This window comes from Streptomyces sp. NBC_01334, from assembly GCF_035983595.1.
Taxonomy (GTDB): Bacteria; Actinomycetota; Actinomycetes; order Streptomycetales; family Streptomycetaceae; genus Streptomyces; species Streptomyces coriariae.
Window position 1 is genome coordinate 5,543,525 of sequence record NZ_CP130718.1, and the last position, 229,358, is coordinate 5,772,882.

The 229,358-nt window shown below is 70.8% G+C and carries 202 protein-coding genes, 3 rRNA genes, 3 pseudogenes and 1 riboswitch (2 of these 209 running past the window's edge); of the genes and pseudogenes, 119 read left to right on the forward strand and 89 right to left on the reverse strand.

All coding sequences use genetic code 11. From position 1 onward, the window contains the following. Positions 1 to 423 carry the 5' portion of an HhH-GPD family protein gene (locus OG736_RS24900; protein ID WP_327184405.1) on the reverse strand. Its footprint begins 510 nt before the window's first position, so the window shows 423 of its 933 coding nt (coding positions 1–423); its start codon is at positions 421 to 423; the stop codon falls past the left edge of the window. Positions 424 to 683: 260 nt separating this feature from the next. On the opposite strand from OG736_RS24900, the gene OG736_RS24905 reads away from it, so the two are divergent. Further along, entirely contained in the window at positions 684 to 1,526 is an 843-nt protein-coding gene (locus tag OG736_RS24905; protein ID WP_327184406.1) for a hypothetical protein, read from the forward strand. Positions 1,527 to 1,549: 23 nt separating this feature from the next. On the opposite strand, the gene disA is transcribed toward OG736_RS24905, so the two are convergent. Next, the gene (gene disA, locus OG736_RS24910) at positions 1,550 to 2,674 is read right to left on the reverse strand and encodes a DNA integrity scanning diadenylate cyclase DisA (protein ID WP_054241725.1); all 1,125 of its coding nucleotides are present in this window, start codon (positions 2,672 to 2,674) and stop codon (positions 1,550 to 1,552) included. Positions 2,675 to 2,754: 80 nt separating this feature from the next. Further along, complete coding sequence (gene radA, locus OG736_RS24915; protein ID WP_020132462.1) at positions 2,755 to 4,164, reverse strand: DNA repair protein RadA; 1,410 nt, start codon at positions 4,162 to 4,164, stop codon at positions 2,755 to 2,757. Positions 4,165 to 4,440: 276 nt separating this feature from the next. On the opposite strand from radA, the gene OG736_RS24920 reads away from it, so the two are divergent. Continuing rightward, positions 4,441 to 6,225, forward strand: a complete 1,785-nt coding sequence (locus OG736_RS24920) for a BACON domain-containing protein (protein ID WP_327184407.1) — start codon at positions 4,441 to 4,443, stop codon at positions 6,223 to 6,225. A 90-nt stretch (positions 6,226 to 6,315) separates the two neighbouring features. Here the strand turns inward: OG736_RS24920 and OG736_RS24925 are convergent, their stop codons facing one another. Next, positions 6,316 to 7,194, reverse strand: coding sequence for a DUF3109 family protein (locus OG736_RS24925; RefSeq protein WP_442817071.1), 879 nt, complete (start codon positions 7,192 to 7,194; stop codon positions 6,316 to 6,318). A 71-nt stretch (positions 7,195 to 7,265) separates the two neighbouring features. Between OG736_RS24925 and OG736_RS24930 the strand changes: the two genes are divergently transcribed. The 4 genes from OG736_RS24930 to ilvD all read left to right on the forward strand — a co-directional run bounded on the left by OG736_RS24930 (position 7,266) and on the right by ilvD (position 11,809). After that, positions 7,266 to 8,198, forward strand: a complete 933-nt coding sequence (locus OG736_RS24930) for a Ppx/GppA family phosphatase (protein ID WP_327184408.1) — start codon at positions 7,266 to 7,268, stop codon at positions 8,196 to 8,198. A 149-nt stretch (positions 8,199 to 8,347) separates the two neighbouring features. Further along, positions 8,348 to 9,205 carry a sugar phosphate isomerase/epimerase family protein gene (locus tag OG736_RS24935; protein ID WP_327184409.1) on the forward strand — a complete coding sequence of 286 codons (858 nt, stop codon included), beginning with the start codon at positions 8,348 to 8,350 and terminating at the stop codon, positions 9,203 to 9,205. After that, positions 9,202 to 9,807 (forward strand): TetR/AcrR family transcriptional regulator, encoded by a 606-nt coding sequence (locus OG736_RS24940; RefSeq protein ID WP_327184410.1) that lies wholly within the window; start codon positions 9,202 to 9,204, stop codon positions 9,805 to 9,807. The genes OG736_RS24935 and OG736_RS24940 overlap by 4 nt, the downstream gene beginning before the upstream one ends. Positions 9,808 to 9,955: 148 nt before the next feature. Continuing rightward, the gene (gene ilvD, locus OG736_RS24945) at positions 9,956 to 11,809 is read left to right on the forward strand and encodes a dihydroxy-acid dehydratase (RefSeq protein WP_171398731.1); all 1,854 of its coding nucleotides are present in this window, start codon (positions 9,956 to 9,958) and stop codon (positions 11,807 to 11,809) included. Positions 11,810 to 12,080: 271 nt separating this feature from the next. Here the strand turns inward: ilvD and OG736_RS24950 are convergent, their stop codons facing one another. Then, entirely contained in the window at positions 12,081 to 14,255 is a 2,175-nt protein-coding gene (locus tag OG736_RS24950; RefSeq protein ID WP_327184411.1) for a serine/threonine-protein kinase, read from the reverse strand. Positions 14,256 to 14,441: 186 nt separating this feature from the next. Here OG736_RS24950 and OG736_RS24955 point away from each other — a divergent pair, with 186 nt between their 5' ends. The 3 genes from OG736_RS24955 (at position 14,442) to OG736_RS24965 (ending at position 16,602) form a co-directional block, all read left to right on the forward strand. Further along, positions 14,442 to 14,768: an SH3 domain-containing protein gene (locus OG736_RS24955; protein ID WP_327184412.1), complete on the forward strand. Its 327-nt coding sequence runs from the start codon at positions 14,442 to 14,444 to the stop codon at positions 14,766 to 14,768. A gap of 293 nt (positions 14,769 to 15,061) precedes the next feature. Next, entirely contained in the window at positions 15,062 to 15,646 is a 585-nt protein-coding gene (locus OG736_RS24960) for an EamA/RhaT family transporter (protein WP_327184413.1), read from the forward strand. Positions 15,647 to 15,825: 179 nt separating this feature from the next. Next, entirely contained in the window at positions 15,826 to 16,602 is a 777-nt protein-coding gene (locus tag OG736_RS24965) for a class I SAM-dependent methyltransferase (protein ID WP_327184414.1), read from the forward strand. Here the strand turns inward: OG736_RS24965 and OG736_RS24970 are convergent. Beyond that, positions 16,566 to 18,029, reverse strand: a complete 1,464-nt coding sequence (locus OG736_RS24970; RefSeq protein ID WP_327184415.1) for a SulP family inorganic anion transporter — start codon at positions 18,027 to 18,029, stop codon at positions 16,566 to 16,568. The genes OG736_RS24965 and OG736_RS24970 overlap by 37 nt on opposite strands. 572 nt (positions 18,030 to 18,601) lie before the next feature. On the opposite strand from OG736_RS24970, the gene OG736_RS24975 reads away from it, so the two are divergent. The 3 genes from OG736_RS24975 (at position 18,602) to proC (ending at position 21,293) form a co-directional block, all read left to right on the forward strand. Beyond that, entirely contained in the window at positions 18,602 to 19,468 is an 867-nt protein-coding gene (locus OG736_RS24975; RefSeq protein ID WP_327184416.1) for an ABC transporter ATP-binding protein, read from the forward strand. Beyond that, entirely contained in the window at positions 19,465 to 20,271 is an 807-nt protein-coding gene (locus tag OG736_RS24980; RefSeq protein WP_327184417.1) for an ABC transporter permease, read from the forward strand. The genes OG736_RS24975 and OG736_RS24980 overlap by 4 nt, the downstream gene beginning before the upstream one ends. A gap of 209 nt (positions 20,272 to 20,480) precedes the next feature. Then, the gene (gene proC / locus OG736_RS24985) at positions 20,481 to 21,293 is read left to right on the forward strand and encodes a pyrroline-5-carboxylate reductase (RefSeq protein WP_020132448.1); all 813 of its coding nucleotides are present in this window, start codon (positions 20,481 to 20,483) and stop codon (positions 21,291 to 21,293) included. Positions 21,294 to 21,308: 15 nt separating this feature from the next. On the opposite strand, the gene OG736_RS24990 is transcribed toward proC, so the two are convergent. After that, the gene (locus tag OG736_RS24990) at positions 21,309 to 21,896 is read right to left on the reverse strand and encodes a cysteine hydrolase family protein (RefSeq protein WP_327184418.1); all 588 of its coding nucleotides are present in this window, start codon (positions 21,894 to 21,896) and stop codon (positions 21,309 to 21,311) included. Between the two features lie 75 nt (positions 21,897 to 21,971). Here OG736_RS24990 and OG736_RS24995 point away from each other — a divergent pair, with 75 nt between their 5' ends. Further along, positions 21,972 to 22,979, forward strand: a complete 1,008-nt coding sequence (locus OG736_RS24995) for a GlxA family transcriptional regulator (RefSeq protein WP_327184419.1) — start codon at positions 21,972 to 21,974, stop codon at positions 22,977 to 22,979. On the opposite strand, the gene trpS is transcribed toward OG736_RS24995, so the two are convergent. Continuing rightward, positions 22,907 to 23,944 (reverse strand): tryptophan--tRNA ligase, encoded by a 1,038-nt coding sequence (trpS, locus tag OG736_RS25000; protein ID WP_327184420.1) that lies wholly within the window; start codon positions 23,942 to 23,944, stop codon positions 22,907 to 22,909. The two genes, OG736_RS24995 and trpS, sit on opposite strands and share 73 nt — an antisense overlap. Before the next feature lie 853 nt (positions 23,945 to 24,797). Here trpS and OG736_RS25005 point away from each other — a divergent pair. From OG736_RS25005 to OG736_RS25060, 12 genes are all read left to right on the forward strand, one after another. Continuing rightward, a 16S ribosomal RNA gene (locus tag OG736_RS25005) occupies positions 24,798 to 26,323 on the forward strand. Positions 26,324 to 26,646: 323 nt separating this feature from the next. Further along, positions 26,647 to 29,769, forward strand: a 23S ribosomal RNA gene (locus OG736_RS25010). 91 nt (positions 29,770 to 29,860) lie between these two features. Next, positions 29,861 to 29,977 (forward strand): 5S ribosomal RNA (rrf, locus tag OG736_RS25015). The 16S, 23S and 5S rRNA genes sit together here, the layout of an rRNA operon. Before the next feature lie 72 nt (positions 29,978 to 30,049). After that, entirely contained in the window at positions 30,050 to 30,694 is a 645-nt protein-coding gene (locus tag OG736_RS25020) for an HAD family hydrolase (protein ID WP_327184421.1), read from the forward strand. A 92-nt stretch (positions 30,695 to 30,786) separates the two neighbouring features. After that, positions 30,787 to 31,497: a VC0807 family protein gene (locus tag OG736_RS25025; protein ID WP_442817072.1), complete on the forward strand. Its 711-nt coding sequence runs from the start codon at positions 30,787 to 30,789 to the stop codon at positions 31,495 to 31,497. Positions 31,498 to 31,573: 76 nt separating this feature from the next. Then, entirely contained in the window at positions 31,574 to 32,812 is a 1,239-nt protein-coding gene (locus tag OG736_RS25030) for an MFS transporter (RefSeq protein WP_327184423.1), read from the forward strand. Beyond that, positions 32,763 to 33,935: an acetoin utilization protein AcuC gene (locus OG736_RS25035; protein WP_327184424.1), complete on the forward strand. Its 1,173-nt coding sequence runs from the start codon at positions 32,763 to 32,765 to the stop codon at positions 33,933 to 33,935. Before OG736_RS25030 ends, OG736_RS25035 begins: the two co-directional genes overlap by 50 nt. A 249-nt stretch (positions 33,936 to 34,184) precedes the next feature. After that, a complete protein-coding gene (locus OG736_RS25040; RefSeq protein ID WP_327187705.1) occupies positions 34,185 to 35,000 on the forward strand; it encodes a phosphatase in 816 nt (271 codons plus the stop codon). A 134-nt stretch (positions 35,001 to 35,134) separates the two neighbouring features. Further along, entirely contained in the window at positions 35,135 to 35,347 is a 213-nt protein-coding gene (locus tag OG736_RS25045) for a helix-turn-helix domain-containing protein (protein WP_015658719.1), read from the forward strand. A gap of 178 nt (positions 35,348 to 35,525) precedes the next feature. Beyond that, positions 35,526 to 35,624, forward strand: coding sequence for a 30S ribosomal protein bS22 (locus tag OG736_RS25050; protein ID WP_003948845.1), 99 nt, complete (start codon positions 35,526 to 35,528; stop codon positions 35,622 to 35,624). A gap of 302 nt (positions 35,625 to 35,926) precedes the next feature. After that, the gene (locus OG736_RS25055; RefSeq protein ID WP_327184425.1) at positions 35,927 to 36,997 is read left to right on the forward strand and encodes an NAD-dependent epimerase/dehydratase family protein; all 1,071 of its coding nucleotides are present in this window, start codon (positions 35,927 to 35,929) and stop codon (positions 36,995 to 36,997) included. 14 nt (positions 36,998 to 37,011) lie between these two features. Beyond that, positions 37,012 to 38,073: a lysophospholipid acyltransferase family protein gene (locus OG736_RS25060; RefSeq protein WP_327184426.1), complete on the forward strand. Its 1,062-nt coding sequence runs from the start codon at positions 37,012 to 37,014 to the stop codon at positions 38,071 to 38,073. A 142-nt stretch (positions 38,074 to 38,215) separates the two neighbouring features. Here OG736_RS25060 and OG736_RS25065 read toward each other — a convergent pair whose 3' ends face one another. The 3 genes from OG736_RS25065 to OG736_RS25075 form a co-directional block, all read right to left on the reverse strand. Further along, positions 38,216 to 39,460 carry a DUF5667 domain-containing protein gene (locus OG736_RS25065; RefSeq protein WP_327184427.1) on the reverse strand — a complete coding sequence of 415 codons (1,245 nt, stop codon included), beginning with the start codon at positions 39,458 to 39,460 and terminating at the stop codon, positions 38,216 to 38,218. Positions 39,461 to 39,715: 255 nt separating this feature from the next. Beyond that, on the reverse strand, positions 39,716 to 40,495 hold the full coding sequence (locus OG736_RS25070) for an ECF subfamily RNA polymerase sigma factor, BldN family (RefSeq protein WP_054238616.1): 780 nt from the start codon (positions 40,493 to 40,495) through the stop codon (positions 39,716 to 39,718). Positions 40,496 to 40,930: 435 nt separating this feature from the next. Then, positions 40,931 to 41,878: an HAD family hydrolase gene (locus OG736_RS25075; RefSeq protein ID WP_327184428.1), complete on the reverse strand. Its 948-nt coding sequence runs from the start codon at positions 41,876 to 41,878 to the stop codon at positions 40,931 to 40,933. Positions 41,879 to 41,980: 102 nt separating this feature from the next. Between OG736_RS25075 and OG736_RS25080 the strand changes: the two genes are divergently transcribed. The 5 genes from OG736_RS25080 (at position 41,981) to OG736_RS25100 (ending at position 47,649) form a co-directional block, all read left to right on the forward strand. Then, positions 41,981 to 42,253 (forward strand): glutaredoxin family protein, encoded by a 273-nt coding sequence (locus OG736_RS25080; RefSeq protein WP_327184429.1) that lies wholly within the window; start codon positions 41,981 to 41,983, stop codon positions 42,251 to 42,253. Positions 42,254 to 42,504: 251 nt separating this feature from the next. Continuing rightward, positions 42,505 to 43,269 carry a redox-sensing transcriptional repressor Rex gene (locus OG736_RS25085; RefSeq protein ID WP_020130037.1) on the forward strand — a complete coding sequence of 255 codons (765 nt, stop codon included), beginning with the start codon at positions 42,505 to 42,507 and terminating at the stop codon, positions 43,267 to 43,269. Next, positions 43,266 to 44,984 (forward strand): glutamyl-tRNA reductase, encoded by a 1,719-nt coding sequence (locus tag OG736_RS25090; RefSeq protein ID WP_327184430.1) that lies wholly within the window; start codon positions 43,266 to 43,268, stop codon positions 44,982 to 44,984. The genes OG736_RS25085 and OG736_RS25090 overlap by 4 nt, the downstream gene beginning before the upstream one ends. Positions 44,985 to 44,989: 5 nt before the next feature. Further along, the gene (gene hemC / locus OG736_RS25095) at positions 44,990 to 45,949 is read left to right on the forward strand and encodes a hydroxymethylbilane synthase (protein WP_327184431.1); all 960 of its coding nucleotides are present in this window, start codon (positions 44,990 to 44,992) and stop codon (positions 45,947 to 45,949) included. Next, a complete protein-coding gene (locus tag OG736_RS25100) occupies positions 45,946 to 47,649 on the forward strand; it encodes a bifunctional uroporphyrinogen-III C-methyltransferase/uroporphyrinogen-III synthase (RefSeq protein ID WP_327184432.1) in 1,704 nt (567 codons plus the stop codon). The genes hemC and OG736_RS25100 overlap by 4 nt, the downstream gene beginning before the upstream one ends. 12 nt (positions 47,650 to 47,661) lie before the next feature. On the opposite strand, the gene OG736_RS25105 is transcribed toward OG736_RS25100, so the two are convergent. Further along, complete coding sequence (locus OG736_RS25105) at positions 47,662 to 49,056, reverse strand: FAD-binding oxidoreductase (protein ID WP_327184433.1); 1,395 nt, start codon at positions 49,054 to 49,056, stop codon at positions 47,662 to 47,664. Positions 49,057 to 49,210: 154 nt separating this feature from the next. Here OG736_RS25105 and hemB point away from each other — a divergent pair, with 154 nt between their 5' ends. After that, positions 49,211 to 50,203, forward strand: a complete 993-nt coding sequence (gene hemB / locus OG736_RS25110) for a porphobilinogen synthase (protein WP_327184434.1) — start codon at positions 49,211 to 49,213, stop codon at positions 50,201 to 50,203. Positions 50,204 to 50,214: 11 nt separating this feature from the next. Here the strand turns inward: hemB and OG736_RS25115 are convergent, their stop codons facing one another. After that, positions 50,215 to 50,961: a DUF4232 domain-containing protein gene (locus tag OG736_RS25115; RefSeq protein WP_327184435.1), complete on the reverse strand. Its 747-nt coding sequence runs from the start codon at positions 50,959 to 50,961 to the stop codon at positions 50,215 to 50,217. Between the two features lie 188 nt (positions 50,962 to 51,149). On the opposite strand from OG736_RS25115, the gene OG736_RS25120 reads away from it, so the two are divergent. Next, positions 51,150 to 52,442, forward strand: coding sequence for a helix-turn-helix domain-containing protein (locus OG736_RS25120; protein ID WP_327184436.1), 1,293 nt, complete (start codon positions 51,150 to 51,152; stop codon positions 52,440 to 52,442). On the opposite strand, the gene OG736_RS25125 is transcribed toward OG736_RS25120, so the two are convergent. Further along, a complete protein-coding gene (locus OG736_RS25125; RefSeq protein WP_327184437.1) occupies positions 52,382 to 52,636 on the reverse strand; it encodes a hypothetical protein in 255 nt (84 codons plus the stop codon). The two genes, OG736_RS25120 and OG736_RS25125, sit on opposite strands and share 61 nt — an antisense overlap. Positions 52,637 to 52,783: 147 nt before the next feature. Here OG736_RS25125 and OG736_RS25130 point away from each other — a divergent pair, with 147 nt between their 5' ends. Both OG736_RS25130 and OG736_RS25135 read left to right on the forward strand, forming a co-directional pair. Next, on the forward strand, positions 52,784 to 53,659 hold the full coding sequence (locus OG736_RS25130) for an SAM-dependent methyltransferase (protein WP_327184438.1): 876 nt from the start codon (positions 52,784 to 52,786) through the stop codon (positions 53,657 to 53,659). Positions 53,660 to 53,726: 67 nt separating this feature from the next. Then, positions 53,727 to 54,970 (forward strand): annotated as a pseudogene (locus tag OG736_RS25135) (aminotransferase-like domain-containing protein). A 6-nt stretch (positions 54,971 to 54,976) separates the two neighbouring features. Here the strand turns inward: OG736_RS25135 and OG736_RS25140 are convergent. The 3 genes from OG736_RS25140 to argS all read right to left on the reverse strand — a co-directional run bounded on the left by OG736_RS25140 (position 54,977) and on the right by argS (position 58,021). After that, positions 54,977 to 55,762 (reverse strand): DUF4253 domain-containing protein, encoded by a 786-nt coding sequence (locus OG736_RS25140; RefSeq protein ID WP_327184439.1) that lies wholly within the window; start codon positions 55,760 to 55,762, stop codon positions 54,977 to 54,979. Positions 55,763 to 55,832: 70 nt separating this feature from the next. Further along, a complete protein-coding gene (locus OG736_RS25145) occupies positions 55,833 to 55,997 on the reverse strand; it encodes a hypothetical protein (protein ID WP_327184440.1) in 165 nt (54 codons plus the stop codon). A gap of 254 nt (positions 55,998 to 56,251) precedes the next feature. Continuing rightward, positions 56,252 to 58,021 carry an arginine--tRNA ligase gene (gene argS, locus OG736_RS25150; RefSeq protein WP_327184441.1) on the reverse strand — a complete coding sequence of 590 codons (1,770 nt, stop codon included), beginning with the start codon at positions 58,019 to 58,021 and terminating at the stop codon, positions 56,252 to 56,254. A 140-nt stretch (positions 58,022 to 58,161) separates the two neighbouring features. On the opposite strand from argS, the gene lysS reads away from it, so the two are divergent. Then, positions 58,162 to 59,904 carry a lysine--tRNA ligase gene (lysS, locus tag OG736_RS25155; RefSeq protein ID WP_327184442.1) on the forward strand — a complete coding sequence of 581 codons (1,743 nt, stop codon included), beginning with the start codon at positions 58,162 to 58,164 and terminating at the stop codon, positions 59,902 to 59,904. Positions 59,905 to 59,968: 64 nt separating this feature from the next. Here lysS and OG736_RS25160 read toward each other — a convergent pair whose 3' ends face one another. The 3 genes from OG736_RS25160 to OG736_RS25170 all read right to left on the reverse strand — a co-directional run bounded on the left by OG736_RS25160 (position 59,969) and on the right by OG736_RS25170 (position 63,267). Continuing rightward, the gene (locus OG736_RS25160; protein WP_327184443.1) at positions 59,969 to 61,270 is read right to left on the reverse strand and encodes a DUF2637 domain-containing protein; all 1,302 of its coding nucleotides are present in this window, start codon (positions 61,268 to 61,270) and stop codon (positions 59,969 to 59,971) included. A gap of 76 nt (positions 61,271 to 61,346) precedes the next feature. After that, on the reverse strand, positions 61,347 to 62,318 hold the full coding sequence (locus OG736_RS25165) for a DUF3558 domain-containing protein (protein WP_327184444.1): 972 nt from the start codon (positions 62,316 to 62,318) through the stop codon (positions 61,347 to 61,349). Positions 62,319 to 62,436: 118 nt separating this feature from the next. Beyond that, entirely contained in the window at positions 62,437 to 63,267 is an 831-nt protein-coding gene (locus OG736_RS25170) for a DUF3558 domain-containing protein (protein ID WP_327184445.1), read from the reverse strand. A gap of 203 nt (positions 63,268 to 63,470) precedes the next feature. On the opposite strand from OG736_RS25170, the gene OG736_RS25175 reads away from it, so the two are divergent. Then, positions 63,471 to 64,667: an RtcB family protein gene (locus OG736_RS25175; RefSeq protein WP_327184446.1), complete on the forward strand. Its 1,197-nt coding sequence runs from the start codon at positions 63,471 to 63,473 to the stop codon at positions 64,665 to 64,667. An 802-nt stretch (positions 64,668 to 65,469) separates the two neighbouring features. On the opposite strand, the gene OG736_RS25180 is transcribed toward OG736_RS25175, so the two are convergent. The 4 genes from OG736_RS25180 to OG736_RS25195 form a co-directional block, all read right to left on the reverse strand. After that, a complete protein-coding gene (locus OG736_RS25180) occupies positions 65,470 to 66,726 on the reverse strand; it encodes a GNAT family N-acetyltransferase (protein WP_327184447.1) in 1,257 nt (418 codons plus the stop codon). 26 nt (positions 66,727 to 66,752) lie between these two features. Further along, positions 66,753 to 66,938 carry a hypothetical protein gene (locus tag OG736_RS25185; RefSeq protein WP_327184448.1) on the reverse strand — a complete coding sequence of 62 codons (186 nt, stop codon included), beginning with the start codon at positions 66,936 to 66,938 and terminating at the stop codon, positions 66,753 to 66,755. Continuing rightward, entirely contained in the window at positions 66,935 to 67,711 is a 777-nt protein-coding gene (locus OG736_RS25190) for an SDR family NAD(P)-dependent oxidoreductase (RefSeq protein WP_327184449.1), read from the reverse strand. Before OG736_RS25190 ends, OG736_RS25185 begins: the two co-directional genes overlap by 4 nt. Positions 67,712 to 67,774: 63 nt before the next feature. Continuing rightward, on the reverse strand, positions 67,775 to 68,113 hold the full coding sequence (locus OG736_RS25195) for a YnfA family protein (RefSeq protein ID WP_054238640.1): 339 nt from the start codon (positions 68,111 to 68,113) through the stop codon (positions 67,775 to 67,777). 136 nt (positions 68,114 to 68,249) lie between these two features. On the opposite strand from OG736_RS25195, the gene OG736_RS25200 reads away from it, so the two are divergent. The 4 genes from OG736_RS25200 to OG736_RS25215 all read left to right on the forward strand — a co-directional run bounded on the left by OG736_RS25200 (position 68,250) and on the right by OG736_RS25215 (position 71,058). Next, positions 68,250 to 68,732, forward strand: coding sequence for a hypothetical protein (locus tag OG736_RS25200; RefSeq protein WP_327184450.1), 483 nt, complete (start codon positions 68,250 to 68,252; stop codon positions 68,730 to 68,732). 68 nt (positions 68,733 to 68,800) lie between these two features. Further along, a complete protein-coding gene (locus tag OG736_RS25205; protein WP_327184451.1) occupies positions 68,801 to 69,274 on the forward strand; it encodes a MarR family winged helix-turn-helix transcriptional regulator in 474 nt (157 codons plus the stop codon). A gap of 6 nt (positions 69,275 to 69,280) precedes the next feature. Beyond that, entirely contained in the window at positions 69,281 to 70,315 is a 1,035-nt protein-coding gene (locus OG736_RS25210; RefSeq protein WP_327184452.1) for a permease, read from the forward strand. After that, positions 70,312 to 71,058, forward strand: a complete 747-nt coding sequence (locus OG736_RS25215; protein WP_327184453.1) for a TIGR03943 family putative permease subunit — start codon at positions 70,312 to 70,314, stop codon at positions 71,056 to 71,058. Before OG736_RS25210 ends, OG736_RS25215 begins: the two co-directional genes overlap by 4 nt. Before the next feature lie 47 nt (positions 71,059 to 71,105). Here OG736_RS25215 and OG736_RS25220 read toward each other — a convergent pair whose 3' ends face one another. Continuing rightward, the gene (locus tag OG736_RS25220; protein ID WP_020130063.1) at positions 71,106 to 71,513 is read right to left on the reverse strand and encodes a winged helix-turn-helix transcriptional regulator; all 408 of its coding nucleotides are present in this window, start codon (positions 71,511 to 71,513) and stop codon (positions 71,106 to 71,108) included. 134 nt (positions 71,514 to 71,647) lie between these two features. Between OG736_RS25220 and OG736_RS25225 the strand changes: the two genes are divergently transcribed. After that, on the forward strand, positions 71,648 to 72,529 hold the full coding sequence (locus tag OG736_RS25225; protein WP_327184454.1) for an NADP-dependent oxidoreductase: 882 nt from the start codon (positions 71,648 to 71,650) through the stop codon (positions 72,527 to 72,529). Between the two features lie 263 nt (positions 72,530 to 72,792). Here OG736_RS25225 and OG736_RS25230 read toward each other — a convergent pair whose 3' ends face one another. Continuing rightward, positions 72,793 to 73,590 carry a DUF6597 domain-containing transcriptional factor gene (locus OG736_RS25230; RefSeq protein ID WP_327184455.1) on the reverse strand — a complete coding sequence of 266 codons (798 nt, stop codon included), beginning with the start codon at positions 73,588 to 73,590 and terminating at the stop codon, positions 72,793 to 72,795. A gap of 139 nt (positions 73,591 to 73,729) precedes the next feature. Here OG736_RS25230 and OG736_RS25235 point away from each other — a divergent pair, with 139 nt between their 5' ends. The 4 genes from OG736_RS25235 to OG736_RS25250 all read left to right on the forward strand — a co-directional run bounded on the left by OG736_RS25235 (position 73,730) and on the right by OG736_RS25250 (position 77,928). Further along, a complete protein-coding gene (locus OG736_RS25235; RefSeq protein ID WP_327184456.1) occupies positions 73,730 to 74,848 on the forward strand; it encodes an LLM class flavin-dependent oxidoreductase in 1,119 nt (372 codons plus the stop codon). Continuing rightward, a complete protein-coding gene (locus OG736_RS25240; RefSeq protein WP_327184457.1) occupies positions 74,845 to 75,501 on the forward strand; it encodes a CE1759 family FMN reductase in 657 nt (218 codons plus the stop codon). Before OG736_RS25235 ends, OG736_RS25240 begins: the two co-directional genes overlap by 4 nt. A 220-nt stretch (positions 75,502 to 75,721) precedes the next feature. Further along, positions 75,722 to 76,435, forward strand: coding sequence for a response regulator transcription factor (locus OG736_RS25245; protein ID WP_327187706.1), 714 nt, complete (start codon positions 75,722 to 75,724; stop codon positions 76,433 to 76,435). A gap of 50 nt (positions 76,436 to 76,485) precedes the next feature. After that, positions 76,486 to 77,928, forward strand: coding sequence for a sensor histidine kinase (locus tag OG736_RS25250; protein ID WP_327184458.1), 1,443 nt, complete (start codon positions 76,486 to 76,488; stop codon positions 77,926 to 77,928). A gap of 83 nt (positions 77,929 to 78,011) precedes the next feature. Here OG736_RS25250 and OG736_RS25255 read toward each other — a convergent pair whose 3' ends face one another. Next, the gene (locus OG736_RS25255; protein WP_327184459.1) at positions 78,012 to 78,395 is read right to left on the reverse strand and encodes a hypothetical protein; all 384 of its coding nucleotides are present in this window, start codon (positions 78,393 to 78,395) and stop codon (positions 78,012 to 78,014) included. A 195-nt stretch (positions 78,396 to 78,590) separates the two neighbouring features. Then, a complete protein-coding gene (locus OG736_RS25260) occupies positions 78,591 to 79,202 on the reverse strand; it encodes a response regulator transcription factor (protein ID WP_327184460.1) in 612 nt (203 codons plus the stop codon). A 250-nt stretch (positions 79,203 to 79,452) separates the two neighbouring features. Here OG736_RS25260 and OG736_RS25265 point away from each other — a divergent pair, with 250 nt between their 5' ends. The 5 genes from OG736_RS25265 to OG736_RS25285 all read left to right on the forward strand — a co-directional run bounded on the left by OG736_RS25265 (position 79,453) and on the right by OG736_RS25285 (position 84,996). After that, on the forward strand, positions 79,453 to 80,181 hold the full coding sequence (locus OG736_RS25265; RefSeq protein ID WP_327184461.1) for a hypothetical protein: 729 nt from the start codon (positions 79,453 to 79,455) through the stop codon (positions 80,179 to 80,181). A gap of 163 nt (positions 80,182 to 80,344) precedes the next feature. Then, entirely contained in the window at positions 80,345 to 81,040 is a 696-nt protein-coding gene (locus OG736_RS25270; protein ID WP_442817073.1) for a sigma-70 family RNA polymerase sigma factor, read from the forward strand. 197 nt (positions 81,041 to 81,237) lie between these two features. After that, a complete protein-coding gene (locus OG736_RS25275; RefSeq protein ID WP_327184463.1) occupies positions 81,238 to 82,629 on the forward strand; it encodes an MFS transporter in 1,392 nt (463 codons plus the stop codon). Beyond that, complete coding sequence (locus OG736_RS25280; RefSeq protein WP_327184464.1) at positions 82,626 to 84,047, forward strand: alpha/beta hydrolase family protein; 1,422 nt, start codon at positions 82,626 to 82,628, stop codon at positions 84,045 to 84,047. The genes OG736_RS25275 and OG736_RS25280 overlap by 4 nt, the downstream gene beginning before the upstream one ends. Positions 84,048 to 84,150: 103 nt before the next feature. Further along, the gene (locus tag OG736_RS25285; RefSeq protein WP_327187707.1) at positions 84,151 to 84,996 is read left to right on the forward strand and encodes a PaaX family transcriptional regulator; all 846 of its coding nucleotides are present in this window, start codon (positions 84,151 to 84,153) and stop codon (positions 84,994 to 84,996) included. A gap of 36 nt (positions 84,997 to 85,032) precedes the next feature. On the opposite strand, the gene OG736_RS25290 is transcribed toward OG736_RS25285, so the two are convergent. Next, entirely contained in the window at positions 85,033 to 85,890 is an 858-nt protein-coding gene (locus tag OG736_RS25290; RefSeq protein ID WP_327184465.1) for an SAM-dependent methyltransferase, read from the reverse strand. Positions 85,891 to 86,278: 388 nt separating this feature from the next. On the opposite strand from OG736_RS25290, the pseudogene OG736_RS25295 reads away from it, so the two are divergent. Beyond that, a pseudogene (locus tag OG736_RS25295) lies at positions 86,279 to 86,683 on the forward strand (aldo/keto reductase); the annotation flags it as partial. Between the two features lie 181 nt (positions 86,684 to 86,864). Here OG736_RS25295 and OG736_RS25300 read toward each other — a convergent pair. The 4 genes from OG736_RS25300 to OG736_RS25315 all read right to left on the reverse strand — a co-directional run bounded on the left by OG736_RS25300 (position 86,865) and on the right by OG736_RS25315 (position 91,729). After that, entirely contained in the window at positions 86,865 to 88,301 is a 1,437-nt protein-coding gene (locus tag OG736_RS25300; protein WP_327184466.1) for a DUF2252 domain-containing protein, read from the reverse strand. Between the two features lie 137 nt (positions 88,302 to 88,438). Next, positions 88,439 to 88,765, reverse strand: coding sequence for a carboxymuconolactone decarboxylase family protein (locus OG736_RS25305; protein ID WP_327184467.1), 327 nt, complete (start codon positions 88,763 to 88,765; stop codon positions 88,439 to 88,441). Positions 88,766 to 88,991: 226 nt separating this feature from the next. Continuing rightward, the gene (locus OG736_RS25310; RefSeq protein WP_327184468.1) at positions 88,992 to 90,332 is read right to left on the reverse strand and encodes a cation:proton antiporter; all 1,341 of its coding nucleotides are present in this window, start codon (positions 90,330 to 90,332) and stop codon (positions 88,992 to 88,994) included. Positions 90,333 to 90,514: 182 nt separating this feature from the next. Next, the gene (locus OG736_RS25315; RefSeq protein WP_327184469.1) at positions 90,515 to 91,729 is read right to left on the reverse strand and encodes a hypothetical protein; all 1,215 of its coding nucleotides are present in this window, start codon (positions 91,727 to 91,729) and stop codon (positions 90,515 to 90,517) included. 536 nt (positions 91,730 to 92,265) lie between these two features. On the opposite strand from OG736_RS25315, the gene OG736_RS25320 reads away from it, so the two are divergent. From OG736_RS25320 to OG736_RS25330, 3 genes are all read left to right on the forward strand, one after another. Next, on the forward strand, positions 92,266 to 92,448 hold the full coding sequence (locus tag OG736_RS25320; RefSeq protein WP_327184470.1) for a DUF1214 domain-containing protein: 183 nt from the start codon (positions 92,266 to 92,268) through the stop codon (positions 92,446 to 92,448). A 74-nt stretch (positions 92,449 to 92,522) separates the two neighbouring features. After that, positions 92,523 to 92,915, forward strand: coding sequence for an SHOCT domain-containing protein (locus OG736_RS25325; protein ID WP_327184471.1), 393 nt, complete (start codon positions 92,523 to 92,525; stop codon positions 92,913 to 92,915). A 47-nt stretch (positions 92,916 to 92,962) separates the two neighbouring features. Continuing rightward, positions 92,963 to 93,592, forward strand: coding sequence for a DUF1269 domain-containing protein (locus tag OG736_RS25330; protein ID WP_327184472.1), 630 nt, complete (start codon positions 92,963 to 92,965; stop codon positions 93,590 to 93,592). A gap of 23 nt (positions 93,593 to 93,615) precedes the next feature. Here OG736_RS25330 and OG736_RS25335 read toward each other — a convergent pair whose 3' ends face one another. After that, positions 93,616 to 94,095: a hypothetical protein gene (locus tag OG736_RS25335; protein ID WP_327184473.1), complete on the reverse strand. Its 480-nt coding sequence runs from the start codon at positions 94,093 to 94,095 to the stop codon at positions 93,616 to 93,618. A gap of 222 nt (positions 94,096 to 94,317) precedes the next feature. On the opposite strand from OG736_RS25335, the gene OG736_RS25340 reads away from it, so the two are divergent. After that, positions 94,318 to 94,896, forward strand: a complete 579-nt coding sequence (locus OG736_RS25340) for a hypothetical protein (protein ID WP_327184474.1) — start codon at positions 94,318 to 94,320, stop codon at positions 94,894 to 94,896. 56 nt (positions 94,897 to 94,952) lie between these two features. Next, on the forward strand, positions 94,953 to 95,462 hold the full coding sequence (locus OG736_RS25345; RefSeq protein ID WP_327184475.1) for an ion channel: 510 nt from the start codon (positions 94,953 to 94,955) through the stop codon (positions 95,460 to 95,462). Positions 95,463 to 95,591: 129 nt separating this feature from the next. Here OG736_RS25345 and OG736_RS25350 read toward each other — a convergent pair whose 3' ends face one another. Next, positions 95,592 to 96,899, reverse strand: a complete 1,308-nt coding sequence (locus OG736_RS25350) for a diacylglycerol/lipid kinase family protein (protein ID WP_327184476.1) — start codon at positions 96,897 to 96,899, stop codon at positions 95,592 to 95,594. Positions 96,900 to 97,439: 540 nt separating this feature from the next. Here OG736_RS25350 and asnB point away from each other — a divergent pair. Both asnB and OG736_RS25360 read left to right on the forward strand, forming a co-directional pair. Continuing rightward, complete coding sequence (gene asnB / locus OG736_RS25355; protein WP_327184477.1) at positions 97,440 to 99,263, forward strand: asparagine synthase (glutamine-hydrolyzing); 1,824 nt, start codon at positions 97,440 to 97,442, stop codon at positions 99,261 to 99,263. A 39-nt stretch (positions 99,264 to 99,302) separates the two neighbouring features. Next, positions 99,303 to 100,523 (forward strand): acetyl-CoA C-acyltransferase, encoded by a 1,221-nt coding sequence (locus OG736_RS25360; RefSeq protein ID WP_327184478.1) that lies wholly within the window; start codon positions 99,303 to 99,305, stop codon positions 100,521 to 100,523. A 310-nt stretch (positions 100,524 to 100,833) separates the two neighbouring features. Here OG736_RS25360 and OG736_RS25365 read toward each other — a convergent pair whose 3' ends face one another. After that, a complete protein-coding gene (locus OG736_RS25365; RefSeq protein WP_020130078.1) occupies positions 100,834 to 101,271 on the reverse strand; it encodes a hypothetical protein in 438 nt (145 codons plus the stop codon). 589 nt (positions 101,272 to 101,860) lie between these two features. On the opposite strand from OG736_RS25365, the gene hemL reads away from it, so the two are divergent. The 9 genes from hemL (at position 101,861) to OG736_RS25410 (ending at position 111,356) form a co-directional block, all read left to right on the forward strand. Further along, on the forward strand, positions 101,861 to 103,180 hold the full coding sequence (gene hemL, locus OG736_RS25370; protein WP_327184479.1) for a glutamate-1-semialdehyde 2,1-aminomutase: 1,320 nt from the start codon (positions 101,861 to 101,863) through the stop codon (positions 103,178 to 103,180). Then, positions 103,177 to 103,890, forward strand: a complete 714-nt coding sequence (locus OG736_RS25375) for a histidine phosphatase family protein (protein WP_327184480.1) — start codon at positions 103,177 to 103,179, stop codon at positions 103,888 to 103,890. The genes hemL and OG736_RS25375 overlap by 4 nt, the downstream gene beginning before the upstream one ends. Before the next feature lie 199 nt (positions 103,891 to 104,089). Next, positions 104,090 to 105,403, forward strand: coding sequence for a polysaccharide deacetylase family protein (locus OG736_RS25380; RefSeq protein ID WP_327187708.1), 1,314 nt, complete (start codon positions 104,090 to 104,092; stop codon positions 105,401 to 105,403). 66 nt (positions 105,404 to 105,469) lie between these two features. Then, positions 105,470 to 106,102, forward strand: a complete 633-nt coding sequence (locus tag OG736_RS25385) for a TlpA family protein disulfide reductase (RefSeq protein WP_327184481.1) — start codon at positions 105,470 to 105,472, stop codon at positions 106,100 to 106,102. 1 nt (position 106,103) lies between these two features. After that, positions 106,104 to 106,874 (forward strand): cytochrome c biogenesis CcdA family protein, encoded by a 771-nt coding sequence (locus OG736_RS25390; RefSeq protein WP_020130083.1) that lies wholly within the window; start codon positions 106,104 to 106,106, stop codon positions 106,872 to 106,874. A 3-nt stretch (positions 106,875 to 106,877) separates the two neighbouring features. Then, positions 106,878 to 108,614, forward strand: coding sequence for a cytochrome c biogenesis protein ResB (gene resB / locus OG736_RS25395; RefSeq protein ID WP_327184482.1), 1,737 nt, complete (start codon positions 106,878 to 106,880; stop codon positions 108,612 to 108,614). Further along, positions 108,611 to 109,705 (forward strand): c-type cytochrome biogenesis protein CcsB, encoded by a 1,095-nt coding sequence (ccsB, locus tag OG736_RS25400; RefSeq protein WP_327184483.1) that lies wholly within the window; start codon positions 108,611 to 108,613, stop codon positions 109,703 to 109,705. The genes resB and ccsB overlap by 4 nt, the downstream gene beginning before the upstream one ends. A 77-nt stretch (positions 109,706 to 109,782) precedes the next feature. After that, positions 109,783 to 110,400, forward strand: coding sequence for an RNA polymerase sigma factor (locus tag OG736_RS25405; RefSeq protein ID WP_327184484.1), 618 nt, complete (start codon positions 109,783 to 109,785; stop codon positions 110,398 to 110,400). Beyond that, positions 110,397 to 111,356, forward strand: coding sequence for a CU044_5270 family protein (locus tag OG736_RS25410; RefSeq protein WP_327184485.1), 960 nt, complete (start codon positions 110,397 to 110,399; stop codon positions 111,354 to 111,356). The genes OG736_RS25405 and OG736_RS25410 overlap by 4 nt, the downstream gene beginning before the upstream one ends. Positions 111,357 to 111,441: 85 nt before the next feature. Here the strand turns inward: OG736_RS25410 and OG736_RS25415 are convergent, their stop codons facing one another. The 4 genes from OG736_RS25415 to OG736_RS25430 form a co-directional block, all read right to left on the reverse strand. Continuing rightward, on the reverse strand, positions 111,442 to 112,998 hold the full coding sequence (locus OG736_RS25415) for a type 1 periplasmic-binding domain-containing protein (protein ID WP_327184486.1): 1,557 nt from the start codon (positions 112,996 to 112,998) through the stop codon (positions 111,442 to 111,444). 25 nt (positions 112,999 to 113,023) lie between these two features. Beyond that, positions 113,024 to 115,204: a hypothetical protein gene (locus OG736_RS25420; protein WP_327184487.1), complete on the reverse strand. Its 2,181-nt coding sequence runs from the start codon at positions 115,202 to 115,204 to the stop codon at positions 113,024 to 113,026. Positions 115,205 to 115,324: 120 nt separating this feature from the next. After that, complete coding sequence (locus tag OG736_RS25425; protein WP_327184488.1) at positions 115,325 to 116,308, reverse strand: isopenicillin N synthase family dioxygenase; 984 nt, start codon at positions 116,306 to 116,308, stop codon at positions 115,325 to 115,327. Then, positions 116,301 to 116,786, reverse strand: coding sequence for a nucleoside deaminase (locus OG736_RS25430; protein ID WP_327184489.1), 486 nt, complete (start codon positions 116,784 to 116,786; stop codon positions 116,301 to 116,303). Before OG736_RS25430 ends, OG736_RS25425 begins: the two co-directional genes overlap by 8 nt. A 216-nt stretch (positions 116,787 to 117,002) precedes the next feature. On the opposite strand from OG736_RS25430, the gene OG736_RS25435 reads away from it, so the two are divergent. After that, positions 117,003 to 117,788, forward strand: a complete 786-nt coding sequence (locus OG736_RS25435; RefSeq protein WP_327184490.1) for a CDP-alcohol phosphatidyltransferase family protein — start codon at positions 117,003 to 117,005, stop codon at positions 117,786 to 117,788. On the opposite strand, the gene OG736_RS25440 is transcribed toward OG736_RS25435, so the two are convergent. After that, entirely contained in the window at positions 117,727 to 118,536 is an 810-nt protein-coding gene (locus tag OG736_RS25440; protein WP_327184491.1) for a MerR family transcriptional regulator, read from the reverse strand. The two genes, OG736_RS25435 and OG736_RS25440, sit on opposite strands and share 62 nt — an antisense overlap. A gap of 339 nt (positions 118,537 to 118,875) precedes the next feature. On the opposite strand from OG736_RS25440, the gene OG736_RS25445 reads away from it, so the two are divergent. After that, a complete protein-coding gene (locus OG736_RS25445; protein ID WP_327184492.1) occupies positions 118,876 to 120,222 on the forward strand; it encodes a S8 family peptidase in 1,347 nt (448 codons plus the stop codon). Between the two features lie 99 nt (positions 120,223 to 120,321). Here OG736_RS25445 and OG736_RS25450 read toward each other — a convergent pair whose 3' ends face one another. Continuing rightward, the gene (locus OG736_RS25450) at positions 120,322 to 120,735 is read right to left on the reverse strand and encodes a PLD nuclease N-terminal domain-containing protein (RefSeq protein ID WP_327184493.1); all 414 of its coding nucleotides are present in this window, start codon (positions 120,733 to 120,735) and stop codon (positions 120,322 to 120,324) included. 256 nt (positions 120,736 to 120,991) lie between these two features. Between OG736_RS25450 and OG736_RS25455 the strand changes: the two genes are divergently transcribed. The 8 genes from OG736_RS25455 (at position 120,992) to OG736_RS25490 (ending at position 127,686) form a co-directional block, all read left to right on the forward strand. Further along, positions 120,992 to 122,449, forward strand: coding sequence for a menaquinone biosynthesis decarboxylase (locus tag OG736_RS25455; RefSeq protein ID WP_054238666.1), 1,458 nt, complete (start codon positions 120,992 to 120,994; stop codon positions 122,447 to 122,449). After that, complete coding sequence (gene mqnP, locus OG736_RS25460; RefSeq protein WP_327184494.1) at positions 122,446 to 123,348, forward strand: menaquinone biosynthesis prenyltransferase MqnP; 903 nt, start codon at positions 122,446 to 122,448, stop codon at positions 123,346 to 123,348. The genes OG736_RS25455 and mqnP overlap by 4 nt, the downstream gene beginning before the upstream one ends. Positions 123,349 to 123,505: 157 nt before the next feature. Then, complete coding sequence (locus OG736_RS25465; protein ID WP_327184495.1) at positions 123,506 to 124,177, forward strand: UbiX family flavin prenyltransferase; 672 nt, start codon at positions 123,506 to 123,508, stop codon at positions 124,175 to 124,177. Positions 124,178 to 124,317: 140 nt separating this feature from the next. After that, a complete protein-coding gene (locus tag OG736_RS25470; RefSeq protein ID WP_054238669.1) occupies positions 124,318 to 124,773 on the forward strand; it encodes an Lrp/AsnC family transcriptional regulator in 456 nt (151 codons plus the stop codon). A gap of 63 nt (positions 124,774 to 124,836) precedes the next feature. Then, entirely contained in the window at positions 124,837 to 126,000 is a 1,164-nt protein-coding gene (gene mqnE / locus OG736_RS25475; RefSeq protein WP_020130098.1) for an aminofutalosine synthase MqnE, read from the forward strand. A 55-nt stretch (positions 126,001 to 126,055) separates the two neighbouring features. Next, positions 126,056 to 126,580, forward strand: coding sequence for a GNAT family N-acetyltransferase (locus tag OG736_RS25480; protein ID WP_314223471.1), 525 nt, complete (start codon positions 126,056 to 126,058; stop codon positions 126,578 to 126,580). A gap of 93 nt (positions 126,581 to 126,673) precedes the next feature. Continuing rightward, on the forward strand, positions 126,674 to 126,982 hold the full coding sequence (locus tag OG736_RS25485; RefSeq protein ID WP_327184496.1) for a DUF4229 domain-containing protein: 309 nt from the start codon (positions 126,674 to 126,676) through the stop codon (positions 126,980 to 126,982). Between the two features lie 59 nt (positions 126,983 to 127,041). Beyond that, positions 127,042 to 127,686: a TetR/AcrR family transcriptional regulator gene (locus tag OG736_RS25490; protein WP_327184497.1), complete on the forward strand. Its 645-nt coding sequence runs from the start codon at positions 127,042 to 127,044 to the stop codon at positions 127,684 to 127,686. 28 nt (positions 127,687 to 127,714) lie between these two features. Here OG736_RS25490 and OG736_RS25495 read toward each other — a convergent pair whose 3' ends face one another. The 3 genes from OG736_RS25495 to OG736_RS25505 all read right to left on the reverse strand — a co-directional run bounded on the left by OG736_RS25495 (position 127,715) and on the right by OG736_RS25505 (position 131,922). Continuing rightward, positions 127,715 to 129,466 carry an eCIS core domain-containing protein gene (locus OG736_RS25495; RefSeq protein WP_327184498.1) on the reverse strand — a complete coding sequence of 584 codons (1,752 nt, stop codon included), beginning with the start codon at positions 129,464 to 129,466 and terminating at the stop codon, positions 127,715 to 127,717. Between the two features lie 237 nt (positions 129,467 to 129,703). Then, complete coding sequence (locus tag OG736_RS25500) at positions 129,704 to 130,564, reverse strand: MaoC/PaaZ C-terminal domain-containing protein (RefSeq protein ID WP_327184499.1); 861 nt, start codon at positions 130,562 to 130,564, stop codon at positions 129,704 to 129,706. After that, positions 130,564 to 131,922: a 3-oxoacyl-ACP reductase gene (locus OG736_RS25505; RefSeq protein WP_327184500.1), complete on the reverse strand. Its 1,359-nt coding sequence runs from the start codon at positions 131,920 to 131,922 to the stop codon at positions 130,564 to 130,566. The genes OG736_RS25500 and OG736_RS25505 overlap by 1 nt, the downstream gene beginning before the upstream one ends. Before the next feature lie 101 nt (positions 131,923 to 132,023). Here OG736_RS25505 and OG736_RS25510 point away from each other — a divergent pair, with 101 nt between their 5' ends. Together OG736_RS25510 and OG736_RS25515 are read left to right on the forward strand one after the other, a co-directional pair. Further along, the gene (locus OG736_RS25510; protein WP_327184501.1) at positions 132,024 to 133,382 is read left to right on the forward strand and encodes an acetyl-CoA C-acetyltransferase; all 1,359 of its coding nucleotides are present in this window, start codon (positions 132,024 to 132,026) and stop codon (positions 133,380 to 133,382) included. A gap of 210 nt (positions 133,383 to 133,592) precedes the next feature. Next, positions 133,593 to 135,515, forward strand: coding sequence for an AMP-dependent synthetase/ligase (locus OG736_RS25515; RefSeq protein WP_327184502.1), 1,923 nt, complete (start codon positions 133,593 to 133,595; stop codon positions 135,513 to 135,515). A gap of 17 nt (positions 135,516 to 135,532) precedes the next feature. On the opposite strand, the gene OG736_RS25520 is transcribed toward OG736_RS25515, so the two are convergent. After that, a complete protein-coding gene (locus OG736_RS25520) occupies positions 135,533 to 136,015 on the reverse strand; it encodes a hypothetical protein (protein ID WP_327184503.1) in 483 nt (160 codons plus the stop codon). A gap of 168 nt (positions 136,016 to 136,183) precedes the next feature. Between OG736_RS25520 and OG736_RS25525 the strand changes: the two genes are divergently transcribed. Next, entirely contained in the window at positions 136,184 to 136,681 is a 498-nt protein-coding gene (locus OG736_RS25525) for a hypothetical protein (protein ID WP_327184504.1), read from the forward strand. On the opposite strand, the gene OG736_RS25530 is transcribed toward OG736_RS25525, so the two are convergent. Then, positions 136,597 to 137,901: an MFS transporter gene (locus tag OG736_RS25530; RefSeq protein WP_327184505.1), complete on the reverse strand. Its 1,305-nt coding sequence runs from the start codon at positions 137,899 to 137,901 to the stop codon at positions 136,597 to 136,599. The two genes, OG736_RS25525 and OG736_RS25530, sit on opposite strands and share 85 nt — an antisense overlap. A 98-nt stretch (positions 137,902 to 137,999) precedes the next feature. On the opposite strand from OG736_RS25530, the gene OG736_RS25535 reads away from it, so the two are divergent. Beyond that, on the forward strand, positions 138,000 to 139,097 hold the full coding sequence (locus OG736_RS25535) for a DUF5937 family protein (protein WP_327184506.1): 1,098 nt from the start codon (positions 138,000 to 138,002) through the stop codon (positions 139,095 to 139,097). A 5-nt stretch (positions 139,098 to 139,102) separates the two neighbouring features. On the opposite strand, the gene OG736_RS25540 is transcribed toward OG736_RS25535, so the two are convergent. Together OG736_RS25540 and OG736_RS25545 are read right to left on the reverse strand one after the other, a co-directional pair. Then, the gene (locus OG736_RS25540; RefSeq protein WP_327184507.1) at positions 139,103 to 139,345 is read right to left on the reverse strand and encodes a DUF397 domain-containing protein; all 243 of its coding nucleotides are present in this window, start codon (positions 139,343 to 139,345) and stop codon (positions 139,103 to 139,105) included. Then, positions 139,342 to 140,208 carry a helix-turn-helix domain-containing protein gene (locus OG736_RS25545; RefSeq protein WP_442817190.1) on the reverse strand — a complete coding sequence of 289 codons (867 nt, stop codon included), beginning with the start codon at positions 140,206 to 140,208 and terminating at the stop codon, positions 139,342 to 139,344. The genes OG736_RS25540 and OG736_RS25545 overlap by 4 nt, the downstream gene beginning before the upstream one ends. 124 nt (positions 140,209 to 140,332) lie before the next feature. Here OG736_RS25545 and OG736_RS25550 point away from each other — a divergent pair, with 124 nt between their 5' ends. Both OG736_RS25550 and kstD read left to right on the forward strand, forming a co-directional pair. Then, positions 140,333 to 140,797, forward strand: a complete 465-nt coding sequence (locus OG736_RS25550) for an ATP-binding protein (RefSeq protein WP_442817074.1) — start codon at positions 140,333 to 140,335, stop codon at positions 140,795 to 140,797. Positions 140,798 to 140,874: 77 nt separating this feature from the next. Next, entirely contained in the window at positions 140,875 to 142,653 is a 1,779-nt protein-coding gene (kstD, locus tag OG736_RS25555; protein ID WP_327184509.1) for a 3-oxosteroid 1-dehydrogenase, read from the forward strand. Here kstD and OG736_RS25560 read toward each other — a convergent pair. The 7 genes from OG736_RS25560 to OG736_RS25590 all read right to left on the reverse strand — a co-directional run bounded on the left by OG736_RS25560 (position 142,650) and on the right by OG736_RS25590 (position 148,070). Further along, on the reverse strand, positions 142,650 to 143,618 hold the full coding sequence (locus OG736_RS25560; RefSeq protein WP_327184510.1) for an aminoglycoside phosphotransferase family protein: 969 nt from the start codon (positions 143,616 to 143,618) through the stop codon (positions 142,650 to 142,652). The genes kstD and OG736_RS25560 overlap by 4 nt on opposite strands. A 32-nt stretch (positions 143,619 to 143,650) precedes the next feature. Next, positions 143,651 to 144,004 carry an STAS domain-containing protein gene (locus tag OG736_RS25565; RefSeq protein WP_327184511.1) on the reverse strand — a complete coding sequence of 118 codons (354 nt, stop codon included), beginning with the start codon at positions 144,002 to 144,004 and terminating at the stop codon, positions 143,651 to 143,653. Beyond that, on the reverse strand, positions 144,001 to 145,356 hold the full coding sequence (locus tag OG736_RS25570) for a PP2C family protein-serine/threonine phosphatase (protein WP_327184512.1): 1,356 nt from the start codon (positions 145,354 to 145,356) through the stop codon (positions 144,001 to 144,003). Before OG736_RS25570 ends, OG736_RS25565 begins: the two co-directional genes overlap by 4 nt. Then, positions 145,356 to 146,159, reverse strand: a complete 804-nt coding sequence (locus OG736_RS25575; protein ID WP_327184513.1) for an alpha/beta fold hydrolase — start codon at positions 146,157 to 146,159, stop codon at positions 145,356 to 145,358. Before OG736_RS25575 ends, OG736_RS25570 begins: the two co-directional genes overlap by 1 nt. Positions 146,160 to 146,226: 67 nt before the next feature. Continuing rightward, positions 146,227 to 146,934, reverse strand: coding sequence for a class I SAM-dependent DNA methyltransferase (locus tag OG736_RS25580; protein WP_327184514.1), 708 nt, complete (start codon positions 146,932 to 146,934; stop codon positions 146,227 to 146,229). A 42-nt stretch (positions 146,935 to 146,976) separates the two neighbouring features. Further along, positions 146,977 to 147,327, reverse strand: coding sequence for an AzlD domain-containing protein (locus OG736_RS25585; protein ID WP_327184515.1), 351 nt, complete (start codon positions 147,325 to 147,327; stop codon positions 146,977 to 146,979). Beyond that, the gene (locus OG736_RS25590) at positions 147,324 to 148,070 is read right to left on the reverse strand and encodes an AzlC family ABC transporter permease (RefSeq protein WP_327184516.1); all 747 of its coding nucleotides are present in this window, start codon (positions 148,068 to 148,070) and stop codon (positions 147,324 to 147,326) included. The genes OG736_RS25585 and OG736_RS25590 overlap by 4 nt, the downstream gene beginning before the upstream one ends. Positions 148,071 to 148,138: 68 nt before the next feature. Here OG736_RS25590 and OG736_RS25595 point away from each other — a divergent pair, with 68 nt between their 5' ends. Continuing rightward, positions 148,139 to 148,726, forward strand: a complete 588-nt coding sequence (locus OG736_RS25595) for a helix-turn-helix domain-containing protein (protein ID WP_327184517.1) — start codon at positions 148,139 to 148,141, stop codon at positions 148,724 to 148,726. Positions 148,727 to 148,861: 135 nt separating this feature from the next. Here OG736_RS25595 and OG736_RS25600 read toward each other — a convergent pair whose 3' ends face one another. Continuing rightward, positions 148,862 to 149,065 (reverse strand): cold-shock protein, encoded by a 204-nt coding sequence (locus tag OG736_RS25600; RefSeq protein ID WP_003974443.1) that lies wholly within the window; start codon positions 149,063 to 149,065, stop codon positions 148,862 to 148,864. Between the two features lie 288 nt (positions 149,066 to 149,353). Here OG736_RS25600 and OG736_RS25605 point away from each other — a divergent pair, with 288 nt between their 5' ends. The 3 genes from OG736_RS25605 (at position 149,354) to OG736_RS25615 (ending at position 152,575) form a co-directional block, all read left to right on the forward strand. Beyond that, positions 149,354 to 150,202, forward strand: coding sequence for a menaquinone biosynthetic enzyme MqnA/MqnD family protein (locus tag OG736_RS25605; protein ID WP_327184518.1), 849 nt, complete (start codon positions 149,354 to 149,356; stop codon positions 150,200 to 150,202). Between the two features lie 73 nt (positions 150,203 to 150,275). After that, a complete protein-coding gene (locus tag OG736_RS25610; protein WP_327184519.1) occupies positions 150,276 to 151,988 on the forward strand; it encodes a serine/threonine-protein kinase in 1,713 nt (570 codons plus the stop codon). 17 nt (positions 151,989 to 152,005) lie between these two features. After that, on the forward strand, positions 152,006 to 152,575 hold the full coding sequence (locus OG736_RS25615) for a hypothetical protein (RefSeq protein WP_327184520.1): 570 nt from the start codon (positions 152,006 to 152,008) through the stop codon (positions 152,573 to 152,575). Positions 152,576 to 152,586: 11 nt separating this feature from the next. Here the strand turns inward: OG736_RS25615 and OG736_RS25620 are convergent, their stop codons facing one another. Beyond that, positions 152,587 to 153,609 (reverse strand): hypothetical protein, encoded by a 1,023-nt coding sequence (locus tag OG736_RS25620; RefSeq protein WP_327184521.1) that lies wholly within the window; start codon positions 153,607 to 153,609, stop codon positions 152,587 to 152,589. A gap of 144 nt (positions 153,610 to 153,753) precedes the next feature. On the opposite strand from OG736_RS25620, the gene OG736_RS25625 reads away from it, so the two are divergent. The 3 genes from OG736_RS25625 to OG736_RS25635 all read left to right on the forward strand — a co-directional run bounded on the left by OG736_RS25625 (position 153,754) and on the right by OG736_RS25635 (position 156,568). Beyond that, entirely contained in the window at positions 153,754 to 154,680 is a 927-nt protein-coding gene (locus OG736_RS25625; protein ID WP_327184522.1) for a prepilin peptidase, read from the forward strand. 72 nt (positions 154,681 to 154,752) lie between these two features. Next, positions 154,753 to 155,952, forward strand: coding sequence for a cyclic dehypoxanthinyl futalosine synthase (gene mqnC / locus OG736_RS25630; protein ID WP_142265656.1), 1,200 nt, complete (start codon positions 154,753 to 154,755; stop codon positions 155,950 to 155,952). Between the two features lie 7 nt (positions 155,953 to 155,959). Beyond that, the gene (locus tag OG736_RS25635) at positions 155,960 to 156,568 is read left to right on the forward strand and encodes a hypothetical protein (RefSeq protein ID WP_327184523.1); all 609 of its coding nucleotides are present in this window, start codon (positions 155,960 to 155,962) and stop codon (positions 156,566 to 156,568) included. Between the two features lie 21 nt (positions 156,569 to 156,589). On the opposite strand, the gene OG736_RS25640 is transcribed toward OG736_RS25635, so the two are convergent. Then, positions 156,590 to 157,630 carry a chitinase gene (locus OG736_RS25640; protein WP_327184524.1) on the reverse strand — a complete coding sequence of 347 codons (1,041 nt, stop codon included), beginning with the start codon at positions 157,628 to 157,630 and terminating at the stop codon, positions 156,590 to 156,592. 307 nt (positions 157,631 to 157,937) lie between these two features. Between OG736_RS25640 and OG736_RS25645 the strand changes: the two genes are divergently transcribed. From OG736_RS25645 to OG736_RS25660, 4 genes are read left to right on the forward strand one after another with little or no spacing between them, the layout of a single operon-like run. Then, on the forward strand, positions 157,938 to 158,348 hold the full coding sequence (locus tag OG736_RS25645) for a hypothetical protein (RefSeq protein ID WP_171398829.1): 411 nt from the start codon (positions 157,938 to 157,940) through the stop codon (positions 158,346 to 158,348). Between the two features lie 19 nt (positions 158,349 to 158,367). Continuing rightward, on the forward strand, positions 158,368 to 160,758 hold the full coding sequence (locus tag OG736_RS25650) for a bifunctional polysaccharide deacetylase/glycosyltransferase family 2 protein (protein ID WP_327184525.1): 2,391 nt from the start codon (positions 158,368 to 158,370) through the stop codon (positions 160,756 to 160,758). Further along, on the forward strand, positions 160,758 to 162,218 hold the full coding sequence (locus OG736_RS25655; RefSeq protein WP_327184526.1) for an acyltransferase family protein: 1,461 nt from the start codon (positions 160,758 to 160,760) through the stop codon (positions 162,216 to 162,218). Before OG736_RS25650 ends, OG736_RS25655 begins: the two co-directional genes overlap by 1 nt. Positions 162,219 to 162,250: 32 nt before the next feature. Next, on the forward strand, positions 162,251 to 162,946 hold the full coding sequence (locus OG736_RS25660) for a demethylmenaquinone methyltransferase (protein ID WP_327184527.1): 696 nt from the start codon (positions 162,251 to 162,253) through the stop codon (positions 162,944 to 162,946). A gap of 129 nt (positions 162,947 to 163,075) precedes the next feature. Here OG736_RS25660 and OG736_RS25665 read toward each other — a convergent pair whose 3' ends face one another. Both OG736_RS25665 and OG736_RS25670 read right to left on the reverse strand, forming a co-directional pair. Next, positions 163,076 to 163,417, reverse strand: a complete 342-nt coding sequence (locus OG736_RS25665; protein WP_327184528.1) for a PASTA domain-containing protein — start codon at positions 163,415 to 163,417, stop codon at positions 163,076 to 163,078. A gap of 118 nt (positions 163,418 to 163,535) precedes the next feature. Next, entirely contained in the window at positions 163,536 to 164,042 is a 507-nt protein-coding gene (locus tag OG736_RS25670) for a GNAT family N-acetyltransferase (RefSeq protein ID WP_327184529.1), read from the reverse strand. Between the two features lie 106 nt (positions 164,043 to 164,148). Here OG736_RS25670 and OG736_RS25675 point away from each other — a divergent pair, with 106 nt between their 5' ends. Next, positions 164,149 to 165,435 (forward strand): geranylgeranyl reductase family protein, encoded by a 1,287-nt coding sequence (locus OG736_RS25675; protein ID WP_327187710.1) that lies wholly within the window; start codon positions 164,149 to 164,151, stop codon positions 165,433 to 165,435. Positions 165,436 to 166,085: 650 nt separating this feature from the next. Here the strand turns inward: OG736_RS25675 and OG736_RS25680 are convergent. Beyond that, positions 166,086 to 166,889 carry a C40 family peptidase gene (locus OG736_RS25680; protein ID WP_327184530.1) on the reverse strand — a complete coding sequence of 268 codons (804 nt, stop codon included), beginning with the start codon at positions 166,887 to 166,889 and terminating at the stop codon, positions 166,086 to 166,088. Between the two features lie 738 nt (positions 166,890 to 167,627). Here OG736_RS25680 and OG736_RS25685 point away from each other — a divergent pair. From OG736_RS25685 to recQ, 15 genes are all read left to right on the forward strand, one after another. Beyond that, a complete protein-coding gene (locus OG736_RS25685; RefSeq protein ID WP_007383963.1) occupies positions 167,628 to 167,987 on the forward strand; it encodes an NADH-quinone oxidoreductase subunit A in 360 nt (119 codons plus the stop codon). Between the two features lie 13 nt (positions 167,988 to 168,000). After that, positions 168,001 to 168,555, forward strand: a complete 555-nt coding sequence (locus OG736_RS25690) for a NuoB/complex I 20 kDa subunit family protein (RefSeq protein WP_057602796.1) — start codon at positions 168,001 to 168,003, stop codon at positions 168,553 to 168,555. Next, complete coding sequence (locus OG736_RS25695) at positions 168,552 to 169,325, forward strand: NADH-quinone oxidoreductase subunit C (RefSeq protein ID WP_327184531.1); 774 nt, start codon at positions 168,552 to 168,554, stop codon at positions 169,323 to 169,325. Before OG736_RS25690 ends, OG736_RS25695 begins: the two co-directional genes overlap by 4 nt. Beyond that, the gene (locus OG736_RS25700; protein ID WP_267018935.1) at positions 169,322 to 170,644 is read left to right on the forward strand and encodes an NADH-quinone oxidoreductase subunit D; all 1,323 of its coding nucleotides are present in this window, start codon (positions 169,322 to 169,324) and stop codon (positions 170,642 to 170,644) included. The genes OG736_RS25695 and OG736_RS25700 overlap by 4 nt, the downstream gene beginning before the upstream one ends. Continuing rightward, complete coding sequence (gene nuoE, locus OG736_RS25705) at positions 170,641 to 171,513, forward strand: NADH-quinone oxidoreductase subunit NuoE (RefSeq protein WP_327184532.1); 873 nt, start codon at positions 170,641 to 170,643, stop codon at positions 171,511 to 171,513. The genes OG736_RS25700 and nuoE overlap by 4 nt, the downstream gene beginning before the upstream one ends. Continuing rightward, a complete protein-coding gene (gene nuoF / locus OG736_RS25710) occupies positions 171,510 to 172,862 on the forward strand; it encodes an NADH-quinone oxidoreductase subunit NuoF (RefSeq protein WP_171398839.1) in 1,353 nt (450 codons plus the stop codon). The genes nuoE and nuoF overlap by 4 nt, the downstream gene beginning before the upstream one ends. Beyond that, a complete protein-coding gene (locus OG736_RS25715; protein WP_327184533.1) occupies positions 172,859 to 175,363 on the forward strand; it encodes an NADH-quinone oxidoreductase subunit G in 2,505 nt (834 codons plus the stop codon). Before nuoF ends, OG736_RS25715 begins: the two co-directional genes overlap by 4 nt. Continuing rightward, a complete protein-coding gene (nuoH, locus tag OG736_RS25720; RefSeq protein ID WP_327184534.1) occupies positions 175,360 to 176,721 on the forward strand; it encodes an NADH-quinone oxidoreductase subunit NuoH in 1,362 nt (453 codons plus the stop codon). The genes OG736_RS25715 and nuoH overlap by 4 nt, the downstream gene beginning before the upstream one ends. Then, positions 176,714 to 177,364 (forward strand): NADH-quinone oxidoreductase subunit NuoI, encoded by a 651-nt coding sequence (gene nuoI / locus OG736_RS25725; RefSeq protein ID WP_327184535.1) that lies wholly within the window; start codon positions 176,714 to 176,716, stop codon positions 177,362 to 177,364. Before nuoH ends, nuoI begins: the two co-directional genes overlap by 8 nt. Then, positions 177,361 to 178,203, forward strand: coding sequence for an NADH-quinone oxidoreductase subunit J (locus OG736_RS25730; RefSeq protein WP_327184536.1), 843 nt, complete (start codon positions 177,361 to 177,363; stop codon positions 178,201 to 178,203). The genes nuoI and OG736_RS25730 overlap by 4 nt, the downstream gene beginning before the upstream one ends. After that, a complete protein-coding gene (gene nuoK, locus OG736_RS25735) occupies positions 178,200 to 178,499 on the forward strand; it encodes an NADH-quinone oxidoreductase subunit NuoK (RefSeq protein WP_020130147.1) in 300 nt (99 codons plus the stop codon). Before OG736_RS25730 ends, nuoK begins: the two co-directional genes overlap by 4 nt. A 15-nt stretch (positions 178,500 to 178,514) precedes the next feature. Beyond that, positions 178,515 to 180,428, forward strand: coding sequence for an NADH-quinone oxidoreductase subunit L (gene nuoL, locus OG736_RS25740; RefSeq protein WP_327184537.1), 1,914 nt, complete (start codon positions 178,515 to 178,517; stop codon positions 180,426 to 180,428). Between the two features lie 5 nt (positions 180,429 to 180,433). After that, complete coding sequence (locus OG736_RS25745; protein ID WP_327184538.1) at positions 180,434 to 182,005, forward strand: NADH-quinone oxidoreductase subunit M; 1,572 nt, start codon at positions 180,434 to 180,436, stop codon at positions 182,003 to 182,005. Next, positions 182,002 to 183,660, forward strand: coding sequence for an NADH-quinone oxidoreductase subunit NuoN (gene nuoN, locus OG736_RS25750; protein ID WP_327184539.1), 1,659 nt, complete (start codon positions 182,002 to 182,004; stop codon positions 183,658 to 183,660). The genes OG736_RS25745 and nuoN overlap by 4 nt, the downstream gene beginning before the upstream one ends. A gap of 226 nt (positions 183,661 to 183,886) precedes the next feature. Next, on the forward strand, positions 183,887 to 185,920 hold the full coding sequence (gene recQ, locus OG736_RS25755) for a DNA helicase RecQ (RefSeq protein WP_442817191.1): 2,034 nt from the start codon (positions 183,887 to 183,889) through the stop codon (positions 185,918 to 185,920). Between the two features lie 133 nt (positions 185,921 to 186,053). On the opposite strand, the gene OG736_RS25760 is transcribed toward recQ, so the two are convergent. The 8 genes from OG736_RS25760 to fahA all read right to left on the reverse strand — a co-directional run bounded on the left by OG736_RS25760 (position 186,054) and on the right by fahA (position 195,890). Then, positions 186,054 to 188,924, reverse strand: a complete 2,871-nt coding sequence (locus tag OG736_RS25760; protein ID WP_442817075.1) for a fumarate reductase/succinate dehydrogenase flavoprotein subunit — start codon at positions 188,922 to 188,924, stop codon at positions 186,054 to 186,056. An 11-nt stretch (positions 188,925 to 188,935) separates the two neighbouring features. Further along, complete coding sequence (locus tag OG736_RS25765; RefSeq protein ID WP_327184541.1) at positions 188,936 to 189,763, reverse strand: ABC transporter ATP-binding protein; 828 nt, start codon at positions 189,761 to 189,763, stop codon at positions 188,936 to 188,938. Then, complete coding sequence (locus tag OG736_RS25770) at positions 189,747 to 190,628, reverse strand: ABC transporter permease (protein ID WP_327184542.1); 882 nt, start codon at positions 190,626 to 190,628, stop codon at positions 189,747 to 189,749. Before OG736_RS25770 ends, OG736_RS25765 begins: the two co-directional genes overlap by 17 nt. Beyond that, entirely contained in the window at positions 190,625 to 191,980 is a 1,356-nt protein-coding gene (locus tag OG736_RS25775; RefSeq protein WP_327184543.1) for an ABC transporter substrate-binding protein, read from the reverse strand. The genes OG736_RS25770 and OG736_RS25775 overlap by 4 nt, the downstream gene beginning before the upstream one ends. A 15-nt stretch (positions 191,981 to 191,995) precedes the next feature. After that, entirely contained in the window at positions 191,996 to 192,223 is a 228-nt protein-coding gene (locus OG736_RS25780; protein ID WP_020130156.1) for a 4Fe-4S dicluster domain-containing protein, read from the reverse strand. Between the two features lie 177 nt (positions 192,224 to 192,400). Beyond that, positions 192,401 to 193,189 carry a GntR family transcriptional regulator gene (locus OG736_RS25785; RefSeq protein ID WP_327184544.1) on the reverse strand — a complete coding sequence of 263 codons (789 nt, stop codon included), beginning with the start codon at positions 193,187 to 193,189 and terminating at the stop codon, positions 192,401 to 192,403. A gap of 192 nt (positions 193,190 to 193,381) precedes the next feature. Then, entirely contained in the window at positions 193,382 to 194,320 is a 939-nt protein-coding gene (locus OG736_RS25790) for a M56 family metallopeptidase (protein ID WP_327184545.1), read from the reverse strand. Between the two features lie 358 nt (positions 194,321 to 194,678). After that, complete coding sequence (gene fahA, locus OG736_RS25795; protein WP_327187712.1) at positions 194,679 to 195,890, reverse strand: fumarylacetoacetase; 1,212 nt, start codon at positions 195,888 to 195,890, stop codon at positions 194,679 to 194,681. A 301-nt stretch (positions 195,891 to 196,191) separates the two neighbouring features. Here fahA and OG736_RS25800 point away from each other — a divergent pair, with 301 nt between their 5' ends. Together OG736_RS25800 and OG736_RS25805 are read left to right on the forward strand one after the other, a co-directional pair. Further along, positions 196,192 to 197,427 carry a DegT/DnrJ/EryC1/StrS family aminotransferase gene (locus tag OG736_RS25800; RefSeq protein WP_327184546.1) on the forward strand — a complete coding sequence of 412 codons (1,236 nt, stop codon included), beginning with the start codon at positions 196,192 to 196,194 and terminating at the stop codon, positions 197,425 to 197,427. Next, a complete protein-coding gene (locus OG736_RS25805) occupies positions 197,420 to 199,789 on the forward strand; it encodes a lipopolysaccharide biosynthesis protein (protein ID WP_327184547.1) in 2,370 nt (789 codons plus the stop codon). The genes OG736_RS25800 and OG736_RS25805 overlap by 8 nt, the downstream gene beginning before the upstream one ends. Here OG736_RS25805 and OG736_RS25810 read toward each other — a convergent pair. The 6 genes from OG736_RS25810 to OG736_RS25835 all read right to left on the reverse strand — a co-directional run bounded on the left by OG736_RS25810 (position 199,710) and on the right by OG736_RS25835 (position 207,312). Next, positions 199,710 to 200,777 (reverse strand): glycoside hydrolase family 26 protein, encoded by a 1,068-nt coding sequence (locus OG736_RS25810; protein WP_327187713.1) that lies wholly within the window; start codon positions 200,775 to 200,777, stop codon positions 199,710 to 199,712. The genes OG736_RS25805 and OG736_RS25810 overlap by 80 nt on opposite strands. Positions 200,778 to 201,094: 317 nt before the next feature. Beyond that, entirely contained in the window at positions 201,095 to 201,784 is a 690-nt protein-coding gene (locus OG736_RS25815; RefSeq protein WP_327184548.1) for a hypothetical protein, read from the reverse strand. 20 nt (positions 201,785 to 201,804) lie between these two features. After that, positions 201,805 to 203,754, reverse strand: a complete 1,950-nt coding sequence (locus tag OG736_RS25820; protein ID WP_327184549.1) for a hypothetical protein — start codon at positions 203,752 to 203,754, stop codon at positions 201,805 to 201,807. 72 nt (positions 203,755 to 203,826) lie between these two features. Next, positions 203,827 to 204,582, reverse strand: a complete 756-nt coding sequence (locus tag OG736_RS25825; protein WP_327187714.1) for a polysaccharide deacetylase family protein — start codon at positions 204,580 to 204,582, stop codon at positions 203,827 to 203,829. A gap of 113 nt (positions 204,583 to 204,695) precedes the next feature. After that, a complete protein-coding gene (locus OG736_RS25830; RefSeq protein ID WP_327184550.1) occupies positions 204,696 to 206,189 on the reverse strand; it encodes a glycosyltransferase family 2 protein in 1,494 nt (497 codons plus the stop codon). A gap of 58 nt (positions 206,190 to 206,247) precedes the next feature. Beyond that, on the reverse strand, positions 206,248 to 207,312 hold the full coding sequence (locus OG736_RS25835) for a GNAT family N-acetyltransferase (protein ID WP_327184551.1): 1,065 nt from the start codon (positions 207,310 to 207,312) through the stop codon (positions 206,248 to 206,250). 291 nt (positions 207,313 to 207,603) lie between these two features. Between OG736_RS25835 and OG736_RS25840 the strand changes: the two genes are divergently transcribed. Then, on the forward strand, positions 207,604 to 208,428 hold the full coding sequence (locus tag OG736_RS25840; RefSeq protein ID WP_327184552.1) for an HAD family hydrolase: 825 nt from the start codon (positions 207,604 to 207,606) through the stop codon (positions 208,426 to 208,428). Between the two features lie 84 nt (positions 208,429 to 208,512). On the opposite strand, the gene OG736_RS25845 is transcribed toward OG736_RS25840, so the two are convergent. Further along, positions 208,513 to 208,986 carry a transglycosylase SLT domain-containing protein gene (locus OG736_RS25845; protein ID WP_020130168.1) on the reverse strand — a complete coding sequence of 158 codons (474 nt, stop codon included), beginning with the start codon at positions 208,984 to 208,986 and terminating at the stop codon, positions 208,513 to 208,515. A gap of 3 nt (positions 208,987 to 208,989) precedes the next feature. Beyond that, positions 208,990 to 209,212, reverse strand: a riboswitch (cyclic di-AMP (ydaO/yuaA leader). 647 nt (positions 209,213 to 209,859) lie between these two features. Between OG736_RS25845 and OG736_RS25850 the strand changes: the two genes are divergently transcribed. The 4 genes from OG736_RS25850 (at position 209,860) to OG736_RS25865 (ending at position 214,458) form a co-directional block, all read left to right on the forward strand. Further along, positions 209,860 to 210,870, forward strand: coding sequence for a polyprenyl synthetase family protein (locus OG736_RS25850; RefSeq protein ID WP_020130169.1), 1,011 nt, complete (start codon positions 209,860 to 209,862; stop codon positions 210,868 to 210,870). Between the two features lie 227 nt (positions 210,871 to 211,097). Continuing rightward, on the forward strand, positions 211,098 to 212,369 hold the full coding sequence (locus tag OG736_RS25855; protein ID WP_327184554.1) for a LolA family protein: 1,272 nt from the start codon (positions 211,098 to 211,100) through the stop codon (positions 212,367 to 212,369). 123 nt (positions 212,370 to 212,492) lie between these two features. Further along, complete coding sequence (locus OG736_RS25860) at positions 212,493 to 213,521, forward strand: ABC transporter ATP-binding protein (protein ID WP_327184555.1); 1,029 nt, start codon at positions 212,493 to 212,495, stop codon at positions 213,519 to 213,521. Further along, positions 213,508 to 214,458 carry an ABC transporter permease gene (locus OG736_RS25865; protein WP_327184556.1) on the forward strand — a complete coding sequence of 317 codons (951 nt, stop codon included), beginning with the start codon at positions 213,508 to 213,510 and terminating at the stop codon, positions 214,456 to 214,458. The genes OG736_RS25860 and OG736_RS25865 overlap by 14 nt, the downstream gene beginning before the upstream one ends. Before the next feature lie 58 nt (positions 214,459 to 214,516). Here OG736_RS25865 and OG736_RS25870 read toward each other — a convergent pair whose 3' ends face one another. From OG736_RS25870 to OG736_RS25880, 3 genes and pseudogenes are all read right to left on the reverse strand, one after another. Then, positions 214,517 to 215,104: a flavodoxin family protein gene (locus OG736_RS25870; protein WP_327184557.1), complete on the reverse strand. Its 588-nt coding sequence runs from the start codon at positions 215,102 to 215,104 to the stop codon at positions 214,517 to 214,519. A 155-nt stretch (positions 215,105 to 215,259) separates the two neighbouring features. Next, positions 215,260 to 216,443 (reverse strand): annotated as a pseudogene (locus tag OG736_RS25875) (amidase family protein). A gap of 18 nt (positions 216,444 to 216,461) precedes the next feature. Beyond that, on the reverse strand, positions 216,462 to 216,965 hold the full coding sequence (locus OG736_RS25880; RefSeq protein WP_327184558.1) for a hypothetical protein: 504 nt from the start codon (positions 216,963 to 216,965) through the stop codon (positions 216,462 to 216,464). A gap of 215 nt (positions 216,966 to 217,180) precedes the next feature. Between OG736_RS25880 and OG736_RS25885 the strand changes: the two genes are divergently transcribed. After that, positions 217,181 to 218,728: a tetratricopeptide repeat protein gene (locus tag OG736_RS25885; protein WP_327184559.1), complete on the forward strand. Its 1,548-nt coding sequence runs from the start codon at positions 217,181 to 217,183 to the stop codon at positions 218,726 to 218,728. A gap of 15 nt (positions 218,729 to 218,743) precedes the next feature. On the opposite strand, the gene OG736_RS25890 is transcribed toward OG736_RS25885, so the two are convergent. The 4 genes from OG736_RS25890 to OG736_RS25905 all read right to left on the reverse strand — a co-directional run bounded on the left by OG736_RS25890 (position 218,744) and on the right by OG736_RS25905 (position 222,665). Further along, positions 218,744 to 219,697: a M28 family metallopeptidase gene (locus tag OG736_RS25890; protein WP_327184560.1), complete on the reverse strand. Its 954-nt coding sequence runs from the start codon at positions 219,695 to 219,697 to the stop codon at positions 218,744 to 218,746. A 170-nt stretch (positions 219,698 to 219,867) separates the two neighbouring features. Beyond that, positions 219,868 to 220,353, reverse strand: a complete 486-nt coding sequence (locus OG736_RS25895; RefSeq protein ID WP_327184561.1) for a VOC family protein — start codon at positions 220,351 to 220,353, stop codon at positions 219,868 to 219,870. Positions 220,354 to 220,531: 178 nt separating this feature from the next. Then, positions 220,532 to 221,668, reverse strand: a complete 1,137-nt coding sequence (rarD, locus tag OG736_RS25900) for an EamA family transporter RarD (RefSeq protein ID WP_327184562.1) — start codon at positions 221,666 to 221,668, stop codon at positions 220,532 to 220,534. Between the two features lie 142 nt (positions 221,669 to 221,810). Next, positions 221,811 to 222,665: an SDR family oxidoreductase gene (locus tag OG736_RS25905; RefSeq protein ID WP_327184563.1), complete on the reverse strand. Its 855-nt coding sequence runs from the start codon at positions 222,663 to 222,665 to the stop codon at positions 221,811 to 221,813. 95 nt (positions 222,666 to 222,760) lie between these two features. Here OG736_RS25905 and OG736_RS25910 point away from each other — a divergent pair, with 95 nt between their 5' ends. After that, positions 222,761 to 223,168 carry a winged helix-turn-helix transcriptional regulator gene (locus OG736_RS25910; RefSeq protein WP_442817076.1) on the forward strand — a complete coding sequence of 136 codons (408 nt, stop codon included), beginning with the start codon at positions 222,761 to 222,763 and terminating at the stop codon, positions 223,166 to 223,168. Between the two features lie 13 nt (positions 223,169 to 223,181). Here the strand turns inward: OG736_RS25910 and OG736_RS25915 are convergent, their stop codons facing one another. The 5 genes from OG736_RS25915 to OG736_RS25935 all read right to left on the reverse strand — a co-directional run. Beyond that, the gene (locus OG736_RS25915) at positions 223,182 to 224,261 is read right to left on the reverse strand and encodes a 2-oxoacid:ferredoxin oxidoreductase subunit beta (RefSeq protein WP_327184564.1); all 1,080 of its coding nucleotides are present in this window, start codon (positions 224,259 to 224,261) and stop codon (positions 223,182 to 223,184) included. Then, the gene (locus OG736_RS25920; RefSeq protein ID WP_327184565.1) at positions 224,254 to 226,200 is read right to left on the reverse strand and encodes a 2-oxoacid:acceptor oxidoreductase subunit alpha; all 1,947 of its coding nucleotides are present in this window, start codon (positions 226,198 to 226,200) and stop codon (positions 224,254 to 224,256) included. The genes OG736_RS25915 and OG736_RS25920 overlap by 8 nt, the downstream gene beginning before the upstream one ends. A gap of 267 nt (positions 226,201 to 226,467) precedes the next feature. After that, positions 226,468 to 227,139: a response regulator transcription factor gene (locus OG736_RS25925; protein ID WP_028806907.1), complete on the reverse strand. Its 672-nt coding sequence runs from the start codon at positions 227,137 to 227,139 to the stop codon at positions 226,468 to 226,470. 387 nt (positions 227,140 to 227,526) lie between these two features. Further along, on the reverse strand, positions 227,527 to 228,921 hold the full coding sequence (locus OG736_RS25930; RefSeq protein ID WP_327184566.1) for a sensor histidine kinase: 1,395 nt from the start codon (positions 228,919 to 228,921) through the stop codon (positions 227,527 to 227,529). 177 nt (positions 228,922 to 229,098) lie between these two features. Next, on the reverse strand, positions 229,099 to 229,358 hold the final stretch of the coding sequence (locus tag OG736_RS25935) for a sensor histidine kinase (protein WP_327184567.1). The gene runs 1,039 nt beyond the window's last position; only the last 260 of its 1,299 coding nucleotides appear in the window; its start codon lies off the right edge, out of view; the stop codon is at positions 229,099 to 229,101.

Genomic DNA, 229,358 nt, shown 5'->3' on the forward strand with positions numbered 1-229,358 from the left:
CGCGGCCGTGTACTCGCCGATGCCGGGCAGCGCCAGGAGCTGCGCGTGGCCCGACGGTACGTCGCCGCCGTGCCGTTCCGTTATCGCCACCGCCGCGCCGTGCAGCCGCAGGGCGCGGCGCGGGTAGCCGAGCCGCCCCCACGCGCGAACGGCCTCGCCCGGGGACTCCGCGGCCAGGTCGGCGGGGCGCGGCCAGCGGGCGATCCACTGCTCGTAGACCGGCAGCACGCGGCTGACCGGTGTCTGCTGGAGCATGAACTCGCTGACCATCACGCCCCACGCGCCGGCCTCTGGGCGCCGCCAGGGCAGGTCACGGGCGTTCTCGTCGAACCAGTCGATCACCGGGGCGTGCAGATCCGCCGCGGTGGCGTCGGCGTCGGAGCGGGCGGGGGAGCGGTGCGGGGGCTTCGTGGGCGCAGTCATGGCCCTTCCGATCCTGCCATGCGGACCGGGGCACGCGCGCGTACCGCCACTCGGCCGGGCGAGGTCCCGCGGGCGCGTCACGCGCGTGTTCCCGGGGCCGTGGCCAGAGGTGCAACGGGTGCGATCGGCAAGGCGGGGCGGCCGCGCGGACCGGAGTCAGGTACGGGGGAAACGGTTTCCGGGATGATGATCCGGAAAAGTTGCGATCCTGGCGGCGGGTGGGGCCAGCGAAGCCGTCGATCTCTCGTACAGTTTGCGCCGTGGGATCTCTGCGCAATCCGGTCGGGCCGCTTCCCTCCTCCATCTACTGGCGTCGGAGGGTCGTACTGCTGTCCGTGTTCGCCTTGTTGGCGCTGCTGACTCTGTGGGTGGTGACCTCGGGCGGGGGCGGCAAGAAGAACGGCGCCGACGGCGGCGGGGGCAAGAATCCCGCCTCCTCCATCACGCCGGGACCGTCCGGATCAGGGCCGGCGATCAGCCAGAACCCGGGTGGCCGCGACGAGTCGAGCGACGGCACCTCCAGCGGGTCCGGCTCGGGATCGGGTGCGGACGGCGGCGCCGGGTCGGGCGGCTCGGCCGGTGACTCGGCGGGAGCCGGGAGCACCGACGACGGCGCCAACGGAAGTGGAAGCGGCAGCGGAAGCGGTGGCAGTGACGGCGGCAGCGGTACGGGGACGACGCTGCCGGCCGGGACGACCCTGCCCGACTGCACCGCCGGGGTGGTCACGTTGACCCTGCGCAGTGTCCAGAACTCCTACTCGCCCGACCGGACGCCCACGTTCCAACTCATCGCGAAGAACGCCTCGGGGAGCGACTGCAAGGTCGATCTCGGGCCGAGGACCGCGGTGTTGACGATCACTCAGACGGGCGGCGACGACGCGTACTGGTCGTCCGCCGACTGCCCCAGGACCGCCGGGAGCCTGCTGTACCGGGTGCCGGCCGGGAACAGCTTCACGTACACCGTGAAGTGGGACCGCAAGCCGAGCGCCCCCGAGTGCGCGACGCCTCCGGCGGGAGTGGCCGGGGCGGGTACGTACCTGGTGGAGGCGAAGGCGCCCGGGTTTGCCAAGGCACAGACGTCGTTCGTGCTGAAGGACGACTAGACCGACCCGGACATGCCGACCGGCTAGACGTAACGCTCCAGGATCGACGACTCCGCCAGCCGTGACAGGCCCTCGCGGACGCTCCGGGCCCGTGCCTCGCCCACGCCGTCCACCGTCTGAAGGTCGTCGACGCTCGCGGCGAGGAGCTTCTGGAGGCCGCCGAAGTGCTCGACGAGACGGTCGATGATCGCGCCGGGCAGCCGCGGCACCTTCGCCAGCAGGCGGAAGCCGCGGGGCGAGACCGCCGAGTCGAGGGCCTCGGGAGAGCCGGTGTAGCCCAACGCGCGGGCCACCGTGGACAGTTCGAGGAGTTCGGCGTGGCTGAGCGCGTTCAGCTCGTACAGCGCCTCGTCGACCGTGCGGGATCGCTTGGCCGTGGGCTCGGGCACGTAGTCCCGGACCACCAGCTCGCGCTCCGGCTCCACGCCCGCGATCAGCTCGTCGAGCTGGAGGGCGAGCAGTCGCCCGTCCGTGCCCAGTTCGACCACGTATTCGGCGATTTCGGTGGCGATGCGGCGCACCATCTCCAGACGCTGGGCCACCGCGGAGACGTCCCGGACCGTCACCAGGTCCTCGATCTCCAGCGCTGACAACGTTCCCGCGACCTCGTCCAGGCGGAGCTTGTAGCGCTCCAGGGTCGCGAGCGCCTGGTTCGCGCGGGACAGGATCGCGGCGGAGTCCTCCAGGACGCGGCGCTGTCCGTCGACGTACAGGGCGATCAGACGCATGGACTGGGAGACGGAGACGATCGGGAAGCCGACCTGCTTGCTGACCCGGTCCGCCGTGCGGTGCCGGGTGCCCGTCTCCTCCGTGGGGATCGTGGGGTCCGGCACCAGCTGGACGCCGGCCCGCAGGATCTTCGACAGGTCGGAGGAGACCACGATGCCGCCGTCGAGCTTGCACAGCTCGCGCAGGCGCGTGGCCGCGAACTCCACGTCCAGGACGAACCCGCCCGTGCACATCGACTCGACCGTCTTGTCGGAGCCCAGCACGATGAGTCCGCCGGTGTTGCCGCGAAGAATCCGCTCCAGGCCGTCACGCAGGGCCGTGCCGGGAGCCACCGCGCTCAGCGCGGCGCGCATCAGGCCGTCGGCACCGGAACTCCCACCGGACTTTCCGGGAGCTGCCGCCCGGTCGTTGGCTGCCACTGCACTCCTCCGGTCACAGGTCTGGGATGCTCCCGTTTCGCGCACTCGTTTCGTACGGACGGGCGAGACCAGGGCAAAGTCTACCGGCGCTCCTCCGCATCCCGTGGGGCGTCTCGTCGACGGGAGCGCGGCAGGACCCGCAGGGCGTCCCCTATGTCCGCGACTTCCAGGACCTTCATGCCCGCGGGGATCTTGCCGGGATCGCTCGGCACGAGCGCGTGGGTGAAGCCCAGGCGGTGTGCCTCCGAGAGCCTGCGCTGGACGCCCGTGACCCGTCTGACCTCGCCCGCGAGGCCGACCTCGCCGATCGCGACCAGGTTCTTGGGCAGCGGGGTGTCGCTCGCGGCGGAGGCCAGGGCGAGGGCGATCGCCAGGTCCGCGGCGGGTTCGGAGAGCTTCACGCCGCCGACCGTCGCTGAGTAGATGTCCCGCTTGCCCAGCGCGCTGATCTTGCCGCGCTGCTCCAGGACGGCCAGCATCATCGAGACCCGGGACGTCTCCAGGCCGGACGTCGTGCGGCGGGGCGAGGGGATCTGCGAGTCGACGGTGAGGGCCTGTACTTCGGCGACCAGGGGGCGGCGGCCCTCCAGGGTGACCGTCAGACAGGTACCCGGGACCGGTTCGTCACGCCTGGTCAGGAAAAGTCCGCTCGGGTCGGCAAGGCCCGTAATGCCCTCGTCGTGCAGTTCGAAGCAGCCCACCTCGTCGGTGGCGCCGTAGCGGTTCTTGACGCCCCGCACCAGGCGCAGGCGCGCGTGGCGGTCTCCCTCGAAGCTCAGCACCACGTCCACGAGGTGTTCGAGGAGGCGGGGGCCGGCGATCGCGCCGTCCTTCGTGACATGGCCCACCAGAAGCGTGGACATGCCGCGTTCCTTGGAGGCGCGGATCAGGGCGCCGGCGACCTCGCGGACCTGGGCCATGCCGCCGGGCGCTCCGTCGATCTCCGGCGAGGCCACGGTCTGCACCGAGTCCATGATCAGCAGTGACGGCTTCACCGCGTCCAAGTGACCCAGGACGGCCGCCAGATCGGTCTCGGCGGCCAGATACAGGTGGTCGTCGATGGCGCCGATGCGGTCGGCGCGCATGCGGACCTGGGAGGCCGACTCCTCACCGGTCACATACAGCGTGCGGTGTTCGTCGCTCGCCGACTTGGCCGCCACGTCCAGCAGGAGGGTCGACTTGCCGACGCCCGGCTCGCCGGCCAGCAGGACGACCGCGCCCGGTACGAGACCGCCGCCGAGGACACGGTCCAGCTCGGGCACGCCGGTGGGGCGGGCGGTGGCCGTCCGTCCGTCGACCTGGCCGATGGGCAGGGCGGACGTCGTGACGCGCCCCGGCGTCGTCGTACGGACCGCGGGCGTGCCGTACTCCTCGACCGTCCCCCAGGCCTGACACTCGGGGCAGCGGCCGAGCCACTTGGCCGTCTGCCAGCCGCACTCCGTGCAGCGGTAGGACGGACGGTCCTTGGTGGTCTTCGTGCGGGCAGCCATGGGGAAACCGTAACCGCCGCCACCGACAGCCGGACGCGCCTGTGGACAACCGGCCTCGCAGGGTGCCCGTCCTGACCGCCTCTTCCTCGCCCCGCGCGGGCCCGAGCCCTCCGGGAGGGGACGGGCACCCCTTGTGATTTGGCCACGCCCCGTCACGAACGAGCCATGGGACCCCCCTTCCCGGTCCCCTTATGAGGGATCGTTTCACCCGTACGGATTAAAAGGACTCAAGGGACAAGAAGACCTGGTTCCGCGCCGCCTACGGTCGCACGGGTGATGAGCAGCAGCCCGGAAATCTCGACCCGCACGACCGGCGCGCACCGGGCGCACCGGGAGGCGCGCGACGGCGCTGCGGCGCGCACGCTCGCGCAGCGACCCCCCGCGCGCTACGAGCCCTACCTCGACGGCCTGTTCACCTACTGCCTGTCCGTCCTGTGCGACCACGAAGCGGCCACCGCCGCCCTCGGGGACGTCCTCGCGTTCGCCGAACGGCGTGGCCAGCGTGGCCCCGAAGCGGCGGGCGACCGCCGGGCCTGGCTCTACGCGCTGGCCCGCTGGGCGTGCCTGCGCAAACTCACCGAGGCCAAGCAGAAACGTCAGGGCGCGCAGAAACGTCAGGCCACGCACGCGGCGGCCCGCAACGGCGCCCGCCGGCATCCGGGTGCGAAGCCCGCGACGGCCACGAGCGCCCCGACCGCCCCGACCTCGGCGGGCCCGCCCGCCTCCGACGAGGCCAGGGAACAGCGGCGGCGTGAGCTGACCCAGCTCGCCTGGCCGGAGGCCGCAGGCACCACCCCCGAACAGCGCGAGGCGCTCGAACTCGCCGTACGCCACCACCTCGCCCCCCACGAGGTCGCCGCCGTCCTCGGCAAGGACCTGGCCGCCGCCCGCGAACTGCTCGCCTCCGCCGCCTGCGAGGTCGAGCGCACGCGCGCGGCGCTCGCCGTCGTCGAGACCGGCGGCTGTCCCGGTGTGGCCCGTCTCACCGGCGAGAACCAGCTCGTGCTCAGCGCCGCCCTGCGCCGCGAGCTCGTGCGGCACGTCGACGACTGCCCGCGCTGCCGCCGGGCCGCCGAACGCGCCGTCCCCGGCCGCTGGCCCGGAGCCGGTGTCACCCCCGCCGAGCTGCCCGTCCTGTCGGCGCCCCGCGCGGAACTGCACGTGGCCATGGGTCACCACCCACGCGCGCGGGGAGCCGCCGCACCGCGCTACGACCGGCGGGGCTTCCCGATGGACCCCAAGGACCGGGCCGCCCGCCGGGAGCGACTCCGCGCGCGTGCCGTCACCACGACCGTGGTCGCCACCGTCGTCGCCGCTCCCGTGCTCGCCCTGTGGGCTGCCTACCGGGGCACACCGACGGGGGAGGGGGTCGAGGGTCGCTCGGCCAGCGCCAGCGAGGCGCACGACCCCGACAGCCTCGACGGCGAGACGGTCGGCGGCTACGAGAACGCGGGGAACGCCAGCACCCGCCCGGGGGCCGGCCTCCCCAAGGGCGATGGACCGGATGTCTCAGTGGAGGTCGTCAGCGTCACGGGACTCGGCAGGAGCGCGGCCGGCAAGCTCTCCGTGACGGCCTCCAACAGCGGCGACACCACCTTCATCACCCTCACCGCGGCCGCCGACGCCGACGGGCCGGTCCGCTGGTCGGCCACCACGGCGGCCTCCTGGCTCTATCTGAGCCGCTCCACGGGCACGCTGGAGCCCGGGGAGTCGGTGACGATCAAGGTGTACGTCGATCATCTGCGCGAGCCGTCCGGACACTGGCACGCGCGCGTGGCCGTGGCTCCGGCGGGCGCCGTCGTCTCCATCGAGGGCTACGGCACCGCGCCCGGCCCCTCGGACCCGGGCAACGGCCCAGGACCGGGCGGCCCCGGCGGCCCGCCTTCGTCGTCCGACCCGGAACCGACGCCCACGGCGCCGTCCTCCCCGGATCCCACGCCGACCGATCCGCCGTCCTCCTCCGACCCGGAGCCCACTCCGGGCGACCCGTCCCCGACCGCCTCGGATGATCCGACCCCGCCGTCCGACGACAGCGACCCGCCGAGCCCGGCGACGGCGTAGGGGTCGGCCGCAGGCGGCGCGGGCCGGGATCCCGGCCGTCCCGCAGGGGCCGAGTGGCCCGGCGCGCCAGCCCCTCGGCCCGTCAGCTCCTCAGCCCGGCGCGTTCGCCGGGTCCGCCGGATGCGGTGCCAGCAGCGGGAGCTGCGAGGCGAGGCGCTGTTCGCACAGCTCGACCAGGCGGTCGTAGCCGGCCTTGCCCATCAGCTCGGTCAGCTCCGGTCGGTAGGAGACGTACACCGGGTCGCCCGCGCCGTGTGCCGAGGTCGCGGACGTGCACCACCAGTGCAGGTCATGACCGCCCGGCCCCCAGCCGCGGCGGTCGTACTCACCGATCGAGACCTGGAGCACGCGCGTGTCGTCGGGCCGGTCGATCCAGTCGTACGTCCTGCGCACCGGCAGCTGCCAGCAGACGTCCGGCTTGGTCTCCAGCGGCTCACGGCCCTCCTTGAGAGCCAGGATGTGCAGCGAGCAGCCCGCGCCGCCCGCGAAACCGGGGCGGTTCTGGAAGATGCACGAGCCGTTGAACGGGCGGGTCTGGCGGGAGCCCTCGTCGTCCTCCGAGACCCAGCCGTCCCGGACGCCCTCGTCGTGGTGCTGCCAGATGTCCGGCGTGAGCCGCGCCACATGCCCGGCGACGCGCTTCTCGTCGTCCTCGTCGGAGAAGTGGGCGCCCAGGGTGCAGCAGCCGTCTGCCGCGCGGCCCGGCTGGATGCCCTGGCAGCCGCTGCCGAAGATGCAGTTCCAGCGAGAGGTCAGCCAGGTCAGATCACACCGGAAGACCTGTTCGTCGTCCGCGGGGTCGGGGAACTCCACCCACGCGCGCGCGAAATCGAGACCCTTCTCGTCCGCGGCCGACGCCTTCGCTGCCGCTGCCTGGGCCTTGTTCGACTTCTTCGGTGGCTTCACCGGCTTCGCCCGCGAAGAACCGCCGGTCGATTTGTCGGTCTTTGCCTTGTTCGTCTTTGGCACTCGTCCAGGGTAAGTCGCCAGGGGCCGCTTCGGGGACGGCCGAGGTCCCTGTGGGCAGTAGCGTTCCCTACATGAGACTCGGTGTCCTCGACGTGGGATCGAACACGGTGCATCTGCTGGTGGTGGACGCACACCCGGGCGCGTGCCCCCTGCCGGCGCACTCGCACAAGGTGGAACTGCGCCTTGCCCAACTCCTCGACGAGGACGGCGCGATCGGTCCGGAGGGCGTCGACAAACTGATCGCCGTGATCCAGGAGGCGCTCCAGGCCGCCGAGGACAAGGGAGTGGAGGACCTGCTGCCGTTCGCGACCTCCGCCGTGCGCGAGGCCAGCAACGCCGACGACGTCCTCGCGCGCGTGCAGGCCGAGACCGGCGTCGAGCTCCAGGTCCTCACCGGCGCCGAGGAGGCCCGGCTCACCTTCCTCGCCGCCCGCCGCTGGTTCGGCTGGTCCGCCGGGAAGCTGCTGGTCCTGGACATCGGCGGCGGCTCCCTGGAGATCGCCTACGGCATCGACGAGGAGCCCGACGCGGCCGTCTCGCTGCCGCTCGGGGCCGGCCGGCTCACCGCAGGCTGGCTGCCCGGCGACCCGCCCGACCCCGAGGACATACGGGCGCTGCGCCGCCACGCCCGCGCGCAGATCGCCCGCACGGTGGGGGAGTTCAAGCGCTTCGGCACCCCCGACCACGTCGTCGCCACCTCGAAGACGTTCAAGCAGCTCGCCCGCATCGCCGGCGCCGCCCGCTCCACCGACGGCCCGTACGCCCAGCGGCAGCTCAAGCGCGAGTCGCTCGAGGCCTGGGTGCCCCGCCTGGCGGGCATGACGACCGCCCAGCGAGCGGAGCTCCCGGGCGTCTCCGAGGGCCGTGCCAACCAGCTCCTGGCGGGCGCGCTGGTCGCGGAGGGGGCGATGGACCTCTTCGGCGTGGAGAACCTGGAGATCTGCCCCTGGGCGCTCAGGGAGGGCGTCATCCTGCGCAAACTCGATCACATGCGGTCGGAATGACGGACCCGCGGGGCGGGCGGCCGTGATCCGGCCGGCTCCGCCGCGCGGGCACGGGCCACCAGACCGTGCCCGCACCCTTGCGTGGCGAACACCACAACGGCGGCCGGGGGCCCGGCACCCGGGTGACCGCACCCCGTAACCTGTCCCCCATGGCAGAGCCAGTCGTGCGGATCCCGGATGCGAAGGTCGCCCTGTCGACGGCCTCGGTCTACCCGGAGTCGACGGCGACGGCGTTCGAGATCGCCGCGCGCCTCGGATACGACGGCGTCGAGGTCATGGTCTGGAACGACCCCGTCAGCCAGGACATCGACGCGCTGCGCAGACTCAGCGACTACCACCGGATCCCGATCCTCGCCGTCCATGCTCCCTGCCTGCTCATCACCCAGCGGGTGTGGTCGACCGACCCGTGGACCAAGCTCCAGCGGGCCCGCGCGGCGGCGGAGAAGCTCGGCGCGAGCACGGTCGTCGTCCACCCGCCGTTCCGCTGGCAGCGCCAGTACGCGCGGGACTTCGTCACGGGCATCTGGCGGATGGCGGACGAGACGGACGTACGGTTCGCCGTCGAGAACATGTACCCCTGGCGCTACCGCGACCGCGAGATGCTCGCGTACGCGCCCGACTGGGACGTCACGAAGGACGACTACCGGCACTTCACGATCGATCTCAGCCATGCCTCCACGGCCCGCGCCGACGCGATGCAGATGATCGACCGCATGGGCGACCGCCTGGGCCACGTCCACCTCGCCGACGGAAACGGTTCGGCCAAGGACGAGCACCTGGTCCCCGGCCGCGGCGCCCAGCCCTGCGCCGAGCTGCTGGAACGGCTCGCGCTGACCGGCTTCGACGGGCACGTCGTCATCGAGGTCAACACACGGCGCGCGATGTCGAGCGCCGAACGTGAGGCCGACCTGGCGGAAGCCCTGGCCTTCACGCGCCTGCACCTGGCCTCCGCCTCGTCGACGGCCTCGTCGACCGCGTCCCCCACGGCGAAGGTGCCCCGCCGATGACCGGCGTCACCGCCCGCAAGCGCGGCCGCCCCCCTCGTTCGGAGTCGGCGGACACCAGGGACCTGATCCTGACGGCGGCCCGCGAGGAGTTCTCCGAGCGGGGCTACGACAAGACGTCCGTACGCGGTATCGCGAAGGCCGCCGGCGTGGACCCGGCCCTGGTGCACCACTACTTCGGCACCAAGGAGCAGATCTTCGAGGCGGCTATCGAGGTCGCCTTCGCACCGGCGCTGGGCGCCCCGGAAGCGGTCGCCGACGGCCCGCTGGACCAGGTCGGCGAGCGGCTGGCCCGCTTCGTCTTCGGCGTCTGGGAGAACCCCACGACCCGAAAGCCCCTGCTGGCGATCGTGCGCTCGGCCGTGAACAACGACACCGCGGCCGCCGTCTTCCGCCGCCTGGTCGCCTCCCAGGTGCTGCGTCGGATCGCCGGCCGGCTCGATCTGCCGGACGCCGAGCTGCGCGCCGAACTGGCGGCGGCGCAGCTGGTGGGCTGCGCGATGCTGCGGTACGTGATCAAGGTGGAGCCGCTGGCCTCGGCGGACCTGGAGCTGATCATCGCGCGCGTGGCACCGGTCGTACAGGGGCACCTGACCGGGCCGTGAGACGCGGCCCGAACGCGGCTCGGACGCGGGCTCGGAGGTGAGACATACGTCCCGGTATACGGACGCCGTGTCCGCCCCCTGGATGACCGGCGTACGCTCGTTAGCAGTCAGAAGTCTCTGATCGCAGTCTCTGAAGGAGCGAGCGACGATGCCCGAGCTGAGGTCCCGCACAGTCACCCACGGCCGCAACATGGCGGGCGCCCGCGCCCTTATGCGCGCCTCCGGTGTACCCGGTGCGGACATCGGCCGGAAGCCGATCATCGCGGTGGCGAACAGCTTCACCGAGTTCGTGCCCGGCCACACGCACCTCCAGCCGGTCGGCCGGATCGTCAGCGAGGCGATCACCGCGGCCGGCGGCATCCCGCGCGAGTTCAACACGATCGCCGTCGACGACGGCATCGCGATGGGCCACGGCGGCATGCTCTACAGCCTGCCCTCCCGCGACCTGATCGCGGACAGCGTGGAGTACATGGTCGAGGCGCACTGCGCCGATGCCCTGATCTGCATCTCCAACTGCGACAAGATCACCCCGGGCATGCTGAACGCGGCCCTGCGCCTGAACATCCCCACGGTCTTCGTCTCCGGCGGTCCGATGGAGTCCGGCCGCGCCACGCTCGTCGACGGCACCGTCCGCACGCTCGACCTGGTCGACGCGATCTCCGACGCCGTGAACGACAAGATCTCGGACGAGGACATCCTCCGTATCGAGGAGAACGCCTGTCCGACCTGCGGCAGCTGTTCCGGCATGTTCACCGCCAACTCGATGAACTGCCTGACCGAGGCCATCGGCCTCTCCCTCCCCGGCAACGGCTCGGTGCTGGCCACCCACACGGCCCGCAGGGCGCTGTACGAGGACGCGGGGCGCACGGTGATGGACATCACCCGCCGCTACTACGAGCAGGACGACGAGACGGTCCTGCCCCGCAACATCGCCACCATCGCGGCCTTCGAGAATGCGATGGCGCTCGACATCGCGATGGGCGGCTCGACCAACACGATCCTGCACCTCCTCGCCGCCGCCCAGGAAGCGGGCGTCCCGTTCGGCCTGGAGGAGATCAACGAGGTCTCGCGCCGCGTGCCCTGCCTGGCCAAGGTCGCGCCGAACGTGGCGAAGGACCGCACGTACTACATGGAGGACGTGCACCGCGCCGGCGGCATCCCCGCCCTGCTCGGCGAACTGCACCGCGCGGGCCTGCTCAACGAGGACGTGTTCTCGGTCCACAGCCCGTCCCTGGCGGACTGGCTGAAGACGTGGGACGTCCGTGGCGGCTCTCCCTCGCCCGAGGCGCTCGAACTGTGGCACGCGGCCCCCGGCTGCGTCCGCTCCGCCGAGGCCTTCTCCCAGTCCGAGCGCTGGGAGGCCCTGGACGTGGACGCCGAGGGCGGCTGCATCCGCTCCGCCGAGCACGCCTACAGCAAGGACGGCGGTCTCGCGGTCCTGCGCGGCAACATCGCCGTCGACGGCTGCGTGGTCAAGACGGCCGGCGTCGACGAGTCGATCTGGACCTTCGAGGGTCCGGCCGTCGTCTGCGAGTCGCAGGAGGAGGCCGTCGAGAAGATCCTCAACAAGCAGGTGACGCACGGCGACGTCGTCGTCATCCGCTACGAGGGTCCCAAGGGCGGCCCGGGCATGCAGGAGATGCTCTACCCGACGTCCTTCCTCAAGGGCCGTGGCCTCGGCAAGACCTGTGCCCTGATCACCGACGGCCGCTTCTCCGGCGGCACCTCGGGCCTGTCGATCGGCCACGCCTCGCCCGAGGCGGCCTCCGGCGGCACCATCGCCCTCGTCGAGGACGGCGACCGCATCCGCATCGACATCCCGAACCGCACGATCGAACTCCTCGTCGACGACGCCGAGCTGGCGCGGCGCGAGGCGGCCCTCGGCGGCGTCTACGCCCCGAAGAACCGCGAGCGCAAGGTGTCCGCCGCCCTGCGGGCCTACGCCGCGATGGCGACGAGCGCCGACAAGGGCGCGGTGCGGGACGTGTCGAAGCTGGGCTGACGCCCGCCACCTGGCGGTCACCCGCCGGGCAGTCACCACCCGGAGTCACCACCGGGCAGTCGGGCAAGCGTTGCTGTGAGGGCCGTCTCCGCCGTACGGGGGCGGCCCTCGGCGCGTCTCACCGGTCTGCTGTCACCGGCTTGCCGTCACCTGTCCGCTGTCACCGGCCTGCTGTCGCCGGCTTGCCGTCACCTGTCCGCTGCCACCGGCCTGCTGTCACCGGCCTGCCGTCAGCCATCCGCTGCCACCGGCCCGTCGCCCCCGTCCGCTCTCACCAGTCGGCCGGGTCCCGTCCGTCCACCGCGAAGACGGTTCCGTCCGGCGCGCCGGCGTAGACGTGTCCGTCGACCGCCTCGGGCGCGGGCAGCGTGGCCACCACCTCGTCCGAGTTGGCGCCGAGCCGCAGCGTCGTCTGCCCGACGAGCTTGCCCTTCTCGGCGTCCACGGCGAGGAGCCGTCCGTCGGCGGCGCTGAAGTAGACGTGCTCGCCGTCGGCGGCCGGTACCGAACCCCGGCTCACCGACGTCTGCAGGGACCACACCTGCTTGTCCAGGACCGTGTCGACGGCGACGAGCGATCCGTCGAAGGCCAGGAGGTAGACCCGGTCGCCCTGCACGGTCGCCTGCGCCTCCTGGAGCGCGACGCGCAGCTTCACCCGCAGCGACCCCTTGTCCCGCGGGGAGTAGCGCACCACGGCGTCGACCGTGCCGTAGTCGTTGCCCTGGGACAGCAGGACGAGGTTGCCGTCCACGGTGCCCACCAGACGCAGTGTGCCGCTGAGCCGCTCGTCCCAGCGCACCTTCCCGGTCGCGGGATCCACGGCCGTGATCCGGGTGCGCCCGTCGTCCGACGTGGTCGACGCATACGCCAGCGGATCCTTCGGGAACGCCGTGAAGTACGGCTCGCTCAGCCCCGGAATGCGCCGGCTCCACACCGACTTCCCCGTCGCGGCGTCCACCCCGGTCACCGTGTTGTCGGCCGCGGTCAGCAACAGGGTGCCGCCGACGCTCCGGACACCCGGGTAGTCCGACAGGTCGCGCTGCCAGCGGGTGGCGCCCGACGCCGGGTCGAGCGCCTCGATCCGCTTGCCCGAATGCGTGATCACCTGAGCCAGTCCGCCCGAGAGCACCGGGGCCTGGCTCGGCCCGTCGTCGTCGGTGAGGACATGCCGCCACAGCACCCGCCCGTCGGACGCGTCCAGTGCCGACACCAGCCCCTTCTGGACACAGAGCAGCCGCCGCGCGTCGTAGGCGCACTGGGGCATGCCGCCCGTGCCCGCACCGGTACCCGCGCCGGTACTGCTCTTCGCCGGTCGCGTGCTCCAGGGGGTGAAGGCCGGCGACGCGGACTGCGAGCCGCCCGCCTTGCCCCGCGCGTCCCGGCCCGGGTCGTCCTCGCCGGGCAGCTGCGTCGCGAGGACCGAGCCGCCCGAGAGGACGACGGCCAGCGCGCCGACCGCGAGGGCCACCCGCCGGCGCCGGCCGCGTGACCGCGCTCTTGCCCGGTCCGGTGCCCCCGCGGGCTCCTCCGCACCCTCCGGCCCGGCCGCGCCCGCCGACTCGGCGTCGGACTCCTCCAGCGCCCGCTGCGACGGTATGAACGCCTGCGTGTCGTACGAGGCCGCCACCGACCGCAGTTCCCGCATCAGCTCGTCCGGCGTGGGCCGGTCCTCGGGCTCCTTGGCCAGACAACGCACCACCAGCGGCGCGAGGTTCCCCGGCACGCCGGTCAGATCCGGCTCGTCGTGCACGACCTGGTAGGCGACGACGTACGGGCTGTCGGAGTCGAACGGCCCGCGTCCCGTCGCCGCGTGCACCATCACCGACCCGAGCGCGAAGATGTCGGCGGCCGGCCCCACCTCCCGCGGCCGCCGGAACTGCTCCGGCGCCATGAACGGCGGCGTACCGATCAACTTGCCGGTCTCGGTGCGCAGTTCGCTGTCCTTCGGCCGGGAGATGCCGAAGTCGATGACCTTCGGCCCGTCCTCGGCCAGCAGGACGTTGCTCGGCTTCAGATCCCGGTGCACGACCCCGACCCGGTGGATGTCCCGCAGCGCCTCCGCGAGCCCGGCCATCAGCCGCCGCAACTCGCCGGAGCGCATGGGGCCGTTCTGCTTGACCTGCTCGGCGAGCGTCGAACCGGGAATGAACAGGGTGGCCATCCAAGGCCGTTCGGCCTCCGGATCGGCGTCGACGACGGGCGCGGTGAACGCCCCGCTCACCCGCCGAGCGGCGGCCACCTCCTGCCGGAAGCGGCCCCTGAACTCGGGATCCCGGGCGAACTGGGCATGGACGACCTTCACCGCGACCTTCATCCCGGAGGTGCTCCGGGCCAGGTGCACCACGCCCATGCCACCGGAGCCCAGACGCTCGTCCAGGCGGTAGTGGCCGGCGTACTCCGGAAGTTCCGCTTCCGCGCCCGCCCCGGTGTTGCGCTGTGGCGTCATGGACCAACCACCCCCGTGCTGTTCAACCGCGCGCGCGACGCACGGAGCCTAGTCGATGACTCGTACGGGACAGAGGCGGCTTGCTAGCCTCCGTGTGCGAATCCTGCACATGTGTTTCATTGCGTGTTTTAGGGGAATCAACGTGGCCCCATGGCAGTCATGGGGTTCGACGGGGGAGGTTTTCTCATGTCTGTTGACCGTGTGGAAGTGGAAGAGGCCGCGAGCGGCGGGACGGCGGAGGCCGTCGCGACGGCTGCGGCGGCCCTCACGTACTACCCGATCGCCCCGGGCGTCCGGCTGAACGTCCGCAGCGGCCCCGGTACGAGCTACCCGGTCGTCAAGGTCCTGGCCGAGGGCACCAAGGTCCCGATCTTCTGCCAGACACCGGGCACCTCGGTGTCCGGTCCGTACGGCACGACGAACATCTGGGACAACATCGGCGACAGCCAGTTCGTCTCGGACGCGTACGTGCGGACGGGCAGCGACGGCTACGTCGCCGCCCACTGCGCCTGACGCGAACCGGCCCCGCATCCGGCCCCGCATCCGAGCACGGCCCCGGAACGGGACCCGGATAAGGACCCGGACCCTGACCAGGACCCGGACCCGGACGCGGACCCCTGATCGTGCCAGGATCAGGATCAGGCCCCGGACTCGAGCCCTGGTCCGATCCTTGGTCCGAGGCGCAACCTCGGACCAGGGTTCGGACTGGCTTTCGACTGGCTTTCGCCGGGCCTCGGACCGGCCATCGACCGGTCCACGAGCAACCCACCCGGGAGCCCGCCCCCGCCCGGAGCCATAATCGTCCCGTGAGCGACGAAAACGGCACCCCGGACACTTCGGCCGGCTCCCGGGACACCTCGACCGGCGCGGCGGGCGCCCCCACCGGCACCCCCGTCGGCCGGCCGGGAGGCCCCGCCGGCTCCGGGCCCCGCCCGGAGCCCCTCCGCTTCTTCGGCACCACCTGGGTGGACCACGACCCCGGCCACCGGGGCTACGCGGCCCGCCGCATCGCCGCGGCCGTCGGCTCCCTCGCCGCCGTCACCGTCTCCTGCCTCGTCCTCCGCTTCGCATACGAGGGCATCGCGATCGCCGACCTGGGCAGCTTCGTGACGGTCCTGGTCGTGGTGATGTTCGCGATCTGCTCCGCACTCGCCTTCCGCCACACCTGGGACGGCTTCGCCAAGCGCCCCGACCCCGACCGCCAGGCCTCCCTGCGCGGTCTGCTCGCCGTCGGCTTCGTCGGCGCGCTGCTCGCGTACTTCTTCCGCACCCTCACCGAGGCACCCGGCGAGAGGCTCCACCGCGAGGAGTACGACACGGCTCGCGAACAGTACGAACGCCGCTCCACCCGCCGCACGGGCAACCCGTCTAAGAAGCGCCGCCGCGGCTGACCCCCCTCCCCGTGCTGGTGCCGCCGGGGAGCAGCAGGACGTGGAGGGGGACCGTGTCGCCGCAGCCGACCCGGCCCACAGATCCGACCCACGGGCCTGTCCCACGGGCCTGCCCCACAGGCCTGTGGGACAGACCCGGACTGTTCCCCTTCCCGCCCGCCTCCGGCCACCATGGCCCCATGACGTCCTCCCCCGACACTCCCGGGCACACCACCCGAGCCCATTCCTTCAACTCCGCCGCGGCCCAGTACGCCGCCAACCGCCCCTCCTACCCGGCCGCCCTCCTCGACACGATCGAGGAGTTCGCCGGCCGCCCCCTCGCCGGGGCACGGGTCGCGGACGTCGGGGCCGGCACCGGCATAGCGACCGCACTCCTGCACGCTCGTGGCGCCGACGTCATCGCCGTCGAGCCCGGGGACGGCATGGCCGCGCAGTTCCGCCGCACCCTCCCCGACGTGCCGATCGTCCGAGGTGACGGCAACCACCTCCCCCTGGCCACCGCCTCCCTCGACTTCCTCACCTACGCCCAGTCCTGGCACTGGACCGACCCGGCCCACTCGGTCCCGGAGGCCCTGCGCGTCCTGCGTCCGGGCGGCGCGCTGGCGTTGTGGTGGAACACCGGCGCCCTCGACGTGCCCTGGCTCGCGGAGGCGGCCCAGCGCATCGACCGGTACTTCGGGGAGAGCATCCCCGCGAACACCAAGAACGTGAACGCCCGCGTCGTCGACCCCACCGGCCGTCTCGGACTGACCCGCCGTGAGGTCCGCTGGAGCCGCCGCGTCCCCGTCGACACGCACCTGGCCAACATCGGCAGCCACTCGCTGTTCCTGGTCCACGGCGAGGAGGCGAGCACCGCCTTCCTCGCCGAGGAGCGCGACCACCTGATGCGGGCCTTCCCCGACGGACTCGTCGAAGAGGTCTACGACGTCGTCCTGCTGCTCGCGACCAGAGCCTGACCGTGTGCGGCGGCCCACCCCGCCAGGGCCGCCGCACACGCGTGATCCACATGCCGCAGCCCGCCCAGCTCCAGCCGCACCGCGCGGTCGGGCGGCAGCGCGTCCAACGCGTCCAGCAACTTCGGCAGCCGCAGGAACGTCGCATGCCCCCGCACCCGTACGACGAGTCCGGCGTCTCCCCGGTCCTCCGTCTCGACGTGCACATGGCTGATCTCCCACGCCGTCTTCGCCACGGCCAGCGCCAGCCCGACCAACACCCCCTCGAACAGGTTCCCCGCCACGATCGCCACCGCCGTGACCCCGAGCACGACGGCCTCCGCCCGCTGCCCGCGCCACAGCTTCCAGGCCTCCCGCCAGGGCACCAGCTTGCAGCCGACGTACACCAGCAGCCCGGCCGGCGCCGCGACCGGAACGGCCCCCAGCACCGCGGGCAGCGCTGCCGCGAACAGCAGCAGCCACACCCCGTGCAGCACCCGCGACGCCTTGGTCCGCGCGCCAGCCCGCGCCCCCTCGGAGACGGCACCCCCGGCTCCCGCGACCGCGCTCCGCACGATGAAGGTCGTCATCGGCAGCGCGCCCAGCACCCCGCACACGGCGTTGCCCGCGCCCTGTGTCATCAACTCCCGGTCGTAGTCCGTCCCCCGTCCGTCAGGCAGCCGGTCCACCGCCGCCGCGCCGAACAGCGACTCCGCCGACGCGATCAGCGCGAACGCCACTACGGTCCCGATCACCCCCACTTCCGTCAGCCGTCCGAGATCCGCCGCGCCCGGCACGCGTACGGCATTCCACAGCCCCTGCACCTGGACCCGCCGCACCTCCAGGTCGAACACCCACGTCACGCCCGCCGCCGACGCCACCGCGACCAACGGCGCCGGAACCAGCCGCGCACCACGCCGCCAGCGCCCCCACAGCAGCAACACGACCATCGTGGCACCCCCCACTGACAACGCCACGGGATCCACCCGCCCGGGCAGCGACACCAACCCGGTGAGCCGGTCGAGCCCGCCGCCCGGCGCGGCCGCGTCCCCGAGGGCGTACACCTGCCCGGCGACCAGCACCAGTCCGGTCCCGGCGAGCATCCCGTGCACGACGGCCACCGACACGGCCCGGAACCACCGCCCCAGACGCAGCGCGCCGAGCCCCAGCTGCACCAGCCCGGCGGCGAGGACGAGCACGCCGAGCGCCGCCACGCCGTAGCGCTGTACGGCCTCGTGGACGAGCACGGCCAGCCCCGCCGCAGGCCCGCTCACCTGGAGGCTGCCGCCGGGCAGTGCCCCGACCACCAGCCCGCCGACGATGCCGGTGATCAGCCCCAGCTCGGCGGGCACACCGGAGGCCACGGCGATGCCCACACAGAGGGGGAGCGCGACGAGAAACACGACGAAGGAAGCGAACAGATCGGCCTTACGGACACCACGGAGCGACACGACGGCACCTCCAGGAGGAAACGGGAGATGCGTGGGCGCGCCGCACCGGGGGAGGGCACGGCGACGAAGCCGCGCGGACCGGAGCGAGGGCGAGCCCGCCGCTCCGGAAGCGCATGAATTCCATTGTCAGTTGAAACGCCCGGCCGCACGGGAGGTTCCTGTGGTGACCCGGTGAACACGGAAGCGAAGGAACCGGAACATCCGCTTCCAACACCACCCCACACGCCTGCGCCACCCCCCACGCGCCTGCGCCGCCCCCGCACGCCTGCGCCGCCCCCGCACGCCTTCGCCGCGCCCGTGGACCTGCGCCGCCCCCACGCGCCTCCGCCATCTCGGCATGCCTCCACTCCGGCGTGCCTCGCCACCGGGCGCGCCTCCGCCGCCCCCGTACGCCCGCACCATCTCGGCGCGCCTCGCCACTCCGGCACGCTTGCGCCCCCCATGGATCTGCGCTAACCCGGCACGCCTTCACCGCCCCCCGTGCGCGTCCGCACCACCTCCACGGATCCGCACCACCCCCACGAGCCCGCGCCACTTGACGCCCCAGCGCACCCCGGAGCATTATTCATCGCATGATGAATTTTAAGCCGGAGTCCCGCCCACCCGGCGAGGGCACGACCCAGGCCCCACCTCCCGCGCCGGCCGTACGAGCCGAGAACCTGTCCGTCGTCCGAGGCCCCCGCACGGTCCTGCGCACCCTCGACTTCACCGTCCCCCGCGGCCAGATCACCGGCCTGCTGGGCCCCTCCGGCTGCGGCAAGTCGACCCTCATGCGCTCGATCGTCGGCACCCAGGACAAGATCACCGGCACCCTCGACGTCCTCGGCCGGCCCGCGGGCCACCCCACCCTCCGCACCCGCATCGGCTACGTCACCCAGGCGCCCTCCGTCTACGACGACCTGACGATCCGCCAGAACCTCGACTACTTCGCCGCGATCCTCGACCCGGGCCGAGCGGCAGCGGACCGCCGTCACGACAACGTCACCCGGGCCATCGCCGACGTCGACCTCACCACCCACGCCGACGCCCTCGCCGGCAACCTCTCCGGCGGTCAACGCAACCGCGTCTCACTGGCCGTGGCACTCCTGGGCACCCCGGAACTCCTGGTCCTCGACGAACCGACCGTCGGCCTGGACCCGGTCCTGCGCCGCGACCTGTGGAACCTCTTCCACGACATCGCCGCCACCCGGGGCGCGACCCTGCTGATCTCCTCCCACGTGATGGACGAGGCCGAGCGCTGCCACCGCCTGCTCCTCATGCGCGAGGGCGAGATCCTCGCCGACGCCACCCCCGAGGACCTGCGCACCCGCACCGGCGCCGACACGGTCGAGTCGGCCTTCCTGCACCTGGTGGACGCGGCGACAGAGGCAGCCCGCACGAAGGAGACCCCCACGAAGGAGACCAGCACGAAGTCCCGCACGAAGGAGACGACCCGATGACCACGACCACAACCACGACCACGCCCACCGCCCCGGCTCCGGCCCCCGTACCCACCACCAGCGCCCTGAGCCTCTCCCGCACCACCGCCACCGCGGCCAGGGTCCTGCGCCAACTGCGCCACGATCCCCGCACCATCGCGCTGCTGGTCCTCATCCCCTGCGTGATGCTGTTCCTGCTCCGCTACGTCTTCGACGGCGGCCCGCGCACCTTCGACAACATCGGCGCGTCCCTCCTGGGCATCTTCCCGCTGATCACCATGTTCCTGGTCACCTCCATCGCCACCCTGCGCGAACGCACCTCGGGCACCCTCGAACGCCTCCTCGCCATGCCCCTCGGCAAAGGCGACCTGATCGCCGGTTACGCCCTCGCCTTCGGCACCCTGGCGATCATCCAGTCGGCCCTGGCCACCGGCCTGGCGGTCTGGTTCCTCGACCTGGACGTCACGGGCAGCCCCTGGCTCCTCCTCCTGGTCGCCCTCCTCGACGCCCTCCTCGGCACCGCCCTCGGCCTCTTCGTCTCCGCCTTCGCGGCCTCGGAGTTCCAGGCGGTCCAGTTCATGCCGGCGGTGATCTTCCCCCAGCTCCTCCTCTGCGGCCTCTTCGCCCCCCGCGACACCATGCACCCCGCCCTGGAAGCCGTCTCCGACGTCCTCCCCATGTCCTACGCGGTCGACGGCATGAACGAGGTCCTCACCCACACCGACATGACGGCCACCTTCGTACGAGACGTCCTCATCGTCGGCGGCTGCGCTTTCCTGGTCCTGTGCCTGGGAGCCGCCACCCTCCGACGCCGCACGGCGTGACCTTCCGGCCCGCCCGGTGCTCGAGGACGAGGCCGTCCAGCCGAAGGGGGCTGGGGGTACAGCCCCCAGGGCCGGGCAGGGCAGGGCAGGGGCGGCGGGGGCGAGAAAACCGCAGTCCGCCCACCGGACACCCGGACCGACCCCCCGCCCCCGGTGCGAGGATGACCCCGGACGACGGACGACGCACACCTCCGGAGGACCCCCCAGCCATGACCCAGAAAGTCGCAGTCCTCGGCACCGGCAAGATCGGCGAAGCCCTCCTCAGCGGCATGATCCGAGGCGGCTGGCCCCCCGCGGACCTCCTCGTCACCGCCCGCCGCCCGGAGCGGGCCGAAGAACTCCGCACCCGCTACGGAGTCACCCCGGTCACCAACGCCGAGGCCGCCAAGACCGCGGACACCCTGATCCTCACGGTCAAACCGCAGGACATGGGCACCCTCCTCGACGAGCTCGCCCCGCACGTCCCCGCCGACCGCCTGATCATCAGCGGAGCCGCCGGCATCACCACCGCCTCCATCGAGGAGCGCCTCGCCGCCGGCACCCCGGTCGTCCGCGTCATGACGAACACCCCCGCCCTCGTCGACGAGGCGATGTCCGTCATCTCCGCCGGCACCCACGCCACCGCCGCCCACCTCGCCCACACCGAGGAGATCTTCGGCGCCGTCGGCAAGACCCTCCGCGTCCCCGAGTCCCAGCAGGACGCCTGCACCGCCCTCTCCGGCTCCGGCCCGGCGTACTTCTTCTACCTGGTCGAAGCCATGACGGACGCGGGCATCCTGCTCGGCCTGCCCCGCGACAAGGCCCACGACCTCATCGTCCAGTCCGCGATCGGCGCCGCGACGATGCTCCGCGACAGCGGCGAACACCCGGTCAAGCTCCGCGAGAACGTCACCTCCCCCGCCGGCACCACCATCAACGCCATCCGCGAACTCGAGAACCACGGCGTACGGGCCGCCCTGATCGCCGCCCTCGAGGCCGCCCGCGACCGCAGCCGCGAACTGGCCTCCGGCAAGAAGGACTGACGCCGCCCGGGGCGGTCAGAGACCGGCCGCCCCCACGAGCTCCTCGGTCGTCACCACCCGCGCGAACCCACCCCCGTGCAGGGACACCGCAGACGCCTGCGCGATCTCCTCCGCACTCCGTCGCCAGCCGAACGGACCCTCCAGGTCGAACGTGTACGTCGCGTCGTACGCGAACAGCACGTCGTACCCGAGGTTTCCGCCCATCCGCGCCGTCGTCTCCGCGCACATGTTCGTCTGGATCCCGGCCACCACGATCTGCGAGATCCCCTCCGCGGTCAGCCAGGCGCCCAGATCCGGCGTCCCGAGAAACGCCGAGTTCACCGTCTTGGTCAGGAACAGCTCGCCCCCGGAGCCCTTCCCGCGCCGCTCCTCCACGTACTCCTTGAAGTCGTTCCCCTCATACCCCAGCCGCAACGGCGACCCCGGTTTCACCGAGTCGTGCCGCACGAACACGACCGGCCGTCCCGTCCCCTGCCATACGTCGATGAGCGCGGCGATGTTGTCATCGGCCCCGGGATTGTTCCGCGCCCCCCAGAAGTCCGGCTCCTCGAAGCCCTTCTGCACATCGACGACCACCAGCGCTGCGTTCTCCGCGATATCCATGCCTTCGATCCTGCCGCCGGGACCGCCCCCACCCCAGCAGGTCGGAAGACAGCGATCGATGGTTTACTGCCAGGCGTGGACCCTGCGTACCGCGTCGCCCTCGTCGCCTTCCCCGGCATCCGCGCCTTCGACGTGTCCGTCATCACCGAGGTCTGGGGCACCGACCGCACCGACCGCGGCGCCCCCGCCTTCGACCTGCGCCGAGTCGCCACCGACAGCGCTTCCGTCCCGATGCGCGGCGGCCTGGCCCTCGCCCCCGACCGCACCCTCACCTGGCTCTCCCGAGCCGACCTGATCCTGGTCCCCGGCCTGGACGACCACGTCACCCCCGCACCCGCCCCCGTCCTGGACGCCCTCCGCCGCGCCCACGCCCGCGGCACCACCCTCGCGGCCCTGTGCGGCGGCGCCTTCACCCTCGCCCAGGCCGGCCTGCTCGACGGCCGCCGAGCGATCACCCACTGGGGCCTGATCGACCTCCTCCGCACACACCACCCCCGAGTGAACGTCGTCCCCGACGCCCTCTTCATCGAGGACGACAACATCTGGACCGCCGCCGGCACGGCAGCCGGCATCGACCTCTGCCTCCACCTGGTCCGCCGCTCCCACGGCGCCGAGGCGGCCGCCACCATCGCCCGCTCGATGGTCACCGCCCCCTTCCGCACCGGCACCCAGGCCCAGTTCATCGAACACCCCACCCCCCGCGCCGACCGGGACGCCGACACCCTCGCCGCCGTACGCGACCACGCCCTGCGCCACCTGCACGAACCACTCACCGTCGCCGCACTGGCGGCGCGAGCCGGCATGTCCCCCCGCAGCTTCGCCCGCCACTTCACGGCCGAGACCGGCGCCACCCCCCTGCGCTGGCTCCTCGACCAGCGCATCGCCGCCGCCCAGAAGCTCCTCGAACGCACCGACCTCCCCATGCCCGAGGTGGCCCGACGGGCCGGCTTCGGCAGCGAGGTCACGATGCGCCAGCACTTCGCATCGCGCCTCGCCACCAGCCCACGCGCCTACCGGACCGCGTTCAGCACCCGATCGGCGACCGGCTCCGGCGCGGGCGGAAGCAACCCGATCGCGCGATAGGCGCTGTCCACGACCGGCCGCGCCATCGCCCGGGCCTTCGCCGCCCCGTCCCGCAGCACCCCCTCCACATGGACGGGATCCGCGCACAACTCCCTGTGTCTGGCCTGCACCGGCCGCAGGACCTCGACCACCGCGTCGGCCGTGTCCTTCTTCAATGCGCCGTACGACCTGTAACCACCGGCCAGGGCCTCCGGCTCCCCGCCCGTACACGCGGCGAGGATCTCCAGCAGATTGGCGAGCCCCGGCCGCTCCTCCCGGTCGTACACGACCTCCCGCCCGCTGTCGGTGACGGCCCGCATGACCTTCTTGCGCACCACATCGGGCTCGTCCAGCAGATAGACGATCCCCGGCCCGAAGTCATCGCTCTTGCCCATCTTCGACGTGGGTTCCTGGAGGTTCATCACCCGCGCCGCCACCGCCGGATGCGTGGCCTTCGGTACGACGAACGTGTGCCCGTACCGCTGGTTGAACCGCACCGCCAGATCGCGCGTCAGCTCGACATGCTGGGCCTGGTCGTCGCCGACCGGCACCTCGTCGGCCCCGTAGGCGAGGATGTCCGCCGCCATCAGTACGGGATAGGTCAGCAACGACAGCCGCACACTGCCCCCGCGCTCCCGCTCCCGCCCGGACTTCTCCTTGTACTGGATCATCCGCCGCATCTCGCCGTCCGTGGCCACGCACTCGAGCAGATACGACAGCCGCGCGTGTTCGTCCACATGACTCTGTACGAACACGGTGCACAACTGTGGATCCAGCCCCACCGCCAGCAACAGCGTCGCCGCCTGCCTACTGAGTCGACGCACCCGCGCCGGATCGTGCTCCACGGTCAGCGCGTGCAGATCGACGACGCAGAACAGCGAGTCCGCCCGGTGCTGGTCGACCTCGGCCCACTGCCGCAGAGCGCCCAGGTAGTTCCCCAGCGTCAGATGCCCGGTCGGCTTGACCCCGCTGAAGACCCGCTTCATCTCTCCACCTCCTGGTCGAGACCGCCACTCCGGCCGGCCGACCCTCTGGAACCCTGGAGGGAGAAACGAGAACGGCCGCCGAAGCGGCGGCCGTTGAGTGCATACGTGAGCACGGCCGCCGTCAGGCGGCCCACCACAGCTGGGTGCACGTACGCGTAGTCATGTCCGTCAGAGTACGCCTCAGGGGTGCCCGAGGGACATGAGTTGACACACCCCGACCCGATACGTAGTGTTCTCCGAGTTGTTCGACGTGAGCGCCGACCCCGGTCGGTCCCCGGACAGCCATTCCGCAGGTACCAACCACTTCTCGACGCGCAGTCGATTCGTCTGCCGTCGTGTCGTTGTCATGTGTATTAGCGAAATGAGGAATCCGCGTTCGAAAGGACGCAGGGCCCCGATTGGCTTCGGGGGCCGGGAATCCGCTAAAGTCTCACTCGTCGGAACGGCCCAACAGCCGGGAAGACAAGCCCCCTCTGACTGGGAATCAGGCCCGAAAGGATCTGATAGAGTCGGAACCGCCGGAAAGGGAAACGCGAAAGCGGGAACCTGGAAAGCACCGAGGAAATCGGGTCGAGAAAAGATCTGATAGAGTCGGAAACGCAAGACCGAAGGGAAGCGCCCGGAGGAAAGCCTGAGAGAGTCTCTCGGGTGAGTACAAAGGAAGCGTCCGTTCCTTGAGAACTCAACAGCGTGCCAAAAATCAACGCCAGATATGTTGATACCCCGTCCCCGGCAGTGATAGCCGAGGATGAGGTTCCTTTGAAACAAAACACAGCGAGGACGCTGTGAACGGCCGGGCTTATTCCGCCTGGCTGTTCCGCTCTCGTGGTGTCGACCGGATTACCGGTAAACATTCACGGAGAGTTTGATCCTGGCTCAGGACGAACGCTGGCGGCGTGCTTAACACATGCAAGTCGAACGATGAACCACTTCGGTGGGGATTAGTGGCGAACGGGTGAGTAACACGTGGGCAATCTGCCCTTCACTCTGGGACAAGCCCTGGAAACGGGGTCTAATACCGGATAATACTTCCACTCGCATGGGTGGGGGTTAAAAGCTCCGGCGGTGAAGGATGAGCCCGCGGCCTATCAGCTTGTTGGTGAGGTAATGGCTCACCAAGGCGACGACGGGTAGCCGGCCTGAGAGGGCGACCGGCCACACTGGGACTGAGACACGGCCCAGACTCCTACGGGAGGCAGCAGTGGGGAATATTGCACAATGGGCGAAAGCCTGATGCAGCGACGCCGCGTGAGGGATGACGGCCTTCGGGTTGTAAACCTCTTTCAGCAGGGAAGAAGCGAAAGTGACGGTACCTGCAGAAGAAGCGCCGGCTAACTACGTGCCAGCAGCCGCGGTAATACGTAGGGCGCAAGCGTTGTCCGGAATTATTGGGCGTAAAGAGCTCGTAGGCGGTCTGTCGCGTCGGATGTGAAAGCCCGGGGCTTAACCCCGGGTCTGCATTCGATACGGGCAGACTAGAGTGTGGTAGGGGAGATCGGAATTCCTGGTGTAGCGGTGAAATGCGCAGATATCAGGAGGAACACCGGTGGCGAAGGCGGATCTCTGGGCCATTACTGACGCTGAGGAGCGAAAGCGTGGGGAGCGAACAGGATTAGATACCCTGGTAGTCCACGCCGTAAACGGTGGGAACTAGGTGTTGGCGACATTCCACGTCGTCGGTGCCGCAGCTAACGCATTAAGTTCCCCGCCTGGGGAGTACGGCCGCAAGGCTAAAACTCAAAGGAATTGACGGGGGCCCGCACAAGCAGCGGAGCATGTGGCTTAATTCGACGCAACGCGAAGAACCTTACCAAGGCTTGACATACACCGGAAACGTCTGGAGACAGGCGCCCCCTTGTGGTCGGTGTACAGGTGGTGCATGGCTGTCGTCAGCTCGTGTCGTGAGATGTTGGGTTAAGTCCCGCAACGAGCGCAACCCTTGTTCTGTGTTGCCAGCATGCCCTTCGGGGTGATGGGGACTCACAGGAGACTGCCGGGGTCAACTCGGAGGAAGGTGGGGACGACGTCAAGTCATCATGCCCCTTATGTCTTGGGCTGCACACGTGCTACAATGGCCGGTACAAAGAGCTGCGAAACCGTGAGGTGGAGCGAATCTCAAAAAGCCGGTCTCAGTTCGGATTGGGGTCTGCAACTCGACCCCATGAAGTCGGAGTTGCTAGTAATCGCAGATCAGCATTGCTGCGGTGAATACGTTCCCGGGCCTTGTACACACCGCCCGTCACGTCACGAAAGTCGGTAACACCCGAAGCCGGTGGCCCAACCCCTTGTGGGAGGGAGCTGTCGAAGGTGGGACTGGCGATTGGGACGAAGTCGTAACAAGGTAGCCGTACCGGAAGGTGCGGCTGGATCACCTCCTTTCTAAGGAGCACTTCTAAGCCTGTCCCTTCGGGGGCTGGTTCAGAGGCCAGTACATCGGCGTACGTCCGATGCTGGTTGCTCATGGGTGGAACGTTGATTATTCGGCCGGGTTTCCGGGTCGGAGGCTGCAAGTACTGCTCGTAAGAGCGTGGAAAGCATGATCTTCGGACGGGAGTCGGTCGGGCACGCTGTTGGGTATCTGAGGGTGCGAGCGTTGCTCGTCCTTCTGATGCCGGCCCCAGTGCACTCGGATCCGTTAAGGGTTCGGGGTGATGGGTGGCTGGTCGTTGTTTGAGAACTGCACAGTGGACGCGAGCATCTGTGGCCAAGTTTTTAAGGGCGCACGGTGGATGCCTTGGCACCAGGAACCGATGAAGGACGTGGGAGGCCACGATAGTCCCCGGGGAGTCGTCAACCAGGCTTTGATCCGGGGGTTTCCGAATGGGGAAACCCGGCAGTCGTCATGGGCTGTCACCCGCTGCTGAACACATAGGCAGTGTGGAGGGAACGCGGGGAAGTGAAACATCTCAGTACCCGCAGGAAGAGAAAACAACCGTGATTCCGGGAGTAGTGGCGAGCGAAACCGGATGAGGCCAAACCGTATACGTGTGAGACCCGGCAGGGGTTGCGTGTACGGGGTTGTGGGATCTCTCTTTCACAGTCTGCCGGCTGTGAGACGAGTCAGAAACCGTTGATGTAGGCGAAGGACATGCGAAAGGTCCGGCGTAGAGGGTAAGACCCCCGTAGTCGAAACGTCAACGGCTCGTTTGAGAGACACCCAAGTAGCACGGGGCCCGAGAAATCCCGTGTGAATCTGGCGGGACCACCCGCTAAGCCTAAATATTCCCTGGTGACCGATAGCGGATAGTACCGTGAGGGAATGGTGAAAAGTACCGCGGGAGCGGAGTGAAATAGTACCTGAAACCGTGTGCCTACAAGCCGTGGGAGCGTCGCGCATCGAGTTTACTCGGTGCGTCGTGACTGCGTGCCTTTTGAAGAATGAGCCTGCGAGTTTGCGGTGTGTTGCGAGGTTAACCCGAGTGGGGAAGCCGTAGCGAAAGCGAGTCCGAATAGGGCGTTTCAGTAGCACGCTCAAGACCCGAAGCGGAGTGATCTAGCCATGGGCAGGTTGAAGCGGAGGTAAGACTTCGTGGAGGACCGAACCCACCAGGGTTGAAAACCTGGGGGATGACCTGTGGTTAGGGGTGAAAGGCCAATCAAACTCCGTGATAGCTGGTTCTCCCCGAAATGCATTTAGGTGCAGCGTCGTGTGTTTCTTGCCGGAGGTAGAGCACTGGATAGGCGATGGGCCCTACCGGGTTACTGACCTTAGCCAAACTCCGAATGCCGGTAAGTGAGAGCGCGGCAGTGAGACTGTGGGGGATAAGCTCCATGGTCGAGAGGGAAACAGCCCAGAGCATCGACTAAGGCCCCTAAGCGTACGCTAAGTGGGAAAGGATGTGGAGTCGCACAGACAACCAGGAGGTTGGCTTAGAAGCAGCCACCCTTGAAAGAGTGCGTAATAGCTCACTGGTCTAGTGATTCCGCGCCGACAATGTAGCGGGGCTCAAGCGTACCGCCGAAGTCGTGTCATTCATACAACAGGGCCAACGCCCGTATGGATGGGTAGGGGAGCGTCGTGTGCCGGGTGAAGCAGCACCGGAAGGTAGTTGTGGACGGTTCACGAGTGAGAATGCAGGCATGAGTAGCGATACACACGTGAGAAACGTGTGCGCCGATTGACTAAGGGTTCCTGGGTCAAGCTGATCTGCCCAGGGTAAGTCGGGACCTAAGGCGAGGCCGACAGGCGTAGTCGATGGATAACCGGTTGATATTCCGGTACCCGCTGTGAAGCGTCAAACATCGAACCAGGCGATGCTAAGTCCGTGAAGCCGTTCCGGACCCTTCGGGGAAAGGAAAGTGGTGGAGCCGACGAACCAGACTTGCAGTAGGTGAGTGATGGGGTGACGCAGGAAGGTAGTCCATCCCGGGCGGTGGTTGTCCCGGGGTAAGGGTGTAGGACGAACGGTAGGCAAATCCGCCGTTCACATAGTCTGAGACCTGATGCCGAGCCGATTGTGGCGAAGTGGATGATCCTATGCTGTCGAGAAAAGCCTCTAGCGAGTTTCATGGCGGCCCGTACCCTAAACCGACTCAGGTGGTCAGGTAGAGAATACCGAGGCGTTCGGGTGAACTATGGTTAAGGAACTCGGCAAAATGCCCCCGTAACTTCGGGAGAAGGGGGGCCACGTCTGGTGAGAGCACTTGCTGCTCGAGCTGGGGGTGGCCGCAGAGACCAGCGAGAAGCGACTGTTTACTAAAAACACAGGTCCGTGCGAAGCCGTAAGGCGATGTATACGGACTGACGCCTGCCCGGTGCTGGAACGTTAAGGGGACCGGTTAGTCAAGATTCGTCTTGGCGAAGCTGAGAACTTAAGCGCCAGTAAACGGCGGTGGTAACTATAACCATCCTAAGGTAGCGAAATTCCTTGTCGGGTAAGTTCCGACCTGCACGAATGGCGTAACGACTTCTCGACTGTCTCAACCATAGGCCCGGTGAAATTGCACTACGAGTAAAGATGCTCGTTTCGCGCAGCAGGACGGAAAGACCCCGGGACCTTTACTACAGTTTGATATTGGTGTTCGGTTCGGCTTGTGTAGGATAGGTGGGAGACTTTGAAGCAGCCACGCCAGTGGTTGTGGAGTCGCCGTTGAAATACCACTCTGGTCGTGCTGGATGTCTAACCTGGGTCCGTGATCCGGATCAGGGACAGTGTCTGATGGGTAGTTTAACTGGGGCGGTTGCCTCCTAAAGAGTAACGGAGGCGCCCAAAGGTTCCCTCAGCCTGGTTGGCAATCAGGTGTTGAGTGTAAGTGCACAAGGGAGCTTGACTGTGAGACCGACGGGTCGAGCAGGGACGAAAGTCGGGACTAGTGATCCGGCGGTGGCTTGTGGAAGCGCCGTCGCTCAACGGATAAAAGGTACCCCGGGGATAACAGGCTGATCTTCCCCAAGAGTCCATATCGACGGGATGGTTTGGCACCTCGATGTCGGCTCGTCGCATCCTGGGGCTGGAGTCGGTCCCAAGGGTTGGGCTGTTCGCCCATTAAAGCGGTACGCGAGCTGGGTTTAGAACGTCGTGAGACAGTTCGGTCCCTATCCGCTGCGCGCGCAGGAATATTGAGAAGGGCTGTCCCTAGTACGAGAGGACCGGGACGGACGAACCTCTGGTGTGCCAGTTGTTCTGCCAAGGGCATGGCTGGTTGGCTACGTTCGGGAGGGATAACCGCTGAAAGCATCTAAGCGGGAAGCCTGCTTCGAGATGAGTATTCCCACCCCCTTGAGGGGTTAAGGCTCCCAGTAGACGACTGGGTTGATAGGCCGGATGTGGAAGCCCAGTAATGGGTGAAGCTGACTGGTACTAATAGGCCGAGGGCTTGTCCTCAGTTGCTCGCGTCCACTGTGTTGGTTCTGAAACCACGAACGGCCCCATGTCATGGTCACGGCATGGTGCGGCTGCATGTGTTTCATAGTGTTTCGGTGGTCATAGCGTGAGGGAAACGCCCGGTTACATTCCGAACCCGGAAGCTAAGCCTTACAGCGCCGATGGTACTGCAGGGGGGACCCTGTGGGAGAGTAGGACACCGCCGAACAAATATTACGGGAAACCCCCGCACCTCACGGTGCGGGGGTTTTCTGCGTTCGGGCTCGTTTAGGGTTTGGTCATGCGCTACGACCTGGTGATTTTCGACAACGACGGTGTCCTGGTGGACAGTGAGCCGATCTCCAATCGGCTGCTCGCCGCCTATCTGACCGAGATCGGGCATCCCACCTCGTACGAGGACTCCATCCGTGACTACATGGGGTCCGCGATGCACCGTGTCCACGACCTGGTCCAGGAGCGCACCGGGGAGCCGTTGCCGGCGGAGTTCGACGACACGTTTCACCGCCGGGTGTTCGCGGCCTTCGAGCGGGAGCTGGAGCCCGTGGCGGGCGCCGTGGACGTCCTCGCGAAGCTGACCGCGGACGGGGTGCCTTACTGCGTGGCGTCGTCCGGGAGCCATGAGCGGATTCGGGTAGGGCATCGGAAGACCGGGCTGGACCGGTGGTTCGAGGACGCGCGGATCTTCAGCTCGCAGGATGTCGGGAAGGGGAAGCCGGCGCCGGATCTCTTCCTGCACGCGGCTCGGCGGATGGGGGTGGCGCCGGAGCGGTGTGTGGTCGTCGAGGACAGTCCGCTGGGGGTGCGGGCGGCGGTGGCGGCCGGGATGGACGTGTACGGGTTCACCGCGATGACGCCGGCCGCGAAGCTCGCGGGCGCCACTCAACTCTTCTCCGATCTGGGGCAGTTGCCTGACCTGCTGATCTGACGGACGTTCCGGTGTCGGGCTGACATTTGTCATGCGTAGCTCCGGACGATCGTTTCTACTGGGGGACCCCTCCCGGCGGCGAAGCTATGGGCATGACGACGAACCAGCACAAGAAGCAGAACGCCTTCGCCCCGCTCCTCGTGGACGTGGCGGTGCCGCTCGGGTCGTACTACCTCTTCAAGGGCGCGTTCGGGATGAGCACCTTCGCCGCTCTCGCCTGGAGCAGCCTGGTCCCGGCCGGGCGGACCCTGTGGAGCGCGGTCAGCCGGCGGACGGTCAACGGGCTCGCCGGGCTCATTCTCGTCGTCAACATCGTCGGACTGGTGCTGAGCCTGGTCTCCGGTGATCCGCGGCTGATGCTGGCCAAGGACAGCGGGGTCAGCAGCACGATCGGGATCGGCATCCTGGTCTCCGTGGCGCTGGGGAGGCCGATGATGACGGCCGCGGTCAAGCCGTTCCTGGTGAAGGGCGACGCGGTCAGGGAGGCGGCCTGGGCTCGGCTGGAGAGTGGCGCGTCGGTCGCGTCGGCGGACTTCCGCAAGCGGGAGCGGGCCTTCTCGGTCGTGTGGGGTGTGGTGCTGCTCGTCGAGTGCGTCGTGCGGGTCGTGGGGGCGTACACGGTGCCGGTGGACACCATGGTGTGGCTCGGTTCCGTGGTCATGGTGGTGGCGATGGGGATCGGTTTCGTGGTCGGCGGGGCGCTCGGTGCCGGGCCGATGGCCGCTATGGTCGCCTTCGAGACGAGGGCCGGGGAGGCCGTGGAGACCGAGGTCGAGGCGCCCGAGGTCGTCCTCGCCCGGTGAAGTCCGGCAAAGCTGAGGAGAATTCATCTTTGGCTGGATCTACCCACGAGTACGCAGGGGCCCTACGCTCGCCGCCATGACAGAAGTGCTGCGGCGCGGTAGGGCCTCTTTGGCGTTCAGCTTTTTCGCCCAGGGCGCGGCCTTCGCTCTGCTGGTGACCCGGATCCCGGCCATCCAGAACAGGTACGAGGTCTCGGACGCGCTGCTGCCCGTCTTCCTGGCCGCGGTACCCATCCTGGCCGGGGTCGGAAGCGTGTCGACCGAGCAGTTGGTGAAGCGGATACCGCCCAGCCGGGTGCTGAGGTGGTCCCAGCCGGTGGTGCTGCTGGCGCTGCTCGGGGTCGGAGCGGGGCGGGGGATGGCCGAGCTGGGTGTCGCCCTGGCCGTCTTCGGCCTCGCGGTGGGGGCGTTGGACGCCTCGATGAACATGCTGGGGGTGAGTCTTCAGCGGACGTACGGGCGCAGCATCATGCTCAGCTTCCATGCCGTGTACAGCCTGGGCGGGATCGTGGGGGCCTCGCTGGCGTGGGTGGGGGCGCACTGGCATCTCGCGCTGTGGGTGTCGTATCTGCCGGTGGTGGCCGTGCTGTTGCCGGCCGTCCTGGTGGGGAGCCGTTGGTATGTGGACAGGGGTGCGGAGGACGGCGAGGCGGAGCACGGCGAGGCGGAGGAAGCCGAGTCGGGAGGTGGCGGTACGGGTGTCGTCTTCAAGGTGCTGCTGCCGCTGTGTCTGGTGATGACCTTCGCCTATATCGGGGACTCGACGGTCTCCAACTGGAGCGCGAAGTATCTCCAGGACGTGCTGGGCAGCAGCGAGCAGCTGGCCACCGTTCCGTACAACGTCTACATGGTGACCACGCTGCTAGGGCGGGCCATCGGGGACTTCGGCGTGCGGCGGTTCGGGGCCGCGGCGGTGGTGCGGCTGGGGGCTCTGGTGGCGGCGGCGGGGTTCGCGGTGGTGGCCGTCGCGCCCGGGGCGTGGGTCGGGATGCTCGGGTTCACGCTCGTGGGGCTGGGGCTGTGTGTGTTGGTGCCGCAGACGTTCGCGGCGGCGGGACGGTTGTTCCCGGGGGCTTCGGACGCGGCGATCGCCCGTCTCAACATCTTCAATTACGTCGGGTTCCTGATCGGTTCGCCGTTGGTGGGGGCGCTGGGGGACGCCTGGACCTATCGGGGAGCGATGGTGGTGCCGATGGTGTTGGTGCTGGTGACGTTGGTGTACGCCCGGTCGTTCGCCGCTCAACCGGACCGATACGGTGGCGGGCATGAGCGGCCGCGCACAGCTGATGTGGGACGAGGCAGTAACGGGCTATGACTTCGGGCCCGAGCATCCGATGGATCCGGTTCGGCTGGATCTGACCCGGAGGCTGGTCGGTGCCCTGGGGCTCGACCGGGAGGTCGACGTCGTCGCGGCGAAGCCCGCCGGGGAGTCCACGTTGCGGCTCGTGCACCGGGAGGACTACGTCCAGGCCGTCAAGGCGGCGTCGGTGGAGCCGGGGTCGGCGGACCAGTCGTACGGGCTGGGGACGATGGACGATCCGGCCTTCGCGGGGATGCACGAGGTGTCCGCCCTCATCGCCGGGCTGTCCGTCGGGGCCGCGGAGGCCGTCTGGCGGGGCGAGGCGCTGCACGCGGTGAACTTCGCGGGTGGGTTGCATCATGCGATGCCGGGCGGGGCGTCGGGGTTCTGTATCTACAACGACGCTTCGCTGGCGATCGCCCGGTTGCTGGAGCTGGGGGCCGAGCGGGTCGCGTACGTGGACGTGGACGTGCATCACGGGGACGGGGTGCAGGCGGCGTTCTGGGACGACCCGCGGGTGCTGACGATCTCCCTGCACGAGCATCCTCGGACCTTGTTCCCGCAGACCGGGTGGCCGGAGGAGACCGGTGGGGAGCGGGCGGAGGGGTCGGCGGTGAACGTCGCGCTGCCGGCCGGGACCGGGGACGCGGGGTGGCTGCGGGCGTTCCACTCGGTGGTGCCGGAGCTGATCGCCGACTTCCGGCCGGATGTGCTGGTGACCCAGCACGGGGCCGACACGCACTTCGAGGACCCGTTGGCTCATCTCGCGGTGTCTCTCGACGCGCAGCGGGCCGTGCAGGTGGCCTGTCATGAGTTGGCGCACGAGTACGCCGGGGGTAAGTGGGTCGCGCTCGGTGGGGGCGGGTACGCGGTGGTGGAAGTGGTGCCGCGGTCGTGGACGCATCTGGTGGGGGTCGCGGCGGGGGCGCCGGTGGCGCCGGAGACGGTGATTCCCGAGGGGTGGCGGCAGGAGGTCTTCGCTCGTACTCGGCAGTTGGGGCCGATGCGGATGACCGACGGGCGGTGGCCGGTGGAGTGGGCCGGGTGGGAGTCGGGGTACGACCCCGCCGATCGGTTGGACCAGGCGGTGTTGGCCACGCGGCGGGCGGTGTTCCCGTTGCGGGGGTTGCTGCCGTAGAGGGTGTGGCGGGTGGGCGCTGTGGGGTTCGCCCCCGCCCCCCTCACCCGTTCCCGTCCTCGTCAGGGGGCTCTGCCCCCTGCGTCCCCTGTATCGGCCTGGACGGCCTCGTCCTCGATCGCCGGACGGGCTGAAGGACACTGGCCGGTGTTCGAACTCCCCGGCCAGGGCCGGAGGGGCTTACGCCAACTGTGCGGTGTTGGTGGGGTTCTGCCGCGGGCCGGGGCTTCGTCCGGCAGCATCGCTTCTGTGTTGAGTGCCGGGGCGCTTCGGGCGCATCTGCTTGCCGCGCGGTTGGCCGGGACGGTGGCCACCTCCCGGGAGGAGAGCCTGCGGAGCTATCGGCTCTTCGCCGCTCGTGATCCCCGGGTGCTGATCGGGCTTGATCCCGAGTGGAGTTGGGGGCAGCGGGATCTGATCGCGCTGATGGCCGACAAGTGTGGAGTTTCGGCCGATCCCGGCTGTGTTTCCGGGCATGATGTGATCGATCCTGAGCGCACGCTGGCCGCGCTGGACGCTTTCGCGAAGCGGCTCGCCTCCGTCGCCCAGCGTGGCGCGCCCGTGCTGCTGGGCACCGGGCATCCGCATCGGCTGCTGGGGTTCTACGCCGCCGTTGCGGACGCTTTGTCGGCGGCGGGATGTGATGTCCTCACCCCGGCGCAGGGTCACTGTGTCGACATAACGACCCGGTTCGGCCTACGTACACACCACCTCGACTACGTACGGGGAGTCGCGGTCGTCCGGGAGGCGGGTGTCGAACGCGCCGGTTGTGCGACCGGTGCGCACAGCCATTCGCCGCTCCCGGTTCGGGTCGCGCTGGCGGCGGCGGCCGAGGGTGGGGGGCCGCTGCCCGGGCTGGTCATCGGGGACCACGGATGGGTCTGCGGGGCAGGTCAGCTGGGGTTCGAGGCCATCGGGCTGGCGGACACCGACGATCCCGCGTTGTTCGTGGGGGAGGCCGAGGGGGTCGTCTCCGTCGTCGTTCCACTTGATGACGCCGTGCGGTCCGCTTACTACAGGCCGCTGACCCGCTACGTACTCAATCGAGCGTGTCTGTCACAGTAGGCCGCTGATGGGTGCACCTCTTCCCCACTCGCATCACCCGCCCCTACATTGGGGAGTGAGCACGCAGCGACGAAGAGTCACCGGAAGGGGAAGCCGGTGGCCGTCGAGTCGAGTGCGGAAGGTTCAGGTGTGTCATGGGTGCAGCTGGCGAGAGGCCTCTGAACGAGGTTCAGTTCCTTACCGTGGCGGAAGTCGCCTCGGTGATGCGAGTGTCGAAGATGACCGTGTACCGACTGGTGCACAGCGGTCATCTGCCCGCGATCCGGGTGGGGCGGTCCTTCCGTGTCCCCGAGCAAGCGGTGCACGAGTACCTCCGCGAGAGCTACGTGGGGGTGGAAACCGCCTGACGGCCAGGGCCTGTCCGGCAGGGCAGGCCTCTGGGCGGGGCCCGGCCTCAGGGCCGTCTCGGGCCCCTCTCGCCCCTCGATTACGACCTCAGCGCTCAGGCGGGTAGGCTAGCCCCTCGTAGGTCGTATGGGCCCATGGCGCCCAGCACCGAGTGATGAGAAGTGAGCGAGGGTAGTCGTGGGCTCTGTTATCAAGAAGCGGCGCAAGCGGATGGCCAAGAAGAAGCACCGCAAGCTGCTCAAGCGCACGCGCGTTCAGCGTCGCAACAAGAAGTAAGCGCGAGCAGAAGTAGGCGCACGCACTTACTTCGCGCGACGCGAGCCGCGTAGGCGTGGTGTGGCCCCTCACCGTGTTATCGGTGGGGGGCCACACGCATATCCGGGTGCTCGTACGGTTGGCTGAACGCCGTGCGTGTGCCTGGACGTGCACCATGGCTGATCTGGTCGTATGACCGAAGAGATCTCGTCACTTCGTGCATCGGGCGGTCATCACAGCGCAACATCGACCCGCTAGGTTGGCCGCAGACGGGAACTCGGCAGGGCGGCCGGCGGTTCCAGGACGGAAGGAAGGCGCTGATCTTGGGAAAGGTCGTGCTCGTTACCGGAGTGGCCCGTCAGCTGGGGGGCCGGTTCGTACGACGGATCCAGCGTGATCCACAGGTCGACCGGGTGGTCGCCGTGGACGCGGTGCGGCCCGAGCACCATCTCGGGGGCGCCGACTTCATCGAGGCCGACATCCGGCAGCCCACCATCGCGCGGGTGCTCGCCGAGACCGGTGCCGACACCGTCGTCCACCTGGACGTGACGGCGACCGCGCTGGGCAGGGGAAGCCGGACCACGGTCAAGGAGACCAACGTCATCGGGACCATGCAGCTGCTCGGCGCCTGTCAGAAATCGCCGAACGTGAAGCGGCTGGTGGTCAAGTCCTCCACCAACGTCTACGGGTCCGCGCCCCGTGATCCCGCCGTGTTCACCGAGACGACCCCGCCCAAGTCGCTGCCCAGCGGCGGCTTCGCCAAGGACGCCGTCGAGGTCGAGGGGTATGTGCGCGGGTTCGCCCGGCGCCGGCCCGATGTCGCCGTCTGCGTGCTGCGGTTCGCCAACATCCTGGGGCCGACCGCCGAGACGCCGCTCGCCGCGTACTTCTCGCTGCCCGTGCTGCCCACCGTGCTCGGCTACGACCCCCGGCTCCAGTTCGTGCACGAGGACGACGTGATCGAGGTGCTGCGGATCGCCTCGCACGAACCGCGGCGCGGCACCCTCAACAGCGGCACGTTCAACATCGCCGGGGACGGGGCGCTGTTGCTGTCGCAGTGTTCGCGGCGGCTCGGGCGGCCCACCGTGCCCCTGCTGCTGCCCGCCGTCACCTGGGCGGGGTCGCTGGTGCGTACGCTGGGCATGACGGACTTCTCGCCCGAGCAGATCCGGCTGCTCACCCACGGCCGGGTCGTGTCCACGGACCAGATGCGCGAGACGCTGGGGTTCACGCCGCGGTACACCACGGCGGAGACCTTCGCGGACTTCGCGCGCAGTCACGGACCCGGACTCCTGCCGCCCGAGGCCGTTGCCGGGGCCGTCGACCGGATCGCCGCGTCCCTGCCGGGCGGCGGCCACCCCCCGGTCCACCTCCCGACGCAGAGCGCCAACTGAGGAGCGCATCAACGATGGCGGATGCCAAGGTCATTCCGTTCGACGACGACCGGTCCCGGGGGAGCGCCGTAACGCGGCCGCCCCGGCGCCGGGGTGCGGTGAGCCGGCGCCGGAACGGCGAGCCCGCGCCGGTCCGGGAGATCGGTGAGGCCGGTGAGGTCCAGCCCCTGCCCACCAGGACGGTTGGGCAGGATGATGTTCATGTGACAGGTGAGGAACGGCTGGACAAGGACGCGGGCGGCCTGGAGCGGCGGATCGCGGGTGGGCTGTCCTTCCTGCGCCGGCGCCTCACGGGCGACTACGAGGTCGACGACTTCGGCTACGACGAGGAGCTGACCGACCAGGTCCTGATGTCCCTGCTGCGGCCGCTGTACGAGAAGTACTTCCGCGTCGAGGTGAAGGGCGTCGAGAACATCCCGGCGGAAGGGGGCGCTCTGATCGTCGCCAACCACTCCGGGACGCTGCCGCTGGACGGCCTGATGATGCAGGTCGCCGTCCACGACCACCACCCGGCGGGCCGGCACCTGCGCCTGCTGGCCGCCGACCTCGTCTTCGTGCTGCCGGTCGTCAACGAGCTGGCCCGCAAGCTCGGGCACACCCTCGCCTGCGCGGAGGACGCCGAACGGCTGCTCGGCCAGGGCGAGCTGGTCGGGGTGATGCCGGAAGGCTTCAAGGGCATCGGGAAGCCCTTCAGCGAGCGCTACAAGCTCCAGCGGTTCGGCCGGGGCGGCTTCGTCTCCACGGCACTGCGCCAGGGAGCTCCGATCATCCCCTGCTCGATTGTCGGGGCCGAGGAGATCTACCCGATGATCGGCAACGCGAAGACGTTGGCACGGGTGCTCGGGTTCCCGTACTTCCCGCTGACGCCGACCTTCCCGTGGTTGGGACCGCTGGGCGGCATCCCCCTCCCGACGAAGTGGACGATCCAGTTCGGCGAGCCCATCCCGACGGACGGCTACCCGCCGGAGGCGGCGGAGGACCCGATGCTGATGTTCAACCTGACGGACCAGGTACGGGAACAGATCCAGCACACGCTCTACAAGCTTCTGGTGCAGCGGCGGTCGGTGTTCTTCTGACAAGTGGCCCCGGGGGCCGGGGCCGGCCGGTCGTGCAGCGGCGGTCGGTGTTCTTCCGGGCAGGCTTTTCGGGTACGGCTGTGGGGGCGCTCCTCTTTCGAGAGGGGCGCCCCCACAGCCGTATGGGTTGGGGTTGCTCGGGTTACTCCGCGTCCTCGCTGTCGATGCCCAGGCCCGGGAGCAGGCCGGGGAGGAGGGGTGGGAGGGTGACGTCCGGCTGGGTGCTCGGGACGAGGGGGGTCGGGGCGGTGCTGCCGGTGTCCTTCGGGGGATCCAGGAGGCCGCCGGTGTTGCCGCCGAGCAGGCCGTCGTCGGTGGTGCCGGAGGTGGACGACTTGCTGGGGCTTCCGGTGTCGGCGCCGGTCCCGTCGGTCGGGTTGTGGCCGGTGCCCGGGGTGGTCGCGTGGCGGCCGGTGTCCGAGGTGCCGGTGGACGCCGGGCCGGTGCCCTCGCGGGTGCCGCCGCCGCCCGGGGCCGGGGGCCGCGGGAGGAGGGACTGCAGCGGGGCGACCTCTTCGTCTATGGCCTCGAAGACCGACGAGACCTGTTGACTGACGTCGCCGAGCTGGACCGGCAGGCGGTCGCGCAGGGCGCCCCAGACCTCGCGGTGCGAGCGGGAGAACGCGTCGAGGGCCTGGATGGGGCCCAGGGAGTTCGGGTCGCGTTCGTACGCCTCGTGAAGGAGCCGGTGGCCTTCCGACGCGTCGTGCTGCATGCCGTTCAGGGCGCGTCGGATCTCGCCGAGGGACTCGTGGTCGAGGTCGCCGCTGCGGCCCCGCTCCATGAGCCGACGGGCCTCGCTGAGCCGGGTGGAGGCCTGGTCGAGATAGGTCCGACCGCGCTCGTCGTCGCCGTCGGCCAGATAGTTGAGCTTGAAGTCCTCGATGCCGCGCTTCAGCCCGTAGAGCCCGTCGCCCGGGAGGGCGTCGGAACTCGCGGCCGCGACTCCACCGAAGGCGCCCGCCGCGACGCCGACGCTGAGGCCGCCCGCGGTGAGGCCCTTGGCGAGGCGGGAACGCGGTCGGAACTTGCCCAGGGGACTGGCGCGATGAGTGCCCCTGGCCCGGTGGGAGCGTTGCTCCGGCACCGAAGGGTCCGCCGTTTCGCCTCCCGCGGTGCCCGCTTGCAGCATGGCCTCCATTGCGGCGACCAACTGGGCCCGCTGGACGACCTTGACCTCGGGATCGAACTCCGGTTTGGGCAGCTCGGCGAGACTCGTGGCGAGGGCCAGAAGATGGCCCTGCCCGGTCTGGTCCGCAGCGGCCGGCGCCGGCGGTGGTCCTTCGGTCTGCTCGGCCGCCGTGCCCTGGGCGGAGCAGTCGGACTGCTCCTCCAAGGCCTGGGCGAAGGCGCTCGCCCGCCGGTGCGCCGATACGTTCGCGATCACTGGCGGCACCTCCTCTCGTCATGACGGTCGACTCCCCTGGGGTCCTGACGGTTGCACGCCCTGGACCGGATCCACACGATCGAGTGATCGGGGTCGGCCAGGACGTGACCACAGGGAGCCTGTATCCCGCACAACGACTGGCGCGGCACTTGGGTTACGGACTGCGGATGATCGGATCGGGAAGACAACGGACTTTCACTGAAGGTGAGTTGGCGTCACGGAGTGTGTGGCGTCGGTCGTGGGTGGGGGACGGGTTCAGCGGGCGTCTTCCGGCAGCAGGCGGGCGAGGGTCCGGACGGCCCGGTACTGGAGCGTCTTGATGGCGCCCTCGTTCTTGCCCATGACGCGCGCCGTCTCGGCGACGGAGAGCCCCTGCAGGAACCGGAGCGTCACGCACTCCTGCTGCTGGGGATTGAGTCGGCGTACGGCGTCCAGAAGCGCCGCGTTGGAGAGGGACTCCAGGACGGAGTCCTCGGGCGAGCGCTCGACCTCGTTGGCGTCGAGCATCTCGCCGGTCGTCACCTCGAGCCGGAAACGGCTCGACTTGAAGTGGTCGGCGACGAGGTTGCGGGCGATGGTGACGAGCCAGGCGCCGAAGTCGCGGCCCTGCCAGGTGAACGTGCCGATGCGGCGCAGGGCGCGCAGGAACGTCTCGCTGGTCAGGTCCTCGGCGGTCGCCTTGCCGCCCACCCGGTAGTAGATGTAGCGGTAGACCGTGTCGCTGTACTGGTCGTACAGGCGCCCGAACGCATCGGCCTCGCCGGCCTGGGCGCGTTCGACGAGGTCCATCATGCGGGCGCTGTCACTGTCGGCGGCCGGCCGACGGGCGGTGGCCGCGCCGGCCGAGCGTCCTCGTCTGCCCACCGCGGCGCTGCCGTCGGCCAGTGCGTAGCACGGGCCGAGCGGAGCGGTGGTGGCGAAGGCGGGGACGGCGTACGCGGTGGGGACGACGCCGCGCAAGAGGTCATGGACCGTAGCGACCGTTGCGCGCAGCGTAGCCAGGCCCGAGGTGTCAACCCCGACGTGTGGGTACACGGGACTCCCAGAGGCAGAGCTTGCATCACGTGCAGTACGGAACCATTCACCCGTCGTAGCGACGGAAGGGGTACCGGATTGCGTCTGAGGAGAATAACGCTTCGTGCAGGCCCTGCTACACCGAGTTGCTCAAATCATCGATTACGTCGCTTCTGTGGCCTATTGACGCTCGATCAAGTTGCATAGGGTGAACGATTGTTGATCGAAATGGTTCGAGTTTCGGGTCGGTCCAGGGCGTGTTGTGGCTGAGCGCGGACAACAGGACTGGACGGGGGGTTACGCGGGTAAGGCCGTCGGATTGGCCGGGTCCGGTGTCCGGTGTGGGGTGTTGTCCGGTAATGCGAAAGAGCGGCCGGGCTGTTGCGCCTCGGCCGCTCGGTCGTGACGGCCGCACAGTCGTCGCAGCCGTCGTCATCGCCCTGGTTGTCGCCTTCGTCATCGCCTTCGTCGGTGCAGCGCGATCGCCGCCGCCGTGCCGCCGGCCACCGCGCCCACGCCCGCCGCGGCCGGGATGCCGACCTTCGCGGCCTTGCGGCCGGTGCGGTAGTCGCGCAGCCGCCAGTCGAGGTTGTGCGCGTGCTTGCGGAGCTTGGCGTCGGGGTTGATGGCGTAGGGGTGGCCGACGAGGGAGAGCATCGGGATGTCGTTGTGGGAGTCGCTGTAGGCGGCGCAGCGGGAGAGGTCCAGGTTCTCCGCCGCCGCCAGCGCGCGTACCGCCTCCGCCTTCGCGGGGCCGTGCAGCGGCTCGCCGACCAGCTTGCCCGTGTAGACGCCGTCGACGGACTCCGCGACCGTGCCCAGCGCGCCGGTCAGGCCGAGGCGGCGGGCGATCACCTGGGCGATCTCCACCGGGGCCGCCGTGACCAGCCACACCTTCTGGCCCGCGTCCAGGTGCGCCTGGGCGAGGGCCCGGGTGCCCGGCCAGATGCGCTCGGCCATGTACTCGTCGTAGATCTCCTCGCCGATCGACATCAGCTCGGAGACCCGGTGGCCCTGCACGATGGAGAGCGCCGAGTCGCGGGCCTCCTGCATGTGCTCGGGGTCCTCGACGCCGGCCAGCCGGAACCAGGCCTGCTGCCAGGCGAAGCGGACCAGGTCGCGGGTCTCGAAGAACTTGCGCTTGTACAGGCCACGGCCGAAGTGGAAGAGCGCGGCGCCCTGCATCACGGTGTTGTCGAGGTCGAAGAAGGCGGCGGCCATCGCGTCGCCGTGCACCGGGAACTGCGGTTCCCGGTCGGAAGTGTCCAGGGGCGCCAGGGTCTCCTGGGAGTCCATAGCTTCCTGGGTGGACTTGCGGGCTGCCTCCGCCGAGGCCTCGCCTGCCAACACGCTCCGCGCCGTGGCGGAGCGCCTACGGGGAGTGAGCCATCCTAGAGCGGCCATGGCGTGAGCATAGCCAGTCTGTTCGGTGGTTCCCGAGCCGAGAGGTTCGAAGGGTGTGAACTCTCCGCGACTGCGCCGTTAAAGAAGCGCGAGAATGGCGGTATGACTCCCCTCTTTCGACGTAAGGCCGCTCCGGGCGAGCGGTCGGTCACCCTCATTCGTAAGTCCGGTTGTCATCTGTGCGACGACGCCGAGCGCGTGATCGAGAAGGTCTGCGGGGAACTCGGTGTGTCCTGGGAGCAGAAGGACATCGCCGACGACCGTGAGCTGTACGACCAGTACTGGGAGCAGATCCCGGTGGTGCTGGTCGACGGCAGGCAGCACACCTTCTGGCGGGTGGACGAGAGTCGCCTGCGCAAAGAACTGGCCGGGTGAGGAACTGACCGAGCAGTACAAGGTTGTACCGAACGTCGCTTAGGATCGATGGCGGTTTTGTCTCGGGGGCGGGATTCACGAGGAGAGTGGCGGTTTTGCCCCCTGGAATGTTGCGCGTGACCCCGGTCACGTTGGCCGGGCAAATCGGACACCATCTTTGTGCACGCGTTCACAAAGACATAGCCTGCTGTCGACGGGGCGGTCTGGGTACGTGTGACCGCCTACAGCCCCGCTCTACCCGCAGGAGCACCGTGGCAACTGGCCGAACTCACCGACCGGCGACCCGTAGCCGAGGGATTCCCGAGGCCACCGTCGCCCGGCTTCCGCTGTACCTCCGCGCGCTGACCGCACTGTCGGAGCGCTCGGTCCCCACGGTCTCCTCCGAGGAGCTCGCGGCCGCGGCCGGGGTCAACTCCGCCAAGCTGCGCAAGGACTTCTCCTACCTGGGTTCCTACGGGACGCGAGGGGTCGGCTACGACGTCGAGTACCTCGTCTACCAGATCTCCCGCGAGCTCGGGCTCACCCAGGACTGGCCGGTCGTGATCGTCGGTATCGGTAACCTCGGCGCGGCCCTCGCCAACTACGGCGGCTTCGCCTCGCGCGGTTTCCGGGTCGCGGCGCTCATCGACGCCGACCCCGCGATGGCCGGGAAGCAGGTCGCCGGGATCTCCGTCCAGCACAGCGACGGCCTGGAGAAGATCATCTCCGACAACGGCGTCTCCATCGGCGTCATCACCACCCCGCCGGGCGTCGCCCAGGCGGTCTGCGACCGGCTCGTGGCCGCCGGCGTCACGTCCATCCTGAACTTCGCGCCGACCGTGCTGACCGTCCCGGACGGCGTCGACGTGCGCAAGGTCGACCTCTCCATCGAGCTCCAGATCCTCGCCTTCCACGAGCAGCGCAAGGCCGGCGAGGAGGCCGCGGCGAACGAGAACGCCGTACCGGCCCCGGCCGGCCGAGCCGACTCCACCGACCAGGGACCCGACGGGGACGTACCCGCCGTGATGCCGGCATGAGTCTCCTCGTCGTCGGGCTGAGTCACCGCAGCGCTCCGGTCAGCGTGCTGGAGCGGGCCTCGCTGTCCACGGACGCCCAGTTCAAGCTGCTCCAGGACACGGTCGCCGCCGAACCGGCCGCCGAGGCCGCGGTCCTCGCCACCTGCAACCGGATCGAGCTGTACGCCGACGTGGACAAGTTCCACGCCGGTGTCGCCGAGCTCTCCACGCTGCTCGCCCAGCACAGCGGGGTCGGGCTCGAGGAGCTCACCCCCTACCTGTACGTGCACTACGAGGACCGCGCCGTCCACCACTTCTTCTCGGTGGCCTGCGGGCTGGACTCCATGGTCGTCGGCGAGGGGCAGATCCTCGGACAGATCAAGGACGCCCTGGCCCGGGCGCAGGAGCTGCACACCGCCGGACGGCTGCTGAACGACCTGTTCCAGCAGGCCCTGCGGGTCGGCAAGCGCGCCCACTCCGAGACCGGCATCGACCGCGCCGGGCAGTCCCTGGTCACCTTCGGCCTGGAACAGCTTGCCGCGGGCGGGGACGTGACCGCGTGGGCGCGGGGCAAGAAGGCGCTGGTCATCGGCGCCGGTTCGATGTCCTCGCTGGCCGCCGCCACGCTCGCGCGCGCCGGGGTCGCCGAGATCGTCGTCGCCAACCGCACACCCGACCGGGCCGAGCGGCTCGCCCAGATACTGACCGAGGGCGGCGACACGGACGTGTCGGCCCGCGCGGTACCGATGGAGTCGGTGCCGGCCGAGCTGACACGTGCCGACGTGGCCGTCTCGTGTACCGGGGCGACGGGCCTGGTCCTGACGGCGGAGGCGGTCGCCGAGGCCGTCGAGGGCCGCACCGGGGCACCCGTCGCCTTCGAGGACGAGGCCGCGGCGACGGACGTACGGCCGCTGCCGCCCACCTCGGTCGGCACCGACGAGAACTGCCCCCTCGACCTGGCCGCCGTGCAGCAGGCCCCCGTGCAGCAGTCCGGGTTCTCCGTGCTGGGCGAGGCCGCCGTAGCCGGCATGGACGCGGCGACGCTGGAGCAGCACGCCGCCTGGGTCGACAACGCGACCGTGGACCGCCGGCCGACCGCTCGCCGCACCCCCGAGGCCGACGCCGAGCTGATCACCGCGCTCGCCGCGACCGCCGCCACCCTCGGCCGGATCCCCGAGCGCCGCGGACCCGAGCCGGTCGCCACGCTCGTCCGGCCGGAGCCGGTGCTCTTCCTGCTCGACCTCGCGATGCCGCGGGACGTCGACCCGGCCGCCCACCGGCTGGCCGGCGTGCGGCTGGTGGACATCGAGTCGCTGGCGGAGGCCTCGGCCGACGCGCCGATGGCCGCCGACGTCGACCAGGTGCGGCGGATCGTCGCCGACGAGGTCGCCGCCTTCGGCGCCGCACAGCGGGCCGCGCACATCACGCCGACCGTGGTCGCCCTGCGCACCATGGCCGCCGAGGTCGTGGCCACGGAGATCGCCCGGCTCGACGGGCGGCTGCCCGGCCTGGACGACAAGCACCGCGCCGAGATCACCCAGACCGTGAAGCGGGTCGTCGACAAGCTGCTGCACGCACCGACCGTACGGGTCAAGCAGCTCGCGGCCGAGCCCGGCGGCGCCGGGTACGCGGACGCGCTGCGGACCCTGTTCGACCTCGACCCGGAAGCGGTGGCCGCCGTGTCCCGGGCCGAGGAAAGCACCGAGAAGAACGCAGAGAGCCGAGGGCCGGCATGAGCGGCATGAGTACGAAGGCACTGAGACTGGGGACGAGGCGAAGCAGACTCGCCATGGCCCAGTCCGGGCAGGTCGCGGACGCCGTGAGCCAGGTGACCGGACGGCCCGTGGAACTCGTCGAGATCACCACCTACGGCGATGTCTCCCGCGAGCACCTCGCGCAGATCGGCGGCACGGGCGTCTTCGTGACCGCGCTGCGGGACGCGCTGGCCAAGGGCGAGGTCGACTTCGCGGTTCACTCGCTGAAGGACCTGCCGACCACGCAGCCCGAGGACCTGGTCCTGGCCGCCATACCGGTGCGCGAGGACCCCCGCGACGTGATCGTCGCCCGGGACGCGCTGAAGTTCACCGACCTGCCGCGCGGAGCGCGCATCGGTACGGGTTCGCCGCGCCGGATGGCGCAGCTGAACGCGTACGCGCGCAGCCACGGGCTGGACATCGAGACCGTGCCGATCCGCGGGAACGTCGACACGCGGATCGGGTACGTGCACGACGGCGAGCTGGACGCGGTGGTGCTGGCGGCGGCCGGCCTCAGCCGCATCGGCCGCATCGACGAGGTCACCGACTTCCTGTCGATAGACACGGTTCTGCCCGCTCCCGGCCAGGGAGCACTGGCGATCGAGTGTGCCGCGGAGAACGCGTCACTGATCGCCGCGCTCGGTGAGCTCGACGACCCGTTCACCCGGATCGCCGTGACCGCCGAACGGTCCCTGCTCGCCGCCCTGGAGGCCGGCTGCTCCGCCCCTGTGGGCGCGCTTGCCGACCTGCTGGCCGACGGGCAGATTGTCAACGAAATGCGCCTGCGTGGCGTCGTCGGCACCACCGACGGCACGCGCATGGTGCAGCTGTCCACCACCGGTCCCGTGCCCGAGACGCACGACGGGGCAATGGCGCTCGGTCGCGAACTCGCAGCCGAGATGCTCGCCCAGGGCGCGGCCGGTCTGATGGGGGAGCGAGCACTGTGAGCCCCACCGCCCTTCCAGCCGCTGGTCCTGAACACGGGCACGTCACCTTCCTGGGTGCCGGACCCGGGGATCCGGGACTACTGACTCTGCGCGCCGTGGAGGCGCTTGCGCACGCGGACGTCCTCGTCGCCGAGCACGAGGTGCTCGACGTCGTACGGACGCACGCGAGGCCGGGCGTCGCCGTCGTGAACGCGGAAGCGGGTCCATCGGACCCTCCTCCGGGCACGGGCGCGCCCCTCCCGACGATCGTTGACGGCACGTCAACAACCGCTGAGGTACCCGCTGTGCGCGATGCCGCACATCTTGTCATGGAGGCCGCGCGGGGCGGCAGGCGGGTCGTCCGTGCGGTGACCGGGGACCCCGGACTTGATACGTACGCGGCGGCGGAAATGCTCGCGTGCGCGGCGGCCGGTGTTCCCTTCGAGGTCGTACCCGGTGTCGCGGCCGCCGTCGGCGTGCCCGCGTACGCCGGTGTGCCGCTGCGGGACGCGCAGGGCGCCGACGTCCGCTTCGTCGACGCGCGCACGGCTTCGGACCGCTGCTGGACCGAGGTCGGGGCGTCCGACGGCACGGTCGTCGTGTCGACGACCCTCGACTCCGTGGCCTCGGCGGCCGGCGAGCTGGTGTCGGCGGGGCGCAAGCCCGATACGCCGATGACGGTCACGGTGGCCGGTACGACGACGCGGCAGCGGACGTGGACGGCGACCCTGGGCACGATCGCGCAGACGCTGAAGCAGGCGAAGGTGCTGCCCTCGCCCGAGGGCGGCCGGCCGGTGATAGTCGTGGTCGGTGAGCGTTCCGCCCCCGCCCAGCGCGACCAGTTGTCGTGGTTCGAGTCCAAGCCGCTGTTCGGCTGGAAGGTGCTCGTGCCGCGTACGAAGGAACAGGCGGTGTCGCTCTCCGACCAGCTGCGGTCGTACGGCGCCGTGCCGCACGAGGTGCCGACGATCGCCGTCGAGCCGCCGCGCACCCCCCAGCAGATGGAGCGGGCGGTCAAGGGCCTGGTGACGGGCCGCTACGAGTGGATCGCCTTCACCTCGGTGAACGCCGTCAAGGCGGTGCGCGAGAAGTTCGAGGAGTACGGGCTCGACGCGCGTGCCTTCGCGGGCATCAAGGTCGCGGCGGTGGGCGAGCAGACGGCGAAGGCGCTCGTCGCGTTCGGTGTGAAGCCCGACCTCGTGCCGAGCGGCGAGCAGTCGGCCGCCGGGCTCCTCGAGGACTGGCCGCCCTACGACCCGGTCTTCGACCCGATCGACCGGGTGTTCCTGCCGCGCGCCGACATCGCCACCGAGACCCTGGTCGCCGGGCTGATCGAGCTGGGCTGGGAGGTCGACGACGTCACCGCCTACCGGACCGTGCGGGCCTCGCCGCCGCCGGCGGAGACGCGGGAGGCCATCAAGGGCGGCGGGTTCGACGCCGTGCTCTTCACGTCGTCGTCCACCGTGCGGAACCTGGTGGGCATCGCCGGCAAGCCGCACAACGTGACGGTCATCGCCTGCATCGGCCCGGCCACGGCCAAGACGGCCGAGGAGCACGGGCTCCGGGTGGACGTCATGGCGCCCGAGCCGTCCGCGCTCAAGCTGGCCGAGGCACTGGCCGACTTCGGACTGCGCCGACGGGCCGCGGCCCAGGAGGCCGGCGACCCGGTCAGCCGGCCGAGCGAGCGGCGTCCGGGTGCGCGGCGGAGGCGGGCGACGTAACGGCCGGGGGCGTCAGGGGACCGGCACGACCGTGTGCCCCTGGCGCAGCAGGTTGTGCGGGTCGTACGTCGCCTTCGTGCGGCGCAGACGGTCGTGCACCTCGGGGGTCCAGGCGCGGGCGCGGTCGGCGCCGTCGCCCGGGGTGCCGTGGAGGTTGACCATCGTGCGGCCCGTGCCGTACGGCGCCATCGCGGTGTACAGGGCGGCCGTGGCCGCCTCCACCGCCGCGGCGGCCTCCGGGCCGGCCAGGACGCCGACCGACTCCAGCAGGTACGCGGCGTCGCGGGCGCAGACCGCGTCCTCGACGGCGGCCGGTTCGGCCAGTGCGCCGCCCATGTGGCGCAGCTCGACCATGAGGAGCGGGTAGTCCTCGCCGGCGTCCGGGCCGGTCTGTGCCAGCAGGGTGTCCACGGCCTCCGGGGTCAGCTCGCGCAGCAGCGCGCAGCACTCGCGGGCGGGGATGGGGTCCTGCGGGTCCTGGTAGATCTCGTCGACCTTGCGACAGTCCAGGTCGGCCACCGTGTCGAACTCGACCGGCGCGGCCGCGCGCAGCGGCGCCAGCAGGGAGTCCGCCGCGGCCGGGTCGCCGGTCCAGGCGACCGCGACGCGGGCGAAGAAGCGGCCGCGCATCGGTTCGGGGATGATCGGCAGCGGGGGCAGCCGCAGCAGGGTGAAGCCGGTGCACATCTCGGCCGGCACGGTGGGCGCCCAGTCCGCGTAGGCACGCAGCAGCGGCTCGGCGTGCTCGCCGGCGCAGTAGATGCCACCGCCGACGACGTGGCTCAGCGGCACCAGCCCGGTGACCAGTGACGTCACCACGCCCACGTTCCCCTTGCCGCCGCGCAGTGCCCAGAACAGGTCGGGCTCGTGGTCGGCGTCCGTCTCGTGCAGGGTGCCGTCCGGGGTGACGACCTGGAGGGAACGGACCAGGTCGGAGGCGAACCCGTAGGCCCGGCCGAGCAGCGGCAGCCCGCCGCCCAGGGTGTAGCCGACCACCCCGGCGTCGGTCGCCGAGCCGTGCAGCGCGGACAAGCCGTGCGGGACCGACGCCTCCAGCAGCAGCCGCCACTTCACGCCGGCGCCGACGGTCGCGGTTCGCGCCCCGACGTCGATCGACACGTCGGTCATCCGGGCGGTGTTGATCAACAGACCGCCGTCCAGGGGGAAGTTCGCGCCGTGTCCGGTGGCCTGGACGGCGACGGGCGTGCCGGTGGCCGCGGCCCAGCGCATCGCCGACACGACGTCGTCGGCGCCGGTCGCGCCCACGACGACGTCCGGGGCGTGCCGGGCCGCCAGGTTGAAGGCGGCCACCTCGGCGTCATAGCCCTCGTCCCCGGGACGCAGCACCGGGCCGTGCACGTCGGAGAGGGCGAAGAGGTCAGGGGTGGGGTGGTGCGTGGCGGTCATCGCGGCCTCCTCGAGCGCAGGAGTGGCCGTCCGGGTGCTTCCTTCCAGGATGGACCCGGGGCGTGCACGGTGCACACGGGCGGGGCGGTGGCCCTCCCTCGGGCCGACGGGGCGTCGGCAAAGGTGCCCCCGGGCCGGGCGTAGCGTAGAGGCCATGACGAAGTACGGATCCTTTCCCGGTACGCGTCCCCGGCGGCTGCGCACCACCCCCGTCATGCGGCGCATGGTCGCGGAGACCCGGCTGCACCCGGCCGACTTCATCCTGCCCGCCTTCGTGCGGGAGGGCGTGAGCGAGCCGGTGCCGATCCAGGCCATGCCCGGTGTCGTGCAGCACACGCGCGACAGCTTGAAGAAGGCCGCGCTGGAGGCCGTACAGGCCGGGATCTCCGGGATCATGCTCTTCGGCGTGCCGGAGGAGTCCAAGAAGGACGCGCTCGGCACGCCCGGGACCGACCCGGACGGGATCCTCCAGGTCGCCATCCGGGACGTGCGGGCCGAGGTCGGGGACGACCTGCTCGTCATGTCCGACCTGTGCCTGGACGAGACGACCGATCACGGCCACTGCGGGGTGCTGGACGAACAGGGGCGCGTCGACAACGACGCCACCCTGGAGCGGTACGCCGAGATGGCACAGGTCCAGGCCGACGCGGGTGCCCATGTCGTGGGGCCCAGCGGGATGATGGACGGGCAGATCGGGGTCATCCGCGATGCCCTGGACCAGATCGGCCGGGAGGACGTCTCGATCCTCGCCTACACCGCCAAGTACTCGTCGGCCTTCTACGGCCCGTTCCGGGAGGCCGTCGGCTCGTCGCTGAAGGGCGACCGCAAGACCTACCAGCAGGACCCGGCGAACCTCCGTGAGTCGCTGCGCGAGCTGGCGCTGGACCTGGAGGAGGGCGCCGACATGGTCATGGTGAAGCCGGCCGGCCCCTACCTCGACATCCTGGCCCGGGTCGCCGACGCCGTGGACGTGCCGGTCGCCGCCTACCAGATCTCCGGCGAGTACTCGATGGTCGAGGCCGCCGCCGAGAAGGGCTGGGTCGACCGCGACCGGGCGATCCTCGAGACGCTGACCGGCATCAAGCGGGCCGGAGCGCGGAACATCCTCACCTACTGGGCCACCGAAGTGGCCCAGAAGCTGCGGTAGTTCGCTCCCTTTCACCAGGACAGCGCGTCGTCCATGTCCTGCTGCCAGTACGTCACCGCCAGGGAGCTGTCGTAGTAGACGCCCTTGGCGGGCAGGGTCGGCGTCGCGGAGGCGCCGCCGTCGCTGTTCGGGGTGTAGCCCTGGAAGGCGACCGTCAGCTTCTTGGCCGTCTGGCCGCCCTCGCCGCTGCCGTCGGCGGCGGACAGCAGCACGCCCGCGTAGCCGGACTCGCCGGGCGCGAGGGTCGTCACCGCCTGCGGCTGCGTCTCCTTCGCGGCCTGCGGCACCCACTGCATCTCGTCGAAGCGCAGGACCGGGTTGTAGGTCAGGTCGCAGGTCTTGCTGCCGGTGTTGGTCACCGTGAGCAGCATGTGGTTGAGCGGGCGGGCGACCGTCTGTGCGGTGACCCTGGTGTTCGAGCCGTTGCACAGGACGCGGCTGTCGGAGGCGGTGTCGGCGGCCTTGTCGCCCGTGTCGCCGCCCGTGTCGGAGCCGGTGTTGCCGCCCGACTTGCCGTCCGTCGTGCCGCCCTTGCCGGATGAGCCGGCCGAGCCCGTCGTGTCCTTCGTCGGGGCCGTGCCGGTGCCGGCGCCGGTCCCCTTGTCCGTGCCGGGCGTGGGCTGTGCCGCCGTGGCCGTCGACGACGCCGGGTGCGAGGCGCCCTCGTCCTTCACGCCCGTCCCGTCCTGGCACGCCGTGAGCGCGAGGGCGGCCAGGGCGGTGAGGGCGAGCAGGTGGCTGGTGCGGCGGATACGCATTGTGAAGTCCTCTTCCGGAATGCCGGGTTGAAGCGGCGTGCTTGGATGGCCAAAGCTTGTGCGGGGATCCGTCCCGGCCGCCACGGCCGGCGGACGATCAGGGACGCTGGAATGGCCGCAACGGGTCTGACCTGGGGAAACGGACCATCCCTGGAACGCGGGGATGGGACATGGGGAGTGGAGGAACGGTGTCTGCGACCGAGTTCGCCGAGCTGCTGCGAGAGTTGAAGGAGCGGTCCGGGCTGAGCTACGGGATGCTCGCGAAACGGCTTTACATGAGTACGTCGACGCTGCACCGCTACTGCAACGGGGACGCCGTCCCCACGGACTACGCGCCCGTGGAGCGGCTGGCGCGGCTCTGCAAGGCGTCACCTCAGGAGCTCGTCGAGTTGCACCGGCGGTGGGTGCTGGCGGACGCGGTGCGGGGGAGGAAGGGCAGTACGGCTGAGGCGGACGCCGTCGCGGGGGCGGCGGTCGTGGACGCCGGGGTCGTGAATGCCGAGGCCGGGGATGCCGGGGCCGGGGGAGCGGTCGTCGAGGTCGTGGGGGACGAGCGGACCCGTCCCACCCGACGCTCCTTGGCCCTCGCCGGGGTCGGTGTCGTGGCCGCCCTCGGCTCGGTCGCCCTGGCGCTCGCCCTGACCCTGCCGTCCGGTGGGTCCGGCGAGGGGGACAGCGTCGGTGCGGCCGCCAAGCCGTCCGTGCAGGGGCGGGGAACGGGGAGCACGTCCTCGCCGTCCGCGTCGCCGTCCGTGTCCGTGTCCGCGTCGCCGACGGCCTCCGTCTCGGCCTCGCGGTCCGCCTCCCCGTCGGGCTCCGCCACCGCGGGTTCCTCGCCGGCGCCGGGCGCGGCGGCCGGCGACCGCGTCCCGCTGACGGTCACCACCCGCCCGTACGCCTGGGAGAGCCCCTGCAGCCAGCGCTATCTGATCGAGCGGGGGCCGGGGCAGGTCGGGCCGCCGCCCGTCGAGCAGGACGCGCCCGCGTGGGTGGCCCGGCACGGGGCCGTGTCGGCGGGGGAGCAGTATCTGGAGCTCACCGTGCAGGGGACCGGCGAGGAGACCGTCGTCGTGGACAGCCTGACGGTCCGGACCGTCGGCAAGGCCGCGCCGCTCGCCTGGAACGACTACGCCATGGGCTACCCGGGCGTCGGCTGCGGTGGCGGTGTGCCGACGCGTGCCTTCTCCGTCGCCCTCGACGCGGCGCGGCCGGCGCTGGTGCCCGAGGCGGGGCACAAGAACTTCCCGTTCAAGGTGAGCGAGTCGGACCCGGAGGTCTACTACGTCACCGCCGACGCCTCCGCGTACGACGTGCGCTGGTATCTGGAGCTGTCCTGGTCCAGCGGTGCACGGCACGGCACGATGACGATCGACGACAAGGGGAGGCCGTTCCGCACGAGCGGCGAGAACGGGCGCCCCGACTACGAGTTCCCGCTCGGCGGGTCCGCGTGGGAGCGGGCGGGAGCCTCTACCGCGCCGTAGGCGCTCGACCCGGTCAGGGGGCTCGATCCCGTCAGGGTGCCGGTCCCCGTCAGGGTGCCGGCGGCCGACGGGCCCTCGTCGCGCAGGCCCTCGCCGTCGTGGCACGCGGTGAGGGTGAGCGCCGCGGCGGCGGTCAGCGCGACGGCGAGCAGACGGACGCGGCGGCGAGTGGGGGGAGTGGGGCGTGTGGGCATGGGGCAAGCCTGAGTCGTACGGCCTCCGACCTTCCACATCCGCCGTGCAAGTCGGGACGCCGGTCCGGTCCCATAGCCTCCGACCTGCGCAGACAGTGCCCCTCCGGGACGGGATGTGGGACGCCCGACTGCCCAGGGAGAACCCCTTTGTCCGCAGAGTCCGCAGGGATCGACACCACCCGGGCGCATCCCGCCCGCGTCTACGACGTGTTCCTCGGTGGCCGGGACAACTACCCGGTGGACCGTGCCGCCGCGGCCGCCGCCCTCGCCGCCAACCCGCGCGGCTACCTCGACGTACGGCACAACCGCGACTTCATGCGGCGGGCCGTGACGAAGCTGGCCGCGCAGGACGGGATACGCCAGTTCCTCGACCTCGGTACCGGGCTGCCCACCGGGGAGAACGTGCACCAGATCGCCCAACGTCTCGTCCCCGAGGCGCGGGTGGTGTACGTCGACCACGACCCGGTCGTGCTCGCGCATGCGCGGGAGCTGCTGACCAGCGGTCCTGAGGGGCGGACGGACTACCTCGACGCCGATCTGCTGAAGCCCGCCCGGATCCTCGAACAGGCCGCCAGGACCCTCGACTTCGCCGAGCCGATCGCCCTGTGCCTGGTCGCGGTCCTGCACTTCGTCGAGGACGAGGCGGCCCACCCCGTGCTGCGGGAGCTGGTGGCGGGGCTGCCCGCCGGGAGCAGGGTCGTCCTCACCCATCTCACCGACGAGCTGCATCCCGAGCCGACCCGTGCCGTCCAACGGACGTACACGGAGCGCGGGTTCACCTTCGTCTTCCGGTCGAGGGCGGAGGTGGAGCGGCTGTTCGGCGACACCCCGGGCCTCGTCCTGGACGCGCCCGGGGTCGTGCCCGTGCACCGGTGGAACCCGGGGCCGGCGCCCGCCCCGCCCGGCATCGCGCCGGACGACTTCGCCGCCCTCGACGACATCGAGAAGATCCGCTATCGCGGGATCGACGACGTGACGGACGACGACATCAACGTGTACGGGGCGACGGGCACGAAGGTGTGAACGCGTGCCGCTGTCCACATGGCAGAAACCCGTGTGTAGGCGGCACGTATCTCCCTAGGGTGCGGGCATGACTGTCGCAGCCGAGTCGCCCAGTGCGCCCGCCCCCGCCTTCGTCCCCGGCCCCGCATCCGTTCCGGCCTCCGTGCCTTCACTGGCCGCCCGGGTCCGGTCGATCGGCGGCTCGCCCGTGCGGGACATCCTCGCCGTCACCGGCCGCCCCGAGGTGATCAACTTCGCGGGCGGGCTGCCCGCGCCGGAGCTGTTCGACCGCGAGGGCGTGGCCGCAGCGTTCCGGTACGCGCTGGAGGAGGCCCCGGCCCAGGCCCTCCAGTACGCCACCACCGAGGGCGAGCCGAGCCTGCGTGAGGGGCTCGCGGCGCGGACGACGGCCCGTGGTCTGCCCACGACCGCCGACGACCTGCTCGTCACCACGGGTTCCCAGCAGGCCCTGTCCCTGCTGGCGACCGCTCTCCTCGACCCCGGCGACACGGTGCTCGTCGAGGCGCCCTGCTACCTGGCCGCCCTTCAGGTCTTCGGGCTGGCCGGAGCGAGGATCGTCGCCGTGCCCGGGGACGAGGCCGGCCTGGACCCCGAGGCACTCGCCGACCTGGTGGTCCGCGAACGGCCGAAGCTCCTCTACACCGTCCCCACCTTCCAGAACCCCACCGGCCGCACCCTCCCCGCCGAGCGCCGTGCCGCGGTCGCCGCGGTCGCGGCCCGGCACGGTCTGTGGGTCGTCGAGGACGACCCCTACGGCGAACTCCGCTACGACGGTGAGCGCGTCCCCTGGATCGCCGCCCACCCCGACGCCCGCGACCGTACGGTCCTGCTCGGCTCCTTCTCCAAGGTCATGGCACCCGGCATCCGGCTGGGGTGGCTGCGCGCGCCGGCCGAGCTGCGCCGGGCCTGCGTCGTCGCCAAGCAGGCCGCCGACCTGCACACCCCGACCGTCAACCAGCTGGCCGCGGCGAGGTACTTGACCGCCTTCGACCTGGACGCGCACGTGGCCCGGGTCGCCGCCGTGTACCGGGAGCGCCGGGACGCCATGCTCGCGGGCCTCGCGGACGCCCTCCCGGCAGGGTCGGTGTGGGCCCGCCCCGAGGGCGGGATGTTCCTCTGGGGCTCCCTGAGTCGTACGACACCACGGCCCTCCTCCCGCGGGTCGTCGCCCAGGACGTGGCGTACGTCCCCGGCGCCCCCTTCTACGCCGGTGAACCCGACCGCTCGACCCTGCGCCTGTGCTTCGTGACGCAGACCCCGGAGGAGATCGGGGAGGGGCTGCGCAGGCTGGGGCGGGGGCTCACCGGGTAGCGCGGATCAGTCCCACCAGAAGGTCCAGGTGGGCTGGCCGACGAGCTGCTGGGCGTAGGCCTCCAGGGTGCCCGGGCCCTGGAGGACGTTGTCCGGGCAGAACGCGAAGTGCTCGGCGGCGATCGACCGCGCCTCCGCGAGGGTGCCGGGCGGGGCCGCGACGGATACGGCCAGGACGTCGAAACCGAGGCCGACGACCCGTATGCCGAAGCGGTCCTCCCAGGAGCGCAGGACGGCGCACAGACGCGCGGTGTCGTTCTCGTGGTCGGCCGGGCCCGACCAGCCGACGGCCGCCGGGACGTCCGCGCTGCGGCGGGCGGGGACCAGGGCGACATGCGGCGACCTGAACCAGGTGGGCGCCTGCTCCGCAAGGGTGTCGGCGATCTGTGCGGCGCGCGTGTCGGGATCCGCCGTCAGGGTGCCGGGCGCGGCGAGACCGGGCCACTCCTCGCCGTCCGCCGCACACTCCTGCCAGTACTCCGCGAGGACCTCCTCCGCGTCGTGGTCCCCGGGGTACGACACCTCGGCGGGCATCAACTCCCATTCCGACGGGCCGCCTTGGGAGCCGCCGAGGTCGACCAGGACCGGAAGCAGCCCGGCCCGCCCCGCCGTCCCGCCGAGGGCCGTCCAGTTGCCCGAGGAGGCGGACTGCTCCGCGTGCCACAGCAACGGCTCGTGCCACACCCCCTCGTCCGTCGTGTCGATCAGCCGGCCCGGCGGGAGCCGGAGGCCGAGGGAGCGGCCGCTGGGATCGGAGGCCAGCTTGGGGAGCGGATTGGGAAGAGTCGCCATGCCGGTGACTGTAAGGGCAGGCACTGACACCGGCCCGGGTCGCTGTGTCCCGTCCGGTCCGCGACGGCCGTCAGGCGGAGTGTCTCGCGCGCCGACGGCGCCAGACGTGCGTCAGCCAGATGCCCAGGCCGACGAGCGGGAGGACGACGACGGCCGGGATGACCACCCCCGCGCCTCCGACCAGCAGGAAGGCGATCAGGACGTCGATGATCGACGGGTCGTCCGCGCCGCCCAACCGCCGCTCCTTGCACTGGTCTTCTCGTGTCGTCGAAGGCGAGGACGTGCGGGTGCGAGGAGTTGGTTCCGGGGCCCGGTCCACCCGGTCCCCGGTCGTGGAAAGATCGACGGCATCGCCGGGTCGGGCACCCGCGCGGCGTTCAGGCGGTTCGCCGGCTGACGTACCCGGACATGACCGCGGCCCGCCCTCCCCGGAAGCCGGAAGGAGGACGGGCCGCGGTACGTCGAGCGTCCCTGGGTGCCGCCGGTCGGTCAGAGCTTGTCCGGCGTCCGGATGCCCAGCAGGGCCATGCCCAGGTGGAGGGTGCGGGCCGTGAGGTCCACCAGGAACAGGCGGTTCTCGACGACCTCCGGCGAGTTGTCGGGGGACAGCACGTGGCACTGGTCGTAGAACGTCGTCAGGTGCGAGGCCAGCTGGTACAGGTACGCCGCCAGCTTGTGCGGCTCGTACGCCGCCGCGACCTCGTGCACCGTCTCGCCGAACTGGTCCAGGTGCAGGCCCAACGCCCGCTCCGCCGGAGCCAGTTCCAGCTCCGGGTGAGCGACCGGGCGGGCCTCGCCGGCCTTGCGCAGGATCGACTGGATACGCGCGTACGCGTACTGGAGGTAGACGGACGTGTCGCCGTTCAGCGAGACCATCTGGTCCAGGTCGAACTTGTAGTCCCGCACGGCGGACGTCGACAGGTCGGCGTACTTCACCGCGCCGACACCCACGTACCGGCCGTTCTCCACGATCTCCGGTTCGGACAGGCCGACCTTCACGGCCTTCTCCCGGACCACGGTGGTGGCCCGCTCGACGGCCTCGTCGAGGAGGTCGACCAGCTTGACCGTCTCGCCCTCACGGGTCTTGAACGGCTTTCCGTCCTTGCCGAGGACCGTGCCGAACGCCAACTGGTGCGCCTTGACGTCCTCGTTCAGCCAGCCCGCCCTGCGTGCCGTCTCGAAGACCATCTTGAAGTGCAGCGACTGACGGGCGTCCACCACGTACAGCAGCGTGCTCGCCTTGATGTTGAAGACACGGTCACGGATCGCCGACAGGTCGGTCGCCGCGTAGCCGTAGCCGCCGTCCGACTTCTGGACGATCAGCGGGACCGGGTTGCCGTCCGGGCCCTTGACGTCCTCGAAGAAGACACAGAGGGCGCCCTCGGAGCGGACCGCGACCCCGGACTCCTCCAGGAGGCGGCAGGTCTCCGCCAGCATGTCGTTGTAGCCCGACTCGCCGACGATGTCCTCGTCCCGGATCTCCATGTCCAGCTTCTCGAAGACGGAGAAGAAGTAGATCTTCGACTCGTCGACGAACTTCTGCCAGGTCGCGAGCGTGTGCGGGTCGCCCGCCTGGAGGTCCACCACCCGGCGTCGGGCCCGGGTCTTGAACTCCTCGTCCGCGTCGAACAGCCTGCGCGCGGCCTTGTAGAGGCGGTCGAGGTTCGACATCGCCTCCTCGCCGCTCACCTGGGAATCCTTGTGGTCCAGCTCGTGCGGGTGCTCGTCCAGATACTGGATGAGCATGCCGAACTGGGTGCCCCAGTCGCCGATGTGGTGCCGGCGCACCACGCTCTCGCCGGTGAACTCCAGGATCTGCACCGTCGCGTCGCCGATGACCGCCGACCGCAGATGACCGACGTGCATCTCCTTCGCCACGTTCGGCTGGGCGTAGTCGATGACCGTCGTGCCCGGCGCGGCGGAGTGCGGCACGCCGAGGCGGTCCACGTCCGCGTACCGCGCGGCGAGGTTCCGGGTGATCGCGCCGTCGGTGATCGTCACGTTCAGGAAGCCGGGGCCCGAGACCTCGATCTCCTCGATCAGGTCACCCGTGACCACGTGCGACACGACCTGCGTCGCCAGCTCCCGCGGGTTCGCCTTCGCCTTCTTGGCCAGCGCCAGGATGCCGTTGGCCTGGAAGTCGGCCCGGTCGCTTCGTCGCAGCAGCGGGTCCGCGCCGGCGGCCTCCGGCAGGGTGGCCGAGAGAGCGGACGTGAGGTGCTGTTCGACGGAGTGACTGAGGGACGTGACCGGGGCCATAGGAGTGGGTGCCGTTCTCCTCGTGGGGATGGATAGACGCAGTCAGTATCCCATGGGGGGTAAAGCCGTTTTCCCGGGCGCGGGGCCGTCTGGGACAATGGAACGCACTTCAAACCCGGAAGCCTTCAGAACAAGAGGACGTGCCGATCGTGGCTCTGAGCACCGAGACCACCGACTGGGTCTCCCGTTTCGCGGATGAGGTCATCGAGGAGTCGGAGCGTCGGGCCCCCGGCAAACCTGTGGTCGTGGCGTCCGGACTCTCCCCTTCCGGACCCATCCACCTGGGCAACCTCCGCGAGGTCATGACCCCGCACCTGGTCGCCGACGAGCTCCGCCGTCGCGGACACCAGGTCCGCCACCTGATCTCCTGGGACGACTACGACCGCTACCGCAAGGTGCCGCAGGGCATCGCCGGGATCGACGACTCCTGGGCCGAGCACATCGGCAAGCCGCTGACCTCCGTCCCGGCGCCGCAGGGCTCGACCCACCCGAACTGGGCCGAGCACTTCAAGGCCGCGATGGTCGAGTCGCTGGCCGAGCTCGGCGTGGAGTTCGACGGCATCAGCCAGACGGCGCAGTACACCTCCGGTGTCTATCGCGAGCAGATCCTGCACGCGATCAAGCACCGCGGGGACATCGACGCCATCCTCGACCAGTACCGCACCAAGAAGGCCCCCGCGAAGAAGCAGCAGCAGAAGCCGCTCGACGAGGCCGAGCTCGAGGCGGCGGAGGGATCGGGCGCGGCGAACGAGGACGACGGCTCGTCCGGCTCGGCCGGCTACTTCCCGTACAAGCCCTACTGCGGCAACTGCGAGAAGGACCTCACCACGGTCACCTCGTACGTCGACGACACCACCGAGCTGTCCTACACCTGCGCCGCCTGCGGATTCGCCGAGACCGTCCGGCTGAACGAGTTCAACCGCGGCAAGCTGGTCTGGAAGGTCGACTGGCCGATGCGCTGGGCGTACGAGGGCGTCGTGTTCGAGCCGAGCGGCGTCGACCACTCGTCCCCCGGGTCCAGCTTCCAGGTCGGCGGCCAGATCGTCGGCATCTTCGGCGGCGAGCAGCCCATCGGGCCCATGTACGCCTTCGTCGGCATCAGCGGCATGGCGAAGATGTCGTCATCGAAGGGCGGTGTCCCCACCGCCGCCGACGCGCTGAAGATCATGGAGCCGCAGCTGCTGCGCTGGCTCTACGCCCGCCGCCGCCCCAACCAGTCCTTCAAGATCGCCTTCGACCAGGAGATCCAGCGGCTCTACGACGAGTGGGACAAGCTGGACGCCAAGGTCGCCGAGGGTTCGGCGCTCCCGGCCGACATCGCCGCGCACTCCCGTGCGGTGGGCACGGCTGCCGGTGAGCTGCCGCGCACCGTCCGGCCGCTGCCGTACCGCACGCTGGCCTCCGTCGCCGACATCACCGCCGGACACCGGGACCAGGCCCTGCGGATCCTCTCCGACCTCGACCCGCAGAACCCGCTCGGCTCCCTCGACGAGGCCCGGCCCCGGTACGACAAGGCCGAGGCCTGGATCAACACCCACGTCCCCGCCGACCAGCGCACCATCGTCCGCGCCGAAGCCGACGCCGAGCTGCTGAAGTCCCTCGACGAGGCCTCACAGCAGTCCCTGCGGCTCCTGCTCGACGGACTCGCCGACCACTGGTCGCTGGACGGACTCACCCACCTCGTCTACGGCGTTCCCAAGGTCCAGGCCGGGTTCTCCGCCGACGCCACCCCCAAGGAACTCCCGCCGGAGATCAAGACCGCCCAGCGGACGTTCTTCGCCCTGCTCTACCACCTGCTGGTGGGGCGTGACACCGGCCCGAGGCTGCCCACCCTGCTGCTGGCCGTGGGCCAGGAGCGGGTGCGGGCCCTGCTCGGGGAGTAGGCGGCGTACGACGAGGAGGGGGCGCCCGGTACTGGACCGGGCGCCCCCTCCTCGTTCGCGCGGATCACGCGATGTGGTCCTCTTCCAGTTCCGTGTTGAAGCGGTGCTGGAAGCGCTCCGTAAGCGTTTTCAGAGCGCTGGGGCTCATGGTCGTGCCGTAGGTCGCCTGGATGTTGTCGCCGAGGACACCGGGCGTGGGGAAGCTGCCGTCTATCGACTGGCGGAACACCTGGTAGTACGCCTCCTCGTCCGGCTCGATCACCGGGGTACCGCCGCCCTCACCGAGCTCGCGGCTGCGGCCCGGACCCACCGGGATGGGGAACGAACCGGTCTCCTCCGGAGAGGGCTCCTGCGTCGGAGGCTCCTCCTGGTACTGGTCCTGGTACTGCTCGGCCTGCTGCTGCTCCTCGTACCACTGGGCGTACTGCTCCGAGGGGTCGTACGTGGGGTCGTAGCCCCCCTGGTACGCCACCTCGTGCGGTGCCTGGAACCACGGGCTCTGCTCCTCCTCCGTGGGGGCGGGGACGGGCGCGTGACCGACCTGCGGCGCCTGCTGGGCCTGCCGGGGCACGGGAGCGGCCTCGACGGCACGGACGCCCGCGTCGACCGGGGCGGCCGCAGTCAGCTCCTGCTGGGGCGCGGCCGCCGGGACCGGCGCCGGAGGGAGCACGGCCGGCTCGATGCCCGCCGCCGCCAGACCCGCCGGGGCCGTCTCCGCCAGCGGGACGCCGTAACGGGCCAGCCGCAGCGGCATCAGCGACTCCACCGGGGCCTTGCGGCGCCAGGCACGGCCGAAGCGGGAACGCAGCCTCGCCTGGTAGACGAGACGTTCCTGCTCCAGCTTGATCACCTGCTCGTAGGAGCGCAGCTCCCACAGCTTCATACGGCGCCAGAGCAGGAAGGTGGGCAGCGGTGAGAGCAGCCAGCGCGTGAGGCGCACGCCCTCCATGTGCTTGTCCGCCGTGATGTCCGCGATCCGGCCGATCGCGTGCCGGGCCGCCTCGACGGACACCACGAACAGGATCGGGATCACCGCGTGCATACCCGTGCCCAGCGGGTCCGGCCAGGCCGCCGCGCCGTTGAAGGCGATCGTCGCCGCCGTCAGCAGCCACGCCGTCTGCCGCAGCAGCGGGAAGGGGATGCGGATCCAGGTCAGCAGCAGATCCAGGGCCAGCAGGACGCAGATACCCGCGTCGATACCGATCGGGAAAACATACGAGAAGTTGCCGAAGCCCTTCTCGAGGGCCAGTTCCCGGACGGCCGCGTACGAACCGGCGAAGCCGATTCCGGCGATGATCACGGCGCCGGTCACGACCACGCCGATGAGAACGCGGTGCGTCCGGGTCAGCTGTATTGGCGCGGACACCCGTACTCCCCTCCCCTTGCGTGTTCTTGCGCGCAACAGGGTGGCACATGTGTGCGGCGCACGTGTTGCCGGTCCGTCAGCTCTTCGCGGAGGCGGACGCCTTCGGTGCCGCCGCGGCCGCCTTGGAGGCCGTCGCCTTCGGGGTCGCCGACGACGACTTGGAGGGCGTCGCCTTCGGGGCGGAGGAGGCCGACTCGGACGGGGACGGGCTGGTGGCCGACGTGTCCGAACCGCCGCTGCCGCCCTCGCCGTTGGCCGACCGCACGGCGGCCACCGCCTCCTTGGCCGCCTTCTCCGCCGACTTCGTCAGGGTCTCCGCGCTCGGCGCCTTGTCGCCCGCCAGACCGGCGCCGTTGTAGTCGAGCGTGAGCACGACGTTCTCGACGCGCACCACGACCGTCTGCTGCTTGAAAGCGCCTTCCGACTTCTTCAGGTCGTAGCGCACCGAGTTCGCCTCGTCACCCGTCGCGGCCACCGGCGCCGACTTCACGTTCTTCGCGCCCGACACCGCCTGGGCATCCTTGACCTGCTTCGCGTAGTACGTCTTCGCCTGCGACTCGCCGTCACCGGTCGTCGCGTCCGACTCGAAGCGCAGCAGCGAAACGTTCAGCCAGCGGAACTGCGAGCCCTTCACACCGTTGTTGGCCAGGCTGGACCAGGAACAACTGGCCCGGGCCGCGGTGTCGCTGGACGTCCCCTCCTTGCCCTTGGCCGCGCCCTTCGGCACCAGCTCCGTCAGCGTCTTCTTCGACACCACCGCACACGCCTCGGGCAGCGTCTTGTACGCCGCCGCCTGCACGGTCGGTGCGGAGCTCGCCGCGGAGTCGGTGCCGGAACCGGCACCGGTGGAGGCGCCGGCGTCCTTCGCGTCGTCGCCCGAGCCGGAGTCCGAGGAGCAGCCCGCGGCCAACAGCATCACCGGGACGGCGACCGCGGCGGCCAGGAGGCGGTTCAGCCCTCCGGCACGGTTCACTCGCTCGGCACGCTGCTCGCGCTGGTCAAACTGGCCGTCTCGCTGGGCTCGTCGCTGCATGGTTCCTTCACTCATGACGCTCGTGGTTCCTGCGGTCGGATCGGGTCCGAGGGGCCACCGTAGTCGGTGAAGAAGCTGTGCGGTTCCGCTTCGAGGGCTTTGCGGGTGCGGCCCGAACCGGGCCGAAGTGCCCTCAGCCGGCCAGTGAGTCGGCGAGCTGCGCGGCCAGTTTCCGGGCCTTGTCCTGCATTTCCTCACTGTCCGGCACCGTGCCGACGGTCGCCGGCTGCTCCTCGTACTGGATGGTCACCATGACGTTGGACGTGCGGAACGCCACAGTCACCGTGCGCTGCTTGGCCGTCGAACCCGAGCTGCTGAGCGCGTCGTCGATGAACGCCTCGTCGCCCAGGTCCTCCAGGAGGCGGGGCTGGAGGTCGGCGGGCGTGACGGTGGAGGAGGCCGAGGGCGAGGCCGACGCGGAGACGGCCGCGGAGGGGGAGGTCGTCGTCGAGGGGGAGGTGCTCGGGCTCGTGGAAGGGGAGCCGGTCGCCGCGCCGGTGGCGGAGGCGGTGGGTGCGGGAAGGTCGGCCGCGGTCACCTTCTGCGCGAAGAGGGCCTCGGCCTGGTTGTCGTCGCTCACGGCGTTGTCGTACGAGACGACCCGCTCGAAGTCGACGAGGAGATGGTCGGTGGCGTCGGTCGACTCCACCTTCCAACGGCAGCCCACCTTGCGGTCGGTGTCGAACGTCTGGGTCGCCTCACCCGCGTAGGCGGTGTCGCGCTGCGCCTCGTCGGCGAGCTGCTTGATGCCGGGGAGGAGCGAGTCGAGGGTGGACCGGCTCACCACACCGCAGGCCTCGGGGAGCGTGTCGTACTTGCCGGGCTGCGCGACGGCGCTGGCCGTCCCCGCCTCGCCCGGGTTGGAGTTGTCCGTCGAGCCGCCTTCGTCCGAACCGCCGGTGCAGCCGGCCAGCAGCGCCGCGAGGAGCGCGACGACGCCGGGTACGTATGCCTTCCGCTGCACGGTCGGCTCCTCTCGACGGTTCAGGTGATGTGGGTGGCCCGGTGTCCCCGCTGGTTATTCGCTTGCCGGACGGGGGCGGCCCCTGGAGACAATGTGTATCGCACGTGGAGCTGTGGATGCCGGTCCGCTGTCCTTTTCGTTGACCTTGGCGCCGGTTTTGCGATCTAAGGCTTTTGTATTTAATCCGGGGGAATGAGGACGATATGTCGTACGTGGAGCTGCCGGGCGCGAAGGTACCCATCCGTATGTGGGCCGACCCGGCGTCGGTCGAGGAGGGCGCGCTCCAGCAGCTGCGGAACGTGGCGACCCTGCCGTGGATCAAGGGACTGGCGGTCATGCCGGACGTCCACTACGGCAAGGGCGCGACGGTCGGCTCGGTCATCGCGATGCGGGGCGCCGTCTGTCCCGCGGCGGTGGGCGTCGACATCGGGTGCGGAATGTCCGCGGTCCGGACCTCGCTCACGGCGAACGACCTGCCCGGCGATCTCTCCCGGCTCCGTTCGAAGATCGAGCAGGCGATCCCGGTGGGCCGCGGAATGCACGACACCGCGGTCGACCCGGAGCGGTTCCACGGTCCGGCGGCAACCGGCGGGTGGAACGACTTCTGGACGCGGTTCGACGGAGTCGCGGAGGCGGTGAAGTTCCGTGAGGAGCGGGCAGGAAGGCAGATGGGGACGCTCGGAAGCGGCAACCATATGATCGAAATTTGCCTCGATCAGTCAGATTCGGTCTGGCTCATGCTGCACTCCGGTTCGCGGAACATCGGCAAGGAACTGGCCGAGTATCACATCGGTATCGCCCAGAAACTCCCGCACAACCAGGGACTGGTCGACCGCGATCTGGCGGTCTTCGTGTCGGACACCCCGCAGATGGCCGCGTACAGGAACGATCTGTACTGGGCCCAGGAGTACGCCAAGTACAACCGGGCGATCATGATGGCGCTGCTGAAGGACGTTGTCCTCAAGGAGTTCAAGAAGGCCAAGCCGACCTTCGGGACCGAGATCTCCTGCCACCACAACTACGTGGCGGAGGAACGGTATGAGGGCATGGACCTTTTGGTCACGCGTAAAGGTGCGATTCGCGCCGGTTCCGGTGAGTACGGGATCATTCCCGGATCGATGGGTACCAGCTCGTACATCGTGAAGGGCCTCGGAAACGAGAAGGCGTTCAACTCGGCTTCGCACGGAGCGGGTCGGCGTATGAGCCGGAACGCGGCGAAGCGGCGTTTCACGGTGCGGGATCTGGAGGAGCAGACGCGGGGCGTGGAGTGCCGCAAGGACTCCGGAGTGCTCGACGAGATTCCGGGCGCTTACAAGAACATCGATCAGGTGATGGATCAGCAGCGTGACCTGGTCGAGGTGGTGGCGAAGCTGAAGCAGTTCATCTGTGTGAAGGGCTGACCGGTGAGGCCCCAGGGCGGGGCCTCACCGCCTATCACGCGGTCGGTACCGGGACTTGGCCTGTCCGCAGTCGCCAGAGACGGACGGAACAGCTGTTCTCGGTCCGGCCGAGTTCCTGCGCCGCCGCGGCGTCGCTGTTCAGACGCAGCAGGACGCGGTCCTCGTGTGCTGTCCAGCGACGGCGTTGGGGCGCGACCTTCATGTCTGCCGGCCGGACCCACCCGACCAATGAGTCTGCTGCGGTCTTCTTGCGCTCCAGAGACAGGCAGTCGCTGTAGTAGAGGTCCGCTGCCAGCTTCTGGGCGTTCTCCTTCGTGTAGAGGATGTTGTAGATCGAGTCCCGGGTATTGCGTTTGATGTTGCGCTCGGCGCCGGTGACTTTCTGCGCGTAAAGGCAGTCCGAGTTCGTTGAGTGTGGTCCTGGCCTCGAGGGAACAGAGCGACCAGGTGGTCGAACTGTGAGATTCGGCGAAGTTGGTGGATCGGGTGCGCGCGGTGATGTTGCTGTAGTGAGGCGTCAGCTTCTGGTGAGGCATCCCTTCCGACCCATGCCCTGGTACAGATTCCCGTCCGCTTGCAGGAAGCCGAACATGTACGCGTACTCCGGGACCCTGAGGTCCATGAACTGGTGAGCGACAGGCTCGCAGTCAGCCATGCGGAAGGGATTCCTTCCATGCTGGTCAGGCCCTCGTCGGGGATGCCGGTCCCGGACGAGGGCCGTTGTGTTTCACGTGTCTGGCGCGAGCCTGGATCGCCAGTTCGTCCGCCGATCGGGTGATCGGCGAGGTTCACTCGTGTGGGTTCAGCCGAGCCGCTTCTCCAGCAGGGTCACCGCGTACGGGCTTCCCGTGCCGCCCTCCTTGGCGCGCTGTTCGCCGACGACCGTGTAGCCCGCGGACTCGTAGTACGCGCGCAGGCGGGGGTTGGTGGAGAGGCAGTCGAGGCGGGCGTAGGGACGGCCGGCCGCGGTGATGCGGGACTCGGCCTGGGCCAGCATCCTGCGGCCCGTACCCGGTGGGGCGGTGTGCGGGGTCGTCATCAGGCGGTGGATGTAGCCGGCCTCGGGCGGGCGGGGGCCCCAGGCGGCCGGATCGTCCCACCAGAGCTCGAAGGCGCCCGCGACCGCGCCGTCCGCGTACGTCAGCCAGACCTCGCCCTCGCGCATGCGGTCGACGAAGTGGGCCGCGGTCTTCTCGCCGGGCTGCCACTGCTCGATGCCCCGGGCCAGTTGCCACAGGGCCGCCGTGTCGCGCAGGCGGACCAGGAGAGGGGCGTCGAGCGGCTCCGCCCTGCGGTGGGTCAACTCCGGCCGGGCGGTGGGGGCCGGTTCCAGGAGGCGAGCGCGGAGGGTGGCCGACAAGGCCTCGGCGTCCATGCCGAGAGCTTCCGTCACATACGCCTCCACCGAGCCGTGACGGGCCCGCAGCGCCTCCAGGAACAGCCGCATCACCGACTCGGGGGCCCGGCCGAATGACGGCCAGGCCGGGGAGCGGCCGTCGTTCCGCGCGCGCCAGTCGGCGAGCAGGGCCGGGGTCGCCAGTTCCGTCAGGCTGAAGTCCTCGATGATCACCTCGTCCGGGACGCCCAGCAGGCCCAGGACCAGGGCCGCCAGCTGTCCGGTGCGGTCCTTGCCCGAAGCGCAGTGGAAGACCAGCCCCTCCCGCGCCTCGGCCACCAGTTCCAGGGCCGCCGCGATCTCCTTCGTGCCGTCCTCCGCCACCTCCATGAAGCGGGCGGAGAGGTACGGGCCCGGGTCCACGTCCGGGGTCAACGCGGCCTGGTCGTAGGGGCGGTGCTCGATGCTGAGGTTGCGGTAGGTGAAGGAGTCGTCCTCCGGTACCCGGCCCCGCGCCTCGATCTCCCAGGGGTGACGCAGGTCGATCACCGTGCGGACGCCGAGGGCGAGGAAGCGGTCCCAGTCCGGGGTGTCCGGTCGGAGCTTGCCGAGCGAGTCCGCGCGGAACAGCCGGCCCGCGCGGACCCGTTGGCCGCTGCCGGTCGGATATCCGCCCAGGTCACGGAAGTTGTGCAGCGTCTCGAACGGTATGTGTCTGTCCACGGGGAAACCCTATGGCGCGGCGGCCGTCACTTCGCGTGGCGCACCGCGTAGATCATCACGAACGCCACGATGTGGATGCCGAAGAGGAAGTAGGCCAGGAAGACCCACATGTGGCGCTCGTTCTTCGTCTCCTGGGCGAGGCGGCGCTGTTCCAGTGAGCGCTGTTCCCGTGCGTCCGGGTCCTGGCCCGCGGTCCCCTCCTCGGCCGTCACAGCTCCCGGTGGACCTTCGTGTTGGACGCCTGGGCGCGGGGGCGCAGGACGAGGAGGTCGACGTTGACGTGGCTGGGGCGGGTGACCGCCCAGGTGATCGTCTCGGCCACGTCGGAGGCGGTGAGGGGTTCGGCGACGCCCTCGTAGACCTTGGCGGCCCGGTCCGCGTCGCCGCCGAAGCGGGTGAGGGCGAACTCGTCGGTCCTGACCATGCCGGGGGCGATCTCGATGACGCGGACCGGCAGGCCGACGATCTCCAGGCGGAGGGTCTCGGCGAGCACGTGGGCGCCGTGCTTGGCGGCGACATAGCCGCCGCCGCCCTCGTACGTCCCGTGACCGGCGGTCGAGGACACCACCACGACCGTTCCGTCGCCGCTCGCCACCAGCTTGGGGAGCAGGGCCTGGGTGACGTTGAGGGTGCCGAGGACGTTCGTCTCGTACATCGTGCGCCAGTCGGCCGGGTCGCCGGTGGCGACGGGGTCGGCGCCGAGCGCGCCGCCCGCGTTGTTGACGAGGACGCCGATCGTCTTGAAGGCGCCGGCGAACTCGTCGACCGCCGCGCGGTCCGTGACGTCCAGCGGGTAGGCCGTCGCGGAGCCGCCCGTCCGCGTGATCTCCTCGGCCAGCGCCTCGATGCGGTCCTTGCGGCGGGCGGTCAGGACGACCCGGTAGCCGGCCGCGGCGAGCTGCCGGGCGGTGGCGGCGCCGATTCCGCTGCTCGCACCGGTGACGACGGCGATGCGGGAGGCGGCGGACGGTGCGGCGGTGGCCATAGGTTGCTCCTCGTACACGGGGGTGTTCGTTCATACGACCGGCTGCCGCCCAGGGTATCGGGGTCAGCCGCCGTTCCTCGGGGCCCACATGATCACGGCCATGCCGGCGAGGCAGACCAGGGCACCGGTCACGTCCCAGCGGTCGGGGCGATAGCCGTCGGCGACCGCGCCCCAGAGCAGCGAGCCGGCCACGAAGATGCCGCCGTACGCGGCGAGGACGCGGCCGAAGTGGGCATCGGGCTGGAAGGTGGCGACGAAGCCGTACGCGCCGAGGGCGAGGACACCGCCGGCCGCCCACAGCCAGCCCCGGTGCTCGCGTACGCCCTGCCAGACCAGCCAGGCGCCGCCGATCTCGAAGAGCGCGGCGACGACGAACAGGGCGGCGGACCGGAGGACGAACATGTCGGCAGCTTGGCACGGCCGGGCGCTGTCACCTGTTGGAGGGCGCCTGCCGGGCGCCGGGCGTGGGATACATCCCCTTCGTACCCGGCCCTTCGTACCCGGGCGGTTTCCGATCGAGGAATCGAGGAGTGGTGGCATGCGCTGGATGCGAGGTCTCACGGTGTGGGCTGCGGTGCTGGCGGTGGGGGTGGGGGTCGCGCCCGCGCGGGCGGCCGGGACGGTGGGGGAGGCGACCGAGGCGGACCTGGCGTACCACGGCTCCGCCGTCATGGGCGCCGGCCGGGTCGACGTCGTGCTGACCCCGCGCAACCACGGTCCGGAGGACGTCTCCGACTCGACCGTGCGGTTTCGCTGGTCGGTGCCGTTGGTGGCCGGGGCGCAGCGGCTGCCGGCCGGTTGCGCGCGGACGGGCCGCCAGGAGGTGGTGTGCCGGACGGGGGCGCTGGCCGCGGACGGACCGGGGGAGCGGATCGCGTTGCGGGTGTGGCTGCGGGGGCGGCCGACGGAGGTGACGATGGCCGTCGACACGCTGTGGGGCGGTGGGGCGGTGGACCGCAACCGGTCCAACGACCGGCAGCAGGTGCTGGTCCTGGACACCGGGGACGCCTACTTCTTCTGACGGTCGAGGGAGCGGAGCGTCGTACGATCTGCGGACGGCGCTGACGGCGGTGCCGACGAAGGGGTGCGATGTCCGGGAACGTGCGCTCGCGGCTGCTGGACGAGCTGTCCGTGGTGTCGCGTCGGTACGTGGCCGCGTACGCGCTGTTCAACCAGGCTCTGGCCGACCGTCTCGGGCTGCATCCCACGGATCTTCAGTGTCTGAACCTGCTGATGCTGGAGCGGGAGCCGGTGACGACGGGCCGGGTCGCCGAGCTGACGGGGCTGACCACCGGGTCGGCGACGCGGCTGGTGGACCGGTTGGAGAAGACGGGTTACGTCGTCCGGGAGCGGGACGCGGCCGACCGGAGGCGGGTCCTCGTGGTGACGGTGCCGGAGCGGCTCGCGGAGTTCAGGCGGATGTGGGAGCGGCTGGGCGGCGACTGGATGCCGCTCTTCGAGGACCTGGAGGACGGCGAACTCGCGGTGATCGTGCGGCACATGCGGCGCACGGTGGAGTTCGGCGCGGTCCAGGTCGCACGGTTGCGGGAAGGCCGGGTCTAGGGCGGGATGCAGGAGACGGACATACGGCCGTCCGCGGCGGCGGCCGAGGGAGTGCGGGCGGCGCAGGCCCGCCCGGCGGGTGCGCTGCCGCGGCACTGGCCGCTGTTGCTGCTGGGCGCGGCGGTGGTGCCGGGTGTGCTGCTGGTGCTCGTCGGGCGGTCGTTGGACCAGCCGGCGATGCAGGCGTGGCGGACGGTGTGTCTGGCCGTGACCGTGCAGGCGCTGCCGTTCCTGCTGCTGGGCACGGCTCTGTCGGGGGCGATCGACGCGTTCGTGCCGGCCCGGGTCTTCAGCCGGCTGCTGCCGAAGCGGGCCGCGCTGGCGGTGCCGGTCGCGGGGATGGCGGGTGTGGTGCTGCCGGGGTGCGAGTGCGCGTCGGTGCCGGTGGCGAGCAGTCTGATCGGGCGGGGGGTCACCCCGGCCGCCGCGTTCGCGTTCCTGCTGTCGGCGCCCGCCGTGAACCCGGTGGTGCTGACCGCCACGGCCGTCGCCTTTCCGGGCAGTCCGGAGATGGTGCTGGCCCGGCTGCTCGCCTCGCTGGTCACCGCCGCCGCGATGGGCTGGCTGTGGCTCTGGCTGGGGCGCGAGGAGTGGTTGAAGCCCACCGTCGTCCGGCACACCGGGCATGTTCCGGGGCGCAGCCGGTTCACGGAGTTCCGGCGTGGTTTCCAGCACGACTTCCTGCACGCGGGGGGCTTCCTGGTGGTGGGGGCGATGGCGGCGGCGACCTTCAACGTGGCGGTGCCGCGCACGCTGCTCGACACCTTCGCGGGTTCGCCGTGGCTGTCGGTGCTGTTCCTGGCGGCGCTGGCGATCGTGCTGGCCGTGTGCAGCGAGGCGGACGCGTTCGTGGCGGCCTCGCTGAGCGGGTTCTCGCCGGTCGCGCGGCTGGCGTTCATGGTGGTGGGGCCGATGGTCGACCTGAAGTTGATCGCGCTTCAGGCGGGCACGTTCGGGCGGGCCTTCGCGGTGCGGTTCTCAGCGGCCACGGCGGTGGTGGCCGTGGTGTGCAGCGCGGTGATCGGAGGGGTGCTGCTGTGAGGCGGTTCGTGCAGGTGGGGCTGCTGGTACTGGGTGGGCTGGGGTTGTTGCACACCTCGCTGTTCACGGACGAATACCTGCGGTACGTCAAGGAGGGGATGCGGCCGCTGCTGGTCGCCTCCGGGGTGCTGCTGCTGGTGCTGGGAGTGGCGGAGGCGTGGGCCGCCCCGCCGACGGAGGAGCACGGCGAGCCGGGGCACGGGCAGGAGGGGCACGGGCACGATCACTCCCGTGTTCCGCGGGTCGCCTGGCTGCTGTTCCTGCCCGTGCTGAGCCTGCTCTTCTACGCGCCTCCCGCGCTCGGCTCCTACACGGCCTCGCGGGAGCCGACGAAGGCCGTCGCCGTGCAGGACGACGCTTTCGATCCGCTGCCCGCGACCTCCCCGCTGCCGATCACGCTCACCGACTTCACCCAGCGGGTGCAGCAGGACCGGTCGCGGGCCATCCGGGGCCGCGCGGTCGTGATGACCGGGTTCGTCAGCCCGGCCCCGGGGGAGCAGGACGGCTGGTACCTGACCCGGATCATCGTGAACTGCTGTGCGGCGGACGCGTCGTCCGTGAAGGTGCTGGTCCGGGGGATCGCGGCGCCGAAGGCCGACACCTGGGTGAACGTCACCGGGACCTGGCAGGGGAGCGGCACGCTGGGCACGTCGTCGGCGGCGGTCGCGTTGGACGCGCGGGGCGTGCAGAAGGTGCGCAAGCCGTCGAACGCGTACATGGACGCGCTGCCGCTCACCTCCTGAACGGCACTGAGGGCACTGAGGCGCTGAGCGGTACCGCTCGGTACCGCTCAGACGTCGGTGCCATCCGCGTCGTAGCGTCGGCGGGCCGCCTGGACCTCGTCGAAGTGGATCTCCGCCCAGTCCTTCACGGCCGTCAGCAGCAGCGCGAGGTTGCTGCCGAGGGGGGTCAGCTCGTAGTCGACGCGGACGGGGACGGACGGGGTGACCGTGCGGGTCAGGATGCCGTCGCGTTCCAGGGTGCGCAGGGTCTGGGTCAGCATCTTGGGGCTCACGCCGGCGATCCTGCGGGCCAGGTCGCTGTAGCGCTGGGGGCCGGGGGCGAGGGCCGAGACGACCAGGCTGACCCACTTGTCACTGAGGCGGTCCAGGAGCTGGTTGGTCGGGCAGCTGCGAAGGAAGGCGTCGTACTCGCTGCGGGCCTGCTCGCGCCGCTGGGCGGCGGTCGTGGTGGCCATGGTGACTCTCCTCCTGGTGACGTAGGCACCCTCAGGTAACTACTTCCCCCTGGATAGTAACTCTTCCTAGGGTTGTGACAGCAAGAGGGAAGCGGGAGATGCCCGCAAGTACCCGCCTATCCAGGGGAGTTGTCATGCGTGCAGCAGTGGTGCGGACGTTCGGCGGGCCCGAGGCCGTCGAGCTCGTGGACGCGGAGCTGCCGGAGCCGGCCGCCCGTCAGGTGCGGATCAAGGTGGCGGCGGCCGCGCTGAACCCGGTGGACGCCGGGGTGCGCTCCGGGGTCTTCGGCGGCGCGGGCAAGCAGGTCGGACTCGGCTGGGACGTCGCCGGGACCGTGGACGCGGTGGGGGTGGCCGCCGCCTGGAACGTGGGGGAGGAGGTCGTGGCGCTCGACTACGGGATGGTCAAGCCGCTGGGTGCCCACGCGGAGTACGTCGTCGTCGACGCGGACGCGGTGGCACTCGCGCCGGCTTCCGTGGACGCGGTGCACGCGGCGACGCTGCCGCTGAACGCGCTGACCGCTGCGCAGGCGCTGGAGCTGCTGGCCCTGTCGCCGGGGGATTCGTTGCTGGTCACGGGCGGTGCGGGAGCGGTCGGCGGCTATGCCGTCCAGCTGGCCGCGCGGCGCGGCGTGACGGTCGCCGCGCTGGCTCGGGCGCAGGACGAGGAGTTCGTCCGGTCGCTGGGGGGCACGCGCTTCCCGGGCGGCGAGGGGAGTTTCGACGCGGTGCTGGACGCGGCGGTGCTGGGTGCCGAGGCGCTCGCCCTGGTGCGGGACGGGGGCGCGTACGTGGGGGTGATTCCGCAGGCGCAGCCCGCGCCGGAGCGGGGGGTGCGGACCGACGCCGTCGAGGTGAGCGCGGACGGGGCCCGGCTGGCGGAGCTGGTGCGGTCGGTGGACGCGGGCGAGCTGACCCTCCGGGTGGCGGACACGTTCGCACTGGAGGACGCCGCGAAGGCACACGCACGACTGGCGGAGGGCGGGGTCCGGGGGCGACTGGTGCTGGTGCCTTAGGCGGGAGCCGGGAGCCGGGAGCCGGGGGCTGAGGGCCGGGGGCCGCTGGACCGCCGGGGCCGGGCGGAGTCGGGTGCGGCACGTGGGGGAGCCGATCTGCGGTCGGGTTGCGGGGGCAGGCCCTGCGTGGCCGGGCGGAGTCGGCTGTGGCACGTGGGGGGAGCTGTACGTGCGTCCGGGCGGTGGGGCTCAGCCCGGGCGCAGTGGCCTGGCCGCGTCCGCGTCCGTGCGGTGGAGCCGTGTGTGGCTCGGTTCGGGGCCGCTCATGGGCCGCGATGCCTGGCGTAGGTGGCAGGGGGGATTCCGACCGTCGTGGTGAAGTCGCGGACCAGGTGGGCCTGGTCCGCGTAGCCCAGGTCCGCGGCCAGGGCTGCCCAGTCCACCGTCCTCTCGGCCTCCGCCCGTTCCAGGGCCTCGTGGATGCGGTAGCGCAGGATCACCCATTTGGGGCCCACGCCGACGTACGCGGCGAACAGGCGCTGGACCAGACGTACCGACAGTCCCTCGTCGTTCGCGAGGTCCGCCACCCTGCGGATCGCGCGGTCGGTGCGGATGCGGTCGACGAGCGTCATCGCGAGGTCGGCCTGGGGGTCCGGGCGGGGGACGCGGGCCGCCAGGAGATGTGCGTCGAGGGCCGCCACCCGGGCCTCCTCGTCGGCCGGCTCCAGGACCGGGGCCGGGTCGATGCCGGTGAGGTGGACCCGGCGGCCCGTCCAGTGGGAGACCGGGTGCTCGGGGGCGAAGGGGCGGAAGCCGCCCGGGCGGAACTTGACGCCGCACACCCGCCCCCGGCCCTCCAGTTTCTGGCTGAACAGGCCCTGCTGGACGCCGGCGATCTCGACGAAGGGTTCCTGCCCCTCGAACCGCTGGAAGACGAGGTGGACCGCGGGGTGCGGGACCACGTGGGAGACGTACGGCTCGGTCAGGTCCCAGTCGATCAGCCAGTAGTGCTCGATGTAGGGGCGCAGGGGCGGGGCCGGCTCGGGGCGGCGGAAGCGCACGCGTGCGAGGAAGTCCGCCGCGTCGACGATGCCTCGGGTGTCACGGCGTGGGGTGGCCATGTCCGGATCGTAGGACGGCCCACTGACAGCGCCACCGACAGCGCCACCGGCACCCGTGCCGGTCGGCGGAATAGTGGGGACGAGGGAGGTGTTCGGCAGGTATAGTTTAACGGTCAACAACTTTGGAGGTTGAGCGACCATGCAGTTCGGGATCTTCAGCGTCGGCGATGTCACGCCGGACCCCACCACGGGCCGTACGCCGACCGAGCGCGAGCGGATCAAGGCCATGGTCGCCATCGCGCAGAAGGCCGAGGAGGTCGGCCTCGACGTCTTCGCCACCGGTGAGCACCACAACCCCCCGTTCGTGCCCTCGTCGCCGACGACGATGCTCGGCTACATAGCCGCGCGGACGGAGAAGCTGGTCCTCTCCACCTCCACCACCCTCATCACCACCAACGACCCGGTGAAGATCGCCGAGGACTTCGCGATGCTCCAGCATCTGGCCGACGGGCGCGTCGACCTCATGATGGGGCGCGGGAACACCGGCCCGGTCTACCCCTGGTTCGGCCAGGACATCCGGCAGGGCATCAACCTCGCCATCGAGAACTACGCCCTGCTGCGCCGGCTGTGGCGCGAGGACGTCGTCGACTGGGAGGGCAAGTTCCGCACCGCCCTCCAGGGCTTCACCTCCACGCCCCGCCCGCTGGACGACGTGCCGCCGTTCGTCTGGCACGGCTCCATCCGCTCGCCCGAGATCGCCGAGCAGGCCGCGTTCTACGGCGACGGCTTCTTCCACAACAACATCTTCTGGCCGGCCGACCACACCAAGCAGATGGTCGAGCTGTACCGCGCCCGGTACGCGCACTACGGACACGGCACGCCCGAGCAGGCCATCGTGGGGCTCGGCGGGCAGGTCTTCATGCGGAAGAACTCGCAGGACGCGGTGCGCGAGTTCCGGCCGTACTTCGACAACGCGCCGGTCTACGGTCACGGGCCGTCCCTGGAGGACTTCACCGACCAGACCCCGCTGACCGTCGGCACGCCGGAGCAGGTCATCGAGAAGACGCTCAAGTTCCGCGAGTACGCCGGCGACTACCAGCGCCAGCTGTTCCTGCTGGACCACGCGGGGCTGCCGCTGAAGACCGTGCTCGAGCAGCTCGACCTGCTCGGCGAGGAGGTCGTGCCGGTGCTGCGCAAGGAGTTCGCCGTCGGACGGCCGGCCGACGTGCCGGACGCGCCGACCCACGAGTCGCTGCTCGAGGCGGCCCAGGCCGGCAAGGCCGTCCAGGCCACCCAGGAAGGGGTGAACGTCGCATGAGGCTCGTCGTCGTCTCGGCGGGGCTGAGCGTCCCGTCGTCGACCCGGCTGCTGGCCGACCGGCTGTCGGCCGCGACCGCCGGGCGGACCTCTCCGGAGGCGGACGTGGAGGTGGAGGTCGTGGAGCTGCGCGACCTCGCCGTCGAGATCGCCCACAACTTCACCAACGGCTTCCCCGGACGGAATCTGGCGGCCGCGCTGGCGGCGGTGACGGCGGCGGACGGGCTGATCGTCGTCACCCCCGTGTTCTCCGCGTCCTACAGCGGCCTGTTCAAGTCGTTCTTCGACGTGATCGACCCGGACGCGCTGGCGGGCAAGCCGGTACTGATCGCCGCCACGGGCGGCTCCGCGCGCCACTCGCTGGTACTCGAGCACGCCCTGCGGCCGCTCTTCTCGTACCTGCGCGCCGTGGTCGTCCCGACCGCCGTCTACGCCGCCTCGGAGGACTGGGGCGCGGAGGGCCTGCCCGAGCGGATCGAGCGGGCTGCGGCCGAGCTGGCGACGCTGATGACGGGCCTGTCCGCACCGTCCACGCCGTCCGCACCGGTGCAGGACGAGAGGGACAAGAAGGCCGAGAAAACAGACAGGACCGAGAAGAGCGGGTTCACGGTGGTCCCGTTCGCCGACCAGCTGGCGGCCCTGGCCGCCCGGTGACCGGTCACCGGTGACCTCCTGAGCGCCGGACGGGGAGATCCGGTCCGTCCGGCGATTGAGGACGAGGCCGGTCAGGCCGATGCGGGGGTCCGGGGGGCGACAGCCCCCGGGTACGCCCACCCGGTCGGACGGTGAGAGCCCAGTAAGAAGGGTGATCGTAGGACCGTCCCCACCGCCCAACCGCCGGAGGCCTTGGCAGACTGGCATGGTGCCTCCCACCGTGCTGCTCGCCGAAGACGACCGTGCCATCCGCAACGCCCTGGAACGCGCCCTGGCCCTGGAGGGCTACCGGGTGACCGCGGTCGCCGACGGGGTCGAAGCGCTGGCGCACGCCCACAAGAACCCGCCGGACGTGCTCGTCCTCGACGTGATGATGCCCGGCATCGACGGCCTCCAGGTCTGCCGGGTGCTGCGCGCCGAGGGCGACCGCACGCCGATCCTGATGCTGACCGCGCTGGTGGAGACCGCGGACCGGATCGCCGGTCTGGACGCGGGCGCCGACGACTACGTCGTGAAGCCGTTCGACGTCGAGGAGGTCTTCGCCCGGCTGCGGGCACTGCTGCGCCGCACCAACCCCGATGCCGCCCCCGAGGCCGCCGTGCCGGTACCCGAAGCCCCGAAGCGGGGTACGGAGCGGCATGTGGAGGCGGCCGGGCTGCGGATGGACCCGCAGGCGCGGCGCGCGTGGCGGGGCGGGCGCGAGCTGGAGCTGACCCGGACCGAGTTCGAGCTGCTGGAACTGCTGGCGCGCAACGCCGGGATCGTCCTGGACCACTCCACGATCTACGACCGTATCTGGGGCTACGACTTCGGTCCCGGCTCCAAGAACCTCGCCGTCTACGTCGGCTATCTGCGCCGCAAGCTCGACCAGCCCGGTGCCCCGCAGCTGATCCACACCGTGCGCGGGGTGGGTTACGTGCTGCGGGAAGACTGAGTGACGAGGTCGAGCGGGGAGACGAGGGCGACAGTGAGACGAGGACGCGAGTGAGCCGTCTGCGTCGGTTGCTGTCCCGGCCGAGACCGAAGCTGGTGTCGCTGCGGACCACCTTCGCGGTGTCCTTCGCGGCCGTGACGGCCGCGGTCACCGTGCTCGTCGGCGTCCTGTCGTACTCGGCGGCCGCCCGGCTGGTCCGGGTGGACCAGGAGTCGGTGTTCGACGAGGTCGTGCAGGACCTGCGGGACGAGGTGCGCGACCACCGGATGGCGCCGGAGGACTTCTCCTCGTCCGCGCCGGGACACGACATCGTGCGGCCGGCCCGTACGGACGTACAGGTGCTGGGCGCGGACGGCTCGGTCGTGGACAGCGGCAGCCCCGGACTGCCCGTCCGGCCCGCCGACCGCACGATCGCGGCGGCCGCGGCCGCCGGGCGGATCACCGAGCACAAGGACGTCGACGTCGGCAGCGACGTCTACCGCATCGCGACCGTCTCCCTGGGCGGCGGCCGGGGCGCGGTGCAGGTGGCGCAGGAGTTCAGCGACACCGAGGACCTGCTGCGGGCCCTCCAGCAGCGCACCCTGATCCTGATGATCGCGGTGGTGACCGCCGCGGGGCTGTTCGGCTGGTGGCTGGCCCGGCGCATCACCCACCGCCTGGTGATCCTCACCACCGCCGCCGAGGACGTCGCCCGCACCCGCCGGCTCGGCGTGCAGGTGCCGGTCACCGGCCACGACGAGGTGGGCCGGCTGGGCCGCGCCTTCGACCGCATGCTCGGCCGGCTCGCCCAGTCGGAGGAGGACCAGCGGCGGCTGGTCCAGGACGCGGGGCACGAACTGCGCACGCCACTGACGTCACTGCGTACGAACATCTCGCTGCTGCGCCGCATCGACGAACTGCCGCCGGACACCCGTGACGAACTGGTGGCGGATCTGACCCAGGAGGCCCGGGAACTGACCGACCTGGTCAACGAGCTCGTCGACCTCGCGGCCGGCCAGTCCGACACCGAGCCGCCGCGGCGGCTGGACCTCGCCGACATCGCGGAGGAGATCGCGGGCCTCGCCCGGCGCCGCACCGGACGGCCGGTCCTGATCCGGACGAGCGGTGACACCACCCTCTACGGCCGGCCGGCGATGCTCCAGCGGGCGGTGTCCAACCTCGTGGAGAACGCGACCAAGTTCGACCGCGAGGGCGCGGCGCCCGTCGAGATCGCCGTCACCGGACCGTCCCGGCCGGGGGTCGTCCGCGTCGAGGTCCTCGACCGCGGCCCCGGCATCGCCGAGGCCGATCTGACCCGCGTGTTCGACCGCTTCTACCGTGCCGCCGACGCCCGCTCCCTGCCGGGCTCGGGTCTTGGCCTGTCGATCGTGCGCGAGGTGGCCCTGGCACACGGGGGCGCACCCTTCGCCTTCCGGCGGGCGGGGGGCGGCTCGGTGATCGGGTTCACGGTGGGGGGCGGTCTGCCGGACGGGCCGGGCGAGGACGGAGGCTGAGGCCCACCTCGTGGCCACGGGCACCCCGGCGCACGTCGGCCGGGCCTCGGGGGGCGAGGCCCGGCCGAGAGAGTGCGGCAGGACTACGGAGGCGAGAGGTTGATCTTCTGGGTCGTCGAACCCACGGTGGGCGGGCGCTTGATCGTGAAGTTCTTCTTGTAGGTGTCGTCTTCGCAGCTCACGGTGGCCGTTGCCTTGGTGCCGGCCCCCTTGTCGATCTTCTTGAAGGTGACCGAGTAGGTGCTCGAGTCCTCGACGTCCGCACTGTCGTCGGTGCGCGTCTCCTGACCCGCGACCACCTTTACTTCGACTGGCGAGTTTCCGTTGTCGCAGTCGGCGACCTTTCCGGTGACCAACACGGTTCCGCTGTTCGGGTCAGCTCCTGCCTGACCCGCCGTGGCGAGTGCAGCGCTGCCCGCTAGCGGGAATATCGCTGCGACGGCGAGAACTTTGAAGCGCTTGCGCATAACTTCTCCTAGCTCGTCAGCTCGTCCTGCGAAAGGCTTCCGAGAAACACGGTTCATCGACGCCTGCTCGCTGTCCCGACTGACGCGGTGAAGTGATCCTCTCCCAAGATCGGGCTTCCTTCGTCGCAGGTCAAGGGCAGTAACTACCCACGGCGCGCGGGGTAGGACTACCCACGGCGGATCCCACGGACGGCTCTATTCCAGGCCGGTGAGACCGTGTTCCACGGCGATTCGGGTCAGATCGGGACGGCGTCGGGAGCCCGTTTTCTCGCCGATCCGGTCGAGGTGCGAATGGACGGTGTGTTTGCTGATGCCCAATGCGGCGGCGATTTCGTGGTCCGTTGAACCATTCGCGAGCAGGCGCAGGATTTCCTGCTCCCGGTCCGTGAAATGCGGGGACAGCCCCACCAGACGGCTGGCGGGTGCGGAGACATAGCTACGGCCCGAGCCCACGGTCCGGATCGCCGTCAGTACTTCGTGCGCCTCCGCCTGCCGGCTCAGATAGCCGCTGGCTCCCGCCCGGATCACCTGGACGGCGTCGATCTGCGGAGAGGACGACACGACCAGGACGGCATGTCCTCGCCTGTGCAGCTTCGTCACGGCCGCGGTGAGTCTCGGGGCGGGCTGCTGGAGGTCCATCAGGACGACCTGCGCGCCGCGCAGGCTGCCGTCCGCGCTCTCGATCGACGGTGCGGCCGCGACCAGGTGGAGGTCGGGAGCGGAGCTGATCAGGTTCGAGATGCCGTGCCGGAAGACGGGGCAGTCCCCGATGACCGCGATCCGCACGCGCTCGGCGCAACCGCTCACCGGTACCTCCGCTGCTCGATGGACATGGCACGACAGACACGCCCCGTCCCAGAGTCGGCGGGGCGGGCGCCTCCTGCGCGGTGGACTAGACCCTTCGGGGGAACCACGCGCCGTGGTCGGCAGGGTGAGCCGAGGGGAGGCGAGGGGAGGTGGGGTGAGGTAGGTCATATGCGGCGGATTGAGTTCCGGACGGGGGTGAATTCCGTACCCCCGTACGACGGGCGGTGTCCGAATGCGAGGATGAGGCGCCATGACTGCTGGGTGGTGTACTCGCACGCTACGGGCCGCGCTGTTCGCGGCTGTCTGCGTGCTGCTCGCCGCCCTGGGCCACGTGATGATGTCCGGGGCCGAGGTGCCCGTGTGGGCGCTGGCCGCGGGCGTGGCCGTCACCGGGATCGCGGGCTGGTGCCTGGCGGGCCGGGAGCGCGGGCTGCCGCTGATCGTGACGGTCGTGGTCGCCGCCCAGACGGCCCTGCACTCGGCGTTCTCGCTGGCAGGGCCGGAGTCCGGTGCCGCGGCGTCCGCGGGCATGGGCGCCATGGACATGGGCTCGACGCACATGGACTCCCTGCACATGGACTCCATGGACATGGGCCACATGGACATGGGCTACATGGATCACGTGAGTCATATCGGCCACATGAGCCATGTGAGTCACATGGGCCACATGAGTCACCTGGGGGAGGGCGTCGGGGAGGTCGGTTCCTCCTCGTTCGGCATGCTCGCCGCCCACCTGCTCGCCGCGCTGCTGTGCGGGCTGTGGCTGGCGCACGGCGAGAAGGCCGCGTTCCGGATTCTGCGGGCCGTGGCCGGACGGCTGGCCGCGCCACTGCGGCTGCTGCTCGCCGTGCCCGTCACGCCGGACCGGCCACGGGTCCGGTTCCGCCGCCGCCGCTCGGCACGAGCGCCCCGGCTGCTCCTTCTCACCCACGCGATCACCACTCGGGGTCCGCCCCTGGGGACCGCTGCCGCCGTCTGACATCTGACGTCTGACATCTGACGTTTGGCGTCCGACGTCTGACTTTCGACGTCCGACGACAGGCCGGCAGCAGGCGACCCGGGGCTGCCCCTGCGCGCCCCGGGCCACGGCCGTACGCCCGTGCAGACGGGCGCGGGGCCGTCTCACCCTCATGCCCTCGTGGATGATCCGAGAAGGACACCAGGTGATCACGTCTGCCGTGAAGGCAACCCAGGCAACCCGAACAACCCCGGCACCTCAGGCAACCCGTGCCTCCCATGGCTCCTGTGCCCCCCATGCGTCGCAGGCCGCACTCGACGAGTCGATCACCGCGTGGGCGCTCGCCGCCCGGGCCGGTGACGCGGACGCGGTCGAGCGCTTCGTACGCGCTCTGCACCGCGACGTCCTGCGCTACGTCTCCCACCTGTGCGCCGATCCCCAGGCGGTCGACGACCTCGCCCAGGACACCTTCCTGCGCGCCCTCGGCAGCCTGCACCGGTTCGAGGGCCGTTCCTCGGCCCGTTCCTGGCTGCTGTCCATCGCCCGCCGGGCGGTGATCGACAGCTATCGGTACGCCGCCACCCGGCCCCGGCTGTCCGACGTACCGGACTGGCAGCTGGCCGCCGAGCGCTCTCAGCCGCGCGACCTGCCGGGCTTCGACGACGGCGTCGTCCTGCTGGACCTGCTGGCCTCGCTCCCGGCCGAGCGGCGGGAGGCGTTCGTCCTCACGCAGCTCGCCGGGCTGCCCTACGCGGAGGCGGCGGAGGCGAGCGGCTGTCCGGTGGGCACCGTGCGTTCGCGCGTGGCACGGGCTCGGGCGACCCTGGCGGACCTGCTGGAGGAGGAGCCGGCGGCCGAACCCGCCACGCTCGCGGCCTGACCCGCACGGCCCGCAAGGGCCGCACGGCTATGCGTGCCGTGCGGCCCGTACAAGCTCCGCCATGACCCGGGCGGGTCACCGTGCTCCGCTGGAGACGGGGACCCGCACCCTGGGCCAATGTTGTGCACTTTATTGACGGCGGTCATTTGAAGGCCTAACTTCACGGTGTGTCCTTCCCCCGGTCTAGGGAGACCGCGATGCCCCCGTCCCCCGTCGCATCACCGTCACCGTCACCGTCCCCGTCCCCGTCCAAGTCCACGACCGCCGAACGAACCCGGCAGCTGCGCGTGGTCGCCGCCTCCGGACTGCTCGGCACCGCCGTGGAGTTCTACGACTTCCTCGTCTACGGAACCGTCGCCGCCCTCGTCTTCGGCGAGCTGTTCTTCCCCGGCGCCGACCCCGCCGTCGGGACCATCGCCGCGTTCGGCACCTTCGCCGCCGGCTATGTCGCCCGCCCGCTCGGCGGCATCCTCTTCGGGCACTTCGGCGACCGGCTCGGCCGCAAGTCGATGCTGCTGCTCACCATGGGCCTGATGGGTGGCGCGAGTTTCCTCGTCGGACTGCTGCCCACGTACGACACGATCGGCGTGTGGGCGCCGGTGCTGCTGATCACCCTGCGGGTCGTGCAGGGCCTCGCCATCGGCGGTGAGTGGGGCGGCGCCACGCTCATGGTCGTCGAGCACGCGGGCGAGCGGCGGCGCGGACTGTGGTCCAGCTTCACGCAGATGGGGGCCCCGCTCGGCTCCCTGCTCTCCACCGCCGTCGTCGCACTCGTCGTCACCCTCCCCAAGGACGAGTTCGCGGCCTGGGGCTGGCGGGTGCCGTTCCTGCTGAGCGTGGTGCTGCTCGGCGTCGGGCTCTTCGTCCGCCTCAAGGTCGTCGAGAGCCCGCTGTTCGCCGAGGTGAAGAAGGACCGCGCCGAGTCGCGGCTGCCCATCCTCGACGTGCTGCGGCGACCGCGCCCGGTCCTGCTGGCCTGCTGTGTCGGCATCGGCGCCTTCACCGCCCAGTCGCTGCTCACCAGCTATCTGATCGCGTACGCCACCGGCATCGGCTACGCCCGCCCGCAGGTGCTCACCGCGCTCACGGTGTCCGCCGCCGTCGCCCTCGTCGTGCTGCCCTGCGCCTCCGCGCTCTCCGACCGGGTCGGCCGCCGTCCGGTCGTCCTCGCCGGGGCGCTCGCCTCGGCGGCACTGGCCTTCCCCGTCCTCGCGCTGGTCGACTCCGGGTCGCCCGGACTGCTGATCCTCGCCGTCGTCCTCGGTCACGGCATCGCCCAGTCCACGATGTACGGCCCGCTGGGCGCTTTGCTCACCGAGATGTTCGGCACCCGGGTCCGCTACACCGGCGCCTCCCTCGGCTACCAGGGCGCCACCCTCATCGGCGCCGGCTTCTCCCCGATGATCGCCGGCAGCCTGGTGGCGGGAAGCGGCAACAGCACCCCCGTCTCCCTGCTGCTCTGCGGCGGCGCCGCGATCACGGCCGTGACCGTCCTCTTCGTGCGCGAGACCAGTCGGACGTCCCTCTCCGACACCGCGGACCCCGCCGAAGGCTCCGACGCCCCCCACACGCAGGAGATCTCCGCATGACGCCTCCCACCCGCACCCCCACCTCCACCCCCGTCCCCGCCCGGTCCCGGCCGCGCACCGCCTGGGCGGCTGCCGTCCTGCTCGCCGTCACCGCCCTTCCGGCCTCGACGGCGGCAGCCGCGGCGGACACGAGCCATGTCGAGGGCCGACTCCCCTCCGGCGCCGCGTACATGATGGACGTGCCCGCCGCCTGGAACGGAACCGTGCTGCTCTTCAGCCACGGCTACACGTCCGGCCCCGCCAACCCCGCGCAGGACGCCCCGGACGACGCCACGAAGACCCTCCTCCTCGAGAAGGGCTACGCGCTCGTCGGCTCCTCGTACGCCACGACGGGCTGGGCGGTGACGGACGCGGTGCCCGACCAGCTCGCCGCGCTCGCCGCCTTCACCGACCGCTTCGGCGCGGCCGGCCGGACGATCGCCTGGGGACGGTCGTACGGCGGGCTCGTCACCACGGCCATCGCCGAACGCCACCCGGACCGCATCGACGGCTCCGTCGCGCTGTGCGGACTGGTCCAGGGCGGTGTCGCCAACTGGAACAACACCCTCGACCCGGCCTTCGCCGTCAAGACCCTCCTCGCGCCCGGCTCCGACGTCCCGCTGGTGGACCTCGCGGACCAGACGGCCGCCACCGAGGCGGCGAACACCCTGACGGCCGCGGTCGACTCGGCGCAGACGACGGCCGCCGGCCGGGCCCGGATCGCCCTCGCCGCCGCCCTGCACAACATCCCGGTCTGGAACCAGCCGACGCAGCCCCGGCCCGCCGCGACGGACTGGGACGCGCAGCAGGCCAACCAGTACGACGCCGTCAAGGGGCTGCTGAAGATCGCCGCCTTCAACCGGCGGCAGGAGGCCGAGGTCAGGGCCGGCGGCAACATGTCCTGGAACACCGGCGTCGACTACGCCAAGCTGCTCGGCCGGTCCTCCGTCCGCAAGGAGGTCACCGAGCTGTACAGGAAGGCCGGGCTGTCCCTGACGGCCGACCTGGCCGCCCTGAACCGGGCCCCGCGCATCGCCGCCGACCCGGCCGCGGCGGCATGGATGAGCGGCACCAGCTCCTTCACCGGCAAGCTCACCAAGCCGCAGCTCTCCGTCCACACCATCGGTGACGCCCTCGTCCCGGTCCAGACCGAGAGCGCCCTGCGCCGGGCCGTGACCGCCGCCGGGTCCTCGGCCCTGCTGCGGCAGGCGTACGTCGACAACGCGGGCCACTGCACCTTCAGCCCCGCCGAGCAGCTCGCCGCCCTGCACGCCCTGGAGGACCGCCTCTCCACCGGGCACTGGCGAGGCACCGACCCGGCCGCCCTCAACTCCCGTGCCACGGCGGCCGATCCGACGACCCCCACCCGCTACGTCGCGTACCGCCCCACGCCCTACCTGCGCCCGTACGACCTCGCCCCCCCGGCCGACCGCCGATAGCCCCCGCGACCGCCCGCCGCACCCTCCGGCGGGCGGTCGTACCCTTTCCTCCGTGGAGGACGACGACATCCCGGACACCATGCAGCACGACATGCCACACGACATGCCACACGATGTGCCGGACACCTCGGACGGCGGCGCCCCACAGCTGCGCCCGCAGTCGCTCATGCTCGCCTTCTTCGGCAACCACGTCCTGGAAGAGGGCGACCTGTGCGTCTACTCGGGCAGCATCATCGACGTACTCGGCCGCGTCGGCGTCGGTGAACAGGCCGTACGGTCCACGCTGACCCGCATGGTCAGCCGGGGCCTGCTGCGGCGGCAGCGGGAGGGCCGCAAGATGTACTTCGGCCTCACCGAGCAGGCGACCCGCGTACTGCGGGACGGCCGCACCCGTATCTGGCGCGAGGGCGCGGTCAACGACGACTGGGACGGCGACTGGACGCTGCTCGGCTTCTCGCTCCCCGAGTCCCGCCAGCGCGAGCGCCACGACCTGCGCTCACGGCTCGCCTGGTCCGGGTTCGGCGCGCTGTACAGCGGGCTGTGGATCGCGCCGGGGAAGGTCGACGTCGCCTCCGTCGTCGCCGAACTCGGCCTCACCGCCCACGTCAAGATCTTCCACGCCTCCGCCGACGAGGCCACCGACATCGGCCTCATGATCCGCGACACCTGGGACCTGGAGAGCGTCGCCGCCCGCTATGTCTCCTTCGACAAGCGCTGGACGGCCCACCTGAACGCGGGACCGGGCGAGGACCCGATCGGCACCCGCCTGCGCCTGGTCAGCGAATGGCTCTGGACGATCCGCACCGACCCCCGGCTCCCGTCCCGCCACCTTCCCCCGGACTGGCCGGCCCGCCCCGCCCAGGACACCTTCCGCCAGGTGGCCCAACAGACCGAAACCCCGGCCCACCACGAGGCCCGCCACCTTTTGCAGACAACCGCCCTACGCTGACCGGCCGTTGAGCCGTTCCATCGCCCCGCCCGTGGGTCAGTCGTTCTTGCGGGCCACTCCGCCGTAGATGCCGATCGGTGGGGCGTCGTGCTTCGGGGGCTCTTCGGGGCGCCAGTTCGGGACCGGGACCAGGCCCGGGTCGAGGAGGGTGAAGTCGCCGAAGAGGTCCAGGACGCGGGCGTGGGGACGCAGGTTCAGGGAGGCGCTGGCCTTGTTGTAGACGGAGGCCGCGTTCTCGCGCCGGTCCTCGTGGACGTCGCCCGTGGCGTGCGACAGGACGAGGTAGGAACCGGTGGGCAGCGCGTCGCGGAGCGTTGCGACGACGGCGTCCGGGTCGTCCGCGTCGGCGAGGAAGTGCACGACGGCCACCAGCAGCAGCGCCACGGGCTCGTCGAAGTCGATGATCTTGCGGACGTCGGGGTGGTCGAGGACGGCGCGCGGATCCCGCAGGTCGGCCAGGACGACCGAGGTGTGGGCGTCGGCGCCGGGGTCGGTGTCGGCCATGAGGGCCATCGAGTGGGTGCTGACGATCGGATCGTTGTCGACGTACGCGACCCGGGTCCCGGGGGCTATGGAGTGCGCGATCTGGTGCACGTTGGGCTCGGTGGGCAGGCCGGTACCGATGTCGAGGATCTGCCGGACACCGCCCTCCGCGACGACGTGCCGGACGGCGCGGTGCATGAAGTGCCGGTTGGCGCGGACCCCGTCCCGCACCTCAGGTGCCACCTTGATGAACTGCTCGGCGGCGTCCCGGTCGACCTCGTAGTTGTCCTTCCCGCCGAGGAAGTAGTCGTACATCCGGGCGGGGTGGGGCTTGCTCGTGTCTATCTTCAAGAAGGGGCTGCCGGTGCCGCCGCTACCGGCGTCGCTGCTGCCGCTGAGGGGAGAGGTCATGCTGCCTGGCTCCGTCCTGGACTCGCGTCCCACCACCGGATGAACCGCCGTGAGTGACTGTCAGATCATCATTCACCATGCGGGGTCGCTCGAAGACCAGCCCCGTCCCCGTGGCGGTCGACACGTTCCGTGAACCCGAACGACCGGACCCACAACGGGAGTTCCCGTCGCGAGGGCGAGCCGCCGACGCCGGTCGGCGCTGCCGCTCGGGCGGCCGCGGCTCGGTGCTGGTGAGGGGGGCGGCCTGCCTGTCGTCGACGTACGGCGGTCGGCGTCCCGCACGCGGGTGGGCGGCCCGCCGAGGCGCTGACACCGTCGCGCCAAAGCGCGTGCCCGCATGGAGCACCGACCGTGAGGCGCCGCCGTCCGACGGGTACGGCTGTATGCGGACCTGATCGACCACAACGAGGTCACGCCGGCGGTCAACCAGATCGAGACCCACCCCTTCCACCAGCGCACCGCCGCCCAGGCGATCATGCGCGAGCGCGGGGTCCAGATCGAGTCGTGGGGCCCCTTCGCCGAGGGCCGCAACCACCTCTTCACCCACCCGGTGCTCAGCGAGATCGCCACCGCGCACGACAAGTCCGTGGCGCTCATCCAGCGCGAGGTCGTCGTGATCCCGAAGTCGGTCCGCGCCGAGCGCATGGCGGAGAACATCGACGTCTTCGACTTCCGGCTCACCGACGACCAGATGGCCGCCGTCGCCGCCCTGGACACCGGGGAGTCCCTGTTCTTCGACCACCGCGATCCGGCCATGGTCAGCCGCCTCGGCAAGGTCACCCTCGACGCCTGAGAGCATCGAGCGTGCGCCGCACCCACTGAAAAGGGCGAGGTCCGAGCCGTCGAACGTGCGTTCTGTGAAGGCGGTGTTGGGATCCGGCATCGTGGCGGCTGTGCCCGCCGTCGTCCGCCGGGCCGCCGGGTGAGGAGGACGACGAACGGGCGGCAGGGCGAGCCGGGTGTCCTCGACCGGGTCAGGCCGTCGGCAGTTCCTCCGCGGGGAGCCGGCCCGCGCGTACGGCGTCGACCAGGGCCTGGTGGTCGCGTTCGTTCTGGTCGGCGTATGCCTCGGCGAAGGTGGCGAGTGCTCGGTCGAAGGAGTCGCCGCTGCCCAGGTAGGCGGCGATCGCGATGCGGTCGCCGGACCGCGCGTGGGCGCGGGCCAGGGTGGCGCCGCACAGCTCGCCGAACGCCTGCATGTCCTTCGGCCGCATCCTCTCCGGCATGGCGATGCCCTTCCAGTCCCGCAGCTGGCGGACGTAGAAGTCGCGCTGCTTGCCGTCGATGCCGTCCACCCGTTCCCAGCCGAGGAAGATGTCGCTCGCGGCCTGCATCAGGCGTTGGCCCGAGACGACCCGTTCGCCCTGGTTGCGGTATCGGCTCGTGCCGACGTGTGCGGCGAGTACGGAGGTGTCGGCCTCCTTGGCCTGGAGGAAGAGCGGGTCCTGGTCGCTCCGGCCGAGCAGGAGGAAGATCCAGCATCGGGTGCCGACGCTGCCGACGCCGACCACCTTGCGGGCGACGTCGGCCAGTCGGTAGTCCTCCAGGAGTGTGCGCCGGTCGGAGGCGAGAGTGCGGCCGTACCGCTCGATGAGGCCGCGGAACTGGCGCTCCAGGGCGCTGCGTTCGACGTCCGGCAGCAGGTCGCCGGCCGGGATGAGCAGCGGGGGATCCGCCGCGATCCTCGGCTCGCCGTCGACCGTCTCGGTGAGCTTGTCGAAGGCCTGCAGACTGTCGCGGGTGCGGGCCTTCGCCATGGCGCGGGCCAGGTTCTTCTGGCCGCGCTTCGTTCCGTGGAGCCGGCCTGTGGCCAGGGTCTCGAGGAGGTCCGCGTCGATCTTCGCGTACCAGACGTCCAGGTTGCCCGTGCCGGCGAAGCGGATCATCGCCTCGCGGTAGGAGCGGACCGTCGAGCTCACGATGCGGGCGCGCTCGTCGTCGTCGAAGCCGTTCGCCCGGCCCGCGATGACGAGACTGGCCGAGAGCCGTTTTACGTCCCACTCCCAGGGGCCCGGCAGGGTCTCGTCGAAGTCGTTGATGTCGAACATCAACTGCCTCTCCGGCGAGGCGAGCAGACGGAAGTTCAGCAGGTGCGCGTCCCCGCACAGCTGGGCCGTGAGTCCCGAGACCGGGCTGCCGGCCAGGTCGGACGCCATGATCGCGGCGGCGCCCCGGTAGAAGCGGAACGGGGACTCCATCATCCGGCCGTAGCGGATCGGGACGAGTTCGGGCACCCGTGCCGCGGACTGCGCCTCCAGGATCGCCAGCGGGTCCGGCCGGTCGGGAGACGGCCGGTACACGGCGTGGCCCGACCGCGGTGAGAGGCGCCGGGCCTCCTTGCCGAGAGCCGCGCGGTCCTCGGGCGTGGTGTGGGGTGCGGCGCGCATGGCCGTGGTCGCGTTCTGGGACATCGAAGACCTTCCTGCCTGGTCCTGCGGCCGCGTGGGAACGTCCGGCACGGGGCACGTCGGGCAGAAGGGCGACTCTGTGGCCTTCTGCCCGATGCCGGCCGTACGGATCGTCGAGGATGCCGGGTGGGGGTCTGCTCTCAGCCCTGCGCCTCGATCTCGGCATCGGCGACGGCGATGGCGATGCCGATTGCCGCGGCGATGTTGCCCGCTGCCGTCATGACGCGAGCGGTGCCCACGATGGGCGCGATGGCGACCAGGACGTCCTGGAGCTGGTCTGCGGTCACGCCGGTCCTGAGGGCGGGGTCGATATGGGCCGCGTAGGAGATCGGCGGGGCGTCCGAGGCGGCGAGTGCCGCGATGCGCGTGAGCAGGAGCATGTCCGGGGCCAGCCCGCATCGCTCGATCGAGTCGACCGTCATGGCGGCGAGGGTGTCCAGGACTGGGGTTTCCGATGCAGTGGACATGTGGCATGCCCTCCTGGTCTGTTTCGGGGCCCGAGAGGGGGAGGCGGGCGAAAGGAACGGATTCCGCGCCCCCGGGATCTCCCTCAACCCTAGAGCTCATCAGGGCCTGGCGCCTGAGGGCGGGCAGACCGGCGCAGAGCGGTGCATACCGGTGATCATCCGGCCGGGCGCAGGGCCGTGGCCACCCGGTTGGCGGTGGCGGATCGCGCCGACGGATCCCGCCCGCTCAGCGCAGGCGTCGTGAGCCGCTGTGCTGTTTGCCGAAACCTTCCGGCGTGTCCTGGGCTTCGCGCAGGTCGGGGGTGGTGGCCTTTACGGCGTCGTACCAGTTCCCGTAGCGGTCGGCGAAGTACGGGGCCGACATGCCGTGCAGCAGGATGCTGAGGCCGATGGTGGCCGCGATGACTCGGCCCAGCAGTTCGATCCCGGGCACGTGGTCCTCCACCAGGAGGAGTCCGAAGACCACGGAGGCCAGGCCGCGGGGTCCGAACCAGCCGACGTAGGCCAGGGTGGGCAGCCGCATGCCGGTGCCGGCCAGCGCGAGCGCCACCGGGAGCATTCTGACCACCGTCAGGCTGAGCACCGCGTACGTGATGATCCGCCAGTCGAGGTGCTCCAGTGTCGGGCCGAGCAGAACCGCGCCGAAGACCAGGAAGCTCAGGGACCCCAGCAGCCCGCCCGCGTACTCGGCCAGGTCCGCGGGTCGCTCCTTGGCCGGCTCCCCGTCCGTCGGCTCCCCGTGCGTCGGCTTCCCGTCCGCCGCCTCGCCCTTGCGCAGTGCGACGCCGAAGGCGAAGCCTCCCATCCAGGTGGCGATGAAGCCGCTCCCGTCCAAGGCCGTCGCCACGCTGTACGCGCAGAACGCCACGGCCAGGACGACGACCTGCTGCCATTCACCTGTCACCCAGCCCCTGGCCCGCGCGAGGGTCAACAGCCACCCTCCGACCCAGCCGAAGGCCAGCCCCACCGCGGTGCTGACCACCAGGGCCCGCCAGAACACTCCGTCCACGCCCTCCTCGGAGGCGATCGTGCCGGGGATCGCGGCGAGGAACATGAGGAAGAACGGCAGCGCCAGACCGTCGTTCAGTCCGCTCTCGACGTTGAGCCCGTGGCGCACGAGGGCCGGGACACGCGGGCTGGAACTGGCGGTCTTGCCGAGCGCCGCGTCCGTGGGGGCGAGAACCGCGCCGAGCAACGCGAACTCCCAGAGGGTCAGGCCCGGAAGCAAGGGCCACGCCAGCAGCCACCCCAAGCCGATGCTCAACGGCAGGCCGACGGCCAGCAGGCGCAGGGGCAGGAAGCCGCCCGTGCGCAGGTCGCGTCGGCGCACGGTCATCGAGTCGGTGAAGAGCAGGAGGGCCAGCGCGGCCTCGATCAACGTCAGGACCGGGCCGGTGTCATGACCCAGGTCGAGAACGTCCAGCCCGATCGGCCCGATGAGCACGCCGAAGCCGGTGAACACCATCGGAGCCGACACCGGCGTCGAGACGAGCCGACGCGAGAACAGCGCATAGCCGGCGGTGACGGCCGCGACCGCGGCTCCTGTCCACGCGCTGCCACCACTCATGGTGTCCCACTCTTCCTGTCGCAACGGGCAAAGCCTGTACAGCGCATCGGAGCCGGATCAGCCACCTGAGGCGGCCGCTTCGTCCGCGGCGGCGAGGCCAGGGGTGGAGGCCCTGCTCGCGTTTCGCCGGGTTCTCTCGCCCTCGTCGAGCCGCTGAGGGCACATGCAGACGGCAGCGACAGCTACCGCTCACCCGAATGCTCGGCCGGCTCTCCGGTGCGACCGTCGGCGGCCAACAACGCGACCACGGCGAGTACGACGAGGAGGATGAGCGCCAGCAGCAGGACGGTCAGCACCGTCGGGTGGTTCCAGAGCGCGAACACCAGCGCAAGGACGAGCAGTACACCGACGGTGAGCCACCGTCGGTGGGTGTCCACCCAGGCGCCGACCTTTCCGGTGTGCATCCCGTGAGCGCCGCCCCAGCGCGCGGCGGAGTCGGCTGTGCGCTCGGCCGTTCCCCGTACGGCACGCGGCAGACGACCGGCGCCGGACAGATAGGCGCCGATCGCCACCACGACCCCGAGGACGAGAGCGGTGCGAATGCTGACTCGCAGAAAGCGGAGGAGTGTGTCGAAGACCGCCGCGGCGGCATCCGGTGACTGCACCTGCGCAGGCAGATGGTCCAGGTAGTAGCGGCGGACGATCGCCAGACCGACGGCGAGGATCAGGCAGGCCACGGCCGCGCCGAGGGCCGTGGTCACCAGGGCTCGGCGACGGCGCCGGGCGAGCATCACCCCGATCGCCCCGAGCACCACCGTCAGCACGGGAAGCCAGTTGCCGACGACGTCGAGCAGATGGGCCCCGTCCCTGATCTTCTCCAGTTGGTCGGACTGGAAGAGCACCATCTGTTTGTCGACGTCCGGGATCTTCTCGGCCGGGGAGAGCCCTGCGTCCACGAGATCCTGTTTGACCTGCTCGACAGCGGCTCCGACGTCGAGGGTGACCGTGCCGTCGCTGACCTCGACGGAGCCTCGGCCCTCACCGGTGAGCGCGTGGACCACTGCCGAATGGGCGGCCCGGTTGGCCCCGTTCCAGATGTTCTCGAACCTGTCGCTCTCGACGAAGCGGGTCGCCACCTTGGTGACGGTCTGGTCGACGGCCGCGTCCAGCTGCGGGCCCAGAGATTTGATCGCGGAACCCGCACGCGGCGGGAGCCCCTGGGACTCCAGCCACGCCGCGATGTCGGACGTGACCTGGGCGCCGTCCACCTTGGCGTCGGCGGCCTCGGAAATACGGTGGACGGCTGCGGCCTCGATCGCCGGGTCCGACGCGAGCGGGGAGACCGTCGACACGTACCGGTCCGTGTCCAGCACGATGTCGTGCACCCAGACGGTGATGAGGGACACCGGTACGAGGATGCAGGTGAGCGTGATCAGCACGGCCGAGACGGTGCTCATCGCGATCCGTCCGGCACGCGAGCCCTTGCGCCTGGGCTGCGACGGGGCGGGAGGTGCGACGTCGGATGGCTCGGGCGGCGTACTCATGACACTCCCGGGGACGGCTATGGGCGAGATCCCACTGATCACCATTAGGAGAGCAAAGTGTCGATATGTGCACGTTGGGTTGACCTCCCTGGGTAAGCGCACCCGCGGGCGGGAAACGGAAGCCGGACCGACGTGGACCTCGCGCAGATCACGCACCTCGCGCTGATTGCACGACGGCCGGGCCCGTGTGACTGATCTTGGGTGAGTGACCGGCGGGTGCGGTGCTGCCTGGCCACCCCCCAGAAGTGGAGTGGGGGGCGTGCCTGTCACGCCACCCGCCGCGGATGCGGATGTTCCACGGAGCGCGCAGCATGATGCCATGGGCGAATTCGCTGAGATTCCCCCGTCGGTGACCACACCTGACGTGGTGGAGACGAGGATCGGCGCGCTGCGATTCACAGACGGGATTCCGGACGCGGACACGTGCGAGAAGGTGTTCGACAATCTGGATGAACCAGGACGGCATCACCATCCTCCATCTCGCCCCCGAGCGTCCCGACGACGCGGCCGAAGGCACCTGGATCCAGACGACCCCGGGGAAAGGCTGGTTCGGCATCCTGCGCCTCTACAGCCCCGAACAGCCCTTCTTCGACAGGACATGGCGGCCGAGCGAGGTCGAACCCGCCGACTGACACGAACCCTCGGCTGACGACGGTGGACCGGCATCACGCCTCACCGCGCGCCGCATCCGTGATCGGAGCGAACCATGGACGACTACCCCCTCCTGAACCTGTTCTGGACGATGCTGTGGCTGTTCCTGTGGGTCATGTGGTTCTTCCTGCTGTTCAAGGTCATCACGGACCTGTTCCGCGACCACAGCCTCAGCGGCTGGGCCAAGGCGGGATGGCTCGTCTTCGTGCTTGTGCTCCCCTATCTCGGCGTCTTCGTCTATCTCGTCGCCCGCGGTAAGAGCATGGGCGAAAGGGACGTGAAGCAGGTCCAGGAGCAGGAGGAGGCCGTCCGGCAGTACATCCGGACGACGGCGGGGACCGGGAGCGGTTCCGTGGACGAGCTGAGCAAGCTGTCCACCCTCAAGGACAAGGGCGACATCACTCCGGAGGAGTTCGAGCGCGCCAAGAGGAAGCTCCTGGCGGTCTAGCCGCCTTCTCGGCCGCGGCCAAGGCGTGCTGACGGCCGTCCATCCGGATGGGGGAGTGCTGCTACAGCCCCGAGCAGCCCATCGACAAGACCTGGCGGCCCAGTGAGGTGGAGTTCGCCGACCGACACGGATACCCAGCCGCACTCGACGAATGGCAGGAGCACACGATGGCCACCCCGGACGCAGTCTTCATCTTCATCGGCACCTACCCGAGCGAAGCCACGGCCCGAGCCGATTACGAGGTCGTCAAGGATCTCCATGCGGTCGGCGCGGTCGGCACCTATGACGCGTCCGTCGTCACCAAGGACGACACCGGCAAGGTCCACGTCAACAAGGACGAGACAGCCACCCGGCACGGGGCCTGGGGCGGCGCCGCTGCCGGTGCGGTCGTCGGCCTGCTGTTCCCTCCGGCGATCATCGGCACAGCCGCCGTCGGCGCCGCCGTCGGTGGCGTGAGCGGTCACCTGTGGCGCGGCATGTCCCGGGCAGACGTCAAGGAGTTCGGCGACCTCATCGACGAGGGACAGGCCGCCCTGGTCATCGTCGGCGAAAGCACGCTCTCGCAGGCGCTGGACAAGGCCCAGCTCAAAGCGGAGAAGCGGATCGCCAAGGAACTCGACGTGAGCGCGAAGGACGTCGACAAGGCCGTCCAACAGGCCGCCAAGGAGGTCGACTGATCTCGGCGCCGGTTGTTGTGAGATCAGTACCGCAATGCGTCGCGGACCTCGCTGGTCACGTCGGTCAGGTCCCGGTTGCTCCGAGCGGTGGCCCTGGCGGGGTTGCCTGCGGCGACCTCGGGGACGTCGAGGACGATCACGTCGGCCAAGTTGCCCGACCGATTCTTGAAGTTGACCACGATGATGTAGCTCCTCGACTTCGAGTCGTGGTTGGCGATGGTCACCGGGACCTCCGTCTTGCCGTCGGAACTCGTCGCGACGCTGCCCAGCGTGACGTCCGCCTTGGCGTCCAGGCCGCCCTTCACCTTGCCCAGCGCAGACGAGGCGGCCGCCTCAGCGGAAGCGGCCGCAGAGGCAAGCTCGGACGCACCCGACTTCACGACGGAAGCCGCCGAGGAAGCGGGGGAGCTCGAAGAGTCGTCCGACGAGCAGCCGGTCAGACCAGCCCAGCCGAGCATGACGGCCACCCCGACAACAGCACATCGGTTGGTCTGGCGTTCCATGGCTTCTCCCACCTCGACGACACTCTCCCGTCCAGCGTCGGCCAACCCGGCCGGCCGGACCAGCAGGACGCGGCACGCGGGTGACGAACCCGCGCTCCTCGTGATCGATAGGGCGACGAGCTTCTGATTGGCTAAAATGGGACATCAAGCCCATCGAGCAGGTGTGGCTGTGCCCTCAGCCAGGTCTTGATCTCGGTCCCTCGGCTGCGAAGGACGCTCCCCATGACGTCGGAGACCACCTCGGTCGCGCAATCCGGGCAGGAATCGGTAGTCATCGCCGACTTCGACAACCGCCATCACGCCGAACACATGCTGGTGTCGCTCGGGCGAGGCTTCCGCAGGAAGGCCCGCACGGACGGCACCACTGCTGTGGTGATCACAGGAAACGCCGACGGCTCGCTGAGGGTGACCCAGTCCCGCGTGCTGACGGCCAACGGTTTCGTGAACGCCCTGTTCCGCATCTCCCTCGCATGGACGGCCGGGTTCATGGGCCTGTTCGCCACGCTGAAAGGCGCAAGGGTCGGGGCTCACGCCGCTGAGGTGCGCAAAGGTCACGTCGGATCCAAAGCGCAGCAAGCCCAAAGGATCCTCGCGGAAGTCGGCCCCGATGCCGCCGTCACGCTGGTTCGCTGCAAGGACACGGACACGCGGCAGATGGTCGCCGCTGCGGCGGCGACACGTGCGGAAGAGAGCTGGGAGGGCACGCTCACGGAGTTTCTCGCCGCCCTCGACCCCGGCAGCGCTCACGATTGGGTGCGCGCCGCCGTCGGTGAACCCTCCCTGACACACCGCGAACAGTGACTGACAGCGCCGGTCCAGGGCCGGACACCCGGCGTGGGGCCAGACTCCCGCGCCGCATGATCGTGCGGGTGGTCCTGCGGATCGTGGGAGCCGCCACCGCGCTGGTGACCTTGTACTTTCTGCTGCCCCTGGACCACTCCTCGGCCTGGTTCGCCGTCACGACACTGGTGATCGGGTTGCTGGTGTTCATCGGGCTGGTCGCGTTTCAGGTGCGCTCCATCTTCCGGTCACCGTTCCCGGTTCTGCGGGCCGTCGAAGCGCTGACCACCAGTGTTCCGTTGTTCCTGCTGCTGTTCGCCGGCACCTATGTCGTCATGGCCGCGATGTCGGCCGAAAACTTCGGCGGGCCGCTGACGCACACCGACGGGTTGTACTTCGCCGTCACCGTCTTCGCGACGGTCGGATTCGGTGACGTCACGGCCAAGAGTGAGGCGGCTCGGCTCGTGGTCACCGGCCAGATGATCGCTGATCTCGTCATCCTCGGGCTCGCGATCAAGATCATCATGGGTGCTGTCGATCGGCGCCGACAACCGGGAGGCGCCTCCGGTCCACAGCCCCCGCCCTGAGTCGTGCAGGGGGCTTCGGGCCGACCACCACGCCCTGTTCGGCGTGCAGCCGAGGCTCGGTTGCAGGCCGGTCAGCCGGTGGCATGCGCAGACGGGCCCACCGATCACGTCCGGAAGGACAACGGCCCCTCAACTCACCGCCAGCTTTCGCAGTTGCCGCCAGTCCATGGGGGCCCTCGGGGGCACGCCAGGGCGGTGGCGTGGTACGCGTACGCGCAGAGCCCGGGGGTGGATCGTGCACTGCACGGGCGTCGGCAGGGTCAGTGCCTCACCGTCGACCCCGGCCTCGATCTCGGGCTCGTCCGCATCGATGACGACCTCCTGGGCGGTCAGGCTGGTGAGGCCGGGCGCGTGCTTCTCCGCGAGCAACTCGGCTGCCTGCGCGGCGTTGTCGACGTTGACGCCCAGGACGCCGAGGGCACCTGAATCCAGGACCTCACGGCGTCCGAGGCCGGCGAGGTCGCCCATCCCGTAGGGGTTGTTGCTGACGAGCACGGCCTGGGGTCCGTCGATGGCCGTGTCCGAGGTATGGACGGTCAGCCGGGGACCGCGTCGGTGGGTCAGCAGGTCGGGAAGCGTCTGGAGGATGGTGCGGACCTTGTCGTCGCGGTAGGCGGGACTCTGCACCACCGCCGCGTAGGTGCCGAAGGACGCGTTGTTGACAAAGGCCCGCTCACCGATGAAACCGAGGTCGACGCGGAGTTCGACGCCGTCGGTGAGGGCATCCAGGCAGGTCGACGGGTCCTCCCGGTCCAGGCCGAGGTCGAGGGCGAAGTGGTTGCGGGTTCCGGCCGAGATCACCATGAAGGGAATGCCGTGCCTGGCCGCGACTCCGGCGACCAGGGCCTGCGTGCCGTCACCGCCCGCGACTCCGAGCAGGTCGGCGCCGTCTTCGACTGCCTTGTCGGCGAGCGCGACCACGTCCTGCTGATGAGCCGTGTCCAGCAGGAGGACGTCGGCGTCGAGCGCCTCGGCCTTCTCCTTGAGGTGGAACTTCCCCACCTTTCCCCCGCCTGATCGTGGATTCATGATGAGGAAGGGGCGCTCGGGAGGAGCAGTCCGCGTCTCCGGGGGCCCGGCCGGCGCCCTGTCCCTGCTGAGTGCCGCTCTGCCGACGGAGACCGCGAGGGCCCACAGGGCGAGGGACACGAGTACGACCCAGAGCAGCTCTGCCCATGCGTAGAGCGCCAGGACCGCAAGCGGGGCGACGGCGGCCAGGGTGAAGGCGAGCAGCCTGCGGATTCCACGCTGGGTCAGCGCCCACCACAGGCTCGCTCCTGTTATGGCCAGCCCGGCCAGACCGGCGCCCAGGAGCGCGATGCTCTTGATTCCGGCGAACACGAGCAGGACCACCACCGCGGCGAGCCCGGCGACGAGGGCGAGCCGTGCGGACCAACGCCGTACGAGGCGACCGCGCGCCCCGGAGTCCCTGTGCATGGAGCCTCCTGCCGGTCGGGGGGCACGGCCGACGCGACTGTGCGTGGCACCCCACGTCCTGGGGATCCCAACCGTTGTCCGAGCGGGGCCGGTCAACGGCGGACGAGCCCGGTGCCCGGACCTGTTCGGGGCCCGTGGTGTGGTCGTCCGCCTCGTTCGCCCCCGTGGAGGAAGCACCTGGGCATCGGTGCGGGCTGCCGACGTCGGCGAGCCGGTACGGCCGCGACGAGGCCGGATTCGCTGCGGTGCGGTTCCACGCAGGCGCACCCTCGCCACCATGTCCATTGCACCACCCGGCGGTGTGCGCCGCACGTCGGGGTCATCCGCGGGTCGCACGGACGCGTCCGTGCCGGTGGTCCGTATGCGTTGCGGGTTTTCTACGGACGGGGCGGTGACCTGGTCGGATCTTGGTCGTTCCAGTGGTGGTGGCCGGTGCGCTGGGCCCGGCCACGGGCGTCCGTCCGGTGCGGTGTCGGCACCGGGATGTCCTGCTCTGGAACATACGGCGGGCCCTTGTGCCGGGGCCGGGGAGTTTCAACGATGTGTGGGCTGGTCGGCTTTGCCGGGTTCGCGGGCTGTGCGCCCCGAGGAACCGAGGACACCTCGCTGAAGGAGATGACCGAGACCCTGGCCTGCCGCGGGCCGGACGCCTCGATGGTCTGGGCCGAGGACGCGGGAGGTCTGGGGCACACGCGTCTGGCGACGGTCGACCTGGTCGGTGGCCGGCAGCCGCTGGTGCTGGAGCGCGGCGGCCGCACGGCGCTGGTGGTGGTGTTCACCGGCGAGGTCTACAACCATGCGGAGCTGCGCACGGAGTTGACCGCGCGCGGGCATCGGTTCAGGACTCGTGGCGACAGCGAGGTGGTGCTGCGGGCGGTCGACGCCTGGGGCGAGCTGGCTGCCGAGCGGCTGGAGGGCATGTTCGCGTACGCGGCCTGGGAGCCGGGACCGCGGCGGTTGACCCTGGTGCGCGACCGCCTCGGGGTCAAACCGCTGTGTTACGCGCGGGTCGGCGACGGCGTGGTGTTCGGCTCCGAGCCGAAGGCGGTGCTGACGCATCCCGCGGTGTCTGCGCGGCTGGACCTGGACGGCATGCGAGAGCTGCTGTTGTCCGCGCATCCGATGATCAAAACCCCCGGGCGCAGTGTCTTCGCCGGCCTGAACGAGGTCATCCCGGGCACCGTGTCCGTGTTCACGCCCGAGAGTGCGCGCACTCGTCGCTACTGGTCGCTGGCTCCGCTCGAGCATCGCGACGACCTGCCGACCACGGTGGCCCGGGTGCGCACCCTGTTGGACGGGGCCGTCACCCGGCAGCTCCGGGCCGATGTCCCCGTGAGCGTGTTGTTGTCCGGGGGACTCGACTCCAGCGCCATCGCCGCCCTGGGCCGCCTCACGGCCGGCACCCTGCACACGCTCTCCGTGGACCTCGGCTCCCGCGCGTCCGGCCAGGACGCGATGGGACGCGACCCCGACGGCCCTTATGCCGAACTGATGGTGCGCCACCTGGGCAGCTCGCATCGCCGAGTGCCGCTGGAAGCCCGCGATCTGGCCGACCCCGTATGGCGCGCCCAGGTCGGGCGCCTGCGCGACGGACTGACCCTGGGGGACTTCGACACTTCGCTGCTCCAACTGTTCAGGGCGGTACGGGAGCATTTCCCGGTCACCCTGGCCGGGGACGGTGCCGACGAACTCTTCGGCGGCTACCGCTGGTTCACTCATGAGGCCGCGGCGGCAGAATCCTTTCCCTGGAGCGCTGTTCTGGACCGGGCCGATCTCACCCGCTTGCTCGAACCCGCCCTGGCAGCGGCCCTGGACCTTCCCGCGCACCGCGCCGACCTCCACAGCACCGCGGTCGCCGAACTCGAGCACCTGCCAGGAACCTCCCCGGCCGAGGCCGTGCTGCGGCGCGACGGTCACCTCAACCTGACCAGGTTCCTGCCCTGTCTGCTGGACCGGGCCGACCGCCTCAGCATGGGACTGGGCCTGGAGGTCCGGGTCCCGTTCCTCGACCACCACCTGGTCGAGTACGTCTTCAACACCCCTTGGGAGTTCAAGACCTTCGACGGCCGGGAGAAGAGCCTGCTGCGCGCCGCTGTCACCGACCTCCTTCCGGAACCGGTCCTGGCCCGCCGCAAGAGCCCCTACCCGATGGTCCGCGACCCCGCCTACCGCACCGCGCTCACCCAGCAGGTCGGCCGCCTCCTGGCCGACGGCAGCCCTGCCGCCGACCTCCTGGACACCGGGGCCGTGCGCAGCCTGCTGCTGGAGCCTTCCGGCACGGACCGGTTCCCCCGCGAGGGACTGGAACTCGTCCTGGACCTGGACCAGTGGCTGCGTACCCACCGCCCCGCCCTGCACCTCTGACCGCCACCCGTAGCAACCGCACACCACAGGACGTCCGCCATGCAGCACGCCGTGATCACCACCACTGTCCGTACCCCCATCGGCCGCGCTCACAAGGGGGCCCTGGCCGCCGTGCGGCCCGACGACCTGCTCGCCCGAACCGTCGCCGAGGCCCTCGCCCGCACCCCGGGTCTGGAGCCCGCCCACGTGGACGACCTGATGGTCGGCTGCGCCCTGCCCGGCGGCGAGCAGGGTTTCAACATCGCCCGGATCGCCGCCGTCCTGCTCGGCTGGGACCACGTACCCGGCGTCACCGTCAACCGCTTCTGCACCTCCTCGCTCCAAGCGATCCGGATGGCCGCGCAGACAGTGCGCTGCGGCGACGCCGACGTGGTCGTCGCGGCGGGGGTCGAGTCGCAGTCCCGGCTGTCCCACGGCAGCTCGGACACCTGGCCCGGCACCGAGAACCCGGCCTTCCGACGGGCCGGCCGGCGCACGGTTCAGCGCTCGGGCCCGGGAACGGGCCCCTGGAGCGATCCTCGTAAGCGTGGCGAGGTCCCCGACCCCTATATTCCGGTCGGCTTGGCCGCCGAGAACACCGCCGACCTCTACGGCATCACCCGCAGCGACATGGATGCCTACGCGGCCCGCTCACACCGCCTCACCCGACTGGCGCTCGCCGAGGGCTTCCATTTCGGCGACATCGTCCCGGTCAAGGTCCCGGACGGCACGACCGCCACGGTGGACGACTGCCCGCGCACCGGGGTGAGCGAGCAGAGCCTCGCTGCGCTGCCACCACGCTTCCGCCCGGACGGACGGGTCACCGCCGGCAACAGCGCCCCACTCTCCGACGGCGCCGCCGCGGTCGTCGTGATGTCCGAGGACTACGCCCGCGCCCATGGCCACACACCGCTGGCCCGAATCCTGGCCACCGCGGTGTCGGCCGGCACCCCCGAGACCGAGGGCCCCGTCCCGGTCACAGCGACCCGGGCCGCACTCACCCGGGCCGGCCTGTCCCTGGCCGACATCGACACCGTCGCCGGCAACGAACCCTTCGCCGCGCAGATCCTGGCCTACTGCGCCGAACTGGGCCTGGACCCGGAACGGATGAACCCGCACGGCGGCTCGATCGCCCTCGGCGAACCCTACGGCGCGGCCGGAGCCCGGCTGACCACCACCGCCGTCACCGCCCTGCGCCACGACGACCTCGCCACCGCCCTGATCACGGTCGTCGCCGCAGGCGGCCAGGGCATGGCCATGCTCCTGGAACGCACCTCATGAGCAGAGCCCTGGTGATCGCCGGTCGGGCCCCGGCGCCGGCCTTCGACTCGTGAGTGCGTCGGCGGACGGCGCCGCCTTCTCGGTGAGGCCTGGTTCGCGGCTGCCGCGATGTGGCGAACGGTGGTGCCGATCGCGGCCAGGGTTCGCTCGGCCCGGGGCAGGATGACGGTGTCCCCAGGCTGTGGATGACCGCCGGGGTTCAGCTTCTTGGCCGATGCGCCCTCAATGTGCCCAGGCCGTCTGACGGCCACCTCCGGCACTCAAAAGGGCGAGGCCCGAAGACCCCGCCCGCCACCACTGAAACCCCAGGTCAGGGCCAGACAAGGCAATAAGGCTGATGCCCCGCCTCGTGCAGGCGGTGGCTGAAGTCCTGCCACTCGTGCAGCAGCTGGTACACGTTGAACGCGTCCCGGGGGCCGCCCCGGTCCGGGACCGTCGACCAGATGAAGGCCGCCGCGCCCACCGCTTCCTCGCCTATGTCCCGCAGCGGATCCACGACCGTCATGGGGAGCTTCACCACGGCGTAGTCGGGATGGAGGACGACCAGTTCCAGCGGGGGCACCTTGCTGAGGGGGACGCCTTCGATGCCGGTCAGCACCATCGCGGCCATAGTCTCCGGCTTGATCTTGGTGAACATGCCGTTCATGCCGAGTTCGTCGCCGCCGAGTTCCTCAGGGCGCATCGAGATCGGGACGCGGGCCGCGGTCGCGCCGTCGGGCGCGCCGAAGTACTTGTACGTCACCCCCACCCGACCACCATTCCTGCTCCCCGCCCGGAGGGGATCGATCCGCTGGTCGACTCGCCGCTCGGCCTGCTCGAACCGCTCGACCTGGTCCAACCGCTCGATCTGGTCGATTCGGTCGATTCGGTCGATCTGATCGATACGGTCGATCCGCTCGGGCTCACTCGGTACACCTTGTGCCTGCGTCTGACGTGCTTCGTTGGCTTCCTCCGCGTCGCGCCGGTGCCTTCCCCGCCGGGCACGTCGAGGACCCAGGTCGTCCGTCCCCTCGCCCAGTCCACCACCGCGATGCATATCTCCACCCGACTGCTTTTCTAGGACGCGTGGCCCCCGCCGCGCAACCCGATCATCGTGTCAGTGACCTCCCCCACGGCCGCCCGCCGAAACGTGCGTTGAAACACCTGTCCGCAGGATCTTCGCAGCCACTGGACACACGGTCGGTGTGAGCTACGTCTACCAGGCCCGTTCCGACTCAGTTTCGCAGATGGTGAAGCGGATGACGGCCCCGCCGGCCCCGATCGCCGCTGGCCTACCCTGGGAGGTCACTGACAACCGGAGTCCAGCAAGTCGGAGAAGGTCGGAGAAGTCGCAGGTCATGAGCGAACTGCCCTATTCATACGATGCGCCTGTATCGCAGGCGCTGTTCGACCGTGCGTCCGCCGTCACGCCGGGGGGTGTGAACTCGCCGGTGCGCGCGTTCCGTGCCGTGGGTGGCACGCCCCGGTTCATGGTGTCCGGCACCGGCCCGTACCTGACGGACGCCGACGGCCGGGAGTACGTCGACCTGGTCTGTTCCTGGGGGCCCATGATCCTCGGGCACGCGCACCCCGAAGTGATCGCCGCCGTGCAGGAGGCCGTCTCGCGCGGTACCTCCTTCGGTACGCCCGGTGAGGGCGAGGTCGCGCTCGCCGAGGAGATGGTCGCCCGCATCGAGCCCCTGGAGGAGGTGCGGCTCGTCTCCAGCGGCACCGAGGCCACCATGTCGGCTATCCGGCTGGCCCGCGGGTTCACCCGGCGCACCAAGGTGATCAAGTTCGCCGGCTGCTACCACGGGCACGTCGACTCGCTCCTCGCGGCGGCCGGCTCCGGGGTCGCGACCTTCGCGCTTCCCGACACCCCCGGCGTCACCGGCGCCCAGGCCGGCGACACCATCGTCCTGCCGTACAACGACCTCGAGGCCGTGCAGGAGGCCTTCCACCGGCACCCCGGCGAGATCGCCTGTGTGATCACCGAGGCCTCGCCGGGCAACATGGGGGTCGTGCCGCCCCTTCCCGGCTTCAACCAGGGGCTCAAGGACGCCTGCCAGAACAACGGCGCGCTCTTCATCTCCGACGAGGTCATGACCGGGTTCCGGACCAGCCGGGCCGGTTGGTACGGGATCGACGGCGTGCGGCCCGACCTCATGACCTTCGGCAAGGTCATGGGCGGTGGCTTCCCCGCCGCGGCCTTCGGCGGGCGGGCGGACATCATGGCGCACCTCGCCCCCGCCGGGCCCGTCTACCAGGCCGGCACCCTCTCCGGGAACCCCGTGGCGACCGCCGCCGGGCTCGCCCAGCTGCGGCTCCTCGACGACGCCGCCTACGCCAGGATCGACGACGTCTCCACCCGGGTCCAGTCCCTGGTGTCGGAGGCGCTGGCCAAGGAGGGGGTCGCGCACACGCTCCAGAGCGCCTCCAACATGTTCTCCGTCTTCTTCACGGACCGGCCGGTCCGTGACTACGAGGACGCCAAGGCGCAGGAGTCCTTCCGCTACACCGCCTTCTTCCACTCGCTGCTGGCGAACGGCGTGTACCTGCCGCCTTCGTCCTTCGAGTCCTGGTTCGTGTCCACGGCCCACGACGACCAGGCCGTCCAGAGAATCGCCGACGCCCTCCCGGCGGCGGCCCGAGCGGCTGCGGAGGCCACAGCGGCATGACCACCCCGGAAAACGCCCTCGAGAACACCTCGGGCAACAAGGACCTCACCGTCGTCCACCTCATGCGGCACGGTGAGGTCGACAACCCCGACGGGGTGCTCTACGGCCGTCTCGACGGCTACCACCTCTCCGAGCTGGGCCGGCAGATGGCCGACCGGGTCGCCGAGCACCTCGCCTCCCGCGACGTCACCCACGTCGTGGCCTCCCCGCTGGAGCGGGCGCAGGAGACGGCGACGCCGATCGCCAAGGTGCACGGGCTCGACCTGGCCACCGACGCGCGGCTCCTGGAGGCGGAGAACGTCTTCCAGGGCAAGACCTTCGGTGTCGGGGACGGGGCGCTGCGCCGGCCCGAGAACTGGAAGCACCTCGTCAACCCGTTCAAGCCGTCCTGGGGCGAGCCGTACGTCGACCAGGTCGTCCGGATGATGGGTGCGCTGGACGCGGCGAAGGACGCGGCCCGCGGGCATGAGGCGGTGCTCGTCAGTCACCAGCTGCCGATCTGGATCGTGCGGTCCTACGTCGAGCGGCGGCGGCTGTGGCACGACCCGCGCAAGCGGCAGTGCACGCTCGCCTCGCTGACGACCTTCACGTACCAGGGCGACAGGATCGTGTCCGTCGGCTACAGCGAGCCCGCCATCGACCTGGTGCCCGCCCATCTCCGGGCCGGCGCCAAGCCGGTGCAGGGGAAGGGCAAGGCCTTCGGGGCGTAGGCCCACCGCCCGGCCGGATCCGCCCTCCGACGCCGGCTGCCGGGTTCGGTCATCGGATCCGGCCACCGGAACACGCGGCCGGGTGCCGTGGCTGAAACAAGCCCCTCTGTTACGGAATCCGGAACTATCGGCGGAACCTCCTCGTTCGTCACGTCCTCTGAATGGGTGACCATCGGAAAATGTGACGAACGGGGTTGCCATGCGCGCCATCACCCGAAGGGGAGCACTCGGACTCGGCGCCGGGGCCGCCGCCGCTGCCGGACTCGTGGGCTGTGGCAGCCTCACGAACTCGGACGGGCCGAGCACCCCCGGCGGTTCCAGCGGCTCAGGCAAGCCCTCCGGCAGTCCCAGCCCGAAGGTCACCGCCCGCCCCATCGGTGACGGCTCCACCTCCTTCACCGGCAAGCAGCCCCACCAGCCGGCCAAGCCCGTGCCGCTCCAGCCCGGCGAGGAGCCGCCGCAGTTCGTCGTCTTCTCCTGGGACGGGGCCGGCGAGGTCGGCAACGGACTCTTCACGCGCTTCCTCGACCTCGCCAAGGAACACGGCGCGAGCATGACCTTCTTCCTCTCCGGGCTCTATCTGCTGCCCGAGTCGAAGAAGCGGCTCTACGACCCGCCGAACAACCCGCGCGGCGCCTCCGACATCGGCTACCTCACCGACGAGCACGTCAGGATGACGCTCGACGGCGTCCGCCGCGCCTGGCTCGAGGGGCACGAGATAGGCACCCACTTCAACGGGCACTTCTGCTCCGGGAACGGGACCGTCGGCAACTGGACGCCCAAGCAGTGGCGCAGCGAGATAGACCAGGCGAAGTCGTTCGTGAAGGAGTGGCGGACCAACACCGGCTGGAGCGACCTGCCCGCGCTGCCCTTCGACTACGACAAGGAACTCGTCGGCGGCCGGACGCCCTGTCTGCTCGGCCAGGACAACCTGCTGCCCACCGCCCGCGCCCTCGGCTGGCGCTACGACGCCTCCTCGCCGGGCGGGCGTCAGGTGTGGCCGCAGAAGAAGGACGGGATCTGGGATCTGCCGTTGCAGCAGATACCTTTCCCCGGCCGTGGTTTCGAGGTCCTCTCGATGGACTACAACATGCTCGCCAACCAGTCGATCAACTCGACCAAGGCGCCCAGCCACAACTACCCGGGCTGGCGGCAGCAGTCCTCGCAGGCGTACATACAGGGATTCAAGCGGGCATTCGAGACTAACCGAGCGCCCTTCTTCGTCGGCAACCACTTCGAGCAGTGGAACGGCGGCATCTACATGGACGCCGTCGAGGAGGCCTTCAAGCACATCGCGCGCGAGAAGGAGAAGGGCGCCGACGTACGGCTGGTCTCCTTCCGGCAGTTCGTGGACTGGATCGACGTCCAGAAGCCGGAGGTCCTCGAGAAGCTGCGCACCCTCGAAGTCGGGCAGCAGCCCGCCGGGGGCTGGAAGACGTTCCTGGGCGCAAGCACCCCCTCCGCGTCCACCTCTGCCTCGACCTCGGCGGGTACCGCCGCCAACGCTGCCTGAAATGGGGTTTTCTCCCCGCAAGGGGGGTGCGCAAGATCCCCAGAACGGGCATGCGAAACTTTTCACATGAGTGCCGCCAGCCGCGCCCCCCTGTGCTCGACCAGCCGGAACCGTTCGCGCCGTGCCGCCCTGACCGCGGCCGCCGGCGGAGCCGTCGCCGCACTGCTGCTGTCCGCCTGCACCTCCGGAGGAACCGCCGGAGGAGGCGGTGACACCAACTTCGTGATGGGCAAGGACGGCATCTCCACCGCGAAGAAGGGCACGCGCGCCGCGGCCCCCGACCTGTCCGGCAAGAGCGTCGCCGGAGGACAGCTCGACATCGCCGCCTACAAGGGCAAGGTCGTCGTCCTCAACGTCTGGGGCTCCTGGTGCGCCCCGTGCCGTGCCGAGGCGCCGGGCTTCCAGAAGGTCTACACGGACCTCAAGGGCCAGGGTGTGCAGTTCGTCGGCATCAACACCCTCGACACCAGCAACGACAACGCCCTCGCCTTCGAGAAGCAGCAGGGCATCACCTACCCCAGCCTGTCCGACCCGAAGGGCAAGCTGCTGCTGCGCTTCAAGAAGGGCACGCTCAGCCTCCAGGCCATCCCCTCCACGCTGGTCATCGACCGGGAGGGCAAGATCGCGGCCCGGTCGCTGGCCGCGCTCAGCGAGGACAGGCTGCGCAAGATGATCGCGCCCGTCCTCGCGGAGAAGTGACGTGAGCGCGGTCACCACACTCGCCGCGACGGGTTACAACGACACCGTGCTCAACGGCGCGTTGCTGGTCGCGCTGCCGATCGCGCTGCTCGGCGGGCTCGTCTCCTTCTTCTCGCCGTGCGTCCTGCCGCTCGTCCCCGGCTATCTGTCGTACGTCACCGGCGTCGCCGGCACCGACCTGGCCGAGGCCCGCCGCGGGCGGATGGTCGCCGGCGCCTCGCTCTTCGTCCTCGGCTTCACCGCCGTGTTCGTCTCCAGCGGGGCCCTGTTCGGTTACTTCGGCGAGAACCTCCAGGCCAACCAGGATGTCCTGTCCAAGGTGCTGGGTGTGCTCATGATCCTCATGGGCGTCTTCTTCATGGGGCTGATGCCCTGGATGACCCAGCGGGAGTTCCGCTTCCACAAGAGGCCCGTCGCCGGGCTGGCCGGCGCCCCGCTGCTCGGCGCGCTGTTCGGCATCGGCTGGACCCCGTGCATCGGCCCGACCCTCGCCTCCGTGATCGCCCTCTCCTCCCAGCAGGGAAGCGCGGGCCGCGGTGCCATACTGACCGTCGCCTACTGCCTCGGCCTCGGTGTGCCCTTCGTGCTCGCCGCGGTCGCCTTCCGCAAGGCGCTCGGCGCCTTCGGCTGGGTCAAGCGTCACTACGCCTGGGTGATGCGGATCGGCGGCACGATGATGATCGTGACCGGTCTGCTGCTGCTGACCGGTGCCTGGGACCGCCTTGTGCAGGACATCCAGTCCTGGTCCGTCGGCTTCACTGTGGGGATCTGATTCATGAGCAAGAGCACCGTCGGCTCCGCCCCGGGCGAGACCCCGGCCGCCTCCGACGAGCAGGATCTCGGCGCCGCCGGCTCCCAGCTGTCCACCGCGCCCGTGGACACGCTGGCCAGTGGGCCCGCCCTGGGGCTCATCGGCTGGGTCCGCTGGTTCTGGCGGCAGCTCACCTCCATGCGGGTCGCGTTGCTGCTGCTCCTGCTGCTGGCTCTCGGCGCGATCCCCGGTTCGCTGATCCCGCAGTCCGGCACCGACGAGACGAAGGTCGCCGAATTCCGGCAGGCCCACGGGACGCTCGCGCCGATCTACGACAGGCTCGGCCTCTTCCACGTCTACAGCTCGGTGTGGTTCTCCGCGATCTACATCCTGCTGTTCGTCTCCCTCATCGGCTGCATCGTGCCCCGCACCTGGCAGTTCGTCGGTCAGCTGCGCAGCCGCCCGCCGGGTGCGCCGAAGCGGCTGACCCGGCTGCCCGCGTACACGACCTGGCGCACCGACGCCGAGCCGGAACAGGTCCGTGAGGCCGCTCTCACCCTGCTGCGCAAGCGCCGCTTCCGCGCCCACCCGGCCGGGGACGCCGTCGCAGCGGAGAAGGGCTACCTCCGTGAGGTCGGCAACCTCTCCTTCCACATCGCGCTGATCGTGATGCTGGTCGCCTTCGCCTGCGGCCAGCTCTACAAGTCCGAGGGGAACAAGCTGGTCGTCGAGGGCGACGGCTTCTCCAACACCCTCACCCAGTACAACGACTTCAAGTCCGGCAACCTCTTCAGCACCGACGACCTCAACCCGTTCAGCTTCACCCTGGAAAAGTTCACCGGCACGTACGAGACCTCGGGTCCCAACACGGGCACCGCGCGCACCTTCCAGTCCGCCATCACCTACAGCGTGGGCGCCTACGGCAAGGACAAGAAGGCCGTCGTCAAGGTCAACCACCCGCTGGAGATCGACGACTCGAAGATCTACCTCACCGCCCACGGCTACGCGCCCGTCATCACCGTCCGCGACGGCAAGGGCGACGTCGTCTACCGCGACGCGGTGCCGCTGCTGCCGCTCGACTCCAACATCACCTCCAGCGGTGTGATCAAGGTCCTCGACGGTTACCGGGACGCCAAGGGCGTCGGTGAGCAGCTGGGCATCTCGGCCTTCTTCCTGCCGACGTACACCAAGGGCAGCGAGGCGGCCTCGACGTTTCCGGCGCTGCGCAACCCGGTGCTGAACCTGACGCCGTACCACGGCGACCTCGGCGTCAACTCGGGCATCCCGCAGAGCGTGTACCAGCTCGACAAGTCGCACATGAAGGAGTTCAAGGACTCCAAGGGCGCTCAGCTCCGGGACAACCTCGAGCCCGGCGAGACCATGACCCTCCCGAACGGCGCCGGCTCGGTGACCTACGAGGGCACCAAGGAGTGGGCGAACTTCCAGATCACCCAGCAGCCCGCGAGCGGCTGGGCGCTGGGCGGGGCCATCGCCGCGATCTTCGGCCTCGCCGGTTCCCTGTTCCTCCAGCGCCGCCGGGTGTGGGTGCGCGCGGTGAAGGGCGACGACGGGGTGACGGTCGTCGAGATGGGCGGACTCGGCCGCAGCGAGTCGGCCAAGGTGCCCGAGGAACTCGGCGACCTCGCCGGGATCCTGTACGACCAGACTCCCTCGACCCCGGATCCCGACACCCCCGGACCGCCCGCATCCTCCGCATCCCCCGAACCCGAAGTCGTACCTGCCGAAGGGGCTGAGAAGTGACTCTCGCCGCCACCACGGAGCTTGCCGCCGCCACCAACGAAAACCTCGCGAGCATCAGCAACACGCTGATCTACTCCGCGATGGCCGTCTACACCCTGGCCTTCTTCGCGTACATCGCCGAATGGCTCCTCGGCAGTCGCAGCAAGGTCGGCCGTACCGCCGCCGCGCTCACCGCCACGACCGCGGCCAAGGGCCCGGCCGTCACCGCCAGGAAGAAGGGCGGGACGGCCGTCCTGGAGCGGCCGCAGGTCGTCGTGCGCTCCGCGGCCGGCGCGCGCGATGTGCCCGACGGGCCCGGCGCGCACGGCGGTGACGAGCAGGGCGACATGTACGGCCGTATCGCCATCTCCCTCACGGTGCTCGCGTTCCTGGTCGAGCTGGGCGGCGTGATCGCCCGCGCGGCCTCGGTGGAGCGGGCCCCGTGGGGCAACATGTACGAGTTCAACCTCACCTTCTCCACGGTGGCCGTCGGCGTGTACCTCGGGCTGCTGGCGCTGAAGAAGAACGTGCGCTGGCTCGGCCTGTTCCTGATCACCTCGGTCCTGCTGGACCTGGGTCTCGCCGTCACCGTCCTCTACACGGCGAGCGACCAGCTGGTCCCGGCGCTGCACTCGTACTGGCTGTACATCCACGTCTCGACCGCGATCTTCTGCGGCGCGGTGTTCTACGTCGGCGCGGTCGCCACGATCCTGTACCTGTTCAAGGACGCCTACGAGAACAAGCTGGCGACCGGCGGCAAGCCCGGCAAGTTCGCCAACTCGGTCCTCGACCGGCTGCCCGCCTCGGCCTCGCTCGACAAGTTCGCCTACCGCGTCAACGCGGCCGTCTTCCCGCTGTGGACGTTCACGATCATCGCGGGCGCCATCTGGGCGGGCGACGCCTGGGGCCGCTACTGGGGCTGGGACCCCAAGGAGACCTGGTCGTTCATCACCTGGGTCGCCTACGCCTGCTACCTGCACGCCCGGGCCACGGCCGGCTGGAAGGGCCGCAAGGCCGCCTACCTGGCCCTGATCGCGTTCGGCTGCTGGCTGTTCAACTACTACGGCGTCAACATCTTCGTCTCCGGAAAGCACTCGTACGCCGGAGTCTGAACCCCGCCCCGGCCAAGGCCGGTTCCCGTGACCCACGTCACGGGAACCGGCCTTCGTCGTACGGACAGGCAGAGGGTGTGGATACGCATCTGAGCATCTCGAGGAAACGCATCCGCGCGGGGGACCACGACGCCTTCGGCGAGCTCTTCGACGCATACGCGCGCTCCGTCTACAACCACGCCTATCGGCTCACGGGGGAGTGGACGACCGCCGAGGAGATCGTCTCGCTGACCTTCCTGGACGCCTGGCGGCTGCGCGAGCGGCTGGACGAGGACGGCGGTTCCCCGCGTCCCTGGCTGCTCGGCATAGCCACCAACGTCACCCGCAACGTCCGCCGCGCGGCCCGAAGACACGCGGCCGCGGTGGCGCGGCTGCCGCGCGAGGAGACGGTGCGGGACTTCGCCGACGAGGTGGCGGACCGGGTGGACGACGCCGTGCGACTGGCCGCCGTGCGCACCGCGCTGGCGAGGCTGCGGCGCGCCGAGCGCGAGGTGGTGGCGCTGTGCGTGTGGTCGGGCCTCGGGTACGAGGCGGCGGCCGAGGCGCTGGGGGTGCCCGTGGGCACCGTGCGGTCACGGCTCTCGCGGGCGCGGGCAAAGCTCGCGAAACATAGGGAACCGCCCGCCGTGCGCGGACAGGTGAGAGGTGAAGACCGCGCCTCGGCGGTCAGGCCCAGCAGGGAGGGAAACCGATGAATCAGCTGCCTGAACAGGACCTTCCGCCGGGCCGTCACCGACTCCTCAAGGAGCATCTGATGACCGAGATCCGGCACGCCGACGAAGCCGTCGCGAAACCGCGGAAGCGGTGGGTGCGACCCGCGCTCGCGGCGGCCGCCGTGGCGACCGTCGCAGCCCTCACGTTCACCGTGCTGCCGTCGTCGGGCGGCGCCGACGCGGGGCCGCGCGTCACGTCGGTGGCGGCTCTGCTGGAGGACGTCGCGCTGGCGGCCGAGCACCAGCAGGGGGACGGCAGGATGCGCGACGACCAGTTCGTCTATGTCGACACCGTGAAGTCCTTCTTCGAGACCGGGCTGGACAAGAAGCTGGTCTTCGTGCCCCTGCACCACACAGAGGTATGGGTCTCCGTGGACGGCAGCCGCCAGACCATGGTGCGCAACGGGAGGGACGGCAGCGAGCTGCTCCGTTCGGCCGGGCAGCCGGGACAGGAGATCTACGGCAACACCTTCAGCCACCGGTTCCTGAAGTCCCTGCCCGCTGACCCGGACGCGATGTACGACTATTTGGTCACATCATCCGTTCGGCTCTACGAGGCCGCCTGGGTCGGGACCACGCTGTACGGGACCTACGACGAGCACCAGGCCGTGCTGCAGCTGGCCGGCAAGCTGCTGAGTGACTCGATCATGCCGTCGGCGCAGTGCGCCGCGCTCTACCGGGCGATCGCCCGCGTCCCCGGCGTGAGGGTGATCGAGGACTCGGTCGATGCCCGAGGGCGGCACGGCGTCGGGATCACGCGCACGGACAGCCAGCTGCCCATCCGCTTCGAGTGGACCTTCGACAAGAAGACGGCCGAACTTCTCGGGCAGCGGGCGATCCTCACCCGGGACTACCGGGGACTGAAGAAGGGGACAGTGCTCGGCGACACTGCCGTCCAGCGCCGCGCCGTCGTCGACAAGGCGGGCGAGCGCCCGTGACCGTGCGGAACACGGTCCGGCACCGAACCCGGCCGGCGCGCCGGATTCAAACGGCTGATCGAAATCCTGGCAGGCTCCTGAGCCGCTAGGACGGTGGCAGGCACTCCGTGGTCGGGGGCTTGCCCTCCGGCCAGGCGATGCGGACGAAGCGGGAGCCGCCGTCGGGGTGGAGTTCCACGATCGGTACGGCCTTGTCGTACGGATTGCCGTGCACATCCAGGCAGATCCAGCCGCTCGCCCCGCTCACCCGCAGCGAGCCCTTGACCTGCGGCCACTGGAGGCCGACGTCCGCGAGGGGCGGGGCGGTCGCGCCGTCGGGCGTGGCCTCGCGGATGCCGTGCACGGCCAGCGTCATCGCGTCGAAGCCGATGATCAGCTGGCCGTCCTCCAGGGCGATGTCGCCGATCGGGCCGACCGGCTCGCGGGCGCTGCGGGCGAGGAGGTCGGTGAGGACCTTCGCGTCCGCCGCCGAACCGCCCCGCAGTGTCACGGGGGCGTTCACCCAGGCGTCCGGGTGGGCGAGCGAGGTGTAGCGGACGGAGAGGTTGTGGGTGAGGGCCGTGCGGTCCAGCTTCTTGTCGCCGGACAGGTACGAGCCCTCGTTGCCCGTCAGCACCGTGAACTTCCGGTTCTGGCAGCCGCGCGTGCCGAGCGCGTTGACGAACTGTCGCAACTGCGTGTGCCGGCCCGCGAACAGGATCGTGTCGGTCTCCGCGGAGGTGTCGCAGACCAGGTGGGTGATCTGCCGGAAGGTGTTCGCCGTCGTCCCCTCCTGGGTGCGGTCGGCGGGCGGGGTGAACGGCTGCGGCTCGTAGGGCGAACCCTTCAGCAGCGCGGCGAACGACGTCTGGAGCGTCCGCGTGTACGGGTCGCCCGGCTTGTCGTACACCAGCAGGGCCCGGCCGGCGTCGACCTTGGCGAACGAGGCCAGGGCGCGTGCCTCGTCCGTGTTGGTGGGGGAGACCCGGGCCAGGCCGGGGAAGGGGTCCTTGCCGTTCTGCCCGTTGGCGAGGTTGTCGGCGGTGATGGAGGCGCCGACCACCGGGATGCCCCGCCGGGTCAGTTCCGCCACGGCCTTCTTGTTGTTGTCGGTGCTCTGCCCGACCCCGGCGACCGCGCGGAGCCGGTCGGCGCCCTTCGCCATCCGCTCCAGTCGGTCGACCATCGTCTCCCAGTGGTCGCTGGTGGCACCCGGGTTGGCGAGCACCAGGCGGATCGCCGGAGCCTGGCCGTTGGAGGTGTGGTTGGCCTGCCACTGGGCCAGGTAGGCGCCCTGCACCTCGTGCTGGATGTCGCTGAGCGTCGAGGGGGTGGAGGCGGTGTACGGCAGCATCAGCGCGACCGTGACGTAATCGCCCGCCTTGAGCCGGTCGTTCTCCCGGTCGATCGCCCGCACCGCGTCCCGCAGCTGGGGATGCCCGAAGTCGTACGCGCCCGTGGCCACGCCCACGCACTCGTCGCTGCCGGCCGGACGGGCCACCCCGGGCGCGCAGGAGCGGTCCTCGTCGGTGACCGCCCGCACGGCGAAGACCAGCCCGGTCAGCACGGCGGCCGTGACCAGCAGTGCCAGATAGCGGTAGAGGCGGATCTCCCAGATCTCCCGCAGCCACCGCACCAGCGGGCTTCTGACTCCGTCGGCCATCACGCCACCCCGTCCCCGTCGGCCATCACGCCACCCCGTCCCCGTCGTCCGGTCCGTGCCCGGCGCCGTCCGTGTCGCCGTCGTCGTCCTCGGCCGGGGTGCGCAGCGGGCGGCCCGCGAGGGCGTCCCGGGGCCAGGTCTGGGAGGTCGCGAACAGCAGCGCGCCCCCGGCGGGCCGTTGGTCGGACAGCTGGAGCAGCTCGAACTCCAGCCGCCCGCACACTTTCGGGTCCGGCAGCACCAGCGGGTCGGTCACCTGCCAGACGGCGTGCAGCAGCCGCCGTATCCGCAGATGGAGGGCGGCGTTCACGCCGTCCGGCGGCTCATGGCCGGCGTCCGTGCGGCCCAGCGCGATCGCCGACCGGCGGTCGTCCTGGCCGTCGAAGTCGCGGCCTGCCGCGTCGTGCGCGTGGAAGTAGGGCGCGGACGCCAGGAACCGGAGGGTGTCCAGCCAGGTGCGGGTGCGCAGACCGGCGAACGTGTCGCGCAGGTAGGCCACCGCGCCGGCCGTGTCGCCGAGCGCCAGCTCGTGGTAGAGCCGGTACCGGGCGTGGGCGGGGTCCTGGTCGTCCGGGTCCTGTCCGTCGGCGTGGGTGTAGTGCCGGATCAGGGTCTCGTGCACCTCGCGCCACTTGGCGTGGTCGGCGGGCCGGTGGTGCAGCCGGAGCAGCAGCAGGGTGCGGGTGAAGGGGTCGCCGACGAAGTGGCCCGGCGCGGTCGGCAGTCCCTCCGCGGCGAGCCGCGCCCGCAGTGACCGGACGCCCGACGAGCCGAAGTCGTCGGGGAGCTGTGCGTCGGCGAGGGCCACGGCGGAGTCGTGGTCGTGGGCGGCCGCGAGGACCGTCAGCTCGTCGAGCCGGTCGGCGGGGACCAGGCGGCCCAGCAGCTCGGCGTAGGCGGGCCTGCCGTCGTCGGCCTGCCCCTCCTCCAGCCTGACCTTCGCGGTGAGCAGTCGCCCCAACGAGGCCGCCCGCCCCGGGTGTTGCCGGGCGGCGGTCGCGAGCAGCACGATGCCGAGCGGGTTCCCGCCCGTCAGCCGGTGTGTGGCGTGCGGGAACCGAGGCGGCAGCTCGGTGTCGTCGCAGACCGCGCCGACCATGTGCAGGGTGTCGTCGGGGGACAGCGGCGGCAGCGGTACGAGCAGTGCCCGCGAGGAGGGCGAACTGCCCGGCTCCCAGTCCGTGGCCCGGGCCACCTCGGGCAGTTCACGGCGTACGGCGTCGCCGAGCGCCGGATGGCTCGCGCCGCGTACCGTCGCCACCCACACCACCTGGTCGGCGACCCCGTCCGCCCGGTCCCGCAGGACGGCGTCCAGCAGCCCGGGGCCCGGGCCGCTCCGCGCGTTGTCCAGCAGCACGAGCGGCCGGCCCAGCCGGGTCAGATGCGAGCCGAGCCCCGAGTAGGCCTCGGCCAGGTCGGCGAGCAGCGCCCGCACCAGCCAGCGCTCGGCGTGCTCGCGCGAGGTGCCACCGGCCCGGAAGTTCCCGGCGAGCAGCAGCAGTCCGCGCTTGGCGTTGCCGCCCGCGTTCGGATAGGAGCGGTACCAGGTGGCCGGCTTCTGCTCCTTGCGGTGCGTGACGCCCTCGGAGAGCGCCTCCAGGGTGGCCTCGACGGTCGCCGCGACGAACGGGCCCCCGCCGCTCGCCGCCGCGATCACCTTCGACGCGACCTTGGCCGCCCACCGCCCGGCCAGGCTGAACCGGGAGGCGCGCTCGTTCAGCAGCAGGATCCGCACCAGCTCCCGCCGGATGCGGTCGGAGTCGGTCCGGCCGCTCCAGTCGCTGGCCCGGACCGCCACCAGCCCGGCCGTCAGCCGCGGAAAGGTGAGCTGCCCGGCCGCCCGGACCGGCTCCGTCAGCTGCTCGGCGACGACCAGCAGCGCCTGCCACACCGGCGACCAGGACTCCGGGCTCTCCTCGTGCGGCGGCCGCGCGAACTGCTCGTCCTCGCAGTCGATCAACGCGACCGGGGTACGTCTGCGGGCCTCACCCCTGCGGGTGTGTTCCGTGTAGGCGTCCCACAACTCGGCGAGCACCGCGCTCTTTCCCAGGCCCCGCCCGCCCGCCAGCACCAGCAGGGGCGGCCCTGCGGGGTGTTCGGGCTTCTCCGCGTGGAGCTCGTACGGCCGGATCCCCACGAGTCGCGGTACGAGACCGGACGGCTCGACGTCGAACAGCGCGCCACGCCCGTACAACCGTCTGTGCACCGCGCACCTCCCCCAGGGCTCGGTTCCCGACGCAAGGGTAAGGAGAGGGAGTTGGTAAGTGCCAGATCGCCTGGTGTCCGTTGGGTCACGAAACTTCCGGACGTGAGCGGAATGAGGCCGTCATTCCACCGTGATCGAGTCCAGTTTCCCCCGCAGATACACATGCGAGTCGACCGCCTCGTACGCCACCCGGCCGACGGGCGCCGGGACGGACTCCACGAGCGTCCCCGGGGTGCACTCGCCGAAGTAGACGAGGGACATCAGCTCCTCGGCGGGCGCGTCGGCCGGGGGCGGCAGTACGCGGTGCCTGCCCGAGCGCCAGCGGTCACCCGTCCAGCGGGCCATCAGGTCACCGATGTTGATGGTGAAGGCGTCCGGGGCGAAGGGCGCGTCCTCCCAGCCGCCCTCGTCCGTCCAGACCTGGAGCCCGCCCTTGCCGACCTGCCGGTCGAGGATGGTGACGGTGCCGAAGTCGGTGTGCGGGCCGATCCGGAACTGGCCCGGCTGCGGCTCGCCGACGACCTCCGTCCCCGGATACCAGTTGATGTTGAAACCGTAGGTCGGATGATCCATGTGCCGGGAGAAGAAGTCCGCTCCGAGGCCGAGGGCCTCCCCGAGCAGGGAGAGCAGCTGCTTCTCCAGCCCACCCATCCGGTTCAGGTACTCCTCGCACAGGCCCCGGAGCTCCGGCACCTCCGCGGGCCACACGTTCGGCGCGTACCACTCCGCGTTGACCACCGGGTCGTCGAAGGGCTCGTGCGTGGCGAAGGTCAGGGACTCCTTCAGGTCCGGCGGGGTCTCCGTCCCCTCCGCGTACCCGTTGGCCTCCGCGCCCGGCCCCAGCCAGCCGCGCCCGCCGACCTTCGCGCCGTAGGCCTGCTTGACGTCGGCGGGCAGCACGAAGAACGCCCGGGCGGCCTCCCGGATGCGGTCGCGCAGGGCGGGGTCGACCCCGTGCCCGGTGACCAGCAGGAACCCGGCGGTCCGCAGGGCGTCGTCGACGGTACGGGCGATCGCGGCGCGTGCGTCGGCGTCGCCGGAGAGCCAGGGCCCGAGGTCGACGGTCGGGATGCGGGAGGCGTGGGCGGCAGCGGGCTCAGTCACCGATGTCCTCGTTCCAGAGAGCCGGGTTCTTCGCGATGAAGTCGCGCATCAGGGCCATGCACTCGGAGTCGTCGAGGAGCACGATCTCGACGCCGTGCTCCGCCAGCCAGTCGTGGCCGCCGTGGAAGGTGCTCGCCTCGCCGACGAGCACCCGGGAGATGCCGAACTGGCGGACCAGCCCGGAGCAGTACCAGCAGGGGGACAGGGTGGTCACCATCGTCGTGCCGCGGTACGAGCGCTGCCGCCCCGCCGCGCGGAAGGCGGCCGTCTCCGCGTGCGTGGAGGGGTCGTCGTCCTGGACGCGCCGGTTGTGGCCGCGGCCCAGCAGGGTGCCGTCCGGGCCGTAGAGCGCGGCGCCGATCGGGATGCCGCCCTCGGCGAGACCGGCCCGCGCCTCCTCGACGGCGGTGGCGAGCCACGACCGCGCCGTCGCCCGGTCCAGCCGGTCCGGCCGGTCCACTCGTTCCACCCGGTCCATGGCTCCTCCTCGGCAAGGTGCGTGTCTTCACCTCGATCCGTTCCCGGTGGGATCCGCTCTGACGCGGGCGCTCACGCGATCGTGTGGTCGGGCGGGGCGGGACACCGCACCCGACCGGGCCGGAATCCCCCAGGAAATGTCCGGGAGCGGGTCAAGTAACCTGTGCCGATCACCGCCGCAGGCGCGGCAGTTGAGCCCCGGGCGGAAGGAAAGTTCATGGTTGCTGCTCCTGTGCTGGAGGAGCTGCGGGAGGTCTGCCAGCCGCAGGCCAAGCTCGCCAGCCGCAACGGCGAGCACTGGGCGGGACGCCTCTACATGCGGCGCGTCTCGCTGCGGTTCACCCGCCAGCTGGTGCGCACCCGGATCACCCCGGACCAGCTGACCTGGACGATGGTGGTGTGCGGGGTGCTGTCCGGTGCCGCCCTGCTCGTCCCCGGTCTCGCGGGGGCCGTGCTCGCCGCGCTCCTGATGCAGTTGTTCCTGCTCTTCGACTGCGTGGACGGCGAGGTCGCCCGCTGGAAGGGACAGAACAGCGCGACCGGCATCTACGTCGACCGGCTCGGCGCCTATCTGGCCGACGCGGCACTCATGATCGGCTTCGGCTTCCGGGCCGCCGAGTCCGGCCTCGGCGGCTGGGCGGGCTTCAACGGCTGGGTGTCGCTGGGTCTGGCGACCGCGCTCGGTGTGGTGCTGCTGAAGGCATCGACCGACCTGGTGGACGTGGCCCGGGCCCGGCGTGGCCTCGCCGTCGCCGACGACGAGGCCACCGCGCCCCGCTCCCAGGGCGTCGCCTCACTGCGCCGTCTCGCCGCCGCCTTCAAGATCCACCGGGTCACCAACGGCATCGAGGCCTCCCTGGTCCTGCTGGCCGTGGCCGCCCTGGACGCGGCGACCGGCGGTGTCGGGCCCACCCGCTGGGCGCTGGCGGCCATCGCCGCGATCACCTGGGTGATGGTCCCGGCCCATCTGCTGTCGATCCTGTCGTCGTCCCGGCTGCGGTGACCCGGGCGAGGTAGCCGTGGAAGGCGCCCGCGCCCTCCAGCATCGCGTGGGTGCGGGCCGTCAGCGCCTCCCCGCGGGCCGTGAGCGCCGCGCGCAGGGGCTCGCCGCCGCCCTCCCGGCGCAGGCCATCGAGCACCGGGCGGATCTGCCGGAACAGGTAGCGGCCGCGCCGCAGGGAGTCGACCACTCGGGCGTCGCGCACGTCGGCGGGGCCGAACACGCGGTATCCGGTGCCCCGTTGGCGCGTCGGGCTGAGCAGCCCGGCCGCCTCCCACACCCGCAGCGCCGACGTCCGTACGCCCAGCAGCGCGGCGACCTCGCCGATGCGCAGGCCGGAGCGGGGCGCCGGGGGTGGTTCCCCGGCCTCCCGCCGCGTCTGCGCCGGGACCGGCGGTGCCGGGCCCAGCGCTGCCAGGGCCTCGCCGGTCGCCCGCAGCGCGCCGCGCTCCTCGTGCAGCGCGGCGTGCGCGGCGTCCACGAGGGCGAGGGCGGCCGGGACGTCGCCGGCGTGCAGGGTCCGCATGATCCGGGCCGCCACCACGGGGCCGTACCCCTTCACCAGCGTCCGGTAGGCCGTGAGCGCCTGCCGGTGGACGTCCGTGAAGGTGCGGTAGCCGGACGCCGTGCGCTCGGCCGGCGGCAGGACGCCCGCCTCCTCGTAGTTGCGGATCTGCTGGGTCGAGAGCCCGGCGAGGCGGGCGAGGTCGACGGAGCGCAGCGGGCGGTCGGCCGCCGGGCCGGACCTCATGGGCTCGGTGACCGCCGCGTCCGGTCGGGCGCCGGCGACCGGGCCGGCTCCCCACGCAGGGCGGCGTCCTGCGTCAACTCGGCGGTGGCCTGGCCGCTTTGCTGCTCGGGGCTCATCGAAACGGCTGTCCTCGGTCGCGCTGCTGTCGCCGTCAGCGTAGAGCACGTGTCCTGCGAAAGGACCTCTGGAGCGGCTCACCCGCGCGCTGGGCTCGCACGTCCGATCAGGTGATTTCATGACCGGTCCGGACGATCCCGAGTGAGTCGCCTCCGGGGAACATCTGACCACTCATATTGTCCTGCTTTGTCGATCTTCGGTGTGCAGGGTGTGGAGGATTTGGTGCGAAGACTCGGAAAGATTCCGCTCCGTAATGGTTTGGTCGCCTGTGCCGCGCTGTCGGCCCTCACGGCCGCCGCGGTCGTGCCCGGCTCCGCGCAGGCCGCCGAGCCCGCTTCGGCGGAGCGGTGGATCGTGCAGCTGAAGGACACGGTCGCCGATCCGGGCAAGGTCGCCGAGGAGCAGGCGAAGGGACAGGCGTCGGACGGCGGGAGCCGGCTGCGCCATGTCTTCGACGCCACCGTGGACGGGGCGGCCCTCAAGGGCTACGCCCTGGAGGCGACCGCGGCCCAGATCGAGGCCATTCGCGCCGACCCGCAGGTCGCCTCGATCGAACCCGACCGGCTGGTGTCCCTGCCCGAACCGGTCGCCGGTTCCTCGCTCCAGGCGCCGCAGCAGCGGACGGGCAGGGCGGACGGGGGCGGTGTCGCGTACAAGGGCGACCCGCTGCTCGCCGGGCAGTGGGGCCTCTTCCGGATCGGCGCCGTGGCGGGCTCCGAGCACGGATTCCGGGTGCCCGCGGCCGCCCGGGTCGGGGTGGCGGTGCTGGACACCGGTGTGGACGCCGGTCACCCGGACCTGCGGGTGGCCGGGAACGCCAACTTCAGTACCTCGCCCGGCGCGAACGACCTCCACGGCCACGGGACGCACGTCGCGGGCATCATCCAGGCGCTCAACAACGGCATCGGCGCTGAGGGCACCGCCCCCGGCACCCGCCTGTGGAACGTCAAGGTCCTGGGTGACAGCGGCTCAGGGCTCTTCTCCGACCTCATCGCGGGCCTGAACTGGGTCGCCCGCAACGCGAAGGCGAAGAACATCCGGGTCGCCAACCTGAGTCTGGGAACCTCGGTGGACAGCCCGCTGGTGCACCAGGCCGTCCGGCTGGCCACCCAGGCGGGCGTCGCCGTGGTGGCCTCAGCGGGCAACGCCGGTACGACCGCGCTGAACTATCCGGCGGCCTACCCGGAGGCGATCAGCGTCGCCGCCACCACCGTGTTCGACCAGCGGGCGCCCTTCTCCAACTACGGAGCGTCGTGGGTGGACATCGCGGCCCCGGGCACCGACATCCTCTCCACTCTCCCCACCCGCGCCACGCTGCTGGGTGAGGACCACGGCTTCCTCTCCGGCACGAGCATGGCCGCGCCCTTCGTCACCGGCTCCGCCGCGCTGTGCCTGACCTCCGGCCACTGCCAGGGCAATGCCCGCGACATCCTGCGCACGCTCGGCCGGGACGCCCGGCCCGTCGCCGGCACCGGCTCGGACTACCGGTACGGACTCGTCCAGGTCGGCTGCTACTGGCAGAACGGTTCCCAGTGCTCGCCCAGGTCCGTCGAACACGACGCGGCCTAGGATCCGTCCCCGCCCCGGGGTCGCCCGTACGGCGGCCCCCCTGCGTCCACGCCACGGCGCCCGCGTCTCACCGAGACCGCAGGGCGCCGTCGGCGTGTCTCAGGTCTGCGGAGGCTGGGGGTCCTCACCGGACTCGCGGCGCTTCAGCTCGTCCTCGCGGCGGCGCAGGTCGGCCTCCCAGTCCTTGAGGAGAGCCTCGTCGTCCTTCTCGTCCTCTCCCTTGTCCTCCTTGAGGGACTTGAGGAACTCGGGGTTGTCGTCGGGCGCGACCCACTCGGCGCGTCGGCCGCGGGGCGACTCGGCCGGAGTGCCACCGCCCACGGGCGCGCGGCGTGCCTTGCCTGCCACCAGCCACGCGACCGGACCGACGAGCACCTCGCCGAAGAGCAGGATGATGATGACCCAGACCACCTTCGGCAGCCCCCGCACCTCCTCCTCGGGAGTGTTGAGACAGTCGATGAAGGCGTAGATCCACAGCGCCAGTACCAGCAGGAACGGCAGATACCTGAGCATGGTGGCGGGTTCCCCCAGGAGACGGTGACGGCGACGGGGGCGCGGGAGCGCCCCGGTGACCGGGCCAGGGTAGCGGGTGGCGGAAAACGTGCCCTCGCGGGCGGGCCGTGCGGATGAACGGAGCGAGAGGGCCGACCGGGAGGGGCCTTCGCGAGGGCCGGCCGCGAGGCGGTGCGGGGTGCGTCGCGCGGCGGTGCGGCGGGCGTAGTGCGGGGCGCGCGTCGGCGCCGGACGGGCCTCGGCGATACTGGGACACATGGCTTACGACGATCTTCGTTCCCTGCTCAGGGCACTGGAACGCGAAGGCGACCTCAAGCGCGTCAAGGCTGAGGTCGATCCGTATCTGGAAGTCGGGGAGATCGTCGACCGGGTCCAGAAGTCCGGTGGCCCCGCGCTGCTCTTCGAGAACGTGAAGGGGTCGAGCATGCCCCTCGCGATGAACGTGTTCGGCACCGACCGACGGCTCCTGAAGGCCCTCGGCCTCAAGTCCTACGCCGAGATCAGCGAGAAGATCGGCGGACTGCTGCGGCCCGAGCTGCCGCACGGGTTCGTCGGCGTCCGCGAGGCGTTCGGCAAGCTCGGCGCGATGACGCACGTCCCGCCGAAGAAGGTGAAGCCCCAGGACGCGCCCGTACAGGAGGTGGTCCTGCACGGCGACGACGTCGACCTCGACGCCCTCCCCGCCCTCTTCACCTGGCCGCAGGACGGCGGCTCCTTCTTCAACCTGGGCCTGACGCACACCAAGGACCCGGAGAGCGGGATCCGCAACCTCGGCCTGTACCGCCTCCAGCGCCACGACAAGCGCACGATCGGCATGCACTGGCAGATCCACAAGGACAGCCGCAACCACTACCAGGTCGCGGCCCGCAAGGGCGAGAAGCTCCCCGTCGCGATCGCCTTCGGCTGCCCGCCCGCCGTGACGTACGCCTCCACCGCCCCGCTCCCCGGCGACATCGACGAGTACCTCTTCGCCGGCTTCATCGCGGGCAAGCGGATCGAGATGGTCGACTGCAAGACGGTGCCGCTCCAGGTGCCGGCGCAGGCGGAGGTCGTGATCGAGGGCTGGCTGGAGCCGGGCGAGATGCTGCCGGAGGGCCCGTTCGGCGACCACACCGGCTTCTACACCCCGCAGGAGCCGTTCCCCGCCCTGAAGATCGACTGCGTGACGATGCGCAAGCGCCCGCTGCTCCAGTCGATCGTGGTCGGCCGGCCGCCGACGGAGGACGGCCCGCTGGGCCGCGCCACGGAACGCTTCTTCCTCCCGCTGCTGAAGATCATCGTCCCGGACATCGTGGACTACCACCTGCCCGAGGCCGGCGGCTTCCACAACTGCGCGATCGTCTCGATCGACAAGAAGTACCCCAAGCACGCGCAGAAGGTCATGCACGCGGTCTGGGGCGCCCACATGATGTCCCTGACCAAGCTGATCGTGGTCGTCGACGCGGACTGCGACGTCCACGATCTGCACGAGGTCGCGTGGCGGGCGCTCGGCAACACCGACTACGCCCGTGACCTGTCCGTCGTCGAAGGCCCGGTCGACCATCTCGACCACGCCTCCTACCAGCAGTTCTGGGGTGGCAAGGCGGGTATCGACGCGACGCGGAAGTGGCCCGAGGAGGGGTACACGCGGGACGGCGGCTGGCCGGAGATGGTGCTGTCCGACCCGGATACGGCGGCGAAGGTCGACCGCCGCTGGAAGGAGTACGGCCTGTGAGTTCCGCTTCCGCAGCGCTTCCGCAGCCAGGACGCACCAAGGCCTTCCTGCGGCTGGTGATGATCGAGCACTCGGTCTTCGCGCTGCCCTTCGCCTACATCGCCGCGCTGACGGCGATGTTCCAGACCGACGAGAACATCCACTGGGGCAGGCTGCTCCTGGTCACCGTCTGCATGGTGGGCCTGCGTACCTTCGCCATGGCGGTCAACCGGATCATCGACCGCGAGATCGACGCCCGTAACCCCCGCACGGCGCAGCGCGAGCTGGTGACGGGCGCGATGTCGGTGCGGCACGCCTGGACCGGCGCCCTGATCGCCCTGGTGATCTTCCTGGGCGCGGCGGCGCTGCTGAATCCGCTCTGCCTGGCCCTGGCCCCCATCGCGGTGATCCCGATGGTGGTGTACCCGTACGGCAAACGCTTCACGAACTTCCCGCAGGCCATCCTCGGCCTGGCGCAGGCGATGGGCCCGATCGGCGGCTGGCTGGCGATCACCGGCGAGTGGTCCTGGGACGCGGTGATCCTGGGCCTGGCGGTGGGCATCTGGATCGGCGGCTTCGACCTGATCTACGCCTGCCAGGACGTCGAGACGGACCGCGAGGTCGGCGTCATGTCGGTTCCGGCCCGCTTCGGCATCCCGGCGGCGGTCTGGGGGGCGCGGGTCTGCCACGCGATCACGACGGCCCTGTTCGTCTGGTACGCCCTGGCCACCGACGCCGGCGCCTTCTTCTGGCTCGGCCTGGTGATCGTCGCGGGTGCCTTCGTCTACGAGCACACGATCGTGCGGCCCCACGACCTGACCCGCCTGAACAGGGCGTTCTTCTCGACGAACGGGTTCATCGGCATCAGCCTGTTCGGGTGCGCGCTGATCGACCTGCTGGTGCGGGGGCTCACGGTCTAGGGCCGGGCGGTCCGCGTGATCCGTCCGTGTACTCCGTCCGGGTGAACGGGCGGGCGGAGGGAGCGCAGGGGGCACGCGGGCTCCAGGGCCGACCGGTCCTGAAGACCTCTCCGCCCACCGGTACGCTCAAGGTGTGAACGCAGGAGAAACGCAGCGCGTGCCTTGGATCGTGGGGGTGTCCGGGGCGTCCGGTACGCCCTATGCCGCCGCTGTGCTGCGCGCGCTGCTCGCCGCGGGAGAGAGTGTCGACCTGGTCGTCAGCCGGGCCTCGCGGCTCACCCTGCTCGACGAGACGGGGATCTCCTTCCGGGACGCGCACTGGCGCGACGACCTGCGGGAATGGCTCGCGCGGGGGGCCGACGGGAAGCCGGGCACCTTCGACGTGGACCTCGAAGGCGAGGGCGGGGGCGACCGGGTGCGGTACTGGGCGGCCGGGGACCTGGCCGCCGGGCCCTCCTCCGGGTCGTACGCCACGAAGGGCATGCTGATCGTGCCCGCCTCCACCGCCTGTGTGGCCGGGGTCGCCCTCGGGCTCTCCAAGGACCTCCTCCAGCGGGCGGCGAGCGTGACGCTCAAGGAGCGGCGTCCGCTGGTCGTGGCCGTACGGGAGACCCCGCTGAACGGGCAGACCCTGCGTCATCTGGTCGCCCTGGACGAGGCGGGTGCGAGCGTCGTGCCGGCCTCTCCGGCCTTCTACGCGGGCGCCACCCACATCCAGGACCTGGTGGACTTCGTCGCCGGGCGGGTCCTCGACGCGGCGGGTGTCGGGCACGGGCTGTACCGCCGCTGGAAGGGCGAGATCGGCGGCGGCTCCCGTCCTCCCGCCTGAGCGTCGGACGCGGACGGCGCGGGCGGCACGCACCACTGCTTCAGGAACACCCGCTTCAGGAAACCCGCTTCAGAAACACCCGCTTCAGGAACTCCCCCCCCCACACTCCTCATCTCTCCTCATCGGAAGGCTTCGATCGCATGGACGCGGTGGACAGGCAGCTCATCCAGGCCCTGAGGGAGAACGGCCGGGCCTCCTACGCGGAGCTGGGACGCCTCGTCGGTCTGTCGGGACCCAGTGTCACCGACCGCATCAACCGGCTGGAGGCGGCCGGTGTCATCACCGGTTACCGCGCCACGGTGAACGCCGCCCAGCTCGGCCTCGGCGTCACCGCCCTCATCGGCATCTCCCTCTCCGACGCCGCCGACCACGAGGACGTGGCGAACCGGATGAAGGACCTCAGCGAGATCGAGGACTGCTGGTTCATCGCCGGCGACGACTCGTTCATGCTCAAGGTGCGGGCGAACGACGTGGACGGTCTCGAGCGGATCATCCGGCGGCTCAGCGGGACCAAGGGCGTGTCCCGGACCCGTACCACCATCGTGCTCTCCACCAAGTGGGAGAACCGGGTCGGGGAGCTTCCCGAAGAGGTGTAGCCGTACGGTTGGTGGTCGGTGGCGTCGTAGGAAGTCGAAGAGAAGTCGTAGAGAGGTGTGGGCATGGATGCCGGACTCAAGCGCGAGCTGGAGCAGAAGGTCAGGGCCGGTGAGCGGCTGACCCGTGAGGACGGCATCGCGCTGTACGAGTCGGACGACCTGGCGTGGCTGGGCGGACTGGCGCACGAGGTGCGGACCCGCAAGAACGGCGACGTCGTGCACTTCAACGTCAACCGGCACCTCAACATGACGAACGTGTGCACGGCCTCCTGCGCCTACTGCTCCTTCCAGCGCAAGCCGGGCGAGAAGGACGCGTACACGATGCGCATCGAGGAGGCGGTGAAGCTCGCCAAGGCGATGGAGGGCGAGAACCTCACCGAGCTGCACATCGTCAACGGCCTGCACCCGAACCTGCCGTGGCGCTACTACCCGCGCTCGCTGCGGGAGCTGAAGGCCGCGCTCCCGGACGTCTCCCTGAAGGCGTTCACGGCGACGGAGATCCACCACTTCGAGACGATCAGCGGGCTGTCCGCCTCCGAGATCCTCGACGAGCTGATCGACGCCGGTCTGGAGTCGCTGACCGGCGGCGGCGCCGAGATCTTCGACTGGGAGGTCCGGCAGCACATCGTCGACCACCGCACCCACTGGGAGGACTGGTCGCGCATCCACCGGCTGGCGCACGAGAAGGGGCTCAAGACCCCGTGCACCATGCTGTACGGCCACATCGAGGAGCCCCGCCACCGCGTCGACCACGTCCTGCGCCTGCGTGAGCTCCAGGACGAGACGAACGGCTTCCAGGTCTTCATCCCCCTGCGCTACCAGCACGACTTCGTGGACATGCAGGACGGCAAGGTCCGCAACCGGCTCCAGGCCCGCACCCAGATGGCGACCGGCGCGGAGGCCCTCAAGACCTTCGCGGTCTCCCGGCTGCTCTTCGACAACGTCCCGCACGTCAAGGTCTTCTGGGTCATGCACGGCGTCCAGACCGCGCAGCTCGCGCTCCAGCACGGCGCCGACGACATGGACGGCTCGGTCGTCGAGTACAAGATCACGCACGACGCCGACAACTACGGCACCCCGAACAAGCTGACCCGCGACGACCTGCTGGACCTCATCCGGGACGCCGGTTTCCGCCCGGTGGAGCGCAACACCCGCTACGAGATCATCCGCGAGTACGACGGCCCCGACCCGGCGCTCCGCGAGTCGCCGCAGCCGATGCGGGTCTGAGGCGGCAGGAGCAGGGACTTGGAAGTCGGGGCTGCGTAAGGATTACCATCCTTTCGTGGCCCTTACTTTCACTCTCGACCCCGCCGTCACCCCCGCCCTGCGTGACGGCATCCTCGACCTGTGGACGGATGTCTCCAACACGGGCGGAGCCGTCGGCTTCGTGGCGCCGGTGGAGCGCGAGACGGTCCGGCCGGAACTGGTCCGCCACCTCGTCCAGATGGCCGAGGGTCGTACCCGGCTGCTCGTCGGACACGACGCGGCCGGCGAGGTGGCGGCGACGGCGTTCCTCAGCTTCAACACCCACCGGCTCCAGACCCACTGGGTGATGCTCTACACGGTGATGGTCCACCCCCGGCACCAGGGCAAGGGCTACGGCCGCGACCTGCTGGCGGCCGCCGCCGAGGAGGCCCGCGCCTTCGACGGCATCGACGCGATCCGGCTCACCTGCCGCGGCGGGCTCGGCCTGGAGCACTTCTACGGCTCCTGCGGTTACAAGGAGGTCGGCCGGGTGCCCGGCGCCATCAGGGTCGCGCCGGGCGACGACCGCGACGACATCATCATGCTGCTGCCCCTGACGTGACGGCTGTGACCGCTCGCACCCCGATGCAAGATCGGCACCCCGGCGTGCTTCACTGGATGACGGCCCCTTTTGGAATCGGAAGAGTGGATTGACATGCTCCGCTACACACTGATGCGCCTCGGTGTCTTCGCCGGCTGCCTCGTGGTCGTCTGGGGTCTCGTCTACTCGGGCGTCGTGCCCCGCGGGCTCGGCGACTCCAACATCATGTGGATCCTGCTGCTCTCGCTGGTGATCTCCGCGCCGATCAGCTTCGTGGTGCTGCGCAAGGAGCGCGACCGTGCCTCGGTGCACGTCGTGCAGCGGGTGGACCGTATGAAGGCCAACCTGGAGGCCAACAAGTCCCAGGAGGACGCCTCGATCGACGAGGCGACGCGCTCGCAGGGCCAGGCGCAGACCTCGTAGTCGTCACGCGGCGGGGCGGGCCGGGCCGGGACCCGAGCGGGCCCAACTACGCTGTGTCCATGGGGACCGTGAAGACCAAGCGGATGCCGCGTGCGGTCCGTGAGCAGCAGATGCTGGACGCCGCCGTGGAGACCTTCGGCCGCCGGGGGTACATGGCCGCGTCCATGGACGAGATCGCCGAACTCGCGGGCGTGTCCAAGCCGTTGGTGTATCTGTACCTGAACTCCAAGGAAGACCTCTTCACCGCCTGCATCCGGCGCGAGGCCAAGGCGCTCGTCGCGGCGGTGCGCACCGGCGTCCGCACCGACCTGCCCGCCGACCGCCAACTCTGGGACGGTCTGCGGGCGTTCTTCGCGCACACCGCCGAGCATCCGCACGCCTGGTCCGTCCTGCATCTTCAAGCCCGCACGCACGGCGAGCCCTTCGCCGCCGAGGTCACGGCGATGCGCGAGGAGATCGTCGCGTTCGTCACGCACCTGATCGTGGTCGCGGCCAGGGAGGCGCACCGGGACCCCGACCTGCCCGAACGAGAGGTCGCCGGACTCGCCGAGGCGCTGGTCGGCGCCGCCGAGGCCCTCGCCGCCTGGGCCAACACCGCCGACGGCACCACGGCCCGGCAGGCGGCGGCGACCCTGATGAACTTCGCCTGGGCAGGCCTGGGCAACCTCATGGAGGGGCGGCCCTGGACCCCACCGGAGGCCTGAGGGCTTCCGGCAGGGCCACGCGGTCGCCTCAGCTCAGGTCCATCGCGTCCGCCGGTACCAGCACCGGGGCCTGCTCGCTGTCCGAGGCCGAGGAGTCGGATTCGGAACCGTACCCGGTGTCCACCCGCTCCTGGCCCTCGCAGTCGACCCGGAGGCTGACGTGCGTGCCGCCGCCCGTCATCGCCGCCGTATGGATGCGCAGCGCGAGCATGTCGGCGTTCGCGATGGTGTAGTCGGATTCCCCGATGTTGGAGGCCTTGCTCGGCCAGTAGGGGCCGGGACGCTTGGAGTCGTCGCCGACGAAGAGCTCCATGTAGCAGACCATGCAGGGCCGCTTGACCCCGGCGATCGCGGAGACGCTTCCCGCCGGCGCGCTCTCCACGATGCGGCGCTCGGCGTGCAGGCCGTCCGTGGCGGCGTCCTCCCGCTTCGCGGGCACGTTCACCGAGCCACCGAGAGCCTGGAGAACCGCGCTGTACGCGTCCCTGCCCTGTCCGTCACCCAGCAGACGTGAGGCCAGCTTCTGGGCGTGCCGTTGTTCGAGCGCCGTGCGGCTGGACAGGTTCGGCTCGCCGGCCTTCAGGATGGCGGTGAGGAACTCCGCGGCGCTGGCCTTGCCCTCGTACAGGTCGGTGAGTGCCTTGTTGGCGCCGTCCTTGTTCGACGAGATGTACAGCTGGAACCGCGTGGCCGCGCCTTCCGGCCCCTCCTGCTGGACGGCGCTCACGCCCGCCTGTACTTCCTCGGGCTGCTTGCGCAGGTCGTTGAGGTAGTTGAAGGTGACGGTGGAGATCCAGCGCAGGGCCTGCTCCGGGCGTTCCGCCGAGAAGGAGCGTTCCTTCCGGATGTTGTCGGTGCCGTGGTACATCGCGCTCAGCGCGGCGCCCTTGAGCCCCTCGCTCTTCGCGTGCGCGGGGGCGTTGTCGGAGGCGATCGGGAAGTGCACGGTCTTGTTCTGCTGCCCGCCGTACTCCTTCCAGCCGTGGTTCTGCACGAGCGCCCTGGTGATCGCCTGTGCCACGGTCGCCTTCTTGCCGCCCCTGCCGGCCTTGGACTTGGTCGCCTCCTTGGGCATCCGCTGCACGTTCTGCCGCTCGCCGGTCCCGGCCGCCGCCCGCTGTACCGGAGCCCCGTGGCCCGCCGAGCCGGGCAGCGAGAGATCGGGGGTCGAACCCTGCGCGACGAGACGGCCGTTGGCGGCCGACTGACGCTCGAAGGCGTCGCCCGGGTCGGACACCTTCACGCCCGAGCCGTTGTCGGTGCCCGCCACCGGGCCCTGCGACTGCTGCCGGACGTGGTCGAGTTCGTGGAACATCGTCTCGTCGTCCACCTGGGACGAGCCGAGCACGATGTGGTGGCCGACGGTCATGGCGTGGGCCTGGAAGTCGGCGCTCGCGCGCTGGGCGGTCGCGTCGTTGTGCACGCGCACGTGACCGAGCGACATTCCGTACGCCTGCTCGGCCTTGGCCCGGATGCGCGGGTCCAGACCGCTGCCGCCGGATCCGGTCACCTCGGCCAGCGACACCCGGCGCTGCACCGCGGCCTGCTGCGTCTCGTCGGTCTCCGCGGCCCGCTGGACCGACCGGTCCGCGTGGCCGCAGCCGGGGCCGTGCTCGTGCCGCTGTTCCTCGATGGCACGCGTCACCGCCGCGTTGCCCGCCGAGCGCTGGAGGGCGAGCAGTCCCGCCGCCGGCCCCGGGAGCGACGACCGTGCGGAGCCTCTCCCGGCCTTGGACCGGCGGTTGCCACCCAGGTCGTTCTCCTGGTCCTGCGCGCGCATGGACGCTCCCTTCAGCGACAGAGCCATCTGAACCCACCACTGTGCTCGACCGGACGCGACCGGGGTAAGGACCTCGAGGGCAGTGTCGGGGGCCGATCGCGCAGGATCACCGGGCGATCCGGCGGAGCCGTCCCGCGACGGACGGGGCAATCGTCGCCCTGCCGGCGAAGCGGCGCGCCGGTCACCCGGGGCCCGTCACCCGGGGCCCGTCACCCGGGGCCCGTCACCCGGGGCCGGTCACGGCGTGAGCGGATCCACCCGGCCGCTCACGTGCACCCGTCCCGAATCTCCCGTCCCGCGCAGCTCGAACCGCTCGCCGTCCGCCGCGAAGGTCACCGCTCCCGGCAGCAGGACCGGTGCCCGGAACTCCGCACGCACCCGTACGGCCTGGGGGGTGCCGTGTGCGGCGAGGCAGCGGGCCACGGTCCACATGCCGTGCGCGATGGCCCGGGGGAAGCCGAAGAGACGGGCGGTGAGCGGGTGGAGGTGGATGGGGTTGCGGTCGCCCGACGCGGCGCCGTAACGCCGTCCGACGTCGGCGGCGAGCCGCCACTCGTCGAGCACGGGGAGCGGGTCGGGCTCCGGTTCCCGCTCAGCGGGCGCGGCCTCGGTGCGGTGCCGGGCCAGATACGTGCTCGTCGACTCCCACACGAGCGCGCCGCCGTCCCGCAGCTCCGTGACGACGACCGCCTCGGTCCCGCGTCGGTGCGCGGCCAACCGCTCGACGTGCACGGTGAGTTCGTAGCTGCCGGTGGCCGCGAGGGTGGTGTGGCGGGTGATCTCGATCGACGTGTGGACGAGGCCGAGCAGCGGCAGCGGGAAGCCGCGGCCGCTCATGATCCGCATGGCCAGCGGGAAGCCCAGGACGTGGGGATACGTGAGCGGCAGGGAGTCCTCGCCGGTCGGGAAGCCGCACACCCGCTCGTAGGCGGCCAGCCGGGCCAGGTCCACCCGCAGGTCGGGCAGGACGAGCCGGTCGCCGGTGCCGGGGAACGTGACGCCCGGCCCGGGCCGTTTGAACGGGGAGCGCAGCGCGCCGAGGGCGAGCAGGGGACCGAGCGACGGAGGCCCGGACAGGGTGGTCACCACGCCGGTCACTACGCCCCCAGCAGACTCTGGCCGCACACGCGCACGACCTGCCCGTTGACCGAGCCGGACGCGGGGTGGGCGAGCCAGGCGGTCGTCTCGGCCACGTCGACGGGCAGGCCCCCCTGCGCGAGGGAGTTCATCCGGCGCCCCGCCTCGCGGATGAACAACGGCACCGCGGCCGTCATCTTCGTCTCGATGAAGCCCGGCGCCACCGCGTTGACCGTGACCCCGTGCTCGGCGAGCGCGCGCGGCGCGAGGGACCGGACCAGACCGGCGACGCCCGCCTTGCTCGCGCCGTAGTTCGTCTGCCCCGCGTTGCCCGCGAGTCCGGCGATGGACGCGGTGGCCACGATCCGGCCGCCTGTCCGCAGGGCGCCCTTGGCGAGCAGCGCGTCCGTGGTGCGCAGCACGCTCGCCAGATTGACGTCGAGCACCGAACTCCAGCGCTCGGCGGGCATGTTGACCAGTCGCCGGTCCCGCGTGATCCCCGCGTTGTGGATCAGTACGTCCAGCCCGTCGGGCAGTTCGGCGGCGATGCGCTCGCCCGCGTCGGCGGCCGTGATGTCGAGCGTGAGGGCGCTGCCGCCCAGCCGCGCGGCGACCCGGCGGGCGTCCTCCGCGGCCTGCGGTACGTCCAGTACGACGACGTGGGCGCCGTCCCGGGCGAGTGTCTCCGCGACGGCCTCGCCGATGCCGCGGGCGGCGCCGGTGACGAGCGCGGTGCGCCCGGCGAGGGGCAGGGTCCAGTCGACGGGGCCGTCGGGCCCCTCGGCGGCCCCCACCCCGATCACCTGGCCGCTGACGTACGCCGACTTGGGGGAGAGCAGGAAGCGCAGGGTGGACTCGGCGGCGGACGCGTCGGACAGCCGGACGAGGTTGACGGTCCTGCCCCGTCCGATCTCCTTGCCGAGGGACCGCACGAAGCCCTCCAGGGCCTGCTGCACGGCCGCCTGGTGGTGGTCCCGGGTGTCCAGGGGCGCGCCCAGCACGACGACCCGCCCGCTCGCCGCGACCGACCGTACGACCGGGTGCAGGGCCGCGTGGACCTCGGCGAGCGTGTCGACGTCCCGGACGCCGGTCGCGTCCAGGACGACGGCGGCGGGGCCGGTGGACCCGGTGGTGGATCCGCCGGTGGATCCGGTCGTGGTTCCGGCTGTTTCGGTGGCCGTGGGCAGTCCGGTGCGGGCCAGGACCGGCGCGAGGTCGAGCCCGGACGGCCCGCCGGCCGTGAGGTGCAGCAAGTGGCCTTCCAGGGACGGACGTTCGGCTGTCCAGCGGCTGAGCGCGGCCGGCTGTGGGAGCCCGAGCCGTGCGGTGAGGAACCGGCCGGGGGCCGTGGCGGTGAAGCTCAGATAGCGGTCGGCCATGATGATCTCCCACGGGCTCGGCGCACACCTCGTACCGGGTGCTTACTCTGGAGTAAGGTTACCGTGGGTAAGTCTAGGTCACGGGTGAGGAGCAGGTCGAGATGAGTACCTCGGAACCGTCACGGGCGAGCCGGCGGGTGAGCCACCTGAAGGTCGCGGAGAGCGGCGCGCCCGTGCCCCGGCCGGAACTGCCGCGGATCCGCCGCGTGGCGATCGTCGGCGGCACCCGCATCCCCTTCGCCCGTTCCGACGGCCCCTACGCCACCGCCTCCAACCAGGAGATGCTGACGGCGGCCGTGAACGGTCTGGCGAACCGCTACGCGCTCGATGTGCCCGGTGTGGTGGGCGAGTTGGTCGCCGGGGCCGTGCTCAAGCACAGCCGCGACTTCAACCTCGCCCGCGAGACCGTCCTCGGCTCGAAGCTCGACGCCCGCACCCCCGCCTACGACATCCAGCAGGCCTGCGGCACCGGGCTCCAAGCCGTGATCGCCGCCGCGAACAAGATCGCCCTCGGTCAGACCGAGTCCGCGATCGCCGGCGGCGCCGACACCGCCAGCGACGCCCCGCTCGGCGTCAACGACCGGCTGCGCCGCATCCTCCTCGAGGCCCGCCGGGCGAAGTCGACGGGCGACCGCCTCAAGGCCCTCGCGCAGATCCGCCCCTCCCATCTGATCCCCGACATCCCGCGCAACGCCGAACCGCGCACCGGTCTCTCCATGGGCGAGCACGCGGCGGTCACCGCCCGCGCCTGGGGCGTCGAGCGCGAGGCCCAGGACGAACTGGCGGCCACCAGCCACCAGCGGCTCGCGGCCGCCTACGAACGCGGCTTCTTCGGCGACCTGGTGGTCCCGTTCCGCGACCTGGCCCGCGACCAGAACCTGCGCCCGGACTCCACGGTCGACAAACTGGCCGCGCTGAAGCCGGTGTTCGGCACCGACGGGCCCGACCCGACGATGACGGCGGGTAATTCGACGCCGCTGACGGACGGAGCGGCGGTCGTGCTCCTCGCCTCCGAGGAGTGGGCCGAGGCGCGCGGCCTGGAGCCGCTCGCCTACCTGACGGCGTACGAGACGGCGGCCGTGGACTTCGTGCGCGGCGATGTCGCGGGCGGCGAGGACGGGTTGCTGATGGCGCCCGCGTACGCTGTCCCGCGCATGCTGGAGCGGACCGGTCTGGGCATCGAGGACTTCGACCTGTTCGAGATCCACGAGGCCTTCGCCTCCCAGGTGCTGGCGACGCTCGCGGCCTGGGAGAAGCAGGGGCTGGCGCCGGTGGACCGCGACCGTCTGAACGTGGCCGGCTCCTCCCTCGCCACCGGTCACCCCTTCGCGGCGACCGGCGCCCGCATCGTGGCGACCCTGGCCAAGCTGCTGGCCGAACGGGAGGGTCCCGCAAGGGGGTTGATCTCGATCTGCGCGGCGGGCGGCCAGGGGGTCACCGCAATTCTGGAACGAACGTGAAGATTCCTCATATAACCCCCGAGATTGCACATCCCCAGCCCCGGAACATCCCGGAACACGCACAAGCCCCACACGTGCGCGCCGTACGATCCCCTACCTAACTGGCGGTAACCCCTTTCTTAGGGGGCATCCCGGTTGAACGCCTCGGTACTTGAGGCACGTACGTCATGCAGCAAGCAGTTTCGTCGCTGCACGCCCAGGGAGTCGCCCGTGTCCACCCCGTACCCAGCCGACGGCTCGGCCTTCGCCGACCCCGACGCTCCCCCCACCCTGGTGGAACCCGAGACACGACGACTGGACGGCGTGGTCCGGGAGGCGTCCGTCCCGGCGCTCGCCCGCCCGGTGACGTACGGGTCGCTCGCCGACCTGCCCTACGACAACGCGGCCGCCGTCCCCGAGTCGGTGGTGCTCAGCCGCAAGGGCCAGGACGGCGAGTGGACGGACATCACGGCCGAACGCTTCGCCGCCCAGGTCCACGCGGTGGCCAAGGGGCTGATCGCCGAGGGTCTCGTGCCCGGCGACCGGCTCGCCATCATGGCCCGCACCACCTACGAGTGGACGCTTCTCGACTTCGCGGCCTGGGCGGCCGGGCTGGTCACCGTCCCCGTCTACCCGACCTCCTCCGTCTTCCAGACCCGCTGGATCCTCCACGACTCCGGCGCGGTCGCCCTGGTCACCGAGAGCACCGCCCAGGCGGCCGCCCTCGGCCCCGAACTCGACCGGCTGCCCGACCTGCACCACCTGTGGGTGATGGAGAAGGGGCACGTGGACCGGCTGATCGAGGCGGGCGAGCACGTACCGGACGCCGAGGTCGAGATCCGCCGGGGAATGCTCGTCCCCGACACCCTCGCCACCCTCATCTACACCTCCGGCACCACGGGCCGCCCCAAGGGCTGCGCGCTCACCCACGGCAACTTCTTCGCCGAGGTCGACAACGCGATCGAACTGCTCTACCCGGTCTTCAAGTCGAGCGGCGAGGACCTCTCCGTCCTCCTCTTCCTCCCCATGTCCCACGTCTTCGGGCGCATGGTCGCCATCGCCTGCGTCCGTGCCCGGGTCCGCCTCGGCCACGCCCCGAGCCTGAAGGCCGACGAACTCCTCCCGGACCTGGCGGCCTTCAGACCCACCTGCCTGCTCGCCATCCCGTACATGCTGGAGAAGATCTTCAACACCGCCCGCGCGAAGGCCGAGGCCGGCGGCAAGCTGTCCTCCTTCGACCGGGCGGTCGGCGTGGCCCGCCGCTACGGCGAGGCGGTCGAGGCGCAGAAGACCGGCACCGGCTCCGGACCCGCGGCCACCCTGCGCGCCGCCCGCACCATCTACGACCCGCTCGTCTACCGCCGCATCCGCAACGCCATGGGCGGCCGCGTCCGCCACGCCATCTGCGGCGGCTCGCCGCTCGGCCAACGCCTGTCCGCCTTCTACCTCGGCGCGGGCATCGAGATCTACGAGGGCTACGGCCTGACGGAGACGACCGGAGCGTCCACGGTGACCCCGCCGCTCAAGCCCCGCCTGGGCACGGTCGGCTGGCCCCTGCCGGGGACGAAGATCCGCATAGCGGCGGACGGCGAGATCCTGATCGCCGGCGAACACGTCCTGCGGGGCTACTGGGACCCGGCGGCCGGGGGAGTGGTCCCCGCCACCCCCGACGGCTGGCTGCCCACCGGCGACATCGGCGAACTGGACGACGAGGGCTATCTGACGATCACCGGCCGCAAGAAGGAAATGATCATCACCGCGGGCGGCAAGAGCGTGGCCCCCGCGCCCCTGGAGAACTGGCTGCGCTCCCACCCCCTGATCTCCCAGGCCATGGTCCTCGGCGACGGCCGCCCCTACGTCTCCGTCCTCCTCACCCTCGACCCGGACGGCCTCACCCACTGGCGCCAGATGAACGGCAAGCACCCGGTCCCGGTGGAGCTGCTGATGGACGACCCGGACCTGCACGCCGTGCTCCAACGAGCGATCGACGAGGCCAACAAGCTGGTCTCCCGCCCCGAGTCGATCCGCCGCTTCGCCATCCTCCCGACCGACTTCTCGGAGCACGCCGGCCACCTCACCCCCTCGATGAAACTCCGCCGCGAGGCGGTCCTGGCGGACTTCGCGGACCAGGTGGAGGGGCTGTACCAGCACTAGGGAGGCGGTGCGTGTTCCTACTTGCTCGGCAGCAGCTTGTGCCCTGAGGCGCGGACGAACCTGGTGCCGTCCTCACTGACGCGGCGGAGATTGCCGACGCCGTCGTACCTGCGGGCGTTGCTGAGGTAGCCCAGGCCGAAGATGGGGAGAAGGACGCCGGCTATGCCGGTGTACGCGAGCCAGGAAGCAACGTCCGTGTCCAGGTCGCTGTCCGGGCCGTCCGGCTGTATGGCGACGTCGAAGGACAGCCAGAGCAGCAAGGCGCCGAGGGCCAGGCCGATGAGGCCGAGAACGAAGTAGCGGACCCGCCTGGCGGTGGTGCGGTCGCGACTTTGGACGGTCACCAGGAACTGCCCGCCGCATGCCTGGCAGACGATCACGCCCTTGCCGCTGCCCTTCTCGGGCCGCATGGGAAGCGGCTGGACCCGGTGATTGGTGACCACCACCGCGACCCCCCGCACACTCAGCACATGGGCGAACATCGTTCTCGGCTGGTCCATGACGATGCTGCTTCCGAACGCCATCTGACGCCCCCCTCTTGGCAGTTGCCCCCGCAACAGACGGCAATCATGCCCGCGGGACGTACCACCGAACCGCTCGATACCCGTGTCACCTGCTGTGAAGCGGCAAAGGATTCGCGGGGTGCCTCTCGGCCGGGGAGTATGCGGATGGTGAACGGCATCGAGTTCTTCCACTGTCCCTGGGACGATCGCCCTGCCGCCCCGGTCTGGGGTGCCCGCGTCGACGGAGTCGATCTGCGGGCGCTGACCGCATGGGCCACGCGGGAGCTGTGGCGGCCGGAGCTGGAGGGCCAGTTCGAGGACCAGGAGCGGGAGTCGGCCGAGCTGATCTGGGGTCAGCACGGCGGGCTGGGCGTTCTCGACTTCACCGAGAACCCGTTTCTGCGTACGGCCGGCCGGACCCCGCTCCTCGGCTGTCCCTGTGGCATCTGGCAGTGCTGGCCCCTCATGGCCCGCGTCGCCGTGACGCCCACGAGGGTCACCTGGTCCGGCTTCCACTACCCGGAGCGCGAGGAGTGGGGCGAACTGCCCCTGGGCCCGTTCGTCTTCGAGCGGCAGGCCTACGAGGAGGCGTTGAGCGCGCCGCAGGTGCTGGTGGCGGACCCGCTGGGCCCGGCTCCGGAGTCCTTGGGCTGCGTTCCCTGATCCTTCTCGGCGGCGACGCCGGCGGCGGAGAGGAGTGTCGCACCGGCGAGGCCGCCCCAGAGCGCGGCCGGGCCGTGGGGCGCGAGAGCGGTGATGACCGCCGGGGAGACGGCGAGGCCGAAGCCAGTGGAGAGCTCGAAGCGGGCGAGGGTGCGTCCCAGGGCGTGGGCCGGGGCCAGGACGGTGACGAGCGCGGTGGCGCTGCCCGCGTAGACGATCTCGCCGAGGGTGCAGACCACGGACACCGTGGCGACGGCCGGGGCACCCCACCCGTGTCCCAGTGAGGTGGCCGCGAGGAAGCCCAGGTAGGACGCGGTGAGGACCACGCCGGCGAGAGCCAGCACGCTCCGCCGCGAGAAGCGGGACATCAGGATCGTGACCGGAACCTGCAAGGTGACCACCAGCACCGTGTTGGCCACGAAGACGGCCGCCGACCACACCGGGGACGCGTGCAACTGGGTCACCAGGACCAGGGGGAGCGCGATCTCCGGCACGTTGAGGCAGAACACGTAGACCACGTTGGCGGCCAGCAGCGCGCGCATCCGGGGGGCGGGAGCGGGGGCGGGAGCGGGAGCTGCGTCGGCGGCTCCCGCCTCGGCCGGGGCTGCCGCCGGGTCCGCGCGCAGGTGGACCGACCACGCCAGGGTCGCCGCCGCGAGATAGGCGACTCCTGTGACGGCCGCCAGCGCCTGCAGAGCCGCGGTACCGCCCGCCAGGCACGCGGTGGCGATCAGCGCGCCCGTGCCCAGGCCCGCGTTGCGCAGGGCGCGGCCCGCCGCGAGAGCGGTGTCGCGTTCCCGGCCGTGGGCGACCGTGGCCACGAGGGCGGCATGGGCGGCCGGCCAGGCCTGGTTGCCGATGCCGAGGAAGAGCGCCGCCGTTGCGAACGGCCACGCGTGCCCCGCCGGGGTGGCGAGGAGCAGCGCCACACCCAGCACCCGCACCAGCATCGACGCCGCCACGACCGTGCTGCGCGCGCCCCGGTCCAGCCAGCGGCCCACCGCGGGCATGCACACCAGGCCCACGACGATGCCGGCCGTCATCGCGATACCGGTGACCGGCGCGGACAGCCTCAGCACCGTCACCCCGTAGAGCAGCAGAAAGGGCCGCAGCAGGCCGGTGCCGAGCGCGTCCACGGCCAGGGCGACGGCATAGCGGGGTCCTCCGGAGGCCCGGACGAGGGCGCGGGGCCGGATCTTCGCGGTGCTGGTGATTGCCATGGCGGCAACGGTGAGTTCGACCGCCGGGCCAGGCACGTCGGTTGACGGACACCGTCAACCGACACCGCCGTCGGCCGGGCGGTCGGTGATGATGAGGGATGACGTTGAGGATCGACATCGGCGGGCTGCCGGCCGAGCGACTGCGGTTCGCCGCCTCCCCGCTGGCCGAGCTGACGGCGATGCTGCACGTGCTGGCCGAACCCGGGCACCATCCGCAGCTCGCCGACTGGGCCGGGGACGTCTGGACCGGGCTGCGGCCCGAACTGGCCGAGCGGCTGCGGGAGGCGGAGTTCCTCTGGCGTTCCTCACAGGCCGACTTCCTGATTCCCTCACGGCCCCGGCCGACCCTCGCCGAGGAACTGGACGACGTGGACCGGATCGACGACGAGCGGTATGTGACCGCCGCGCTCGTCACCACCTGCGGCAGCAACCGGGTCCACTTCGGCACCCGGTCGCCGCTCACCGACGCGACCGCACGCGAACGGGCCCTTGACCTGGCCCAGTCCCGCGGCGCACTGCAGGAGGCCTTCGCGGAACGGCTGCTCGCCGACCCGGCCGCCGTACGGGCGCGGGTGCGCGACACCCTCGAACAGTGCGGCGAGGCCTTCTTCGACGCTGCCTGGGCGGGCGCCGCCGTACGACTTGCCACCGACCTGCGCCTGAAGAACGACCTGCTCAAGCGCCAGGGCATCGGAGCGGCGATCGCGTCGGTCTCCGACGCGGTCACCCTCGCACCGGAGGGCGACTGGATCATCGTGGACAAGCTTCAGGACAAGGCGACCACCGCCCACGGCACCGGGGTCACCTTCATCCCGAGTGTCTTCGGCCGCCCGCACCTGGTGGCGGTCCACGCGCCCGGCTGGCAGCCGGTGGTGCAGTACCCGGTGGCCGAGCCGAGTGCGGCGCAGCCGGAGCCGGAGCAAGTGTCGCTGGAGACGGTCACCCTGCGGCTGGAGGCGCTCGCCCATCCGGTACGGCTACGGCTGCTGCGCACCCTGGCCCGCAGCCCGCAGACCAACCGTGAGCTGGCCTACGCATGGGACCTCACACCCCCGGAGGTCTCCCGCCACCTCGCCGTCCTGCGCCGCGCGGGCCTGCTCACGGCCCGGCGGCACGGCCGCTACGTCCGCTACACCCTCGACCTGCCCGCGCTGACGGCACTGGGGTCCGACCTGCTGGGGGCGGTGCTGCGCTGAGGCGACTACTTCACTGCGTGCGCGAGGAACTCGGCCCAGGCACCGGTCGCGAGGGAGAGGCGGGGGCCGTCGGGGTTCTTGGAATCACGGACGTGGATGGTCCGGGGGCAGACGGCCACTTCGAGGCATTCGCCGCCTTCGCCACTGCTGTACGTCGACTTGCGCCAGACGTAAGCGACTTCGAGGCATTCGCCGCCCTCGCCGTCGCTGTAGCTGGACTTGAACCAGGTGAGGTTCTCGCTGTTCATAGCCCCTCCAGCTTCATCTCGATCAACGCCCGCGAATCCTCGGGCGAGAGAGCAATTGCCCGCATGATTCCATAGCGGTCCGCGATCGTCCGTACCTCTTGGAGGTCGGTGATCAAGCGGGGGTATCCCTGCACTTCCGTGTATGCCACCTGCGGGTGTTTCTTGGGTGTCAGCAAGTTGAATGCGCCGCCCATGTTGGGGTGATTCTCGATCCTGGTCGGCATCACCTGGATCTCCACATTCCGCCGGTCCCCTAGGCGCAGCAACTGCTTCAGCTGTTCCTCCCGGACGACCCGCCCGCCGATGGGCCGATCCAACACGACCTCTTCGAGTACGTAGCTGACGGTTGGCGAAGGCCAGCGATCCAGGACCTGTTGGCGTGACAGTCGGTCGGCCACGCGCTTCTCGATCGTCTCCTCGTCGAGCAGCGGCCGTCTGCGGGAGAACATCGCCCACGCGTAGTCCCGGGTCTGCAACAAGCCAGGCACCCCCTGGTTGGCATAGAAGTGCAGCTCAACGGCCTCCGCCTCCAGTGCCGCGTAACTCCGGTACCACTCCGGATGCCGCGTCCGAACCCGGCTCATCGCCTCCCGGACCTCGGGAATCGCCTCTTTGAACAGGCCCCCGGCGTCCAGCAGTTCGTCCGCCTTCTCCAGTACCTCGGGCCGGATCGTCCGTACGCCCCGCTCCATCGCGGAGATCGCGTCCGGCCCGTACCCGACCAGCTCCCCGAACTCCTTCTGCGTGAGCCCCTTGCGTTCCCGCAGAAGCTTCAGCATCTTGCCCAGGGCCGTGAACAGCCCTGTCGTCCCGTCGGCCTCCGCCGGTGTCTCCGGCCTGCGGTCCTCCGTCACGTGCGCCACCACCCTCCCGCCTCCGTGGTCACGGCCGACGACCCGTACGTCTGCCCCACCGCAGCCGTACAACTACACAGAGTCGCCATGCCGCTCCTGGTCAGGGTAGGGACAACCGGCCACGCTCAGTCAGGTGAACTCCGAAATCTCCACCCAGATCTCCACCCGGGAATCGACCCTGGAATCCACCCGGGACGCCTCGCTCGGTGAGCTGACCCTGCGCCTCAGCGCGACGCCGCGCGGCGCCCGGCTGGCCCGTCGCCTCACGGGTCACCAGCTCACCGCCTGGGGGCATCCGCACGGCAGCGACGCCAACCACACCGCGCAGCAGGTGGTCGCGGAGCTGGCCGCCAACGCCGTCACGCACGGACGCGTCCCGGGCCGGGACTTCGAGCTGCGGCTCCGGCTGCTCCCGGAGGACACGCTGCGTGTCGAGGTGAGCGACGCCCGCGCGGACCGGCGACTGCGGATCGTCACGAACCCGGAGGAGGAGGGCGGCCGGGGGCTGATCCTCGTCTGGGTGCTGGCCCGCACGTGGGGCGTCGCGGAGCGGGACATCGGCAAGACGGTCTGGGCGGAACTACCGCTCAGCCCTTGACTTCACAAGACCCTCGCGCGACATTCCGGGCTCCGCACCCGAATCCATCCATTCGTTCCCCTCTGGCTGGAGTGGCCATGACCACGAGCGCGGACCCTGTGAGACAAGTCGGCCTTCCCTCCCGGAGGGCCGTGCTCGGCGCCTCCGCCGGTGCCGGGCTGGCGCTGGCCGCCGTCGGCCGGGAGGCGGCCGCCGCCGACCTCCCCCTCCTCGGCACCTACGACGTCGTCGTCATCGGCTCCGGTGCGGCCGGGATGACCGCCGCGCTGACGGCCGCCAAGCGTGGGCTCAGCTGTGTGGTTGTCGAGAAGGCACCGACGTTCGGCGGGTCCGCCGCCCGCTCGGGCGCCGGGATCTGGATCCCGAACAACTCCGTCATCCTGTCCGCCGGGGTCCCGGACACGCCCGCGAAGGCGGCCGCCTATCTGGCCGCCGTGGTCGGGGCGGACGTCCCCGCCGACCGCCAGGCCGCCTTCCTCGCGCACGGGCCCGCCATGCTCTCCTTCGTCATGGCCAACAGTCCGCTGCGCTTCCGCTGGATGGAGGGGTACAGCGACTACTACCCGGGGTTGCCGGGCGGGCTGCCCGGCGGCCGCTCCGTCGAGCCCGACCAGCTGGACGGCAACCTCCTCGGAGCCGAATTCGCCCGCCTCAACCCGCCGTACATGGCCGTGCCGGCGGGCATGGTCGTGTTCAGCGCGGACTACAAGTGGCTGGCGCTGGCCGCCGTGAGCGTCAAGGGGGCCGCCGTCGCCACCGAGTGTCTGGCGCGCGGGACCAGGGCTGCTCTGCTCGGGCAGAAGCCGCTCACCATGGGGCAGTCGCTGGCCGCGGGCCTGCGGGCCGGCCTGCTCGCCGCCCAGGTGCCGGTGTGGCTGAACACCCCGCTCACCGACCTGTACGTCGAGGGGGGAGTGGTGACGGGGGCCGTCGTCACGCGCGACGGGGTGCCGGGACTCGTGCGGGCCCGGCGGGGTGTCGTCGTCGGCTCGGGCGGGTTCGAGCACAACGCGGCGATGCGGGCGCAGTACCAGCGGCAGCCGATCGGGACCGCGTGGACGGTCGGCGCGAAGGAGAACACGGGAGACGGGATACGCGCCGGTCAACGCGCGGGCGGCGCGTTGGCGCTGATGGACGACGCCTGGTGGGGACCCGCGATCCCGCTGCCCGGCGAGCCCTACTTCTGCCTCGCCGAACGCACCCTGCCCGGCGGCCTGTTGGTGAACCAGGCCGGTGCCCGCTTCGTCAACGAGGCCGGCCCCTACAGCGACGTGGTGCACACGATGTACGACCTCGACCCCACCGCCCCCGACATCCCGGCGTGGCTGGTCGTCGACCAGAACTACCGCAACCGGTACCTGTTCAAGGACATCGCCCCGACCTTCGTGCTCCCCGACGACTGGTACACCTCGGGCGCCGCGCGCAAGGCCTGGACCCTCGACGCCCTGGCCGCCTCGATCGGTGTTCCGGCCGCCGCGCTCCGCTCCACCGTCGACCGCTTCAACTCCCTCGCCCTCAAGGGCAAGGACACCGACTTCAAGCGCGGCGACAGCGCCTACGACCACTACTACACGGACCCCTCGGTCCTCCCCAACTCCTGCCTCGCACCCCTCTGGCTGCCGCCGTACTACGCCTTCCGGATCGTCCCCGGCGACCTCGGCACCAAGGGCGGCCTGCGCACGGACGCCAGGGCCCGCGTGCTGCGCGCCGACGGATCGACGATCCCCGGCCTGTACGCCGCCGGGAACGCCAGCGCCGCCGTCATGGGGCACAGCTACGCCGGCGCGGGTTCGACGATCGGGCCCGCGATGACCTTCGGCTACATCGCGGCCCTCGACCTCGCCGGGGGACTCTAGGGGTGGGACGGGTGCCGGTACGGGGTGAGTGTCTGTGCCAGCCGGTCCACGAACTGGGTGACGAGGTCGAGGCGGGGCCCCTCACGGGCGACCCGGAACCCGTGGTGTCGCCCGTGGAAGGCGGCCTGGACGAGGTGGAACTGCGCCCAGCGGCGGGTGCGTTCGCGGTCCAGTCCGGCGGCCTCCGCGAAGTGGTCCAGGATGCGGTGGGCGACCCGGCGCAGCTCTCCGTCGCTTCCCGGGCCGTGCCGCACCACATGCCCGAAGATCAGCGGCTTGAGCAGGGTGCCGCCGTCGTACGCGGGATCCCCGGCCCACCCCTTGGGATCGACGGCGAGCCACGGCTCCCGTTCGGCGCGCAGGATGTTACGGGCGTGCAGGTCACCGTGGACGAGCAGATCGGGCTGGCTGCGCCCGAGTTCTCGTACGGTGTCCAGGGCCGCGTCGACGGTACGTGCGGGCAGGGCCCGGTCGAACTCCGCCTGGTCGAGCAGCAGTTGCCGCTTCCAGCCGTCGGCCATGTCGCTCAGCCGGGGCAGGCGGTCCGGCGCGGGAACGGCGAGGCGGCGGCTGATCCGCCCGGCGACGACGGTGACCTCCTCGGTGTCCTCGACCTCGGCGAGGGACGACGTCCGCACCCGCTCCAGCAGCATCGCGAAGCGCGCGTCGTCCCGCTCGTAGAGCCGTACGGCACCCGCTCCGCTCCAGGCGGCGAAGGCGTCGGGCTCGTGGACGTTGCCCGGGTGCGGGAAGGACACCTTGATGACGGCGGGGGTCCGGTCGGACCGTCGCAGCACGGGTACGACGATCCCGACGCCGCCGTGCACGATCTCACCGTCGGGTGCGCAGTCCCAGCGGTCGAGCAACTCGGCCACCAGCGCGGGGAGTCCCTCGACCCAGTCCGCCCCGGGCTTTCCCTCTCGCTGGACGGTGGTGCTCGCGAAGGCCTGCGGTACCTCGATCATGGCCCCATTGTGCAGGGACCGCCGCCTCTCGATCAGCGGCTCGGGCGGGTGCTTCGGGCGGCGCTCTCGCTGTCGGGGTGGAGAGGGAAGATCTGGTCGAGACCGACGATGCGCAGAATGCGCAGGGTGTTGGCCGGAACCGCGGCCAGCGCGATGTCCGCGTGGGCGGCTTGGGCGTGGTGGTGGGCCGCGATCAGCGCGGTGATGCCGCTGGAGTCGCAGAAGTCCATGCCGGCCAGGTCCAGGACGAGGCGCTGGCCCGGCTGGAGGGTCAGCGTGGTGAGCAGGTCACGCAGCTCGTCGGCGTGGGCGTAGTCGAGGTCGCCGAGGATCGCCAGGACGGGACCGGTCGCCGTGTCTCGGGTGGTGATCTTCAGCGGGCTCATCGGGTGCTCTTCGTCGCCGGGTCGGGGTCGGGGGCGGGGACGCCGAGCGCGAGCAGGGCGGTGTCGTCGTCGAGGCCGTCGCCGAACTCGTCCAGCAGGCCGGTCAGGGCCTGGACGACGGCCTGCGGGGGCCGTCCGGCGTGCTCGGCGGCGAAGGCGCGCAGGGCCTCGTCCCCGTACAGGGTCTCCCGGTCCTCGCCGGTACGGGCCTCGGTGAGTCCGTCGGTGTAGAGCAGGAGGGTGTCGCCGGGGGCGAGGACCGTGGTGGCGGCGACGAAGCGGGCGTCGGGCAGGACGCCGACGAGGAGACCGCCCGGCGTGGGCAGGAAGTCGGCCGTGCCGTCGGCACGCAGGACGAGGGCCGGCGGATGGCCTCCCGAGGCGATGCGGACGGTGACCTGCCCGGTCGCGGGGTCGGGTTCGAGAACCCCGAAGACGGCGGTGCAGTAGCGCGGATCACCGCCGGCGGAGTACCGCTCGTGCAGCACCTTGTTGAGCGTCGACAGGGCCGCGACCGGGTCGGAGTCGTGCAGGGCGGCGGCCCGCAGGGTGTAGCGGGTCAGCGAGGTGACGGCGGCGGCCTGGGGGCCCTTGCCGCACACGTCGCCGAGGAAGAACGCGAAGTGTTTGCCGTCGATCGGGAAGACGTCGTAGAAGTCCCCGCCGAGCCGGTCGGGGGAGGCCGTGCAGTAGTGGGCGGCCGTCTCCATCCCGGGCACCGGCGGCAGGGTGGCGGGCAGCAGCGACTGCTGGAGCACCGCGAGGGCCTCCTGCAACCTGGCGCGGTCGGCCTCCGCCTGTCGGCGCGCCTCTTCGGCCGCCTTCCGGCCGCGCAGGAGCTCCTCCTCGTAGGCACGGCGGTCCCGGGCGTCGAAGACGGTGGTGCGGATCAGCAGCGGCTCGCCGCCACCGCCGTACTTGATCACGGAGGTGACCAGCACCGGCCTCCGGACGCCGTCGGCCTGCTTCATCTCGAGCGCGATGCCGTCGATCCGGCCCTGCATGCGCAGCAGCGGCGCGAAATGGGTCTCGTGGTACAGCTTGCCGCCGACGGTCAGCAGGTCGGTGAACCGCATCCGGCCCACCACCGCCTCCCGGTCGAGTCCGAGCCAGTCCAGCAGGGTGGTGTTGATCTTCGCGACGGTGCCGTCCATCAGCATGGACAGGTATCCGCACGGCGCGCTCTCGTACAGGTCCTCGGCGCTGTCCTCCAGCAGTGCGGCGAACGCCGCGTCCGAGGCCTTCCCGTTGTCGGCGTCGACATCGGTGCCGGGGTCGGTACCGGTACCGATGGCGGGGTCGGTATCGGGATGTGGATCGGCCGGGTCGGTCTGCCGGCCGGTCCGGCACATCACCGCAGCCCGGCCAGGAAGCCGGTGATCGCCTCGTTGGTGGCCTCGGGCGCGGACAGGTGCGGGCAGTGCCCGATGGCGTCGAGGGTGATCAGCGTCGAGCCGGGGATCGACCGGTGGACGAAGGCGCCGACCTCCCGGGGCGCGATGGCGTCCTGGGTGCACTCCAGCACCAGCGTCGGCACCCGCACGCTCTTCAGGTCGTCCCGCGAGTCCGACAGGAACGTGGTCCGGGCGAAGACACGCGCCATGTCCGGGTCGGTGGCGCAGAAGCTGTTCTTCAGCTCCTCACCGAGCTCGGGCCGCTCCGGGTTCCCCATGATCACCGGGGCCATCGCCGCAGACCAGCCCAGATAGTTCGACTCCAGTGACGTCAGCAGCTCGTCGATGTCCGGCGCGCTGAACCCGCCGCGGTAGTCGGCGTCGTCGATGTAGCGCGGCGACGGGGCGACCATCACCAGCGCCCCGATGCGCTCCGGGGCCATGTCGGCGGCCAGTACGCCGATCATCGCGCTGACCGAGTGCCCCACGAACACCGCGTCGCGCAGATCGAGCGCCTCGCACACCTCCACCACGTCTCGCGCGTAACCGTCGAGGGAGGAGTAGCGGGCCTCCGAGAACGCGGACAGATCCGAGCGGCCCGACCCCACGTAGTCGAACATCACCACCCGGTACTTCTCGGCCAGGGCGGGCACGGTGAGCCGCCACATGTTCTGATCACAGCCGAATCCGTGCGCCAGAACCACCGTCGGCCCCTGCGGGTTGCCGGTGACCGTGACGTTGTTCCTGCGATCGATGTCCATACCCATCAGTTTCCCAAACCTCGCTGACCACTCCCGTACCCGGTTTGTGTCACCCCATGCCCAAAGCTCAGACGTCCGGCGCGGTCGGCCTGCGGGCGATCAGGAAGGCATGCGGGGTCGACTCGGCGAGGACCGGCTCCCGCACCGTGCGCCACAGCACCGCGAATCCGGCCGCAGTCAGCAGCTCGGCCATCCGCTCCGGGCGGCGGCGTTCGAAGTCGAGGGTGACCGGGTGGCCCCACGGGCGGTCGAAGTGGCGCGGTTCGTCACCGACCTGGAAAGCGAGGAGGAGATGACCGCCGGGGGCGAGCACGCGGTGGAACTCGGTGAAGAGGGCCGGAAGCTTCTCCACAGGGGTGTGGATGGAGGAGTAGAAGGAGACGACCCCCGCGAGACTCCCGTCGGCGAAGTCCAGCTCCAGCATCGAGCCCCGCTCGAAACGGATCGTCGGGTTCTCGCGCCGCGCGACCGCCAGCATCGACTCCGACAGGTCGAGCCCGCAGACGTCGAGCCCGCGCGCACCGAGAAACCCCGTCACCCGGCCGGGACCACACCCCAGGTCCGCCACCCGGCCACCGGCGCCGACAAGCTCGGCGTACGCACTGAGCACGGCCCGCTCCAGCGGCTTCGCCGCCAGCTCGTCACGGAAGCGCTCGGCGTAGTCCTCGGCGATGGCGTCGTAGAAGGCACGGGTGGCGGCGACGAAGTGGGGGGAGGTGGGGGTGGCGGAGGCGGGGTCCGGGGCGACGGAGGTGGGGTCCGGGGTGGCGGTCATGGGCGGGGAGCCTAGGAGCCGGCACTGACAGCGGGGGCGGTTCTACGCCACACCCATCGCACGCAGCACCCCCGTCACCGTCGCCGCCCCCAGCACCACCACCGGGAAGGGCGCGCCCTTCCCCCACTTCCGGCCGCGCCCGAGCGGGGGAACCCCCATCGCCAGGGCCCCACCGGCCAGCACCCCGGCCGGCCGCGCCCACCCGGTGAAGCCGCCGCCCTCGGTCAGCGCGCCCGTCGCCAGCAGCGCGACCAGCAGGACCACCGCCCCGGCGGACAGCAGCTCCTGGACCCGGGCGGGGAGCTCCACCCGTCCGTGCAGCGCGGGGCCCACCAGCCGCAGGGCGTACGTGCCCACCGCCAGCATCAGGATCAGGGCGACCGTCGCGTTCATTTGGCGGCCGCCTCACGGCCGTACCCGTACAGCCCCAGCCCGGCCAGCGCGAGCAGCACGGGCACCCCGGCCGGTACGAACGGTGTGGCCGCCAGGGCCAGGCCGGCGCCGAGTGCCGCCGGCCGTCGCAGGCGGGTCTGCTCGCGGAGGGCGGGCAGGACCAGGGCGACGAGGACGGCGGGGAACGCCGCGTCCAGGCCGTAGTCCGCCGTGTCGCCCAGGGCGCTTCCGGCGAAGGCGCCGGCGAGCACGCCCGTGTTCCACGCGGCGAACAGGCCGATCCCGGAGATCCAGAACGCGGCGCGGCGGCGGGCGGTATCCGGCTGGGCGAGCGCGAAGGCGGCCGTTTCGTCGGTCACCAGGTGCGCGCCGAGGAGCCGGGTCGCGCGGCCGGGGCCGAGGAGGTCGGCGACCGCGAGGCTGAACGCGGCGTTGCGGGTGTTGAGGAGGAGCCCGGTCGCGGCCGCGGCGAGCGGACCGCCCCCCGCGAGCAGCACACCGACCGCGCTGAACTGGGCGGAGCCCGCGTACACCACCACGGACATCACCACCGGCACCCAGACCGGCAGCCCGCCCGCCACGGCGACAGCGCCGAAGGAGACGCCCACCACGCCACCGGCCAGCCAGACGAGCGAACTGTCGCGGACCAGGCTTCGCGTCGCTCTGGCCGGAGCCGGAGCCGGAGCCGGAGCCGGAGCAGGGGGCGGGGGCGGAGGAGGGGATGTTCGTTGTGGCGAACGCATGTTTTCTACAATGGACAGACCGGCCACTGTTCGTCAAGGCGAACGCACGTACCGATGGAGCGAACGACATGCCCGAAGCCGCGCCCCCGCCCGCGCCCCGGCCCCCGTCCCGTCTGCCCCTCGACTGGATCGCCGCCGCCCTGCGCCGCGAACGCACCCGGGCCGGGCTCTCCCTCTCCGAGCTGGCCAAACGGGCCGGTATCGCGAAGTCCACGCTGTCGCAGCTGGAGGCGGCGAGCGGCAATCCGAGCATGGAGACGATCTGGGCGCTGGGAGTGGCGCTGGGCGTGCCGTTCGCCGCGCTCGTCGAACCGCCGGTGTCGGCGGTCCGGGTGATCCGGGCGGGGGAGGGGCCCACGGTCGCCTCGGAGCAGGCGCCCTACGTGGCCACTCTGCTGTCGGCCAGCCCGCCGGGCGCGCGGCGGGACATCTACCACCTGCGGGCCGAGCCCGGCGCGGCGCGGACCTCGGAGCCGCACATTCCGGGCACGGTCGAGCATCTGGTGGTGAGCACGGGCCGGGTGAAGGCGGGGCCGGCCGGGGAGACGGTGGAACTGGAACCGGGGGACTACATGACCTACCGCGGGGATGTGCCGCACTCGTACGAGGCGCTGGTGCCGGGCACGACGTTCGTCCTGGTGATGCAGCACGTGTGAGCCGGCCGGAGGGCGCGAGGCGGCGGCGGGGAGCCGGCGGGTGACGGCCGGAGGGCAAAGGCAGGAGCCCCGTGCCTACCGGCACAGGGCTCCTTGGGTACTGCTCTCAGACTTGCGATCTCAGGGTTCTGAAGATCAGACGGGGGTGACGTTCTCCGCCTGGGGACCCTTCGGGCCCTGCGTCACGTCGAAGGAGACCTGCTGGTTCTCCTCGAGCGAGCGGAAACCCTGCGCGTTGATCGCGGAGTAGTGGACGAAGACGTCGGGGCCGCCGCCTTCTTGGGCGATGAAGCCAAAGCCCTTTTCGGCGTTGAACCACTTCACGGTTCCGGTAGCCATAAGCCCTCCTTGGGCCCAAAGGGTTGCCCTGCTCCAGAACCCTGCAAGCGTGAAAGCAAGTGCCGCACAACTGCATACGTCTGAAAACGACGAGAGCCCGCGGTTACATGCTCCGCAGGCTCTGTACTGCAAGGGAAACCAAACTGCAACTTGCGGCGAGCCTAGCATGCAGGCAGCCGAAAGCAATAGAGGTCAAGATCACGTCACCCGGATGTTTGAACATGCCCGGAAGGGCTTGACCGAGGGGGTGGAGTGCCCACGGTATCCGATGGGGTCTAGCCTCGCGATGTGGACAATTCTCGCACCCGGCCGCGCGTCGGCCACATCCAGTTCCTCAACTGCCTGCCCCTCTACTGGGGGCTCGCGAGAACCGGCACCCTCCTCGACTTCGAGCTGACGAAGGACACCCCGGAGAAGCTCAGCGAGCGACTGGTGTCGGGCGACCTCGACATCGGGCCCATCACCCTCGTCGAGTTCCTCAAGAACGCCGACGACCTGGTCGCCTTCCCCGACATCGCCGTCGGCTGCGACGGCCCGGTGATGTCCTGCGTGATCGTCTCCCAGGTCCCGCTGGAGGAGCTGGACGGCGCCAGGGTCGCCCTCGGCTCGACCTCCCGGACCTCCGTGCGTCTCGCCCAGCTGCTGCTGGCGGACCGTTTCGGCGTCCGGCCGGACTACTACACCTGCCCGCCCGACCTCAGCCTGATGATGCAGGACGCCGAGGCGGCCGTACTCATCGGAGACGCGGCGCTGCGGGCCAACCTGCTGGACGGACCGAAGTTCGGCCTGGAGGTGCACGACCTCGGGGCGCTCTGGAAGGAGTGGACCGGCCTGCCGTTCGTCTTTGCGGTGTGGGCGGCCCGCCGGGATTACCTGGAGCGCGAGCCGGTCATCACCCGTCAGGTCCACGAGGCCTTCATCGAGTCCCGCAACCTCTCCCTCGACGAGGTCGGCAAGGTCGCCGAGCAGGCGGCCCGCTGGGAGGAGTTCGACGAGCGGGTGCTCGAGCAGTACTTCACCACCCTCGACTTCCGCTTCGGCGCGCCCCAGCTGGAGGCCGTGACCGAGTTCGCCCGCCGGGTCGGCCCGACGACGGGCTTCCCGGCCGACGTGAAGGTCGAGCTGCTCGGGCCCTAGCCACGGCACTACGCTGCTGCCGAGTCCTACGGGGCCCCGCGGGGGCGCCTTTCGGGGGAGAGGTGGACGTCCAATGCAGCCGCTCGGAGCCGACGAACCCACGACCGTGGGTCCCTACCGGCTGCTCGGCCGCCTCGGCGCAGGCGGGATGGGCCGCGTCTATCTGGGCCGCAGCGCCGGCGGCCGCACGGTCGCCGTGAAGATCGTGCACCCGCACCTCGCGCTCGACGAGGAGTTCCGCGCCCGCTTCCGGCGCGAGGTCGATTCCGCGCGGAGGGTCGGCGGCGCGTGGACCGCGCCGGTCCTGGACGCCGACCCGGAGGCGACGGTCCCGTGGGTCGCCACGGGCTACGCGGCCGGTCCGTCCCTGGCCGCGGCGGTCACCTCCGGCGGCGGACCGCTGCCCGAGCACTCCGTGCGGGTGCTGGGCGCGGGGCTGGCGGAGGCGCTGGGAGCCGTGCACGAACTGGGCCTGGTGCACCGGGACGTGAAGCCGTCCAACGTCCTGCTGACGGTGGACGGCCCGCTGCTCATCGACTTCGGCATCGCCCGGGCCACCGACGGCACGGCGTCGCTCACCTCGACCGGCGTCTCGGTCGGCTCGCCCGGCTACATGGCCCCCGAGCAGATCCTCGGCAAGGTCGCGTCCGGCGCGGCCGACGTCTTCTCCCTCGGCGCGGTGCTGGCGTACGCGGCGACCGGGCAGCCCCCGTTCCCCGGGGACTCGTCGGCCGCCCTCCTCTACAAGGTCGTCCACGAACAGCCCGAGCTGGGCGAGCCGGACAGCGGGCTGCGGGGCGAACTCCGGGCGGTGGTCGAGGCCTGTCTGTCCAAGGACCCGACCGCCCGCCCGGCCCCCGCCGAGGTGGCCCGGCGGCTCGCCCCCGAGGGCGCGGCCCGGCTGGTGGCGGGCGGATGGCTGCCGGGTGCGCTGGTGGAGCAACTGGGGCGCAGCGCCGTACAGCTGCTGAACCTGGAGGGGACGGGGGCCGGGGCGGAACCGGTCGCGTCCGGGCCGGTGGGGTTCAGCAGTCCGGCGGTGACCTCGGGGAAGCCGGCGGTGTCGTTGGGCGAGTTCGGGCCGCCGCCGGTGATGGGCGGGGGCGCCGTCACCCCGGCCGACCGACCGCGTCTCGTCCCCGAGCCGAGGGACGCCGAGCCGGCGGCCAGCGGCGCGGACCGGCCCGGCAAGGTCTCCGTCACCGTGGCCGCCACCGCGACTCCGGGGGAGGGCGGGCGCGGGCGACGGTTGAGCTGCACCGTGGCGCTGGCGGTCGCGGGGGCGATGGCGGCGGTCACGGTCGGGTCGGTGTTCCTGTTCCGCATGCTGCCGGGCGACGACGAACGGAACGACGCCTCCGGCAGCGACGCCTACTCCTCGGCGCCGGCGGACGGTTCGAGCTCCGGCCCGGCCGCCTCGCAGGCGCCCACCGCGCTTCCGGCCCGCTATGTCGGCACCTGGGAGGGCGAGGGCAGCGGCCTCGGCGGCACGCTCCCGATGGGCACCTTCCGGGTGACGGTCCGACAGGCCGACGTGGGCGACAAGCTGGGGGAGCTGCGGCAGACCGATGTGCTCGGCGGCATCTGTCTCGACGTCCTGACACTGAAGCAGGTGACGGCGAAGGAGGTCGTCGCCACCTCGATCGGGTCCAAGAACAACCACAGCGGCTGCAATCCCGAGGCCCACACGATCCGGCTCACCCCGACCGGCGACGACCTGACGTACGCCTCGGACAGCGCGGCGGAGGGCAATCCGGTGGCCCGCATGTCGAAGGTCGGACAGTGAACCGTTTCGGTCGCACCATGAGCCGGTTCCGGGTCGGGTTCCGATCCCGGGCCGGCTGGGGCATCGCCGGCGGCGTCCTCTTCCTCGCGGCCCTCCTCGCCGTCCTGCTGTTCGCCATGGGCCTGTGGAGATGGTTCGTGCGCCTCACGGCACCGGCGCTGGTGGACCTGCCCGGCGGCGGCTGGACGGCCGGCGCGGTGCTCGGGCTGCTGTCGGTGGCCGGCTGGGCCGGTGGCGCTTGGTTCTCCTCCCCGGACCGGAACCCGGACCGCGGTCGTACCGGCCCGGCGCGGGTCGGGCTCGCGATCGGGGGAGCGGTCTGCTGGGCGGTGGCCTTCGGCGCGCCGATGTACGTCCTCGGCGCCCTGCCCGGCCGCAACTGCCGCTCGGGCGCCACGATGTGCGCGTACATCCCGGGCACGGGCAGCGCGTTCCTCTCCTACGCGGCCACGGCCGCACTGCTCGGCCGGCTCTGGTACCGCCGACGCGGCACGGTGACCGCGGCGCGCCGCGAGGAGGAGCGGGCCCGGATGAGGAGACTGCGCAAGAAGGGCAAGGGCAGGAGCAGGGCGGCGCGGGGGAGGTAGCCGGCGACGGGCTACTCCCGGGTCGGCGCTCCCTCTTCCTCCTCGAGCAACTTCCGCAACGCGGGCGACAGTTCCGGCACCCGCGCGCCGGCCGCCTGGGCCGCCGCGATGGTCCGGACGTAGGCGAGCGCCTCCTGGCGCAGCCGCGCCTTCTCCTTGCCCTGCCGGCTGCCCAGCACCCACACGCGTACGGCGAGCGGTACCAGGAGCAGGGCACCGACGACGGCGACCGGCATGTCCTGTGACACACCCCACGCCGTGCCGAGCACCCCGCCGAACAGCAGCAGACAGCCGCCCTCGTCGTGCCATCCGCCTTCGTCGGCGGTCTGCTCGTAGGAGAGGACGGCGGCGGGCTTCGGAGGGATCGGGACGGGGTTCGGGGGGACCGGGGCGGGCGTCCGCGCCGGCGGTGGGACGGAGGAGGCCGACCGTGTCGGCGGCTGCGGGGCCGTTCCTGGGCTCACCGTCGACGGGTCCGGTGCCGCCCAGGTCGCCGAAGCAGCCGTCGGCCCAGGCGGAAGCGCCCCCCTGTCCTCCTCCCGGACGACTTCGTACGTGGGCACCGGCGCCGCTCCCTTCCCGGTCCCGCCGTACGACTTGCCCTCCAGCCATGCCGGTACGTGTGTCACCGGCAAGCCGTGGGCCCGGGCCACGCCGATGGCCTCCCGGTAGCCGACGAGCGAGCCGTGCACCAATTCGCGCTTCCAGCGCATGTGTACGGCGCTCAGCGTGGCCACGGCGATGACGAGGAGGGGACCCGCGGGGGCGTACGAGAGCGGGAGTCGCTCGGAGAGCGCCGGGACCATCTGCGCCATGAAGGGCCAGAGCACACCCGTCACCAGGGTGAGGCCTCCCACCCACACCAGCGGTCCGCGCTGGGTGGCCTCCAGCGCTCGCCGCCGTTCCGCCAGCAACTCGCTCACCACCGCGTCGTCCGTGTAGTCCACGCCACGGCGCTCGCCGATCGCGCGTACCGTCGCGAGCACCCTGGCGTCGGACTCCAAGGTCGCCCGGCTCACCGGGAGAAGCGCCATCCGAGCCCCCGTTCTTCCTGCCGCATCCGGGGATGATGGCACGGACGTTCGACCGGTTGCGAGGTTCTTCGTGGCCGATTCCGTGCAGGCTTCATGAGGATGCGTCAGTGTCAGGGTCTCTCCACCTCCCTAGGATCTCTGTCGATGACCACACCTCCCGGTGACCTGGCACTGGTCACGATCGCGGCGCTCTGGGGCGCCATCGCGGGGGCGTTGCTGCCGCGGGCCGTCCACCGGTTCTCCGTGCCGTGGGAGGAGAGGGACGGCGGCTGGCGGTCGACCTGCCCGGGCGGGCACCCGATCCGGGGGTGGCTCGGGCGGGCGAGATGCGGCCGATGCGCCGAGCCGGGGCCGAGCCCAGAGCCGGGGCCGGAGCCGGGGCCGGGGCCGAGCCCAGAGCCGGGGCCGGAGCCGGGGCCTGAGCCGGGATCGGGGCCGGAGTCGGAGTCGGAGTCCACGGCAGACGCGCGTCCTGCGACCTCCGCCGCTCCCGTTGACCCTGTCACCTCTACCGCCCCCGCCGGATTCCGCGCGCCCGGTGCCGTCGGTCTCACCCTGCTCACCGCTGCCGTCTGCGCCGCGCTCGCCGCCGCGACCGGTCTGCGGCCCGAACTCGTCGTCTGGCTGCTGCTCGCGCCGGTCGGGGTGCTGCTGGCCGCCGTCGACCTGCGGGTGCGCCGGCTGCCGGATCCGCTCACTCTCCCGCTCGCGGCCGCCGCCCTCGTCCTGCTGGGCCCGGCCGCCCTGCTGCCCGAGCACGCCGGCGACTGGACGACGGCCCTGTTCGGCGCGCTCGGCCTCGGCGCCGGATATCTCGTGCTGCATCTCGTCAACCCGGGCGGCATGGCGTACGGCGACGTGAAGCTGGCGCTGTCGATGGGCGCCGTCCTCGGCTGGTACGGCTGGGCGACGGTCATGCTGGGCACGTTCGCCGCGTTCCTGCTCGGGGCGCTGTACGGCGGTGCCCTGGCCGTCGTGGGACGGGCCGGCCGCAAGACGGTGATCGCCTTCGGGCCGTTCATGCTCGCCGGGACTTTCGCCGGGCTGCTGATCGGTGCGTACGCGGCCTGACGTCCGGGTGCCGGGACCGCTGGCGTAGGCTGGTTCGGTCCGTCCACAACCCTTGACGAAAGGGACGCTCCGGTGCCCGAGAAGGCCGACCTCCAGTCTGTGCTCGACCGTGCCGCGGACGGCGGGCGGATCACCCCGGAAGAGGCCCTCGACCTCTACCGTGACGCCCCCCTGCACGCGCTCGGCGCCGCCGCCGACGCCGTACGCCGCCGGATGTACGCGGGTACCGAGCACATCGCCACGTACATCATCGAGCGGAACATCAACTACACGAACGTCTGCGTCACGGCGTGCAGGTTCTGCGCCTTCTACGCGGCCCCCAAGGACACCGCCAAGGGCTGGACGCGCGACCTCGACGACATCCTGCGGCGGTGCGCCGAGACCGTCGAGCTCGGCGGCACGCAGATCATGTTCCAGGGCGGGCACCACCCGGACTTCGGAGTGGAGTACTACGAGAAGCACTTCGCGGCCATCAAGGAGGCGTTCCCGCAGCTGGTGATCCACTCGCTGGGAGCGTCCGAGGTCGAGCACATGGCGCGGATCTCGAAGGTGTCGGTCGAGGAGGCCATCACCCGTATCCACGCCGCCGGACTCGACTCCTTCGCCGGCGCCGGCGCCGAACTGCTCCCCGCCCGTCCCCGCAAGGCGATCGCCCCGCTCAAGGAGTCCGGCGAGCGCTGGCTGGAGATCATGGAGACCGCGCACGGGCTGGGCGTCGAGTCGACGTCCACCATGCTGATGGGCACCGGCGAGACCAACGCCGAGCGCATCGAACACCTGCGGATGATCCGTGACGTGCAGGACCGGACGGGCGGCTTCCGGGCCTTCATCCCGTACACGTACCAACCCGAGAACAACCACCTGAAGGGCCGCACCCAGACGACCCTCTTCGAGTACCTGCGGATGATCGCGATCGCCCGGCTGTTCTTCGACAACGTCCGGCACATCCAGGGCTCGTGGCTGACGACGGGCAAGGAGGTCGGCCAACTCTCCCTGCACTACGGCGCGGACGACCTCGGCTCGATCATGCTGGAGGAGAACGTCGTCTCCTCGGCCGGTGCCAAGCACCGCTCCAACCGCCTCGAGATCATCGACCTGATCCGGAAGGCGGGCCGCGTCCCGGCCCAGCGCGCGACGACCTACGAGCACCTCCTGGTGCACGACGACCCGGCGAACGACCCGGTGGACGAGCGGGTCATGTCCCACATCTCGTCGACCGCGATCGCCGGCGGGACCGCGCACCCCGAACTGAAGCTCCTCGCTTCCAACTAGGGCCCTCTTGCTGACGATTCACGCCGACTCCCGCGGCCGCGCCCTGGCCGTCGAGGGAGCCGGGATCGCCGAGGCCGGTCCGCTGGAGCAGCTCGTCGCCGCGTATCCGGCGGCGCGGGTGCGCCGGTGGCCCGGCATCCTGACGCCCGGTCTCGTCAACCCGCACGGCACGGAGTTGCTGGAGGGGGCCTATCACCCCGACCCGCGCGAGGCCGACGAGCTGGGCACCGAGCCGCTGACCGGTGACGCGCTCACGGCACTGGCGCCGGACGACGCCCGCTGGGGCGCGAGCGCCCGGCGCGGCGTGCAGCGCATGCTGGCCCACGGCACGGTCGCGGTGGCCTGCGAGGAACTGCGCCGGCGCGCGGTGCGGGACGTCGTGACCCGTTCCGGCCTGGCGGTCGTGAGCCGGCCCGCGCCGCGCCTCGGCGGGGTGCCCTCGCTGGACCCGTACGCCTGCGGCCTGCCGGTGGAGTTCGCCCCGCCCCGGGAACGCGGCTCCGCCGCCCGCTTCGCCGTCTTCGACGTGCCCGACGAGGCGGCCCTGTCGACCCGGGGCGCGGGAACCTGCGTGGCCACGGTGATCGAGGGCCGCCTGGTGTACCGACGGCGCTGAGCGGGGAACCCCCCGGTTTCTTCAGCCCGTGAACGCCTCCGCGAACGCTCCCGCACTCTGCTCGACCCCGCTGCAATTGGTCAACGCGTCATCCGTGGCGGAGCCGTCCTCGCACTGCTGGTCGCGGAACGTCGACCACATGGACACCCAGGAGATGCCCTTCTCCTCGGCGAACGTACGCACCTGTGCCGCGTCCGAGAGCGAGAACGTCTCGTTGTCGACGTCGTTGGTGCCGATCATCGAGGTGAGCGCCATCCCCTTCCAAGCGGCGGCGTCCGTCGTCCCGAACACCTTCTTGAGCTGCGCCTGCGCGGCAGTGGCCGAGGTGACCGCGTACCCGCCCATGTCTCCGGCGTACGACTCCCCGTAGTTCATCGTCATGAGGTTGACGGTGGAGACCTGGACGTCGTACTTGTTCGCGGACGCCAGCAGCGCCAGGCTGTCGGCGTCCAACCCGGAGGGCATCACCGGGAGGGTGAAGGACACTTCGAGCTCCGGGCGTTCCTCCTGGAGGGCGGCGATCGCCTGGGAGCGCAGGGCGACCGAGTCGGAGTCGGTCAGTTCGTCGCCCTCGATGTCGAAGTCGGCCTGGGTGGAGCCGGCCGCGTCGAGCGCCTCGCCGTACGCCTCCGTGAGTTCGGACACGCTGTCACAGGTGGCCGCCAACTCCTTGCCGGAGGCCCCGCCGAAGGACACGCGTGCCGTGGCGCCCGACTCGGTCAGCGCCGAGATACGGGACTTCACGGCGGAGTCGTCGATGGCGTTCGTACCGTTCCACTTCGGCGTACAGCCGCTGCCGCTCGAGATGACGAACGCCAGGTTGTACGACGTCGGCGAGCCGGCCGAGTCGTTGTCATCGGCCTCCACCGCGCTCACGTAGGGCGCGTAGGAGGTGCCGGTACTCGATGATGTGGCGCTGGGCGATGGTGAGGGACTGTTCGCCTGTTCGCTCTCCGCGGGTGGTGCCGCGTCCGACGTGCTGTCGGACCCCGCGGAGCATCCTGTAACGGCCAGGGCAAACAGGCAGGTGACCCCGGCCATCGGCATCAGGAAACTCCTCATTGCGTATGCACCCGCTCTCGTGATTTCTGTCTCAGCATGGAAACAAAGCACGTTTCCCAAATGGAAATGTCTCACAAGTGGGCGGATCGCGCGGGAACAGTGGACACACAGACAGTTCATGGAGGTAACCGCGCAAAAGGTGATATCCACCCGCCCAAAAGGGATAATCAACCCTCCCATGACGGGCAGGTGCCGCGCAGGAGATTCGGGGATCTCTCAGGGAAGAGACAGGTTCACCTGTTTCTCATGGGTCTCTCACAAGCAGCGCAGAGTTTGTGCCACATAAAGGCTCTCTAATATCCGTGGAATGCAATCCGAGCCTGCCATCGAAAGCCGTGCCGCTGCTCGCGGCAGCCGTCGCAGCCGCAAACGTGACGACGCCTCCGCCGAGGGGCCCGTGTTCGTTGACAACTCCGGGCGCAGGTCCAAGCTGCTGCGCCGGATCGGCCTCCTCATGGGGGTCGGCTGTCTTGTGTACGCCGTCGTCCTCGGCGCCGCCTTCATGGGCTGGGGCACCTCCCTGGCCCCGTCCTCCCTGCTGCCGTTCGGCAACGGAGGCCCGCGCGGCTCCCAGAACTCCGGCCCCGGCGGCGCCCAGCCGCAGGGCGGTATCGGCACCCCGCCCTCGAGGCCCACCGGCACTCCGCCCACGGGCGTCGCCACCGGCGAGCCGCCGAGCTCCGCCCCGACCGCGACCGCCTCCGCGGCCGCCAACTGACCGGAGTTCAGCCACTCCCATGACGACCACTTCCTCGCGCGGCCGCCGCCGTGCCCCGACCCGCATGTCGCGGGCGGCGGGCAAGGCCGCGGCGCTGCAGAAACCGCGTGTCATCCTCGCCCTGCTGCTTCTGCTCGCGCTGACCAGCGTGATGCTCCTCGACGGCTATCTGCGCGCCGAGGTCGGCGGGGACCAGCGCGTGCGTACCGGGGCCAGCGCCGGCAAGGTGCCCGACGAGGTCCTCGACGGCGGCCCGATCCTGACCTTCCAGGGCGGCCAGGCCACCACCGTCTCCGTGCCGGACAAGACGATCGCGCTGACCTTCGACGACGGGCCGAACCCGACCTGGACGCCCCAGGTGCTGAAGATCCTCCAGGAGTACGACGTGCCCGGCACGTTCTTCCTGGTCGGCTCGATGGTCTCGCGCTACCCGAGCATCGTGAAGGACATGGTCGAGGAGGGCAACGAGGTGGGTATCCACACCTTCACCCACGTCGACCTCTCCTACCAGTCCGACGCCCGCGTCGACCGCGAGATGGAGCAGACGCAGCTCGCGCTGGCGGGCGCGGCCGGCATCACGACGACGCTCTTCCGCGCCCCGTACTCCTCCGAGACGGACGCCATCGACAACTACAGCTGGCCCATCTACAAGAAGCTGGGTGAAGACGGCTACACCAGCGTCTTCGTCGACACGGACAGTGACGACTGGAAGAAGCCGGGCGTCTCGAAGATCATCAAGTGGGCCACGCCGGAGGACGGCAAGGGCGCGTCGGTGCTCTTCCACGACGCGGGTGGCGAGCGCTCGCAGACGATCAAGGCGCTGCCGACGTACATCAAGAAGATGAAGGCCGCGGGCTACACCTTCACCACCATCAGCGGTGTGATGCAGGAGCAGAACGCCGCCGCCCGGCAGGCCTCCGGCGCGGGTCAGCAGCAGGCCGCGGGTGCGGCCGGGGCCGGCGCGGCGACGGCGGCCGAGGGGACGACGGGAACCGAGGGATCGACCGCGACCGAGGGGGCTGCCGGCGAGCAGCCCGGCAACGTGCCCGACGGCGAAGGCGGCACCGGCGCGAACGGCGGGACCGGTCAGACCATCAACCGGCTTCAGGCGGCACACCGCGAGGCCACCGGCGTGACGCTCTACGAGGGCAAGGCCCTCATCGCCGCGGTCACCCTCGCCGAGTGGACCGTCCCGACGCTGTCGGTGGGGCTGATGATCGTCGGCGTGGCCGTCATGGGCCGGTTCGGGATGATGCTGATCCTGGCCCGCCGGCACTACAGAAAGCGCAACAAGCGCCGCTTCAGCTGGGGGCCGACCGTCACCCGGCCGGTCAGCGTGATCGTCCCGGCGTACAACGAGAAGGAGTGCATCGCCAACACCCTGAAGTCGCTGGCGAAGAGCACCCATCCGATCGAGATCATCATCGTGGACGACGGTTCGGACGACAACACGTCCGAGATCTCGCGCGAGGCGGCGAGGGCCCTCGGCATGACCAACGTCCGCGTCATCCGACAGGAGAACGCGGGCAAGCCGGCCGCCCTCAACAACGGTGTCCGCAGCGCCAGTTACGACATCGTCGTGATGATGGACGGCGACACCGTCTTCGAGCCGGACGCCGTGCACCAGCTCGTGCAGCCCTTCGCCGACCCGAAGGTCGGCGCGGTCGCCGGCAACGCCAAGGTCGGCAACCGCGACACGATCATCGGCGCCTGGCAGCACATCGAGTACGTGATGGGATTCAACCTCGACCGCCGCATGTACGACCTGCTGCGGTGCATGCCCACCATCCCCGGCGCGATCGGTGCGTTCCGCCGCGAGGCCGTGCTCGAGGTCGGCGGCATGAGCGAGGACACCCTCGCCGAGGACACCGACATCACCATCGCCATGCACCGCGGGGGCTGGCAGGTCGTCTACCAGGAGCACGCCAAGGCCTGGACGGAGGCGCCCGGCTCGCTGAAGCAGCTGTGGTCCCAGCGCTACCGCTGGTCCTACGGCACCATGCAGGCGCTGTGGAAGCACCGCAAGTCCCTGACGGACAAGGGGCCTTCGGGTCGCTTCGGCCGGGTGGGCATGCCGCTCGTGGTCCTCTTCCAGATCATCACGCCGGTCTTCGCCCCGCTCATCGACGTGTTCACGATCTACTCGATGATCTTCATCGACTTCCAGGCGGCCCTGCTGGCCTGGCTGGCGGTCCTCGGCGTCCAACTGGGCTGCGCGGCCTACGCGTTCCGCCTGGACCGCGAGAAGTACCGGTACCTGCTGATGATGCCGCTCCAGCAACTGGCCTACCGCCAGATGATGTACCTCGTCCTCATCCACTCCTGCATCACCGCCCTCACCGGCGGCCGCCTGCGCTGGCAGAAGCTGAAGCGCACCGGCGAGGTCGGCACCCCCGCCGGGGCGAGCTGATGAGCTGGGAGCAGCAGGGCTACGGCCAGGGCTCCGGCCAGGGGTACGGGCCGGGTCCGGATCACGGAGACGGCTACGGGCAGGGGTACGGGCACGGGCCGGGGCAGCAGTACAGCCATGAGTACGGGCAGCCGTCGTCGTACCCGCACGGGTACGACGGGTACGGGCAGCAGCCGTATCCGCAGCAGCCCTACCCACAGCAGTACGGCCAGCAGCCGTATCCGCAACAGCCGTATGCGCAGGAGTACGCGCAGAACGCGGCGTACGGGCAGGGTGTCGCCGTCGAGGAGACGGCGCCCCTGCCGGCGGTGGACGCGGACCCGAACGCGGACCAGGACCCGGATGCCGTTCGGGAGCCCGAGGCTCAGGCGACGACCGTCACCGAGAAGGTGACGGAGGAACCCCCGCCCCGGTCCGAGCCCGCTGCTCCCCAACGCGACCGCTACTTCGACACGCTCCGAGCCCTGGCCCTCATCCGCGTCGTGGCCTACCACACCTTCGGCTGGGCCTGGGCGGGCATGGTCTTCCCGTCCATGGGGATCATGTTCGGCCTGGCCGGCACCCTGATGGCGAAGTCCCTGGAGCGTCCGGCGCTGAAGGTGGTGAAGAGCCGCTTCCGCCGGCTCCTTCCCCCCTTCTGGTTCTGGGGCGTCTTCGTCGTCCTGGCGATGCTGATCCACGACTGGATGCCGGGCTGGGAGATCGTCTACTGGGTCGTGCCGCTGGGCGACCCGCCGGGCAACGCCTGGGGCGAGCAGGCCTGGGAGATCCTCTGGTACCTGCGGACGTACCTCTGGTTCGTCCTGCTCTCCCCGCTGCTGCTACGGCTGTTCCGGCTGGCGCCGGTCGCCGTGCTGGCACTCTCCCTCGCGCCGGTCCTGGTGCTCACCTTCGTCTGGGCGGGCCCGGACAACCGCGTCGGCACCGCGATGTGGGACCTGTCGACGTACCTCTTCTGCTGGATGCTCGGCTTCGCGCACCGCGACGGCGTCCTCCAGCGCATGAAGCCGGCCCTGGTGGTCGTGATGTCGCTCGCGGCGATCGGGTTCGGCGGCTGGTACGCCTTCACTCACCAGGCCGAGTTCGGCACCTACGACCTCGACGAGGACCCCGTCGCGCAGGCGTTCTGGTCGGCGGGCTTCGTCATGCTGCTGATGTGGGCGAAGGCGCACTTCGGGATCGACTTCGCCTGGCTCACCCGTTTCCGGCGCACGAACCGGATCGTCACCGTCTTCAACGCGCGCGCGGTGACGATCTACCTCTGGCACGAGATCGCCCTGATCCTGGCCGTGCCGCTGATCGACCGGTTCTGGGACATCCCCGCCTTCGAGAAGTACCTGCCGCTGGAGAGCCAGTGGTTCATGTTCGGCGTGGGCTGGCTGCTGATCGCCCTGTTCGTGCTGCTCTGCGGGTGGGTCGAGGACGTCGCGGCACGGAAGAAGCCGAGGCTCCTGCCGTGAGCCGGTGAGGAGGGGGCTGCCACAATGGGCGGGTGACCCGTGCTTCCCTGAACAAGCAGCCCCACGAAGTCGCCTCGATGTTCGACCGCGTGGCGGAACGGTACGACCTGACCAACGACGTCCTGTCGCTCGGCCAGGACCGGAGGTGGCGCAAGGAGGTCGCGAAGGCGGTCGACGCCCGCCCCGCCCAGAAGGTTCTGGACCTCGCCGCGGGTACGGCGACCTCCTCCCTCCCGTTCGCGCGGACCGGCGCCTATGTCGTCCCGTGCGACTTCTCCCTCGGCATGCTCCAGGTCGGAAAGAAGAACCACACCTGGCTGCCGTTCACCGCCGGGGACGCCACGCGACTGCCCTTCAAGGACGACGTCTTCGACGCCGTCACCATCTCCTTCGGCCTGCGCAACGTGCAGGACTTCGACGCGGCCCTGCGCGAGATGTACCGGGTGACCCGGCCCGGTGGACGCGTCGTGATCTGCGAGTTCTCGCACCCGACCTGGGCGCCGTTCCGGACCGTCTACACCGAGTACCTCATGCGCGCGCTGCCTCCGGTGGCCCGCGCGGTCTCCTCCAACCCGGACGCCTACGTCTACCTCGCCGAGTCCATCCGCGCCTGGCCCGATCAGCCCGCCCTCGCCGAGCACCTGCGCAAGGCCGGCTGGTCGAAGGTCGCCTGGCGCAACCTGACGGGCGGCGTGGTGACCCTGCACCGGGGCTTCAAGGAAGCCTGAGGCGCGGATCGCAGCCACGGCTCGGGCCTGGGGGGTCTCGGACCACCGGCACGGCTCGGACCACCGGCACGGCTCGGACCACCGGCACGGCTCAGACCTACGACGCGGCTCGGGCCGGCTGCCTCGCCGTCAGCCGGTGATCGCTTCGAAGGGATGTCCGGGCCGGTCCAGCTCGCGCTGCAGCCCGCCCCCGCCCGGTCTGGGCACCCGAGGCTCGCGCACGCCCGCGCCTCCGCCGCCCTCTCCTTCGCCGAACTCGAACCACACGGTGACGACGGCGCCGCGCGGCACCTCGACACCGGGTGGCGGGTACTGCCGTACGACGTAGTCCACGACCGCGCGGTGGAACTCGGGCCGGTCCGGTGCGGCCAGCAGCACACCTTGCGCCGCGGCCGCCTCGCGCGCGTCCACGGCCATCAGGCCGACGAGTCTCGGCACGCACACGTCGGGTGTCTTGGGTGGTATGAGCACAAATGTCACCCCCAGCGGTACTGGAAGGGTAACCGCACGGGGGTGTCGTCCGGAAGGGTTGAGTGTCTTTCTGTAGCCAACGACTACGGAGAGTTACTCTCCGGTTGAGTGGCAGAGGTCACCAGGCGAGGCGGTAGCAGCGCCCCTCCCGCTTCGGCTCCGGCGTCGTGAAGACCTCCGCGAGCCGCATGCCCAGCCGCTCCGTGACGGCGATGGACCGCACGTTGCGCGCGTCGACCATGGCCACCACCCCCGGCACCCCGGCCGCCCGCACCCGCTCCAGCGTCATCTGCGCGGCCGCCGTCACGTACCCCTGTCCCCAGTGCTCCCGCCCGAGCCGCCACCCGATCTCGATCTCGCCCTTGGGCCCCCACTGCTGCGGCCACGGCTGGGCGCCCGTGAACCCGATGACCCGGTCGTCCCGGTCCAGCATCGTCCAGAGACAGAAGCCGTGCTCGGCGTCGTGCCGGCGCTGGCGGGCGGTGAGCTCCTCGTAGGCGGACAGTTCCGCGGACCTGCCGCCGTGGAACTCCATCACGTCCGGGTCGTCGAAGACCCGGTGCCAGGTGACCGCGTCCTCGTCCGTGGGGACACGCAGCCGTACTACGGGGAGAGCTCGGTTCACGGGGCAGCCCTTCAGCCGGGTGATCAATTCTGCTGAATAGACTGCCCATGTCCAGTGCCGGTCGGCACGAAGATTCCGAACTTGGGGAGATCCCGCCGTGACCGCCGTGAACGAGCTCCTCTCCGAAAGTACCGCCGATGTGATCGTCGTCGGCGCGGGGCCGAGCGGCTCCACGACCGCGTACTACCTCGCCAAGGCCGGACTCGACGTACTCCTCCTGGAGAAGACCGAGTTCCCGCGCGAGAAGGTGTGCGGCGACGGCCTCACCCCGCGAGCCACCAAGCAGCTCGTGGCCATGGGCATCGACATCTCCGAGGAGGCCGGCTGGCTGCGCAACAAGGGCCTGCGCATCATCGGCGGCGGCGTCCGCCTCCAGCTGGACTGGCCGGATCTCGCCTCCTTCCCCGACTACGGACTCGTCCGCAAGCGAGACGACTTCGACGAGCAGCTCGCCCGCCAGGCCCAGAAGGCGGGCGCCCGCCTCTACGAGCGCTGCAACGTCGGCGCCCCGATCGTCGACGACCGCACCGGCCACATCATCGGCGTGCACGCCAAGCTGGGCGACGAGAAGCGCGAAGTCACCTTCCGCGCCCCGCTCGTGGTGGCTGCCGACGGCAACTCCAGCCGTCTCTCGCTGGCGATGGGCCTGCACCGCCGCGAGGACCGCCCGATGGGCGTCGCGGTCCGCACCTACTTCACCTCCCCGCGCCACGAGGACGACTACCTGGAGTCCTGGCTGGAGCTGTGGGACCGCCGGGGCCCGGGCGAGGACCGTCTGCTGCCCGGCTACGGCTGGATCTTCGGCATGGGCGACGGGACGTCCAACGTCGGCCTGGGGGTGCTGAACACCTCCAACTCCTTCAAGGAGCTCGACTGGCGCGAGGTGCTCAAGGCCTGGTGCGCGTCCATGCCGGAGGACTGGGGTTACACCCCCGAAAACATGACCGGCCCGATCCGCGGTGCCGCCCTCCCCATGGCCTTCAACCGCAAGCCCCACTACACCAAGGGCCTGCTGCTGGTCGGCGACGCCGGCGGCCTGGTGAACCCGTTCAACGGCGAGGGCATCGCCTACGCCATGGAGTCCGGTCAGATCGTCGCCGACGTCATCGTGCAGGCTCACGCCCGCGCCACCCCCGCCCAGCGCGAACTGGCCCTCCAGCGCTACCCGCAGGTCCTCGCGGACACCTACGGCGGCTACTACTCGCTGGGCCGCGCCTTCGTGAAGCTCATCGGCAACCCGAAGGTCATGAAGATCGCGACCCAGCGCGGCCTGACCCACCCCCTGCTGATGAAGTTCACCCTGAAGATGCTCGCCAACCTCACCGACCCCACGGGCGGCGACGCGATGGACCGCATCATCAACGGCCTGAGCAAGGTGGCCCCGAAGGCCTGACCACGGCGGGGGCCCTCCGGAAGCGGAGCACCGGCGGGCCGGCGCGAAGCCCCCTTCCCGCCGGCCCGCCATGTCTGCCTGCCGCCCGCCACGTGTGCCCGCCGCCCACTGGCCTGCCCTCGCCCGGCCGCTCGCGGCGGTGCGCCCTCCCGGCTCCTGCCGGGCGTCCGGTCGGAGCTGCTCCGGACCCGGCCCCGGGTCGGCCCGGATCCGCTCACGACTCGATCGATTCCTCGCACACGTCGAACAGCCACAGCCACAGCCCGACTGCGCCGGACCGAGCCGAGTCGGCGCTGGGATTGACGGTGTGTCCGACATGTCGGTACATCACGCTCGATGTGATGCCGCCCCGGTCCCGTCGGCGGTGCGGAGGGTGGCAGGCATGTCCACGAGACCGGCCGGCGCGCCCGTGCGCGGTCCCGGAACGGGGTGGTGCCCCCAGGCGTCCTGGAGGCGACGGGAGGCGGCCGAGGGGCCTCTACGCGCGTTCTGGAGGCGGCTGCTGAGCCCGCGCGCGCGTCAGGAGAGCGGCCGCGCCGCGCGGAGCCGCTCGTACCGGCCGCGCGCGTCGGCAGTGCTCGAAGGGCCGCTGCCCCCGAGCGGCTGCGGCCCTTGCGTGCGTGCGGTGCCCTCAGGGGCACCCGGGGGTGTCAGAGCACCCGTACCGCGCCGGTCGGCGGGTCGTACGACATCGGCTTCTCGGCCACACCGGTGGACGGGTTCTGCGCGCCGACGAACATGCCGTCGCCGACGTACACCGCCACGTGGTACGCGCTGCCCGCGCTGCCCCAGTAGAGGATGTCGCCCGGCAGCAGGTTGTCCAGCGACACCTGGGTGCCGAAGGTCGACTGGTCCTGCGAGACGCGCGGCAGGTCGACGCCGACCTGCTTGAAGGCGGTCTGCATGAGACCCGAGCAGTCCCAGGAGTTCGGGCCGGTGCCGCCGGAGACGTAGGCGTCGCCGATCTGTGCCTTCACGAAGGCGATGACGGCCGCGGCCGAACCCGTCGCCGTGGAGCTGCTCGTGCTGTCGGAGCTGCTGCTGCCCGACGTCGAGGTGAGCGTGGTCCGCTCGGCGGCGCGCGTGGCCCGCTCGGCGGCGGCCTTGCGGGCGGCCTCGGCCTTCTTCTTCGCCTCGGCCTTGGCGTCGGCGAGGTCCTTCTTGGCCTCCTTGGCGGCTGCGGTGGCTGCCGCGTCGCGCTCTGCCTGAAGCTGGTAGTTCGCCGCGGCCTGCTGCGTGGCCTGAGCGGACTGCGCGACCTGGGCGGCCAGGTCGCCCGTGAGAACGGGCAGTTCGAGCGTCTGCGTCACCGGCTCGGCGGCGTTGGCCGAGCCAGCTGCTGTGGCGACGGCCAGCGTGCCGAGGACACCACTGGCGACTCCGGCCCGCATCGCGATCGTCGACGCGCTGCGGCGGGGTTTCCGGTGGCTGCGTATGTGAGCGGTGTGGGACATGGGTACAACCGGTATCAGGGGCTCCTCCATACCTTCAAGAAACGTGTGCTGCGCCACAGTTGTTCAATGGGCGCCCCAAATTCCCTGGCCTGGGTTCTTTATTGACGCCGTAACGGACATTGCGGACGCAGGTGATCAAGCCTGTGATCATGGACTTTCGTCGTTACGCCCGGATTGCCCGCCACCTACCACCGGTTGAGACCGTTGGCCAAGCCCGGTTCTTAGGCCCCCCTCACGGATGTGGCGGAGGTCACGGAACGGTTACCGCAGCGGCCGCGTCTCGCGCGTCCGGCACGGCCACCTCCGCTTGTGAACGCGTACACACGTCCACATCCCGACCCCGCCTCCCCCTGATGTGTGAATGCGCGCCTCTATCAGGGCACTGCGTCCATCACCAATTTGCATGCAAGGGAAGCCTCTTGATATGGAGACGACTCTCGATTCCTGCGGTGACGAGCGCAAATGTCACTTCTTGTGATCACTCTGACGCTTCACGTATGAAGATCACTGTCGATATGACTTCATGATCCTTCGTCAGGTGGTGGAGATCACAAAGCTTGTGTAATACCCCGTGTCGCAGATCACAGAGCGGCGGGCATAAGATGCGAGGCAGTTGGGCTTGTGACCTGCTTCACATGTTCGCGATCTTCGCCGGGACGGGTGGGGTTCGGGGGCCTGGGGCCGCAGAGTCCGACGTCATCGCCAGCAGTCAGTGCCGACTGAGAGGAGCGAGGAGCGGTGAACGCGTATGCGCCCATCCTCGTACTGGGAGCCCTCGGGGCAGGCTTTGCGATCTTCTCCGTGGTCATGGCCACGCTGATCGGGCCGAAGCGGTACAACCGCGCCAAGCTCGAGGCCTACGAGTGCGGTATCGAGCCGACCCCCACGCCGGCCGGCGGCGGGCGCTTCCCCATCAAGTACTACCTGACGGCGATGCTCTTCATCGTCTTCGACATCGAGATCGTCTTCCTCTACCCCTGGGCCGTCACCTTCGACGCCCTGGGTGTTTTCGGGCTCGTGGAGATGTTGCTCTTCGTGCTCACCGTCTTCGTCGCGTACGCGTACGTATGGCGGCGCGGCGGCCTGGAATGGGACTGAGGGGCCTTTAGCCATGGGACTCGAAGAAAAGCTGCCGAGCGGATTCCTGCTGACCACCGTCGAGCAGGCCGCGGGCTGGGTGCGCAAGGCGTCCGTCTTCCCCGCCACGTTCGGCCTCGCCTGCTGTGCCATCGAGATGATGACCACCGGCGCCGGCCGCTACGACCTGGCGCGCTTCGGTATGGAGGTCTTCCGGGGTTCGCCCCGTCAGGCGGACCTGATGATCGTCGCCGGCCGGGTGAGCCAGAAGATGGCACCCGTGCTCCGGCAGGTCTACGACCAGATGCCGAACCCCAAGTGGGTCATCTCCATGGGCGTGTGCGCCTCCTCCGGCGGCATGTTCAACAACTACGCGATCGTGCAGGGCGTCGACCACATCGTGCCCGTCGACATCTACCTCCCGGGCTGCCCGCCGCGCCCCGAGATGCTGATGGACGCGATCCTCAAGCTCCACCACAAGATCCAGAACAGCAAGCTCGGCGTGAACGCCGAGGAGGCGGCCCGCGAGGCGGAGGAAGCGGCGCTCAAGGCCCTGCCCATGATCGAGATGAAGGGGCTGCTGCGGTGAGCGACGCAAACGGCACCCATGGCGCGAACGGCCCCTCGAACGGGTCGAACGGGGTGAACCCCGAGAAGGATCTTTCCGCTTCCAACCTCCCAGGTCAGCGCGGCCAGGGCGGCGAGGAGGTCCGCGTCCAGCGCGGCATGTTCGGCGCCAACAACGGCGGCGACACCTCCGGATACGGCGGCCTGGTCCGCTCCGTCCGGCTCCCCGGAGCGGCGAGCCGGCCCTACGGCGGCTGGTTCGACGAGGTCGCCGACGAACTCGAGGGCGCGCTGGAGGAGCAGGGTCTGCTCCCCGCCAACGCGATCGAGAGGACGGTCGTCGACCGCGACGAGCTCACCTTCCACGTCGAGCGCGAGCACCTGCTCCGTGTGGCCCGCACCCTGCGCGACGACCCGGCCCTGCGCTTCGAGCTCTGTACCGGCGTCAGCGCCGTGCACTACCCGAACGACAAGGGGCGTGAGCTGCACGCCGTCTACCACCTGCGCTCGATCACCCACAACCGGTTGATCCGCCTGGAGGTCAGCGCCCCGGACGACGACCCGCACATCCCGTCCCTGGTCTCCGTGTATCCCACGAACGACTGGCACGAACGCGAGACCTACGACTTCTTCGGGATCGTCTTCGACGGTCACCCGGCCCTGACGCGGATCATGATGCCGGACGACTGGCAGGGCCACCCGCAGCGCAAGGACTACCCCCTCGGCGGCATCCCCGTCGAGTACAAGGGCGCCCAGATCCCGGCTCCGGACCAGCGGAGGTCGTACTCATGAGCACGCAGTCAGCATCCGCACGTGAGACCACCGAGGGCACTGTATATACGGTCACCGGTGGCGACTGGGACGAGGTCGTCCAGTCCGCGACCCGCGCCGACGACGAACGCATCATCGTCAACATGGGTCCCCAGCACCCCTCCACTCACGGGGTGCTCCGCCTGATCCTGGAGATCGAGGGCGAGACGGTCACCGAGGCCCGCTGCGGCATCGGCTACCTCCACACCGGCATCGAGAAGAACCTCGAGTACCGCACGTGGACCCAGGGCACCACGTTCGTGACGCGCATGGACTACCTGACGTCCTTCTTCAACGAGACCGCCTACTGTCTCGCCGTCGAGAAGCTCCTCGGTGTCGAGGACCAGATCACCGAGCGAGCCAAGATCATCCGGGTGCTCCTGATGGAGCTGAACCGGCTGTCCTCCCACCTGGTGTGCATCGCCACCGGTGGCATGGAACTCGGTGCCACCACGATCATGATCTACGGATTCCGTGATCGTGAAATGATTCTCGACATCTACGAGCTCATCACGGGCCTGCGGATGAACCACGCGTACATCCGCCCCGGCGGACTCGCCCAGGACCTGCCGCCCGGCGCGGTGGACCAGATCCGCGAGTTCGTGAAGAAGATGAAGAAGAACCTCCCCGAGTACGACAAGCTCGCCACCGGGAACCCCATCTTCAAGGCCCGCATGCAGGACGTCGGGTATCTCGACCTGGCCGGCTGCATGGCCCTCGGCGCCACCGGCCCGATCCTGCGGTCCACCGGCCTCCCGCACGACCTGCGCAAGGCGCAGCCGTACTGCGACTACGAGACATACGACTTCGATGTCCCGACCGCCGACTCCTGCGACTCCTACGGCCGCTTCCTGGTCCGCCTGGAGGAGATGCGCCAGTCGCTGCGGATCGTCGAGCAGTGCCTGGACCGGCTGCAGCCCGGCCCTGTCATGGTCGCCGACCGGAAGATCGCCTGGCCCGCCCAGCTCGCCCTGGGCCCCGACGGTCTGGGCAACTCCCTGGACCACATCAAGAAGATCATGGGCACCTCCATGGAGGCCCTGATCCACCACTTCAAGCTGGTGACCGAGGGCTTCCGCGTCCCGCCGGGACAGGCGTACGCGGCCGTCGAGTCACCCAAGGGCGAACTCGGGGTGCACGCCGTCTCCGACGGAGGCACCCGCCCGTACCGGGTCCACTTCCGGGACCCGTCCTTCACCAACCTTCAGGCCATGGCAGCGATGTGCGAGGGCGGCCAGGTCGCCGACGTCATCGTCGCCGTCGCCTCCATCGACCCCGTTATGGGAGGCGTCGACCGGTGACCACCTCTTCTTCCGAGCGGGGCGTCAGCCTGGGTATGCCCGAACTGCCCGCGCCCGCCTACCCGGACGACGTCCGGGCCCGGCTGGAGGCGGATGCGCGCGAGATCATCGCCCGCTATCCCGACTCCCGGTCCGCGCTCCTGCCGTTGCTGCATCTCGTGCAGTCGGAGGAGGGGCACGTCACGCGCACCGGGATGCAGTTCTGCGCGGACGTGCTGAAACTGACCACGGCCGAGGTCACCGCGGTCGCCACCTTCTACACCATGTACCGGCGCCGCCCCAGCGGTGACTACCAGGTGGGTGTCTGCACCAACACGCTGTGTGCGGTGATGGGCGGCGACGCGATCTTCGAACAGCTCCAGGAGCACCTGGGCATCGGCAACGGCGAGACCACCGACGACGGCAAGATCACCCTGGAGCACATCGAGTGCAACGCGGCCTGTGACTTCGCGCCGGTCGTGATGGTCAACTGGGAGTTCTTCGACAACCAGACCGTGCAGAGCGCGAAGCGCCTGGTGGACGACCTGCGGATCGGTCACACCGTCTCGCCGACGCGCGGTGCGCCGCTGTGCACCTTCAAGGAGACCGCCCGGATCCTGGCGGGCTTCCCCGACGAGCGGGACGGGGCCGTAGAGGCGAGCGGCAGTGCGGGACCGGCGTCGCTGGTGGGTCTTCGCCTGGCAAGGGGAGAGACCGCACCCGCGCGCGTGGTCCACCCGCGGGACGGCGGGCCGCACGACGAGCCGCAGGACCGGGCGGTGCACGAGCCGTCGCCCGCGGAGCACCGGAGTTCGCACGACGCGCCACAGGACACGTCGGCCTCCGACCCAGCTCACCCGGCAGGGCCTACCGCCGAGGAGGGGGAGTGATGACCTTGGCACCCGAGTTGAAGGGCAGCAGCCCGGAGAAGCTGCTCGCACCCGTGCTGTCGGCCTTCTGGGACGAGGACCGGTCCTGGAGTCTGGACGTCTACCGAAGGCACGAAGGGTACGAGGGCCTCCGCAAGGCGCTCGCCATGTCGCCGGACGACCTGATCGCGTACGTCAAGGACTCCGGTCTGCGCGGGCGGGGCGGCGCGGGATTCCCGACGGGAATGAAATGGCAGTTCATTCCGCAGGGTGATGGAAAACCGCACTATCTAGTTGTCAACGCCGACGAATCGGAGCCCGGGACCTGCAAGGACATCCCGCTCCTCTTCGCGAACCCGCACAGCCTCATCGAGGGCATTGTGATCGCGTGTTATGCCATCAGGTCGTCTCATGCCTTCATCTATCTGCGGGGTGAAGTCGTACCCGTTCTGCGGCGGCTGCACGAGGCCGTGCGCGAGGCCTACGCGGCGGGCTACCTCGGCGAGAACATCCTGGGCAGCGGACTCGACCTCGAACTCACCGTGCACGCCGGCGCCGGCGCGTACATCTGCGGTGAGGAGACCGCGCTGCTCGACTCGCTCGAAGGCCGCCGTGGTCAACCGCGGCTGCGCCCTCCTTTCCCTGCTGTCGCGGGCCTCTATGCGTGCCCGACTGTGGTGAATAACGTCGAATCGATCGCGTCAGTTCCCGCGATTCTGCAAAACGGCAAAGAATGGTTCAGGTCGATGGGGAGCGAGAAGTCCCCGGGCTTCACGCTCTACTCGCTCAGCGGCCATGTCGCCGGCCCCGGCCAGTACGAGGCCCCGCTCGGTATCACCCTCCGCCAGCTCCTCGAGATGAGCGGCGGCATGCGACCCGGGCACCGGCTCAAGTTCTGGACACCGGGCGGCTCCTCGACGCCGATGTTCACCGAGGAGCACCTCGACGTCCCTCTTGACTACGAAGGAGTGGGTGCCGCGGGTTCCATGCTGGGCACCAAAGCTCTCCAGTGTTTCGACGAGACGACCTGCGTCGTGCGGGCCGTCACCCGGTGGACCGAGTTCTACGCCCACGAGTCCTGCGGCAAGTGCACCCCGTGCCGTGAAGGAACGTACTGGCTCGTGCAGCTGCTGCGGGACATCGAGGCCGGCAAGGGAGTCCTCTCCGACCTCGACAAGCTCAACGACATCGCCGACAACATCAACGGCAAGTCCTTCTGCGCCCTCGGCGACGGCGCCGCCTCGCCGATCTTCTCCTCGCTCAAGTACTTCCGCGAGGAGTACGAGCAGCACATCACGGGCCGCGGCTGCCCCTTCGACCCGGCCAAGTCGACGGTCTGGGCCGACAAGCACACGGAGGTGAACGCATGACGGTGACCACCAGCGCTCCCTCCGGAGGCGGCGAGGCGGCGGTCCCGCCGGAAGATCTCGTGACGCTGACGATCGACGGCGCCGAGATCAGCGTGCCCAAGGGCACCCTGGTCATCCGGGCCGCCGAGCAGCTCGGCATCGAGATCCCGCGCTTCTGCGACCATCCCCTCCTCGATCCGGTCGGCGCGTGCCGGCAGTGCATCGTCGAGGTCGAGGGCCAGCGCAAGCCGATGGCGTCCTGCACGATCACGTGTACGGACGGCATGGTGGTGAAGACCCAGCTCAGCTCACCGGTGGCCGAGAAGGCACAACACGGTGTGATGGAGCTGCTCCTCATCAACCACCCGCTGGACTGCCCGGTCTGCGACAAGGGCGGCGAGTGCCCCCTTCAGAACCAGGCCGTGTCGCACGGCCAGGCCGAGTCCCGCTTCGAGGGCAGGAAACGGACGTACGAGAAGCCCCTGCCGATCTCCACGCAGGTGCTGCTCGACCGTGAACGGTGTGTGCTGTGCGCGCGCTGCACCCGGTTCTCCAACCAGGTGGCGGGCGACCCGATGATCGAGCTGATCGAGCGGGGCGCGCTCCAGCAGGTGGGCACCGGCGAGGGCGACCCCTTCGAGTCGTACTTCTCAGGCAACACCATCCAGATCTGCCCGGTCGGCGCGCTGACCTCGGCGGCGTACCGATTCCGCTCCCGGCCCTTCGACCTGGTCTCCTCGCCGTCGGTCTGCGAGCACTGCTCCGGCGGCTGCGCCACGCGCACCGACCACCGGCGCGGCAAGGTCATGCGGCGCCTGGCCGCCAACGACCCCGAGGTCAACGAGGAGTGGATCTGCGACAAGGGGCGGTTCGCGTTCCGGTACCCCCAGCAGCGGGACCGGCTCGGAACGCCTCTGGTGCGCGACGCCGAGGGAGACCTCGTACCGGCTTCCTGGCCGGAGGCGTTGCAGATCGCGGCCCAGGGCCTGCTGGCGTCGCGCGGCAGGACAGGCGTCCTGACCGGCGGCCGCCTCACCATCGAGGACGCCTACGCGTACAGCAAGTTCGCGCGCGTGGCGCTCGACACCAACGACATCGACTTCCGCGCGCGCGTGCACAGCAGCGAGGAGGCCGACTTCCTGGCCGCCCACATCGCCGGCCGCGGCCGTGACCTCGACGGTACGGGCGTCACGTACACCTTCCTGGAGAAGGCGCCCGCCGTCCTGCTGGTCGGGTTCGAATCGGAGGAGGAGGCGCCCGGCGTCTTCCTGAGGCTGCGCAAGGCCTGGCGCAAGCACGGACAGCGGGTGTTCTCGCTGGCCACACACGTCACCCGGGGCCTGGAGAAGGCGGGCGGCACGCTGCTGTCGGCCGCCCCGGGCACCGAGACCGAATGGCTGGACGCGCTCGCGGGCGGCGTCGGCCTGGAGGACGCGGGCGGCAAGGCCGCCGAGGCGCTGCGGGCCGAAGGCGCGGTGATCGTCGTCGGCGAGCGGCTGGCCGGTGTGGCCGGCGGTCTCACCGCCGCCGTGCGGGCCGCCGCGGCGACCGGCGCCCGACTGGTGTGGATCCCACGCCGGGCGGGCGAGCGGGGCGCGATCGAGGCGGGCGCTCTGCCGTCGCTGCTGCCGGGCGGCCGTCCGGCCACCGACCCACGCGCGCGTGAGGAGGTCGCCGCGGCCTGGGGACTGGCCGAACTTCCGCACCGCTACGGCCGGGACACCGGGCAGATCGTCGAGGCCGCCGCGTCCGGCGAACTCCAGGCGCTGCTCGTCGCGGGCGTCGAGGTCGCGGACCTGCCCGACCCGGCACGTGCGCGTGCGGCGCTGGCCGAGGCGGGCTTCGTCGTGTCGCTGGAGCTGCGGCCCGGCGAGGTCACCGAGCACGCCGATGTCGTCCTCCCGGTGGCCGCGGTCGCCGAGAAGGCCGGCGCCTTCCTCAACTGGGAAGGCAGGGTCCGCTTCTTCGAGGCGGCACTGAAGCCCGACCAGATGACACGCCGGCCGGCGCCCGCCGACGCGCGCGTGCTCCAGATGCTCGCCGACGCCATGGACGTCCACCTCGGCCTGCCGGACCTGCGCACCGCGCGCGCGGAGCTCGACCGGCTCGGCGCGTGGGACGGGCCTCGGGCCTCCGAGTCCCTGGAGACCGCGGCCCACCTGCCCCGTCCCGCCGCGGGGGAGGCCGTCCTCGCCGGACACCGCCTGCTGCTCGACCAGGGTGTCCTCCAGCAGGGCGACGAAGCGCTCGCCGGGACGCGGCACGCCGCACACGCGCGCGTGTCGCCCGCCACGGCCGCCGAAGTGGGCGTCAAGGACGGCGACATCCTCGCCGTGACCGGGCCCGCGGGGGCGGTCGAACTCCCGCTGCTGATCACGCAGATGCCCGATCGGGTGGTCTGGCTCCCGCTGAACTCCACGGGCGGAGGCGTCGCCTCCGACTCCGGGGCGACGCCCGGCGCCCTTGTCCGCATCGGCCCGGCGACGCTCATCGCCGACGCGCCCAAGGAGGTGGAGGCATGAGCCCGTACCTCGCCGCTGAAGACCTCTCGATGTTCGGCCACGACCCCTGGTGGCTGGTCGTCGTCAAGGCCGTCTTCTGCTTCGCCTTCCTGATGGTGACCGTGCTGTTCGCCATCGTCTGGGAGCGCAAGGTCGTCGCCTGGATGCAGCTGCGCATCGGACCCAACCGGCACGGTCCCTGGGGCATGCTCCAGTCCCTCGCCGACGGCATCAAGCTGATGCTGAAGGAAGACCTCATCGTCAAGCGCGCGGACACGGCGGTGTACGTCCTCGCGCCGATCATCGCGACCGTCCCGGCCTTCATGGCGATCGCGGTGATCCCCTTCGGCCCGGCCGGCAACGAGGTCTCGATCTTCGGCCAGCGCACCACGATGCAGCTCACCGACCTGCCGATCGCGATGCTCTACATCCTCGCGGTCGCCTCGATCGGCATCTACGGCATCGTGTTGGCGGGCTGGGGTTCCGGCTCCACCTACCCGCTGCTGGGCGGACTGCGCTCCTGCGCGCAGATGATCTCCTACGAGATCGCGATGGGCGCCGCGTTCGCCTCGGTGTTCCTCTACTCGGGGTCCATGTCGACGTCGACGATCGTCGAGCAGCAGCAGGACCGCTGGTACATCCTGCTGTTGCCGGTCTCCTTCATCCTCTACATCATCACGATGGTCGGCGAGACCAACCGCGCCCCCTTCGACATGCCGGAGTCCGAGGGCGACCTGGTCGGCGGCTTCAACACCGAGTACTCGTCGATCAAGTTCGCGCTGTTCATGCTCGCCGAGTACGTGAACATGGTGACGGTCTCCGCGGTGGCGACCACGCTCTTCCTCGGCGGCTGGCGGGCTCCCTGGCCGATCAGCACCTTCTGGGAGGGCGCGAACCACGGCTGGTGGCCGATGCTCTGGTTCGTCGTCAAGGTGCAGCTGCTGTTGTTCTTCTTCATCTGGCTGCGCGGCACGCTTCCCCGTGTCCGCTACGACCAGCTGATGAAGCTCGGCTGGAAGGTCCTGATCCCCGTCTCGGTCACGTGGCTGATGCTCGTCGCGACCGTACGGACCCTGCGCAACGAGAACTACGACTTCGCCGAGATCGCTCTCTACGTCTGCGGCGGTGTCCTGACCCTGTTGCTGCTGTCCTTCATCGCGGACATGTTCCGCAACGCGGGCAAGGAGGCGCAGGCCCCCGCCGAGCCTGCCGGCTTCGACCCGATGGCGGGCGGATTCCCCGTACCGCCACTGCCGGGACAGGAGTTGCCGCCGGTGCCCCGACGCCGCCCCCACCAGGAACGAGAGCTCATTGTCAGTGGTGGAGTGGACGCTGTGAGTGACGGATCGCTGGATGGAAAGGAGGCGTCCGATGGCTGAGGAGCCCAAGGAGGCCGGGCAGACGACGCCTGGCTTCCAGAACCCCGTGGCCGGCTTCGCCGTGACCTTCAAGGCCATGTTCAAGAAGCGGCTGACCGAGCAGTACCCGGAGGTGCAGAAGACCACAGCTCCCCGGTTCCACGGACGGCACCAGCTCAACCGCCATCCGGACGGCCTGGAGAAGTGCGTCGGCTGCGAGCTGTGCGCCTGGGCCTGCCCCGCCGACGCCATCTATGTCGAGGGCGCGGACAACACCGACGAGGAGCGCTACTCCCCGGGCGAGCGATACGGGCGGGTCTATCAGATCAACTACGCCCGCTGCATCCTGTGCGGCCTGTGCATCGAGGCGTGCCCCACGCGCGCGTTGACGATGACCAACGAGTTCGAGCTCGCCGACTCCAGCCGCGCCAACCTGATCTACACCAAGGAACAGCTGCTCGCCGGCCTCGAAGAGGGCATGGTCGACTCGCCCCACGCGATCTACCCGGGTACGGACGAGCAGGACTACTACCGGGGTCTGGTGACGGAGGCGGCGCCCGGCACGGAACAGCAGCCGGCCATCTCCAAGGGCGAGGACCCGCAGGATGCCGCCGCCACGTCCGGCACGGACGAGCCGACATCGCAGGGGGTGGTCGGCCGATGAGCGCGCAACTCGCCGCCTACTCCACCTCGACCGGCGAGGCCTTCCAGTTCTGGGTGCTCGGCACCGTCGCGGTGATCGGCGCCCTGTGCACCGTCTTCATGAAGAAGGCCGTGCACAGCGCGCTCTGCCTCGCCGGCACCATGATCGTCCTGGCGGTGTTCTACCTCGCCAACGGCGCCTACTTCCTCGGCATCGTGCAGATCGTCGTCTACACCGGCGCGATCATGATGCTGTTCCTGTTCGTGGTGATGCTCGTCGGCGTCACCGCGGCGGACTCCCTGAAGGAGACCATCAAAGGTCAGCGCTGGCTGGCCCTCCTCAGCGGCCTCGGCTTCGGCATCCTGCTGATCGCCGGCATCGGCAACGCCTCCCTGACGGAGTTCAACGGCCTCGCCGAGGCGAACGCGAACGGCAACGTGGAGGGCCTCGCCGCCCTCATCTTCACCAAGTACGTCTTCGCCTTCGAAATCACCGGTGCCCTGCTCATCACGGCCACCATCGGCGCCATGGTGCTCACCCACCGCGAGCGCACCGAGCGGGCCAAGACCCAGCGGGAGCTGGCCGAAGAGCGTGTCCGTGAGGGCAAGCACGTACCGCCGCTGCCCGCGCCCGGTGTGTACGCGCGGCACAACGGCGTGGACATCCAGGGTCTGCTGCCCGACGGCACCCCGTCGGAGCTCACTGTCAGCAAGACGCTGCGCGACCGCGGTCAGATCCGGGACGTGTCCACCGAGGCGCTGAACGACCTCAAGGCCCTGGAGCAGCGCGCCGAGGAGCGCCTGGAGCGGGCCGCGATCGAGCCGCCACACCTGAAGCGGACCGAGGAGGCGTCGAAGTGAACCCCGTCAACTACCTCTATCTCGCGGCTCTTCTGTTCACGATCGGTGCGACGGGCGTGCTGATCAGGCGGAACGCGATCGTCGTCTTCATGTGTATCGAGCTGATGCTCAACGCCTGCAACCTCGCGTTCGTCACCTTCTCCCGGATGCACGGCAATCTCGACGGCCAGATCATCGCCTTCTTCACGATGGTCGTCGCCGCCGCGGAGGTCGTGGTCGGACTCGCGATCATCGTGTCGCTGTTCCGTTCCCGCCACTCGGCCTCGGTCGACGACGCCAGCCTGATGAAGCTGTAAGGGGTCGGAAGAATAGTGGAGAACCTGATTGCGCTGCTGATCGCGGCGCCCCTGCTCGGAGCGGCCGTCCTTCTGGTCGGCGGCCGCCGGCTCGACGCCGTCGGCCACTGGATCGGCACGCTTCTGTCGTCCGTCTCCTTCGTGTTCGGTGTCATCCTCTTCAGCGACCTGCTGAGCAAGGACGCCGAGGACCGGACGTTGACGCAGCACCTGTTCAGCTGGATCCCGGTCGAGGGCTTCCAGGCGGACGTGGCCTTCCGCCTCGACCAGTTGTCGATGACGTTCGTGCTGCTGATCACGGGCGTCGGCTCGCTGATCCACCTGTATTCGGTCGGGTACATGGAGCACGACGAGCGGCGCCGCCGCTTCTTCGGCTATCTGAACCTGTTCCTGGCGGCGATGCTGCTGCTCGTCCTCGCCGACAACTACCTGCTGCTGTACGTCGGCTGGGAGGGCGTCGGACTCGCGTCCTACCTGCTCATCGGCTTCTGGCAGCACAAGCCCAGTGCCGCCACCGCCGCGAAGAAGGCCTTCCTGGTCAACCGCGTCGGCGACATCGGCCTGTCGATCGCCATCATGTTGATGTTCACCACCTTCGGCACCTTCGCCTTCGGCCCGCTGCTGGGGGCGGAGGGCGAGCCCGGCATCGCGGGTGACGCGAGCGAGGGCAAGCTGACCGCCATCGCCCTGATGCTGCTGCTCGCCGCCTGCGGCAAGTCCGCCCAGGTGCCGCTCCAGTCCTGGCTCGGGGACGCGATGGAGGGCCCGACCCCGGTCTCGGCCCTCATCCACGCGGCGACGATGGTGACGGCGGGTGTGTACCTGATCGTCCGCTCCGCGGCCATCTTCAACGGCGCACCCGACGCGCAGCTCGTCGTCACCGTCGTCGGTGCCGTCACGCTGCTGTTCGGTGCGATCGTCGGTTGCGCGAAGGACGACATCAAGAAGGCGTTGGCCGGGTCGACCATGTCGCAGATCGGCTACATGGTGCTGGCCGCGGGCCTCGGCCCCATCGGCTATGTCTTCGCGATCATGCACCTGGTGACGCACGGCTTCTTCAAGGCCGGGCTGTTCCTCGGCGCGGGCTCGGTCATGCACGGCATGAACGACGAGGTCGACATGCGCAAGTACGGCGGCCTGCGCACGTACATGCCGATCACCTTCGTCACCTTCGGACTGGGCTACCTCGCGATCATCGGCTTCCCGGGCCTGTCCGGCTTCTTCTCCAAGGACAAGATCATCGAGGCGGCCTTCGCCAAGGGCGGCACCGAGGGCTGGATCCTCGGCGGTTGCGCCCTGCTCGGCGCGGCCATCACCGCGTACTACATGACGCGCGTGATGCTGATGACCTTCTTCGGTGAGAAGCGCTGGCAGCCCGACGCGGACGGCCACGAGCCGCACCCGCACGAGTCCCCGAAGTCCATGACGATCCCGATGATCGTGCTGGCGTTCGGATCGGTCTTCGCCGGTGGGTTCTTCAGCATCGGTGACCGTTTCCTGCACTGGCTGGAGCCTGTCACGGGCCACAGCCACGGCGACTCCCCGGTCAGCGCCCTGACGGTCACCCTCGCCACCATGGTGGTGCTCGTGATCGGCGTGGCGATCGCCTACGCCCAGTACGGCCGCCGCCCCGTCCCGGTCGTCGCCCCGCGCGGGTCGCTGCTCACCCGGGCCGCCCGGCGTGACCTCTTCCAGGACGACTTCAACCACGTCGTCCTGGTCCGCGGCGGCGAGCACCTCACGCGCTCCCTGGTCTACGTCGATCACACCCTGGTCGACGGAGTCGTCAACGGTACGGCGGCCTCGGTCGGCGGCCTCTCCGGGCGCCTGCGCCGGCTGCAGAACGGCTTCGCGCGGTCGTACGCGGTCTCGATGTTCGGCGGTGCGGCGGTCCTCATCGCCGCGACCCTGCTGATGAGGGCGGTCTGATACCGATGTCCTTTCCTCTGCTGACAGCGACGGCGGCGCTCCCGGCGATCGGGGCGGTCGTCACGGCCGCCGTACCGGCCGCCCGGCGCAACGCCGCCAAATCGCTGGCCCTGGTGTTCTCTCTGGCGACACTCGCCCTCGCGATCGTCGTCCTGGTCCGCTTCGACCCGGACGGCGGCCGCTACCAGCTCACCGAATCCCACTCCTGGATCGCGGACTTCGGGGTCAGGTACGAACTGGGCGTGGACGGCATCGGGGTCGCGCTCGTCGCGCTGACCGCGCTGCTGATCCCGTTCATCATTCTCGCGGGCTGGCACGACGCCGACCCGCTGGAGACGGGCAACAAGCGCTGGCGGCCGACCCAGGGCTTCTTCGCCCTGATCCTGGCCGTCGAGGCGATGGTGATCATCTCCTTCGAGGCGACCGACGTCTTCCTCTTCTACATCTTCTTCGAAGCCATGCTGATCCCGATGTACTTCCTCATCGGCGGCTTCGGGGACCGTGCCCACGAGCACGGCGAGGAGGTGGCGTCCACGCAACGGTCGTACGCCGCCGTGAAGTTCCTCCTGTACAACCTGGTCGGCGGTCTGATCATGCTGGCCGCGGTGATCGGCCTCTACGTGGTCGCCGGGAACTTCTCGCTCACGGAGATCGCCGAGGCCCGCGCCAACGGAACGCTCGACATGGCGACGAACACCGAACGCTGGCTGTTCCTGGGCTTCTTCTTCGCCTTCGCCGTGAAGGCGCCCCTGTGGCCGCTGCACACCTGGCTGCCCAACGCCATGGGTGAGGCGACCACCCCGGTCGCCGTGCTCATCACGGCGGTCGTCGACAAGGTCGGCACCTTCGCGATGCTCCGGTTCTGCCTCCAGCTGTTCCCGGAGGCGAGCAAGTGGGCGACGCCCGCCATCCTCGTCCTCGCGGTGATCAGCATCATCTACGGGGCACTGCTCGCTGTGGGCCAGCGGGACATCAAGCGGCTGGTGGCGTACGCGTCGATCTCGCACTTCGGGTTCATCATCCTGGGCATCTTCGCGATGACCAGCCAGGGCCAGTCCGGCGCGACGCTCTACATGGTCAACCACGGCATCTCGACAGCCGCCCTGATGCTGGTCGCGGGCTTCCTGATCTCCCGGCGCGGCTCGCGGCTCATCGCCGACTACGGCGGGGTGCAGAAGGTCGCCCCGGTGCTCGCCGGCACCTTCCTGATCGGCGGTCTGGCGACGCTCTCGCTGCCGGGACTCGCGCCTTTCGTGAGCGAGTTCCTGGTGCTGGTCGGCACGTTCGCGCGCTACCCGGCGATCGGCATCATCGCCACCTTCGGCATCGTCCTCGCCGCGCTCTACACGCTCGTCCTGTACCAGCGGACGATGACGGGCCCGGTGAAGCCCGAGGTCTCGGCGATGCCCGACCTGCGCGCGCGTGAGCTCGTGGTGGTCGCCCCGCTGATCGTGCTGTTGATCTTCCTGGGCGTCTACCCGAAGCCCGTCACGGACATCGTGAATCCGGCGGTCAAGCAGACCTTGTCCGACGTACACAAGAAGGACCCCCAGCCCGAGGTGGAGGCGGCCAAGTGAGCGCATCAGCCGTCCACAGCCTGTGGACAACGGCGGCAACCGCGGCCGAACCGATCTCGAAGATCGACTCGCCGAAGATCGAGTACGGGCAATTGTCGCCCACCTTGATCGTCTTGGGCGCGGCGATCATCGGAGTGCTGGTCGAGGCGTTCGTGCCACGCAAGCACCGCTACTACGCACAGTTGTTCGTATCCGTCGTGGCGCTGGCCGCCGCCTTCGCCGCGGTGGTCGCGCTGGCGGAGGGCGGATACGGCACCACGAAGGCACGCATCGCGGCCATGGGCGCGATCGCGGTCGACGGACCGGCCCTCTTCCTCCAGGGAACGATCCTGCTGGCCGCCCTGGTCGGCCTGTTCACCTTCGCCGAACGGCGCCTCGACCCCGAGGTGCACGGCAACCGGGTCGACTCCTTCGCCGCCCAGGCGGCCTCCGTGCCCGGCAGCGACAGTGAACAGGCCGCGGTCAAGGCCGGGTTCACGACGACCGAGGTCTTCCCGCTGCTGCTGTTCGCGGTCGCCGGCATGCTGGTCTTCCCGTCGGCCAACGACCTGCTGACCCTGTTCATCGCCCTGGAAGTCTTCTCGCTGCCGCTGTACCTCCTGTGCGCGCTGGCCCGCCGCAAGCGGCTCATGTCGCAGGAAGCCGCGGTCAAGTACTTCCTCCTCGGCGCGTTCGCCTCCGCGTTCACCCTCTTCGGTATCGCACTGCTTTACGGGTACGCGGGCTCGGTGTCCTACGGCACGATCGCGCAGGTCGTCGACGGCACCATCCAGAACGTGAACCCGGCGCTCGCCGACACCATGGGCAACGACGCGCTGCTCCTCGTCGGCGCCGCGATGATCGTCATGGGGCTGCTGTTCAAGGTGGGCGCGGTGCCGTTCCACATGTGGACGCCCGACGTCTACCAGGGCGCGCCGACCCCGGTCACCGGCTTCATGGCCGCGGCGACCAAGGTGGCCGCCTTCGGCGCGCTGCTGCGTCTCCTCTATGTCGTCCTTCCCGGCCTGCGCTGGGACTGGCGGCCGGTCATGTGGGGCGTCGCGATCGTCACCATGCTGGGCGGCGCGATCGTCGCGATCACACAGACCGACATCAAGCGGCTGCTGGCGTACTCGTCCATCGCGCACGCCGGATTCATCCTCGCGGGTGTCATCGCGACCACTCCGGACGGCGTCTCGTCGGTTCTCTTCTACCTGGCCGCGTACTCGTTCGTGACGATCGGCGCGTTCGCGGTGGTCACCCTCGTGCGCGACGCCGGTGGCGAGGCGACCCACCTGTCCAAGTGGGCCGGGCTCGGGCGCAGGTCGCCCCTGGTGGCGGCCGTGTTCGCGGTGTTCCTGCTGGCCTTCGCCGGTATCCCGCTGACCTCCGGGTTCGCCGGTAAGTTCGCCGTGTTCAAGGCGGCGGCGGAGGGCGGCGCGGCCCCGCTGGTCGTGGTCGGTGTGATCTCGTCGGCGATCGCGGCGTTCTTCTACATCCGCGTGATCGTGCTGATGTTCTTCAGCGAGCCGCGGCCCGAGGGCCCGACCGTCGCCGTTCCGTCACCGCTGACGATGACGGCGATCGCGGTCGGTGTGGCGGTCACGCTGGTGCTCGGCGTGGCACCGCAGTACTTCCTGGACCTGGCGAACCAGGCGGGAGTGTTCGTTCGCTGAGCCGCTCCGAGCAGGTGCGCTGACCTGCGTCTGCCTGTACGACGGGCCCGGTTCCCCAGGCGGGGGGCCGGGCCCGTCGGCGTCGGACGGGCGGTCGAGTACGGGGATCCTCCCGCGCCCGTCACCCGGAGTCACCGGAACGAGCCTGTGGATAACTCCGGCGCTGTCAGTCCGGACCCCTATCGTGGAGGCAGTGGTCGAGGGACGACGTACGGGGGACCAGACGATGGGCGGGACGGGTGGGATCAGCGCGATGACAGCGATCACCGGGACACCGGAGCAGACCGAGAGCGAGGCGCTGGCCACGCTGCACCGGGTCTTCGGATACGACGCCTTCCGCGGCGAGCAGGAAGCGGTCATCGAGCACGTGGTGGCCGGCGGAGACGCGGTCGTCCTCATGCCCACCGGCGGCGGCAAGTCGCTGTGCTACCAGATCCCCGCCCTGGTCAGGCCGGGTACAGGCATTGTCGTCTCGCCGCTGATCGCGCTGATGCAGGACCAGGTGGACGCGCTGCGGGCACTCGGCGTGAACGCCGGGTTCATGAACTCCACGCAGGACTTCGACGAGCGGCGGGTGGTCGAGGCCGAGTTCCTCGCCGGCGAGCTGGACCTGCTCTACCTGGCACCGGAGCGACTGCGCCTCGACTCCACCCTGAACCTCCTCTCCCGCGGCAAGATCTCGGTCTTCGCGATCGACGAGGCGCACTGTGTCTCCCAGTGGGGCCACGACTTCCGCCCCGACTACCTGTCCCTCTCGCTGCTCGGCGAGCGCTGGCCGGACGTCCCGCGGCTCGCCCTCACGGCGACGGCCACCCGCGCGACGCACGAGGAGATCACCCAGCGGCTGAACATGCCGTCGGCCCGGCACTTCGTGGCGAGCTTCGACCGGCCCAACATCCAGTACCGGATCGTGCCGAAGGCCGACCCGAAGAAGCAGCTGCTGAGCTTCCTGCGCGAGGAGCACGCGGGCGACGCGGGCATCGTGTACTGCCTCTCGCGCAACTCCGTCGAGAAGACGGCCGAGTTCCTCTCCCGCAACGGCGTCGAGGCGGTGCCCTACCACGCGGGTCTGGACGCCGGCACGCGCGCGGCGCACCAGTCCCGGTTCCTGCGGGAGGACGGCCTGGTCGTGTGCGCGACCATCGCCTTCGGCATGGGTATCGACAAGCCGGACGTACGGTTCGTCGCCCACCTCGACCTGCCCAAGTCGATCGAGGGCTACTACCAGGAGACGGGGCGTGGCGGCCGCGACGGACTGCCCTCCACCGCATGGATGGCGTACGGCCTCAACGACGTCATACAGCAGCGCAAGCTGATCCAGTCCGGTGAGGGTGACGAGGCCTTCCGTCGGCGGGCCGCCGCGCACCTGGACTCGATGCTGGGGCTGTGCGAGACCGCCCAGTGCCGCCGCGGACAGCTCCTCGCCTACTTCGGCCAGGAACCGGAGCCGGCGGGCTGCGGCAACTGCGACACCTGCCTCACACCCCCGGAGACCTGGGACGGCACCGTCGCGGCCCAGAAGGTGCTGTCGACGGTGGTGCGGCTCCAGCGGGAGCGCGGGCAGAAGTTCGGCGCGGTGCAGATCATCGACATCCTGACGGGCAAGCGCTCGGCCAAGGTGATCCAGTTCGACCATGACCAGCTGTCGGTGTTCGGCATCGGTGAGGACCTCTCCGAGGGTGAATGGCGCGGCGTCGTAAGACAGTTGCTGGCGCAGGGGCTGCTCGCGGTCGAGGGCGAGTACGGCACGCTGGTGCTGACGGAGGCCAGCGGGTCGGTGCTCCGCCGCGAGCGGGACGTGCCGCTGCGCAAGGAGCCGAAGAAGCCGGCGACGTCGAAAGCGTCGGGCTCTTCCTCCTCCGGCAGGAGCAAGTCCAAGGCGGCCGTGGCCGAGCTGCCCGCGGAACTGGTGCCGGCCTTCGAGGCCCTGCGTGCCTGGCGTGCCGAGCAGGCCCGTGAACAGGGCGTCCCGGCGTACGTCATCTTCCATGACGCCACGCTCCGGGAGATCGCCACGGCCTGGCCGACCTCGGTGCAGCAGCTCGGAGGCATCAGCGGGGTCGGTGAGAAGAAGCTGGTGACGTACGGGGAGGGCGTGATCGCGGTGCTGGCCGCACTGGGCGGGGCACCGGGCGCCGCTGCTCCGGGACCCGCTGAGAGCCCGGCTCCCGACACCGCTCGGGGTGCGGCAACGGATCCGGGTGGTGAGGACTACTGGCCCGAGATGGACGCGGAGCCGGAGCCCGAGGACTGGATGTAGGGGACCGATGGAGGGGGACCGAGCGGGGGGGCGCGGGACGGGGGACCGAGGGAGGGGACTGAGAGGCGGGAGCTGGGCACGGGGGCTCTGGAAGGCGGCCGGGGCCAGGGGGCGGAAGCGCCGCCCCGGCTGGTCATAGAGCGCGCGTCGCGTACGCCCTGACGTCCGCGTCGGAGTCCGTCGTCGCCGTGGCGAGGGCCGCGCGGGCGGCTTCCGAAGCTCGGTGCCGGGTCAGGGCCAGGACGGCGGCCTTGCGTACGTCGGCGTTCGGATCGGCCAGGGCCTTGGCGAGGACGGGGAGCGCCGTGTCGGGGTGGGCCACCGAGAGCGCGCTGGCGGCACCGGCGCGGACCTGCCAGGCAGGGTCGGCCAGGGCGGTCACGGCCCGCGCGGCGAGTGGCACCGGGCAGCCGGTGGTGCCCAACGCCCCGTAGGCGGCGGCACGCACCAGGGCATCGGGGTCGTCGACGAGCCCGACGAGGGCCGCGTGGACGGCGTCCTGCTCGACGGAGATACCTGCATCGGAGCCGGAGCCGGAGCCAGCGCTGAGAGCGGCGCTGGGGTCGGCGTCGGTCGGGGAGGTTTCGCTCAGGCGTCCGGCGGCCACCGTGGCCAGGGACTTGGCGATCGTGACGCGAACCTCGCGGGACGGGTCGGCGGTCGCCGCGCGGGCCAGTTCCTCGGCGGCGTCGACGGACACCAGGGCGCGGACCGCCTCGATACGGACGGCGATGTCGGCATCGGTGAGAGAGCCGGCGAACAGGGCGGCGTCACCGAGGCGCAGGGCGCGCAGCACGTCCAGGGCCGCGGCGCGGACGACGGGGTCGGGCTCGGCCAGGGCGGCGGCGAGGCCGTCGCGCAGGGCCGGTTCCGCCGGCAGGGTCTCGACGAGTTCGCGCAGCGAGGCCGCCGCGGCGGCACGCACCTGCGCGGCGGGGTCGCGCAACGCCTCGGCGAGGGCCGGACCGGTGCCCGACGGCACGGTCTCGGTGAGGACGGCGACGGCCTCGCGCCGGACAGCGGCCACGGCGTCGGTCAAGTACGGCAGCAGGGAGTCGAGTTCGGGCTCGGCCTCGGCCTCGGCGAGGGCGACGAGTTCGAGGAGACGAACGGCCGACTGAGGGGAGGACTGATCGAGGGTGGGTTCGGGCGCCGGAAGCGCCGAGCTGTCCGTGACCGGCGGGGCGGCTGCCCCGGCCCCGGTGGCGACGGGTGCCACGTCCCGTGAACCGGCCGTGGCCACGTCCTCGGGGTGGACTTCGCCGAGCGGCCGGGAGGGGCCGCCGACGGGGGTGAACTCGTCGACCGGAACCAGATAGGGAGCCACGGGACGGGCCGTGAACTCCATCGCACCAGAGGGGGACTTGTGCAGATCGAGGTGATGGAACCAGGAGTCGTCGTCGCGGCGAGGGTGGTCGAGGCGGTCGTGGTAGAGGCCCCAGCGGGACTCGGTACGGGCCAGGGAGGCACGCGCGGCCATCTCCGCGCAGTCACGGATGAAGGAGACCTCCGCGCACCGCATCAGCTCGTGCGGGGTGCGGGCACCCATCTCGGCGATGTCGTCGCGCATCCGCTCGAAGGACTCCAGGGCCAACGACAGCCGCGCGCCCGACTTCGGCGGGGCCACGTAGTCGTTCACGAAACGGCGCAGCTTGTACTCGACCTGGGGCTGCGGAGGGCCCTCCGGGTTGCGCAACGGGCGGTAGATCAGCTCGTGCGCCTCACGCAGCTGGTCAGCGGGAAGCTCACCGTCGTACGCCTTGTACCGGGCCGCGTCCGAGCCGGCCAGGTCGCCGAAGACGAACGCGCCGATCATGTAGTTGTGCGGGACGCAGGCCAGGTCACCGGCGGCGTACAGGCGGGGGACGGTCGTGCGGGCGTGCTCGTCGACCCGTACGCCCGAGGCCGAATGACCGCCGCACAGGCCGATCTCCGAGATGTGCATCTCGATGTCGTGCGTGCGGTAGTCGTGACCGCGTCCGGAGTGGAAGGTGCCCCGGGTCGGACGCTCGGTGGAGTGCAGGATCGACTCCAGGGCCGAGATCGACTCCTCGGGGAGGTGGCTCAGCTTCAGGTACACCGGGCCCCGGTCGCTGGCGACCTCCGCCGCGAACTCGGCCATCATCTGGCCCGACCAGTAGTCGGAGTCGACGAAGCGTTCGCCGTGCCGGTTGACCTGGTAGCCACCGAAGGGGTTGGCGACGTAGGCGCAGGCAGGACCGTTGTAGTCCTTGATCAGCGGGTTGATCTGGAAGCATTCGATGCCGGTCAGCTCGGCGCCCGCGTGGTAGGCCATGGCGTAGCCGTCGCCCGCGTTGGTGGGGTTCTCGTAGGTGCCGTACAGGTAGCCGGAGGCGGGCAGGCCGAGGCGGCCGCAGGCTCCGGTCGCGAGGACGACCCCGCCCGCGCGGACGGTGACGAACTGCCCCGTGCGGGTGTTGAAGCCGACCGCCCCGATGGCGCGCCCGTCCTCGGGAGAGGTCAGCACGCGCACCGGCATCACCCGGTTCTCGATGCGGATCCGCTCCCGCATCTCGCGCCGCCGCAGCTGCCGGTACAGCACCTTCTTGACGTCCTTGCCCTCCGGCATGGGCAGCACATAGGAGCCGGAACGGTGGACTTGGCGGACCGCGTAGTCGCCGTGCTCGTCCTTCTCGAACTTCACGCCGTAGGACTCCAGGCGCTGCACCATGGCGAAGCCCCGGGTGGCGGTCTGGCGGACGGTGGACTGGTCGACGATGCCGTCGTTGGCGCGGGTGATCTCGGCGACGTAGTCGTCGGGCTCGGCGCGGCCCGGGACGACCGCGTTGTTGACGCCGTCCATGCCCATCGCGAGGGCCCCGGAGTGCCGGACATGGGCCTTCTCCAGGAGCAGGACGTCCGCGCCGTGCTCGGCGGCGGTCAGGGCCGCCATGGTGCCGGCGGTACCGCCACCGATGACGAGGACGTCGCAGGTCAGCTCCTCGGCGTCGCCGAGCGCGGGGATCTGGAGGAGGGTGTCCACCGGGGTGCCTTTCAGATGCTCAGTGAGGTCAGGACATCGCGTCGCAGGGCCACACGCGCGGGGTCGTCACGGGCGGCGCGGTCGCGTGGACGCGGCACGTCCCGTACGGCGACGAGGCGGCCCGCGCCGAGGAGGGCCACGCGGTCGCCGAGGAACAGGGCCTCGTCCACGTCGTGGGTGACGAAGACGACGGTGGCGCCCGTGCCGTGCAGCACCTCCACCAGCAGGTCCTGCATGCCGGCGCGGGTCTGGGCGTCGAGGGCGCCGAAGGGTTCGTCCATGAGGACGGCGCGCGGGCCCGCGGCGAGCGCCCGGGCCAGTTGCGTCCGCTGGCGCTGTCCCCCGGAGACCCGGTGCGGCAACTGCCTGGCGCGGTCGGCCAGTCCGACCCGCTCGAGCCAGGCCGCGGCCTGCTTCCTGCGCTCCGCGCGCGGTGCGCCCTGGATGGCGAGGGGCAGTTCGACGTTGGCCAGCAGGCTGCGCCACGGGAGCAGGGCGTCCTCCTGGAAGACCAACGCACGGTCCGCCGCCGGCCCGCCGATCGGCCGGCCGTCCTGCTCCACGGATCCGGTCAGCGCGGGCAGCAGCCCGGCCAGCGTGCGCAGCAGCGTCGACTTGCCGCAGCCCGAGGGGCCGACGACGGTGAGGATCTCGCCCGGCGGGACGTCCAGGTCGACATCGGCCAGGGCGGCGGCGTCGGGACGACCGAGGGTGGCCGCGCGGAGGGTGAGCCGGGTACCGCGTACGGCCGTACCGGTCGCGGTGGTGGTGGCCGTGGCGGTGGTCGCGCCGTCGGTGTCCGTACGGGTGGTCTCGCGGGTCTCAGACGAGGTGCTCATCGCGCGCCTCCTCGGTTTCGGGCCGGGTGGGGACGGCGGACGAGGCCGCCGGTGCCGGAGCGGACGGTCGGGGACTCCTGGGCCGGGCCCGGCCGGTGGGGACGTACGAGGTGCGGGGCAGCCAGCGGGTGAGGCGGCGGCCGAGGAGTTCCACGGCCGTGGACGTGGCCCAGCCGAGCACGCCGATCGTGACCATGCCGACGAAGACCCCCGGGTAGTCGACGACCGTGTAGTCCTGCCAGGTGCGGTAGCCGACCCCGTACTGACCGGAGATCATCTCGGCGGAGATCACACAGATCCACGACACCCCGATGCCGACCGACAGGCCGCCGAAGATGCCCGGCAGCGCCCCGGGCAGGACGACCGAGCCGAGGATCCGCCACCGGCCGCCGCCCATGGTGCGCACTGCCTCCTCCCATCCGGGTGGCAGCGCGCGGACGGCGTGCCGGGTGGAGACCAGCACCGGGAAGAAGGCGGCGGTGAAGGTGATGAAGACGATGCCCTGCTCGTTGGAGGGGAAGAGCAGGATCGCGACGGGCACCAGGGCGATCGCCGGAATCGGGCGGACGACTTCGAGGATCGGTCCGAGCAGGTCCTCGGCGAGGCGCGAGCGCGCCACGAGCACGCCCGTGGCCACACCCAGGACGGCGGCCAGGAGGAACCCGGTGACGATGCGGGTGAGGCTGTCGGTGAGGTCGGTCCAGTAGTCGTCGCCGGCCAGGCGGTCGGCGAAGGCGCGGGCCACGTCGGCGACCGTGGGGAACTGCGAGAAACGCAACCACAGGTCGATGTCCAGGCTGGTCAGCAGCTGCCACAGGCCGAGGGCGGCTCCCACCGAGGCCACTCGCAGCGCATACCGGGTCACGACGCCCGCCCCAGCGCGTCGGCGTACGTGACGACGCGGGCGCCGCCGTGGGCGTCGACGTAGGCCTGCGCGGTCGCCGGGGCGACGAACGGCAGCAGCGTCGTGCCGTCGGCCACCCAGACGGCCTGGTCGGCGAACCACAGGGTGCCCGTGGTGGCGTCGGGGACGTAGGCGGCGCGAATGTCGTCCTTGTGCTGTGCGACGTAGGTCAGCAGCTCGGCGGGCGTCTTGAAGGTACGGGTCTCCTCGGCGCCTTTGGGCCAGACCTCGCTCGCGGCCGGTGCGGGGGCGGCGGCGAGCTGCTTCGCGTAGGACGGGCCGAGCGCCCTCTTCACGTACTGGTCGTCGACGAAGGAGTCCACGTCGACGTCTCCGGTCAGCTTGGCCGCCTTCAGGATCAAGACGTCCTCCTTCAGCGCGGCGACGAGCTGTGGCTTGACGGCCGGGTCGAAGGTGGAGATGCCGTGGGCGCCGTTGTAGAGGTAGACGACCTCGGCGGGCAGACCGGTGGCCTCGGCGACCTTCTCGGCGGCGGCCACCGGGTGCGTGCCGAGGTAGCCGGTGGCTTCCGACTGCGCCTTCAGGAACGCCTCCAGCACGGACGGGCGCTTCTTCGCGAAGTCCTCGCGGGCGGTGACGCCGTGGAAGGTCGGCAGGTCCAGCTGGGCGCCGTCGTACAGGGCCTTGGCTTTGCCCTGATAGGCGAGCAGGCCGGGCCAGGCGACGAACTGCGAGAGCGCGTCGGCACTGCCCGCGGAGAGGGCCGACGCCCCGACGGCAGGCTGCTGGTTGAGCTTCTCGATGCCCTTGGCCGGGTCGATGCCGGCGCGCTGCAAGGCCCGCACGAGGGTGCCGTCGGCGGCGGAACCGATGCTGGTGGAGACCTTCTTGCCCTTGAGGTCCTCGATGGAGGCGAGCTTGGAGTCGGGCGCCGTGACGATGGTGTTGAGGCCGCCGCGGAGGTTGTAGCCGGTGACCGAGACCAGGTGGGTGGGCTTGCCGAGCTGTTTGCCGCGGGCCGCGTTGATGAGGAGCGGGAAGTCGCCCATCGAGCCGATGTCGATCTTGCCGGCGGTCATCTGCGCGGTGATGGGGGCGCCGGTGGCGTAGTCCTGCCAGTCGACTTTGTAGGTCGTGCCGTCGCCGAGGGCGTTCAGCTCCTTCTCGAAGTAGCCGAGTGAGCGCAGGAGGGTGCCCGCCGTGACGGTGTTGATGGTCTTGGACTGGTAGCCGACGGTGACGGTGACCGTGGAGCCGCTACCGGCCTCGGCGCTGCCGCATCCGGTGAGGGGGAGCAGGAGAAGGGCGGCGGACGCGGCGATCGCCCGGGATTTCTTCGCTTTGGGTTTCATGGAGGTTCGGGCCTTTCACCGGAGCAGGTAGGGCATGTTGACCGTGACGGCACCGGTGGGACAGCGAGCCGCGCACGGGCCGCAGTACCAGCACTCGTCGACGTGCATGTAGGCCTTGCCGTTGCTCTCGTCGATGGCGAGGGAGTCCAGCGGGCACATGTCCACACAGAGCGTGCAGCCGTCGATGCACTTCGACTCGTCGATGGTCACGGGCACGTCGGCCCGCTGCGGTGCCAGGGTCATGGCTGTCTCCAGAAAAGTCCCGAGAAATTCTGAGAAATCCTGCTCGGCGGTGAACCGATGAGGCCGTGCCGAGCGATGAAGGGTTGAGGGCGGAGAAGAGAGCGGAGAAGAGGGGGCGAGCATGAGGGCGGAGAAGGGGACGGGAGCGATGCCGACGGGAGAGGTCGGTGGGAGAGATCAGAGGGCGCGGTGCAGGAGACCGCTCATCGAGATGCGGTCTCCGCGGAAGCGGATGAACTCCAGGTCCACCGGGCGGCCGTCGGCGAGGTGGGTGAGGCGTTCGAGCATCAGGACGGCGGCGCCACGCGGCGCCTCCAGTACGGCGGCGGAGTGGGCGTCCGCGGTCACCGCCTCGAGAGTGATCTCGGCGTGGCCGAGTCGCTGGCCGGTGACGGCCTCGAGGAGCCGGAACACATCGGTGTTCTCCAGGTCGGCGCCGAGCAGGGCGGTGCCGATGTCGAGCGGGATGTAGGTGAGGTCGAGAGAGAGGGGGAGGCCACCCAGACGGCGCAGGCGTTCGATGTAGAGCACGTCGGTGCCGGGCGGGACGTGGAGGCGGTCGGCCACCGGGGCGGGCGCGGCGACGGGGCCCATCGTGCGGACCTCGTTGGTGACGTGGCCGTGCTCGTGCAGGGTCTCCGCGAGGCCCATCAGACGGTCCAGGCCGTGCGGGTACTTCTGTGCCACGACGACCGTGCCGACGCCCGGCAGGCGCTCCACCAGTCCCTCCGCCCGGAGCAGGTCGAGAGCCTGGCGGACGGTGTTGCGGGAGGCGCGGTAGTCGGTCGCGAGGGTCGACTCGTGGGGGAGCGTGCCGTCCGGAAAGCCGTCGGTGAGCAGCTGGCGGCGCAGGAGGTCCGCGAGCTGTCGGGCCTGGTCCGCGCGCAGCCGACGCCGCGCACGGTGGGCGGCGACGGTGGTCGCGCCCTGGCCGGCGTGGTCTCGGATGCGGTCGGTGGGTGGCATGTTTCGAACCATAGCGAGCCAGTAGGAAAAGCGGTGTTGCCGGAGTGTTGCGCCACCTGCGGGGGCGTCAGACAAGGGGCTGACCTGCGAGAACATGACCGACTTACACAAGATCTGCCAGGTCGGGACGACGCCGTCAGGACAACGCCGTCAGAACAACGCCCTCAGAACAACGCCGTCGGGACGACGCCGTCAGGCCAACGCCGTCAGCCCCGGGGCGAAGGTGATCAGCAGGGGCAGCAGCGGCACCAGCGTGGCCACCGTCGTCGTCAGCGCCCGCTGTCTGCGGAGCAGGCGCGGGGGCGGCTGGAGCAGGCGGTCGACCCGCTCGCCCAGGAGACGGTGGCTGGAGGCGCAGGACAGGACGCCCCGGTGCTGGTTCAGCTCGATCAGGGCCAGCGCCGTGGTCAGGTGACCGCAGCGGCGCGACGCCGTGTCGTCGGCGGCGAGTTCGACCAGGCGGTGGGTCTGGTCGCAGAAGTGGGAGAAGAGCGGAAGACGGGGGAAGCCGGTGGCAAGGGCGGTCGACAGGTGGAGCAGCCAGTCATGGTGGGCGCGGGCATGGCCACGCTCATGGGTGAGGACGGCGTCCAGCTGGTGGGAGGTGAGGCGGTGCAGGGCGCCGGTCGTCACGATCAACTGGGGTGGGTTGCCCGGCATCCACCAGGCGTCCGGGTACTCGTCCTCCAGCACCAGCAGCGGGCCCCGCGCGGACGGCAGGCCCGCGGGCAGGTCGGGGGCGCGTTCACGCAGGTGGGCCCTGGCCCGGCCGCGGCGTCGGCGCGCCTCGACGAGCTCGCGGGCCAGCATCGCGGTGGTCCAGGCGGCTCCGCAGGCCAGCAGCAAGGTCAGGGCAGCGGCCCACAAGGGGGCGGCGGAGAGGTCGTACGCCTCGGAGACCCCGGGCGGCGCGGGGGCGAAGACCCGGGCGCGCACGGTGTGGAACACGGCGGCGGCGCCCAGGGTCAGGGCGGTCAGGCAGCACAGCAGGACCGTGGCGACCAGGCACTGCCACACCCACAGCCCGATCACCGGCTCCCGCTCGGGCCAGGCGGACCGGGTGAGTGCGCGCGGAGCCGGCACGGCGGCGGACAGGGCGACGACGCTCAGCAGGAGCAGGCAGAGAGTCATGCCATGGGCTCCGGATCCTGGTCGGGAAGGGGGCGTGGGCCACGTGCGAGCGGGGTGCTTACGGCGTACCCGCGCGCGTGCGGCCTGCCATGGGCGGCGGGCTCGGCACGAGGACCGTGCCCGCCGCCAGTATGACGGCGGTTCCTCCGGGAGTCAGCCCACGGCGAGGCCCCGATTCAGCCCCGTCCGCCCCGACTCGGCGGCCTCGTCACGGTCAGCCGCCCCGCCACCGGGTTGGTCACCGCCACGGACACCACCACCGACACCGCCACGGGGACCTGGACAGCCACCGGCACCGGCACCGGCACCGGCAACGACACCGGGCCTGCTCCCGACACCGGGCCCGCTCCCGGCCGCTTCACCCGGCGATCACCTGTCCGCTCACCTCTCCCAGGCCCACTCGCGTGCCGCCGGGGCCGGGAGCCCAGGCGGACAGGGTCACCACGTCGCCGTCCTCCAGGAAGGTGCGCTTGCCGTCGGGGAGTTCCAGCGGGTCACGGCCGTTCCAGGTCAGCTCCAGCAGGGAGCCGCGCTCGTGCGGGTGGGGGCCGCTCACCGTGCCCGAGCCGTACAGGTCGCCCGTGCGCAGGGAGGCGCCGTTGACCGTCAGGTGGGCGAGTTGCTGGGCGGCCGTCCAGTACATGGTGGAGAAGGGCGGATCGGAGATCACCTGACCGTTGAGCGCGACGGAGATGCGCAGGTCGTAGCCGCCGGGCTCGGCGGCCGCGTCGTCCAGGTAGGGGAGGAGAGGGTGGGTCCGCTCCGGGGGCGCCACCCGTGCGTTCTCCAGGGCCTCCAGCGGGGTGATCCACGCCGACACCGACGTGGCGAACGACTTGGCGAGGAACGGGCCGAGAGGGACGTACTCCCAGGCCTGGAGGTCGCGGGCGGACCAGTCGTTGAGCAGGCACAGACCGAATACGTGCTCGCGGAAGTCGGCCAGCGCGACCGGGCTGCCCTGCCGCGAGGGCACGCCGACCACGAAGCCGACCTCGGCCTCGATGTCGAGCCGCACGGAAGGGCCGAAGACGGGCGCCGGCTCGTCGGGAGCCTTGCGCTGGCCCGACGGGCGGACGACGTCCGTGCCGGAGACCACGACCGTGCCGGCCCGTCCGTGGTAGCCGATCGGCAGGTGCTTCCAGTTGGGCAGGAGGACGTCACCGGCGTCCGGACGGAAGATCGCTCCCGCGTTCCGGGCGTGGTGCTCGGACGAGTAGAAGTCGACGTAGTCGGCGACCTGGAAGGGAAGGTGCAGGGTCACGCCGGACAGGGGATGGAAGAGCGGTTCGACGGTGGGCCGGTGGGCGGGGTCGGTCACCCACTCCGTCAGGGCGCGGCGTACCTGCGACCAGGTCGTGCGACCCGCCGCCAGCAGCGGGTCGAGCGTCGGCGACGCGAGGAGACCGGCGTGTGGCGAGCCGAGCGCGCGGGCCGCCGCGCCCGCGTCGAGGACATGGTCGCCGAGCCGGACGCCGACGGTCCGCTCCGTGGAGCCCGGGAGGGAGAAGACGCCGTACGGGAGGTTGTGCGGGCCGAAGGGGTCGCCCTCGGGAAGGTCGAAGGGGGGCATCGGGTACTGCCTCTCTTTCGTGCGCTCTTTGGTGCTCGCCATGTCGGGCTCGCCGGACCTCGAACGGGTGTCGCGCGGGTGGGCCGAGCCGCGCCACACGTTACGGCTGACGTCGTGGAAGTGACACGGGGGCCGGGCCGGCGAAGCACGTCGGCCGGCAGCTCTCCGCTTCCGGTTGCTCACCCGAAGTCGTCCACCGGCCGGTACGCAATCTTGACGGAGCGGTGCGAAACGGGAGACTCTGGGCGGGTGCTGGAAGGCCTCGGGGAGGGGGCCTTCCCCTGGCACAACTGGGGGGCGGATGGCCATAGGGGAGGCCGGCCTCGGGTCGGCGCGGCGTGGCTCACGGCCGAAACGGCTGGAAGCGACCATGCGCGACAGACTCGGCCGGGAATGTGTGTACGTACCGTCGTGCAGATTCGGGCTGTACGTGGCCTTGCGCCACTGGTGTCCGCCCGGCGGACGGGTACTGATGTCGCCGGTCAACGACGACGTGATCTTCTTCGTGCTGCTCGCGGCGGGACTGCGGCCCGTGCAGGCGCCGTTGAACCCGCTGGACGCGTCGATCGACGTCGATGCCGTGCCCGACGAGGTGTGGGGCTCGCTCTCCGGCGTCCTCACGACGAATCTGTACGGCAACCCGGACGACACACCCCGCCTGCGGGAGAAGTGCGACGCGCTGGGCATCCCGTTGTTCGAGGACGGGGCGCACGCCATCGGCAGCGAAGTGGGGGGCAGACCGGTCGGGGCCTGGGGGGACGCCTCCGTCTTCAGCCTTTCCAAGCATGTCGGTGCCAAGGCCGGCGGCTTCCTGGCCTGCGCCGACCCGGGGCTGCGCGAGGCCCTGGTGAAGACCTGCGAGGACCTGCTGCTGCCGGGGCGGTTCACGGCGGAACTCGCCTACACCGTCCGGCCGTACGCGGAGGCGACCGTGCGGGGGCTGCGGCTGCGGCGGGCCGCCTGGGCCACGATGCGGCTGCTCGGGCTGATGGAGCGGGAGGAGATCCGGATGCCGCTGCGGCCGGCGGAGTTGGCCCGCGCCGTCGCCTCGGCACCGGACCTCACCGCGCACGACTCCTGGGTCCGCGTCGACATGCACGACTACCGGCTGCGTTCGGGGCCGCTGAGAGCGGGCCGCATCGGCCGCAGGCTCGACCGCCTGGACGAGGTGCTGGCGGCCTGCCGGGCAGGCACGGAGCTGCTCCTGTCCACACCGTGGGCGCGGCCCGGCGCGGCCCGCGCCGACCGGGTCCAACCCCTTTTCCGCGTACCCCTGTTCGTCGCCGACCGGGACGCCGCGAGGGCGGCGCTCGCGCGGCGGGGCATCGTCGTCGGGTACCTCTATGACCCGCCTCTGGACGACTACGCGGGTGCCGCCTTCACCGACCCGTCGCCCGATCCCGCCGGGGCCCGCTGGTTCGCCCGGCACGCGTTGCCCGTGGATCCCCTGCGGGCCCGGCAGGTCGTCGAGGTGCTCCAGGAGTCCGGCGTACGGCCGGCCGAGGCGCCGGGAGGGCTGGAGCCGACCCGTGGCTGAGACGCAGGCCGAGATCCAGGTACCCGAACCCTCGGCGCCGCCCGCCGGCCAGGAGGCGGCGGCGGGCACGACCCCGGCCGACGACACGCGCGGCTCCGAATCCCTGTTCAAGAACGCCTACTTCCTGATGCTCAGCACGGGCGTCTCCGCCGTGCTGGGGCTGGGCTTCTGGCTGGTGGCCGCGCGCTACTACTCGGAGGAGGCCGTCGGCCAGGGCTCGGCCGCGATCGCGGCGATGCGGCTGCTCGCCAGCATCACGGCGACGACGATGATCGGGGCCGTCGTCCGCTTCGTGCCGCGCGCGGGGCGGGCCACGGGCTCGCTGGTGTGGCGGGCGTACGCGGCCAGCTCGGTGGTCGTGGCCGTCGCCGCCTTCGTCTTCCTGCTCACCCTGGACCTGTGGGGGGCGACGTACGCGCCGCTCGGCACGGCCGCCGCGGGCACGGCGTTCGTCGTCGCGTGCGTGGCGTGGGCGCTGCTCACGCTCCAGGACGGGGTGCTCACCGGCCTGCGCAGGTCGGGCTGGGTGCCCGTCGGCAACGCGGTGTTCTCCGTCGGCAAGCTGATCCTGCTGGCCGTGTGCGCGACCGCGCTGCCGGCGCTCGGGATCTTCGTGTCCTGGGCCGTCGCGATCGCGTTCTCGACGCTGCCCCTGGGCTGGTTGATCTTCCGTCGGCTGATCCCGCGCCAGGCCGCCGCCGACCGTGACCTGGAGCCTCCCCGACTGCGGGAGATGGGCCGCTTCCTGGTCGGGGACTCGCTGGGTGCGCTGTTCAGCCTGGCGATGATCAACCTGCTGCCGGTTATGGTCGCGGTCCGCTTCAGCGCGGCGGAGAACGGCTACTTCTACGTGGCGTACACCGTCGGCGGCACGATGGAGTTCATGGCCATCAACATGGCCTCCTCCCTCACCGCGCACGCCTCGCACGATCCGCGCCAGCTCGCCGAGGGTGTGCGCGGGGCGCTGCGCCGGATGACGCTGCTGCTGGTGCCGGTGGTGCTGGTCCTGGTGGTGTTCGCCCCGCAGATCCTGCTGCCGTTCCACGAGGACTACGCCGAGCACGGCACCACCGTGCTGCGGCTGCTGGCCGCCGGGGCGCTGCCCCGGGTCGTGGTCGAGCTGTACATCGGGGTGCTGCGGGTGCAGGGCCGCACCGGGGTCCTCGCCGCGCTCCAGGGCGCCATGTGCACGCTGGTGCTGGGCAGCGCCGCTCTGCTGTTCGCCCCGGCCGGGATCGCCGGCGCGGGCTGGGCGGTGCTGATCAGCATGACGCTGATCGCCGCCGTCTCCGCCTTCGGCCTGCGGTCCGCGCTGCGTCGCAACGACCGGCCGTCCGTCCGCCGTTCCTCCGCCGCCCCGGCCTACGGCACCCATTGGGCACGGCTGAACGCCACCGCCGGCTACGGCACGAACTGGGCGCGCCGTGCGGCGTACGAACGCGACGGCGTCGACGAGGACACGGTCACCCTGTTCATAGGACGTCCCGGGTACGAACGCGAGGCGCTGCAGGCGGACACGCTGGCGCTGATAAGGCGGCCCCCGCACGAGTCCGACGCCGGCAGGAGAAGCAAGGAGACCGGGGGGGCCGGGGGGCGGGACGACTCGGCTCGGGAGGTCGCGCGGGGGCGGTCCGCTCAGGCCGAGGGCCGGGAGCGGTGGGTCGCGGGCGGACTGTGGGGTTTGCTCGGCGTGGCCACCGCGGCCTTCTGGACGACGGCGCTGCGCCGGCTGCCGTGGCTCGGCGGACCGTCCGAAGAGGTGCTGACCGGACGTCAGCTGCTGGCGGCACTGCCGCTCACGGCGCTCGTCGCGGGGGGCCTGCTGCTCGTGGTGTTCGTCGGCGCGGTGACACTGCGCGCGGCGCGCGGCCCGCTGCTGCCGGGGGCGGCGCTGGGTTCGGTGCTGCTCGCCCTGTACGCCGTACCTCTCGCCTTCGGCCGGGAGCCGTCACCGGTCGGTGGGGCGTGGTACGCGAAGGCGGCCGGTCTCCTCGCGGAGGGGACGGGACTCGACGGGCCCGAACCGCTGCTGCGCTGGGCACCGCCGGCCGTGCAGCTGCTGGGTCTCGTACCTCTGTGGCTGCTGCTCGGCGGCGCCGACCGGTGGTTGACGTGGCCGGGGCGCTGGGGCGTCCTGTATCTCGTCGCGGTGGGCGGCTGGGTGTGGCGGGAGGAACTCGCGCCGGCGGCCGTGCCGCTGTTCGTCGTGCTCGTCCTCGCCGCCGCGTTCCTGCCGCTCGTCACCCGTGGCCGGGTGCGGGCCGGACAGCCGCGCGGCGCGGTCAGCGGGGCGGCACGGGCTGGTGGAAATAGCCGTTCCTGCCCGCCTCCCGGTAGCCCTCGAGGCCCGGGCCCTCGTTGACGGTCAGGTCGCACACGGGTTTCTCGGAGGTCGGCCGGTTCCAGTGCACCAGCGCCCTCACCTCCGGGAGCTTCTTCACGGCGGCGGGGATCTGGGTGTACCAGTCGCGCTGACGTTGCGGGGCGTCGGCGTCCGGTGCGGTGGCGAACTCCGCGAGCATCACCGGCTTTTCGTCGCTGATGTTCTCGCGCAGCCACTCGTAGCTGGGCCGCTGGCTGCGCAGGAAGTCCTTCCAGTCCGTGGTGCCGTGGCACTGGTAGTAGTTGTACTGGTCCATGGCGATCCAGTCGACGTACTCGTCCCCGGGGTAGAGCGCCTTCATGTCGGCCGCGCCGCCGAGGTAGCCGGAGACGGTCCACACCCACACCACGTTGTCGGCGCCCAGTTCACGGAACCGGTCGCGGACATGGCGGTACGCGGCGACGAACTCCTCCGGGGTGCCCGCGCCTTCCTTGATGCGGGCGTCGGTCTCCTGGTCGAAGGAGAGGAAGACGCGTTTGCCGTAGGCCTTGATACGCCGGATCTGCGGATCGAGGATCTTCTCGTCGAGCCTGCCGGAGGCGATGTTCTTCCAGCCGAGCTGGGTCTCCGTCCAGTTCTCGTGGTGCGGCTCGGTCCAGACGGTGGACTCCCAGGCCAGCATGAGCAGCCGGTCCTTGCCGAGTTCCTGTTCGTCGGGGGTGAGCAGTTCCCCGTCGAGCTGGGTGCCCGACATGTCGTGGTAGTTGTAGACGAGGTCCAGCTTGCGGCCGATCCTCTTCTCGAAGCCGTGCACGGCGTCCTTGAGCGAGCCGTCCTCGGCGTACGGCACGGCGGCGCCCCACCAGGCGCCGCAGGGCGGGACCAGCGTGTCGGTGGGGGCGCAGGGTCCGGTGGGCAGCTCACCCGAGGCCGCGTTGTCGGGCAGGGCGTCCGCCGCGGGGTCCGGGTCCTCGGAGCGGCCGGCCCAGATGCCGAGCCCGGCTAGCAGCGCGGCCACCGCCACCATCGCGACAGCCGCGTAGGTGCGCCTCGCGCTTCTCGGGTCGCTTCTCGGGACGCCTGCCGGGTCGCTCCTCGGGGCGTCCGCCGGGGAGCTCCCCGGACCGTTCCCCAGCCCGTCGTCCCCCGAGCTGTGGCCCAAGCCCTTCTCCAGCCCGTCGTCCCCCGAGCTGTGGCCCAGGCCGTCCCCTGACCCGTTCCCCAGGCCTTTCCCCAACCCGTCCCCCAAGTCGTCCCTCAACCCGTCCCCCGTGTGGTTCTCGACGCCCCTCACCCCGTCCGGTTCGGCCGGCTTACGTGGTCCGCGCAGCCGATGCCGCCCCGTCATGTGTCACTGCCGCCGGAAGGCCCGCGCCTGACCTTGGCGCGCTCGATCGCGCCGCGCCGAGCGGCGGGCAACGGCAGCCCCGGCAGAACCGCGGTGACCGTGGTGAAGCAGGCGAGCGAGACCAGGAAGGCGGTCATCGAGAAGGTCTTCACCAGGAACAGCGAGGTGGCGGTGAGCACGCCGAGCGAGAGGCTGATGGGCGCGGCGAGCGCGACCGCCTCCAGCCTGGCGCCGGAGGCCAGGCGACCTGGCTGCGGATACAGCGCCGCGCAGCCAGGACCGAACAGGACGAACAGCAGCACCGGGATCCAGCGCAGCGGAGAGGGGCCGGGTACGGCGGTGGCGGCCAGCGCCGCCCAGCCCGAAGCCGCGACGAGGACTCTCAGGTGCGTCGAGGTGAACCTGCCGCCCTCGGCCCCTTCGGCCTCGCCCGTGATCCCGGCGCTCACGCCCACGACCCCGGCGCCCGCGTCCCCGGTGCTCAGTTCCCTGTGGCCCACCACATCCCCGTGACCCAGCTCTCTGTGGCCCGGCTCTCCGTGGCCGAGGTCCCTGCGACCCGGTCCCTCGTGGCCAAGGCCCCCGTAACCCAGATCCCCGGGGCCGAGGTCTCCGTGGTCCTTGTCGGCGGTGTTCTCGTTGTCGATGTCCCCGTTGCTGATGTCCTCGGAGCCTGTGGTCGTCACTTCGATCACCTTGTGGTCATTCATCGGGTGGCCGGGCGGTACTCCAGGACAACGCCGTACGGATGGCTCTCGACGGTCCGGAAGAGGGGCGAGGCGGACAGCTTCGAACGCAGGGTCTCGAAGCCGCCGGGCGGCAGCAGACCCTCTCCGGTGGTGTAGATGTCCTGGGTGCGGGTGAGGACGACGTACGCCTTCGTGCCCGGCGGGATCCCGTCCGCGAGATAGCCGGCCGGATCCTTCAGCATCCTCTCGTTCTCGGGCAGCGCCTGTTCGGCGAAGAACCAGTGCTCGAGACGGTCGTAGCGGTGCAGTGCCTGCGGGAAGGAGCCGCTGGTGGCGAGGATCAGCGAGCCGTCGGGAGCGTTGTCGAGAGCCCTGATGACCAGGGCGGTCTCGTCCGGCGGTGTGTAGAACATCTTCTCCTTGCCGTAGTACGACGGCAGGAAGCCGGCCAGCAGCACCAGCAGGACGACCGGCAGCGCGAAGGCTGCCGTCCTGCGCCGCAGTGCCTTCGCCCTGCTGCGGTGGGTCCCCGCGACGGCCGGCACGAGCGCGGCGGCGGCGAAGAAGGCCGCACCGGGCAGGGCGAACAGATAGACACGGAAGAGCATTTCGCCGCCGTAGTCGTTGACGGCGAACAGCGGTACCGGGGCGACGGACACCAGCAGCAGGGGCAACGCGCTGCGGGTCAGCCGGCGCCGCAGTACGACGGCGGTCCCGGCGAGGACGGCGACCGCGAGCACCATCGCCACGTTGGCGGTGCCCGCGAGTTCCGGCCCGGGCCCGGTGAGCTGCCCCGCGTAGCCCGCGCGGGAGTTCTCCGTCAGCTCGCCGATGGACTTCCTGACGGTGGAGAGCGTCTCGACGAACAGCGGCCGCCCCATGGTCAGGTCCCAGGTGAGCATCAGCAGCGCGGCGACGACCAGCAGCCCGTAGTTGCGGTAGCGGCGGGTGAGGCTGAGCGCGACCAGACAGATGGTGAGCATCACCGGGGTGAGCTGGTGCGTGGCGTTGATGGCGGCGATCAGCGGGGCCAGGATCACCACGCACACCGCGCGCTGTTTCCTCCCCGTCGGCGGTGGGACGGGCGCGGCCACCGGGTCGAGGAAGGTGCGGTCGCGCAGCCGTCCGGCGGACCCGGGCCGCACGAAGTGCCGCAGCACCACCGCGAGGACCGTCAGATGCAGCAGGTACGCGAGCGCCTGCGGGGCGAAGTAGTCCTGGCCCACCCAGTTGGCGAGCTGGAAGATCCACACGGCGGTCCAGATCAGCCGCCAGTCCTCGCAGAAGGTGCGGTAGATCAGGACCAGCACCGGCATCATGAGCAGGCCGACGATGATCGGCGCCCAGTTGGCGTACACGGCGGCGTTCTCCACGCCGAAGGCGCGCACCAGGCCCGCGTTGAGGGTGAAGAAGCCCGGCCACTGGTCGTACGCGGACATGTTGCCCGACAGCGCCGCGCCCGGTCGCAGCTCACCGTTGGCGAGCAACGTGTCGACGATGGCGTCGTGCTTGGAGGCCCACGGGTAGCGCACCGCGTCGTACAGCACCGCCGGCGGCGCCTTCAGCGCGAGGAGCAGCGCGGCGCAGTGCGCGGCCGGCCACCAGGGCGCGGTGCCCGCGCGCCGCAGACTGAGGACGAAACCCGCGGTGAGGACCAGCAACGAGAGGTAGTAGGCGACCGGCAGCCGGTCCAGCAGGCCGTAGTCGCCCATCTCGCGGAAGCCGATGCGGGGCAGTGCGTACACCCACAGCCCGGCGGCGAGCAGCAGCGTCAGCAGGCCGGTGTCCGGTGGACGGCGTGGGATCCGCCAGGGTCTGCGATCACCGTCGGTGGTCGGGCCCGGGCTACCCGGACTGCCCGGGCTACCCGGACTCCTCGGAGTGCCGGGGCTTCCCGGTCCCGTGGAGTGGTCAGGGGTGGGCAGCTCGCTGCTCTCGGTGCTCGGTACGGGCACGTGTTGTTGCACGTCGAGGCTCCCCTCCCTCAAGGCAACTATAGGAATTTTCTCTTCTTTTCACACCAAAACGTCGAACTCGGCTCAACCTGCGAACACCGGTCCCTGCACGACGGCGCGGGCGCGGCGGTACCAGCGCCAGCCGACCGTCTTCGGTCCGTCGCGGTACGGGGCGACACGGGCGCCGGATCCCGCCAGCCAGCCCCGGACGTCGGCGACGGTGTGACCGCGGCGCACGATGAGCCGGGCGATGCGGTAGTGCTCGTCGCGGTCCGAACTGAGCGCGTGCCGTACGGCGGTGGCCGTCTCGTAGCCAGCGGCCGCCGCCGTTCGCCGGACCCGTCCGCTGTTGTAGCCGTGCGGGTAGGCGAGATGACGGACCTGGTGGCCGAGGGCGTCCTCCAACACCGATCGGGACGCCCGTAGTTCGTGCTCGAGCGCCCGCGGCGCGAGGGTGTCCAGCTGCGCGTGGGTGACGGTGTGGCTGCCGATCTCCATGCCGTACCGCTCGAGTTGGACCGCCTGCTCCAGCGTCATCATCGGCGCGGGCGGCAGCAGACTGCGTCCGCCGCGGGTGATCGCTCCGGTGGTGAGGTAGGCGGTCGCGGACAGTCCGCGACCGGCCAGCGCCTCGGCGGTCGCACCGGGGAGATCGGCGAAGCCGTCGTCGAAGGTGAGCAGCACGGGCCGGGGCGGCAGCGGCGCCCGCCCCGCGAGGTGGTCGGCGAGCGCGCTGATCGTGACGGGCGTACGGCCGCTGTCCACGACGGCGTCCAGGTGTTCGCCGAACTGCTTGGGGCTGACGGTGAACTCGGCGATCCAGCCGGGCGGTTCCTCCATCACGGCGTGATACAGAAACACCGGGATGCTGCCGTTGCTGCCGTTGCTGCCGTTGCTGCCGTTGCCGCCGCTGTTGCCGTCGCGGTTTTCGCCGGCTCTGTGTGCGGACGCCGTCATCGCGCAGCACCTCGCAGCGCGCGCCGGGCCCGCAGATAGCCCACCGGCCCGTAGAGCATGCCGCGCCGCTGGAGCCGGGAGAGCCGGGCGGGCCAGGCGTGGGTCCGGGCGTCGTGACCGCCGGGCGCGCCGTCCGCCGCGGGTTCAGCCTCCCGGCTCGCCGTCAGCGTCCGCGCGTGGGCGAGCCCCCGGGGCAGCCGGGCCAGGAACGCGGGCAGCAGGCCGGGCCGGTTGACGAGGATCGCCGTGAGGTAGGCGGTGAGGCCGGCGCCGTAGCCGTACGCCTGGGTCTCCAGGTCCCGCCAGGTCTCCCGGTGGTGGTGCCAGACCAGGGCCAGCGGGGTGTAGTGGAGCCGATGGCCCCCGGCGAGAACCCGGACGAACCCGTAGAGGTCGTCGCCGCCCCGCGCGAGCGTCCCCGCTCCGGTCGCCGGGTCGAAGCCGCCGGCCGCCCGCAGCACCTCCGTACGGAAGGCCATGTTGGCGCCGGAGCCGAAGCGGCCCGCGGTGAAGGGGAACAGCGGCTCGTCGGCGGGCGGGTCCTGTGGGTCGTACGTGCGGGCCGTGAAGCCCTTGGCGAAGCCGCCGTGGCTCTCCAGGAGGACCTGGGCGGGGGTCCGCAGCCGGGCCGGCAGGATCAGGCCGGTGGCGCAGCCGAGGCCCGGGTCGGCGGTGAAGGGCGCGGTGAGTTCCGTGAGCCAGCGCGGGTCCGCCACGACGTCGTCGTCGGTGAACGCGATCACCTCGCCGTGGGCGGTCTCGACGCCTTTGTTGTGCGCGACGGCGAGACCGGGCGCCGGTTCGGTGACGTACCGCACGCGTTCGGCGTACTTGCGTTCGACCAGGTCCCGGGTCGCGTCCGTCACGGGCGCGTTGTCGACGACGACGATCTCGAAGTCCGGATGATCCTGGGCGAGCAGCGAGTCGAGGGCGTACGCGAGCTTCTCGGCGCGCTCACGGGTGGCGACGACGACGGTGGTGAACGGGACGGCGGCGGCCGGGGCGGTGGAGGCCTGGGCTGTGGCGGTCGGGACGACGGCGGCCGGGGCGGTGGTGTCGGTCGGGGCCGTGACCGCCGGGACGGCGGAGGCCGAGGGTGTGGCGGTCGGGGCCATGGCGGTCGGGACGGCGGCGGCCGGAGCGGTCTCGGCCGAGGCCATGACGGACCGGGCCACGACGGCCTGGGCCGTGGTGACCGGGGCGGCCCCTTCCGCGGGTCCCGCCGAAGGCGGCCCGGGGGCCTGCTCGCGCGTGGCCAGGTCCATGAGGACGGTCTTCGGGTCCGCTCCCTCCGGTACCGACCCGAGCAGCGTTCCGATCGGCCGCCCGCCCCTTCTGACCAGCACGAACACCTCACCGTGCGTGACGGGCGGACTTCCCGGTCCCGGTCTGAGGGCACCCCCGTCGTCCAGTTCCAGCTCGGCGACCTGCACCGGCTCGATGTCCAGGAACCTCTGTATCTCCTGCTGTGCACGTGCAGCGCGGTACATGAACCCCCCTTGTCTCACGCCCGTCACACCCGTCACACCGGTCGGCCGGTGCCGCCCGTCACGGTCGGCGCAGTCGGCCCGCGCCCTTCAATGTCCGTGCGGCCGCCGCGGCGAGCCTCGGCCGGCCGCGCACGAAGTGATGCGCCCGGCGGGACGGCTCACGGCTGAGCCAGTAGAGCGCGGCGCCCACCCCCGGACGCGACCACGCTCCCTCGTACACGGGAAGCTCCCCGGTCTTCAGCGAGTCCTTGTACTCGGCCGCGCCCCGCCCCAGGTCGAGCAGCCCGATGCCCTCGACGGCGGCCGACTCGGCCATCCGCAGATGCAGCACCAGGCCCGGCGAGAACTTCGCCAACTCCGGTTCGTACGCGGGGAACCAACAGGCCAGGACGGTCGACGAACGCAGTCCGAAGTGCGCGGCGATCGGCTGGTCGCCGGCGTAGAGGACGGAGAGCGTGCCGGAGCACTCCGGCGCGCGGGTCTCGGAGAGCACGTCCACGAGCCGGGTGATCCACTGCTGTGCGAACCGGTCCCGGCGGCCGGTCCTGCGGTACTGCGCGGACTTCCACGCCATGAGCGTGCGCAACGCGGCCGGATCGCGCTCGTCGAACACGAACCGCACCTCCCCGACCTGGCGGCCGAGCCTGCGCTCCTTGGCCAGCGTCGTCTTCAGGAACTTCGGCGACTGGGCGCGCAGCACGGACTCATAGGTCTCGTAACCCTTTTCGACGTCGATGACATAGGAGGCGTACTCCTCGGCCGCATGCGGGACGAACAGCCCTTGCTCCGCCTCCAGGTTGTCGAAGCCGAAGCTCGACAGGCCGCACGCCCGCATCAGTTCGTCGGCGTTCAGCCCGAGACCCGGGGCCAGCACCGCGCCCTGCGCGTCCGAGACGCCGTACGCGAGGGCCTGGCCCTGTCCGAGCCGGCCCCGCTCGTGGGGCAGGAAGCCGACCGGCTCACGCCCCTCATACACCACCGCCACCCGCGAGCGTGGCCGTACCAGGCCCACGGCGTCGGTGAACTCCGGTTCCATGAAGGGGTTTCGCGGCAGCGTCGACGCGGCACGCAGCGCGCGCCACCGCTCCCTCTCCCCCTCGCCGAGGTCCTGCGGCCTCAGCACACGAATGCGCCCACTGCTCAACCTGACCCCCCGATCAAGTCCCCCCTGGACACCTGGACGGTACCGGTCCACCTGGGCATCGCGGTAGGTAGCGTCTTATGTTGTTGCCAATCGGTGCAGAGGCCTTTAACCGTCCGCTACCCGGCGATGTGCCAGAAAGCCGTTTCATTGAGTCGGTCGGCAGCCAGGCTTGAGCCAGGCGTACAAGGGGAGTTGGCAGAACCGGACAGGACTTGGACGTCGGCCGGTTCGCGTCGAACCCGTGGGGCCTGGGATCCGTATTCTCTGATCATGGCCGCACCCACCGCATATGCCGCGCGCACCGCGTACTCCCTCATCGCCACCGACCTGGACGGGACGCTGCTCCGCGGCGACGACACCTTCTCCGACCGGTCGCTCGACGCGCTCGCGCGGGTGGCGGCCGCCGGCGCACGCCACCTGGTGGTGACGGGACGGCCCGCGCCCCGGGTGCGCCCGCTGCTCGACCGGCTGCACAGCAGGGGGCTCGCGGTGTGCGGGCAGGGCGCGCAGTTGTACGACGCCGGCGCGGACCGTCTGCTGTGGTCGGTCACCCTGGACCGGGAGCTGGCCGAGACCGCGCTCGGCAAGATCGAGGCGGAGGTCGGGCAGCTGTACGCGGCCGTCGACCAGGACGGTGTCGACGGGCTGACGCTCATCGAGCCGGGCTACCGGATGCCGCACCCGACGCTGCCCGCCCTGCGCGTCGGTCGGCGCGACGACCTGTGGTGCGAGCCGATCAGCAAGGTACTGCTGCGCCATCCCACGCTGTCCGACGACGAGTTGGCGTCGACGGCCCGCTCGGTGGTCGGCTCGCTGGCCACGGTCACCATGTCGGGGCCGGGCACCGTCGAACTCCAGCCCTGCGGGGTCACCAAGGCGACGGGCCTGGCCCTGGCCGCCGAACACCTGGGGCTGCGGCCCGAGGACACCGTCGCCTTCGGGGACATGCCCAACGACATCCCGATGTTCGACTGGGCGGCCCGGGGCGTCGCCATGGCCAACGCGCATCCGGAGCTCAAGGCGGTCGCCGACGAGGTGACGACGTCGAACGAGGACGACGGCGTGGCCGTCGTCCTCGAACGTCTGTTTCCGTAACCGGCTACCGGCTACCGGCTACCGGCTACCGGCCACCGGTGGCCGACATCGGCGGCCGACACCGGTGACCGGCCGGCGGGACGGTCAGTACGCGCCGAACACGTTGTCGATCGAGCCGTAGCGCGCGGCCGCGTAGTTGCAGGCGGCGGTGATGTTCGCGACCGGGTCGTACGAGTCCCACGACGTGCCGTTCACGTGGTAGGCGCGGAACGTCGGGTCGATGACCTGGAGCAGTCCCTTGGACGGGATGCCCGCGGCCGCGTTGGAGTCCCAGAGGTTGATGGCGTTGGGGTTGCCGGAGGACTCGCGGATGACGTTGCGGTAGATGCCGTTGTACGTCCCCGGGATGCCGTGCTGCCCCATGACCTGGAGGGAGGCGCGGATCCAGCCGTCGAGGTTGTTGGCGTAGCCGAGGCTGGTGGCCGTGGAGACGGCCGGGGTCGCCGCGGAGGCGGTGGTCGCCCCGAGGACGGGGAGAGCGAGCACGGCCGCGCCGGTGGCGGCGACGGCGAGCGTGCGGATGAAACGGTTGCGGCGCGGCTGAGCGGCAGCGGGCATGTCGAATTTCCTCTCCGGCGCCTGCGAGGTGAGCTGTCGGGTTCGGGCGGGAGCTGCCCGGTCGCGCCCTGACGGTCGCGGCTTTACCCCAAGCCGTACGACATGTCCGAAACGTCTTGCATATCCAAGACGTCCTTAATGCCGTTCCGGCGACTTACCTGGTTCCCCCGCTCCTGCCGAGCGTTATCGATGGGTGTTCGGGCGGCGGCAGGATTCGGCGTTCCGCCCGACAGGCCGGGAACGTATGCGAGAGCACATGTCCGAAACAAGTACCGGATTCACAGATCACCCCTATTGACCTTGGTCTGTGACCTATGGGGTGCTTGATCCTTTGTGGGTGCAAACCTTCAACTTGCTTGAGGGGTGCGGGGAATCGGTGAACGGTGAACCCGGACCGGATCTCCGTGGGGAGTGAGCCAACTCACCAGCGTTCACAAGAGTGGCGAATCGGGCATTAGGCCCAACTCATTGTTAAAGCATCGGCAATGGGTGGCGTAGGGGAGCGGAGGGGAATTGCCTTCCTTCGCGCCCGACGCGTCGCGGGGGGAGAGGGAAGAGAATGCGTGATCGTCGTCACGTGAAGAGGGGTCCGGCGGGCCCGCCGGGCCGACGGGAGTCCCGGTCCGGGACATGAATCTCCGGTTCCCGGAAACTCTCTTCATGTCCGCTCATATGAGCTGATCGAAACCATATCGGGCGTGATCCGATGCCGCCTGGCCTGCGGGGGCCTCCCGGGCGAGTCCATTCGAGCCCGCGGGACGTGGGGGCTATCGGTGATCGAAACGTGACCGGATACGCTGACTTGAGTGATGGCAGAGACCTATCGACAAACCGCGTAATCGCCAGTAGACACCAGCAGACAGGAGACCCCTCGTGACCGTCGTCGGGCCGTTCGGGCTGAGCGTGCGGGACCAGGCTCTGGAAGCCGATGTCCAGGCCGGATTGGCGGCTGTCGAGGAAGGCTTGCTCGAGGCCACCAAGAGTGCGGTCCCGTTCATCACGGAGGCCGCCCAGCATCTCGTGCGCGCGGGAGGGAAGCGGTTCCGGCCGCTGCTCGTGGTGCTCGCGTCGCAGTTCGGTGACCCGTACGCGCCGGGCGTGGTGCCCTCGGCCGTCGTGGTGGAGCTGACCCACCTGGCCACGCTGTACCACGACGACGTGATGGACGAGGCGGCCGTGCGGCGCGGGGTGTCCAGCGCGAACACCCGCTGGGGGAACTCCGTCGCCGTCCTCACGGGTGACTTCCTCTTCGCGCGTGCCTCCCACATCCTGGCCGACCTCGGGCCCGAGGCGGTGCGGGTGCAGGCGGAGGCGTTCGAGCGGCTGGTCACCGGGCAGATCCTGGAGACCGCGGGGCCGACGGACGGGCGGGACCCGGTCGACCACTACCTCGACGTGCTCGGTGGCAAGACCGGCTCGCTGGTGGCCGTGGCCTGCCGCTTCGGGGCGATGATGTCCGGCGCCGACGAGACGGTCGTCGACGTGCTCACGCAGTACGGCGAGCGGCTCGGCGTCGCCTTCCAGCTGGCGGACGACGTCCTGGACATCGCCTCCGACTCGCACGAGTCGGGCAAGACGCCGGGGACGGACCTGCGCGAGGGCGTTCCCACACTGCCCGTGCTGCGGCTGCGGGAGCGGGCGGCGCGGCTGTCGCTGCCCGAGGACATCGCCCTGTGCGAGCTGTTGGACTCCGACCTGACCGACGACGCCCGGCACACCGAGGCGCTTCAGGCGCTCCGCGCCCACCCGGCGCTGGAGCAGGCCCGCCGGGACACCGTGCGGTACGCGAAGGAAGCGCGGTCCGCGCTGGCGCCGTTGCGGGAGTGCGACGCGAAGGCGGCGCTGATGGAACTCTGCGACGCAGTGGTCCACCGGGCGGGCTGACCCCGGGGGACCCCTACGGGTCGGATGCCGCCTCGTCACCTTCGTGTCATACCGCAGGCGTATGTGGAGTTGAGCCCTCGGGTTGACGCTTCCTCATGGCCGATTTGGTCAGATGGGAACCACGGAAAACACCACTCCTCACCGATTCGGGTGAGAATGGCGGCTTGGGGTGGGGACGTTCAGGCGCGAGATGACCAGCCGCCGCCGACGACGGAGGTAAGGCACACATGGCACCGAAGGCATCCGACGACACCACGACCGGCGGGGAGTCGACCGGCGCGGAAGCCGACGACCTGCGCCTCGGACGGCGCAAGGCCGCACGGTACATCGTCCCGGTCACCGTGATCGGTGTGGCGGCGGCGACGATCGGGCTGGTCCCGGCGCTCGCCGACTCCGGCGACCCCGACCTGCCGAAGATCACCGCACAGCAGCTCCTCGACAAGATCGCCGCTTCGGACGTGCAGCAGCTGTCCGGGACGGTGAAGATCAGCACCGATCTCGGGCTGCCCGACCTCGGCGGACTGGAGAGCGGGCTCCTCTCGGGGGCCACCCAGGGCGGCGACGGCTCGTCCGCCGACCCGTCCACCAAGCTCACCGAGCTCGCCGCCGGCACGCACACCCTGCGCGTCGCCGCCGACGGCCCGGACCGGCAGAAGCTCTCGCTGCTGGAGAACGCCGCCGAGTACAGCGTCATCCACAACGGCAAGGACGTGTGGGGGTACGACAGCGCCTCCAACGAGGTCTACCACTCGACCGCGGACGAGAGCTCAGGCGAGGGCGCGGGCAAGGGCTCCGGCAAGGCGGAGAACCCGGTCCCCACCACGCCCAAGGAACTCACCGAGGACGCCCTGAAGGCGGTCGACGACACGACCTCCGTGACCGTCGACGGCACCGTCCAGGTCGCCGGCCGTGACGCCTACAAGCTGCTGGTCAAGCCGAAGCAGTCCGGTTCCACGGTGGGCGCGATCAGTGTGGCCGTGGACGCGAAGACGGGCCTGCCGCTGAAGTTCACGCTGACCCCGGCGAGCGGTGGCGCCGCTGTTGTGGACGCGGGCTTCACCCAGGTCAGCTTCGCCAAGCCCGCCGCGTCCACCTTCGACTTCACCGCTCCCAAGGGCGCGAAGGTCACCGAGGGCGACGAGGTCGGGGAGAGCGCCCCCGGGCACTCGGGCAAGTCCGACGACCTCGCGAAGGACCTCGAAGGCGTCGAAGGCGCGGACGGCCTCGACGGCCTCGACGGACTCAATGTCCTCGGCGAGGGCTGGACGTCCGTCGCCGTCTTCGACACCGGTGGCGAAGGAATGCCCTCGGGTGCGGAGGCCGGCGGCGACCTCGGCGGCTTCCTCGGCTCGTTCGGCGACAAGGTGACCGGCAAGTTCGGCTCCGGCACCGTCTTCTCCACCCGCCTGATCAACGCCCTGATGACGGACGACGGCAAGGTCTACGTCGGCGCGGTGACCAAGGACACGCTGGTGAAGGCGGCGAACGCGGCGAAGTAGGCCGAGCGGCCGAAGCATGCGGAGTGGTCGAGTGGTGAAGTGATGAAGTGGCGGCGCGGGTGACGTAGGACAGAGGCCGGCCTCCGGACACCCGGAGGCCGGGAGAGCCGGAGGGGAAAGCCGATGGGGGAGTCCGTGCCGGAGTCCATGCGCGAGTCCCTGCCGGAGTCCGTACGGGAGCCCGTGCCGGAGTCCGTACGGGTGCCTGTGGACGACGGCGCCGTCATCCACACCCGCGGCCTCACCAAGCGCTATCGCGGCGGACAGCTCGCCGTGGACGGCCTCGACCTGACCGTCCCGGCGGGCAGCGTCTTCGGCTTCCTCGGCCCCAACGGCTCCGGCAAGACCACCACCATCCGCATGCTGATGGGACTCATCGAGCCCACGGCCGGCTCGGCCCGTGTCCTGGGGCAGCCCATGCCGCGGGCCGCGCGGGCCGTACTGCCCCACGTCGGGACCCTCATCGAGGGTCCCGCTCTCTACGGCTTCCTCTCCGGCCGCGACAACCTGCTCCGCTACGACGCCGCCGACCCGACCGCCGATCCGCACACCCGGCGTGCGCGGGTCTCGGCGACGCTGGAGCGGGTGGGCCTGACGGCCGCCGCCGGCAAGAAGGCGAAGGCGTACTCCCTCGGTATGAAGCAGCGTCTGGGCCTCGCCGCCGCCCTGCTCCAGCCCCGTCGGCTGCTCGTCCTCGACGAGCCGACCAACGGCCTGGATCCGCAGGGCATGCGGGAGATCCGCTCGCTGATCCGGGAGCTGGCCGCGGAGGGCACGACCGTCTTCCTCTCCTCGCACCTGCTCGACGAGATCGAGCAGGTGTGCACGCACGCGGCGGTGATGGCGCAGGGCCGGCTGCTCGTCCAGGGCCCGGTGGCCGACCTCGCCGCGGGGACACGCGGCCGACTGGTCGTGACGACGCCGGACCCGGCGGACGCGGCCCGGGTGCTGAAGGAGCAGGGGGCGGACGATGTCGTCCTCGGCGAGGACCGGGTGAGCGCCGAGGCCCCGCCCCCGGAGCGGGATCTCGCCGACCTGAACGCCGCGCTGGTGTCGGCGGGCGTCCGCGTCCGCGGCTTCGCCGTCGAGCGGGCCTCCCTGGAGGACGCGTTCGTGGCTCTCACGGGGGAGGGATTCGATGTCGCGGGCTGACACGCTGGACGACCGGAACCGGACGCCGGAACCGGCATCGCCGCAGGCACCGGGACCGGCATCGCCGCAGGCATCGACATCGGCGCGGACGGTGAACTGGACCTGGACCTTCGGGCTGCTCCGCAGCGAACTGCTGACCACCTTCCGGCGCTGGCGCACCCTCGCGCTGCTGGGCGTGCTGGCGGCCGTGCCGGTGCTGGTCGGGATCGCCGTGAAGATCGAGACGAGCGACGGCTCGTCCGGCGGGGGAGGGGGCGGTGGCGAGGGTCCGGCCTTCATCTCCCAGGTGACCAACAACGGGCTGTTCCTGGTCTTCACCGCGCTGGCCGTGACCCTGCCGTTCTTCCTGCCGATGGCGATCGGGGTCATCGCGGGCGACTCGATCGCCGGCGAGGCGAACGCGGGCACGCTCCGCTATCTGCTGGTCGCCCCGGCCGGCCGCACCCGCCTGCTGCTCGCCAAGTACGCGACCGTCATGATCTTCTGCCTGGTGGCCACGCTGGTGGTCGCGGCCTCGGCGCTGACGGTCGGGGCGCTGCTCTTCCCGCTGGGCGACCTGACGACGATCTCCGGCACCCGGATCGGCTTCGGCGACGGGCTGCTGCGGGCGCTGCTGATCGCCCTGGTCGTTGCCGCCTCCCTGACCGGCGTGGCGGCGCTCGGACTGTTCGTCTCCACCCTCACCAGCAGCGGCATCGCGGCGATGGCGACGACGGTGGGCCTGCTGATCACGGTCCAGATCCTCGACCAGATCCCCCAACTGCACGCCCTGCAGCCGTACTTCTTCTCACACCACTGGCTGTCCTTCGCCGACCTGATGCGCGAGCCGGTCTACTGGGACGACCTGGAGAAGAACCTCGGCCTCCAGGCCCTGTACGCGGCCGTCTTCGGCTCGGCGGCCTGGGCACGCTTCACGACGAGGGACATCACGGCCTAGGCGGCACGGGACAGGCCTCAGGGCGCAGGCCTCACGGCGTAGGCATCGGGCGCAGGTCTCAGCGGGTTTCCCACAGGAAGCGCGCCGCCGGCGCCTCTCCCGCGAAGAAGGTCTTCGCGCGAGTCAGCGCCTCCGTGTCCTTGAGGACGTCACCGGGCTTGCTGCCGTTGCCGAGCAGCACCCCGCCGAAGGACATCCCCATGTACGCGGCCGAGTTGTTGAGCGTCCCGACGAGCGGATCGGCGACCACGGGCTGGTCGTCGGCGAGCGCGGTGACGCCCCAGAGGGTGCGTCCGGCGAGCGTCGCCTTGAAGTCGAGGCCGGGGGTGCGCAGCCAGCCCGACCAGTGGTCCAGGTAGCGCTTGGTCTGGCCGGAGACCGAGTACCAGTACAGCGGGGACGCGATCACGATGTCCGTCGCGGCGAGCGTGGCGTCGAGCAGCAGCGCCGTGTTGCCCTCGGTGGGGCGGACGTGGTCGCTGTCGTGGCGCTGGTCCTCGAAGTCGGGCAGCGGGTGACGGGCCAGGCTGATCCACGTCTGCTCGACGTCGGAGGGCAACTGCTCGGCGGCCGCGCGGGCCAGCAATTCGGTGTTGCCGTCCGGACGACTGCTGCCCAGCACGAACAGGAAACTGCGGCGGGTCATGATCAATCCCCCAGGTAGTCGGCGTACGACGATAGTCTGCACCTGCATTATATGTGTGCGCAAGTATTAGCGCGGGCGTTCATCGGAGGCGGAGGGCGCGGCGAGGGCCACGGCCAGGTCGGGTGGCACGTCGAGGCGTGGGCAGCGTGGGCGGCTCAGACGGCGTGGGCGGCTTGAGCGGCTCGGGCGGCTGCCAGGAGTGCCGTCTCGCCGCCGTGTGCCGCGACCAACTGCAGGCCCACGGGACAGCCGTCCGCGCCGACCCCCGCCGGGATGCTGATCGCCGGATGCCCGCTCAGGTTGAACGCCCAGGTGAGCGCGGTCGAGTACCGGTCGCCCGGGCCCTCGTGACCGTGCGCGGCGTTCGGCGTCGTCGGGGTCAGCAGCAGGTCGGCGCGGGAGAAGAGGTCGGCCAGCAGACGGTCGTTGAGGTTCCGGACGCGTTCGGCCGTGCGGGGGGCGGAGCCCGGGGTGCGCAGCGCGAGCCAGGCCGGCGCGGGGTCCGCCAGCCGCAGAGGCGCGTCGGAGGACGGCAGCAGCCGTACGACACCCGCCTCGGCGAGGCGTCCGGCGGCGGCACGGGCCAGGGCGAGCGGCTCCGGGTCGGGGTCGGCGAAGCCGAGGTCGGCGGAGAAGACGGCGACCGGCGCGCCACGACCCGGTGAGGGGACGGGCCCCGCCCCCGCCCTCGGTGCCATGACCTGCCAGTACGCCTCGGCGTCCGCCGCGTGGTGTACGAGTACGCCGGGCGCCGCCAGTCCGGTACGCCCCGGGCGGCCGATGCCGATCCCTCCCCGGGCGGCCGGCGGTTCGTGGTCTTCAGGCCGATCACGCCACACCAAGCGGCCGGGATCCGCACCGAGCCCGCGCCGTCGCTGCCGGTCGCCAGTGGGACCAGGCCGGCGGCCACCGCCGCCGCGGACCCGGCCGAGGAGCCGCCCGGCGTGCGGTCGGCGCGCCAGGGATTGAGGGTCCGGCCGTGGGCGCCGAGGCCCCAGGTCTGCCAGGGGGTGCCGGGCCCCGGTACGGCCGTGGCCCCCACCGGCACGCATCCGGCGGCGACCAGCGGGCCCGCCGCACGCAGCCCGTGACGCCCCTTCACGCCGATCGGCACCCCGGCCAGCGGCAGCCGCTCGCCCGCGGCGACCCGGGCGTCGACCTCACACGCCCACGACCGCGCCCGTTCCTCCCACACCTCGGCGAAGGCACACAGCGAGCGGTCGATCCGCGCGATCCGCGCGAGCGCCTCGCCGGTCACGTCCACGGCCGACAGCCGCCCCGCCCGCACGGCCGCGGCGATCTCCACGACCGGCGGCCACGCCACGGGCCCGGACCCCACCCCGCCCTCCGCGCCTGGTCAGTGTGCCCCGGTGAGCCGGGACAGGGATTCCGTCTCGCGTGGCGGGGGCCCGCCCAGTTCGCCGAGGCGCCAGTTCGTCACCCACGGGACGCGGTACACGTCGACGACCGACTCGATCACCTTCACCCGCTGGACGAGCGGCCGCGGCAGCCGGCCGGGCGCGTCCGCGACGAGCACCACCGCGTCCAGGTCGAGCCCTCGCGGAGCCTCGCCGCGCCGGAAGACCTCCAGGGTCCGCAGGACGGAGTCCAGCCCGGCCGCGTGGGTGCGGGCGACCAGCAACACGGACGGGGGATCCCCGGCGCCGGGCCACGCGCGTCCGCAGTCGTGGCCGCCGTAGACCGCGGCGAGCGTGGAGCCGCCGGCCCCGCCGTGCGTGCAGACCCAGGAGAAGCGTCGGGGCGCGGCGGTGGAGGCGTACGGCATCGGTACCGGATCCGGTGCGGCCACCGGCCCGCGGATCCAGATCTCCGGCCCCCGCTGCCCGTCCGTCGTCCCCATGACCCGTGTTCCTCCCAGTCGTCGCCGTCCCCCGGGGCGCCCCTGATCATGGTGGTCCCGGAGCTGCCCCGGGAGCGGGGCGTGGGTTCCTGGAACGAGGCTGTGACGTCGCGGTGACGCGTGGACCGGGAGCGCTCGGAGAGACTCAACAGTACGTGTCCACGTACACGTGCCTGGACGACCGGATCGTGACGACGCATCCGAGTGAGGAACCGATGTCTCGACTCAGCCGCGAGAAGAAGCGGGAACAGAAGTACGCCGGCCCCACGGCCGTCGTGGTGGCCCCGCTCGATGTCCATGTCCGCGGGGGCGGGACGGCGACGATAGGCGGTGTCCCGGTCGTGGCGGCCGACGGCGAGGAGATCCAGCGCGCCGTCCTGAGCCATCTCCACCGCATCGCCCTCGCCACCGGACACCCGGTCCTCGCCACGGTCCACGACGAACGCATCGGTTACGTCGTCGCCCTGCGCGTGGACCCGGACGGTTCCAGCCACTTCACGGCAGATCCCCTGCGGACGCCCGCGGCCGCGACCCCGTCGGCGGCGGCACGGGGGGAGGCAGCACCGGACACGCGGAGCACCGCGCCCACCGGCACGCCCGAGCCCACCGCCACGGCCGCCCCGGTCGGCCCGCCCGCGCCTGCCCCGGCCGCCGCGCCTGCCCCGGCCGGCATGCCCGCGCAGGTCGCTGCCTCGGCCGACCCGTCTGCGCCCGCCGTGGTCTCCGTGCCGGCCGACACGCCGGTGCCCGCCGCAGGCCCCGAGCCCGCCGACACGCCGGTGCCCGTCGAGGACGAACAGCCCGCTCGGCCGCGACGCGACAAGCCCACGCATTTCCTGCGCCCGGTGTCCGAACCGGTGCGGGACGCGGCCCCGACGTTCCCGTTGCGCGCGGTGCCCGAGCAGGAAGCGGAGAGGGAAGCCCGGTCGGCACCGGCGCCGGCATCCGGATACGCGGCGGGGGACACCCCGGCTCCCGGTACGGTCACCGCCCCGACGGGCGTGTTCGGCCCGCCTCCGACGATGGACGCGCAGCCGACCCAGGACGCGGTCCCCACCTCGACCCTGACCCCGGTTCCCACCTCGGCCCCGATCCCGCTGCCGCTCCCGACGCCCGCCTCCGCCCCCACGCCCGCCGCCAAGTCCGGCTCCACGCCCACCCCGTTCCTCCCCGACGACCTCATCTCCGACTCGGCGCTCGACCCGGACCCCGGCCCCAAGCCCACGCCCGCCCGGGGCTTCGACGCCGTCGCGGAGGCGGTGCTCGGGGACGACCCCCGTACCCTCCACGGCGACGGCGGCACCCCGGCCCTCCTCGCGGAACCGCTCGCGCGGATCAACGAGGCCGTGCGGGCGGGCCGTACGGACACGGCGGCCGCACTCGCCGAGCGGACCGTGCTGGAGGCGTCCGCAACGCTGGGACCCGAGCACCCCGAGGTGCTCCGGCTGCGCGAACTCACCGCATACATCGCCTACTTGGCAGGCGACCCGCTGCGCTCCTTCCACACATCCCTCGACCTGGCCCGCATCCACCGCGGGACCCGGGACCCGGAGGCCGCGTACGGCAACGTGCAGAGCGCGGCGACGGCCTGGCGTGCCGTACGCGACCCCTTGCAGGGACTGAACCTGGGGACCGAACTCCTCGGCCTGTGGACGGAGCTCACCACCGAGGAGGGCCCGGCCGCGGACGACGTCGAGGAACTGGAGTCGGCCCGCGCGCGCATGCTCCGGCTGGCCGAACGCGCCCGGAAGTCGGGCGCGTAGCGGCCACCCGGTCGATCAGGAGGACAGGGCCCAGACCGCGTACGCCAGCGCGTCCGAGTTGCGGTCCAGGGCCGTGTCGTTGATGTTGGCCGTGGTGTCGCAGGAGGAGTGGTAGCAGCGGTCGAAGGCCCGCCCGGCCGTGCCGCCCCACTTGGCCGCCTGCGCCGCCGTCTTGAGGTAGTCGGCGCCGCTGAACAGCCCGCCCACCGGTACGCCCGCGTTCTTGAAGGGGGCGTGGTCGGAGCGGCCGTCGCCCTCGGTCTCGATCTCCGTCGGGACGCCGAGGCCGGTGAAGTAGTCCTTGAAGGTCTTCTCGATGGCCGGGTCGTCGTCGTAGACGAAGTAGCCGGGGTTCGGTGAGCCGATCATGTCGAAGTTCAGGTAGCCGCTGATGCGGGCCCGGTTCGCCGACGAGAGGTTGTTGACGTAGTACCGGGACCCGACCATGCCCAGCTCCTCCGCGCCCCACCAGGCGAACCGCAGGTGCTTGGTGGGGTGGTAGCCGGCTCTGGACACGGCGAGCGCCGTCTCCAGGACGGCCGCCGAGCCGGAGCCGTTGTCGTTGATGCCGGCCCCCGCTGTCACGGAGTCCAGATGGGACCCGGCCATCAGCACCTGGCCGGTGTCGCCGCCGGGCCAGTCGGCGACGAGGTTGTAGCCGGTGCGGCCGGAGGAGGTGAACTGCTGGATGGTGGTGGTGTATCCGGCGGCGTCCAGCTTGGCCTTCACGAAGTCGAGCGACGCCTTGTAGCCGGTGCGGCCGTGCGCACGGTTGCCGCCGTTGGCGGTGGCGATGGACTGGAGCTGGGTCAGGTGGGCCTTGACGTTGGCCACCGGGATGTCGGGCGCGGCGGCGATCGCCCTGGGCTCGGGGGCGGGTGCCGCCCCGGCTATGGATCCGGTGGCGAGCAGGGTGACGGCTGCGACGACGGCGGTGACCGTCGCCCGCCCGGAAACGGGGAGCTTCATGGTGGGGGGCTCCGAATTCCAGCGGGACACCCGTGGGCGACCGTCGAGCACCTGGACGCCCACAGGTAATCCACAGTGAATGGGGTGACTGGATGGTGAAGCCGAGGCCAACACTCCGTCAAGAGCGCTATCCGGACAACGGGTTCACATAGCGAAGCCCCTGGGGTCCCTCAGTGCACGCAGAACTCGTTGCCCTCCGGATCCGCCATGACCACCCACTGCCCGGACGGCTCCTTCACCTCGCGCAGCACGCTCGCCCCCAGCACCGTCAGCCGCTCGACCTCTCCGGCGCGCAGCTCCGCACCGGGATGCAGATCGAGATGGAGCCGGTTCTTCACGGTCTTCGCCTCCGGGACCCGCTGGAACAGCAGCCGCCGTCCGAGCCCGGTCCCGCTGTCGGCGTCGAACGGGTCGTCGGGGTGGCGTACGGCGATCAGGTCCCGGAAGGCCGGGCGGCCGTGGAACTCCAGGGTCGCCGCCCCCGGCAGCGCGCCGAGCTCCAGCAGCCGCTCGATGAGCGCGCTGTTGTCCTCGACCTCGTAGTGCAGCGCTCCGGCCCAGAAATCGGCCTGCGCGTGCGGGTCGGCTGCGTCGACGACGAGCTTCCAGTGCACGGGCGTGGGCCCGGCCTCGGGTACTCCAGATGTCTCGGTCATGCAGCCACTTCTAGCAGGCCCGCACCGGGTCGGCCTCCCGCACGCCGCGACACCGCCGGGGCGGTCGAACCGGACCGTCGCGTTCCGATCCCGTCGACTCCCGCCGATCCCGTCGCTGCCGTCCATGCCTTCGAACGGCGATGACGGCAGTGACGGAGGTGACGGAGGTGACGGAGGTCTACGGCTTGGTGAGGGGGGAGACTCCCGCCTCCGGTGCGGGGGCGCCGGGCACGCCGGAGATGGCGGGCACGGCGGCGACGGCCGCACCGCCGGCTGTGCCGGAGACGCCGGAGGCCACGCTCTCCGCCTCCTGAACGGCACCGGTCGCGCCGGTCGCAGCGGTCACACCGATCGCGCCGGCCGGGTCGGTCGCGCCAGGCGCCGCGGCCCTGCTCTCGGTGAACGCGGGGCCGAGCGTGCGGGCCGCCCGGCGCGAGGTGCGCAGCGCGTCGCCGGTGAGCAGCACCAGCGCCAGCCACACCAGCGCGAACCCGGCCCAGCGCTCGGGGGGCATGGCCTCGCCGAAGTAGAGGACGCCGAGCAGGAACTGGAAGACCGGCGCCAGGTACTGGAGCAGACCCAGCGTGGACAGCGGCACGCGGATCGCCGCCGCGCCGAAGCAGACGAGGGGGAGCGCGGTGACGAGACCGGTGGAGGCGAGCAGGGCCGCGTGTCCGATGCCCTCGGTCGCGAAGGTGAGGCCGCCGTGCGCGGACAGCCACAGCAGGTAGCCCAGCGCGGGCAGGAACTGGATGGCGGTCTCGGCGGCCAGCGACTCGACCCCGCCGAGATTGACCTTCTTCTTCACCAGCCCGTAGGTGGCGAAGGAGAAGGCGAGGGTGAGCGAGATCCACGGCGGGCGGCCGTAGCCGATGGTCAGGACCAGCACCGCCGAGAAGCCGACGCCGACCGCCGCCCACTGCACGGGACGCAGCCGTTCCTTGAGGATCAGCACACCCATGGCGATGGTGACCAGCGGGTTGATGAAGTAGCCGAGGGACGCCTCGACGACGTGGCCGCTGTTCACGGCCCAGATGTAGACGCCCCAGTTCACGGTGATGACGGCCGCGGCGATCGCGACGAGCCCGAGCCGGCGCGGCTGCCGCAGCAGCTCACCGGCCCACGCCCAACGCCGCACGACGAGCAGCGCGACGGCGACGAAGGCCAGGGACCACACCATGCGATGGGCGAGGATCTCGGTCGCCCCGGCCGGCTTGAGCAGGGGCCAGAAGAGGGGGACCAGCCCCCACATCCCGTACGCCGCGAGGCCGTTCAGCAGGCCTGTCCGGCCTTCACTCTTCGACGTCCCGGCCACGGGGCCCCTCCTTCTCACGTTCAGGCATGCGTGGACGAAGGTAACGCCGAGCGCCCCTGTCTGTCATGCCCGTATCGCCATACGGTCATGACAGGCAGGGGTGGCGCGGTGCGGGGCGGCGGGAGGGCCCTCGGGGGGAGGGTCAGCCCTTGAGCGCGGCCGTGATCGCCTCGGCGAGCGGAGTCGTCGGGCGGCCCGCCAGCCGGGACAGGTCGCCGCTGGAGACGACCAGCTCACCCTTCTCGATCGACGCGTCCACGCCGACCAGGATCGCGGCGAACGTCTCGGGCAGGCCGGCGCCGGTCAGGATGCCGGTGAGCACCTCGCCGGGCACGGAGTTGTAGACGATCTCCTTGCCGGTCTGCCCGCTCAGCTCGGCCGCGTACTCGGCGAAGCTCCACGCCTCGTCGCCGCCCAGCTCGTACGTCTGGTTCTCGTGGCCCTCGCCGGTCAGCACGGCGACGGCCGCGGCCGCGTAGTCGGCGCGGGAGGCGGAGGAGACCCGGCCCTCACCGGCGGCGGCGACGACGGCGTTGTGCTCCAGCACCGGGGCGAGCTGTTCGGTGTAGTTCTCGTGGTACCAGCCGTTGCGCAGCAGCGTGTACGGCAGGCCGGAGGCGAGCAGTGCCTTCTCGGTGGCGCGGTGGTCGTCCGCCAGCGCCGCGCTCAGGCTGCCCGGCGCGCTGGTGTACGCGAGGAGCGCGACCCCGGCCGCCTTCGCGGCGTCGATCACGACCTGGTGCTGCGCCGGGCGGCCCTTGTCGAACTCGTTGCCCGAGATCAGCAGCACCTTGTCGCCGGAGGCGAACAGGCTGCCGAAGGTCTCGGGGGCGTTGTAGTCGGCGACGGCGAGTCGTACGCCGCGGGCCGCGAAGTCGGCGGCCTTGGCCTCGTCGCGCACGACGGCCGTGATCTGCTCCGCCGGAACCTTCTCCAGCAACTGCTCCACGACGTGACGGCCGAGGTGTCCGGTGGCTCCGGTGACGACGATGCTCATGGCTCAGAACTCCTAGTGGGGGCTGCGGGTCTGCCACCGACCCTAGGAGAAGCACTAACCAAGCGAAAGTACCTACTTTGAAGTAAGGTACTGGCATGGCAGTAAGTATGCAGGTGGGAAGCGTCGAAGTGGAGGGCATGTGTCCGCACCGACTCGTCCTCGAACATGTCACCAGCCGCTGGGGTGTCCTGGCACTGATCGAGCTGCTCGACCGCTCGCACCGGTTCAGCGAGCTGCGCCGGGCGATCGGCGCGGTGGGCCGGCCGGTCAGCGAGAAGATGCTCACCCAGACCCTCCAGACCCTCGAACGCGACGGCCTGGTGCACCGCGACGCCAAGCCGGTCATCCCGCCGCGCGTCGACTACTCCCTGACCGACCTCGGCCGGGAGGCGGCCGAGCAGGTGCGCGCGCTCGCCCTGTGGACGCACACCCGGATGCCGGACGTGGAGCAGGCCCGCCGGACATACGACGAGGCCCGGGAACTCCGCTCCCGGGCCTCGTGAACCGCTCCGCGCCTCAGCCGACGACCGTCCAGGTGTCGCCGCCCGCCAGCAGCGCCCCCAGGTCGCCCTTGCCGTGCTGCTCGATCGCCGCGTCCAGCTGGTCCGCCAGCTGGGTGTCGTAGACCTGCCGTTCGACCGAGCGCAGCACGCCGATCGGCGTGTGGTGCAGGGTGTCCGGGTCGGCCAGCCGGGACAGCGCGAAGGCGGTGGTCGGGGACGCGGCGTGCGCGTCGTGGACCAGGACGTCCGCCTCGTTCTCCGGGGTCACCGTGACGACCCTCAGATCGCCGCTCGCCGGGTCCCGCACGACGCCCCGCGCGCGGTCCGCCCCGAACCGGATCGGCTGTCCGTGCTCGAGCCGGATCACCGCCTCCTCGGCCGACTGCCGGTCCTTCAACGCCTCGAACGCGCCGTCGTTGAAGATGTTGCAGTTCTGGTAGATCTCGACCAGCGCCGTGCCGGGGTGGGCGGCGGCCTGGCGCAGCACCTCCGTCAGATGCTTGCGGTCGGAGTCGATGGTCCGTGCCACGAACGACGCCTCCGCGCCGAGCGCCAGCGACACCGGGTTGAAGGGCGCGTCCAGCGAGCCCATCGGCGTCGACTTCGTGATCTTGCCGATCTCCGAGGTGGGCGAGTACTGGCCCTTGGTGAGCCCGTAGATCCGGTTGTTGAACAGCAGGATCTTCAGGTTCACGTTCCGCCGCAGGGCGTGGATCAGATGGTTGCCGCCGATGGACAGCGCGTCGCCGTCGCCCGTGACCACCCACACGCTCAGGTCCCGCCGGGAGGCGGCGAGACCGGTCGCGATGGCCGGCGCCCGACCGTGGATGGAATGCATGCCGTACGTGTTCATGTAGTACGGGAAGCGCGACGAGCAGCCGATGCCCGACACGAAGACGATGTTCTCCTTGGCCAGCCCCAGCTCCGGCATGAAGCCCTGGACGGCCGCCAGGATCGCGTAGTCACCGCAGCCGGGGCACCAGCGCACTTCCTGATCGGACTTGAAGTCCTTCATGGACTGCCGGGCCGCGGCCTTGGGGACGAGCGAGAGCGCCTCGATCGTGCCCGTGCCTTCCGTCGAGGTCTCAGCCATCGATGGCCTCCTTGAGCGTCGCGGCAAGCTGCTCCGCCTTGAACGGCATGCCGTTGACCTGGTTGTACGAACGGGCGTCGACCAGGTACTTCGCCCGTACGAGAGTGGCGAGCTGGCCGAGGTTCATCTCGGGGATGACGACCTTGTCGTAGCGCTCCAGCACCGCGCCCAGGTTGCGCGGGAACGGGTTCAGATGCCGCAGATGGGCCTGCGCGACGGCCTCACCCGCGGTGCGCAGCCGCCGGACCGCGGCGGTGATCGGCCCGTAGGTGGACCCCCAGCCCAGCACCAGGGTGCTCGCCTCGTGCGGGTCGTCGACCTCGAGGTCGGGGACGTCGATGCCGTCGATCTTGGCCTGCCGGACGCGGACCATGAAGTCGTGGTTGGCCGGGGCGTAGGAGATGTTCCCGGTCCCGTCCTCCTTCTCGATCCCGCCGATGCGGTGCTCGAGCCCCGGCGTGCCCGGGACCGCCCACGGCCGGGCCAGGGTCTGCGGGTCCCGCTTGTACGGCCAGAAGACCTCACTGCCGTCGTCCAGGGTGTGGTTGGGCCCCTGGGCGAACTGCACGGCCAGGTCCGGGAGCTCGTCCAGCTCCGGGATCCGCCAGGGCTCGGAACCGTTGGCCAGGTAGCCGTCGGACAGGAGCATCACCGGCGTGCGGTAGGTGAGCGCGATCCTGGCCGCCTCCAGGGCCGCGTCGAAACAGTCGGCGGGTGTGCGGGGCGCGACGATCGGCACCGGCGCCTCGCCGTTTCGCCCGAACATGGCCTGCAACAGGTCGGCCTGCTCGGTCTTGGTCGGCAGGCCGGTCGACGGCCCGCCCCGTTGGATGTCCACGATCAGCAGCGGCAGCTCCATCGAGACCGCGAGCCCGATGGTCTCGCTCTTCAGCGCCACCCCGGGCCCTGAGGTGGTGGTGACGGCGAGGGACCCGCCGAAGGCCGCCCCCAGCGCCGCGCCGATCCCCGCGATCTCGTCCTCGGCCTGGAACGTCCGCACGCCGAAGTTCTTGTGCCTGCTGAGCTCGTGCAGGATGTCGGAGGCCGGCGTGATCGGGTACGACCCCAGGAACAGCGGCAGATCGGCCTGCCGGGACGCGCTGATCAGCCCGTACGCCAGAGCGAGATTCCCGGAGATGTTCCGGTAGGTGCCGACGGGGAACGCTTTCGCGGCCGGGGCGACCTCATAACTGACGGCGAAGTCCTCGGTCGTCTCGCCGAAGTTCCACCCGGCACGGAAAGCGGTGAGGTTGGCGGCCGCGATGTCGGGCTTCTTCGCGAACTTCGACTTCAGGAACTTCTCGGTGCCCTCGGTGGGCCGGTGGTACATCCATGACAAGAGGCCGAGCGCGAACATGTTCTTGCTGCGCTCGGCCTCTTTACGGGTGAGGTCGAATTCCTTGAGTGCCTCGACGGTCAGGGTGGTCAGCGGGACCGGGTGGAGCTGGTAACCGTCGAGGGATCCATCCTCCAGCGGCGAGGCCGCGTACCCCACCTTCTGCATCGCCCGTTTGGTGAACTCGTCCGTGTTGACGATGATCTCCGCGCCGCGCGGCACATCGCCGATGTTGGCCTTCAGCGCCGCCGGATTCATGGCGACCAGCACATTGGGCGCATCACCCGGCGTGAGGATGTCGTGGTCGGCGAAGTGCAGCTGGAACGAGGAGACGCCGGGGAGGGTGCCGGCGGGGGCGCGGATCTCGGCGGGGAAGTTGGGCAGGGTGGAGAGGTCGTTGCCGAACGACGCGGTCTCCGAGGTGAAGCGGTCGCCGGTGAGCTGCATACCGTCACCCGAGTCGCCCGCGAACCTGATGATCACCCGGTCGAGACGACGGACGTCCTTCGTCCCACCCGGTTTGCGCTGCTCTCCCACGACGGTCCCGTCGGTTCCGTCGGTTCCGTCGTCCTGTTCCGCTGGGCTGCTGACCTGACTGGTCACTGAACTGGACCTCCCTCGAGGTGGCTGTCCCGGAGGGCCTTCCCGAAGGCCATCCACGGATCAACCCTACGTCTGTAAGGGTCGCCTTACCTCGGCCATTCGTATGACGGTCGTTGTCCCGAGACGGCCCGGCACCCCCGCTTTTCATGATTTCCCGCCGCCCGGCGCGAATCCGGTAGACGCTCCGGATCACACCACGGTTCTCCACTGCCTGTTCGCCGCATCCACCGAGTTCCCCCGCTCGACGAAAGGCACAGTGCCACCTCGCTAGGAATTGAGATAGGTGAGGACCGCCAGTACGCGGCGGTGATCCCCGTCACTCGGCGACAGGCCGAGCTTCAGGAAGATGTTGCTGACGTGCTTCTCCACGGCCCCGTCGCTGACGACCAGCTGCCGGGCGATCGCGGAGTTCGTCCGCCCCTCGGCCATCAGCCCCAGGACCTCCCGCTCCCGCGGGGTGAGCCCGGCCAGCACATCCTGCTTCCTGCTCCGCCCGAGCAGTTGCGCGACGACCTCCGGGTCGAGGGCGGTACCGCCCTGTGCGACCCGCACCACGGCGTCCACGAACTCCCGCACCTCGGCCACGCGATCCTTGAGCAGATACCCGACCCCGCGACTGGAACCGGCCAACAGTTCGGTGGCGTACCTCTCCTCCACGTACTGCGACAACACCAGCACCCCGAGCCCCGGATGTGCCTTGCGCAGCTGTACTGCGGCCCGCACCCCTTCGTCCGTGTGGGTCGGCGGCATCCGCACGTCCGCGACGACGACATCGGGCAACGCGCCCTCGTCGCCGAGCTCCGTAATGGTCTTGACCAGAGCGTCCGCATCCCCGACCCCGGCCACCACCTCATGCCCCCGGTCGGTCAGCAACCGGGTCAGCCCCTCCCTCAACAGCACCGAATCCTCGGCGATGACCACCCGCACCCTGTCCTCCACGATCCTCGGCCCCCCAGCCGTCCACCCCGTTGGTAGAACCAGTCAAGCATTCCAGCAACGAGCCCGTCTGTACCCGCCGAGGAGCCCGGCCACGACGAGGACGGCGCGAATCAGGCCTTGACCCACCCGGTTTCGGCCTCGGAGGGAGCCACCGGGCGGAAACGGCGTGACGACAACCAGCCCGCCCGGGCGCGACCCCGGACGGGCGAGTTCGAAGACGAGGCCCTTCGGCCGATATCGGGAGCCGGGAGCCGGAGCCGGACCCGGGAGCCCGCGCGGTCGTGAGGCCTGGGGGCCGAGGCCTCGGGGGTCTGGGGGCGGTTGCCCCCAGGGGGCGGCCCCAGGGAGGGGAAGGGCAGGGGCGGCGGGGGCGAGGGAAGCTGCGGCTCAGACCCCGTTCCCGCGCCAGGGCAACTCCGCGGTCACCCGGGTAGGCCCGCCCGTCGGCGAATCGACCACCAGAATTCCGTCCACCGCGTCCAGCCGCCCCGCGAGCCCGGCCAAGCCCGACCCGCCGCCGGAGGCATCCGCTCCTCCCACCCCGTCATCCACCACCTGCAGCATCAACCGGTCCTCCACCCGCCACACATCGACCGAGGCCGACCGCGCCCCACTGTGCTTGCTGATGTTCTGGAGCAGCTCCGAGACGGTGAAGTACGCGATCCCCTCGATCGCCGGCGCCGGCCGCTCCGCCAGATCCACATCCACCCGTACCGGCACCGTGCACCGCGACGCCACCGCCGACAGCGCCGCGTCCAGCCCCCGGTCCGTCAGCACCGCCGGATGGATCCCGCGCGCCAGGTCCCGCAGTTCCTGCAACGCCGTCTTCACCTCACCGTGCGCCTCGTCCACCATCCGCGCCGCCTCCCGCGGATCCTCCCGCAGCTTCTCCTTCGCCAGCCCCAGATCCATCGCCAGCGCCACCAGCCGGGCCTGCGCCCCGTCGTGCAGATCGCGCTCGATGCGCCGCAGATCGGCGGACGCCGTGTCCACCACGACCCCCCGGTCGGACTCCAGCTCCACCACCCGCGCCCCCAGCGACGACGGTCCGAGCAGCCCGTGCACCAGCAGCCGGTCCACCGTCGTCAGCGCCCGCACGATCCACGGGGTGGCCAGCGTGATCAACAGTCCCACCAGCGCCGTCACGGTGATCTCGAAGGGGTTGTCGAGGTAGACGCTGTGCTGCTCGTCGCCGTACAGCTGGAGCCCGCCCTGACCGCCGTACATCGGGAAGACCCAGAACCACAGCGGATACGTCAGCATGGTCCAGCCGAACGACCACACGGTCAGCGCGACGCAGAAGGAGAACACCGCCCACGGAAACTGCAGCACCGCGTACAGCGCCTGCCGCCACGACGTTCCGCTCTTGAGGACGGCGGCCATCCAGGCCATCGCGCCCTTGCCCCGAGGCCGCAGGGGCTCGGGATCGGCGACCTGCAGGCCGAGCAGCCCACGCGCCCGGGCCCGTTCCAGCGCTCCGAAGCCCTGGCCCGCGGCCAGCCCCGCCGCCAGCACCGGAATGCCGAGGAACGTCACCAGCAGGCCGGCCCCCAGCGACAGCATCGTGATCGTGAAGGTGAACAGCACGATGCCGATCGGCAGGCCGAGCAGGACATAGACGAGTTCGCGCCAGTGGCGCGCCGTGAGCGGCTCACGCAGTCCCGTCGGCAACAGGTGCCGGCGCCCGCCGTCGCGATGCCCGTACCCCGGGTCGTACTGGTCAATGCGCCCGTACTGCCCGTACTGGTCAGGCTGCCCGTACTGCCCGTACTGCGTGGCCATCGGCGTCGTCCGTTCTACTCGTCCTGCTCGTCCCGCAGCTGTCGATCCGTACCTCCAACCCTGCTAGGCGGCGAGCGCGTGGACCATGGAGTCCGTCGGCGTCTTGGAAGGGGGGTTTTCCCTACCTCCCACGGCCGCCACCTCGCCCGCCCCTCTACCCCCTATCGACCCCGTCCGCTATCCGCTCTGTCCGCGATTCCGCCAGGGCAACTCCGCGGTCACCGTCGTGGGACCACCCACCGGCGACTCCACGATGAACAGCCCGTCGACGGCGTCCAGCCGCTCCGCCAGCCCCCGCATCCCCGAGCCGCCGTCGAGCCGTGCCCCGCCCCGGCCGTCGTCCCACACCTGGATGAGCAGCCGGTCGTCGGTCCGCCACACGTCGACCGAGGCCGACCTGGCCGCGCTGTGCTTGCTGACGTTCTGGAGCAGCTCCG

Coding starts and splice junctions, on each gene's coding strand:
- OG736_RS24950 (WP_327184411.1), bottom strand. CDS start 14,255: ATGACGCCACAGCGCAACACCGGGGCGGGCGCGGAAGCGGAACTTCCG.
- OG736_RS25485 (WP_327184496.1), top strand. CDS start 126,674: ATGCTCCGCTACACACTGATGCGCCTCGGTGTCTTCGCCGGCTGCCTC.
- OG736_RS25645 (WP_171398829.1), top strand. CDS start 157,938: ATGCAATCCGAGCCTGCCATCGAAAGCCGTGCCGCTGCTCGCGGCAGC.
- OG736_RS25450 (WP_327184493.1), bottom strand. CDS start 120,735: ATGCTCAGGTATCTGCCGTTCCTGCTGGTACTGGCGCTGTGGATCTAC.
- nuoH (WP_327184534.1), top strand. CDS start 175,360: ATGAGCCCGTACCTCGCCGCTGAAGACCTCTCGATGTTCGGCCACGAC.
- OG736_RS25195 (WP_054238640.1), bottom strand. CDS start 68,113: ATGTTCGTCCTCCGGTCCGCCGCCCTGTTCGTCGTCGCCGCGCTCTTC.
- OG736_RS25330 (WP_327184472.1), top strand. CDS start 92,963: ATGGGGGAGTGCTGCTACAGCCCCGAGCAGCCCATCGACAAGACCTGG.
- OG736_RS25125 (WP_327184437.1), bottom strand. CDS start 52,636: ATGCCCACACGCCCCACTCCCCCCACTCGCCGCCGCGTCCGTCTGCTC.
- OG736_RS25240 (WP_327184457.1), top strand. CDS start 74,845: ATGAGGCTCGTCGTCGTCTCGGCGGGGCTGAGCGTCCCGTCGTCGACC.
- hemB (WP_327184434.1), top strand. CDS start 49,211: ATGACGAAGTACGGATCCTTTCCCGGTACGCGTCCCCGGCGGCTGCGC.
- OG736_RS25305 (WP_327184467.1), bottom strand. CDS start 88,765: ATGTCCACTGCATCGGAAACCCCAGTCCTGGACACCCTCGCCGCCATG.
- OG736_RS25210 (WP_327184452.1), top strand. CDS start 69,281: ATGCAGGAGACGGACATACGGCCGTCCGCGGCGGCGGCCGAGGGAGTG.
- OG736_RS25570 (WP_327184512.1), bottom strand. CDS start 145,356: ATGTGCCGGACCGGCCGGCAGACCGACCCGGCCGATCCACATCCCGAT.
- OG736_RS24990 (WP_327184418.1), bottom strand. CDS start 21,896: ATGGATATCGCGGAGAACGCAGCGCTGGTGGTCGTCGATGTGCAGAAG.
- OG736_RS25800 (WP_327184546.1), top strand. CDS start 196,192: ATGGCCATAGGGGAGGCCGGCCTCGGGTCGGCGCGGCGTGGCTCACGG.
- OG736_RS25640 (WP_327184524.1), bottom strand. CDS start 157,630: ATGAGGAGTTTCCTGATGCCGATGGCCGGGGTCACCTGCCTGTTTGCC.
- OG736_RS25860 (WP_327184555.1), top strand. CDS start 212,493: ATGGGGGAGTCCGTGCCGGAGTCCATGCGCGAGTCCCTGCCGGAGTCC.
- asnB (WP_327184477.1), top strand. CDS start 97,440: ATGTGTGGGCTGGTCGGCTTTGCCGGGTTCGCGGGCTGTGCGCCCCGA.
- OG736_RS25610 (WP_327184519.1), top strand. CDS start 150,276: ATGCAGCCGCTCGGAGCCGACGAACCCACGACCGTGGGTCCCTACCGG.
- OG736_RS25360 (WP_327184478.1), top strand. CDS start 99,303: ATGCAGCACGCCGTGATCACCACCACTGTCCGTACCCCCATCGGCCGC.
- OG736_RS25280 (WP_327184464.1), top strand. CDS start 82,626: ATGACGCCTCCCACCCGCACCCCCACCTCCACCCCCGTCCCCGCCCGG.
- OG736_RS25870 (WP_327184557.1), bottom strand. CDS start 215,104: ATGACCCGCCGCAGTTTCCTGTTCGTGCTGGGCAGCAGTCGTCCGGAC.
- OG736_RS25075 (WP_327184428.1), bottom strand. CDS start 41,878: ATGGCCGCTCTAGGATGGCTCACTCCCCGTAGGCGCTCCGCCACGGCG.
- OG736_RS25655 (WP_327184526.1), top strand. CDS start 160,758: ATGAGCTGGGAGCAGCAGGGCTACGGCCAGGGCTCCGGCCAGGGGTAC.
- OG736_RS24975 (WP_327184416.1), top strand. CDS start 18,602: ATGATGAATTTTAAGCCGGAGTCCCGCCCACCCGGCGAGGGCACGACC.
- OG736_RS25530 (WP_327184505.1), bottom strand. CDS start 137,901: ATGGCAATCACCAGCACCGCGAAGATCCGGCCCCGCGCCCTCGTCCGG.
- OG736_RS25140 (WP_327184439.1), bottom strand. CDS start 55,762: ATGGCGACTCTTCCCAATCCGCTCCCCAAGCTGGCCTCCGATCCCAGC.
- OG736_RS25345 (WP_327184475.1), top strand. CDS start 94,953: ATGATCGTGCGGGTGGTCCTGCGGATCGTGGGAGCCGCCACCGCGCTG.
- OG736_RS25595 (WP_327184517.1), top strand. CDS start 148,139: ATGCCCGAAGCCGCGCCCCCGCCCGCGCCCCGGCCCCCGTCCCGTCTG.
- OG736_RS24920 (WP_327184407.1), top strand. CDS start 4,441: ATGAGCAGCAGCCCGGAAATCTCGACCCGCACGACCGGCGCGCACCGG.
- OG736_RS25680 (WP_327184530.1), bottom strand. CDS start 166,889: ATGTCCCACACCGCTCACATACGCAGCCACCGGAAACCCCGCCGCAGC.
- OG736_RS25690 (WP_057602796.1), top strand. CDS start 168,001: ATGGGACTCGAAGAAAAGCTGCCGAGCGGATTCCTGCTGACCACCGTC.
- OG736_RS25790 (WP_327184545.1), bottom strand. CDS start 194,320: ATGACTCTCTGCCTGCTCCTGCTGAGCGTCGTCGCCCTGTCCGCCGCC.
- OG736_RS25220 (WP_020130063.1), bottom strand. CDS start 71,513: ATGGCCACCACGACCGCCGCCCAGCGGCGCGAGCAGGCCCGCAGCGAG.
- OG736_RS25510 (WP_327184501.1), top strand. CDS start 132,024: ATGAGTACCTCGGAACCGTCACGGGCGAGCCGGCGGGTGAGCCACCTG.
- OG736_RS25560 (WP_327184510.1), bottom strand. CDS start 143,618: ATGATCGAGGTACCGCAGGCCTTCGCGAGCACCACCGTCCAGCGAGAG.
- OG736_RS25315 (WP_327184469.1), bottom strand. CDS start 91,729: ATGAGCACCGTCTCGGCCGTGCTGATCACGCTCACCTGCATCCTCGTA.
- OG736_RS25830 (WP_327184550.1), bottom strand. CDS start 206,189: ATGTACCGCGCTGCACGTGCACAGCAGGAGATACAGAGGTTCCTGGAC.
- OG736_RS25320 (WP_327184470.1), top strand. CDS start 92,266: ATGAACCAGGACGGCATCACCATCCTCCATCTCGCCCCCGAGCGTCCC.
- nuoI (WP_327184535.1), top strand. CDS start 176,714: ATGGCTGAGGAGCCCAAGGAGGCCGGGCAGACGACGCCTGGCTTCCAG.
- OG736_RS25845 (WP_020130168.1), bottom strand. CDS start 208,986: ATGCCCGCTGCCGCTCAGCCGCGCCGCAACCGTTTCATCCGCACGCTC.
- OG736_RS25590 (WP_327184516.1), bottom strand. CDS start 148,070: ATGCGTTCGCCACAACGAACATCCCCTCCTCCGCCCCCGCCCCCTGCT.
- OG736_RS25430 (WP_327184489.1), bottom strand. CDS start 116,786: ATGGACCGGGTGGAACGAGTGGACCGGCCGGACCGGCTGGACCGGGCG.
- OG736_RS25165 (WP_327184444.1), bottom strand. CDS start 62,318: ATGAGTGAAGGAACCATGCAGCGACGAGCCCAGCGAGACGGCCAGTTT.
- OG736_RS25035 (WP_327184424.1), top strand. CDS start 32,763: ATGAGCGGCCGCGCACAGCTGATGTGGGACGAGGCAGTAACGGGCTAT.
- OG736_RS25525 (WP_327184504.1), top strand. CDS start 136,184: ATGGTGAACGGCATCGAGTTCTTCCACTGTCCCTGGGACGATCGCCCT.
- recQ (WP_442817191.1), top strand. CDS start 183,887: ATGGGCGGGACGGGTGGGATCAGCGCGATGACAGCGATCACCGGGACA.
- OG736_RS25275 (WP_327184463.1), top strand. CDS start 81,238: ATGCCCCCGTCCCCCGTCGCATCACCGTCACCGTCACCGTCCCCGTCC.
- OG736_RS25895 (WP_327184561.1), bottom strand. CDS start 220,353: ATGACCGAGACATCTGGAGTACCCGAGGCCGGGCCCACGCCCGTGCAC.
- OG736_RS25285 (WP_327187707.1), top strand. CDS start 84,151: ATGCCACACGATGTGCCGGACACCTCGGACGGCGGCGCCCCACAGCTG.
- OG736_RS25490 (WP_327184497.1), top strand. CDS start 127,042: ATGGGGACCGTGAAGACCAAGCGGATGCCGCGTGCGGTCCGTGAGCAG.
- trpS (WP_327184420.1), bottom strand. CDS start 23,944: ATGAAGCGGGTCTTCAGCGGGGTCAAGCCGACCGGGCATCTGACGCTG.
- OG736_RS25435 (WP_327184490.1), top strand. CDS start 117,003: ATGGTTGCTGCTCCTGTGCTGGAGGAGCTGCGGGAGGTCTGCCAGCCG.
- resB (WP_327184482.1), top strand. CDS start 106,878: ATGAGCAAGAGCACCGTCGGCTCCGCCCCGGGCGAGACCCCGGCCGCC.
- OG736_RS25785 (WP_327184544.1), bottom strand. CDS start 193,189: ATGCCACCCACCGACCGCATCCGAGACCACGCCGGCCAGGGCGCGACC.
- OG736_RS25230 (WP_327184455.1), bottom strand. CDS start 73,590: ATGGCCACCCCACGCCGTGACACCCGAGGCATCGTCGACGCGGCGGAC.
- OG736_RS25235 (WP_327184456.1), top strand. CDS start 73,730: ATGCAGTTCGGGATCTTCAGCGTCGGCGATGTCACGCCGGACCCCACC.
- hemL (WP_327184479.1), top strand. CDS start 101,861: ATGAGCGAACTGCCCTATTCATACGATGCGCCTGTATCGCAGGCGCTG.
- OG736_RS25255 (WP_327184459.1), bottom strand. CDS start 78,395: ATGCGCAAGCGCTTCAAAGTTCTCGCCGTCGCAGCGATATTCCCGCTA.
- hemC (WP_327184431.1), top strand. CDS start 44,990: ATGAGTACGAAGGCACTGAGACTGGGGACGAGGCGAAGCAGACTCGCC.
- OG736_RS25265 (WP_327184461.1), top strand. CDS start 79,453: ATGACTGCTGGGTGGTGTACTCGCACGCTACGGGCCGCGCTGTTCGCG.
- OG736_RS25115 (WP_327184435.1), bottom strand. CDS start 50,961: ATGCGTATCCGCCGCACCAGCCACCTGCTCGCCCTCACCGCCCTGGCC.
- OG736_RS25335 (WP_327184473.1), bottom strand. CDS start 94,095: ATGGAACGCCAGACCAACCGATGTGCTGTTGTCGGGGTGGCCGTCATG.
- OG736_RS24980 (WP_327184417.1), top strand. CDS start 19,465: ATGACCACGACCACAACCACGACCACGCCCACCGCCCCGGCTCCGGCC.
- fahA (WP_327187712.1), bottom strand. CDS start 195,890: ATGCCCCCCTTCGACCTTCCCGAGGGCGACCCCTTCGGCCCGCACAAC.
- OG736_RS24940 (WP_327184410.1), top strand. CDS start 9,202: ATGACCGGCGTCACCGCCCGCAAGCGCGGCCGCCCCCCTCGTTCGGAG.
- OG736_RS25535 (WP_327184506.1), top strand. CDS start 138,000: ATGACGTTGAGGATCGACATCGGCGGGCTGCCGGCCGAGCGACTGCGG.
- OG736_RS25340 (WP_327184474.1), top strand. CDS start 94,318: ATGACGTCGGAGACCACCTCGGTCGCGCAATCCGGGCAGGAATCGGTA.
- OG736_RS25825 (WP_327187714.1), bottom strand. CDS start 204,582: ATGGAGGAACCGCCCGGCTGGATCGCCGAGTTCACCGTCAGCCCCAAG.
- OG736_RS25470 (WP_054238669.1), top strand. CDS start 124,318: ATGGACGCGGTGGACAGGCAGCTCATCCAGGCCCTGAGGGAGAACGGC.
- OG736_RS25865 (WP_327184556.1), top strand. CDS start 213,508: ATGTCGCGGGCTGACACGCTGGACGACCGGAACCGGACGCCGGAACCG.
- OG736_RS25780 (WP_020130156.1), bottom strand. CDS start 192,223: ATGACCCTGGCACCGCAGCGGGCCGACGTGCCCGTGACCATCGACGAG.
- OG736_RS25300 (WP_327184466.1), bottom strand. CDS start 88,301: ATGTCCCAGAACGCGACCACGGCCATGCGCGCCGCACCCCACACCACG.
- OG736_RS25105 (WP_327184433.1), bottom strand. CDS start 49,056: ATGACCGCCACGCACCACCCCACCCCTGACCTCTTCGCCCTCTCCGAC.
- OG736_RS25495 (WP_327184498.1), bottom strand. CDS start 129,466: ATGCGCGCGCAGGACCAGGAGAACGACCTGGGTGGCAACCGCCGGTCC.
- OG736_RS25620 (WP_327184521.1), bottom strand. CDS start 153,609: ATGGCGCTTCTCCCGGTGAGCCGGGCGACCTTGGAGTCCGACGCCAGG.
- OG736_RS25625 (WP_327184522.1), top strand. CDS start 153,754: ATGACCACACCTCCCGGTGACCTGGCACTGGTCACGATCGCGGCGCTC.
- OG736_RS25200 (WP_327184450.1), top strand. CDS start 68,250: ATGCGCTGGATGCGAGGTCTCACGGTGTGGGCTGCGGTGCTGGCGGTG.
- argS (WP_327184441.1), bottom strand. CDS start 58,021: ATGGCCCCGGTCACGTCCCTCAGTCACTCCGTCGAACAGCACCTCACG.
- OG736_RS25025 (WP_442817072.1), top strand. CDS start 30,787: ATGACGACGAACCAGCACAAGAAGCAGAACGCCTTCGCCCCGCTCCTC.
- OG736_RS25415 (WP_327184486.1), bottom strand. CDS start 112,998: ATGGCCGACGGAGTCAGAAGCCCGCTGGTGCGGTGGCTGCGGGAGATC.
- OG736_RS25045 (WP_015658719.1), top strand. CDS start 35,135: ATGGGTGCAGCTGGCGAGAGGCCTCTGAACGAGGTTCAGTTCCTTACC.
- OG736_RS25505 (WP_327184500.1), bottom strand. CDS start 131,922: ATGGCCGACCGCTATCTGAGCTTCACCGCCACGGCCCCCGGCCGGTTC.
- OG736_RS25730 (WP_327184536.1), top strand. CDS start 177,361: ATGAGCGCGCAACTCGCCGCCTACTCCACCTCGACCGGCGAGGCCTTC.
- OG736_RS25385 (WP_327184481.1), top strand. CDS start 105,470: ATGAGTGCCGCCAGCCGCGCCCCCCTGTGCTCGACCAGCCGGAACCGT.
- OG736_RS25030 (WP_327184423.1), top strand. CDS start 31,574: ATGACAGAAGTGCTGCGGCGCGGTAGGGCCTCTTTGGCGTTCAGCTTT.
- kstD (WP_327184509.1), top strand. CDS start 140,875: ATGACCACGAGCGCGGACCCTGTGAGACAAGTCGGCCTTCCCTCCCGG.
- OG736_RS24955 (WP_327184412.1), top strand. CDS start 14,442: ATGTCTGTTGACCGTGTGGAAGTGGAAGAGGCCGCGAGCGGCGGGACG.
- OG736_RS25765 (WP_327184541.1), bottom strand. CDS start 189,763: ATGAGCACCTCGTCTGAGACCCGCGAGACCACCCGTACGGACACCGAC.
- proC (WP_020132448.1), top strand. CDS start 20,481: ATGACCCAGAAAGTCGCAGTCCTCGGCACCGGCAAGATCGGCGAAGCC.
- OG736_RS25310 (WP_327184468.1), bottom strand. CDS start 90,332: ATGAGTGGTGGCAGCGCGTGGACAGGAGCCGCGGTCGCGGCCGTCACC.
- OG736_RS25915 (WP_327184564.1), bottom strand. CDS start 224,261: ATGGCTGAGACCTCGACGGAAGGCACGGGCACGATCGAGGCGCTCTCG.
- OG736_RS25380 (WP_327187708.1), top strand. CDS start 104,090: ATGCGCGCCATCACCCGAAGGGGAGCACTCGGACTCGGCGCCGGGGCC.
- OG736_RS25440 (WP_327184491.1), bottom strand. CDS start 118,536: ATGAGGTCCGGCCCGGCGGCCGACCGCCCGCTGCGCTCCGTCGACCTC.
- OG736_RS25575 (WP_327184513.1), bottom strand. CDS start 146,159: ATGGACATCGATCGCAGGAACAACGTCACGGTCACCGGCAACCCGCAG.
- OG736_RS25775 (WP_327184543.1), bottom strand. CDS start 191,980: ATGAAACCCAAAGCGAAGAAATCCCGGGCGATCGCCGCGTCCGCCGCC.
- OG736_RS25190 (WP_327184449.1), bottom strand. CDS start 67,711: ATGGCCACCGCCGCACCGTCCGCCGCCTCCCGCATCGCCGTCGTCACC.
- OG736_RS25580 (WP_327184514.1), bottom strand. CDS start 146,934: ATGACCGCCACCCCGGACCCCACCTCCGTCGCCCCGGACCCCGCCTCC.
- OG736_RS25930 (WP_327184566.1), bottom strand. CDS start 228,921: ATGGCCACGCAGTACGGGCAGTACGGGCAGCCTGACCAGTACGGGCAG.
- OG736_RS25810 (WP_327187713.1), bottom strand. CDS start 200,777: ATGGTGGCGGTGGCCGCGCTGCTAGCCGGGCTCGGCATCTGGGCCGGC.
- OG736_RS25715 (WP_327184533.1), top strand. CDS start 172,859: ATGACGGTGACCACCAGCGCTCCCTCCGGAGGCGGCGAGGCGGCGGTC.
- OG736_RS25290 (WP_327184465.1), bottom strand. CDS start 85,890: ATGACCTCTCCCCTCAGCGGCAGCAGCGACGCCGGTAGCGGCGGCACC.
- OG736_RS25325 (WP_327184471.1), top strand. CDS start 92,523: ATGGACGACTACCCCCTCCTGAACCTGTTCTGGACGATGCTGTGGCTG.
- OG736_RS25080 (WP_327184429.1), top strand. CDS start 41,981: ATGACTCCCCTCTTTCGACGTAAGGCCGCTCCGGGCGAGCGGTCGGTC.
- OG736_RS25375 (WP_327184480.1), top strand. CDS start 103,177: ATGACCACCCCGGAAAACGCCCTCGAGAACACCTCGGGCAACAAGGAC.
- OG736_RS25175 (WP_327184446.1), top strand. CDS start 63,471: ATGTCGTACGTGGAGCTGCCGGGCGCGAAGGTACCCATCCGTATGTGG.
- mqnE (WP_020130098.1), top strand. CDS start 124,837: ATGGATGCCGGACTCAAGCGCGAGCTGGAGCAGAAGGTCAGGGCCGGT.
- OG736_RS25565 (WP_327184511.1), bottom strand. CDS start 144,004: ATGAGCCCGCTGAAGATCACCACCCGAGACACGGCGACCGGTCCCGTC.
- OG736_RS25855 (WP_327184554.1), top strand. CDS start 211,098: ATGGCACCGAAGGCATCCGACGACACCACGACCGGCGGGGAGTCGACC.
- OG736_RS25410 (WP_327184485.1), top strand. CDS start 110,397: ATGAATCAGCTGCCTGAACAGGACCTTCCGCCGGGCCGTCACCGACTC.
- OG736_RS25020 (WP_327184421.1), top strand. CDS start 30,050: ATGCGCTACGACCTGGTGATTTTCGACAACGACGGTGTCCTGGTGGAC.
- OG736_RS25890 (WP_327184560.1), bottom strand. CDS start 219,697: ATGAAGCTCCCCGTTTCCGGGCGGGCGACGGTCACCGCCGTCGTCGCA.
- OG736_RS25090 (WP_327184430.1), top strand. CDS start 43,266: ATGAGTCTCCTCGTCGTCGGGCTGAGTCACCGCAGCGCTCCGGTCAGC.
- OG736_RS25060 (WP_327184426.1), top strand. CDS start 37,012: ATGGCGGATGCCAAGGTCATTCCGTTCGACGACGACCGGTCCCGGGGG.
- OG736_RS25270 (WP_442817073.1), top strand. CDS start 80,345: ATGATCCGAGAAGGACACCAGGTGATCACGTCTGCCGTGAAGGCAACC.
- OG736_RS25745 (WP_327184538.1), top strand. CDS start 180,434: ATGTCCTTTCCTCTGCTGACAGCGACGGCGGCGCTCCCGGCGATCGGG.
- OG736_RS25520 (WP_327184503.1), bottom strand. CDS start 136,015: ATGGACCAGCCGAGAACGATGTTCGCCCATGTGCTGAGTGTGCGGGGG.
- OG736_RS25600 (WP_003974443.1), bottom strand. CDS start 149,065: ATGGCTACCGGAACCGTGAAGTGGTTCAACGCCGAAAAGGGCTTTGGC.
- OG736_RS25455 (WP_054238666.1), top strand. CDS start 120,992: ATGGCTTACGACGATCTTCGTTCCCTGCTCAGGGCACTGGAACGCGAA.
- ilvD (WP_171398731.1), top strand. CDS start 9,956: ATGCCCGAGCTGAGGTCCCGCACAGTCACCCACGGCCGCAACATGGCG.
- OG736_RS25885 (WP_327184559.1), top strand. CDS start 217,181: ATGTCTCGACTCAGCCGCGAGAAGAAGCGGGAACAGAAGTACGCCGGC.
- OG736_RS25205 (WP_327184451.1), top strand. CDS start 68,801: ATGTCCGGGAACGTGCGCTCGCGGCTGCTGGACGAGCTGTCCGTGGTG.
- OG736_RS25700 (WP_267018935.1), top strand. CDS start 169,322: ATGAGCACGCAGTCAGCATCCGCACGTGAGACCACCGAGGGCACTGTA.
- OG736_RS25615 (WP_327184520.1), top strand. CDS start 152,006: ATGAGCCGGTTCCGGGTCGGGTTCCGATCCCGGGCCGGCTGGGGCATC.
- OG736_RS24930 (WP_327184408.1), top strand. CDS start 7,266: ATGAGACTCGGTGTCCTCGACGTGGGATCGAACACGGTGCATCTGCTG.
- OG736_RS25905 (WP_327184563.1), bottom strand. CDS start 222,665: ATGAGCATCGTCGTCACCGGAGCCACCGGACACCTCGGCCGTCACGTC.
- OG736_RS25910 (WP_442817076.1), top strand. CDS start 222,761: ATGGCAGTAAGTATGCAGGTGGGAAGCGTCGAAGTGGAGGGCATGTGT.
- OG736_RS25840 (WP_327184552.1), top strand. CDS start 207,604: ATGGCCGCACCCACCGCATATGCCGCGCGCACCGCGTACTCCCTCATC.
- radA (WP_020132462.1), bottom strand. CDS start 4,164: ATGGCTGCCCGCACGAAGACCACCAAGGACCGTCCGTCCTACCGCTGC.
- OG736_RS25350 (WP_327184476.1), bottom strand. CDS start 96,899: ATGCACAGGGACTCCGGGGCGCGCGGTCGCCTCGTACGGCGTTGGTCC.
- OG736_RS24965 (WP_327184414.1), top strand. CDS start 15,826: ATGACGTCCTCCCCCGACACTCCCGGGCACACCACCCGAGCCCATTCC.
- OG736_RS25650 (WP_327184525.1), top strand. CDS start 158,368: ATGACGACCACTTCCTCGCGCGGCCGCCGCCGTGCCCCGACCCGCATG.
- OG736_RS25880 (WP_327184558.1), bottom strand. CDS start 216,965: ATGGGGACGACGGACGGGCAGCGGGGGCCGGAGATCTGGATCCGCGGG.
- OG736_RS25225 (WP_327184454.1), top strand. CDS start 71,648: ATGCGTGCAGCAGTGGTGCGGACGTTCGGCGGGCCCGAGGCCGTCGAG.
- OG736_RS25540 (WP_327184507.1), bottom strand. CDS start 139,345: ATGAACAGCGAGAACCTCACCTGGTTCAAGTCCAGCTACAGCGACGGC.
- OG736_RS25585 (WP_327184515.1), bottom strand. CDS start 147,327: ATGAACGCGACGGTCGCCCTGATCCTGATGCTGGCGGTGGGCACGTAC.
- OG736_RS24935 (WP_327184409.1), top strand. CDS start 8,348: ATGGCAGAGCCAGTCGTGCGGATCCCGGATGCGAAGGTCGCCCTGTCG.